This window comes from Pantoea sp. Lij88 (assembly GCF_030062155.1).
In the GTDB taxonomy this organism is placed as follows: domain Bacteria; phylum Pseudomonadota; class Gammaproteobacteria; order Enterobacterales; family Enterobacteriaceae; genus Pantoea.
Window position 1 is genome coordinate 3,444,443 of the sequence record NZ_CP118269.1, and the last position, 230,686, is coordinate 3,675,128.

The window sequence follows — 230,686 nt, forward strand, 5'->3', positions numbered from 1 at the left end:
CATCGCCACCGTGGGCACCAGAATAAAGTGCAGCCTGTGGCGAGGGTTCTGGATGATGCTGTAGCCCTGTGTTTTGTCCTGCGGCAGATAGATTTGCTGGCAGGGTGCCGGATCGCGACGATAGTGATAGTTATTCATGCAGAGGTCATGCGTGACCGTCCACAGCGCGTCAGAGCGAGCGCATCCTGTCAGTAGCAGCGCGATGACCAGCGACAGAGAACGGCATCGCCATAACAATGTCCCGTTTAGTGGATTGTATCCGGTCAGGCAACTCAATGCAGGTACAACCTCATCAGCAAGGGTTCATATTGGGGGAACGTTTATGCAGTTTAGCATGGAGCCGGTGGTGATCTGCTTCAACGGACGCAACTCACAGAATGTTCTCGTGAGCATGCATTGAATCTCATACTTTTTAAGAGCATGATCGCAATAATTATCCGTTGCTTAGCCCTGACTATGACTCCAGCCAAATCACTTCAGACTGCCATTTCCGATGTCGCGGTCTGGCGCAAAGGCGATCAATTCGCCCCTTATAAACCTCTATTGCTGCTCTATGTATTATCCCAGTACAGGAAAGGACATTCGCGACTATTTAACTATGGAAATGAGATTGACGAGCCGTTAACCAGGCTGCTGATTGAGTTTGGTCCGAAAAGGCGAGAGTACTATCCAAATATGCCTTTCTGGCGGTTAAGAACAGATGGATTCTGGACGCTCGAAAACTCAGAGAACTGCAGACCACGTAAAGGTAACATCCAGCCGACTAAGCGCGAGCTGATTGAAAATCAGGTTAGCGGCGGATTTGATGAGGAGAATTATCAAACGCTGCAAAAAAATCCAGCCCTGATCGACAAACTGGCGCAGCAGATTCTGACTGAGCGCTTTCCCGAGAGTCTCCAGATTAAACTGGCCGAACTGTTAGGTTTCGATTTAGTCACGCTGATGAGAACTCGCGACCCTCGCTTTCGCGACATGATTTTACGGGCTTATCACTCACAATGCGCCATTTGCGGGTATGACCTTCGACTGGATGGAGCGCTGGTCGGACTTGAGGCGTCGCACATACGCTGGAAGCAATATGGTGGCCCTTGTGAAGTCAATAACGGACTGGCCCTCTGCTCCGTACACCATTCTGCATTCGATAAAGGCGCTATCGGTATTGATGAAAACCTGAAGATTCAGATATCAGGTGGAGTCAATCGTAGCCCCATTGTGGATCAGCTTTTCTGGGCGCTTGAGGGGCAAAGGCTTCATCTGCCTAAAGATAAAATGCTGTGGCCTGCTGAGCGGTTTATTGAGTGGCATCAGACACAGGTGTTTAAAGCCTGAGGGGATAAAAGCCGCCTCAGCATCCCGTTAATTATGTAGATGGCAAATGTCGGCAAAGGCTGAATATTCGCTTTTGTTAATGAATAGTATGCTGACGCATTCACTTTGTATGAAGTCGATATAACGTTGACGTCGGGGATAGTATTTCTTTGCAGTCGGGCATTAAGGCGTCAGGCTGCAATACGGCGAACGTGGCCAACAGTGAAGAAGGTTTGGCAACGGATGTGCTGGTATAAGCGTTCTGTTCATGATAGTTAACCGCTCCCGATGCGATATCGGGAGCGGCTTCTCATTCAGACGATTTTCTTTTTACCTGATATAACCTGAATAAACTCCTGCACCTGCTTTTGCTTCCTCGCCGACAGCTTACATACCTGGCGCAGCGACTGCATTAGTTCGCTCTCCTGCCGGGCGGTTAGCACAATACAGCCTTCCATTACCTTTACATCTACTGCTGTACCCGTAGCAAAACCGGCTGCTTCCAGCCATTGCCCTTTCATGGTGATGGCGGGAATCCGGCTATAGTCCGGATAGCGACTCGCGTAGCCAACCGTTCATTGACGGTTATTTGCCGGGGTGACTTCTGATTCTGAGGGTTGTGCAATAGAATGGGCGTCAGTCATGATTACTATTCTCCGTAAATAGTAGTTGTGATTAGCGGCGCGGGTGTGTTGCAGCACATCCGCACCGCGCTAAATACCTGTATATATCATCAGGAATGAGAAGGAAAGTCCAGCTTAAAAAAGCCTTGAATAATCTATTTATAAAATAATTTTGATATAAAGCTTAAGGGCTTTTTAGCAGGAGATAATAAGAAGCGCACCAGAAAGAGGCGTAAGAAAATAAGAATCATGATTTTTACGTGAGGCTTTTTTACCTGCGCTGGCTGCACGTTCGGATTTTATTTTTTTCCAGTAATGCAGCAGCGCTTTTTTCACCGCTGATTAATTCCGGATTTTCTACACGCCACTGGGCGGTAAGTTGACCACGTAATGCTTTAGCCAGAATTGATTGCGTCAAAAGCGCATTGCTGGCCTGTTATAAGCTCGCTGTGTAGCTTCAATCGTTTGAATTTAATTCTTGCAATGACTTGTAACTTTGTAATTCTCTAGCCTAAAGACATAGCTTACAAATAATTGACATCACCATTGCTTGTTGCATCGTAAAGGAGTAAATGCTCTTTTAGTACAATGAGCAAACAAAGCTGCATAGCATCAATGATGTATATTATTTTTTAGTATAATTTGCCCTAAGGAAGTCCTCATACTTCTTAGGTAATAAGGCTATCTCACCCCACTTTTTATTAGGAGACCAATAACCGGCACCTACTTTTTCAACCTTGCCAAAGAATATAAGCATACGTCTTAAAGCATTATCCTCTTTGATTCCCCTTGCTTCTAAATCGCCTTTATCTGCAGAGATTATAAAATCAACGTTACCTTGTAGATATGGATGTCTCAAGAAGATATGCGAGGTTAAATCATAATGCCTAAAGCGAACTATTTCTCCAAAATAGAATTTAGGCTCTTCATCTACATCATTTATTTCCGCAGCATCTTTTAAATCGCTATCCAAAACATACCTATGCACACTTTCTTCAACAACTATATGGATTTCTCTGTGATAGTTGTGCCTGAAGTTTGTACAAAGAGATTGAACGCTCGTTATCTTGCTAGGAAGTCTGAAATTTTCGCCCCCATGCCTTGAGACGGGAACCGCAGCTTCAGGGCCATGTTCACTTTCAAATTCGGTTTGTAATGGCTCCTGTTCACCGTCGAAATCAACTCGCGGGTTATTTTTTGGCCTTTCTTGCATAAAGCCACTGATTATAACTAAGTCTTGGTCCTCGACCGCCTGTCGCGCCTCTTCTTCAGAACTATATTTTTTGCCAGCCAATTGACTGCTTCGCAAGCGGCAATAAGGAGCATCTTCATCAGGAAAATGCCTAAATAAAGCCTCTCTTCCATTTGCCATTACAGCTATTGCAGGATCATTTGGAACACGAATAAGAGGTTCGTAACATGAAGGACAGTGCAGGTGTCCTTTCATTTCAACAAGATAATCTAAAGGTTCAATTTCAGTACGGACTAAAACAGCTATGGGATGTCTTGTCCGATCCCATTTCGGGTCATAATAAGCGTAAGAAATTCTATTCAAAGCCATAGCCATAGCCATAGCCAACTCCATTGTTATCTTTTTTTAACATACTGTTTTTATAATAAAAAAACCATAACTCAAGTGCAGAAACAGGTAATAAAATGTTCGAATAACGCATTTCTCTAATTTATAAAATATCATCATTACATAAGTTAAATTGAACTTATTTTGGTAAAAAAAGCCATAAAACCCTTGCTGGTACTACTAACAAACAGAGCGTAGCACCTTCATCATTTGTCCAGAGTGAACACACTTAATCAGGATAACCGTGTACCCCTACGGGAGCATGGCTGAAGCGCTGGGGGAGCCTGCATATAGTGAGCAGGTACGTTACCACCATAGGACTGTTTGGCTGTTAAAGGCTGGACATCGGGCTTAAATGCTTGTGATGAAACTGTTTTGGGATGGTTTAGAGACGGTGGTAATATCATAGTGATTTAAGTTAAGAAACTGTACGTGTTTGAAGCCTGGAACTACACGCCGCTATGAGTTCACATCCCATTTACCACTATCCAACTACAGCGGCTTTTAAACGGGAAGATAGAGAATAAATCTGTAAATTTATAAAAGTCAGAAATAGTTAGCCATCTTATTGATATGAATATTTTAAGTAATTGGTGCGAAGGCCGGACTCGAATTTCACACCTAATATACTGATATCAACATTTTTTATAAACAGGAATTAATAGTTAACCCCGCATTTGTACCCACAAGTTAAAATCCGTACAAAAAATAGACATTGCAAGTGGGTATAAAGCCATACCAGTAGAACACCGATATGGCTATCAAAGCAAGATTCAGAAAGTCAGAGGCTTACCCTCGAAAATCACTAATACTTGCCCAAGTAAATGCACGACTAAAAGGTCCTCATCAAACAGGTAGTCTTTGAGCATCTGCTATAAGTTAATCGAGAACAAGTATGTAAATGTCTTTATTACACCATAGAGCCTTACCAACATTGTGATCATAACCTCATGTTTTCTTTGTCATATAAAGTTCATATTGAGACGTCAAAAGAGTTATAATGTCAATCGGTATACGTTCCGACAGAGAGGAAACATGCAACCCATACACCCCCTTATCAAAGCGGCAAGAGATAAAAAATTACCGCATCCAGCCCAGCTGAATAAATTCAATCAAGAATACTGGATTAAATTCATGGACCAAATAGGTCCGCTAACTGCAGAGGCTTCAGCATACATTTCAGGTGCAACGTGGCTCAATAATAATTTTCAAAGTGTGAATAATACTCGAAAGCAAATTTGTTTTTTAAAGGGCTGCAGACCTGAATATCATGAAATGATCAGGGCACATATCGCCAGCGCTAATTATGCATTTTGGCAGGTATGCGATGAACAAAAAGAGATTTTTGAAGATACAAGCAATACAGCTATAGAGCAATTTATTATCTCAAAAACTTCGAAGGTAGGAAAAAGCGACCCGGTAAGTGTAAACAGTGTAAATATGCATAGGCTTGACAGTCTAAGAGGTCCATTGTTCGAGCTATTTAAATATAAGGACCGTATGCATATACTCTTTCCTGATGATCGCCCGAACAAGTTATCAAAACTTGACTTTTATCTCGCAGAAATGAGGCTGTCTCAGCACTTCCATAGCTTTTCTTCGCTGTGGCAAGACTTACTCTATGGTCGTGCAGTATTCACTTTCCAGCAGAAGCGAGTCTTTTTCATGCAATGTCATTCTGACTATCACCGCATGAAAACAATTGCAGAATACCGTCGAGATCATTTTTTAGCCACTTCAATAACTGAAGCTCGTACCGTAATGGATAAATTTCAGAATATCAATCCTTGGTCAAATTATCTACATTATGAGCCAGGTAAAGCGTTGAGCCCAGCACCATGGCGAACACTATCTCAAAGCTCGCAAATGATTGCCAGATATCAGCCTTTATCGGCTTTAATTCAGCTTGACGACCACCTCAAATCACTATTAAAACGTAAATCCTCCCCTTGTATTGAACGTAAATTACAAAGTGTTTTAGATATATGGGTTCATCTATCTGTGCTGGCTGTTCAGATTGATGAACATCTGCATACAAACGAGGAAATCGTCGACTGGTCAAAACTAGTTCATCTTGCACCTCAATTTGAACATTCTAATCTTATTGCTGCACTAATACAGTGTTGTGAATATAGTGAAACTGAGATCATCGATGCCCTAGATTTATTGACCTGGAGAGGAAAGTCGCCGCAGGAGGATTTATGGGTGCAGCCTCTGGTGTCTGTAGAGGATAATTATATTTTCCCGATCAGTGCTTTTCTTACAGCTAGCCTAACCCGCAATATAGATTGTTGGATGACTAAAATAGATCCCAATGATACTCGCCGTGGAAAACTATTTGAGAAAGATTTGATTAGAGTATTGGAAGAGTGCCGCAATGGAAACTCGGTGATGAAGGAGCATTTGCGCTATACCTCTGCAATTGAACCAAACTATCATGGACATAAGGAAGAAATAGATCTGACCTTCTCTTTTGGAAACTTACTAATTGTTGTAGAAGCTCGTAGCCGTAAAACATCTATCACGCCACTCGATTATGACAATGAACTTTTCGATTCTAACGGGCTGGTGCATAAAACCAAGCAGGCCATTAGAAAAGCAGCATTTGTTAAAAATCATCTTGAGCATTTTTGTAAGGATTATTACCCCCACTTATCTGGTACAGAAGACGTTGAGGTTGTCCCACTAGTAATAATCAATGGTCAATTTCATGCGGGTTTTCCACTGAATGACGTACCTATTATCGATTCAGCGCTTCTGTTGCATTATCTTCGAGATCGTGAGGTGCGTTTTATGGCAGCAGCACCTTATGACAAACATCAGTATGGCATCCCACTTTGGCAAAGTCTCGAAGAGGCACAAAGTCGTTTCAGGGATTATCTTTCATGCCCTACCTTGATAAAGGTTTACAATTCAATGTGTAGAGAGTCAGTAAAACGCTCCAACAATCTCGGGGAGGATTTTGATGAGGTTGTTTCACTTACATTCGAAATTCATTTCATGGGATGGGAAGAGCAATTGGCTCATGTTAAACGAGCCTTTCAAAATCAATTTGTAAAATATTACTGACTTGAATCATTCCATAGCAGACCATTATTCGAAGGATATAGTCGGCATTGATAAAAAATATCCCATCACTACTGATAAAAACTTCAATCTCTTATTTTAGGACTTTTAAACGAGAAAATAAAATGCACCGGTCGTTATCGGCTGGTGCATTATGAAATCAACAATCAAGGAGGTAATAAAAAAGATGTTGTTTAACGTACAGCATTTTTACAGCTTCGGCGCAATAAACCAGTTGCCTGTCGCGCCCGCAGAATATCGACTGCCCGCAGATATGGGGACTGTTCTTGCCAGTTGAATCCCCTGCGATCAATACGAACCAGCTCGTACTTTTCCACCAGAAAATTAACTGCACCAGCTAGGTTGATACCAGCATTGATATGTTCCTGAATAACCGCCTCATTGCTGAAAGGTGTATCGTTTAGAATCAGGCCATAATGTTGTTCTAGCAGGCGTGCAAGCAGCATTTGCCAGACAGCCACGGACGACAGACAGAGCTTCGCAGCCCGCTGAGTTGTTGCAGGTAGAGTTTTCATATTTGCTCTTGTGAAAGTAGTTAACGTTGAGTGGGGTAAACGGAAATGTATAAATAGCCGCAACTGCCAAGTGTATCGGCTTCACAGGTGAAACCGTTGTGGTACAGGGTGACGCAGTGGGCATGGCGAGGATTCATTTCACCTGTGGTCAACATCGATTCCATCTGACTGATAAAACATGGTAATACTTCATCCAACTTCAAAGATTCTGCGTTACTGAATTCACCGGTAATGCTGGCACGGTCAGCCAGATAGTGAAGTCGGTTTCCCTCCTGTACCAAACGATCGCCAAAGCAAGGTGTCACATTACGATTCAGGCCCCACTTGAGAAATGAATTGTTCTCTGATTCAGTAGATTTCATTGAAGTACCCTCATATCCAGCCTCGCTCTGCAAACGACACAATGCCATCTGTGCCGACAACCAGATGATCGAGCGTATTCACATCAACCAGTGCCAGCGCTTCTTTAAGCCTACCGGTAATGTTGCAATCGCATTAGCTGGGCTCCGGATCACCGGATGGATGGTTATGCACCAGCACGACTGCTGCAGTATTGAAGCGAAGCGCTGACTTCACTACCTCACGAGGATGGACCTGGAAATGGTTAGATCTTTAATGGCTGGTACTCTGATGCAGACCACCATCGAAGAGCAGTCCACCGAACGCAGTCATATGGGGCGACTCTGTCAGGTCATGAGTGGATAAGGCACTGTGTAACACGCCGCGAATGGCCTATTATCTTTGGCTGCAGACGGTCAGGTCATCTTACATCAGACTATTCACTACACTTCCAGCCAGGCAGGCAGGAACCACAAAGACATTCTCTGGACAGTTCATCTTGTCGTGAAGAATGGTCGGTTCTGCATAATAGATGTTAAGGGTTATATCGATATCAGCAACTCCGCTTCTATTACGCACCGTTCAGACTACTACTATGTTCGGCGATAATCTATATCGATGTAATCGCAGAAATAATCCGTTTGGGGAAATATGAGCAAAAAAATAAAATAGAAGTCTTATTGTAAAGACATACGTTGGTGGAGGCCCGTCACTTTTTAGGACTCTACCGGAAGAAAGTACAGGACAAGATAAGTGTGAAAGCGCTTTTCCGCGCCAACATATCACTTGTAGATTTGTGCTAAGATATAAAAAACGGTAGTGATGTATTTTTCTTTATGACAGACAATACAATATATTTTAAAAATTTATCCATAGACTATTTCTTTTCCATTAAATATAATATAAGAAGTAGTGAACGATAGAAGATATTTCGTAGCTAACATTTAACAACTAATATTGGAACTTACTGATATGTCTACGAACGCAGTTCTAAGCTCGTTTTTCACCTCTTTAAATATTCAAGAAGATAAATTCACCCCTCTATTGAAAAATGACGGGTTGGGAATTATCTTACGTTCGGCAGTTAATGAACTTGACTGGATGCATCATAACCATACCAGTGAATACAATAAATCATTTAGTCACGATGAATACTTTTACGTATTTAAAATAGGTGTGACGCGACTCATAAAACTTGCCCTCGAATCACGAGAGTCATTTAAAATCCCTTCAGTAATGTTTCTTAGGAATAGTGAAACAAGCTCTTTGACGCATAATATAGTATTAGGGCTAGGTATGATTGAGCATGGCCGAAGAGTAGGGCAATCAGTTAATGCAGGTATAGCTAAAATAACACAATCTGGTTCAAACGATTTTACTATAACTCTCCCCTCAAATATCATTGATGAGGAGAGCTATGAAAACACGATAAACAACTACTACAAAGAAATATACAATAATAATTTATTGGAGATTTACAAAACATCTTTCATGCAAAAATTAAAGCTTGATGTAGATAAAGAATTATTTGATTCAGTTTATCCTTTTGCAAATCATTATATTGGTTATGAAACCTCTCCTTTACTAGATGAGTTTTTCTTTGCGCTATCCTATAACGAATTAGTCAATTATGATGGATATGATACCTTTCATTACCTGACTAAATTTGGTGGTATTGAATTTCAAAAATATAAACTTGCTTTAGCTTTTATAATGTCAACATTTTCCCGGCACGAAAAATCAGCCGAAATGCTTACAACAAAACATCCAGAAATCAAATTGGAAAATATTTTAACAATATCGTCATACACGTCTGAATATACAGAAAGCATGTGTGAAGCAATTAACCATTTTGGCTCCGCTCTAAAAGGATACACACACACGACCTTTGATGATGCAAAAAAAATATTTGAAGTTCTATCTTGCAGTCGAAAAAACACTGCTTTGTTAGATCGGCCCGGTGCGGAACTTCCACTATTAATACAGAGTTCAGAAGAAAGCTTTTTCAGATGCATTACGGCACGACACTCCTCACCATTCCAGTTTTTACTCGACTCACTAAGGTACCATTTTAGTAAAGATTATGACAGACACCAACAAACTCGAGAGAAAGTGCTGCAAAATGCTGTAAGGCGGCTATTAACTAAAAACTTTAACGGATTAGAATTCAAGCAGAACATAAAAATAAAAATCAATAATAGAACATTAACCGATATAGACTTAGTTATAATTGAAGAAAGCACTGGAGATACTTTCCTTTGTCAGTTGAAACATCAAGAATTATACGGTTCCGATCTGCATGCGAAATATACTAGGACTGCGAGGCTAAAAGAACAAGCAAAAAACTGGCTAAATTCAATTAATAAATGGTTAGCCGATACTACTCAGCCAGATGTCAGAGCGACATTACGTGTTTCTAAAAAAACCCCGGCTCTTACCATATATAAAGTATTTATAACAAAGCATTATGCTTATCCTGTTAAAAATCTATCATATAATAATGACACTATTTATTGCAATTGGGCTCAACTGAATTATGCTATTCATTCAATAAATAACGCCAAAGATGTTAAAGAAAACAAAATAAATAGCATTATAGAAAAAATAAAAGAACTTGAGGTAATATATAAAAACGAAGAACATCTCAAAGAACCGAACTCAACATGGGTTGTTGAGGATTTAAGTTTCACCATAAAGCATGAAACTTAGAGTCTAAGGTGTATTTTAAAATACATAAAAAACATACCCAACAAAGGTATATATTCACTAAAAGATATATACCTATATAGATTCTGAACAATATTCAGAAAAGGTCTTTTTAGAGTAAACATCATCCGTTTAAACATCGAATATATTTTTTTATTAAACTTTCGTCAAGCTCATAAAATCATTTTATAATAAAAATGTATTAACCGTGATAAATTCTTCTTTTACCGTACAATCACCTGCCACCCTGCCACTTCGTTGTAACCTAACACTCTGTACAATCTGTTTTATCGTGTTTTTAAACACATTAATTACACTCTTGCTTTCTAAGAATAGCAAGTATCGAATAGCTAGGTTTTATCCTCAGTTTATATAAAGACTATTGAACATTTAACTATGGTTTGCGTACTCATGAGGATCTAGCAAACGTGCTTATCCTCAAAACTATGCAATGCATCTTAGTGCTCAAACTTACAGGATGCAGCACCTCTAAAACCATACAATTTTCTACTTCCCAAAGGGTTACAATCAGACAGATACAACATATAATGTAATGTTAATAACCACTAAAAATATTAATGATTGAAAAATCAATGAGTTAAGAGGACGAGCTTTATCAATGAGGGTCATAGACTTTTTCTGCGGGTGCGGTGGAGCCAGTAAAGGTTTTGAACTGGCCGGGTTTGATATCGCCTTAGGTATCGACTTCGACGAAAGCGCTGAAGCCAGCTATAAAGCTAACTTTCCTCAAACAAATTTTATTCGTGATGATATCAGAAATATCAAGATACGGGATGTTGCCAAGTTAGTGCCAGAAAGAGATAGTGCACAACTGGTATTCTGTGCCTGTGCGCCTTGCCAACCATTCTCTTCACAGAACAAAACTCGAAATGTTGATGATAAACGCAGAACTCTTCTAGGAGAAACGAAGCGCTTCATAAGAGCATTCCGCCCCGCCTTCATTTTTATTGAAAATGTTCCAGGCATTCAAAGTGTCAAAATTGAAGAAAATGGTCCTTTTGCAGATTTTCTTCATTTCATTGGCCGATTTGGCTATCAATATGATTTTAAAGTAGTATCTAGTGAATTTTACGGTGTTCCTCAACAAAGGAAACGCTTGGTTGTTCTTGCTAAATTGGGTGGATATCCTGATTTCCCGGCACCAACACACGGCCACGAAGAAAATCCATTCGCAACAGTCAGAGACTATATTGGTGACCTACCCAGTTTACAAGCAGGTGAATGCAGCCCAGATGACCCACTGCATATTGCTGCTATCATTACTCCCATAAATATAGAGCGCCTTCAGCACACTCCTGAAGGCGGAGATCGAAGAAATTGGCCTGACCACTTGTGGCTAAATTGCCATCGAAACTATAACGGCCATACTGACGTTTATGGCAGAATGAGGTGGGATATGCCATGTAAAACTCTAACAACCAAGTGTACAAGCATTTCTAATGGCCGATTTGGACACCCTGATATCACTCAAAATCGTGCTATTACGTTTCGAGAGGCAGCCTGTTTACAGACTTTCCCCCCAAATTTTATTTTCGAGGGGAGCAATATTTCAAAGTCTAAACAAATAGGTAATGCCGTCCCAGTACTTTTGGCACAGTGTTTTGCAGAAGCAATTCTCAAACAGGCTAAATTTTACAAGGAGACCGGGTATAGTTGACCCGATTTTTATATGGCAAATATTAGAACTAAAGCTCGTGCTCTTGACATGCTTGGCAGACAACAGATCGCCGGTATTCCCACCGCATTAAGTGAACTGTTTAAAAATGCTCATGATGCCTATGCAGACAATGTTGAAGTAGACTATATACGGAAAAAAAACTTATTAATTTTACGCGATGATGGCCTTGGGATGACTAAGGAAGAGTTTGAGGAGCGCTGGCTCACTATCGGTACTGATAGTAAACTAATCGATGAAGATAGTATCGATATGCCAGAAGTTGATACATCTAAGCAGTCTCGGCCTATTATGGGAGAAAAAGGTATTGGCCGATTAGCTATCGCTTCAATTGGCCCCCAAGTAATGGTAATAACTCGTTCACGCAGGAATGGAGCCAGCGGTAAAATTGTCGCAGCCTTTGTCAATTGGACACTTTTTTCTTTACCAAAGTTAAATTTAGAAGATATTAACATTCCAATAATAGAAATTCCTCAAAATGAATTTCTTTATAAAGTACATGTCGAAAATCTCATACAAGAAGCAAAGGAAAATGTATTAAACTTAAACGGTAAAATTTCACAGAAAAAAATTGATTTAATTATATCGCAACTAGAACAGTTCAACTATGACCCAGAATTCTGGGATGCTAATTTAAATAGTCTCGATGATAACCTCAACCTAAAGCGTGATCATCTTTCTCTAAAAGGCAATCGAGGGGGAACCCATTTCATTATAACACCTGTAGATGAAATTTTAGCCGATGATATTGAGACGCTTAATACTACTAGACGCACAGATCAATCTTCAAGACTTGAGAAATCATTGCTAGGTTTCACGAATACGATGTACGAAAATTCGCATCCTCCGATTATGGCTCGTTTTCGAGATCATACTTTACATGGTGAGTGTATTGATAGAATCAGTGAATCTGTTTTTTTTACACCAGATGAGTTTGCTATTGCTGATCATCACTTTAATGGTTTATTCAACGAATTTGGACAGTTTTCAGGAACGATAAGAATCTATGGTGAAGAAAAAAATGTAATTATCCCATGGCCTGAAGGCAGTAACAAAGAAACATTATGTGGATCATTTCGACTTAACTTAGCTTATTTGCAAGGCCTCCAAAGAGATACAAAAATTCCTCCAGAAACATGGAGAGAACTGAGAGATAAAACTGACAGAATGGGAGGGTTGTATGTCTACAGAGATGGCATACGTATTTTACCATATGGTGATTCAGACGTTGATTTCCTTCGTATTGAGCAACGTCGTTCTAAAAGCATGTCTGAATATTTTTTCTCATACCGAAGGATGTTTGGAGCAATAGAATTAACTAAATCAAACAATGCTGAACTGAGAGAAAAGGCAGGGCGAGAAGGCTTCATCGAGAATAAAGCATATAAGCAATTCAAAGCCATTTTGGAGAATTTTTTTATTCAGGTCGCGGCGGATTACTTTAACGATAAAGGTGACCAGTCAGCAACATTTATAGAAACAAGAGCTCGCCAACAACGTGAAAATGAATTAATTAAAAAACGCGAAAGCTACAAGGCTTCTAAACGAAAACGTTTTTCAGCTTCTCTTGATAATTTCTTTAGGAAGCTTGACAATGGTATTTTCGAAAAAGCATTCCAAACTTTAAAAGAAAAATCACAATCAGTTTTCGACAATTTTGATCCTAAAAACTTATCAGTTGATGACCTTGTTTTCAATGTGGAGAAAATTAGACTTAACGAGTTCGGAAGATTACTAGAAAGTATCGAGATTACCAAACCATCTGGCGTTGGATTAAATAAAGAACTAGCTGATCGTTGGGATCTATACCAAGTTAAGAAAAATGAAATCATTATTAACATTGAAAAATGTAAGGCAGATATTGGTGCTAGATTAGTAGACTATGAAGATCGATTTGGTGACAGGACAGGTTTACGGCATCGTTTTAATGACTCTCTTTCTTTACTTGAAGAATCTCAAAGAAAACAACTTAATGACGCATATAATAAAGCTAATAAGGTGCTTGAGGAACTGCAACAACAAGCACGACAACTACTAAATCAAAGTAGGCAACAGTCTAAACAGAATACAGCTGAAGTTTTTAAAGATTTCAATTCAACCAGTTTTCAAGGCGTCACAACAGAACAACTCTATAAGTTGAAAACTGATTTAGAATCGAGAATAGATAATTCTTCAAAAGCAATATTAGATAATGTAAACCTCATAATCGATAGACTCGAAGCAGCAAAAGAAGGTACTGACCAAAATACTACTTCTTCTACCGAGTTAGTTTCTATTTTAGAAACTGAATACGAGCTTTTACTTGAACAGCATGACAAAAATTTACATCTTGCTCAATTAGGAATGGCTCTTGGTATTCTTGGACATGAATTTAATAGTAACATTTTATCACTTCGTCGGGCTTTAAATGAAATGCAGCCTTTTGCAGCTCGCAACGAAAGATTTAAAATAATTTATGATAGAGTTCGCATTGGATTTGATCATCTTGATGCATATATAAAAACCCTAATTCCATTAACAAGACAGACTGGGCGTAGGCGTACACTCATAACTGGCAAAGCTATTAGTGAATTTATTATTTCTGTCTTCGAAGAACGTTTAGAAAAAGAGCAAATTGTTATTAATTTTACTGAAGGTTTTTATAACCAAAGTGTAGTTACTTTTACTTCTACTATATACCCAGTATTTATCAACCTTATTGATAATGCCATCTATTGGGTAGCAAAAAGCTCAGGACAAAAAACGATTACTCTCGATTCGTGTGTTAATGGTTTTCTTATCAAAGACTCCGGCCCAGGTATTCCGACAATTGACCAACAAAATGTATTCGAATTTGGATTTAGCCGCCGGTTGGGTGGACAAGGTATGGGTCTTTATATCGCCCATCAAACCCTAACACGCGAAGATTTTGAACTCTCTCTTGACCCATATGATCCCAATACAGGTGCAGTTTTCCGGATTGTAAAAAACGAACATAACGACATTGATGTGGAGTGATATTGTGCGCACAGGATTATTTTTTGAAACCTCACAACGTATTGTTAAGAGCTTTTTGAGTAATGTAGTTGCAATTGACGATAAGTTATTTTTTGGTAATGCTATATCTAATCAGGAAGAGGCAGCCTCTGCTGGTAATAAAGACCCCTTTGCTTTTGGCGAAGAAGAAAGTGCTTCAAGTGAGGAGGATAGTGGTTTAGGTATAGCAAATATTAGCCTCGCTTCGTCTACAATTAGGGATAGATTAGAAAAAGAAGTTCATAATTTAGATTATCAAGACCTATCTTTAGCTTTCGCTGAATATGGAATAAATTGTAGTGGTTTTATTCCTGACGTCCATAGATTCAAGACAATTGAAGATGCAGCTGAGAATATCACACTGAGCGCAAAACGTGTAGATGCTACAATTCTTGATTGGCGCATGGATGAAAACTTTGGTGCTGAAATCGGAAGCTTAGCTAAGGCAAGTATTTTAAAAATATTACAGCATGATAAAAATCAGCATGGAAGATTAAGACTAATTGTGATCTACACCGCAGAACCGAATATCGCAGAAATTACTGGAAATATTGCAAAAACATTACAGAGTGTAGATTTTAGTGTTTTAACGAATGGAAATAACATTAATTTTGATAATGCAGATTTAGAATTCTGTCAAATTACTGTCATAGAAAAGAAAGCAACCGCAAAAGAGTTACGAGAAGAAGTTGTCTCATTATTTACCGAACTGACCATAGGACTTTTACCCAATGCAACCCTATCCACACTTAGCGAGTTGAGAGATAAAACTCATCATATTCTTCATACTTTTAGTAGAGATTTAGACCCTGCTTATTTGTCGCACGTAATTGGATTGCTATCGTCACCAAAAGTTAGAGAAAATGCTGAAGAAGTTGCTCTTGATTATGCAGCTGAATTAATAGCTGAAGAATTAAAATCCATGATTCAAATAAGCCACCCTTTAAAGTTAAGCTTAGAAAAAAATAGAATAATAGACTGGCTTAGTCATGTAAATATGGAAAATGACGATGATTTCTTTGAGATTGTAGTAGGAGATGAATCGGGAAAAGTTGGTTCATCTAGAATGAAAGAACTTATTGCAGCTACAGAAAATGAACAAATTGACACGATACTACAGTCAGAACCCAAAATAATTAGTAAAGGTCAAGATTCTCTCAGCTTTTTTGAAAGAAATAGAATTCAAGTAAATTTAAAAAATGGGACTACCGATAGCCATGAAAAGTTATCAATCATTGAGTGTAAGCGTCGTGACGGCCTCTCTCTTACGAATTTAGCATATGCTCCAAATATTAAACTCGGTTCGATAATAAAAGATAAAAAAGGTAAGTATTATATTTGTTTACAACCTTTGTGTGACAGCGTCCGTTTAAGTTCAGATGCGAGTTTTCTTTTCCTTGCAGTTAAAGAAGTTAAAGAGCCTACAGGGAAGTTCACCCATGTGATCCAATCAAAAACTGGTGAAAATATTCGTTTGATGGCTAGATGCTCAACTCAATGTATCCGTAAATTTGATCTTAAACGCAACAAAACCACCCGTACAGTAAAAGCTTCCAACCAAGCCGGTAGCAATGAATATATAATTCAGTGTAAAAAAGAAAGTGGAGGCATTGAGGAACTATTTTGGGTTGGTGAGCTTAAAAATAATGTTGCCCAAGCAATATCAAATCATGTGGCTGCAAGTATTTCTCGAATTGGTCTAGATACAAATGAATGGTTGCGTTTAAGCTCATCTATAAGCATTGCATAATCCTCAGCCCTCCAGACGTATTTATAGCTGGAGGGCCTTATTAAGGTAAGCAAGAGAATTTACTTTGTTTATACAGTCATAGCTTATTATGATAAATTTCAGTATCACTTAAAATATAATTATCACATAAAAAATATAGAATATGTAGCAGTCCCCTTCTCAATCAAAAAGGCTACATCTAATATTATAAATATTTCATATTGGGCTTAAATTTCACCATGCAAATACTGTACGGACATGTAAAAATTTATCCTTTAAAAAAAGAAGATTTAAATCAATAAACTATTCAAGCGTTAAATAATCTGCTGCGTTCTTTTAATGCCAATTGGCTTGGATGTTGATGCTTAATAGCAGGCAAATAAATTTTCTTACCATCATAAAAGTAGTACTCTGATTTATGTAATTTTGCCGAAACGCTTACTGTAAAATCATTATTCAGGCAAATAAGTCCCATGTCGAATAAAAGATGTAAATCTGCACGCAATAATAATCCATTACTTAACTCATTCGTTGCCTGCCCCATGTACGGGTAGATATGTGCAGCCTGAAGAGTTTCAACAACCATTGTGCCACTTATAGCGCATCGACCATCATAAGCCAAAAGCAAATTTTTTCTAAATGATGCTTGACCACGTCTAATTGAAACTAATCTATTAGCCACCTCTCTCTTAGCATCTATTTCATCAATATTGAATCCTATTTCAGAAAATTTTTTTCCATAGAACCCCCATGAATTATTGACAACCATCCACTACTATCTAAAGATGTATTGAACAGTATTCTTTTTGTCCCATTCCCGCCTTTAGCATTTATATTGGATTTAAAAGATTGCAGAGCGTGACTTATTTTTCTTCTTAAAGTGAGTATGTCATAGTTACGGATATCTATTTTAGTTTCACCATCAATTATCAAAACCCTTTCTCTTGCAGACCAAGTTTTAATTGATTTTGATGATACTAATGTCACTTCTATATATTCGACATTGCAAATCTGAAGTCTAGATAATATGGCATCTAAAGCAATTGTATAATCGGAATTCCTTTCATTACTTTTACCTTTTGCTCCTCCCCTAGATTCAAGTACTAATCCGAATACTCCATCTAAGGTTGTTATAGAAACTGAAGCATTAAGCTCTTTATTATCCTCAGAAATAACTTTCATTATAAAACCCTTAAAGAAAAAATCAAATAAATTATTAAATAACTAAGTGTAATGTTAATAACTGGCAATAAGACCAAAAACATTTTTCATAAAAACAAATTCTTATCTAGTGTTCTTTTTTGCATAGTCAAATGGACTTACCCCCCTCTCCCGATTCTCATCAAGATATTCCCCCCACCACTGCAGCATCAACCTACGCTCCCCCAGATGCTCCGCCTTATGGATGTAGGCTGCCCGAACAGAGCTACGCTCTTGATGGCTCATCTGCCTTTCCACCGCATATCTCGACCATAAACCCGATTCAATCAATGAGCTACAAGCCATCGTCCTGAATCCATGTCCACAGACTTCCGTTTTCGTGTCATAACCCATCACTCTCAGCGCCTTATTCACCGTATTCTCACTCATCGGCTTACGTGGATCGTGATCGCCCACGAAAATCAGCTCTCGGTTCCCATTCATGCTTTGATATTTTCCAAGATAGCGAGAGCTTGTCGCGACAAAGGAACAAGATGAGGACTCCTCATCTTCGAACCACGTTGAGAATGCTTAACACCTTCCAGCGGTTCACGCTCGCCGGAATCGTCCACATAGCCGTTTCAAAATCCACTTCTGACCAGCGGGCAAATCTCAGCTCGCTTGAACGGATAAAAACTAACAAGATAAGTTCGACAGCCAGTCGGGTTAACGGCCTGACAGAATAGCGATCGATGCGTTGAAGTAATTCAGGAATACGGTTAAGTTCCAGAGCAGCACGATGCTGTCTTTTCGCCGTAGCAACCGCACCGGTAATCTCTTGCGCGGGGTTATAGTCGATTAAGCCGCTCTGCACAGCAAAACACATAATCGCGGTAGTACGCTGCTGTAAACGGGCGGCAACTTCGAGCCGCCCGGATGACTCGACGGCTTTGATGGGTACAAGCAGATCCCGTGTCTTCAATTCAGCAATGTTCCGCTTACCGATAGCAGCAAAGAGATTATCTTCGAGGCTTTCAATACACGAACACTGTGCGATGCAGACCACTTCTGATTGCTGGCGTGCCACTCTCTGGCTACCACTTCAGACATTATCGCCTCTTGCTCCTGCTCTACCTTAACAGCTTTCTTGTTCTCACTGGGATCGACGCCATTAGCTAACAGCTTACGGGCTTCATCCCGGCGTGCCCGGGCATCCGCCAATGACACTTCAGGGTATTTCCCTAGCTCCAGCATCTTCTCTTTACCACCGAAGCGATAGCTTAGCCGCCAGTATTTTGAGCCGTTAAGGTGAACCAGCAACGCCGTCAGTCAGTTTATAGGATTTTGCTTCAGGCTTAGCCGAACGTACCTTCACATTTCTCAAAGCCATGATGGGTATTCTTTCAAGGCTTCTGTATGGGTACAAACATTATCGAACCAAGATGTAGCCACAGTTGTACTCGCATCTGTAACTTGCTGTAGTTTGAATAAGGTGGCTTCGGATGAATGAACGAGGATGAAAACATTGCGGATACCGAACTTGAGACACAAAAAAAGCCGCCCTTAAGCGACTTTAAATTGCATACATGGTGCCGAAGGCCGGAATCGAACCGGCACGCCTCGCGGCGGTTGATTTTGAATCAACTGCGTCTACCGATTTCGCCACTTCGGCACTGAAGGGTATGCGGAAAACGTTGAGGATTATACCGTTACCCCCTGTTTCCGCAACCCTTATCCGCAGGCGAATGTGCAACTGCTGAAAAAACCGTCTTTTGGGTTCTCAGGTTCACCTGCTTAACCCGAAACAGCCTTCACATCAGTCACCAGCGTCGGCAGATCCCAGGTGCCGCCCGCATGGATGTAACGACACATGCCGGTCCCACCGTCATAGCTTTTGCGGAAGGCCTTGCCATCCCATACCCAGCTTTCCTGGCTCATGCAGTCACCGATGCCCCGGCCTTTCTGCACACTGGTAATCTCGCCCTTGTCGTAATCCGACCCGGAAATGGTCACCAGCTCAGGCTTGCCTTTTAACTGGTTATCAATGACCCAGTAGCCATATCCTTCGTTATAAGCGGCACGCCAGCAGAGTGCTGAAAGCAAAGCGTGTGTGTCATCCAGTGGCGTAAGCGTGAGTCCGTCGGTTTCCGGATCGCTGTTTTCTGCAGGTGAATACAGGCTGTCGCACGTGTCATCATCATTATGATTGACCGTTGCAAGCAGTCGGGTTTTCAGCGCGTCGCTTTCCGCCGCGGTCAGCAAACGAGGTTCGCCGCCGAGGGTTTTAGCCGCCTGGATAACCGGTGCGGGCACAGCCTTAACTACGCTGCTTTCCGGCTTATTGCCTTTTTTGGTGAGCGCGCCTGGCGTACCGATACGGCCCTGTACGTCGTCCGCTTTCAGCAGCACGGCATACGCGCCCTCGCCAGAAAGCTGGAATGGCTTTGTGCCGCCTTTAAACTCGGCTTTACCGCTACCTTTGACGGCGCTGATTACCGCAGAGGTCTGACTGGCTGACATTCGCCAGTTGTCATCAGCCGCCACCAGATCGCCAGCTGATTTCCCGTTGATCCACAGCGTCAGCTTTTCCGCTGGCTCGCTGTCATCTTCGGTATCGCCCAGCGTCACTTCTCCCACTGTCTCCGTTCCAGGTCCAGCGGCACGGGTGAGCAGGATGGAGCCGGAGGGATCTTCCTCTTTGGCATAACCTGCAATGCGGCAGGTCAGAGTGTTATCACAGACAACTTCCCAGTCTTTGTGCTCAAGCGTTTTGCCGCTCTGGGCGGCCTGAGCCGACAGGGAGAACATCGCCAGCACGAAAAGCATCGGTTTACAGTTCACTTTAATCCCTCAAGTTTTAATTCTGATATCAGTGCTGATATCACTCTCACCTCGGGTCAAAACAGGCGCAGGAGTGCCATACCTCCCTGTCGTTTTACAGACGCCCCAGGGTCATTTCCTGCACCTCGGCCGCTGGATTGGCCTCTCTCACGGCGGCAAGAAAACCGGCAAAATCCCGATTAAAAAGGCTGTAGTTGTTCAGCACTCTGAACTCCCTTTCGGTGCGATAAGACCCGGTGACGTAACGCACCAGCCATACTCTACGATTACTGACTTTGGTTCCGGTGACTTTTATCCTGATAATATTTTCCAGCGGCACTTTGCAGAGAGTTTCGCCGTCACGCTGCTGATACAGGAAGTCGCTGTCATAGTAATAATCTTCCGTGTTCATACCCAATTTTTTTAATATCGGGGTGTTAGCCGATATCTTTTTCATCTCGCCTGGAGAAGGAGGTAACCCTTTTTTAAGGGGCAAAGGCCTGAAGCAATACCTGATAAATAAAATGATTAAAGCTAACGGCAATAGGGAAACAATAAACGAAAAAATCTGATGCATTTAACATCCCAGACTGCGCGGATAGTTCCTGATTATATCCAGGAAGATGTGACGCCGTTATCCGTTTTTACCGCCCTGCCCGATCATCTTTCAGTGCAGTACGATCTGTCTGACGAGTGCCAGTTCCAGACAGCGCTGAGCGCCTGCCTTACGACTAAGTTGCCTGAATAAAACCGGCAATGACCCAACGCTTTAGCCTGTGGATCCTCCCTCTACTTGCCTATCACGCCGATGTTGTCTCCATCGACTTACAACGCCTGTTCGCTCCTGGAAACGCCCAACCCCCTCCCGACCTTTACGGTTTACATTTATCGATATTTGTTATGTGATCCTGTTACGTGAATTCCTCGAGCCGTCTCGCAAAACAGGATCCTGCATGCGCTTTTACCAGGCCGATCCCCGCCTTGAAAACTACTGGCGAGGCGTTATTCTTTTTGGCAAAAACGTCGCGTCCTATAAATTTGCTCTTGCCCATGCGCTGTACGATCTGAAGCAGCCGGACAATGATTTGATTACGCTGGATGAGCTGGCCGTGCCCTTTGTGCGGCATTTATGCGCCCATCTGCGTTATGCGCCGAAGCAGATCACCAGCAAAAGCAGCGAGTTTCTGGAGGCATGCAGACAATTCAACGCAGGCGAAATCAACGAAGAACAGTTGATCACTATTACCGTTAAGCGCGGTTTTGCTAACGTCATCGATGCTTTTCATAATGTGAATCACGCTGAGATCGACAAACGCTTCTTCCTGGATGAACGGCGAAGCCATAAAGGCATCCGGCTTACGGACAACTTTTATCAGCTGACGGAAACCGAACACTTTGCCAGTCTGGAAGCTGAGACGAATGCCAGATGGCGGCTGGTTGAAGAAGCCTGGGCGATGAACGTTTCACGCAATCTGATTGCGGTTGATTATGACGATAATGACAAGATGCTTTTCAGCCGTCAGAGCGGTCGCCGCGTCGATATTACCAGCTGTCGCAGCAGCCTGAACGGCTACCAGAAAGGCCGGTGCTTTTATTGCTTCCGTACCATTGGCGTGACGGGCGGCGAGGAGAATCTGGCTGATGTCGATCACTTCCTGCCGCTGATGCTCAGCGAGCAGATCGGCAACCTTAACGGTGTCTGGAATCTGGTGCTGGCCTGCCAGACCTGTAATCGTGGCGCTCAGGGTAAGTTTGCGCGTATCCCGTCGATAACGCTGCTGCAGCGGCTGCATGATCGAAACGAGTACTTTATTAACAGCCATCTGCCATTGCGGGAGACGTTACTCCGCCAGACCGGCGCAACGCCGATGCTGCGGCACAGCTTCCTGCAAAACAGCTGGGATACGGCAAAATTTGCTCTGCTCCACGAGTGGCAGCCAGCGGCACAGGGAGACAGCCTGTTTTGAGCAACGAAGATTATTACCGACAGAACGCTCAACGGTTTTTTACCGATACGGCAAGCGTAGATATGTCTGCGCTTTACCCGCCTTTTGTTGACTGCCTGCCGCCGGGCGCACGCATTCTGGATGCGGGCTGTGGTTCAGGCCGTGACGTCAAAGCCTTTAGTGAAATGGGTTTTGACGTCGAAGCCTTTGATGCATCGGCGGAGCTGGTGGCGCTGGCTCGCCAGTTATCCGGAAAGCCTATAGCGCAGATGCGCTTTCAGGATGTGGATGCGGTTGAAAGATATGACGGTATCTGGTGCTGCGCCTCGCTGCTGCATGTTTCCGAAGCTGAACTACCCGGCGTCATGACCAAACTGGCAATGGCGCTGAAGCCTGGCGGCGTAGGGTATCTCTCTTTTAAACATGGCCGCGGCGAACGGGAAAAGGATGGGCGCAGATTTACGGATATGGATGCATCTGGGTTACAGAAACTGGTCGAGAGGATAAATACTCCCGGCGGTGGCCCCCTGACTAAAAATATGACGGAGATAAAAAGTGAGGCTGGCTCTGAGGACACAACGGTAAAGAGATTTGCTCTTGAAATAGATAAAATCTGGCAGACCGGCGATGTTCGTATCGGACGCGGCGACGAAGTGTGGCTGAATGCGATTATCAGGAAAAGTTTAATCTTCTAGCTGCCCTGTAAAAGGCCCTGGCTCTTTCTTGCATATCACATGTTCAGCATCAGACATTATCAGTGCCCATCAGCGCCTGTTGTTGTCAGGATGAGCGCCTCAATGCGTATGGTCATGATGCATCTTGTTTTCGACCTTATCTTTCACTTCGCCAGCTTTATCCTTCACTTTCTCAGTCAGCCTTTCTTTGTGGTCGAGGTTATACGCGCCGGGTACACGTTGAAACTTCAAGGAAAGTTTTTACATAAAATCTTAAACAGCTGTCATTTTGGCGCGGTCAGGCCCCTCAAAAGATTGCCATCACAGTTACAATATTTTAATGTTAATTCATCAATGGACACGGTTTCCGAGGAAAAGCAATGGACGCAACAATGCTCGCCAGTTCAGTCTTATCGGGCGTAGTTTCAGTACCGATGGATTTTTATCTGGGACTAGAGCGAACCTTTCAGGATTTAAACCTTTCTGATGGTGGCAGGCGCATCCAGTCACGCAATATGCATGACGACGTCCGCATTGGCCGGGCTGTCTATCAGGCCTTCCGGGACAGAAATAAGATAGCGAAAATCGTTAATATCATCATTGATGATTCGCTGCAGTACCTTCCCGAACCTGCACTGCGTAAGGTTTATGACAAGCTGACAGGCAACGCAACGTCAATGACCAGCCGGACGGCTACGCAACTTACATTGTCTTCTTACCTGGGATCAAAGGTCATCAGTGGTGTCATGCTGTCATTCATTTCCCGCGTGGCACTCCGTGGACTGACCGGTGGACTGACTGGCGGCGTCATTGCTCAGGGCGTAATTTCCCGCGCCTGTGAAGCTTCCAGACGACTTCAGATGCAAAACCCTGAACTGTGGCGAAAACTGCGGATTAACGACTACGACATGCTCTATTTCATGTTCGAAGAACCCCTGCAGAACTTCATCAAAATGGGTGAAATGTTACGTAAAAACCCCTCAGCCTCCAGAGAATTTATTAATGCTATCGAAACTTATTAGACTTCTTCGTAAGCTCATCGCCGAAGTGTCTGGCGGTCTGGTATTAATGGCTATGGTGGTGGGCATTTTTTTGGCAGCCACACTGAATGAGGGTGCCATGCGCATAATTGCTCCGCTACTCGTTCTTGTTGTGGGCCTGGTTGTTTACGGCCTGACCTGGCTGATAGCTGAAAAGCCAGACCGCCGTTAACCCTGTGCTGACTAAAGCCCGGACAACAAGCATAAGTCGTCATGAGTTCAGACCAGATATCTAACGAACACGCTGTCCTTGCCGCCTGCGGAATAGATCAGTCAGGAGGTGGATATGGCGATATTCGCAAAGCATGATAATAAAAAATCTTTCAGCCTTAATTCAATCACGGCATTAAATTCATCGGCACGCCTGTTATTCCATTAACAATAAAAGAAAAAAGCACGACTCGGCAAATATAACCTCCAAGATAAATACCACACAACCCGAGGAGGCCGCTTATAAAATTTGCCACAAGCAAATCGGAACTTGCTTATTACTGACTTAAAAAATCACTTCACAAAAAAATAATAACCACAAGCATCTGAATATTTCATCACTTTTTTTACAAAAGAGTTCCAGATCGCTATTTAATGAAGAAAGTCAGGAATGCTCTGCTCCTCAGCCTTTTTTAAGAACACTGAATAAGTACATACCGAGGTTGAGATGGAACAAGCACAATGCAGTGCGTAGGGATGGGGACTGGTTGCACGTCTGGTAGCAGGCAGTGCATCAGCGGTAAGCTGGCAGGATCAGCTGAGCAATGCAGCGTTACTGCTCAGCCAGTAAAATAACGGCAGCACCACCATAACAAGCCGCAACCTTAACCGCTCACTTGCCCCCCACACAACGCAAAAGAGCCAACCTCGCGGTTGGCTCTTCCTTGCATATTGCATGCTCAGCATCGGGCATTAAATCTGCCCATCAGCGCCTGTTGTTGTCAGGCCAGGCGCCTCAATGCGTATGGTCATGATGCAGTTTGTTTTCGACCTTATCCTTCACTTCGCTGGCTTTGTCCTTCACCTTCTCAGTCAGGCTCTCTTTGTGGTCGCGGTTGTGCGCGCCGGGTGACTGCGTCGCCGCGCCCGCTGCAGCAGGTTTTACCCCTGCTGTCGTACCCGGAAGCTCGCTCTCCAGACCACCTCGTGCATGGTCGATATCCACTTCCTGACGACGTACCGTGTCGTTAATGGTCTCGGTACGATCGCTGCCGTCGGTACGCACCACCACTTCTTCTTTCACGTGGGTCGTTTTGTTGATTACCGGCTGCTCATGGGTCTCAGCGACCTCGACGGTTTTCTCCGACCAGTCCACTTCTCCGGCCAGCGCGGGTTCATTCACCGAGCGGCGGAAGATGTCAGCGTGCTGCTCATGCAGCGAGATATCTTCAGAGACGGTATCGGTCACGGTATAGCGTCGTACGCGGGTGGAGCCTTCGCTGACCAGACGTTTACCCACTTCCACCTGCTCTTCGGCCAGACGCAGAATATCTGCTTCGCTCTCATCACCGGTCAGTGAGGTGCGTAGCGGTTCAGCCGGGCGGTCGTTGGTCTCACCGGCAAACTGCTTACCTGCCGTCGGGTTGATGCCCGGCGCGGCGGTGCCGTTCTCAACGGAACTTTGCATACGTGACGGCACATCTACCGAGTCATGAGAATGGAGAATCGTCATGGCGCGGGCCAGTTTCTCCTCCTCAGTACGGATGGTCAGCACTACACCGCCCTTGTCCATTGCTCGGGTGTAGACATCCGCCTCATCTTTATCGACGTCATGCCCAAACAGACGCTGCCACAGGCTCGGATGGCGGACAGACTGCCCTTCCTGCTGCAAACGTTCTCCACTGATAAGACTGATGTCCCGATCAGAAAAGCCTGCTTTCACGAGATTTCTTTTCGCGGCCTCTGCCTGAATTGCAGAATCGAACAGTGTTACGATTTTTTCCTGTGCCATGATAGGTTCCTCTCTGTTAGCTAATTTGATCGTCATCTCTCTCAACTTTTACCTGCTGCTCACGTCGGGTCACCACTTCCTGAAAAGGAACATTCTCCTGCACTTTTCGGATGTGGATCTCCTCTTTAAGCACCAGCTTTCTGACGATTTGGATTTCTTCCTCTACTACCGGGACAATCAGTACACCGTTCTCTTCCCTGATCTCAGGCATTGTTTCAACGGGCTGCGCTTTCGCTACATGCTCAACCTCAACCTTCTCCCGGTTAAGCAGTGTACTGATGACCTCGTCATGTTCAGTTGTGGAACGGGTAACACGGACATGTCCATCCACAATCTTTTGCTTCGTCAGGGCTATTTGCTCTTCAGCGATTTTAAGCGTGACCTCTGCATTATTATTGTGCTCTGGCTGTCCAGCCATAATATCGCTCCCGTTAAATTAAATATCTGCCACAACTGCCTGACACAGTGATTAAGCATGAACACTCTCGCGGATTCCGCAAGGCGGGATAATAAAAAATCCTGAACCTAAAATTAATTACGGTACAGAAATGAACATCAATAAACCAGCTAACCCGCTTATTTTACCGCTGCGCTAAAAATATAAAACAACTAAAATTCAACAAGTTATAAAAATATAGTTTCACAGGTAAATATTAACCACTTAGACGAAACCCCTTAAAAATTCATTTATAAGCAAAGCGGTAACGTTAATTTAAACCAGGACGATTCCTGATAAATCCACAGAGAATATTAAATAATGTTTCAGCAGCGCTCGCATATTATCCATCCAGAAAAATTGCATCAGGAAATAATAACAGTCTCACTCACCCGAAACGTTTATCACCCCTGTTACAGAAGATTCCCAAAGCGCTATTTATAAAAGAAAAGCAGGAACTTTCTGCTCGTCAGCCTTTCTTAGCAAAACAAATAAGCACATACAGAGGTTGAGATGAAACTAGCACAACGCAGTGCGTGGGGATGGGGACTGGCGGCACTTCTGGTCGCGGGCAGTGCATCAGCGGCAAGCTGGCAGGATCAGCTGAGCAGTGCAGCGTCGCAGCTCAGCCAGCAGAACAACGGCAGCACCACCGGCACGCAGCAGCAGAATGGCGGCCTGTCGCTCTCTTCTATTACCAGCATGCTGGGCGGCGGCGACAAAGCGGTCAGCGCCAACAGCATGACTAACGCCGCGGGTGTAATGCAGTACTGCGTCGAACACAATGTGGTGAAAAACAATGTGCAGTCGGTAAAAGATCAGGTGCTGAGCAAGCTCGGTCTGAATACGACGACTGCGCAGGAACAGAAAACCGATTACACCCAGGGTGTGGCAGGTCTGCTGAATACCGGTAACGGCCAGCAGCTTAATCTGCAAAGCCTGAGCAACTCGCCAATGGGTGAGAAGCTGAAAACCAAAGCCTGCGACGTGGTACTGAAGCAGGGCAAAAACTTTATCTCCTGATCCCTCTCCTCTTCTCTCCCCTCTCTTGCTGGAGGGGAGCGTTAAACGCCCCCTTGCTGTGATGCCTGACATTCCCTTAACCTGGGGTTGAGCGCTATAGTGTTGTTTTGATTTCTACAGGACAGCACGCATGAAAGGCATCAACATCGCACTTTACTTCGACCCCGATCAGATTCAGGCCTGCGTTCACGAACAGGACGACAGCTATCTCAGCAAAAAATTCGAGTATGACGATGGCGTGATTGAAGAGATCTATCAGTGGCTGGAGCAGTACGAACCTAAACGCACCCACATCTGCCTGATTGAAAACGAAACCGCCGAGCTGCTGGCCGATGAGCTGGTCGACAGCGGATTCCGCGTCCATCAGGTCACCATGCATCAGCTGCTGAGCTGGTTCGCAACCGAGCCGCCCTCCACGCCAGACGGCACACCGATGCGCGCGATGCTGCGCTTCCTGGAAGATGAACATCCGCGTGAATATGAGTCGCGCACGCCGCAGACCGAAGCGCTGATGGAGATGTTCGATGAGCTGGACGCGCTGGAGATGGTCGATGACGCCGACGACGAAGACTCGCTGCCCGGCGATCTGCTGCGTGCCATGAAGAAGCACAAAATCACCGCCAGTGCCGCGGCCCAGCGTCTGTTGCCGGACGTCAACGAACGTATCCGCGAACATCTGATGCAGTATCCCGAACTGATGACGCCCGAAATCCTGCAGGACTTCTTCCCCGAGCTGCTTGAGGCGCTGGAGCGCCCGAAACATTAATCAGGGAGATGGGACATGCTGGAGCTGATTAAAGCGGTCAGCCTGGGGCTGGTCGTCATCCTGCCGCTCGCCAATCCGCTCACCACCGTGGCGCTGTTTTTAGGGCTGGCGGGTGACATGAATTTCCAGGAGCGCAACCGTCAGGCGCGCCAGGCTTCCATCTACGTTTTCGCCATCATGGTGGTGGCGTGGTACGCGGGCAGCGCGGTGCTGAACACCTTCGGTATCTCCATACCGGGTCTGCGTATGGCGGGCGGCCTGATCGTCGCCTTTATAGGCTTCCGGATGCTGTTTCCGGCGAAGCCGGCGGGTCATTCGGTCGAAGCGAAGCACAAACTGGATGAGCAGGAGGCCACGAAAGAGCCGGTGAACATCGCCTTTGTGCCGCTGGCGATGCCGAGTACGGCGGGGCCGGGAACCATTGCGATGATCATCTCTTCCGCCTCGACGGTAAGAAGTGGCGTCGATTTTCCTGCCTGGGTCATCAGTGTCGCGCCGGTGCTGACCTTCCTGCTGGTGAGCCTGATTCTGTGGGTCTCGCTGCGCAGTTCGGGTGCCATCATGAAGCTGGTGGGGAAAAGCGGTATTGAGGCGATATCACGCCTGATGGGATTTTTACTGGTCTGTATGGGCGTGCAGTTCATCATTAACGGTGTGCTGGAAGTGGTGCGCACCTTTCACTAATCCGGGATTTCCCCTCTCCTGACAGGCAGAGGGGAAGCCTCGATTACTTCAGCGTTTTACGCACCTCAGCAACCTGATCTTTGCTCACCGCTGGCGCGGTGTTACTCCAGCCCTGGCGAATAAAGGTCGCCAGCTGCGCGACTTCATCATCATTCAGCCGCTGGGCAAAGCCCGGCATCGCCAGTTTAGATGGCGCTTTCGCAGTCGAAGGCTGCTGTGCGCCTGCCAGGATGGTGTGGATCAAGCCGGTGGGATCGTTAGCATTGACGATGGTTGCCCCATCCAGCTCCGGGAAGACCCCCGGTGCGCCTTTGCCGGTTACGAAGTGACAGGCACCGCAGTTATCCAGATAAAGACGCTCGCCTTCGCTGAGGTTCTTCGCGGCGGTGAGTTTCGCTTCCGTTGCCTGCTGCGCCTGCACGCTGAACGCCTGCAATGGCGGATTGCCGCCGAGGAACTTCAGGTAGGCCGCGATGGCTTTCAGATCTGCATCGGTCATGTATGAGGTGCTGTGCTCCACCACCGAAGTCATCTCACCACCGACTGCCGCCTTATCGTTTCGGCCGGTCTGCAGGTAATCCACCACTTCCTGCTCGCTCCAGTGCGGCACACCGCGCAGAGACGGCACATCCCAGTTGTTCAGGCTGCCGCCCGCCAGGAATTTATCGTCGCTGCTATCCAGCGCTTTCTCGTTCATGCCCAGACCGCGCGGCGTATGACAGCTGCCGCAGTGGCCCAGACTCTCCACGATATAGGCACCACGGTTAACCTCGGCTGACGCGCCACCAATCGGCTGGAAAGGCTTATCCGAAGTGAACGCCCAGTTCCAGAACCGCATGCCCCAGCGCTGGCTGAACGGGAAGCTCAGATCGGTCTCCGGCGGCTGTTCTGCGCTCGGCTGCACGCCTTTCATAAAGTAGACGTAGAGCGCGTGGATATCGGCATCGCTGATTTTTGCATAGTCAGGATAAGGCATGGCCGGATAGAGGTGCGATCCGTCCGGTAATACCCCTTTGCGCACGGCGTCAGAGAACTGCTGCTCGCTGTAGTTGCCGATGCCGTGCTGCTTATCCGGCGTAATGTTGGTGGAGAAAATGGTGCCGAGGTTCGACTCAATCGCCAGTCCACCTGAATAAGCCGGTTTGCCGGGCAGCGAGTGGCACGCCATACAGTCGCCCAGCCGGGAGAGATATTCACCCTGCTTAATCAGTTGCGCTTCATCTTCGGCGTGAACCGGCAGCGCAAATCCGCTGGCCAGCAGCACCGCGTTGGCAAAAATAAAAGACTTCAGTTTCAGCTTATTCATGCGCTTATGCCTGTACCAGTGGACCGGGATTTTTCAGGTAGTGATCTTTGATCGCCTGAGCCGCCATCAGGGTAATCGCACCGATGGTATCGGTCGGGTTCGCCTGGAAGTTCTGCGGGAAGGCGTTGCCGCCCGGCACAAAGACGTTATGCACATCCCAGCTCTGCAGATACTTGTTCAGCGCCGAGGTTTTCGGGTTATCGCCCATCACGGCACCGCCCACGTTGTGGGTAGAGACATATTTGGTGATATCGAAGTCCGCGCCCATCGGCAGGAAGCTCATGCTCATGCTGTCCGGGTTCAGCTCTTTAGCGATGTTGCCGACGATGCCTTTCAGATGCTGCTGCAGCTTCAGTTCGTTCTCTTTCCAGTTAAACGTCATGCGCAGCAAAGGCAGGCCACGGTGATCGTTGTAGTTTGGATCGAGATCCAGATAGATATCGCGGTAAGACTGGCAGGTGGTGGTGATGCTGATCTTCATCGAATGACCGTACCACTCCTCCAGGCCTTCCTTGTAGCCCATGCCCCACGATGGCGTGCCCTTGGGCAGCGAGGTACTGATTGGCGTACCGGTCGCCTGCGAGCTGTGGATCTTCGCGCCGCCCAGGAAGCCGAGCGCAGGACCGTCGAAGTTGCCTGGCGAGATATCGTTAAACATCTGGCCGGTCGCGCCTGCGGTGGCATACGGATTGAAGTTTTTATCTTTGAAGAACAGGGTCGCGCCGCCGTTCGACAGGAACGCGTAATTACGGCCTACCACACCCTCTTCGGTAATCGGGTTGTAAGGCTTACCGATGCCGGAGAGCAGCATCAGACGCACGTTGTAGAGCTGGAAGCTGCTCAGCACCACGATTTTGGCTGGCTGGAAGCACTCATTGCCCTGCGCATCGATATAGATCACGCCTTTGGCGGTTTTCTTATCGTCGTTCAGCACCACTTTGATCACTTCTGCGTGCACTTCATAAGAGAAGTTCGGCATGCGCTTCAGCGAATCCATCACCGCGGTCTGCGGCGACGCTTTGGAGTAGTTCAGGCAGGGATATTTGCTGCAGTAACCGCAGTAGTTGCACGGGGCGATCTGGTTGCCGTACGGGTTTTTCCACGCGCGTGACACACAGGCTGACGGGTTCGGGAACGGGTGGTACCCCAGTTTCGTGGCCGCCTCTTTGAACATCACGTTGTTCAGCGTGTCATCCAGCGCGGGCAGCGGATAAGGCTCAGAGCGCGGACCTTCAAACGGATCGCCGCCTTCCAGAATTTTGCCGCGCAGGTTGCCGGTGTTGCCCGACTGGCCGCAGATCAGTTCGAATTTGTAGTAATAGGGTTCGATCTCTTCCCAGCTGAACGGGAAGTCCATCACCCGCATATCTTCCTGCAGAATGCCGGGCTTGTAAGCTTCGTCAGCGTAGGTCTTGAGTTTGATATCGGTCGGGGTCGGACGGATCAGTACCGCCGTCCAGTGCATGCCCGCGCCGCCCACGCCAGTACCCGGTGCAAACGCACCCCATTTACGGGTGGGTAATGCCGTCTGGCTGCTGTTGTAGCGCACGGTGACCGCCACTTCGGCCGGTGTCGCAAACACTTTGTTGCGCACCGCATAGGCGTATTCATCTGCCGGTTTTGGATAGGCGAACTCGTCGTAATCACGATCGCCGCCGCGCTCCAGGGCGCGCACGTCCAGACCGGCCAGTGCCAGCTCGATGCTCATCAGCGAGCCTGCCCAGCCGAGGCCGCAGACCACGACGTCGACTTCTTTTTTAGTAACCTGTGCCATGATAATCCTGTTTCAAAAACCTGATGTGGAAGCGCTTTATGCGCGTTCACCTTTGATGCTGACCGGGCCGAGCGGATAAGGCACGTTGTGCTGTTTCACCCATTCGGTGAAGCTGGCACGCGCGCCCGGGAAGCCGATGGCGATCCAGGCTTTCATGCCTTTATTACCGCCGTACATCGGGTCGGCCAGGTAGCCATGCTTGGTATCTGAAAGCAGCTGGCTGAAGAAATGAGACGGTTTAAGATCGGCTTCGCCCAGTGCGGCAAAGTCGATCTCGTTTTTGTTCACCTGGGTCAGCACCGCATCTTTCTCTTCCAGCGTCAGCGCATGAAACGCTTTCTGATGCTGGTTCTGCGACCACTCATTGACCAGGCGGATGCCGCTCTTATAGATCTGCTGTGGGCGGAACGGGATCTGATACCCCAGGGTTGCGGGCGCCTGAGTGTTGAAAGGTCCCTGCATGTAGATTTCACTGCCAAACGCTTCGCTGTGCAGCTGCTGATCGATAAAGATCGGCACGTTGGTTTCCAGCGCGCCCGGCGCCTTACCTTTGCCGCCCGCCGGAATTAAACGGTCGGTGGCGGCCAGAATAAACTGCCACTCATCGGCACTAAAAAAGATCGGTTTGTAATCAGCTAACTCGGGGGCGGCCATTTCTGCAGCCTGTGCCGCCGTCATGCCTTTGAAGACCAGCTCACTTAATGGCAACGCCAGCAGTGAACCGAGCAAAAATTTACGCCTGGTGGTGGGTTTTTCTAAAATCATATCCGCACGACTCTCATCTGCTAAATACCCGTTTTATGTGTTATGACGCTGAAAGGCTGAGTACAGGCAGAAAACTCCCCGCAGAGATAAAGGCACACAGCACAGACGACAGCAGAACAGACAAGGGCGGGTAGAATTATGGTTCGGTGACTAACGGAACTTATCGGTTAATAACCTGGCAATCTTAGGGATATAACTATGTCAGGATGTAAAAATTGAATTTAAAATGTGTCGTGGTGAAAGTTTATCATGGTGTTGCGGAGGCGTTGCAGAGAGGTAAAAGAGTTACAGCGCAATTATCGGGACTAAAACCGCATAAACATCGGGTATTTAGCCATTCTGGCGCAGGATTGGGGGTAATTATTTTCGCTCTGGTATCATCACGCTGAATAACCGATAAAAAAATATCATACTTCCATACCAGAGAATCCTTCTCATCGCTCACACTATCGTGAGTTTATACGGCGAACAATAAGAGAGTGCTTAATCTGTGATCCCCGCGGCCAGTGACCTTATTTCCGCAGCGCCCGGAATATCATCAGAATAATTACTTTCCGTCACTATCTTATTTTGTTCTTTTGCCTGAAGAACAACGCGAATAATTGTGCAAAGCTCAGAACAAAGCCGCATTTGGCGTTTATCCCCCAGCAGATAGAGTAGTGGAATCAACCTTTCAGGATAACGTTCAATGTGCAAAACGCTGCTGTCACTCTCTTTATTCACTGCTCTGGCACTGGTTCATCCGGTACACGCTGCGACACCAGCCGACACCCTGGTGGTCGCCGTGCCACTCGATGGCATCATCAGTTTCGATCCGGCGGAAAGTTTTGAAACGGTCAGCAACAGCAGCCTGCGCAATATCTACCAGACGCTGCTGGAGCCGGATCATCAGAACCCGCAGAAGCTCTCGCCACTGGCCGCCACAGACTGGCAGGCCGGGAAAACGCCCCACAGCCTGGTGTTTGACCTCAACCCGCAGGCCCGTTTCGCCAGCGGTCATCCGCTGACCGCGCAGGATGTGGTCTTCTCATTAACCCGCGCGGTAAAACTCAACAAAGCGCCCTCTTTTATCCTGGGCGAGTTTGGCTGGAAGCCGGAAAATATCGATCAGCAGTTCACGGTGATCAACGACCACCAGCTTGAGCTGCGCTGGCCCGCTGAAATCGGCAGCGATCTGGCGCTGCGGCTGCTGACCGCGCCGGTCGCCTCCATCGTCGACAGCAAACTGGCGCAGGAACACGCCAGCAACAACGATTACGGCAATGCCTGGCTGAAGAACCACTCCGCCGGCAGTGCCGCCTATGCCATCAAACAGTTTGTGCCGCTGCAGGCGCTGGTGCTGGAAGCGAATCCCCACAGCAGCCAGAAGCCGCATCTGAAGCGCGTATTACTGAAAGGTGTGGCCGATCCCGGCAGCCGCCGTCTGCTGATCCAGCAGGGGGATGTGGATGTCGCTTATCAGCTCGGCCCGGACCAGATTGCCGCACTGAAAAATGTGGCGAATGTGCGTGTCGATGCCTTCCCGTCCAGCCTGATTTATTACATCGGTTTTAACACCCAAAGCCCGCAGCAACCGGCGCTGGGCAATCCGGCGTTGTGGCAGGCGGCTCGCTGGCTGGTCGACTATGACAGCCTGGCCAACCAGCTGCTGAAAGGTCAGTACCGTATTCACCAGAGCTTCCTGCCGGACGGCTTCGATGGCGCGCTGAACACCACGCCGTTCCATTACGATCTGAAAAAGGCACAGGAAATCCTGCAAAAAGGCGGCATCAAGCCAGGCACCCATATCGCGCTGACCGTGGTGAATCAGCCGCCGTATATCGACGTGGCGCAGGCGCTGCAGGCGAGTTTTGCCAAAGCGGACGTGCAGCTCGATATCCAGCCGGTCGCGGAATCGGAGTTGTGGAGCAAAATGCGCAGCCGTGACTTCCAGGCCATCTTCACTTACTGGGGCGCGGATTACATCGACCCTAACACCAACGCCAGTACCTTTGCCTCTAACGTGCCGGGTGGCGGCAAAACCCTGGCGTGGCGCGTCGGCTGGACCATTCCGGAGCTGAGTGCGCAAACCCGTGCTGCCGCCGGAGAGAGCGATGCGGTGAAACGCCGCAACCTCTACACCGGGCTGCAGACCCGCGTCCAGCAGGATTCGCCGTTTGTTGTGCTGTTACAGGGCGCGGTTCAGGTAGCGGTGCGCAGCAACCTCAGTCACCTGCAGCAGGGCATCGGTGTCACCCTGCTCAATTTTGAAGAGGTGCAGAAGTAAGTCCTGGTTTCAGGCCGTTGCTTCACGCAGCAACGGCCTTTTTTGGTGAATAGTTTTCCTCCTGTGCCGCTCCGGCTTGCTATCCTTCAGGCATAACCTTCAGCCTGAGAGTGGAAAATCATGACTTCCCCGCTACTGATTGCCCGGACGCCAGACGTCGAACTTCATCTGCTGCCGCAAATGGCCAACCGCCACGGCCTCATCACGGGTGCGACCGGCACCGGTAAAACCGTCACGCTGCAGAAGCTGGCAGAATCGTTCTCTGCAAGTGGCGTGCCGGTCTTTATGGCTGACGTCAAAGGCGACCTGACCGGTGTGGCAATGGCGGGCCAGTCCAGCGAAAAGCTGCAGGAGAGGCTGGCGAAAATCGGCGTCACCGACTGGCAGCCGCAGAGCAATCCGGTGGTGCTGTGGGATATCTTCGGCGAGAAAGGCCATCCGGTGCGTGCCACCGTCTCCGATCTCGGTCCCCTGCTGCTGGCGCGTCTGCTGAACCTGAATGAGGTGCAGAGCGGCGTCCTGCAGATTATCTTCCGCATCGCCGATGACCAGGGTTTGCTGCTGCTGGACTTCAAAGACCTGCGCGCCATGACCCAGTACATCGGTGACAACGCCAAAAGCTTCCAGACCCATTACGGCAACATCAACAGCGCCTCGGTCGGTGCGATCCAGCGCGGATTACTGACGCTGGAGCAACAGGGTGCGGAACACTTCTTTGGCGAACCGATGCTGGATATCGCCGACTGGATGCGCGTCGACAGCAACGGCAAAGGCGTCATCAACATCCTCTCCGCCGAAAAGCTCTACCAGATGCCGAAACTCTACGCCACCAGCCTGCTGTGGCTGCTGTCGGAGCTTTACGAGCATCTGCCGGAAGCGGGCGATCTCGATCAGCCAAAGCTGGTGTTCTTCTTTGATGAGGCGCACCTGCTGTTTACCGACGCGCCAGCGGTGCTGCTGGAGAAAATCGAACAGGTGATGCGGCTGATCCGCTCCAAAGGCGTCGGCGTCTGGTTCGTCACCCAGAACCCGGCGGATATTCCGGATCGGGTGCTGGGCCAGCTCGGCAACCGCGTCCAGCACGCCCTGCGTGCCTTCACGCCTAAAGATCAGAAAGCGGTAAAAACTGCTGCCGATACCCTGCGCGCCAACCCGGCGTTTGACAGCGTCGAGGCGATTCAGGCGCTGGGCACCGGCGAAGCGCTGATCTCTTTCCTGGATGCCAAAGGCAGCCCGTCGGTGGTGGAACGCGCCATGGTGATTGCGCCCGGATCGCGCATGGGTCCGGTCACCGGCGATGAACGCAACGGCCTGATCAACCATTCGCCGCTGTATGGCAAATATGACACCGAAGTCGATCGCGAATCAGCGTTTGAGAAGCTGCAAAAAGGCTTCCAGGCCGCCAGCGATGAGGCCAGCGCGCCACCGGCGAAAGGCAACGACGTTGCAGTCGATAATGGCATTCTCGGCGGTCTGAAAGAGATTTTGTTTGGCCGTACCGGCCCGCGCGGCGGTAAGCACGACGGCGTGGTGCAGACCATGGCGAAAAGCGCCACCCGTCAGATTACCAGTCAGATTATTCGTGGGGTCCTCGGCAGCCTGCTGGGTGGCCGTCGCCGATAAGCCCGGCTCTCTGCTAAGATCAGGTTATGGATAAACAATACGAACTCAAACGGACAAAACGTCTGGCGCTGCTGTTGCTTCTGCTCGCCGCCGTGACTTTCATCGTCACCCTTTTCCTGCCGCCCGGCTTCTGGGTCAGCGGCATAAAAGCCATTGCGGAGGCCGCGATGGTCGGCGCGCTGGCGGACTGGTTCGCGGTGGTGGCACTGTTCCGGCGCGTGCCGGTGCCCTTTATCTCGCGCCATACCGCCATCATTCCGCGCAATAAAGATCGCATCGGTGAAAACCTCGGTCGCTTTGTGCAGGAGAAGTTTCTTGATACCGACTCCCTGCTGAATCTGATTCGCCGTCACGATCCCTCGAACCTGCTGGCGCAATGGCTGAATGCGCCGGGTAACGCGGACCGCATCGGCCGCCATCTGCTACAGGTGATGCGCGGCTTCCTGGATCTGACCGATGACGCCCGGATCCAGACCTTTATGCGCCGCGCCGTGCATCGCGCCATCGATAAGGTCGATCTCAGTCAGACCAGCGCCCTGCTGCTGGAGAGCCTGACCAAAAACAACCGTCATCAGGCGTTGCTGGATGCAGCAATCGAACAGCTGCTGAAACTACTGCATAAGCCCGCGACCCGCGAGTTTATTGCCATGCAGCTGGTGCGCTGGCTGAAACGCGAGCATCCAATCAAAGCCAAAATGTTGCCGACCGAATGGCTGGGCGAACACAGTGCAGAGCTGGTATCGAACGCGGTCGATTCCCTGCTGGATGATGTGGCGCTGGATCAGGGCCATGAGCTGCGCCTCGGCTTCAACCGGGCGGTAGACAAATTGATCGTTAAGTTGCAGAACGACCCGGAAATGGCCGAGCGCGCCGAGGAGATCAAAGGCTGGCTGAAAGAGGATGCCTCGTTTAACCGCTACATCGGCGAGCTGTGGAACGATATGCGCAACTGGCTCAAGGCGGATCTGAGCAGTGATGATTCACGGGTGCAGGAGAAAGTGCGCGGCGCGGCGTTGTGGCTGGGCGAAACTCTGGCGGCCGACCCGGCGCTGCGTGACTCCATGAACCAGCATCTGGAACAGGCAGCGAGCAGCGTGGCGCCGGAGTTTGCCAGCTTCCTGACGCGTCACATCAGCGACACCGTGAAAAGCTGGGATGCGCGCGACATGTCGCAGCAGATCGAACTCAATATCGGCAAGGATCTGCAGTTTATCCGCATCAACGGTACGCTGGTGGGCGGCACCATCGGGTTGATCCTCTATCTGCTGTCGCAGCTGCCCGCCGTGCTGCCGGTGATGAAAGGCTGGCTGTTCTGAACCTGGTCCGGCACGGTGGCCGCCGTATTCCACCGTGCTGACCTGAACAAAAAACGTCGCTTCACCTGCAGGATTTTCTATTGCCTGCGTCAGGCGTTAAACGGCGGCTACGCCTGATCCAGCGCAGCCTGCGCCACCGCCATAAAATGTTTTACCCTGTCCCGATCCACATCGTTCCACCAGACGCCATCGACTTTGAGCGCGCTGGCCACAATGACGGCCTGGGTGCGCGCCAGAATCTGGCAGACGTTGGCGGGCGTCACGCCCGAGCCCACCAGCAGCGGCAGGGTGGTGGCGGCGCGGATCTCGTCGATTTCCTCCAGCGTGGCGCTGTCACCGGTACGTTGTCCGGTGGCGATGACCGCATCCGCTTCGAAGAAATCGACATCGCGGGTCAGTTCCTGAATTGAGCGATCGGCCACTATCGCATGGCTGCCGTGCTTAACGTGGCTGTCGGCGAACACCCGGATATGTTCGGCGCGCAGCTGGCTACGGTAGCGCAGCGCTTTCGCGGCAGCTCCTTCAATAAAGCCTTCGTTGGCGATATACGCATTGGCCCACTGATTGACGCGGATAAAATCCGCCCCGCCCGCCAGCGCGGTGGCAAAAGCAGGTAAGGCTGCATTTGCCAGCACGTTAATGCCCAGCGGCACGCCGAAACGTTCCCGCACTTTTTCCGTAATGACGGCCATCAGCGCCGGTGTTTCAGGGCCAATATCCTCGGGTTTTGAAAAAGGAATATCGCCATGGTTTTCTATAATCAGTCCGTGAACGCCGCCAAGAATATAGTTTTCCGCATCACGTAATGCACGATCAATTATCGCACTGACGGGTTTGCCGCGATATTTTGGCGAACCCGGAAAAGGGTCACAGTGAATAACGCCAATAACCGCTTTAGGGCGTGAAAATATCGCTTGTATTGCATCAATTTTTTCTGCTGATATAGCAACCATCGCTTCTTTATCCTGTTCAGGAAAACACTATGCGTGTTTATGTGGCTGGTAATATTACTGTCGATGAAACCTGGTCTGTTACAGATATTCCGGCTAAGGGCGCCTCTGTTCACGGTTATCAACGCTCGCGGGATATCGGCGGTAAAGGCGCGAATCAGGCGATACTTTTATCCCGTTGCGGCATTGAAACGTATTTAATTGCCGCGACCGGTAATGACAGCAATGGAAAATGGATCCGTCAGCAGCTCATGAACGAGCCCGTGACGTTATTGCCCACGCAGCCTATGACTGCGTTGAGCGATACCTCGCTTATTCTGCACAGTGCCGATGGCGATAACGCCATTATTACCAGTACAGCGGCGGCAGATGCGCTGGATATCAATACGCTTAAGCACCATCTTGCCCGCGCGCGTCCGGGCGATCTGCTGGTGCAGCAGGGCAATTTCTCGCCCGATAAAACCCATGCGCTGTTTAGCCTGGCCAAATCCCACGGCCTGATAAACGTCTTTAACCCCTCGCCCGTGCACGCCGGTTTTGCTTCCTGCTGGCCGCTGGTGGATATCGCCGTGGTCAATCAGCACGAAGCGCAACAGCTGCAGCCCCGCGCAGTGAAAACGTTAGTGACCACACTCGGCAGCGCGGGTGCCTGGCTGACTCAGGGCGAGCAGCGAACGTTTCACCCGGCGCAACCCGCCAATGCCACAGATACCACCGGCGCAGGCGATACCTTTCTTGCCGTGATGCTGGCGTCCGCGATCCTGCGTGGGGGTGAAATCGACATATTAGCACTGACTCATGCCAGTCAGGCGGCTGCGCTGACCGTCAGCCGTCATGGGACACTTCAGGCCTTCCCCACTACAGAAGAACTCGCCGCGCTGCTCCAGACAGGCGGCGAGTCAGCGATTACTTAAACATCGCCCGGTAGCTGTCCACGTTGGCTTTGGTGACCACCGTGGCCGGCACCAGAATGGTTTTTGACACGGTTTTGCCCGATGCCAGCGCGTTCAGGGCTTTTACCGCCTCTTCACCCATCTTTTTCGGATCCTGCTGCAGCACGGCCGTGACATAACCGCCATCAATGCCGCTAATGGCTTTTGACGTCAAATCCCAGCCAAAGACTTTGATGTCCTTCTGACGCCCCTGGTTTTCAACGGCAGCAATCGCCCCCAGCAGTGCCGGTTCACCGGTCGCATAGATAGCCGTTAAATCCGGGTTACCGGTAATCAGGTTTTCTGCTGCCGTCATCGCCGTGTCCTGCACGTTCTGGCCATCGACCACGTCCGCTACGGTGATGCCCGGATTGCTCTTAATGGTTTCTTCAAATCCTTTCTGACGCTGGTTCTGCACGGCCGAGTTCAGCGCGCCCACAATGCCCAGTCGCGCTTTGCCGCCCATACTTTTCGCCACGTAGTCGACAAAATATTTACCGATAATTTTGCCGCCTTCGAGATTATCCACGCCCACCTGCGCCGCCTGAGGGCCCGCCGGTAATACCGCATCAATCGCAATCACCGGTATTTTAGCGGCGGCCGCTTCTTTTATGGCTGGCATAATGCCGTTAACGTCAATCGCATCCACCATAATGCCCTTCACGCCCTGTTGAATATAATTTTCGATCGCATCGTTTTGCGACACAGGATTATCGTTGGCGTTAAAGATCACTAATTTTTTACCGCTGGCGTTCGCTGCGTCCTGCGCGCCCTTGTTCATCTGATTAAAAAACAGGGCCTGCTGATTAATCTGAACCAGCGCATAAGTGGGGGCCGCCTGCGCCAGTGAAAATAAAGAACCTGCAGACAGTAAGCCGGTTGCCAGCGCAACAGCACGCAGTTTTCTGGTGTTAAATGCCATCATCTTAAAATTCCTCGTCGGGAATGAGCGATAACCAGTTGATCTCCACATCGAAATGCAGAGGGAATTGTGTTGGCGGGCAAATATCGTCTGAATGGCTGCTTCAGCCAGGACCTGAATAATCGACTTTCTGCACACCGTCCATTATGGTGCACGTGTGAAAGGAATTAATCGGGTTTGGGAGTGACTCCCGGGTAATGCGGTAAACTGCCATTAACATTCGCTTCTGGCTAAATTTTGTCAAGCGATTATTTTATCGTCAGCGGTCAGGGAAAAAACTGGATTCGCTGCGCGCAACTGTGTAACTGATAGCCGATTCCGGGCAAGGTGGCTGGTGATATGAGTAAAAAACGGGTGCTGTTATCCGATGTCGCAGCGCTGGCCGGACTGTCAAAAGCGACCGTATCCCGCTATATGAATCAAAGCATTATGCTGCCGCAGGAGACGATTGACCGTATCGAAGCGGCGATTCGTCAGCTGGATTATCGCGGTAATAGCCTGGCACGTCGCCTGAGCAAGGGCGGTAGCGAAACCCTGGGGCTGGTGCTGCCCGATATTACCAATCCCTTCTTTGCCGAACTGGCAGATGCCGCCGAAGAAGCCGCCTCTGCCCATGGCTACAGCCTGGTGCTGTGTATTACCCGCAACCATCCCGACAAAGAGAGTCAGTTTATCCGCTGGCTGGATACCTGCCAGGTGGACGGCCTGCTGTTTACCACCAACCATCCTGATAACGGTCTGCTGCGCAAAGAAATTAACCGCCACCAGCGCATCGTGCTGCTGGATGAGGACATTCCTGGCAGCGAAGTGCCCAAGGTGTTTGCTGACAACGTTCAGGGTGGCCGGATTGCTACCGAGAACCTGATCGCTGCGGGTCACCGGCATATCGCCTTTGTCGGCGGCCCGGATGAACTGATGAGCGTGCGCGAACGCTACCAGGGGTTTTGCACCGCAATGGAGCAGGCTGGCCTGCATGTCCCGCCCGAATGGGTGATGTACGGCGAATACCAGCGTGAGTTCGGTAAACAGGCGCTGGAACGGCTGTTCAGCCGCGCGGAACGCCCTACCGCCGTCTTTGCCGCCAGTGATTTTCTGGTGCTGGGATTGATGGATGGCCTGCGCGCGCGCGGACTTAAAGCGCCCGAGGCGCTATCGCTGGTGGGCTTTGATGACGCGACCTATGCTGACTTTACCCAACCCCGTATTTCAACCATCCGCCAGCCCGCACGTGAACTGGGCCGCACGGCGGTGGAGATCATGTTGCGTATTCTGAATGATGACCTCCCCGTCCCCGCCGAAACCCGCCTGCCGGTAGAATGGGTGGCGCGCGATTCGATACGGATTTGTTAACAACGTCCCAGAATGGCGCAAAAGCGCACAGCTTTGGCGCAAAAAATGAGCTTTTTGATTTTGCAGGTTTATAGTAAGTAAACCGGTTTACCTGAAGTAAAACGTGAAATACTTTTTATTACAGTCAGTTAGACCGCGAGTGCAGCGCCTGATGACAGGCTGGCACGGAAGCTGCAATGTCTTACCCGGCAAACAAATATCGTTGTAGCGTGTTGTTCTGTGTGTGGTAACAAAGGTTTTATCCTGCAGGTAAACCGGTTTACAAGGGCGTAAACCGTGCCGGATAACCCTTTTTTTACATGCAGAGTAACGGTCCCGTTAATGGTGATGGGAGTAATCACATGCAGCAAGTACAAACTGCCCGGACCCGGGTAGAGATGGTGAATATTACCAAGACCTATGGCGCGATACGGTCTCTTCAGGGGGTTAATCTGCAACTGGCTCCGGGGGAAGTGCTGGGCCTGGTGGGCGACAACGGCGCGGGAAAATCTACGCTGACCAAGGTGCTGTCAGGCGCGGTGGTACCGACCAGCGGCACGATTCGTATTGATGGGGAAGAGCAGCATTTCACTAACCCGGCGGATTCACGCCGCTGCCATATCGAGATGGTTTATCAGGACCTGTCGCTGTGCGACACCGTCGATGTGGCAGGCAATCTGTTTATGGGACGTGAGCCGATGAAATCCATTCTCGGCATTCCGTTTCTGGATGAAGAGAAAATGCACGCTGATGCACGGGAGATGCTAAAGGGCCTGGGGATTTCTATTCCGGATACCCGGCTGCTGGTGCGCAATTTATCCGGCGGGCAGCGCCAGGCGATTGCCATTGCGCGCGCCGCCGCCTTCGATCCCAAAGTGCTGATCATGGATGAACCCACCGCCGCGCTGGCCGTCGCCGAAGTGGAAGCGGTGCTGGAGCTGATCCGGCGGGTGTCGGCGCGTGGCGTGAGTGTCATCCTGATCACGCATCGCCTGCAGGATCTGTTCCTGGTCTGCGATCGCATCATGGTGATGTACGAAGGCACCAACGTGGCGGAGCGCCGGGTGGCTGAAACGGATCTGACCGAGATCGTCAATTTGATCGTGGGTGAGAAATTTGTCGCCCGCTCGGCCGCAGCGCACTGAGCGAGGTAACAGGATGACTATTATGAATCTGAGCAGTTCCCGTATGGCACAGCACTCGCTGCCGCGTCGCCTTCTGCACAACCACTCTGGCGTCGTCAGCATCGCGCTGTTTTTCGTGTTCTGCTGCGTGGTGTTTTCCCTGATCACCGGCAACTTTCTCAGCAGCACGAACTGGCTGAATATCATTCGCCAGAGTGCGCCACTGCTGATCGTCGCCACGGCGATGACGCTGGTGATCACCACCGGTGGGATTGATCTTTCCGTGGGATCGACACTGGCGCTGGTCGGCGCCCTGTCCGCGATCGCCCTGAATAACTGGGGCCTGCCCTGGCCGGTGGTGTTGCTGGGCGGCCTGCTGCTGGGCGCGCTGGTCGGCGCCATCAATGGCTTCTTTATTGCTTACGAAGGCATCCCGGCCTTTATCGTCACGCTGGCGACGCTGGCGGTGGTACGCGGCGTGGCGCTGCTGATCACCCAGGGTTACTCCATTCCCATTCCTGCCGACAGCCTGTTCGCCCTGATGGGACGCGCCTGGGTGCTGGGCGTGCCGATGCCCGCGCTGATTGGCATCGTGGTGCTGGTAGTCGGCCATGTGGTGCTGAACCATATGCGTTTTGGTCGCTATGTCACGGCCATTGGCGCGAATGCGGAAGGCGCACGCCGTAGCGGGATTAACACCAAAGCCGTGACCATGAAGGTCTACATCCTCAGCGGCATGGCGGCAGCGCTGGCGGGCATGATCATCACCGCCCGTCTTGGCAGTGGCTCCTCTAATCAGGGCGAAGGCTTTGAGTTGCAGGTGATCGCTGCGGTGGTGCTGGGCAGTACCAGCCTGTTCGGCGGCTTCGGCACCGTTATTGGCACGCTGTTAGGCGCGCTGTCGATTGCCATCATCCAGAACGGCCTGATTTTGTCGCATATCTCCCCGTTTTACACGCAAATCGCCACCGGTACGATCATTCTGCTGGCGATCTGGCTGAACACCCGCATTCTCAACCCGACGCGATCGGCGGCGAAAGGATAGCGCATGAAACATTCCCTTTTTCGTCATCCTGAGCCCCTGCCGCTGGGCATCAACAGCGGCTATGTGATGACCGTACTCGGCCCGCTCCCTGTCAGTGAGATGGGGGTGACGCTGATGCACGAACATATTTTGCTGGATGCGTCCGGCAAATGGGTGCCGCCCTGCTGCTGTAGCGATCGTCATCTGGCGGAAATGCCGGTAAGCATCGAAAACCTGGGCGAGCTGTCGCTGAATCCGCTCATCAGCCGCGATAACTGTCAGCTGTTTGATGTGGATTTAGCGATTGAGGAGCTGATGAAGTTCCGGGCGCTGGGCGGCGATACCGTGGTGGACCCCACGAATATTGGCATTGGCCGCGATCCCAAAGCCCTGCAACGCATCGCGCGCCTGACCGGGCTGAATATCATTATGAGCACCGGGTTATATCTGGAACCCTCGCATCCGGATTGGGTGAAAACGATCAGCGTCGAAGCCCTGACTGACAAGCTGATTTACGACCTCGGCGGCAGGGAAGATAAACCTGAGGTGCTGGCGGGCCTGATCGGCGAGATCGGCGTCTCCAGCCGCTTTACGCCCGACGAGGAGAAATCCCTGCGGGCGGCGGGCCGTGCCAGTGCCGCGACACGCGTGCCGATTGAGGTGCATCTGCCCGGCTGGGCGCGACTAGGCCATCAGGTGCTGGATATCCTTGAGGATGAAGGGGCTGACCTGCGCCATGTGGTGCTGTGCCATATGAACCCCAGCTTTGCCGACAAACGTTACCAGCGCGAACTCGCGCAGCGCGGAGCTTTTCTGGAGTACGACATGATCGGCATGAGCTATTACTACGCCGATGAGTCCGCCCAGTCACCCTCCGATGAAGAGAATGCCCGGGCCATTCGCGAGCTGATCGATGACGGCTTTATTGAACAGATTCTATTGTCCCAGGACGTGTTCCTGAAAACCATGCTGACCCGCTACGGCGGTCACGGCTATGGCTACATCCTTAAACATTTTGTTCCGCGTCTGAAACGCCACGGCGTGAGCGGCGAACAACTTGAAACCTTACTGATTGCTAACCCACAGCGCGTTTTTGGTGGGTAAGGGAGAACCTTCATGCAGAAGAAAATTTTACTGGTCGGCGAGTCCTGGACCAGCACGTCCGTTCACGTCAAAGGCTTCGATCAGTTTGCCACCGCCACCTGGCATAATGGCGCAACCGACTTTATGGCGGCGCTGGCCGACAGTGATTATGCCATCACCTACATGCCCGCCCATGCTGCCGCCACCGAGTTTCCTTTAACACCGGACGGGCTTCAGCAGTGGGACGCGATCATTCTCTCCGACATCGGCGCCAATACGTTGCTGCTGCATCCTGATACCTGGCTGAAGAGCCAGCGCACGGCGAACCGCCTGACGCTGATTCACGACTATGTGGCCGCAGGCGGCGCGCTGATGATGGTGGGCGGCTACTTTAGTTTTCAGGGTATTAATGGCGGCGCGCGCTATCGCAATACGGCAGTTGAGAAAGTCCTGCCGGTGCGCTGCCTGGCCTGGGATGACCGTATCGAAACGCCCGAAGGCGCTTATCCCAGCGTGACGGAATCCCACGCGGTGTTCACCGATATGCCAGACGAATGGCCGTGGTTACTGGGTTATAACGAAGTTGAAATGCACCCTGAAGGCAAACTGCTGGCGACCATTGCCGGTACGTCACATCCGCTGCTGGCGGTGCGAGAATATCAGCAGGGCCGCTCACTGGTCTGGACCAGCGATATGTCTGCGCACTGGCTGCCGCAGGAATTTTCCCAATGGCAGGGTTACCGCCAACTGTGGATCAACTGTCTGGACTGGTTAACGGTGCGCGGATGATGAGCCAGAGCCAGACGCTGGCGCAGCAGCTGCTGCGCTTTGACACCATTAACCCACCAGGCAATGAAGCGGCCTGCATGCACTTTCTGGCGAACTGGCTGGTGGAGCAGGGCTTTGACGTCACCCTGTCCCCCTTCGGTGAAAATCGCCTGAACCTGATTGCCAGTCTGCCTGGCAGTCAGCCCGGACCGCAGCTGGCGTTCACCGGCCATCTGGATACCGTACCGCTCGGCAATGCTGACTGGCAGTACGATCCTTTTGGTGAAATCGTGGGTGACAGACTTTACGGGCGCGGGTCGAGTGACATGAAGGCCGCTGTCGCGGCGTTTGCTGTTGCCTGCGTGACGAATCAGCAGGCGATTCGGCAGGGTTCCGGCGTAGTGCTGTTGATCACCGGCGGGGAGGAAACGGGCTGTGACGGCGCGCGGGCGCTGATTGATTCCGCTGACCTGCCCAGCGTTGGCGCATTGATTGTCGGCGAGCCCACCGCCAACTATCCGGTTATCGGCCACAAAGGCGCGCTATGGCTACGCTGTGAAACCCGCGGGAAAACAGCCCATGGCGCAATGCCGGAACTGGGCATTAATGCCATTTATCTGGCGGTGGAGGCGCTGGGCAGGATTCAGCACTTCTCACCTGGCGCACCCCATCCGCTGATGAAGCAGCCGACCATTAACGTCGGACGCATTGCCGGCGGCCTGAACATTAACTCTGTGCCCGATTACACGCAGTTTGACGTGGATATCCGTAGCGCGCCTAATCTGCAGCACACCACCATTCGTCAGCAACTGACAACCTTACTGGGAGAGAGCGTAACGGTGACGACGCTGGTGGATCTGCCAGCCGTGCTGAGCGAAGAGAATCAGGCCTGGATTCATTCTGTTTATCAGCATTGTCAGGCGTCACATGTCGCCCCGCTGACACCGCGCATTGTGCCCTACTTTACGGATGCGTCACTGTTGTTGCCCGCACTGGGTACGCCGCCCTGCATCATCCTCGGCCCCGGCGAGCCATCAATGGCACATCAGACCGATGAATACTGCCTGCTGAGCCGGTTGGCGGAAGCAGAGGTGTTATATGGCGCGTTGATTAACGACTGGATGACGTAAAGGAGGGAGGCATCAGACTGCCGGACGAATAGACTGGCGGAGGGTGCCCGCCACGAAAAAGGCCGCCCTGAGAGGCGGCCATTTTTGTGGTGACTGTCAGCGCCGCTTAATCAGCATAAACATACTGATAGCGAAGAACGCAAAGCTCGGCAGAATCGCCCCCAGAATCGGCGGCAGACCGTAAACCAGACTCAGTGGACCGAAAATCTGGTCCAGCACGTAGAACAGGAAGCCAAAGCTGATACCGGTTACGACTCGCACACCCATCGACACGCTACGCAGCGGACCGAAGATAAACGACAGCGCCATCAGCATCATTACCGCGACGGACAGCGGCTGGAAAATCTTGCTCCACATATTCAGCTGATAACGTCCCGCTTCCTGACCACTCTGCTTCAGATATTTACTGTAGCTATGCAGACCACGAATCGATAACGCATCCGGATCCAGCGCCACCACACCCAGCTTGTCTGGCGTCAGATTGGTTTTCCATTCACCGCTCAGGCTCTGTGAACCGGTAATCTGCTTCGGATCGGTGAGGTTCGACTCATCGACCTGTGACAGTATCCAGCGCTTTTTATCCTTATCCCAGGTCGCCGTCGCCGCGTAACGCACGCTCTGCAGACGACGCTGATCGTTGAAGCTGTAGATGCTCACGCCATCAATTTCGTTGTCGCCTTTAATGCGCTCGATAAAGATAAAGCTGTTGCCATCTTTCGCCCACAGACCGTTCTGCGTCGAGACCAGTGCGCCGCCGTAAAGCTGCTGCGCCCGGTAATTACGCGCCATCTGCTCGCCCGATGGCGCCACAAACTCACCAATCGCCATGGTCAGCAGCACCAGCGGAATCGCCGTTTTCATTACCGACAGCGCAACCTGCATGCGGGTGAAGCCCGCCGCCTGCATCACGACCAGTTCACTGCGCTGCGCCAGCGCGCCCAGTCCCAGCAACGCACCCAGCAGGGCCGCCATCGGGAAGAAAATCTCAATATCTTTGGGCACGCTCAGCAGAGTGTAATAACCGGCGCTCAGGGCGCTGTAGCTGCCCTGGCCGGTTTTACGCAGCTGATCGACGAACTTGATGATGCCGGAAAGCGACACCAGCATGAACAGCGTCAGCATGATGGTATTGAAGATGGTTTTACCGATATAGCGGTCAAGTACGCGAAACATCAGACCGACCCTCCGCGGGTAAAGCGGGCGCGAATCCGACGCATCGGCACCGTATCCCACAGGTTAAGGAGCACCGCCAGCACCAGATAACTGATATTCACCACCCACATCCAGATAGCCGGATCGAGCCGCCCTTTCGCCCCGCTCGACTTCAGCGAGCTCTGCAACAGGAAGAAGATCAGATAGAGCAGCATGGCGGGCAGCATCGACAGCACGCGACCCTGACGTGGGTTCACCACGCTGAGCGGCACCACCATCAGCGCCATTACCAGCACCGCGAACACCAGCGTCAGACGCCAGTGCAGCTCGGCCTGGAAATCCGGTGTCTTATTCGCGAACAGATCGCTCATGCTCGCCTGTTCGGCATCGTTCGGATCGAGCGTTGCCGCTTTGTATCCCACGATGGCCTGATAGTTGGTGAAGTCGGTGATACGGAAATCACGCAGCAGCGCCGTGCCCTCAAAGCGGGTGCCTTTATCCAGCGTCACCACCTGCGAGCCATCTTTATGCTGCTCCATGTGACCGCTGTCAGCCAGCACCACCGAAGGACGCGCATTGCCTTTTGGCCGTAACTGCGCCAGGAAGACGTTACCAAAGTTGTTGCCCTTCACATCCTCGACAAACAGCACGGCGCTGCCGTCGCTGGAGGTCTGGAACTGTCCGGCGGCCATCGCTGCCGCACCCGGGTTCGCTTTGGCGTTCTGCGTCACTTCATCCTGATAACGGGATGACCACGGCCCCAGCCAGATGACGTTCACCGCCGCCACTATCGAGGTAAACAGCATCAGTACCATCGCCGCTTTAACCAGGACAGCCTTACTCAGGCCGCAGGCGTGCATCACGGTAATTTCACTTTCCGTGTAGAGACGCCCCAGCGTCATCAGGATCGCCAGAAACAGACTTAAGGGCAGTATAAGTTGTGCCATTTGAGGCACACCGAGTCCTAACAAGGTCAGAACGAGGTTTGTCGGCACTTCGCCATCCACCGCGGCACCCAGGATCCTGACTAACTTCTGACAAAAGAAGATGAGTAGCAGGATAAACAGGATAGCCAGCTGGCTTTTGAGCGTTTCCCGAACCAGATATCTAATGATGATCACGCTTAGTACGCCTGTGAAAACTTGTCTTTTTGCAGGAAAATCGCTAGTTTCAACGCTTATCAGCCATTTTTCTTCATCAATGGCCGTCGCCGTAGCTAAATTTGTATGAAAAACGCGTCCGGGTGGTGAAAAAACAACATCTTGTCACCCTGATTCATTATGACCTCCAGCGGCAGAATGTCATGCTGCGACGATGAATAAATGGGTCATGAGCGCGCTACATTCTAGCGGCAGCAGCGGCCGTTGTCTTTAAGATTCAGGAGAGTGCATGGAGTTCAGTGTAAAAAGCGGAAGCCCGGAAAAACAGCGCAGTGCCTGCATTGTCGTTGGCGTTTTCGAACCGCGTCGTCTGTCACCGATTGCCGAACAGCTGGATAAAATCAGCGACGGCTACATCAGCGCCCTGCTGCGCCGCGGCGAGCTGGAAGGAAAAGTGGGCCAGACACTGCTGCTGCATCATGTGCCAAATATCCTGTCTGAGCGTATTCTGCTGATTGGCTGCGGTAAAGAGCGTGAGCTGGATGAACGCCAGTACAAGCAGGTCATTCAGAAAACCATTAACACGCTGAACGACACCGGCTCCATGGAAGCCGTCTGCTTCCTGACCGAGCTGCATGTCAAAGGCCGCAATACCTACTGGAAAGTGCGTCAGGCCGTGGAGACTTCAAAAGAGGCACTCTATAACTTTGACCAGCTGAAAAGTAACAAAGCAGAGCCGCGTCGTCCGCTGCGCAAGCTGGTGTTTAACGTGCCGACCCGCCGTGAACTGACCAGCGGTGAACGGGCGATCCAGCATGGCTTAGCCGTCGCTGCCGGTATGAAAGCGGCTAAAGATCTCGGCAACATGCCGCCCAATATCTGTAACGCTGCTTATCTGGCGTCACAGGCGCGCCAGCTGGCCGATGCCTTCAGCAAAAATGTGACCACCCGCGTTATCGGCGAACAGCAGATGAAAGAGCTGGGCATGAACGCCTATCTCGCCGTCGGTGCCGGTTCGCAGAACGAATCGCTGATGTCGGTCATTGAGTACAAAGGCAATCCGGACGCTGAAGCGCGGCCGATTGTGCTGGTGGGTAAAGGGCTGACCTTTGACTCCGGCGGCATCTCCATCAAGCCTGCCGACAGCATGGACGAAATGAAGTATGACATGTGTGGTGCGGCCGCTGTCTATGGCGTGATGCGCATGGTGGCCGAGCTGAATCTGCCGCTGAATGTGGTGGGCGTGCTGGCGGGCTGTGAAAACATGCCGGATGGCCGCTCAATGCGTCCGGGCGATGTGCTGACCACCATGTCTGGCCAGACGGTTGAAGTCCTGAATACCGACGCCGAAGGCCGCCTGGTGCTGTGCGATGCGCTGACCTACGTTGAACGTTTTGATCCGGAAGTGGTGATTGACGTGGCAACGCTGACCGGGGCCTGCGTGATTGCGCTGGGTCATCACATCAGCGGTCTGCTGTCGAACCACAATCCGCTGGCGCATGAGCTGATCAGCGCCTCGGAGCAGTCAGGCGATCGCGCCTGGCGTCTGCCGATGGCGGATGAGTTCCAGGAGCAGCTGGAGTCCAACTTTGCCGATATGGCGAACATTGGTGGCCGTCCTGGCGGCGCGATTACCGCCGCCTGCTTCCTGGCACGCTTTGCCCGCAAATATAACTGGGCACACCTGGATATCGCCGGTACCGCCTGGCGTTCCGGCAAGGCCAAAGGCGCCACCGGACGTCCGGTGCCGATGCTGTCGCAGTTTCTGTTGAATCGGGCAGGATTGAACGGCGACGACTAAGCGCCCTCTTTTCTGACAGCAAGGGCGGATCTGAATCCGCCCTTGATCTTCTGATGAGCTAACCGATGAAAAACGCAACCTTCTACGTGCTGGAAACCGATGCCCCGAGCGATGGCCTTAGCGCCGTTGAAGCGCTGGTGTGCAATCTGGCGGAAACACGCTGGCGGGCCGGAAAGCGGGTGTTGATTGCCTGCGAAGATGAACAGCAAGCCATTCGTCTCGACGAAGCGCTGTGGCAACGACCGGCAAACGCCTTCGTGCCGCACAACCTGGCGGGCGAAGGCCCGCGCTACGGTGCGCCGGTCGAGCTGGCCTGGCCTCAGCGTCGCGGCAGTTCACAGCGCGACCTGCTGATTAGCCTGCTGCCCCACTTCGCAGATTTTGCTACTGCTTTCCATGAAGTGATAGACTTCGTTCCTTACGAAGACGCTCTCAAACAACTGGCGCGCGACCGCTACAAAGCGTATCGCAGCGTTGGATTCCAATTGAATACGGCAGCGCCACCACAGCCGGAAACGACATAGCAGAAATGGAAAAGACATATAACCCGCAAGATATCGAGCAGCCGCTTTACGAGCATTGGGAAAAGCAGGGCTACTTCAAACCGAATGGCGATACCAGCCAGGAAAGCTTTTGCATCATGATCCCGCCGCCGAACGTCACCGGTAGCTTGCACATGGGTCACGCCTTCCAGCAAACCATCATGGACACCATGATCCGCTACCAGCGCATGCAGGGGAAAAATACCCTGTGGCAGGCCGGTACTGACCACGCGGGCATCGCCACGCAGATGGTGGTTGAGCGCAAAATCGCGGCTGAAGAAGGCAAGACGCGCCAGGATTATGGCCGTGATGCGTTCATCGAAAAAATCTGGCAGTGGAAAGCAGAATCCGGCGGCACCATTACCCGCCAGATGCGCCGTCTGGGTAACTCCGTCGACTGGGAGCGCGAGCGCTTCACCATGGACGAGGGCCTTTCCAACGCCGTTAAAGAGGTGTTTGTTCGCCTCTACAAAGAGAACCTGATCTACCGTGGCAAGCGCCTGGTAAACTGGGATCCTAAGCTGCGCACGGCGATCTCCGATCTGGAAGTGGAAAACCGCGAGAGCAAAGGCTCAATGTGGCATATCCGCTATCCGCTGGCTGACGGCGCAAAGACGGCCGACGGTAAAGATTACCTGGTTGTTGCCACCACCCGTCCGGAAACCCTGCTGGGCGATACCGGTGTGGCCGTTAACCCGGAAGATCCGCGTTACAAAGATCTGATCGGCAAATTTGTGATGCTGCCGCTGGTTGGCCGTCTGATCCCTATCGTTGGTGATGAACACGCTGACATGGAAAAAGGCACCGGCTGCGTCAAGATCACCCCGGCACATGACTTCAACGACTACGAAGTCGGTCGTCGTCATAAGCTGCCGATGATCAACATCCTGACCTTCGACGGTGATATCCGTGAGCGCGCCCAGGTGTATGACACCAACGGCGAAGCCAGCGATGCCTGTTCCGATGAAATCCCGGCCGCTTTCCAGAACATGGAACGCTTTGCCGCGCGTAAAGCCATTGTTGCCGCTGTCGATGAGCTGGGCCTGCTTGAAGAGATCAAACCTCACGACCTGACCGTACCTTACGGCGACCGTGGTGGCGTGGTTATCGAGCCAATGCTGACCGACCAGTGGTATGTACGTACCGCGCCGCTGGCGAAAGTCGCGGTTGAAGCCGTTGAGAACGGCGACATCCAGTTCGTGCCGAAGCAGTATGAAAACATGTACTTCTCCTGGATGCGTGATATTCAGGACTGGTGTATTTCCCGTCAGCTCTGGTGGGGTCACCGCATCCCGGCATGGTATGACAACAACGGTAACGTCTACGTTGGCCGCACCGAAGATGAAGTTCGCGCCGAGAACAACCTGGCCGCCGATGTGGCGCTGCGTCAGGATGATGACGTGCTGGATACCTGGTTCTCCTCCGGTCTGTGGACCTTCTCCACCCTGGGCTGGCCGGAAAACACCGAAGCGCTGCGTACCTTCCATCCGACCAGCGTGCTGGTCAGCGGCTTCGACATCATCTTCTTCTGGATTGCCCGCATGATCATGCTGACCATGCACTTCATCAAAGATGAAAACGGTAAACCGCAGGTGCCGTTTAAAACCGTCTACATGACCGGTCTGATCCGTGATGAAGAAGGTCAGAAGATGTCGAAATCCAAAGGTAACGTGATTGACCCGCTGGATATGGTCGACGGCATCTCGCTGGAAGCGCTGCTGGAAAAACGCACCGGCAACATGATGCAGCCACAGCTGGCTGAGAAGATCCGCAAACGTACCGAGAAGCAGTTCCCGGACGGCATCGAGCCATCAGGCACCGATGCGCTGCGCTTCACCCTGGCGGCGCTGGCCTCAACCGGTCGTGACATCAACTGGGACATGAAGCGCCTGGAAGGGTATCGCAACTTCTGTAACAAGCTGTGGAACGCCAGCCGCTTTGTGCTGATGAACACCGAAGACCAGGATTGCGGACAGAATGGCGGCGAAATGACGCTGTCGCTGGCGGATCGCTGGATTCTGACCGAGTTCAACCACACGGTGAAAGCGTACCGTGAAGCGCTGGATAGCTATCGTTTCGATATCGCGGCTAACCTGCTGTATGACTTCACCTGGAACCAGTTCTGCGACTGGTATCTGGAGCTGACCAAGCCGGTTATGAACAGCGGCAGTGAATCTGAACTGCGTGGCACCCGCCATACGCTGGTTCACGTGCTGGAAGCGCTGCTGCGTCTGGCGCATCCGATCATTCCGTTTATCACTGAAACCATCTGGCAGCGCGTGAAGGGACTGAAAAATATCAGCGACGACACCATCATGCTGCAGCCTTTCCCGCAGTATGATGCGGCGAAAGAAGATGCCGAAGCGAAAGCGGATATTGAGTGGATGAAACAGGCGATCGTCGCGGTGCGTAATATTCGTGCCGAGATGAACATCGCGCTGAGCAAGCCACTGGATGTGCTGCTGCGTGACTGCTCGCCTGCGGCGCTGCGTCGCGTTGAAGCTAACCGCAACTTCCTGTCTCGCCTGGCGCGTCTGGAAAGCCTGACCATTCTGCCTGCGGGCGAGAAAGGCCCGGTGTCGGTGACCAAACTGGTTGAAGGCGCAGAGCTGCTGATCCCGATGGCGGATCTGGTGGATAAAACCGCCGAGCTGGAGCGTCTGGCGAAAGAGCTGGTTAAGCTGGATGTGGAAATCGAGAAGATCGAGACCAAACTGGCGAACGAAGGCTTTGTTTCGCGTGCGCCGGAAGCGGTCGTGGCGAAAGAGCGCGAACGCGTGGCAGACCTGCAACAGTCAAAAGCAAAACTGATTGAACAGCAGGCCGTCATTGCGGCGCTCTGATTAATTCGTCGCTCTGAAAAAACCCTGCGCTCTGGCGCGGGGTTTTTTATATCATTATTGCAATGCCCCTTTCCCCTGCCTTATTTCAACGGCAAGATGAGCATGACTCTTTTCTAATACAGTCAGACATCTTCTTTTCAACTCATTTTCTGAAGTTAACCTAGTAAGCGCCGCACGGGCTTTTAAAAAGTAGGCTTCTGTCTCATCCGGAGTGGGTTCAATAAATGGCATACCGCATAGCTTACTAACATTGCTTTGATTAACGTATTTCAATACCGCTTCAGGATTTTCAGATAAGGCAAGTGCCATAGCGATGTCTAAACCTTCCTGAAAAGAGGTTGCACCTGAGAACGGCGATCGATTAAGCATGGTGTAAAGTTCAATCCAGTGTGTTCGGCCCTGAGAGAGATATTCCGTTATTTTTTCGTAATCTGCTTCTGAGAATGAGCTGCTGTCGTTATTGCGGGATGCTGTAATCACTTTATCTGACAGGACGTGTTCTGCAGGATTAAACTCACCTGATGAATACGAGACAGCAAAAAAATTTAATAACAAGATAATGAGCCATTTCATTTCACAATTAACTCCCGGCCGCCGCTATCCGCAATACTCTTTCTCACATTGAAAGAAACGACAATACAACCGTTCGAAGCAGTACCAAAGCCATTAATCAACTGAACCTTTGATATGTGTGCCACCATCATCTTTTAGCCAGAGGTAAGCTGGAATTGCCATAAAATTAATCCTTTAATTAGTGTTAAAGGCATTAACTTACAGCAGTAACACTCAGGACTTTTGATTCACATCAAATAAGGTAAACACAATTAATCGAAAGGAGACCAGCCTTATTGAGGATAAGACAGGAAATCTCCTTATTATTACTAAAGAGAGTAATGCTAAAGGATAAAATAGTTTTTTATTCACTGTAAAAATGATTGCCTTGCGTTTAAAGCCGCCCTGCATTATCAGCAATATTGCTTTTACATGACGATAATGTTACTTCTGGTATATGTCTAACCGATTTGCATAATCCAATTCCAACATGATTTCTGACTCTCAGCACCTCCAGGTGCGGCCAATTACTGCCGCCGATAACCCGCATATTGCCCGGGTGATCCGTGACGTTTCCGCCGAGTTCGGCCTGACGGCTGACAAGGGCTATACCGTCTCCGATCCCCAGCTCGACCAGCTGTTTGAACTCTACAGTGCCGAACAGAGCGCCTACTGGATTGTTGAGTATCAGGGCAAGGTGGTGGGCGGCGGCGGTGTGGCACCGCTCGCCTGCAGCGCGCCCGATATCTGCGAACTGCAAAAGATGTACTTTCTGCCAGAAGTGCGCGGTCAGGGTCTGGCGCGCGAACTGGCGCTGCGGGCGATGGAGCATGCCCGCAGCCACGGCTTCCGTCGCTGCTATCTGGAAACCACCGCCAGCCTGACGCGAGCCGTTAAACTGTATGAGTCGCTGGGCTTTGAACATATCGACAGCGCGATGGGCTGCACCGGCCACGTCGACTGCGAAGTGCGGATGCTCAGAACGCTATAAGCCGCGCTCGACGTAGCGCATGTCATTGACGGCCTCGATCACAAACTCTCCGCTATCGGTGTAGCGCAGCAGTGTCACGCTGGCATTGCTGAGCGGCTGCGTTAACGACGTATCGCCAAGCGCCTGGAGCAGGGAGGCGATCGCCATGCCGTGGCTGACCACCAGAACATTGCCACCGCCCTGCTGCTGCGCCTGCTTAGCAATGTCTGTGATACTGTCGAGCATGCGGTTTGCGACCTGCTGATAGTTTTCGGCCTGCCCGGAAGATGTGATGCCCGCCAGCGAGGAGGTGCCGGACGCTTCGGCCCGGTGAATCGCATCAATAATGCCATCGACGTGAATTTTGCCCTCACCTAGCGCGTTAAGAAGTGCTTTATCCGAGGCATAGCCCGCTTCAGGCGCTGCGGCGCTAATCATATTTTTATCCAGGTCGCCTTCATACAGTCCAAAACAGACTTCCCGTAAACCTTTGTGCTCGTTGAGCACCGGTGCGTTGCTCCACGTCTTCATCGCCAGCTGTGCCGTCTCTCTTGCTCTGCCCGCATCGCTGGACCAGGCGGCGATGAACGTAAGCGGCTGCAGGCCTCGCCCCAGCTGCTCTGCGACCGCCGCGCCAGAGGCCGTCAGCGGCGTATCGGACCATCCCTGTGCGCGGTGCACCGTATTGAACATCGTTTTTCCATGCCGGGTGACATACAGATTAACGTCCGCTGCCCAGGCACCGTCCGAAAAAGTCCCGCTTATCGCGGCTGTCAAAAACAGAAATTTAATAAAGCTTCTCATTTTCTTCTCCTAATTAAACAGATCGAATTTATATTCGATCGAAACCTCAGCAGAGAGGCTATCCGAGCGCATGTATTTCCCACGGGCATTTAATTGTGGCGTCGACTTGCTGTTTTTATATGACCAGCCATAACCCAGCAGTGTTGAAACCGTCATGTTTTTAAAATCCGGATGCCAGTTACTGAACCGGTTAATTAAGGAAACTTCGCCGGTTCGCACCCGGTTGTTACGATAATGAAACTGACCATAATTGAACTGTATTCCGCTATTTATCCATGGTGAAATCTGATACTGACTTAATGAAACCAGAGCCAGCTCTTTATCACGGGTATAATCCTTTCCGACAGAAGTCAGAGAATTGAAACGCCCCCGGGTGTTTTTAGTTAACGGGCGGGCATAATATCCGACTACGTTTGTCTTAGGTGCCGATGTCCAGGCCGCAGCAAAAGTCTGCGCCCAGTCACCCTGCGTCCGCCGGACTTCACCCACGTAGTGCCAGGCCTGTGTATCAAAGGTTTTTTTGCTGGCAGGCATGCTCTTATAATTCTCCAGCCCCTGACTGCCATAAATCTGTGAGGCCAACCGCCAGCGCGGAGAGAGTGTATAAGCAGCCTCAATCAGATGGCGGCGCTGATAGTGTCTGGCTTCGCCGAATGCGTACGTGAACGCACTCTGTTGATCTTTATAATTCAGAGCCCCGGTATAAATGGCATCAACTTTCTGGCCTGACTGTGTTTGCAGGGAGAGGGTTTTGGCCGAATCGTGCCGGATAGTTTTGTTAAACACCCCCAGCGCCAGCTGCATATTTCCGCCGTTCAGTATCCCGCTGTAACCGGCATAGCTGTTGCGCGACAGACGGTGGGTCGAGGTCAGCACGCCAAAATTTTTTAACTCCTGCCATCCTGCCTTTGCGTTAAAGCCATAAGCGTCATTGCCCAGCTTCAGTTTGAGATAGCGCTGACCAAATTTACTGAAGCCATGAGCGTCCCGTTTTTCCATGTTGCCGCCGCTGTCATAAAGCAGCCCGCGCGTTGAAAAGTAGTCGCTGGCGCCCAGCTTAATGGCCCCGGTATAGGTGGCATCGAACCCTACGCGATCCCACAGATAACCTGACTGAAAATCCAGCGTAACCGCCTGTCCCCAGGCATTGTGAACCGTGACAGGCTGGGCTTCGTCTTCCTTAAGGTATTTCCAGTAGTTGCGCAGTTTTATATCGACCTGCGCATCCTGCCAGAACCTGTTTTTAGCCGGCGGAGCCTGGGCGTCAGAAATTGCGGCCTTTGAATGAAAAGCGTTTAAATAGAGCGAAGAAAATAGCAGAATAAAAAGAGCCTCTTTCATTGTCACATCCTCCCTGAGAGATTAAAAAGCACTACAAAAAGAGATCTGAAAATTAATGTTAAAATAAAAAACCCGACGCATAACCTCTTAATGAAAAAGGTCATGAGCCGGGTTTTGCTTGAAAATAACAATCCCATATCACTGCCGGGAATATATTTAATTACGGAGGGAAAGACAGCACGGAAAATAACTTATGTGATAGGCGGCACAAAAAAAGGGATATCAGCGATAATGGATTACAACACCCCGTTACACAGGCGTTTATTTAAATCAGAGAAGGCAAAACAGAAAGGGGAAAGGGAAACAGGGAGAAGACACCCTGAAAAGGGTGTCACCGATCAGACCCGCCACATCGGCACGCCGCTGTGAAAACGTAACTCACTGTCGGGTTCGCTGATTAAGCGCCCTTCTGTGACCCCAATCGCCTGCACCCTTGGCGCGATATCTTTGCCGGCGATCTGCGTCGCCAGGGTCAGATAGTCCTGATAATGCCGCGCCTCTGAGCGCAGCAGCGACAGATAGAACTTCGCCAGTTCATCATCAAGGAAGGGGGCCAGACTGGCGAAGCGCTCGCAGGAGCGCGCCTCGATATACGCGCCACAAATCAGCTTATCCACCAGCGTTTCCGGCTCATGCGTGGTGACTTCACGCAGCAGCGATTTGGCATAGCGGCTGGCGGTGATCTTCTGATAGACCAGCCCGCGCGACTGCATAATTTCCCATACCTGATAGAAGTGATGCAGCTCCTCTTTAATCAGCAGCACCATCTTCTCCACCAGCTCATCCGCCCAGGGCAGCGCATTACGCACGATGATGCGTTTCGTCAGGTTCTTATGGGCGTTGATAAAGTCGCTGTCGCCATCTTCGCGGAAGATAAAATCTTCATAGGGTTTCAGCCACGCCAGAATGGCATCGCCGCTGGGTTTGTCGGCCACATATTTGCGGATCAGCCACACCGCAGTCTGCGCGGCCTTAAGCTCGCACACCAGATGGTCGGTTAACAGCAGGGTCAGATTTTCCGGTTTGCGCGCCTCATCAATCCAGGCCTGTGGCGTACGACAGTGCAGAAACTGATAGATCGGTTCGAGTAAGGGTGCGTAGTTCATGATGTCAAAAGGTGTGGCAGAAGTGACAGGCGGAGAACTCTCCGCCCCGGCTACTTAGTGGCGAATACCATCATCGTCTTCATCTTCGATGGCGTCGTCACCTTCCTCTTCATCTTCGGCATCAGGATCTTCAAAATAGGTGCCCCAGCCGTCGTAATCGACGTTGTACTTACCAATCAGATTCACCAGTTGCTCAACCTGCACATCGATCAGTTCAGGCTTCAGCGCAGATTCGCTGATGATATCGACGCACATGACGGTGGTGCCATCTTCCAGCTCCAGCTCTTCCGGCTCGGTCACTTCGTAACCCAGCTTGAAGGCGTCAACGGCGGCTTTTTCCAGCGAATCAAAATTATTGCAGGAGAGATGGTGCTCGATGGTGTAGAGCGCATCAGGATCGCTGCCATCCTCCAGCAGCTCTTCGATAATCTGCCGCGTCTCTTCCTGCTGCTCTTCCAGTAATGCTTCATATGCCATGACGATGTCCTCTCTGAGTTCGGCAATAATCAATTATTTTCCCACACTGCCTGTCGCGCCACTACACAAAACGAAAAGTTTATTAGCCTTACACTTGAAAATGCATATTCATACGGTTAAATTGAATTTTAATTCATTTTGATGACTACCGGAGTGTTGTATGAGTCAGCTGTATCAGCGCCATTTCCTCAGGCTTCTGGATTTTACCCCCGCCGAAATTAATCACCTGCTCTCCCTTTCCGCTGAGTTAAAACAGGCTAAAAAAAGCGCCAGCGAAGTGCAGTATCTGAAAGGTAAAAACATCGCGCTCATCTTCGAAAAAGACTCGACCCGTACCCGATGCTCTTTCGAAGTTGCCGCTTACGATCAGGGTGCGAATGTCACCTATCTCGGCCCGAGTGGCAGTCAGATCGGCCATAAAGAGTCAATGCGCGACACCGCGCGGGTACTTGGCCGGATGTACGATGGCATTCAGTATCGCGGTTACGGTCAGGAACTGGTGGAGACGCTGGCGGAACATGCAGGGGTTCCTGTGTGGAACGGTCTGACCACCGAGTTTCACCCGACTCAGCTGCTGGCCGACCTGCTGACCATGCAGGAGCATCTGCCGGGCAAAAAGCTCAGCGAGATGACGCTGGTTTATGTTGGCGATGCGCGCAACAACATGGGTAACACCATGCTGGAAGCCGCCGCCCAGGTCGGTCTGGATCTGCGTCTGGTGGCACCGAAGAGCTGTTGGCCAGAGGACGAGCTGGTAGCGCAGTGCCGTGAAGCGGCACAGCAGACCGGCGGCAAAATCACCCTGACCGAAGATATTGCTGATGGCGTGAAAGGCGCTGACTTTATCTACACCGATGTCTGGGTGTCGATGGGCGAAGCTAAAGAAGTCTGGGCCGAACGTATCGCCCTGCTGCGTGACTATCAGGTCAACCGCGCGATGCTCGATCTGACCGGCAATCCGCAGGTTAAATTCCTGCACTGCCTGCCCGCTTTCCACGACGATCAGACCACGCTGGGGCAGCAGATGGCAGAGCAGTACGATCTGCCCAACGGCATGGAAGTCAGCAACGAGGTGTTTGAGTCACCCCACAGCATTGTGTTCGACCAGGCCGAGAACCGGATGCACACCATTAAAGCGGTAATGGTCGCCACGCTGGGCCAGCGCTGACCGATCCGCTACAGAGGCGCAAACGTTTTCCTCTTGCTGCTCCCCCGCGAACGGGTATAATGCGGCCCAATTTGCCGGAGGAAATATGCTAAAGCTCAGCGGACAATTTGACGCTCAATCACGCCTGACCGCAGGCGGTGCTGCTGTTTCTTTCGGTCATCGACCCGATCTTAAAAAAGCCCCTTAAGCAGGGGCTTTTTTTTGTCCGCAATCCGGCCGCGCAGAGGAGAGAGCTATGCCTAACCCGCTATATCGCAAGCACATTATTTCAATCAACGACCTCAGTCGTGAAGAGCTGGAACTGGCACTGGACACCGCCGCAAAGCTTAAAGCCCATCCGCAGCCGGAACTGCTGAAGCACAAGGTGATCGCCAGCTGCTTCTTTGAGGCCTCGACCCGTACCCGCCTGTCGTTTGAAACCGCGATTCATCGTCTTGGCGCGTCAGCGGTGGGCTTTGCCGACGGCAGTAATACCTCGCTGGGCAAGAAAGGCGAAACCCTGGCTGACACCATTTCAGTGATCAGTACCTACGTCGATGCAATCGTGATGCGTCATCCGCAGGAAGGCGCGGCGCGGCTGGCGACCGAGTTCTCCGGCGGAATCCCGATTCTCAACGCCGGTGACGGCGCGAACCAGCATCCGACGCAGACGCTGCTCGATCTCTTCACGATTCAGGAGACACAGGGCCGCCTTGGTCAGCTGAATGTGGCGATGGTCGGCGACCTGAAGTATGGCCGCACCGTGCACTCCCTGACGCAGGCGCTGGCGAAGTTTGATGGCAACCGCTTCTTCTTCATCGCACCCGATGCGCTGGCGATGCCGGCTTATATCACCGACATGCTGGATGAGAAGAACATCGCCTGGTCACGGCATGACAGCTTTGAAGAGGTGATGCCGCAGCTCGATATCCTCTACATGACACGGGTGCAGAAAGAGCGGCTCGATCCGTCCGAATATGCCAACGTCAAAGCGCAGTTCATTCTGCGCGCCGCCGATCTGAGTACAGCACGCGACAACATGAAGGTGCTGCACCCGCTGCCGCGCATCGACGAGATCACCACCGATGTCGATAAAACCCCTTACGCCTGGTATTTCCAGCAGGCGGGTAACGGCATCTATGCACGCCAGGCTCTGCTGGCACTGGTTTTAAACAGCGAACTCGCCCTGTAAGGAGAACCCCCATGACGCAGGACAACAAACTGCAGGTCGAAGCGATCAAGCGCGGCACGGTCATCGACCATATTCCGGCGCAGATCGGCTTTAAATTGCTCTCCCTGTTCCGGCTGACCGAAACCGATCAGCGCATCACCATCGGTCTGAATCTGCCCTCGGGCGAGATGGGCCGCAAAGATCTGATCAAGATTGAGAACACCTTTCTCACTGACGATCAGGTCAATCAGCTGGCGGTCTATGCGCCTCATGCCACGGTTAACCGTATCGACGACTATGAAGTGGTGGCGAAGATCGCCCCGACGCTGCCGGATCACGTTGAACGGGTGCTGACCTGCCCCAACAGCAACTGCATCAGCCGCAGCGAGCCGGTCTTCTCCAGCTTTGCCGTGAAGCAGCGCGCCGACGATGTGCATCTGAAGTGCAAATATTGCGAGAAAGAGTTCGCCCGGCATGTGGTGCTGGGTCACTGGTAATCGCCCTGCCCGACTCTATAATGGGCAGCACCGGCGGCATCGCCGCCTGACGACATAATCAAAGGAGCAATGATGTCTCGTGAAATCAGTACTGCAAAAGCCCCTGCCGCTATCGGCCCCTATGTTCAGGGCGTGGATCTGGGCAGCATGATCATCACCTCGGGTCAGATTCCTGTTGATCCGGCGACGGGCCAGGTGGCAGATGACGTTGCCGCACAGGCGCGTCAGTCACTGGAAAATGTGAAGGCGATTGTTGAAGCCGCGGGTCTGAAGGTTGGCGACATCGTGAAGACCACGGTGTTTGTGAAGGACTTAAATGATTTCGCCACGGTCAACGCGACGTATGAGGCGTTTTTCACCGAGCATGAGGCTAACTTCCCGGCGCGTTCGTGTGTCGAAGTAGCGCGTCTGCCAAAAGATGTGAAAATCGAAATCGAAGCGATTGCCATCCGCCGCTAACCGGCGCTAATCACGTCCGTTGTGAAAGGGTACGCCCGCCTCTCTCCACCGATGCCGGAGAGAGGCGGTGAATCACTTACCGCTTAGCCGGTCGCCACAGCCACAGCACCGTAATCGCCAGCGCAAACAGCACGCCAAAACCGACGCCCGTCGCCACCGCAGGTGCTCCCGCCTTAATCGCCAGCGTATAGAGTCCCAGCATGATCAGCATGGCGCTGTTCTCACCCAGATTCTGCACGGCAATCGCATTACCTGAACCGACGCTCTCTTTGCCCCGCGCCTGCAGCAGCGCATTCAGCGGCACCACAAAGAAACCGCCCAGCGCACCTATCAGCATCAGCACTAAATACGCATTCATCAGAGAGTGCTGCAGCGCGAAGACCACCACCATCACGCCAATCAGCACGCCAGCCGGCATACAGCGACGCACGGTCTCCAGCGTCACCAGCTTCGCCGCCGCGGCCGCGCCAATCACGATGCCGATCGCCACCATGGCATTCAGCGTGGTTGGCGTGGTGTTGTCATTGATGCCCAGCGCCACCGGCACCCAGAGCACCAGCAGGAAACGCAGCGTCACGCCTGCGCCCCAGAACAGACTGGTGCCGAGCAGCGAGAAGCGGGTTTCCGCATCACGCCACAGCAGCCTGGCGGCACTGAAAAAGCTGCGCGTCATCACGCCAAACTGCCAGCTCTGGCCTGGACGTGCGGCCTGAAGTTTCGGGATAAACAGGTTCGCCACCACCGCGATGCCATAGGTCAGCGCACAGATCCCCAGCGCCGCCAGAATATGCCAGTCGGCCAGCATCCCGCCCGCCACCGAACCCAGCAGAATCGCGGCAATGGTCGAAGCCTCCATCAGCCCGTTGGCTTTCACCAGCTTCTCGCCGTGGGTGATTTCACCGAGGATGCCATATTTGGCCGGAGAGTAGGCCGCTGCGCCCGCACCCACCAGGGTATAGCCGATGAAGGGATTGAAACCGAAGCAGATCACCAGCGCGCCCAGCAGCTTCAGGCTGTTGGCGAGCATCATCACCCGCCCTTTCGCCATGCTGTCCGCCACCTGACCGACAAACGGCGCCAGCAAAATGTAAGCCGCGACAAACAGCATCTGTAATACCGGCTGGCTCCACTCGGGATAGAACTGGCTTTTCAGCACCGCCAGCGTGGCAAACAGCAGCGCGTTATCGCCAAAGGCCGAAAAAAACTGGGCGATAATCACGGCAATCATGCCGCGCGACATCAGCGGCGCGTTACGATCAAGGCTCATGCCTGCTCCTCTTCCGCCATTTTTTTCAGCGTGACGTAATCAGGTTTACCGCTGCCCAGCTGCGGCAGCTGCTTCATGACACGGATGTCACGCGGCAGTGCCAGCTCTGGCGCACCCAGCTCACGGGCCGCTTTCTGCAGCCTGTCGCGCGCCAGCTCAGCATCGGTGGTGAACAGCACCAGTGCCTCACCGCGCTGACCATCCGGGCGCAGCGAAGCGGCGTGTTGTTTGTCCGGCGACGCCTTGAGGGCGATCTGCTCGACGATCTCCAGTGACACCATCTCACCCGCGATCTTCGCAAAGCGTTTCGCACGCCCCTGAATCTGGCAGAAACCGCCTTCATCAAAGCTGACGATATCACCGGTGTCATACCAGCCTGCTTCCAGATTGCCTTCGCCATCGTCGGCGGCCGGTGCTTCCAGCACGCCAGGATTTTCGACCCGCAGATAGCCCTTCATCACGTTTGGCCCGCGCAGTTGCAGACGTCCGCCGTGCTCAATGCCCGGCACCGACATCAGTCGTGAATCCATGCCCGGCAGAATGCGTCCCACGGTGTGCGTCTTCGCCGCCATCGGCACGTTAATCGCCACGACCGGCGCGCACTCGGTGACGCCATAGCCTTCGAGAATGCGAATGCCATACTTCTCGATGTAGAGCTGACGGGTGTTCTCCTGCAGCTTCTCCGCACCGGCAACCACATAGCGCAGGCGGGCAAAATCATACGGTGCGGCAAAGCGCGCGTAGTTACCCAGGAAGGTTGAGGTGCCAAACAGCACGGTGCAGTTACGGTCATACACCAGCTCCGGCACGATGCGATAGTGCAGCGGGCTGGGATAGAGGAAGACCTGTGCGCCGGTCATCAGCGGCGTAAACAGCCCGACGGTCAGACCGAACGCATGGAACAGCGGCAGCGCCGACATAAAGCGGTCGCGCGGGGTGAAGTCGGCGATAGTGCGGATCTGTTCGACGTTCGCCAGCAGGCTTTTGTGCGAATGCACCACGCCTTTGGGGTTGCCTTCAGAGCCGGAGGTAAACAGCACCATCGCGGCATCTTCCGGCTGCTGAGGCAGCTGGGCGCGATGTGGCATCAGCAGATGCGCGAGGATCCACAGCTTGTCCTTGCCCGTGACGGTATCTTTCAGATCTTCCAGATAGATCCACTGCACATCGTCCAGCCCCTGCGGCAGATGCCACAGATTGCCTTTGTCCAGGAACTGGCGCGACGTGAAGACGGTTTTAATCTGCGCGGCGGTCAGTGCTGCCCGCATGCCGTTAACGCCCGCACTGTAGTTAAGCATGGCCGGAACGCGCCCTCGCAGGGTGGCCCCGAAAATCGCCGCTGCCGTCACGGTGGCATTCGGCAGCAGCAGCCCCACCACTTCACGGGGCTGGCTGTAGCGCTCCAGAATACGGCCCACGCCGAGCGACTTCTTCAGCAGTCCGTTGTAGCTGTCGGGCTTAAAATTCACATCTTCAATGCAGCGCTTAAACGCGCCATAACGGGTGCGCGCCGCCAGAAACGCCTCAAACAGGGTTTCACGCGGACGTACCGCCATGCGCGCTTCCATCATCACATGGTGCAGATGCTCACCGGCCAGCACACGCCGATCGCGCGCCCGTTTCGCCTCTGGCATCGGAATGCGGGTAGCGGGCAGAACGGTCAGGGTAATGCGCGGGAACAGGCGACGTTTAAACACGCCCGCCAGACGACCAAACGGCGTGTATTCGGCGCCTTCGATGCGCATGGGCACGACGTTTGCGCCTGAACGCGCCGCGACAAAGCCCGCACCGCTGTAGATCTTCATCAGCGAGCCGGTGACGGTAATGCGTCCTTCCGGGAAGATCACCACCGGACGGCCGGTGTCGATCAGCCTGACCAGCTGTTTCAGCGCCATAGGCCGGGTCGGATCCAGCGGCACAAAGTCGATAAAGGGTTTCGCCAGACGCATAAACCAGCTTTCGCTGATGGTCGAGTAGACGGCAAACACCGGCCTGATGGGCAGAAACAGCGCCAGCAGCATGCCGTCGAGAAACGACATATGGTTCGGTGTAATCAATACCTTCTGCTTATGCAGTTCGGCGACGTCGCCCCGCAGTTCGACCCGCCATAACAGGCGAAATAACAGGCGTAAAAGTTTGAAAGCCATGCCAGCTCCTTAGCATCGTGAAAAATAGCCCTCACGATGCAGGATTTGACGCGGTTCGACAACCGAATTATCGGTAATCTGAGGCCGTTTCAGGGGGCCTGCCAGCCTCCGCCCAGCGCGGCAATCAGCGCCACGCTGCTGACCCACTGCGTGCTCTGCAGCGTCAGCAAACTCTGCTGCGCACTGAGGCTGCTGTTCTCTGTCGTCGCCACATCCAGGTAGGTAATCATGCCCGACTCATACTGCAGACGCGTCACCCGCGCCGAGGTCTGCGCCGCGTCGGTGGCGCGCTGCTGCGCGGCGATTTCGCCCTGCAGCGTGTTCAGCTCCACCAGCTTATCTTCCACCTCCTGCATCGCAGTCAGTACCGTCTGACGATAGGTGGCGACGCTGGCATCCCAGCTCGCCCGCGCCTGATCGACTTTCGCAGAGTTCGCACCCGCATCGAACAGCGTGCCGCTCAGCGCCGGCCCCAGCGACCAGACGCGGTTCGGCAGCGAGAACAGCGAATGCAGCACGGAAGCACTGACGCCCCCGCTGGCGCTGAGGGTCAGGTCAGGATAGTAACCGGCCACCGCCACACCCACTGCGGCATTGGCGGCGGCCATGTTACGTTCGGCGTAGGCGATGTCGGGACGGCGCTGCAACAGTCCGGCCGGCAGGCCCGCCGGAATCGCGGGCAGGGAGGCCGTCAGCGGCGCAGCGGTCAGGCTGAAGTCGGCGGGGGCTTTGCCGACCAGCAGCGCAATGGCGTGCTCCATCTGCGCGCGCTGCCACTGGTAATCCTGCGCCGACGCGCTGGCGCTCTCCAGCTGCAGCTGCGCCTGGGCCAGCGTGGCACGCGACGCGGTACCCGCCTGATACTGGCTGTTAATCACTTTCAGGTAGCGCTGATACGCGTCAACGCTCTCCTGATAGAGCGCGATTTTCTGATCCATGATGCGCAGCTGGAAATAGTCCTGCGCCAGCTCAGACTGGGCGCTCAGGGTGATATTGGCCAGTTCCGCCGCGCTGGCCGAGGCGCTGGCGCGGTTCTCCTCCAGCGTGCGCCGTAGTTTGCCCCACAGATCCAGCTCCCAGCTGGCACTCAGCTCCGCCTGATGGCTGCTGCTGGTGGTGCGGGCACTGCTGTTGGTGGCATGACTGCCGCTGCGCGTCACGCTGCCGTCATAATCCAGCGAGGGAAACAGCGCTGCGCGTGACTCTGCTGCCAGTGCCTGCGCCTGCCGGTACTGCGCGGCATAGGTTGCCACGTTCTGATTCGACACGCTGACCTGGCTCAGCAGCCCGCTCAGCGTGGCGTCATGATAGACCGCCCACCACTCGCCTTTGCTCTGCGCATCCAGCGGCGTCGCCTGCTGCCAGCCCCTTGCCTCTTTATAATGAACCGGCATTGCCACCGCCGGGCGCTGATAGTCGGGACCGACGCTACAGCCACCCAGCAGCAGCATCACAACAAACGGGATGAGAGGTTTCATGAATCAGGATTCCGCATGGCGCAGACGACGCCATTGACGTTGAGTAGTACGGCCCAGGCGATCGAGCCAAAGATAAACCACCGGCGTGGTAAACAGCGTCAGCAGCTGGCTCAGCGCCAGTCCGCCCGCGATAGCGATCCCCAGCGGACTGCGCAGGTCGGCATCACCGCCGCTGCCCAGTGCCAGCGGTAACGCGCCGAAGAAGGCCGCCAGCGTGGTCATCATGATCGGCCGGAAGCGCATCAGGCACGCCTGGGTGATCGCCTGCTGCGGCGACATACCCAGCCGCCGCTCCGCGTCGATGGCGAAATCGATCATCATGATGGCGTTCTTTTTCACAATGCCGATCAGCAGAATGATGCCAATCAGCGCGATCACCGTGAGCTGCGTGTTGGTGAGCAGCAGCAGTAGCATCGCCCCGACGCCCGCTGACGGCAGGGTCGAGAGAATGGTCAGCGGATGGATGTAGCTCTCATAGAGCACGCCGAGCACGATATAGACCGCCGCCAGCGCCGCCAGAATCAGCCACGGCATGGTGGCGGTCAGCTGTGAAAAGGCCGCTGCAGTTCCGGCAAAACCGGCATGAATAGTCGACGGCAGGCCCAGCTTCGCCATCGCCTGTTTAATCAGCAACTGCGCCTGCTCCAGCGAGACGCCATCATTGAGGTTAAACGCCACCGTGCTGGTGGCCGACTGGCCCTGATGCGCCACTGACAACGGCGCGTTGCCGCCGCTGAAGCGGACAAAGGCGGAGAGCGGCACGCGGTCACCGCTGTCGTTAATCACATAGAGCTGCTGCAGCGTCTCCGGATTGGCAGTGTCGCTATCCTGCAATGACATCACCACGTGATACTGATTCAGAGTGTGATAGAGCGTGGCGATCTGCCGCTGGCTGAAGGCATTGTTCAGCAGCGTATCCAGCATTTTCACGTTGACGCCCAGCCGCGTAGCGCGGTCACGGTCAATCGTCAGCGCCACCTCCTGACCGCCGGTCTGCGAGTCGGAATCCACGCTGTTAAGCTGGGGGATGGCCGCCAGCGCCGCCTGCACTTTCGGCGTCCAGACCCGCAGCAGATCAAGATCGTCCGCCTGCAGGCTGTACTGATACGTCGCGTTAGCGCTGCGTCCGCCAATGTGCAGATCCTGCGCCGCCATCAGAAACATCTGCGCTCCGGCGATGTGGCTGGTTTTGCGCGTCAGCCGGTTGGCCACTTCGGTAGCCGTAGCATCGCGCTGGTCAAAATCCTTCAGCCGCACAAAGAAGTTGGCGCTGTTGCGGGAGCCAAACATCCCGCTGCCCATCGATGACATCACGCTCTCAACCGCCGGATCTTGCTGAATGATCTTCGTAAACATCAGCATTTTGGGCTTCATCGCCTGGAATGAGATGTTCTGATCGGCGCGCAGCGCGCCCATCAGCAGCCCGGTGTCCTGATTAGGGAAGAAGCCCTTCTGCACCACGGTGAAGAGAAAAACATTCAGCAGCACGGTCAGCAGCAGACTGAGCAGCGTCAGTTTCTGATGGCGCATCACCCAGGCCAGTCCGCGTGCGTACGCGGCCAGCAGGCGGTTCAGCTGGTTTTCAATAAACTGATAAAGCGGATGCGGCCGCTGGCTGACGGGCGGCTTCGGTTTCAGCAGGCGCGCGCAGAGCATCGGCGTCAGGCTGAGTGAGACAAACAGCGAGATCAGCAGCGACACGGTGAGCGTCACGGCAAACTCGCGGAACAGCCGCCCGACAATGCTGCCCATCAGCAGAATCGGGATAAACACCGCGATCAGCGACACGGTCATCGACAGCACGGTGAAGCTCACCTCCTGCGCCCCGCGCAGCGCCGCCCGCAGCGGGCTGAGTCCGCGCTCAATGTGACGCGTGATGTTCTCCAGCACCACAATCGCATCATCAACTACAAAGCCGGTGGAGATAATCAGCGCCATCAGCGACAGGTTATCCAGGCTGTAACCCAGCAGGTACATCACTGCGCAGGTGCCGATCAGCGACACCGGCAGCGCCAGCGCCGGGATGATCACCGCCTGCAGATTGCGCAGGAAAATAAACACCACCGCAATCACCAGCAGCACCGCGATCAGCAGTGTCTCTTCGGTGTCATACAGCGACGCGCGCACGCCGGGCGAACGATCAACAATCACTTTAAGCTGGCTGTCCGCGGGTAGGCTCTTTTCCAGCAGCGGCAGCTGCGCTTTGATCGCGTCGATGGTTTCGAGCATGTTAGCGCCCGCCTGACGTTTAATGCCGATCATCACCGCAGGCGTGGCATTCAAAAATCCTGCCTGATAGCGATCCTCCACCGAGTCATAGACTGTGGCGACGTCGCTTAGCCGTACCGCCTTGCCCTGCTGATACGTGATGATCAGATCACGGTAGCTGGCGGCCTTTTCCAGCTGGCCGTTGCTGTCCACCAGCCACGACTGGTCACTGCTCTGCAAAATCCCCTTAGGCAGATTAGTGGTGCTGTTGGCGACGGCGGCGCGCACCGTCTCCAGCGAGATGCCGTAATGAGTCAGCTTCAGCGGCTGCAGATCGATGCGCACCGCCGGTAAGGCGCTGCCCATCAGCGACACTTCTCCCACGCCCTGCACCTGGCCCATCGCCTGTTCGATCTTGCTCTCTGCCAGATCGTAAAGCTCGCCGGGCGTACGGGTGGCGGAGGTCAGCGCCAGCATCACAATCGGCGCATCTGACGGGTTGGCTTTGCGATAAGTAGGCAGCGAGGCCATTGCGCTCGGCAGCAGGCTGCGCGACGCGTTGATCGCCGCCTGCACGTCGCGTGCCGCGCCGTTGATATCGCGGTCCAGCTCAAACTGCAGGATGACCGTGCTGGATCCCTGCGAACTGCTGGAAGTCATCTCACTAATACCGGCAATCTGCCCCAGCGAACGTTCCAGCGGCGTGGCGACGGTGGCGGCCATGGTTTCCGGGCTGGCTCCCGCCAGGCTGGCGCTGACCATGATAGTCGGGAAATCGACCTGCGGCAGCGGAGCCACCGGCAGCAGCCGGTAGCCCAGCGCGCCGAGCAGCAGGATCGCCAGCGTCAGCAGCAGCGTCGCTACCGGACGAAAGATAAACAGTCGGGTCAGATTCATTGCCCGCTCCGCGCCTGCTGCTGACGGCGTTTCACCCAGGCATTGCCGCGTTGTGCCAGCCCATCAAACAGCAGGTAGATCACCGGCGTGGAGAAGAGCGTCAGCACCTGACTGACAATCAGCCCGCCGACAATCACCAGCCCCAGCGGCTGTCGCAGCTCTGCGCCCGAGCCGGAGGCCAGCATCAGCGGCAGCGCGCCGAGTAGCGCCGCCATGGTCGTCATCAGGATCGGACGGAAGCGCAGCAGGCAGGCCTGATGAATTGCGTCACGCGGGCTGAGGTGCTGCTTATGTTCCGCCTCCAGCGCGAAGTCGATCATCATGATGGCGTTCTTTTTCACGATGCCGATCAGCAGGATGACGCCAATCAGCGCAATCAGGCTGAACTCCGTGCCTGCCAGCAACAGCGTCAGCAGCGCGCCCACCGCCGCCGACGGCAGCGTAGAGAGAATCGTCACCGGATGGATAAAGCTTTCGTAGAGGATGCCGAGCACCACATACATGGTGACCAGCGCCGCCAGAATCAGCCACAGCGTGTTGCCGGTGGCGCTCTGGAACGCCGAGGTTTCTCCCTGATAACGCAGTGTGGTGCTCTCCGGCAGGTGTAGCTGCTGCCGCACGTCGGCGATCGCCCGCTGTCCATCCTCCAGCGAGTAGCCCGGATTCAGGTTGAAGGAGATCATCACCGCCGGAAACTGGTTCAGCCGCATGTGCATCAGCGAGCCGGTGCGCTGATGAATAGTGGCGATAGCAGTGAGTTTCACCATCCCGCTGCGGGTGGACGTCGTGTCGGAAGCGGAGGTGGACGTCGATGTGGATGAAGACGTTGATGTTGATGACGAAGACGTGGATGACGTCGTGCTGGTGGATGACGACGTGCTGCTGCTGGAAGAGGGCTGCAGATAAATATCATCAAACGACGCCGGACCCTGCTGGTAAGCCGGAGCTACTTCCAGCACCACCCGATACTGATTCGACTGGGTAAAAATCGTCGAGACCAGCCGCTGACCAAAGGCGTTATAGAGCGCGGTGTCCACGTCCGACGCAGTAATGCCAAAGCGCGCCGCTTTGTCGCGGTTCAGCTCCACGTAAGAGACGCGCCCCTGATCCTGCAGATTACTCACCACGCCATTAAATTCGGGCCGCTGCTGCAACGCCGCCACCAGCTTCGGCGTCTCGCTGACCAGATTTTCACTGTCGGCGTCGTCCAGGGTGAACTGATATTGACTCGGCGAGACCTGATCGTTGACGGTGAGATCCTGCGCCGGTTGCAGATAGAGCTGAATGCCCGGCACCTCGTTGGTCGCCTGCTTCAGCTGGCTGATTACCTCGCTGGCGCTGAGATCGCGGGAACCAAACGGCTTGAGGTTGATCTGCAGTCGTCCGCTGTTGAGGCTGGTGTTGGTGCCGTCGATGCCGATTGTCGATGAGACGCTCTCCACCGCCGGGTTCTTCAGGATCAGCGCCGAGAGCGCCTGCTGCCGCGTCGCCATCGCTTTAAACGAGACATCCTGTGAGGCGACGGTAATGCCCTGAATCAGCCCGGTATCCTGGGTCGGGAAGAAGCCTTTCGGCACCATCATGTAGAGCAGTGCCGTCAGCCCGAAGGTCGCCAGCGCCACCAGCAGCGTTAGTTTCTGATGGTTCAGCACCACGGTCAGCAGCCGGTCATAGCCGCGCACCAGCGTATCGAACAGTTCGCCGCCCTTGCGGGAAAAGGTTGACTGCTGCTCGGGCGGAATATGGCGCAGCAGGTAAGCGCACAGCATCGGCGTCAGGGTCAGCGACACAAGCATCGACACCAGAATCGCCACCGCCAGGGTGATCGCGAACTCCCGGAACAGCCGCCCGACCACATCACCCATAAACAGCAGCGGGATCAGCACCGCAATCAGCGAGAAGGTCAGCGAGATAATGGTGAAGCCAATCTGCTGTGAGCCTTTCAGCGCGGCCTCCATGGGCGACTCGCCCTGCTCCAGCCGCCGCGAGATGTTCTCGACCACCACGATGGCGTCATCAATGACAAAACCGGTGGCGATGGTCAGCGCCATCAGCGACAGGTTATTCAGGCTGAAGCCCGCCAGATACATCACACCAAAGGTGCCGACCAGCGACAGCGGCACCGCCACGCTCGGGATCAGGGTGGCAGCCACGTTGCGCAGGAACAGGAAGGTCACCATCACCACCAGCGCAATCGACAGCATCAGCTCAAACTGCACGTCGCTGATCGAGGCGCGGATAGTCTGGGTGCGATCGGAGAGAATCGTCATCTTCACCCCGTCCGGCAGCGCGGCCTGCAGCGCGGGGAGCTGCGCCTTGATATTGTCCACCACCTGAATGACGTTCGCGCCCGGCTGACGCTGCACGCTGATGACAATGGCGGGCTGATTGTTGGCCCACGCCGACTGGAAGCTGTTCTCCGCGCCCTGTTCGATATGGGCGATATCTTTCAGGCGCAGCGCCGCGCCGTTCTCATAGGTGAGGATCAGGTTGCCGTACTCTTCAGCGGTGCGCAGCTGGTCGTTGGCGTCGATGGTGACCGAATGATATTTCCCGTCAAAACCGCCTTTGGAGCCATTGACGTTGCTGTTGCTAATCAGCGTATTCACCGCCTCCAGCGTCAGATGATGCGCCGCCAGCGCCTGCGGATTCATCTGCACCCGAATCGCGGGCTGATGTCCGCCCGCCAGCGTCACCATCCCGACGCCGGAAATCTGCGACAGCTTCAGCGCCACCCGGGTATTGACCAGATCCTGCACCTCTGTCAGCGGCAGCGTGCCGGAGCTGGCCGCCAGCGTCACCACCGCGCTGTCCGCCGGATTGACCTTTTTGTAGGTCGGCGGATTGGGCAGATCGTCGGGCAGCAGGTTATTCGCCGCGTTGATCGCCGCCTGCACCTCCTGCTCGGCGACATCCAGCGACAGATCGAGGCTGAACTTCAGGGTGATGATCGACGAGCCGCTGGCGCTGGTTGAACTCATCTGGCTCAGCCCGGCCATCTGCCCTAACTGGCGCTCCAGCGGCGACGTGACTGACGACGCCATCACATCCGGGCTGGCTCCCGGATAGAGCGTCGTGACCTGAATGGTCGGATAGTCCACCTGCGGCAGCGCCGAGGTGGACAGAAATTTATAGGCAAAAATACCGGAAATCAGCACGCCGACCATCAGCAGGATGGTGGCGACCGGACGCAGAATAAACAGGCGAGACGGGTTCATTTCGACACAGCACCGGCAGCAGGCGTCTCATCGGCCAGCGTGACTTTGCTGCCGCTGGTGAGGCGATCGATTCCTTCCGTGACCAGCCGATCGCCCGGTGCGACGCCGCTGAGGATCGCCTGCTGATCGTCGCCGAACGCGGGGCCGGGGGTGACTGCTTTGCGCGTGACGGTGTGATCCTGATTGATCACGAAGACAAAGCTGCCGTCGCTGCTGAGCTGCAGCGCCTGGGCCGGGATTACCGTCGCGCCTTTCAGCACGCGGGTCTGCAGCCGCAGATTGACAAACTGGTTAGCAAACAGCGACTCATCCTGGTTGGCAAACACCGCCTTTAGCGCCACGGTGCCGGTGGCGGTGTCGATCTGGTTGCTGATGAACTTCACTTCGCCGCTGGCGAGCTGATGCTGGTTGTCCTGATCGAACAGCGTGGCGGGCAGGCTCTGGCCCTGATGCAGCACGCTGACCAGCGCCGGGATGTTGCTCTGTGGCACGCTAAAGGTGACGGCGGCGGGCTGCATCTGGGTGATGGTCACCAGGCCGGTGCTGCTGGAGCTCTGGACCATGTTGCCGGGATCGACCTGACGCAGACCGACGCGCCCGCTGATCGGGGCGGTAATCCGGGCATACTCAATGCTCAGCTTCGCACTGGCGATCTGCGCCTGATCGGCGGCGACCGCACCGCGATACTGTCCGACGGTGGCAATCTGGGTGTCCAGATCCTGACGCGCCAGCGCGTCCTGCGCCGCCAGTTTGCGGTAGCGCGCCAGCGTCAGTTCGGCGCTGTTCAGCAGCGCCTGGTTTTCACTGAGTTCGCCCTGATACTGATTCAGCGTCGCCTGATAGCTGCGCGGATCGATCTGCGCCAGCAGCTGCCCGGCGCTGACCTTCTGCCCTTCGGTGAAGAAAACCTGCTCCAGCTGGCCGTCAACGCGGCTGGTCACCGTCACGCTGGCGTTGGGGATCACCGTGCCGAGCGCATTCAGCCACACCGGCACATCCGCCGTGCTGGCAACCCCGCTGTGAACCAGCGTCGCCCCGCCGCCCATCATGCCGTGCGCGCCATGCCTGCCCGGCGGCATCCCCTCGCCCGGTGCATGACCCGCCGTCAGCAGACGCCAGACAACGCCAGCGACAATCGCAACCACCAGCAACAGGAGCAGCCATTTAAGCCCAAAGGAACGCGCGGGGCGAGAAAGGTGGGTCATCGTCAAACTCTTCAGATAAGCAGAAAAGGAAATCCCGGAACGTGCGGAATGCGGCAGTGAGAACCTGCAGAGACGCGCAAAAAAACGCCAGGCTTCACGTCGGCCATTATCGGTCAAAGGCGACACGCCTTTCTATTGGCAAACTGTCAGGGTTTCGTTAAGAACGATGATGATTTAACGGCGGTTGATACAGCAGGAAGGGCGGGAGCTGGCGAGCAGGCAAAAAAAACCCACGCATCTGCGTGGGTTGGTGTAATAACAGGGATCTCACTGCCGAAGCGGTGTTGTTTTCACACCCATCAATACCTCTGGGACTGCTATCCTCGCACTGATTGACCGCGCGGAGACAGCGGGAAAACGCAACCGAATTCGGGGAAGTGCAACGAGGTGTGAATATCTTTCACGCCTCGCTTACACTCTGATTTATCTAAGATTTATCTGAAGGATTCGCCGGCGGTTTGGTGTAGATAGCGTCCGGCGCGATATTCATGTGTTTGAGAACCGGTCCCATAATATTACCGAACACCGGTGCGGCGACCGATCCACCGAAGTGATCGCCAGCCGTCGGATGGTTGATCATCACCACCAGCGCGACTTCAGGATGGCTGGCGGGCGCGAGTCCGGCGGTGTAGTTGACGTAGCCGCCATCATACTTGCCGCTGGTGCCCATTTTTTCCGCCGTACCGGTTTTGGTCGCCAGACGATAGCCCGGCACCGCGGCTTTCAGTCCGGTTCCGCCCGGCAGGACGTCACTCTCCAGCATATGCACCACCTCTTTCACCGTTTCCGGGTTGGCGACCTGCCGTCCCATAACCGGTGGCGTGACGCGGGTGATCGACAGCGGACGGTAAACACCATAAGAGCCGAGCGTCGCGTATTCACGGGCAATCTGCAGCGGCGTAACGCGCAGACCATAGCCAAAGGAGAACGTCGCCCGCTCGATATCGGCCCAGCGGGCGCGGTGCAGCGGGAAGTAGCCGACGCTTTCGCCGGTCAGCCCTAATCCGGTCGGTTTGCCCAGACCGAATGCCTGATAGGTGTTCACCAGCGCTTCGGCAGGCATCGCCAGCGCGAGGTGTGACACGCCGATGTCACTCGATTTTTGCAGAATGCCGGTCATGGTCAGGCGCGGCCAGTGGCCGACGTCGCGGATCAGGTGGCCGTTTACGCTGTAAGGCGTGGTGTCGATCACCGAGTCCGGACGCACCAGATGGCGCTCCAGCGCTTCCATCACCACTAACGGCTTAACGGTCGATCCCGGCTCATAGCTGTCGTTGATGGCCGAGTTACGCATCTGCGCCGGGGTAGCCCCTTCATAGTTGTTAGGGTTGAACGACGGATAGGAGGCCATCGCCAGAATTTCGCCGGTGTCGATTTTCACCAGCACGGCGGCACCCGAATCGGCCTTGTTGAGCAGCACGCCGTCGCGCAGTTTGCTGTAGAGCGTGTACTGATCATATTTGTCGATGCTGAGCTGCACCGTTGGCGGCTGAGTCGGCGGCTGATAGTTGATCATCGCGATGATATTGCCCGCCGCATCCTGACGATAAACTTCTTTGCCCGGCTCGCCCTGCAACACCTTATCAAAGCCTTTTTCCAGCCCGTTTAGCCCGACGTTATCCGCCCCGACGATGCCAATCAGCGGCGCAGAGGCTTCACTCATCGGATAGAAACGGCTGTCGTCATAGACTTCACTGATGCCCTTCAGCTTCAGCTCTTTTATATCTTTGGCGATGCCCAGTTCGACTTTGCGCCCCAGATAGAGGAAGCGACGTTTCGGGTTGGCCGTGATCTGCGCGGCCAGCTCTTCGGGGCGGGTGTTCAGCGCCGCCGCAAGATAGGCCCATTTGGCACTGGTAAAATCGGGGTTGCTCTCCAGCACGCGCTGCGGATCCGCAATCACGTCGCGCGATGGCACGCTGAGCGCCAGGGCTTCGCCGTTCCGATCCAGCAGGGTTCCGCGGCTGGTCGGCAGCGTGACGGTACGCAGCGAACGCTGATCCGCTTCGTGCTCCAGCATCGGCTGATTCAGGAACTGCAGGTCCGCTACGCGCGCCAGCAGCACCACCAGACAGGTCGTGACGCCCAGGCAGATCAGCCGAAAACGAAAAGGGTTAAATGGCGCTTTTATCTGGTCTTTTCCCAGTAGTTTTTTAATCCGGGGCATGGCATTCCGCTGCGCAAAATAAAGAGAAAGGGGCTGGTGCCAGCAGTTATAAAGAAAGCGCTGGCTGTATAACAGGAAAACTGTGTATCAGTTCGTTATCGGCAGCAAATTGCGGACAAAAAAAACCTGCGCATCTGCGCAGGTTGGTGTAATCAAGAAAATCTATTGATGTTCACCCATCAATACCTCTGGGACCCTGAATGTAGCAAAGGCGATTGATCGGCTGCTATCTCTCAAACGCAACAGTTACCCGCAAAATGTAACCAGCCATGAGATCTTTACGCTATTGTGCAATCCTGATGTTTTTTGATTTCCACCAGGCAACTCATGGCGTTTGGCCCCTGCGTCAGCGATGACGTGCCGATGTCGAGCGTCAGTACATTAGGGTTACCCGCGCGGTCGTGCGGCTGCCACGCCTTGCCGAAGCCGGGATCAAACCAGGCGCCGGTTGAGATAATCACCACGCCCTGCTTCACGCCCTCGGTGATGCGCACGCCCGCCAGCATCACGCCGCGTGCGTTGCTCACCTCAATCTCATCGCCCTCCACCAGCCCGCGCGTGGCCGCATCCTCTGGATGCATGTAGAGCGTTTCGTGTCCGGCGGTTTTATTGCCCTGCACCGTTTCAGTGGCATCCAGCTGGCTGTGTAACCGGTCGGAAGGCTGAATCGAGATCATGTGCAGCGGATAGTCGCGGCTGACCGGCGAACCGAGCCACTCCTGCGGTTCACGCCATTCCGGATGACCGGCAAAATCGTCCAGCTGGTAGTCCGCAATGGTCTGGCTGAAAAGCTCGATTTTGCCGCTGGCGGTTTTAATCGGATTGGCCTGCGGATCGGCGCGGAAATCCTCCATAAACTGATAGGGCTTGCCGCCTTCCGGGATTTCCACAAAGCCGCGCTGCCAGAATTCCTCAAACTCGGGGAAATCGATGCCTTTGCGCTGATGCGCGGTCGCACACTGCTGATAAAGATGGGCGATCCACTGCATCTCGTTGCGCCCTTCGGTGAAGGTGTCGCGATAGCCGAGGCGCTCTGCCAGGTCAGCAAAAATATCGAAGTCGTTGCGCGCCTGGTGCTGCGGCTTAATCGCCTGATGCATCGCCAGCACAAAGCGGTCACGTGAGGAGCCGCCGATGTCGTTGCGCTCCAGCGTGGTGGTCGCGGGCAGCACGATGTCGGCCATCTGCGCCGCGGGTGTCCAGACGATATCCTGCACCACTATCGTATCGGGCCGTTGCCAGCCCTCCACCAGCCGGTTCAGCTGCTGGTGATGATGGAAAGGATTGCCGCCCGCCCAGTGCACCATGTGAATGTCGGGATAGTGCAGCGTTTCGCCCTGGAAGCGATAGGGCTGGCCGGGATTGAGCAGCATATCGCTGATGCGCGCCACCGGAATCGACAGCCCGGATGGATTCGGGCCGGTGCTCATCATCGGGGCCGGACCTTCCTGACGCGGATTGCCGACGCTGTTCATCGAACCGTGACCAAAGGAGAATCCCGCGCCCGGCAGGCCAGGCTGGCCGAGCATCGACGACAGCGCAATCATCATCCAGTAAGGCTGTTCGCCGCGATGGGCGCGCTGCACGGAATAGGAGCAGGTGATAAAGCTGCGCTTGCCGGTCAGCTGCTGCGCCAGCTGCACAATACGGTCAGCCGGGATGCCGGTGATACGGCTGGCCCAGCCGGCGGTTTTCGCCACGCCGTCGGTTTCGCCCAGCAGATAGGCGCGCAGCTGCGGCCAGCCGGTGCAGTGGCTGGCGAGAAACGCGTCGTCAACCGCACCGCGCTGGGTGATCTCATGACCCAGCGCCAGCATCAGCGCCACGTCAGTATTGGGGCGAATCGGGATCCACTCGGCATTAACAAATTCCGGGCAGTCATCGCGCATCGGGCTGATGTTGATGACCGGCGTCCCTTTGGCCGCCAGCTGCAGCAGCGCCGGTTTCAGGCTGTGCTGCCCTGCGCCCCCGGAGGCAACCTGGGCGTTTTTCAGCGCCAGCCCGCCAAAGGCGACAAAAATTTCGGCATGCTCCACCACCTGCGGCCATTCGGTGACACGCCCGGTCAGCGGCATATAGGTGCCAATGACATAGGGCAGGAAGAACTGTGCCGCGCCCCAGCTGTAGTTGCCCTGCTGATCGACGCCGCCGCCGCCCTGAAAGTAAAAGCGACGCACCAGGGTGCGGGCGTGGTTGACGCGACCGGCCGATGACCAGCCGTAGGAGCCGTTGAAAATGCCCGACGCACCGTAGCGCTCGCGAACACGGCGATTCTCTTCCGCCACCAGGTCCAGCGCGGTTTCCCAGTCGACAGCGACAAAATCTTCGCGGCCACGCAGCGTGCGATCGCTCTTCTCGCGCGACTTCAGCCACGAGCGGCGCACCATCGGCTGGCGAATGCGCTTGTCGGAGTAGACCAGCTCGGGAATGGTGTGGATCATCGGGGACGGATCGGCATCGGCGAAGAAAGGTTCGCAGCCAATCAGGCGATCGTTTTCAGTGACGGCGGTAAAGGCGCCCCAGTGAGCCAGATGCGGCACTTTGGTTTTCATCGTTGTTTTTCACGGTAGCCAGGTGGGAGATTGAGCATAGCATGGGGCGACGGCTGAGCAGAAGATGTGCCTGCGGGTCCGATTTTGCCCCTTTTTGCGACGACGCTGGCATTCTGTCGGGTTGATGTGTCCGCCCTTTTCCGTAACACTGATGCGATGTGTAAACGTTTTCCCCAAAGCAGGTCAACGCATGGCTACCATAAAGGATGTTGCGCGACTGGCGGGCGTTTCTGTCGCCACAGTCTCACGTGTAATCAATAATTCTCCCAAAGCCAGCGACAGCTCCCGACAGGCCGTAGGCCAGGCGATGGAGCAGCTTCAGTATCACCCGAATGCCAACGCACGCGCGCTGGCGCAGCAATCGACCGAAACGCTCGGCCTGATTGTCGGTGACGTCTCCGATCCCTTTTTCGGCGCGATGGTGAAAGCCGTGGATGAAGTGGCCGGCGACACCGGTAACTTTTTGCTGATTGGTAACGGTTACCATAATGAGCAAAAAGAGCGGCAGGCGATTGAACAGCTGATGCGTCACCGCTGCGCGGCGCTGGTGGTTCACGCCAAGAAAATTCCCGATGCAGAGCTGGAAGTGCTGATGAAGCAGGTACCCGGAATGGTGCTGCTGAACCGGCTGATAAAAGGCTTTGAAAAGCGCTGTATTGCACTCGACGATCGCTACGGCGCCTGGCTGGCAACCCGTCACCTGATCCAGCTTGGCCACCAGAATATCGCCTTTATCTGCTCGACCCACACGATCTCCGATGCCGAAGATCGTCTGCAGGGTTACTACGATGCGCTGAAAGAGCACGGCCTGCCGTGCAGCGATCGGCTGGTCACCTGGGGCGAACCGGATGAAGTGGGTGGTGAGCAGGCGATGACCGAACTGCTGGGACGCGGCAAGAATTTCACCGCCGTTGCCTGCTACAACGACTCCATGGCGGCAGGCGCGCTGGCGGTGCTGAGCGATAACGGCGTCCGCGTGCCGGAAGAGATGTCGCTGATCGGCTTCGATGATGTGCTGGTGTCGCGCTATGTGCGACCGCGCCTCACCACCGTCCGCTATCCGATTGTCACCATGGCACAGCAGGCGGCCCAGCTGGCCCTGGCGCTGGCCAACGATCTGCCGCTGCCGGAAGTGACCCACATGTTCAGCCCGACGCTGGTGCGCCGCCATTCGGTCAGCGGCCCGGCCTGACGCGACGGTGGCCGGTTCAGCCGGCCACCGCACTTACTGAAAGGCGTGCAGCAGCGTCTCCAGCGGCCTGACCAGCGCGATCACCGTTTCATCCTGCACCTCTGCGGCGGCATCCAGTGTCGCATGCATCTCCGCCACTTCACTGGCACCAAACGCCTGATTACGGACGTAAGCATTCACCAGCGCGAGGCCCATGGTGCTCAGCACGTCGATCTGCTGCACGCTGTGTGCCAGCGGCTTCAGCGTCGCGCTGCCGTTGACGATCGGCATTACCGCCGTCGTGTTGGCCTGCCAGCGCTGCAGCGGCGCGCGAACCGCCGAGGCGGCAGCCGGATTATTACGGTTAGCGATTAATACCGCGACCTGCTGCTCCAGCTGACGTACCGCCTCACTCTCTGCGGGCAGCACATCGGCCAGCCGGTTTAACGGCTCCTGATAGTTGTAATGGCCCGCCTGAAACTTCAGATGCTGGCGCGTGTAGTACTGCGCCGGTTCCAGTACTTCGGCCAGCACCCGCAGCGGGGCAATATCGTGTCCGCCGGCCAGCCGTATCATCTGCTGCTCCATCTGGGCATGTTGCAGCGTTCCCACGGACACCGTGCTCCAGCGATCCATCGCCGCCAGCCGTGAATACATCGAATCCATGTTTGTGACGTTTTCTGCCGACCATAACCGCTCGGCCACCACAAAGGCGCGCGGCCACAATTTAGTATCAATAATCTGGCTATTGATGTTTTCCGCCCACAGCGCCGCCTCGCCACCCAGCAGATTTTCCCGCACCTGTTCTGGCGTGGGCAGCGCGGGTGCAATGCCCGCAGGCGGCTGCATCAGACGCTGACCGCTGGCGGGATAACGCACGTTGCCTACCCGCACATAGCCTTTGAGGGACTGCTGTTGCAGCGTGACCACCGGCTGGAACGGCCCCATCCAGCTGTCCACCGTGAACTGCACCTGCTGCGTCGAGAGCCAGTTGATGTCGCTGATCATCCGCCGGGCTTTGCCGTCGAAGTCGATAAAACCGCGCCAGTCCGGTTCGCCCTGAATCAGCGTAAAGCTGCCCTTCACCGGGCTGCCTTTCAGCCGTGGCATCGTGAATGACCAGCTCTGCGCCTGGTCGCCGGGCCGCAGACGGTCCTGACCGTTCAGCCCACGCGGCGTGACCTCGTTGCGATAGTGATAGCTGGCAGGCTGGGGCTGATCGAGGTAGAAACCGGTGGAGAGGATGCCGCGATAATTTTCTTTTGCCAGCGTACTCAGCGCATCCTGGCCCTGCCACGACTGGATCAGAATGCTGCGCGGCAGATCGGGATGAGCGATCTCATCCCAGCCCACCATCTGACGTTGATGAGCTTCGAGGATCTTCTCCACCCGCTGATTGAAATACGCCTGAAGTGCATGTGCGTCTTTCAGATCGTGCTCGCGCATAAACTGCTGAATCGCGGGTGAGTTGTTCCACTGTGTGGGATCGACCTCATCGCCGCCGATGTGCAGCCAGGGATCGGGGAAGATCGCCGCCATCTCTCCCACCAGCGTATCGATCACCTGATAAACCTGCTCGTTGCTGGGATCGAGCAGCGGTTTAAAGACGCCCCACCCGCGCTCCATCTGATAGGGGCCTGCTGCGCTAATCAGTTCCGGCATCGCCACCGCCAGGGCGGAAGCATGGCCCGGCATATCCAGCTCGGGCACCACCCGCACCCCGCGATCGGTGGCATATTTCACGATCTCCCGCATCTGCTGCTGGCTGTAGTAGTTACCATCGCTGGCTTTCTGCTGCAGCTGGGGATAGTGGCTGGAGGCGAAGCGCCAGCCCTGATCGTCGGTGAGATGCCAGTGAAAGACGTTCATTCGCGCGGCGGCGATGCCGTCGATCTGCCGTTTAAGCGTCTCCACCGGCATGAAGTGGCGCGCCGTGTCGATCAGCACGCCGCGCCACGGAAAGCGCGGATGATCGTGGATGGAGACGTAAGGGATCGTGGTGCCCTGGGCGCCGTTCTGGATCAGCTGCAGCAGCGTTTCCATACCGCGCATCGCGCCAAAACGGCTGGGTGCGGTTAACAGCACGCCATCGCCATTGACCTGCAACTGATAGCGCTCATCACTGTCGGGCAGCGGCAGCGGGTCCACCGCCTTCGCAATCACGATGCGGATAGTCGGTGCGGCCACCGGCTGGGGTGCAGGCAACAGCGGCCAGCCGGTCTGGTTGCTGATGCGCTCCAGCCAGCGTGCTTCGGCTCCCGCCAGATGATCGCCTGAGATTTGCAGCGTCAGCTGCGGTGTCAGGGTGAGCGCGCCGCCACTGACGGGCTGCTCCACCTGTTGCGGCCAGGGCATCAGCGGCAGCGGGCTGGCCTGGGCGAGCGGACAGAGGGCCGAAAGCAGGAGCAGAGAACGGGGTAACCACATTGGCGGGCATCCTTGTGACGTCAACGTTTAACAGGGCAGAACTTTGATTAAAGTTGCTGCACACCGATCCGCCAGTAAATCCCGCAGAAACCTGAACCCGAACCCGATTTTTTACATTCGCCTGTATTTTCTGCCGGGTTGAGGCTTCCTTGCTTCAGGTCAAATCAGCGCGTAATAATTCGCAGCAATCACTACATGTAGGGCATAGAATCCTTCCAACCCCTATATGTAGTCTATGGAGAGAGAAATGGCGACGGTGGTAATTAAGCGTGATGGATGCCGGACAGGCTTTGATGCGCAGCGTATCGGGCAGGCCGTAGCGGCGGCGGCCCAGGCAGCAGAGGTAGACGACGTGGCCTGGTGCACGCAGGTCGCTGAACGCGTGGCATTGCGGCTGGCCGATCGTCCGGAGGTGGATATTCGTGAGATTCAGTGTGCGGTAGAAGAGACGCTGATGACGGGTCCTTATCCACAGCTGGCCCGCGCCTACATTGAGTACCGCCACGATCGCGATGTCGCCCGGGATCGTCAGAGCCAGTTACATCACGCCATTCGCGGTCTGGTGGATCAGACCAACGCGGCGCTGCTGAATGAGAATGCCAACAAAGACAGCAAAGTGATCCCGACGCAGCGCGACCTGCTGGCCGGGATCGTGGCGAAGCACTACGCACAGCAGCAGATCCTGCCGCGCGATGTGGTGCTGGCGCACGAGCGCGGCGAGATCCACTATCACGATCTCGACTACTCGCCCTTCTTCCCGATGTTCAACTGCATGCTGATCGATCTGAAGGGCATGCTGACCAACGGCTTCAAAATGGGCAATGCTGAGATCGAACCGCCTAAATCGATCGCCACTGCCACCGCCGTCACGGCGCAGATCATCGCCCAGGTCGCCAGCCACATTTATGGCGGCACCACCATTAACCGCATTGATGAAGTGCTGGCCCCGTTTGTTGAGCAGAGCTATGCCCGGCACCTGGCGATCGCTGAGCAGTGGCAGATCCCGCAGTCAGAACAGTATGCGCGCCAGCGGACGGAGAAAGAGTGCTACGACGCGTTTCAGTCGCTGGAGTATGAGGTGAACACCCTGCACACCGCCAACGGCCAGACGCCGTTTGTCACCTTTGGTTTCGGACTGGGAACAGACTGGGCGGCGCGGCTGATTCAGCAGTCGATTCTGCGCAACCGGCTGGCCGGGCTGGGCAAAAATCGCAAAACAGCGGTGTTCCCTAAACTGGTGTTCAGCATTCGCGAGGGCGTTAACCGCCGGGCGGGCGACGTTAACTACGACATCAAGCAACTGGCGCTGGAGTGTGCCAGTAAGCGGATGTATCCCGACATCCTCAATTACGATCAGGTGGTGAAAGTCACCGGATCGTTTAAAACCCCGATGGGCTGCCGCAGCTTCCTGGGCGTTTATGAAGAGAACGGCGAGCAGATTCATGAGGGCCGCAACAATATCGGCGTGATCAGCCTGAATCTGCCGCGCATCGCGCTGGAAGCGGGTGGCGATGAGGCGCGTTTCTGGACGCTGCTCGATGCGCGCCTGCTGCTGGCTAAACGGGCGCTGATGACACGGGTGGCGCGGCTGGAGAAAACCAAAGCGCGCGTCGCGCCCATCCTCTACATGGAAGGCGCCTGCGGCGTCCGCCTGAATGCGGATGATGAGGTCGGTCCGATTTTCCGTAATGGCCGCGCATCGCTGTCGCTGGGTTATATCGGCCTGCACGAAACGCTGAATGCCCTCAGCGGCGGTCATCAGCACCCTTACGATGACGCGGCACTGCGCGCCAAAGGCGTGGAGATTATCGCTTACCTGCGTGATGCCACCGAGCGCTGGAAAGAGGAAACCCGCTACGGCTTCAGCCTTTACAGCACGCCAAGCGAGAATCTGTGCGACCGCTTCTGTCGTCTTGATGCGGCGCAGTTTGGCCTGGTGCCGGGCGTCACCGACAAGGGCTATTACACCAACAGCTTCCATCTCGACGTCGAGAAGAAGGTGAATCCCTACGACAAAATCGACTTTGAAGCGCCCTATCCGCCGCTGGCGAATGGTGGATTCATCTGTTACGGCGAATACCCGAATGTGCAGCACAATCTTAAAGCGCTGGAGGATGTCTGGGATTACAGCTACGACCGCGTGCCCTATTACGGCACCAACACGCCGATTGATGAGTGCTACGAGTGCGGCTTCAACGGTGAATTCACCTGTACCAGCCGGGGCTTCACCTGCCCGAACTGCGGCAATCACGATCCGGCGCGCGTCTCCGTCACCCGACGGGTCTGTGGCTATCTGGGCAGCCCGGATGCGCGACCATTTAACGCCGGCAAGCAACAGGAAGTGCAGCGTCGGGTGAAACATCTGGCAGAAGGACCGCTGGGATGATGCATATCCATCGCTACTATGATGTGGATATCGTTAATGGTCCCGGCACCCGCTGCACGCTGTTTGTTGCCGGTTGCGAACATCAGTGCCGCGGCTGCTACAACCAGAGCACCTGGCGGCTCGATTCCGGCGTGCCCTTTACGCTTGAGATGGAGGAGCAACTGCTGGCGGATTTGCAGGATACGCGTATTCCGCGCCAGGGATTGTCGCTGAGCGGCGGCGATCCGCTGCATCCGCATAACGTGCCGCACATCCGTCGTCTGGTGAAACGGGTGCGGCAGACGTGTCCCGATAAAGATATCTGGCTGTGGACCGGTTACCGGATGCAGGAGCTGAATGCGGCCCAGCGCACGGTGCTGATCTATCTCGACGTGCTGATCGATGGCCGTTTTGTTGAAGAGGAGAAGGATGCCACGCTGCAATGGCGCGGCAGCCGTAATCAGATTATCTGGCCGTTACGCTGAGTGACGCGGGATGTCGCCCGACTCAATGATATTGACGCTCTCACCTCCCTGCGTGAAAGCCTGCTCATGCAGGCAGCGTGCCACGTCGCGCGCCTGCACCGCACGCCAGTTGCCCGGCAGCAGCGAGAACAGCGGCCCCGCCAGGCTTTCACCGCTGCGCTTTTGCGCACGATCGCCTAATAGCAGTGAAGGCCGCACCAGCGTCAGGCGCGGCCAGCCCTGATGGCGCAGCGCATTCTCCATTTCGCCTTTAACGCGATTGTACAGAAACGGTGAGTGGCGATTCGCGCCGTGCGCGCTGACCACCAGCATCTGCTTCGCGCCCAGGCGTAATCCGCAGAGTCCGCTGTCCACCACCAGGGTGTAATCGACGTGGATGAAAGCCTGTTTGCTGCCCGCCTGCTTACGCGTGGTGCCCAGACAGCAGAACACCGTATCCAGCGAGCTTTCCAGCGGCCCCAGCACATCGGTGAGATCGGCTTCTACCGGATTCACCACTTTGCGCATCACAGGCAGGGGCCGCCGGGTGGGCGCGATAATCTCATCGACGCGCGGATCCTCAATCAGTAAGCGCAGCAGATGCGACCCGACTAAGCCGGTGGCGCCGGTCAGTAATACGCGATTCATCTCAGATTCGTCCTTATTTCACTGCTTATAGCTTAAAAGATAGCTGATCTTAGCGGGCTGGCTTGCGTTCTCACTCTCAGCGACCAGGCTTACAGCGTTATCCGGATAGCGCGTCTCGCGCTCCACTCGTTTTAAGGAGGAAAAAAAATGAGCAAGAAAGTTGCGGTTTTGATTACCGATGAATTTGAAGACTCAGAATTTACCTCACCTGCGGAAGTTTACAAACGCGCTGGTTTTGAGGTGGTTACCATCGAAAAACAGGCCGGTAATGTCGTAAAAGGCAAGAAAGGCGAAGCGGAAGTGACCATCGATCGCAGTATCGATGACGTCAGCCCGGCGGAATTTGACGCCCTGCTGCTGCCAGGCGGTCATTCACCTGACTCTCTGCGCGGCGACGATCGTTTCGTTGCCTTTACCAAAGAGTTTGTCGCCAGCGGCAAACCGATCTTTGCTATCTGCCACGGGCCACAGCTGCTGATTAGCGCTAACGGCGTGCGCGGTCGCAAGATGACCACCGTGAAGGCCGTTGCCATTGACCTGATCAATGCCGGTGCTGATTTCCATGATAAGGAAGTGGTGGTAGACGGCGATAAGCTGGTCACCAGCCGCACCCCGGCCGATTTACCGGCCTTTAATCGTGAATCCCTGCGGATCCTCGAAGCGCTGTAAACCCGCTACGCCCTTTTCAGCTGAAAGGGGCGTTTTTATTCCTCCCGCAGCCAGGCAATTTTCTTGCCAAACCCCAGCGCATTATCCGTCATCTTTACCTCATCCAGCACAATCTCCCACAGCGGTGCCGACACTTTGCGTGAGACCGGAAAACGTTTCTGGTAAGCGGCTCTGGCGATCTGCTCTGTTGCCTCTTCCAGCCTTTTAATCCGGCCACGATACTGCACGCCTTTAATCAGCAGCACGCTTCTGGGCTGGCCATTGACGGTGCCCGCAACCTGCGGATTCTTCATGATTAGCTCACCGTGGCGGGTCTCAGGTTCGGTCATAATCCAGAAGACCATGCGCGTCTCATCAAAGACGTAGTAGCAGTTCGCACACCACAGTTGATCGTCGGCGGAACAGCAGAGTGAAAGCACATGCTGCTTTCTGAGGTAGCGAACCAGATGGGCGTGATCGGACAAGATAAACTCCTGGCGGTGCACCGGAGCGTGAAGCGCGCTACACTGCCCGGCACCTTTTTTTGGGAAATGATTGCGATGAGTCAGCAGTGGCAACTCTACATCGTCCGGACGGCGAAAGGGAGCCTGTACACCGGCATCACCACCGATGTGGTGCGTCGGGTCGCTCAGCACCAGAGCGGACGCGGTGCCCGGTCGCTGCGCGGTAAAGGTCCGCTGGACCTGGTGTTTCACTGTGAAGCGGGCGATCGTGCCAGCGCCTCCAGACTGGAGTATCAGGTTAAACAACTGACCCGCCAGCAGAAATTACTGCTGGTTGCGGGTCAGCCGATCAGTCTGGAGAGCTGGCTGGGTATTACGACTGGCGATTAAAGGGTTCGGCGAAGTCGATCTGCCCTTCCGCGCCATCATAAGCATTATCCGCCAGACGATAGACCTGGAACGTTGCCTCTGTTCCCGGCCAGCGGCTGCGCAGGCCGTAGCGTGCCGCCGGTTCAAAACCAAAACGGTTGAACAGCGCCGGATCGCCCAGCACCACGACCGCGCTGTAGCCAAATTCATTCAGCGTATCCAGCCCCTCATAAATCAGCTTGCTGGCCAGACCCTGACCGCGCAGCGTCTCATCGACAGCCAGCGGTGCCAGAGCCACCCAGCCGCGATCTTCACCCTGAACGCTGACCGGACTGAATGCCGCATAACCCAGCACCTGTCCTTCCTCATCAGTGGCGACCACGCCTAGCGTCAGCAGGCCATCTTCACGCAGCGCCTGAGTCAGTTCCGCCTCGGCGGAAGTACTGAAGCAGCGTCTGAGCAGCGCGTCGATGCCCGCAGCATCAACACCAATTTCGCTACGGATCAACATGCGGCACCCGCGCGTGCCTGTGTGGCTTTCGCGTCCTGTTTCATGCCAGCGTCGACAAATGCCGCCATCTGTTCAATTGCCGTGCGTAACGCGGTGGGCATAGCCTCGGGTTCAATAGCATCCATTACGTTCTTCACCTCAAGTCCCAGTTCTGTGTCACCTTCAATCACCAGACGGCGTTGAAAGAACAGCATGTCGGGATCTGCTTTACGTGCTGCCACCAGCAACAGATCATTGGCATTGCCCCGAAACCAGACATCCGCTTCGGACTGTTGCAATACCGCCAGTCGGCCGTCCTGCAGCGTGGTGATCCATTGCAGATTGAGATCGGCAATCTCGATACCCAGCAGGCGACCGTCCAGAAAGTCTAACTCACCTTCAGCCAAAGCATGGCGAAATTGCCAGTTTAAGAGTTGTTGCAGAAGCAACTTTTTGACCGGGAATGGGGTAAGCGCTGCGGGTAACCCTAAGATTTTAGGACCGTTTTTCACACAATGGGCATGTATCCGCTCTAACACTTTCATCACTCCCTTCAGTAAATTTTACGTATATTGCCATATCCTTTTCGGCGCGCCTCCTCTGAGATCAATAAAAACCGCTGCCGTGAAAGGAAAAAAAGCGCCGCCAGGGCGGATGAACTGGAATTTCACTGCCCCAAATCAACATGCTCGCCGGACCAGATGCCTAGACTCGACGCCCATCGCATGTTGAGAGGAAGACCTATGGAACTGCTCTGCCCGGCAGGAAACTTACCCGCAGTGCGCACCGCCGTAGAGAATGGCGCGGATGCGGTCTATGTGGGGCTGAAAGATGACACCAATGCCCGGCACTTTGCCGGCCTGAACTTCACCGATAAAAAGCTGGCTGAAGCGGCGCGCTATCTGCATCAGCATCGCCGCAAACTGCATGTGGCGATCAACACGTTTGCCCATCCGGATGGCATGGGACGCTGGCAGCGGGCGATTGATGTGGCGGCGCAAAACGGGGCCGACGCGCTGATCCTGGCCGATATTGCCACCCTGGAGTATGCCGCGAAGCACTATCCCCAGGTTGAGCGTCATCTCTCCGTCCAGGCGTCGGCGACTAACCTGGAAGCGATTCGCTTTTACCATCGCCACTTCAATCTGCAGCGGGTCGTGCTGCCGCGCGTGCTGTCGATTCATCAGGTTAAACAGCTGGCGCGCAGCACGCCGGTGCCGCTGGAGGTGTTCGCCTTTGGCAGCCTGTGCATTATGGCGGAAGGCCGCTGCTATCTCTCTTCCTGGCTGACCGGCGACTCGCCTAACAGTGCAGGTGCCTGCTCGCCGGCGAAGTTTGTGCGCTGGCAGCAGACGCCGCAGGGCATGGAGTCACGTCTTAATGAAGTGCTGATTGATCGCTACGCGCCCGATGAAAGCGCGGGTTACCCGACACTCTGCAAAGGACGGTATGAAGTCAACAATCAGCGTTATCACGTGCTGGAAGAGCCCACCAGCCTGAACACGCTGGAACTGCTGCCGGAGTTGCTGCGGGCAGGCATCGCCTCGGTGAAAATCGAAGGCCGCCAGCGCAGCCCGGCCTATGTCGCTGATGTGGCGCGCGTCTGGCGTCAGGCCATCGATCGCTGCAAAGCGCAGCCGGAACAGTTTGACGTCGCGCCGCAGTGGATGCAGACGCTGGGCGATCTCTCCGAAGGCACGCAAACCACGCTGGGTGCTTATCACCGTGAATGGCAATAAGGAGTCATGATGCAATATGCCCTTGGGCCGGTGCTCTGGTACTGGCCAACCGAGACGCTGGAAGATTTCTATCAACAGGCCGCCCGCAGTAGCGCGGATATTATCTACCTCGGTGAAGCGGTGTGCAGTAAACGCCGCGCCACGCCCTATGCCCGCTGGATGGATCTGGCGCGTGACGTTGCGGCCAGCGGCAAACAGGTGGTGCTGAGTACTCTGGCGCTGCTGCAGTCACCCTCTGAGCTGAAAGAGCTGCAGCGTTACGTTGAGAACGGCGAGTTCCTGATTGAAGCCAATGATATTGGCACGGTCAACATGGCCGCTGAACGTCATTTGCCCTTTGTCGCCGGTCCAACGCTGAATGTTTATAACGCCGACACGCTGCAGCTGCTGGTCAGAGAGGGCATGACGCGCTGGTGTATGCCGGTGGAGATGTCGCGTGACTGGCTGCTACAGCTGCTGGCGCAGTGCGAAACGCGGGGTATCCGGCAGCAGTTTGAGGTGGAGGTGCTGGGCTACGGTCATCTGCCGCTGGCGCTCTCGGCGCGCTGTTTCACCGCCCGCTCGGAAAACCGCGCCAAAGATGACTGCGAAACCTGCTGCATCAGCTATCCGACAGGCCGTCGCGTCAACTCCCAGGAGGGGCAGCAGGTGTTCGTCCTGAATGGCATTCAGACCATGAGCGGCTACTGTTATAACCTGGGTAACGATCTGGCGGGCATGCACGATCAGGTCGATTGCGTCCGGCTCTCTCCGCAGAATGTGACAACGCTGGCAGAGATCGACCGGTTCCGGGCGAATGAAAACGGCCAGGCACCGTTAATGGTCGCGAAAGGCAGCGATTGTAACGGTTACTGGCGCAAACTGGCGGGTATGACGCTGACATCCTGAGTAAAAGCACATACCGGCTATATTCCGGCACAGGTTAGCAGTTTTAATATCAGGAATGATGCGTAATACTTAATGGCGCAGGCCTTCATTTAATGCCTGCGCCATACAACGGGAGTAGTCATGTCTGATAAAAAACCTCTTCGCCTGTCCGTACTGGATCTTGCGCCGATTCCACAGGGTGCGACCGCACGGGATGCGTTCCACAATTCACTGGCGCTGGCGCGTCAGGCTGAAAAACTGGGCTTCGAACGCTACTGGCTGGCTGAACATCACAACATGACAGGGATTGCCAGCGCCGCGACGTCGGTGCTGATTGGCTATCTGGCGGCAAATACTGAGACCCTGAAGCTGGGCTCCGGCGGCATTATGCTGCCTAACCATGCGCCGCTGGTGATCGGTGAACAGTTTGGCACGCTGGCCTCTCTCTATCCTGGCCGTATCGACCTGGGCTTAGGCCGCGCGCCAGGCTCTGACCAGCGCACCATGATGGCGCTGCGCCGTCATCAGGCCAACATGCACATCGACACGTTCCCGGAGGATGTGGCTGAACTGATTCACTGGTTCGATGCGGACCCGGATGCGCAGCTGCCCGTGCAGCCGGTGCCTGGTCTGGGCCTGAAAATCCCGGTCTGGCTACTCGGCTCCAGTCTTTACAGCGCACAGCTGTCAGCAAAACTGGGCCTGCCGTTTGCGTTTGCCTCCCATTTTGCGCCTGACCAGCTGTTCCAGGCCCTGCACGTTTACCGTGAGAACTTCCAGCCCTCGGCGCGTCTTGAGAAGCCTTATGCCATGGTCTGTATCAACGTGGTCGCCGCCGACAATGAGCGTGATGCGCGCTTCCTGTTTACCTCGCAGCAGCAGCAGTTTATTAACCTGCGCCGTGGCAAACCCGGTCCGTTACCGGCCCCGGTTGAAAATATGGATAACCTCTGGTCGCCGTCAGAGCAGTATGGCGTGCAGCAGGCACTCAGCATGTCGCTGGTCGGCGATACCGACAAGGTGCGTCATGGGCTGGCCTCACTGATGCGTGAAACCCAGGCGGATGAGATTATGGTCAATGGCCAGATTTTTGACCGCGATGCACGCCTGCACTCCTTTGCCATTGCGATGGAAGCGGCCAGTAGCCTGTAATCAGTTCTGCGGTGGGCGGATACTATCCGGGCTCACCGCCAGCTGACGGCTATCCCTGGCCGGAGATTGCCCATACAGGCGGCGATACTCCCGGCTGAACTGTGATGCGCTCTGATATCCCACCCGATAGCCTGCCGTTCCGGCATCCAGCTTTTCCACCATCATCAGACGTCGTGCCTCATTCAGCCGCAGTTGCTTCTGGTATTGCATCGGCGTCATGGCCGTGACGGCTTTGAAGTGGTGATGCAGTGAAGAGATGCTCATGCCGACACTGCTGGCGAGCTGATCGATCTTCAGCGGCTGATGAAAGTTTTCCCGCAGCCAGCGGGCAGCCTGCGCTACCCGGTTTCCCGGCCGCTCAGATAGCGCCATGTTCAGGATGCGCGAGCCTTCCGGCCCGGTCAGCAGCCGGTAGAAAATCTCCTGCTCGATGAGTGGAGCCAGAGCCTCGATATCTTCCGGGTGGTCAAGCAGCCGTACCAATCGAACGACCGCATCCATCAGCAACGATGAGACCTTGTGCACGGTGACGCCGCGTTCATTAGGGGCTATCGCCAGCGGCAGTGCCGGAGGAAACTGTTCCAGGTAGCGCCTCAGCCGCGATTCATTGATGGCAATGCCCACGCCCAGATTCGGCTTTTCCGGCGTGGCGGCGGTAACACAGGCGCGCACCGGCATATCCAGCGTTACCAGCAGCAGGTCACCCGGCCCATAGTGTAGCACCTCATCACCGATATGCAGTGCCTTACCACCCTGCGCCACCAGCGCAAAACTGGCCCATTGAGCAAAGTGCATCGGCTCAGTCGGGGCGGAAACCCGGCCAAAAAACAGGCAATCTATGGCACTGGCATGCCGGCCATCCTCCGGAGCATGACGGGCAATTAACTCTGCCAGCGCCTGCAGTTTGTCACTCTCTGTCACTCTGTTCTCCCCCTCCCGCTCTCTGTGCTGATATTACCTGACGCCAGACGGAATACCGGTGCCGTTACGGCACTTTTGCAGGATTGTGCAAAAAGCTTGCAGGATTGCGCTACCCGCTTTTCGGTGCCAGCGCGCATAGTCTTTCGACGCAATCATTACGGCGGAGAATGACATAATGAAAGCACTACAGAATAAAATCGCACTGGTGACCGGCGCGTCAAAAGGCATTGGCGCGGCGATTGCCATCGCGTTTGCCGCAGCTGGCGCGCGCGTTGTGGTCAATTATCGTCAGGATGAAGTCGGGGCGGCTGACGTGGTCAGCGATATTGTCACCCTGGGCAGTGAAGCCGTCGCAGTTCAGGCAGATATCTCTCGCCTGCGGGATGTGGAACGGCTCTTTGCCACCACCGCAGAGTGTTTCGGCGCACCGGACATTGTGGTGAACAATGCAGGCAGCTTTCATCACGGCGAGTTTGAGGCGCTGACGCAGGAGGAGATGCAGCAGCAGATTAACGTTAATCTGCTCGGCACGCTGATGGTCTGTCAGCAGGCGATTCGCCACTTTCCCGCGCATGGCGGCAGCATTATTAATCTCAGTGCCCTGAACAGTAAGAACAGCACGCCGGGTTCCGTACTCTGGGCGGCAACGAAAGGCGCGGTGGATACCCTGACTCAGGGACTGGCGCGCGAACTGGGCGCCAGGAATATCCGGGTTAACGCCCTGGCACCCGGAATGATCCTGACCGAGGGATTACTGGCTGCGAAAAAGATGAGCCCGCAGCTCAAAGCGCAACTGCTGGCGGCGACACCGCTCGGGCGTTTTGGTCTGCCGGAGGATGTGGCGCAGGTTGCGCTGTTTCTGGCCTCTGAGGAGTCCGCTTATGTCAGCGGCGAGCGCGTCATGATCAGCGGCGGTGCCTGACAGGCATAAAAAAAGGGAAGCCAGTGGCTTCCCTTTTTGTTACGACGTTAAGTCGTTATGCATCACGACGACGTGGAGAGGCGGTAGCGCCTTCTTCACGACGTGGACCACGGCTGCCTTCACGGTTGAAAGTACGTCCACCGCCTTCACGACCACCTTCACGGCGTTCAGAAGAGAAGCGACGACCACCTTCACGGTTGGCTGCACCTGGACCACCAGCACCTGGACCGCTGCGACGCTCACCGCCAGCACCGGCCGGACGACGATCACCACGGCCTTCGTTTGGCTGTGCATCACCCAGCAGCTGCATATTCATCGGTTTGTTCAGAATACGCGTACGGGTGAAGTGCTGCAGCACATCGCCTGGCATGCCTTTCGGCAGCTCGATGGTTGAATGCGTACCGAACAGCTTGATGTTACCGATGTAACGGCTGCTGATGTCGCCTTCGTTAGCGATAGCGCCAACGATGTGACGAACTTCAACACCATCATCGCGGCCTACTTCAATGCGGTACAGCTGCATTTCGCCAACGTCACGACGTTCGCGACGTGGACGATCGCCATCACGGCTTTCACGGTTTTCGCGCGGAGCACGAGAATCGCCACGCGCTTCACGGCTGTCACGACGGCCATCACGCTCGTCACGATCGCGGTATTCGCGGCGTGCAGGACGTGGTGCTTCTGGTGGCAGAATCAGAGGACGTTCGCCCTGTGCCATCTTCAGCAGTGCGGCTGCCAGTGTTTCCAGATCCATTTCGTCTTCTGGCTGCATTTTAGCCAGCAGAGCACGGTACTGATCCAGATCGCTGCTTTCCAGCTGCTGCTGAACTTTAGCAGCAAACTTCGCCAGACGACGCTCACCCAGCAGTTCTGCGTTAGGCAGTTCTACTTCAGGAATAGTCAGCTTCATTGTACGTTCGATATTGCGCAGCAGACGACGCTCGCGGTTCTCAACGAACAGCAGCGCGCGACCAGCACGACCAGCACGACCGGTACGGCCGATACGGTGAACGTAAGATTCAGCATCCATCGGGATGTCGTAGTTCACCACCAGGCTGATACGTTCAACGTCCAGGCCACGGGCCGCAACGTCGGTTGCAATCAGGATGTCGAGACGACCATCTTTCAGGCGCTCCAGCGTCTGCTCACGCAGTGCCTGGTTCATATCACCGTTCAGCGCGGCGCTGTTATAGCCACTACGCTCCAGCGCTTCAGCCACTTCCAGCGTTGCGTTTTTAGTACGCACGAAGATGATGGCAGCATCAAAGTCTTCAGATTCCAGGAAGCGAACCAGTGCGTCTGTTTTACGACCGTAAGCGGTCCAGTAGCTCTGGCTGATGTCAGGGCGCGTCGTCATGCTTGACTGGATACGCACTTCCTGTGGATCTTTCATGAAACGTTTGGTGATACGACGAATCGCTTCCGGCATGGTTGCAGAGAACAGCGCAGTCTGATGACCGGCTGGGATCTGAGCCATGATCGTTTCAACGTCTTCGATGAAGCCCATACGCAGCATTTCATCAGCTTCATCCAGCACCAGGCCGCGCAGGTTAGACAGTTCTAACGTGCCGCGTTTCAGGTGGTCAAGCAGACGACCAGGGGTACCCACAACAACCTGTGGTCCCTGACGCAGTGCACGCAGCTGCACGTCATAACGCTGGCCGCCGTAAAGGGCAACCACGTTCAGGCCGCGCATATGCTTAGCGAATTCAGTAATTGCTTCAGCAACCTGTACCGCCAGTTCGCGGGTTGGCGCCAGCACCAGGATCTGAGGTGCTTTAACAGTTGGGTCAATGTTGTTTAACAGCGGCAGAGAGAAAGCCGCAGTTTTACCACTCCCGGTCTGCGCCATGCCTAACACGTCACGGCCCGCCAGCAGGTGAGGAATACACTCAGCCTGGATTGGGGATGGCTTTACGTAGCCCATGCCATTCAGTGATTCAAGGATGTCGGCGTTCAGGCCAAGGTCAGCAAAAGTGGTTTGGATATCAGTCATGTAGTACACGTGCCTCTTAGATTGCGGCGGCCAGTCTACATAACTCGTCGTGAAAACTTTCAGTCATTTTCATCAAAAAGTGTGAACCGGCTCAAATTAGAAGTTTTGACGAACAGAAAAGCCTTCATCCTTTAAGATGATGACTTAACAGGTTTTACAGGCAAATTAAGTTCGTCAGCTATTGCTGGTCAGATTCTGATAAATCGTCTTGTGCCTGGCCGAGTTGCGCCAGTTCCAACAATGCGTATCGGTGTTCAACAAAGTTATTGACGTTGTTGGCCACCGCCAGTTTGAACAACGCTTTCGCGTCGTCCTTCTCCCCCAGACTTAGGTAGTACTTACCTAAATAGAAGTTGGTTTCACTGAGATGTTCAGCGAGCGAGGTGTTATCCGTTGCGTCCGCCTTGAGACTTTCCATCAACGTTTTCTCGTTGATATCTCCAAGGTAGAACTCGACAATATTCCATCCCCATTGGTCTCTGACCGCTTTGTCGTGACGCTGTTGAAGCGCGACTTTTGCCTTGTCGACATCCATCTCACGTTCAACGAGATAGAGCCACAGACTGCGGAAAGGATCGTTAGGATCGTCTTGATAAAACGCCAGCAGATCATCTTGCGCTAACTTGTATCGACCGCCGTAATAGAGGGCGATACCACGGTTTAAATGCGCATAGTTGTAAGTTGGATCAAGCTCAAGTACAGAATCAAACGCTTCATAGGCGGCATCAAAGTTGCCCGCCTGCGTTAAATATATGCCTAAGTAGTTAAACACTTCGGGCATATCTGGTCTTATAGACAGCGCTTGCGAAAAATCGTTCCGCGCTAATGCCCGCAGACCTAAACTATCATACAACACTCCGCGCTCATATAACAGCTGTGCGCGTTCATCATCGGTGAGAGCGCGACTGGCAAGAATTTGTTCCATGCGCGCCAGTATCACTTCCTGCTGCAGTGTGGGCTGTAAAGGCACTGCAAGAACTTCGTTCTTACGCCAATTGGAGTTGCTGCATCCTGCCAGCGTCAAAGCTGTCGCAACAAAACACCAGCGCAGAAAAGGCTTCATTTCCCACTCCCGAATACAAACATTGGGATAACCATCCTGTCATCCGCCTGCTGTGCACAAGGATTCCCGCCCTCGCGATGATACAAACGCCCCTCTCTGCCAGGCAAAGAGGGGCAAATCAGCAACGTCTTACTCAGCTTCAGGCGTAATCACCGCGGCAGCTTCTTCAGTCTGCGGCTTAGATTCTGTCGCTTCTTTGATGCTCAGACGTACGCGGCCCTGGCGATCAACTTCCATCACCTTAACCGGCACTTCCTGACCCATCTGCAGATAGTCAGTCACTTTCTCAACGCGCTTATCAGCGATTTGTGAAATGTGAACCAGACCTTCTTTACCACCGCCGATAGCGACGAAGGCGCCGAAGTCAACGATACGGGTCACTTTACCACTGTAAACGCGGCCCACTTCGATCTCTGCGGTAATCTCTTCGATACGACGAATCGCTTCTTTCGCTTTCAGACCATCGGTCGCGGCGATTTTCACGGTGCCATCATCTTCGATTTCAATCGTTGTGCCGGTCTCTTCGGTCAGTGCACGAATCACTGAGCCGCCTTTACCAATCACATCTTTGATCTTGTCAGAGCTGATTTTGATGGTGTAGATGCGTGGAGCGAATTCAGAAATCTCGGTACGCGGTGTGCTGATAGCCTGTTCCATGACGCCCAGAATGTGCAGACGCGCACCCTTGGCCTGGTTCAGTGCTTCCTGCATGATTTCACGCGTGATGCCTTCGATTTTGATGTCCATCTGCAGCGCGGTGATACCTTCACGGCTACCGGCTACTTTGAAGTCCATGTCGCCCAGGTGATCTTCATCGCCCAGGATGTCAGACAGAACAACAAACTTCTCATCTTCTTTGACCAGGCCCATCGCGATACCAGCAACGGCAGCTTTGATTGGCACACCCGCATCCATCAGCGCCAGTGAGGCACCACAGACAGAGGCCATTGAAGAAGAGCCGTTAGATTCGGTGATTTCAGAAACAACACGGATGGTGTAAGGGAAATCTTCCGCTTTTGGCATTACCGCTAACACACCGCGCTTCGCCAGACGACCGTGACCAATCTCACGACGCTTCGGCGAACCTACCATGCCGGTTTCGCCGACAGAGTATGGAGGGAAGTTGTAATGGAACAGGAAGCTGTCGGTACGTTCGCCCATCAGCTCATCCAGGTTCTGCGCATCGCGGGTAGTACCCAGCGTTGCCGTAACCAGTGCCTGCGTCTCACCACGGGTAAACAGTGATGAACCATGGGTACGTGGCAGTACGCCGGTACGCACGTCCAGACCGCGGATCATGTCTTTTTCACGGCCATCGATACGTGGCTCGCCATTCAGAATGCGGGTACGCACGACAGTCTTTTCAAGGCTGTGCACGATGTCGCCGATTTCTGAACCATCCAGCGTTTCATCTTCAGCCAGCAGCGCAGCAATGGTTTCGTCTTTGATGACGCCAACCTGCGTGTAACGCTCCTGCTTGTCAGTGATGCGGTACGCATCGCTGATGCGCGCTTCTGCCAGGGCAGCAACACGTGAAATCAGTGCGGTATTGGCGGCTTCTGGCTGCCAGTCCCAGCGTGGTTTGCCAGCTTCAGCAACCAGGGCATTGATGTTTTCGATAACAATCTGCTGCTGGTCATGACCGAAGACCACGGCGCCCAGCATCTGCTCTTCTGACAGGATCTCAGCTTCAGATTCAACCATCAGAACGGCATTCTGCGTACCGGCAACAACCAGATCCAGACGAGACTGTTTCAGCTCATCTGCGGTTGGGTTCAGAACGTATTGATCGTTGATGTAACCCACGCGTGCAGAGCCAATCGGGCCATTGAACGGCAGACCAGAAAGTGCCAGCGCAGCAGAGGCACCAATCATTGCAACGATGTCAGGGTGAACCTGTGGGTTTACAGACACCACGGTTGCAATAACCTGTACTTCGTTAACAAAACCTTCCGGGAACAGCGGACGAATCGGGCGGTCAATCAGACGCGAAATCAGGGTTTCGCCTTCGCTTGGACGGCCTTCACGACGGAAGAAGCTGCCTGGGATACGACCAGCAGCGTAAGTACGCTCCTGATAGTTCACGGTCAGTGGGAAGAAGTCCTGACCTGGTTTAGATTTTTTCTGACCTACAACAGTGACGAACACTGCAGTATCGTCCATGCTCACCATCACAGCGGCTGTCGCCTGGCGAGCCATCATGCCGGTTTCCAGCGTGACGGTATGTTGACCATATTGGAATTTGCGTACGATCGGATTCAGCAAAATCAAAGTCCTTAACTTCGGGGCATGGCTATCTGTAGCCCGCCATTGATTACCAATCTTCAGCTGCATCCTCGCGACTAATGACAACCCTCGACCGCCCCTGCGGTAAAGCCTCTCATTAGCCGCGCGAAATTCTGCAAACTAAAGATCACACTAAGCAACAATACATCAGTTTGGACCGGATTGCTGCCGATTGCTCGAAAAAAGGGGCCATAAAGGCCCCCTCTTCACGAAACTCGCACAAATCTGATCGTAAGCTGCACACAGTGCAAAAGCTCGCATAATGCCCCGACGATCAGATTCTTCAGACTTAGCGACGCAGACCGAGACTTTCGATCAGGCTGCTGTAGCGTGCAACGTCTTTACGCTTCAGGTAGTCCAGCAGCTTACGACGCTGAGATACCATGCGCAGCAGACCGCGGCGGCTGTGGTGGTCTTTTTTGTGCTCAGAGAAGTGACCCTGCAGATGGGTAATCTGCGCGGTCAACAGGGCAACCTGAACTTCAGTTGAACCGCTGTCGTTAGCACCACGGCCATATTTAGCAACGATCTCTGCTTTAGCTTCTACGCTTAGAGACATAATAAACTCCAGTAATAAATGAATGTATGGGTGCCGATCTCTAATTCAGCATCCCGCTTTAAAGCCGCGCTATTCTACTCTGCGCCCGATAGCAACGCAAATGCCCCATCAGCGAAAAGTGAATGCCCGGCTTAATCCTGATACTCAACCACTAAGCGACGTGGCGCAAGACGGCCATCATCAGCGATTTCTGCCATACCGATAAATTTACGCGCTTCGCCTTCCGATACCCTGACCAGTCCCTGCGCAGGCGCATTGCTGGCCTGTACTGGCTGTCCCTGACGGAAAAAATCTGCCATGACAGTCGGGATATTTACTTCAGGGAAATCTGAGGCGGGGCTGTCCATCGGCAACAACAGCGGATCGAGCTGTGTCTCCAGAGGAATACCGGCTTCTGTGGCTTCCGCTAGCAGGGTGTTGAGCTGTTCCAGCGTCACCATCCTTTCATACGGATAACGGGCAACCTGAACGCGACGCAGCATGATGACATGCGCTCCGCATCCCAGTTTTTCGCCCAGGTCATCGATGATGGTGCGGATATAGGTGCCTTTGGAGCAGTGAATTTCCAGCTCCAGCTCATCATCCTGCCAGCGAATAAACTGCAGCTCATAGACAGTGACAGGGCGTGGTTCACGCTCAATCACAATGCCCTGACGCGCATATTCATACAGCGGACGCCCCTGATGCTTCAGCGCCGAAAACATCGATGGCACCTGCAACGTTTCGCCGCGGAAGCTCTCCAGGGCGCTGTCCAGATCGGCCTGACTGAAGCTAACGGGACGCGTCTGCACGATGTTGCCATCGGCGTCTGACGTGTCCGTACGCTCACCCAGCCGGGCAATCACACGGTAGCGTTTGTCGGAATCCAGCAGATACTGCGAAAACTTGGTCGCTTCACCCAGGCAAATCGGCAGCATGCCGGTCGCCAGAGGATCAAGCGCGCCGGTGTGTCCTGCGCGATTGGCGTTAAAGATACGCTTCACTTTCTGCAGGACATCATTCGACGAGACGCCTTGTGGCTTATCCAGCAACAATACGCCATGGACGTCGCGACCGCGACGACGCGGACGACTCATTACGCCTCCTCGTCATCGCCAGTGGCATCCGGGCCACGGCGCTCAGCATCGTTCTTCACAACGCTGGTGACGAGATTGGACATGCGCATCCCTTCCACTAACGAGTTGTCGTAGAAGAAGGTCAGCTCAGGCACGATACGCAGACGCATCGCTTTGCCCAGCAGAATGCGGATATAACCTGACGCTTCTTTCAGCGCTTTCAGGCCATGTTTAATCGCTTCTTCATCTTTGTCGTTGAGGAAAGTGACGAACACTTTTGCATAGGCGAGATCGCGTGACACTTCAACGCCGGATACGGTGACCATCATGCCAAGACGTGGATCTTTGATCTCACGCTGCAGGATCATCGCAATCTCTTTTTGCAGCTCTTGTGAAACGCGCTGCGGGCGACCAAATTCTTTCGCCATCATTATTTCTCCCAAATAATTCGGGAGGCCAGAGGCCTCCCAAATTGCAACACATCAGCAGTCTATTACTCGATGGTGCGTTTAATTTCGATGATTTCAAACACTTCGATCATATCGCCAACGCGAACGTCGTTGTAGTTCTTCACGCCGATACCGCACTCCATGCCGTTACGCACTTCGTTGACGTCATCTTTAAAGCGACGCAGAGATTCCAGCTCGCCTTCGTAAATCACCACGTTGTCACGCAGGACACGGATTGGATTGTGACGTTTGATGTTACCTTCCGTCACCATACAACCGGCAATCGCGCCAAACTTCGGTGATTTGAACACGTCGCGCACTGCAGCCAGACCAATGATCTGCTGTTTGTACTCTGGTGCCAGCATGCCACTCATCGCTGCTTTAACTTCGTCAATCAGGTTATAGATGACGGAGTAGTAGCGCAGATCCAGGCTTTCTGAGTCAATGACGCGACGCGCAGAGGCATCGGCACGGACGTTAAAGCCAATCAGGATGGCGTTCGAAGCAGCGGCCAGCGTTGCGTCGGTTTCGGTAATCCCGCCCACACCTGAACCAACAATCTTCACCTTCACTTCGTCGGTGGAGAGTTTCAGCAGGGAGTCAGCAATGGCTTCCACAGAACCCTGAACGTCAGCTTTCATCACGATGTTCAGTTCAGACACTTCGCCTTCGGTCATGTTAGCAAACATGTTCTCGAGCTTAGATTTCTGCTGGCGAGCCAGTTTAACTTCGCGGAATTTGCCCTGACGATAGAGCGCAACTTCACGTGCTTTCTTCTCGTCACGTACCACGGTCGCTTCATCACCCGCAGCCGGCACGCCGGACAGGCCCAGAATCTCAACCGGGATAGACGGACCCGCTTCCATGACTTCGCGACCCAGTTCGTCACGCATTGCACGAACACGGCCATATTCGAAACCACAAAGAACGATGTCGCCTTTGTTCAGTGTACCTTCGCGTACCAGCACGGTGGCAACCGGACCACGACCTTTGTCGAGGAACGATTCGATGACCACACCACTCGCCATACCTTCACGGATAGCAGTCAGTTCCAGTACTTCCGCCTGCAGCAGGATAGCGTTTAACAGGTCATCAATGCCGGTACCCGCTTTCGCAGAGACATTAACGAACATGTTTTCGCCGCCCCACTCTTCCGGAATGATTCCGTACTGAGTCAGTTCGTTTTTAACACGATCCGGATCTGCTTCTGGCTTATCGCACTTGTTCACTGCAACCACAACCGGCACTTTAGCGGCTTTGGCGTGCTGAATAGCTTCGATAGTCTGTGGCATCACGCCATCGTCTGCTGCGACAACCAGGATAACGATATCGGTCGCCTGCGCACCACGTGCACGCATCGCGGTAAACGCGGCGTGGCCCGGGGTATCCAGGAAGGTGACCATACCGGTGTCGGTTTCGACGTGGTAAGCACCGATGTGCTGAGTAATGCCGCCCGCTTCGCCAGAGGCGATTTTGGTGGAGCGAATATAGTCCAGCAGGGACGTTTTACCGTGGTCGACGTGACCCATGATGGTGACAACCGGAGCACGAGACTCCTGCGCCGCATCGGTATCACGATCGTCCATTACCGCTTCTTCCAGCTCGTTCTCGCGACGCAGGGTCACTTTGTGGCCCATCTCTTCGGCAACAAGCTGTGCAGTTTCCTGATCGATAACCTGGTTGATAGTCGCCATAGCGCCCATCTTCATCATCGCTTTGATGACCAGAGAACCTTTCACCGCCATTTTGTTAGCCAGTTCGGCTACGGTGATGGTTTCGCCAATCACAACATCGCGGTTAACGGCCTGCGCTGGCTTGTTGAAGCCCTGCTGCAGTGCGCTCGGTTTGCGATGCTTACCGCCTTTACCGCCACGAACCTGCGCACGCGCTTCTTCACGGTCAGTTTTGGCTTCAGAATGTTTGTTGCCTTTTTTCGCCGGACGCGCAGCTTTAGCCGTCGTACGCGCACGCGCACGGCCAGCTTCAACCTGGCGGTCGTTTTCGTCTTCTGCCTGACGGGCATGGGTCGAAGTGGTGACGTGATAGTCGCCTTTATCCTCTTCTTCCGGTTTTTCCCATTCAGCTGATTTCTCTTCAGCCAGACGGCGGGCTTCTTCGGCTACGAGGCGGGCAGCCTCTTCCAGCTTACGGCGGGCTTCTTCTTCAGCTTTACGCTTCAGTTCGGCAGCTTCAGCTTCGCGACGGGCTTTGTCTGATTGCGCAGCCCTGGTCACTTCGTCGGTAGGTTGATTTGTCACTTTGTCATTTTCCGCTGCTGCACGTTTGGCCTTGTCAGCGGCTTCGCGCCTGGCTTTGTCTTCGGCTTCACGTTGCGCTTTCTGTTCAGCTTCGCGACGGGCTTTTTCTTCAGCCTCGCGTTGCGCCTGCTCTTCCGCTTCACGCTGCGCCTCGGCTTCTGCTTCGGCCTGAGCTTGCTCAGACTCTGCATCACCCTTCACATAGGTACGCTTTTTGCGGACTTCAATTTGCACCGACTTACTTTTACCCCCGGTGCCTGGAATATTCAAGGTGCTGCGCGTTTTACGCTGCAGCGTCAGCTTAGCTGAACCGACCTGACCGTGTTCACGGTTCAGATGAGATAGTAAGGTTTCTTTCTCTTGCTGGGTCACCGCGTCATTTTCAGACTTAGGGATCCCCGCATCAGCAAATTGCTGTACCAGGCGATCGACCGGAGTCTGAATTTCTGCGGCCAGCGATTTTACGGTTACATCTGTCATGCTGTTCCTTCCTGTTATTACGCGTCATCGCCGAACCAGCAGATATTACGTGCGGCCATAATCAGCGCGCCGGCCTGTTCATCAGACATGCCTTCAATATCCGTCAGATCGTCAACACCTTGCTCAGCGAGATCTTCCAGCGTGCAAACGCCTTTCGACGCCAGGCGGAACGCCAGCGCACGATCGAGGCCTTCAAGATTCAGAAGATCCTCAGCGGGCTCCTGATTTCCAAGACTCTCTTCTTTCGCCAGTGCCAGGGTGGTTAACGCATTTTTTGCTCGTTCACGCAGGGCTTCAATAGTCTCTTCGTCGAGACCGTCGACTTCCAGCAGCTCGTTGATTGGCACGTATGCCAGCTCTTCCAGCGAGGAGAAGCCCTCTTCCACCAGTACGGTGGCGAACTCTTCGTCGATGTCGAGATGTTTAGTGAACATATCGATCGCTGCATGGGCTTCAGCCTGATGCTTAGCCTGCAGATCATCGACGGTCATCACGTTCAGCTCCCAGCCACTCAGCTGCGAAGCGAGACGCACGTTTTGGCCGTTACGGCCGATCGCCTGAGCCAGATTGCCAGTTTCTACGGCGATATCCATGGTGTGATTATCTTCATCAACCACAATCGACGCCACATCGGCCGGAGCCATGGCGTTAATAACAAACTGTGCCGGGTTATCGTCCCACAGCACGATATCGATACGCTCGCCGCCCAGTTCACTGGAAACGGCCTGAACACGCGCGCCGCGCATGCCCACACAGGCACCGACGGGATCGATACGCTTGTCGTTGGTTTTGACTGCAATTTTAGCGCGCGAACCCGGATCACGGGCAGCGGCTTTAATTTCAATCAGCTCTTCGCCAATTTCTGGCACCTCAATGCGGAACAGTTCAATCAGCATTTCCGGTTTGGAACGCGTCACGAACAGCTGCGCGCCACGCGCTTCCGGACGTACAGAGTAGAGTACGCCACGAATACGGTCGCCTGGACGGAAGTTTTCACGCGGCAGCATATCTTCGCGCATGATAACCGCTTCGGCGTTGCTGCCTAAGTCGAGGGAAATATTGTCGCGGTTAACTTTCTTCACCACGCCAGTAATAATTTCGCCTTCATGCTGACGGAACTGATCAACCACCATTGCGCGCTCAGCTTCGCGCACTTTTTGCACGATAACCTGCTTAGCGGTCTGGGTGGTGATACGGTCAAAAGTGACCGATTCAATCTGATCTTCGACATATTCGCCCAGATTGAATGCTTCATCTTCGAAGCGGGCCGCATCCAGCGTGATCTCGCGCGTCGGCTGTGTAACCTCTTCTACGATTTCCCAGCGGCGGAAAGTATCGAAATCGCCACTGCGGCGATCAATGCTGACGCGTACCTCAATTTCCTGCTCGTACTTTTTCTTGGTCGCAGTCGCCAGCGCGCTCTCCAGCGCTTCGAAGATTTTCTCACGCGGCAGGGCTTTTTCGTTAGAAACGGCTTCTACAACAGCTAAGATCTCTTTGTTCATCCTGGTTAGCCTCAATCCGGACTTTTAAAAGTGGGGGACCAGGTTCGCTTTCTGAATATTACTCAGCGCGAACACTTCATCGCTACCCTCAACGTGCACCGTGATCATCTCGCCATCAACTGACTTGATGGTTCCCTGCCATTTACGGCGGTTCTGAACGGCCATACGCAACACCAGACTCACTTCTTCACCCATAAAGCGGGTGTAGTGTTCTGCGGTGAACAGAGGACGATCGAGTCCCGGTGAAGAGACTTCAAGGTTGTAAGGTACCGTAATCGGATCTTCTACATCCATTACCGCACTTACCTGGTGGCTGACATCGGCGCAATCATCGACATTGATGCCATCTTCACTATCAATATAGATGCGCAGGATAGATGTGCGACTACGAACGAATTCAATTCCAACCAGTTCGTAACCCAGCGCTTCTACGGGAGCCGATACCAACTCTGTCAATTTTTGCTCTAATGTGGACAAGCCCACCCCCAAGACATAAAAAAAGGGCCTATAGCCCAGTATTACGATTCGCTAATAACAAAAAACCCCGAATATTCGGGGCTTTTAGTCACTGGACCCTGTATGCCGCAATGCGGCCCGGACTCCATCCAAAGAATTTTCTTTCAAAAAATAGCCGTGAATGCGTCCGTCGATGCATACAGTATATTTGAAAAAGAACTCAAAGGGAAAATTGGTTGCGGGGGCCGGATTTGAACCGACGACCTTCGGGTTATGAGCCCGACGAGCTACCAGGCTGCTCCACCCCGCGTCCGAAAACGTGGCGAATAATACGCCAGACCTGCATAAAATGCAAGTGATACTGCTATTTGGTACCGAGGACGGGACTTGAACCCGTAAGCCCAATCGGGCACTACCACCTCAAGGTAGCGTGTCTACCAATTCCACCACCACGGCACTGCACTGACCACAACGATTCTTTGTGCTGACGACCTTACTTAGGAATATCGCTGCCCGGGGTTACCGGTTGAGCTGGCTTTTCAGTCTGTTGAGAAGACTGCGCCGGCGCAGAAAGATTTTCCCACTCGCTTCCTTTAGACGCTTTATTGCTGTTCAGATTACCGAGAACCAGGCTGATGATGAAGAACAATGCCGCTAAGATGCCAGTAGTACGCGTCAGGAAGTTACCTGAACCCGAAGAACCAAACACCGTACCGGATGCGCCTGCACCGAATGAGGCTCCCATATCAGCGCCTTTGCCTTGCTGCAGCATGATCAGACCCACGAGGGCGATAGCTACAATAAGGAAAACAACTAAAAGAGCTTCGTACATATTCAACCTGTTCCTTGCACGATAATCGTACAGTTAAAGCTTCAACCAGTATTGATGGGGAGTCTCGTCATCACCCATCAGAAGCGGGTGTGAATACTAACCAAAGGCGCATATCTCTGCAAGTGCAATTTTTACCAACCAGACTGATTGCAGAAAAAAGCGCCATCCCGGTGATTTTACAGGCAGTTCCGCATCCTGCGAACTGCCTGTTACGCGTTAAACGGCCTTGACCTGGTCAGCGATGCGATTCGCCAGTTCCGTTACCTGCGCCTCATTTTCGCCTTCGACCATCACGCGAATCAATGGCTCGGTGCCCGACTTACGCAGCAGAACGCGTCCGCGACCCGCCAGGGCTTTTTCCACGTCGGCGGTGACGGTTTTTACCGCGTCGCTTTGCAGGGGATCATGTTCACCCGCGAAGCGCACGTTGACCAGAACCTGCGGCAGCATTTTCATGCCGCTGCAAAGATCGTGCAGGCTCATGTGGTTGCGCACCATTGCAGTGAGTACTTGCAAACTTGCAACGATGCCGTCGCCAGTGGTGGTTTTATCGAGCAGGATCACATGGCCGGAGTTCTCTGCGCCGAGACGCCACCCCTTCTCCTGCATCTTCTCCAGCACATAGCGGTCACCCACTTTGGCACGGGTAAACGGAATGCCGAGCTGCTTAAGCGCTAACTCCAGACCCATGTTACTCATCAGCGTACCCACTACGCCGCCGCGTAACTGTCCCTGACGCAGGGCTTCACGCGCAATGATGTAGAGAATCTGGTCGCCATCAACTTTGTCGCCCAGATGGTCAATCATCATGATGCGGTCGCCGTCGCCATCGTAGGCCAGGCCGATATCCGCTTTCTCCGCCAGCACGCGCTGCTGCAGCAGTTTGAGATCGGTGGCACCGCACTCTTTGTTGATGTTCATGCCGTCGGGCTGAACACCGATAGCAATAACGGTCGCGCCCAGTTCACGCAGAACATTCGGCGCAATGTGGTAAGTCGCACCATTCGCGCAGTCGACCACAATTTTCAGGCCATTCAGATTCAGCTCGCTCGGGAAAGTCCCTTTGCAGAACTCGATGTAACGCCCTGCGGCATCGACGATGCGGCTCGCGCGACCCAACTGCGCGGACTCAACGCAGGTAATCGGCTTTTCCATCTCCAGCTCAATCGCTTCTTCAACATCATCCGGCAGTTTGGTGCCTTCGGAAGAGAAGAACTTGATCCCGTTGTCGTCGAACGGATTGTGCGACGCGGAAATCACGATGCCCGCCTCTGCGCGGAAGGTGCGGGTCAGATAGGCGATGGCAGGCGTTGGCATCGGGCCGGTAAACGCCGCTGTCAGGCCCGCTGCAGCGAGGCCCGCTTCCAGGGCGGACTCCAGCATATAGCCCGAGATACGCGTATCTTTACCGATAATGATCTTCTTTGAACCATGGCGCGCCAGCACTTTACCTGCGGCCCAGCCCAGCTTCAGGACGAAATCGGGCGTGATAGGTGTTTCACCGACTTTGCCGCGAATGCCGTCTGTACCGAAATATTTACGATTACTCATGATGCTCCTTTTGCTCTTCGGGTCGCTTCGACCACGCGCATCGCTTCGGCCGTCTCTTTAACGTCATGCGCGCGAATAATCTGCGCGCCCTGCATGGCCGCAATGACCGCGCAGCTCAGGCTGCCGGTTAAACGCTGTGACGGACCGACATTTAACAGCTGGCCAATCATCGATTTACGCGACATCCCTACCAGCAGCGGCAGACCGAAGTGGTGAAAATCGCCCAGATGAGCCAGCAGTTCATAATTGTGGCTGAGATTTTTACCGAAACCGAAGCCCGGGTCGAGTATCAGCCGCTCTTTTTTAATTCCCGCCGCTTCGCAACGCGCAATCTGCTGAGCGAAGTAAGTGTGCACTTCGCTTAAGATATTTTGGTAAACCGGTGCCTGCTGCATGGTGCGCGGTTCGCCCTGCATATGCATCAGGCAGACGGGAAGTCCGGTCGCGGCGGCAGCTTCAAGCGCGCCCGGTTCAGAGAGTGAGCGCACGTCGTTAATAATGTTAGCACCCACTCGCGCCGCTTCCCGGATCACTTCGGCTTTAGAGGTATCCACTGAAATCCAGACTTCGAAACGCTGGGCGATTGCATCGATTACCGGAATGACCCGCTCCAGCTCCTCCTCGACACTCACTTCATCCGCGCCAGGACGGGTTGATTCACCGCCCACATCGATAATGGTTGCGCCTGCATTGACCATCTCATTGGTATGCGTCAGCGCATCGACCAGCGCATTATGTTTACCACCATCTGAAAAAGAGTCCGGCGTGACATTCAGTATGCCCATCACATGGGGAAAAGATAAATCGAGATGGGAATCACGGGCGAACAACTTCATGGCGGAAACTCCTTACTGATCAATATCTGGATGTAAAAAACCCCGGACCAGCCGGGGTTTTGTCTGACGATGTTGCGTCTTATTTGTTGTACTGCTCTGACATGGTATTGCCTGGGTTCGGCGTACGCGGTTCATCAACCGGACGTGGCGCCTTTGGCGTACCGTTACTGTCTGAGTTGCTGCCTGGATCTTCCCAGCCGGCTGGCGGACGCACTTCGCGGCGTGCCATCAGGTCGTCGATCTGCGGTGCATCAATGGTTTCATACTTCATCAGCGCGTCTTTCATCGCGTGAAGGATGTCCATGTTCTCACCCAGAATGCGACGAGCACGCTGGTAGTTGCTGTCGATCAGGTGCTTAACTTCCTGGTCGATAATGCGGGCCGTTTCATCGGACATATGTTTCGCTTTCGCGACAGAACGTCCAAGGAACACTTCACCCTCTTCTTCTGCATACAGCAACGGACCCAGTTTTTCAGAGAAGCCCCACTGCGTCACCATGTTACGAGCCAGATTAGTCGCGACTTTAATGTCGTTAGACGCACCGGTAGAAACACGTTCCACACCGTAGATGATCTCTTCTGCCAGACGACCGCCGTAAAGCGTTGAGATCTGGCTTTCCAGTTTCTGACGGCTGGCGCTGATCGCGTCGCCTTCAGGCAGGAAGAAGGTCACACCCAGCGCACGGCCGCGCGGGATAATCGTCACTTTATGCACCGGATCATGCTCGGGCACCAGGCGGCCAATAATGGCGTGGCCCGCTTCGTGGTAGGCAGTAGACTCTTTCTGCGATTCCGTCATCACCATGGAGCGACGTTCCGCACCCATCATGATTTTGTCTTTCGCTTTCTCAAACTCAACCATCGACACCACACGCTTGTTTGAACGGGCGGCGAACAGCGCTGCTTCGTTCACCAGGTTAGCCAGATCGGCACCTGAGAAGCCTGGGGTACCACGTGCAATGATCGCTGCATCAATATCAGTAGCCAGTGGCACACGACGCATATGCACTTTCAGGATCTGCTCACGACCGCGTACATCTGGCAGACCCACCACAACCTGACGGTCAAAGCGGCCTGGACGCAGCAGCGCAGGGTCCAGTACGTCAGGACGGTTAGTTGCGGCAATAACGATAATACCTTCGTTACCTTCGAAACCATCCATCTCAACCAGCATCTGGTTCAGCGTCTGCTCACGTTCATCATGACCACCGCCTAAACCGGCGCCACGCTGACGACCGACGGCATCGATCTCATCGATGAAGATGATGCACGGTGCCGCTTTCTTGGCCTGTTCGAACATGTCACGTACACGGGATGCACCGACACCAACAAACATTTCCACAAAGTCAGAACCAGAGATGGTGAAGAATGGCACTTTGGCTTCACCGGCAATCGCTTTTGCCAGCAGGGTTTTACCGGTACCCGGCGGCCCCACCATCAGAACGCCTTTCGGAATTTTACCGCCCAGCTTCTGGAAACGGCTCGGCTCACGCAGATATTCCACCAGCTCAGCCACTTCATCTTTCGCTTCGTCACAACCGGCTACATCGGCGAAAGTGGTTTTAATCTGGTCTTCCGTCAACATGCGGGCTTTGCTTTTGCCGAAGGACATCGCGCCCTTGCCGCCGCCGCCCTGCATCTGACGCATAAAGAAGATCCACACACCGATCAGCAGCAGCATCGGGAACCACGAAATGAAGATTGAAGCCAGCAGGCTTGGTTCTTCCGGCGGTTCGCCAACCACTTTGACGTTTTTGGTCAAGAGGTTATCGAGCAACTTAGGATCATTGACAGGAATGTAGGTGGTATATTTATTGCTGTCTTTTTTGACAACGTTAATTTCACGCCCGTTAATACGTGCCTCGCGGACCTGATCCTGGTTCACTTCCGACAGGAAGGTTGAATAATCAACCCGACGGCCATTCGACTCGCTGGGCCCAAAGCTCTGGAATACTGACATCAGCACGACCGCGATGACTAACCAGAGAATCAGGTTTTTCGCCATGTCACTCAAGGGATTAACCTCATATTACATCGGTGTTAACAGATAGCGTAGGGTACTATAGTTCCTGCATACATGGAATCGCAGCAAAGCTGCGGACTTCTCCAGCAATTTGGTTATAGTTTGCGCCCAGTCGCCACAATGTACACTTCACGTGAACGTGAACGTGAAGCGTCCGGCTTACGAATTTTTACTTTCGTAAACAGGGAGCGAATTTCCCGCAGGTATTCATCGAAGCCATCTCCCTGAAACACTTTCACTACAAAACTGCCGCCGGGTGCCAGGATATCCCGACACATCTCCAGCGCCAGCTCCACTAAATACATCGACCGGGGAATATCTACGGCAGGTGTACCACTCATATTCGGTGCCATATCGGACATGACAACCTGAACTTTCTGATCGCCAACGCGCTCAAGCAGCGCATTGACTACCAATTCTTCACGAAAATCGCCCTGAAGGAAATCGACACCGACAATTGGATCCATTGGCAGGATATCACAGGCAATGACGCGCCCTTTGTTTCCGATTTGCTGTACCACATATTGCGACCAGCCACCGGGTGCAGCACCCAGATCTACCACGGTCATACCGGGTTTGAACAGCTTGTCACCCTGTTGTATTTCATCAAGTTTAAACCAGGCGCGCGAACGCAACCCTTTTTTATGCGCCTGGAGCACATATTTATCGCTAAAGTGTTCCTGAAGCCAGCGGCCGGAGCTGGCTGAACGCTTTTTACCCGTCATATTATTTCCAACTAAATCGTCATCGTAGCGATAAACCTGCACGCAATGGGTTGCGTCGATTTGGTGATATACCCGAGATGGCGGTAGAATGAACCGTTTTCAATCCCTGAGTAAGTAAAAAACTACGATGAATCTAAGTACCAAACAAAAACAGCACCTCAAGGGCCTCGCCCATCCACTCAAGCCAGTGGTTATGCTGGGTGGCAACGGCCTGACTGAAGGCGTGCTGGCCGAAATCGAGCAGGCTCTGGCGCATCACGAACTGATCAAGGTAAAAATCGCCTCGGAAGATCGTGAAACGAAACAGCTGATCGTTGAGGCTATCGTGCGTGAGACCGGTGCCAGCAACGTACAGGTGATCGGCAAAACGCTGGTGCTGTATCGCCCCTCTAAAGAGAGCAAAATTTCTCTGCCACGTTAAGTGGGCAAAGAAAGTGACACGCTCTTACCTCAGATAAAAGGCCGCGATGCGGCCTTTTTCTTTTCTTTACATTGTGCTTTAACGCCTTTTCAGGCGAAGCACTCTCTTAAAGGTACTCTACCTTTAAAATCTCATACTCAACGTCGCCGCCCGGGGTTTTCACGATAGCCACATCATCGGCTTCTTTACCCACCAGGCCACGCGCCATTGGCGAATTGACCGAAATCAGATTTTGCTTAAAGTCCGCTTCGTCATCGCCCACGATGCGATACGTCGACTCTTCGTCGGTCTCGACATTCAGCACAGTCACCGTTGCGCCGAAAATCACGCGGCCCGTTTTAGGCATCTGTGTGACGTCGATAACCTGCGCATTGGAGAGTTTGGCTTCAATCTCCTGAATACGGCCTTCACAAAAACCCTGCTCTTCACGCGCAGCGTGATATTCCGCGTTTTCTTTTAAATCGCCATGTTCGCGTGCGTCAGCGATAGAGGCGATAATGCGCGGGCGCTTCACGGTTTTCAGCTCGTTCAGCTCTTCGCGCAATCTTTCAGCGCCTCTTAACGTCATCGGAATCTGATTCATTTAAGCTCCTCGCCCTCTTTCCTGTTTAACGATGTCATCCTGACCGGTGACTGCATAAAAAAGCGTTCTGCAGCGCATTAGCCCCTTTTTGCAAATAAAAGAATCCTGACCCGGAAATGCTTCCAGGCCAGAAAAGAGTTTTGCAATTTGATACGTATTTTACCCCAGAGTTCACTGCGGGTCATCGTTTACTTTGCACCGTCCGGCAACGTAGTATTGACGCCCTCACCTGCCAGTTACCGCGAGATTATGCGATTTTCACGACTTGTTACCGGATTAAGCTGCGCATTTATGCTGCAGGCACACGCAGCGCCAGTTGATGAATACATGCAGTACCTGCCAGACGGCGCCAATCTGGCGCTGATGGTACAGAAAGTGGGTGCATCAACACCGATTATTGATTACCACGGAAAACAGATGGCCCTGCCCGCCAGTACCATGAAAGTGGTGACGGCGCTGGCGGCATTGCTGGAACTGGGTGGCGACTTCCGTTTTCAGACCACTTTTGAAACTCGCGGCGCCATTATAGATGGCACCCTGAACGGCGATTTAGTCGCCCGTTTCGGCGGTGATCCGACCTTAACCCGTCAGGATCTGCGCAACATGGTCGCGGCGATTAAGAAGCAGGGCATTAACCATATCAAAGGCAATCTGGTTATCGACACCTCCGTTTTTGCCAGTCACGACATGGCACCGGGCTGGCCGTGGAACGATATGACCCAGTGCTTCAGCGCCCCTCCGGGTGCGGCAATTGTTGATAAAAACTGCTTCTCGGTGTCGCTCTACAGCGCCAATACACCGGGTGAAAATGCCTTTGTGCGCATCGCCTCCTACTATCCGGCGCATATGTACAGCCAGGTCCGTACCATTGGCCGAAACAGCGGCGAAGGGCAATATTGCGAACTGGATGTGGTGCCGGGTGAGCTGAACCGCTACACGCTGACCGGCTGTATGCGCCAGCGTGCCGAACCGCTGCCGCTGGCCTTTGCGGTACAGGATGGCGCGGCCTGGGCAGGCGAAATTCTCAAGGCGGAACTGCGGTCATCAGACATTGATTACAGCGGGCATCTGGTGCGTCAGACGCAGGTCACGGAGCCAGGCACGGTACTGGCGTCGACACAGTCCGCGCCGCTGCATACGCTGTTGCATACCATGCTGAAGAAGTCAGACAACATGATTGCTGACACGGTATTCCGCACTATTGGTCATCACTACTTCAACGTGCCTGGGACCTTCCGTGCCGGACAGGATGCGGTTCGTCGTATCCTGAAAGCGAAAGCCAACGTCGATATGGGCAATAGCATTCAGGTCGATGGTTCCGGCCTTTCGCGCCACGATCTGATTTCGCCGCAGACCATGATGCAGGTGTTGCAGTTCATTGCGAAGAATGACAACACGCTGGATTATATTTCGATGCTGCCGCTGGCTGGCTATGATGGCACGCTGCAATATCGTGGCGGGCTGCATGAAGCGGGCCTCGATGGTAAAGTCTCGGCCAAAACCGGTTCGCTGCAGGGCGTCTATAATCTGGCGGGCTTTATTACCACCTCCAGTGGCGCGCGGGTGGCGTTCGTGCAGTTCCTTTCCGGTTATGCCGTGCCGCCGGAAGATCAACGTACACGACGTATTCCGCTGGTGCGATTCGAAAGCCGCCTCTACCGCGATATCAATCAGAACAACTGATTACGCAGTAATAAAAACGCAGCAGGCGATTAACCTGCTGCGTTTTTTTATGGCTGACGCCATCAGAAGCGGATATCAGTGTCGCGATGATGAGCAGGATCCAGAAAGAACAATGCCCCCTTTCATTCCTGAACGGGGGCATCGTATATCACGCTGCAGAAGGTGCGCGATTAACGCTGATAGATAATTTCAACGCCTTCGTCGTCTTCATCATCCCAGTCGTCATCCCACTCTTCATCTTCCACTTCAACCGTGTTTTCAATGGTTTCTTTGTGGTAATCGTCCCACATGAACTCCACTTTCTCCGGCTGTTTCTCTTCAAGCTCTGCTTCTTTCGGGTTGGCGTTGATGAAGCTCATCACGTCCCAGCAGAGTTCGTTGACACCGGTACGGCTTGCGGCAGAGATCAGGTAATACTTATCTTCCCAGCCCAGCGCTTCAGCAACCGCTTTCGCCCGTGACTGCGCTTCTTCTTCACTGATCAGATCAATTTTGTTGAAGACCAGCCAGCGTGGCTTGTTGAACAGCTTCTCGCTGTACTTTTCGAGTTCACCGAGAATGATCCGGGCATTTTCAACCGGATCGCTTTCATCGATTGGATCGATGTCGATCAGGTGCAGCAATACGCGGCAGCGCTCAAGGTGCTTCAGGAAGCGAATGCCGAGGCCTGCGCCATCTGCTGCGCCTTCAATCAGGCCTGGGATATCGGCCACGACGAAGCTCTGCTCGCTGTCCATACGGACCACGCCCAGGCTTGGCACCAGCGTGGTAAACGGATAGTCCGCCACTTTTGGTTTAGCGGCCGATACGGCACGGATAAAGGTCGATTTACCGGCATTCGGTAAGCCCAGCATCCCGACGTCCGCCAGCAGCATCAGCTCCAGCTGCAGATCGCGCTTTTCACCTGGGGTACCCATGGTTTTCTGGCGCGGACTGCGGTTCACTGACGATTTGAAACGGGTGTTACCCAGACCATGCCAGCCGCCTTTGCCGACCATCAGCTTCTGGCCGTGGCGCGTCATGTCGCCTAAGGTCTCGCCGGTACCCTGATCGATCACCCGGGTGCCGACCGGCACTTTAACTTCGATATCTTTACCGCGTTTGCCGGTACAGTCACGGCTCTGACCGTTCTGTCCACGCTCGGCGCGGAAAGATTTTTCGAAACGATAATCGATAAGGGTGTTGAGGTTTTCATCAGCGATCAGATAAACGTCACCGCCGTCACCGCCATCTCCCCCATCAGGGCCGCCTCTCGGGATATATTTTTCGCGGCGGAAGCTGACGCAACCATTACCGCCATCACCGGCGACGACCAAAATTGTCGCTTCATCTACAAACTTCATTTTCTATCTCCGTCACACAATCGCCTGCAGCATTCTGCAGACGGGTCCGCCAGGGTCTTCTGCGCTGACCAGCGGCGGATAAATCAGGATTGGCTTTCGCCAGTGCGTACATAAAGTGTACAGCAAACTTTTGTGATGCGTCGCTTTTACCGCAACAGACCGCAGAATGTAAAAAGCCCCGCAGGAGCTGCGGGGCCTTCAATTCGTGCGTTCAGACGTTAAACGTCTGCGTCACGACAACCTTACTCAGCAACGATGCTGATGTATTTACGGTTGTTCGGACCTTTAACTTCGAACTGTACTTTACCGTCTGCAGTAGCAAACAGGGTGTGGTCACGACCACAACCTACATTGGTACCGGCGTGGAATTTGGTGCCACGCTGACGAACGATGATGCTACCTGCCAGAACAGATTCGCCACCGAAACGTTTTACACCCAGACGTTTTGCATTGGAGTCACGACCATTTCGAGTCGAACCACCAGCCTTTTTATGTGCCATTTGTCAGATCTCCTCTTACGCCGTGATACCAGTGATTTTCACATCAGTGAACCACTGGCGATGGCCTGCTTGCTTACGGTAGTGCTTACGACGACGAAACTTAACAATCTTAATTTTCTCGCCACGACCGTGAGCAACAACTTCTGCCTTGATCATTCCGCCTGAAACCAGTGGCGCGCCGATTTTCACGTCTTCGCCATTAGCAATCATCAGAACCTGGTCAAACTCAATCGTTTCACCGGTTGCGATGTCCAGCTTTTCCAGGCGAACGGTCTGACCTTCGCTTACTCGGTGTTGTTTACCACCACTTTGGAAAACCGCGTACATATAAAACTCCGCTTCTGCGCTTGCCTTTTAGTTCATCAGGCGGCGCGCTAAATATTCACAATAGGGCGCGAATTCTACGCAAAACTCCAGAAGAAGACAAGAGCACTTTGCACACTCTTGCAGAAAAAAAACACAGGCTGAATGCAACCGTTTCTCAGGCACAAAATTCAAGTACAATCAGTAACAGATTACCTGAACGCTGGCTGGGTAAACCACTTACCATGGCAGAGATAACGAGTCATAGCTGAAAAGACGAATGAACTTAGAACAGATTAATGAATTAACCGCACAGGATATGGCTGCCGTTAACCAGACCATCCTCGACCAGCTGAATTCAGATGTCTCGCTCATCAACCAGTTGGGCTACTACATCATCAGTGGTGGGGGCAAGCGTATCCGTCCCATGATTGCCGTGCTATCTGCACGTGCCATGGGCTACAAGGGCGACCTGCACGTGACCAATGCGGCGCTGATCGAATTTATCCACACCGCCACGCTGCTGCATGACGATGTCGTGGATGAATCCGATATGCGTCGTGGCAAAGCGACCGCGAACGCGGCGTTTGGCAATGCGGCAAGCGTGCTCGTCGGTGATTTTATTTACACCCGCGCCTTCCAGATGATGACCAGCATGGGTTCGCTGCGTATCCTGGCGCTGATGTCAGAAGCGGTAAACGTGATTGCTGAGGGCGAAGTCCTGCAGCTGATGAACGTTAACGATCCCGACATCACCGAAGAGAGCTACATGCGCGTGATTTACAGCAAGACTGCGCGCCTGTTTGAAGCGGCCTCGCAGGCCTCTGCGATTCTGGCTGAAGCCACACCTGAAGAGGAAAAGGCGCTGCAGGATTATGGGCGCTATCTGGGTACAGCTTTCCAGTTAATTGACGATTTACTGGACTACAGTGCTGACGGCGAGACGCTGGGCAAAAATACCGGCGATGACCTGAGTGAAGGCAAACCGACGCTGCCACTGCTGCATGCGATGCAGCACGGCTCACCTGAACAGGCGAAGATGATTCGTGAAGCTATTGAGCAGGGAAATGGCCGCCATCTGCTGGAACCGGTGCTGGAAGCGATGAATCAGTGTGGTTCGCTGGAGTGGACCCGCAGCCGCGCCGAACAGGAAGCGGACAAAGCAATTGAAGCCTTGCGGATTCTGCCTGAATCACCGTGGCGCAGCGCCCTGGAGTCACTGGCGCACATGTCAGTCCAGCGCGATTTCTGATCCCACACGGAGCCTCCCGGGCTCCGTTTTTACGTCCCTGCTCTCACTTCTCTTTGTTCCCTCTTCGCTGTTGCACTTCTTTTGCGTGCTACCACACAGACCCGACGCTGGATCCAAATACAACTGGAAATTAATGGAATCTATTTGCTATAAATAACCTGTTCTTTCCAGATATCAGTAAAAAGGAAAGCCAACATCCGGCAGGACGACGTAATGACAAGGAAAAGGAGAACAGGTTATGGAAGAAAGGATGGAAGACTGGCATCCGGCTGACATTATCGCTGCGCTGCATAAGCGTGGTATGACTCTGGCAGGGCTGTCACGCGCAGCGGGTCTGAGTTCATCGACGCTGGCTAATGCGCTGACGCGTCCCTGGCCCAAAGGCGAATGGCTGATCGCCGACGCGATTAAGATTCACCCGAGTGAGATCTGGCCCAGCCGCTATTACGATCCCGATACCCGCTGTCTGCTGGATCGCAAAAAACGTATCCGGACGCCGGTAGATCATACTGACCGCGCCTGAGATCCCAGGCGAAAAAAAACCAGCCCCGAGCGGGGCTGGCTCTTTCAGAGCATCCGCGGGATTACTCTTCGCTGACACGCTCGATGTTCGCACCCATCGCTTTCAGTTTATCTTCGATGTGCTCATAGCCACGATCGATGTGATAAATGCGATCAACGAACGTCGTTCCTTCCGCAATACAACCCGCCAGAACCAGGCTTGCCGAAGCTCGCAGATCGGTCGCCATCACCTGCGCACCTGACAGGGTTTCAACCCCGTGACAGATCGCCGTGTTGCTCTCGATCTCAGCATGGCCGCCCATACGAATCAGTTCGGGGATATGCATGAAACGGTTTTCAAAGATGGTTTCGGTAATCAGGCCCGTGCCTTCCGCGACCATATTTAACAGGGTGAACTGCGCCTGCATATCGGTCGGGAAACCCGGATGCGGTGCGGTGCGCACGTTGACCGCTTTTGGTCGCTTGCCGTGCATATCCAGACTGATCCAGTCTTCACCGGTTTCGATGTCGGCACCCGCATCACGCAGCTTAGCCAGCACAGCATCCAGCGTATCTGGCTGGGTTTTGTGACACATCACTTTGCCGCCTGAAATGGCAGCCGCCACCAGGAAAGTACCGGTTTCGATGCGATCCGGCAGGACGCGGTAAACACCGCCACCCAGACGCTCAACGCCTTCGATGGTGATTTTATCGCTGCCTGCGCCACTGATTCTGGCACCCAGGGTGTTCAGGAAGTTGGCGGTATCGACAATTTCCGGCTCACGGGCCGCATTCTCAATGACAGTGGTACCGGTCGCCAGCGTCGCAGCACTCATGATGGTGACCGTTGCGCCGACGCTGATTTTATCCATGACAATCAGCGCGCCCTTCAGGCGGCCATTGACTGATGCTTTGACGTAGCCCTCTTCCAGCTTGATCTCGGCACCCAGCTGTTCCAGACCGGTGATGTGCAGGTCAACCGGACGGGCGCCGATAGCGCAGCCGCCCGGCAGTGAAACCTGACCCTGACCAAAACGCGCTACCAGCGGGCCCAGCGCCCAGATTGAGGCACGCATGGTTTTGACCAGATCGTAAGGCGCACAAAATACATCTACCGCGCTGGCATCGACATGCACAGAACCGTTGCGTTCCACCTTCGCACCCAGCTGCGTCAGCAGCTTCATGGTGGTATCAATGTCGCGCAGCTTTGGCACATTCTGGATCTCTACCGGCTCTTCAGCCAGCAGGGCAGCAAACAGAATAGGAAGTGCGGCGTTCTTCGCCCCGGAAATGGTTACTTCACCACTTAAGCGGGTGGGGCCTTGCACACGAAATTTTTCCATTAACACGGCTCTCAATTAACTAGCTAAAAATTGGACTCGCCCAGGGCGAGTTCACCACGATGAGGATCAGAAACCGTTGAGTTTACGGTCACGCGCCCATTCAGCGGGAGTGTAGGTTTTGATAGAGACAGCATGCATGCGGTTATCCGCGATGAATTCCATCAGCGGCGCGTAGACAGCCTGCTGCTTTTTCACGCGGCTCAGTTCGCCAAACAGTTCGCCTACGGCGATCACCTGAAAATGGCTGCCATCGTTGCTCATCACATGAACTTCGTCTAAAGGCAATGCGGCCATCAGCACGGCCTGAATTTCACTGTTTTCCATTGGGCTTAACTTCACTTAATAATAATAAGGCTGACATAGTAGAGGAAAGCGGCTGACTCTTAAATACGCAAAAGCCCCTGTCGAAAACAGGGGCTTAGCATAACAACCGGAAATCAGGCGCTTTTATCCGCAGAAACAATAATCTGTTGCAGATTGTAAAGCGTAATCAGCGAGTGCAGTTTGTCGCTGATGCCGGTAAAGCGTGGGGTAGTACCCTGTGCCCGTGCGATTTCCCGCAGGTGAACCAGCAGGGCGAGACCGGACGAGTCAACACGCTCCAGCGCCGCGACGTCGATGGTATCGACATCTTTAATCAGCGTCTCACGTTGCTGCCAGAGGCTCATCAGCGTGTCGCGATCCAGTTCGCCTTTCAGTAACAGCGTGCTGGCTTCCCGCTCCCAGCGTAACGATTCGTGCATTATTGTTGTTTATCCAGCGTGATCGGCTGTGCCGCAGAAGACTTCAGTTGTGCTGTCAGACCATCGATACCTTTGGTACGCAACAGATCGCTCCACTCATTTTGTTTGGTGGTGATCATGCTGACGCCTTCAGCGATCATGTCATAAGCCTGCCAGTTACCGGTCTGGCTGTTTTTACGCCACTGGAAGTCGAGACGAACCGGTGGGCGACCATTTGGGTCGATGATGGTGACACGAATGGCGACAATCTGGGCATCGCCCAACGGCTGCTCAGGCTGAATCTGGTAGCTCTGACCATTATAGAGTGCCAGTGCCTGACCATAAGCCTGCGCCAGATAGTCACCAAAGGCGCTGAAGTAGGCTTCACGCTGCGCGGGCGTTGAATCACGATAGTAGCGGCCCAGCACTAACGCGCCGGCATATTTGATCTGCACGTACGGCAGCAGCTCCTGACGGACGATTTCACGCAGGTAGTTTGGATCCTGCTTGATTTTCGGCTGCTCATTTTTAAGACGGGTGAACGTCTTTTGCGCCGCTTCGTTCATCAGTTTGTAGGGATTGCTCTGATCCGCTGCGGTCGCCGTCAGCGGTACTGCAACCACCAGCATGGCAATCATCAGTAAACGTTTAAACATGTTATACCCTCTTCTTTAAGGTTGAGCCGGTGCCGCAGGCGCAGCACTGTCGCCTTCCTGCGCATCCTTGTTGTCACTTTTTTGTTTGTTATCGCCGCTCTTATAAAGGAACTGGCCGATCAGATCTTCAAGCACCATGGCTGACTTGGTGTCGCGCAGCGTATCGCCATCTTTCAGCATCGCCGAACCGAGTTCAGGATCGTCAAAGCCTAAGTTCAGCGCCAGGAATTGCTCACCGAGCAGACCCTGAGTCCGGACCGCCAGCGAGCTGGTGTCAGAGATTTTATTCGCATACTGATCGCTGATCTCCATGGTGACACGCGGCAGCAGCGTTTTCGGCTCAAGCGCGATTTCTGTTACCCGGCCAATTACCACACCGCCAATTTTGACCGGCGAACTGGCTTTCAGGCCGCCGATATTGTCAAACGTGGCGTAGAGTTTCCACGTCGGCTCCGTGCCCATCGACTTTAGATCGGCGACGCGCAGACAGAGAAACAATGCGGCGATCAACGCCATAATCATAAAAATGCCAACCCAGATTTCGCTTTTTTTGCTTTGCATTGCATCAATTCCCAAACATCAGTGCTGTCAGCACAAAATCCAACCCGAGCACCGCCAGTGAAGCATGTACTACGGTACGCGTTGTCGCGCGACTGATCCCTTCAGAAGTGGGAATCGCGTCATAGCCATTAAAGAGGGCAATCCAGGTGACCGTCACGGCAAAGACGGCGCTTTTAATGATGCAGTTAACAACGTCGGTCCGGAAATCGACCGCGTTCTGCATAGCTGACCAGAAGAAGCCGGGATCGATCCCCTTCCAGCTCACGCCGACCAGTGCACCGCCAGCGATACCGACCGCAGTGAAGATCATTGTCAGCAGCGGCATGCTGATAAAACCGGCCCAGAAACGCGGCGAAACAACACGGCGCAACGGATCCACTGCCATCATCTCCATACTGGAGAGCTGTTCAGTGGCTTTCATCAGGCCGATTTCAGCCGTCAGTGCCGATCCGGCCCGTCCGGCAAACAACAGCGCGGTTACAACCGGCCCCAGTTCACGCAGCAGCGACAGCGCCACCAGCATTCCCAGACTGGTTTCGGCACCATAGGTGTTCAGCACCAGGTAGCCCTGCAGTCCGAGTACCATGCCGATAAACAGACCTGAAACCACAATGATCAGTAACGACAGTACGCCAACACTATAAAGCTGTTTGATCAGTAGCGGCGAGTGTCTGCGGAACGCGGGTTTTCCTACCAGCGCGTGAAACAGCATTAATCCTGCGCGTCCAAAACTGGCGCACGTTTCAATTCCCTGACGACCGAATGACGCCAGCGCCTTCAAGACCATCTGTTTAGTTACTCCCTGAGCCGGTTAAATCAGCGAGATAGTCGCCGGCAGGAAAACGGAATGGAACCGGACCATCCGCATGGCCATCAATAAACTGGCGCACGCGCGGGTCATTATTCTCTCGCAGTTCCGGCGTGGTGCCGTGTGCGATAATTTTTTGTCCGGCCACGATATAGGCATAGTCCGCAATACTCAGTACTTCCGGTACGTCGTGCGAGACCACAATACAGGTCAGGCCCAGAGCATGGTTAAGTTCATCGATCAATTTTACCAGCACGCCCATGGTAATGGGATCCTGTCCGACAAAGGGTTCGTCGAACATGATTAGCTCCGGCTCAAGCGCAATCGCGCGTGCCAGGGCCACACGACGTGCCATACCGCCCGACAGCTCAGCGGGTTTCAGCTGGGCTGCACCGCGCAGGCCTACCGCTTCCAGCTTCATTAATACGGTGCTGTGCAGAATCGGTGCAGGCAGACGGGTGTGTTCACGCAGCGGCCAGGCGACGTTTTCATAGACCGTTAAGTCAGTAAACAGGGCGCCAGACTGGAACAACATGCTCATTTTCTTACGCGCTTCGTACAATTTAGCGCGCGACAATGACGGTATGTTTTCGCCACGGAAAAAGATTTCACCGCTGGTTGGCTGAAGTTGTCCCCCAATCAAGCGTAGCAGAGTGGTTTTTCCTATCCCCGACGGCCCCATTATCGCCGTCACTTTGCCTTTCGGCACGGTCAGCGAAATGTCGTCGAAGATGGTGCGATCTCCGCGCGAAAAACTCACGCCACGAACCTCAACCAGATTCGTATGCTGCTGGATCATTATTACCTCTTGTAAGGATCGGGCGTAAACATGGGGTACGATGGTAGCCTGTTCGGTCCTGATTCACGATAGCTTTACAGAAACTTACCGCTAAGATTTGGCGAAAATGGTCATTAAATTTACTTTTGCCGTTCAGACGGTCAAAATCAGCGCCTGTCTCGCCAAACAGAACCTTAAACCGGTCGGGAAAGGCATTGCCGGCCTGGGTTTTTACGCAAGGATTTTTCATGTTCGTAGCTTCTGCACTGCTGATTATCGGTTTGCTTTTACTGGCATATGGTGCCGATCGTCTGGTGTTTAGCGCCTCTATATTGTGCCGATCATTTGGCATCCCGCCACTGATCATTGGCATGACCGTTGTCAGCATCGGCACCTCGCTGCCAGAGATGATTCTCTCCTTTTCTGCGGCACAGCATGGCCAGATGGATCTTGCTGTGGGCACCGCGCTCGGCTCGAATATAACCAACATTTTACTGATCCTGGGTGCCGCTGCGCTTATGCACCCACTCAGCGTCCATTCTAATCTGATACGCCGTGAACTGCCGTTGATGTTGCTGGTTACCCTGCTCAGCGGATTCATGCTGTTTGACAATCAGCTTAGTCGACTGGATGGAATTGGCCTGATCGCCATTGCTGCTATTTATCTGATGGTGGTGATTCGCATTGCGCGCAAAGCCGAACAGGACAATAACGACACCCTGACCCGCGAGCAGCTGGCCGAGCTGCCACGCGAAGAGAGCGGCAATACGGTGGCCTTTCTCTGGCTGGCCGTCGCGCTGATTATCCTGCCGATGTCGACACGAATGGTGATCGACAATGCCACCGCCTTTGCCGACTACTTTGGTGTCAGCGAACTGGTGATGGGTCTGACGCTGATCGCCGTGGGCACCAGCCTGCCCGAGCTGGCAACGGTCATTGCCGGCGCGCTGAAAGGTGAAGATGATATCGCGATCGGCAATCTGATCGGCGCCAACATTTATAATATTGCCATCGTGCTGGGCCTGCCGGCGCTGATTCATCCCGGCAGCGTCGACTATCACGCTTTCGCCCGCGATTACTGGGTGATGCTGGGTGTCAGCGTGCTGTTTGCCCTGCTCTGCCTGCTCCGTCGCCGACGTGTTGGCCGAACGGCAGGCTTATTTTTACTCTGTGGTTTCTTCGTCTGGGTGACGCTGCTGTGGATGCAGCCGGCATTCATGGACGGCTAACAAGGACAGACTCACTATGTCATATCAGCAACCAACAGCATTTGATTTTCAGCAGGCGGGAAAAACCGTTCTGCGCATCGAGCGTGAAGGACTTGAACAGCTCGATCAATATATCAACGACGATTTCGCCCGCGCCTGCGCCCTGATCTTTGCCTGCCAGGGGAAAGTGGTGGTGATGGGCATGGGCAAGTCAGGCCATATCGGCAAAAAAATGGCGGCGACCTTTGCCAGTACCGGCACGCCCGCCTTTTTTGTGCATCCGGCTGAAGCCAGCCACGGCGATCTGGGTATGGTGAGCAAAAATGATGTGGTCATCGCCATCTCCAACAGCGGCGAGTCGAACGAAATCCTCGCGCTGATTCCGGTATTGAAACGTCAGCATATTGCGCTGATCTGCATCACCGGGCGGCCTGACAGTGCGATGGGCCGGGTTGCCGATGTGCATCTGTGTGTCCATGTTCCGCAGGAAGCCTGCCCGCTGGGTCTGGCACCGACCACCAGCACCACGGCCACGCTGGTGATGGGCGACGCACTGGCGGTTTCGCTGCTGGAAGCGCGCGGATTTACGGCGGAAGATTTTGCCCTCTCCCACCCCGGCGGTGCGCTGGGCCGTAAACTGCTGCTGCATGTAGCTGATATCATGCACAGCGGCGATGAACTGCCGCACGTCACGCGTGACGCCTCACTGCGGGATGCGCTGCTGGAGATTACCCGCAAAAATCTGGGGCTGACGGTCATCGTCGACGGTCTGATGAAAATTGAAGGTATCTTTACGGATGGTGACCTGCGCCGCATCTTTGATATGGGCATCGATTTCCAGCGCGCCACCATCGGAGAAGTGATGACGCCAGGTGGCATCCGCGTCCGGCCAAACATGCTGGCGGTTGAAGCTCTTAACCTGATGCAGACTAAAAACATTACCTCGATTCTGGTGGCCGATGACGACCATCTGCTCGGTGTGGTACATATGCATGACATGCTGCGCGCTGGCGTAGTCTGAACAGGAAGAGAAAATGCAACAGGCAACTCCCCCGATTGATACCTGCTATGGCCCGGTCAATGCTGACGTTATGGCGCGCGCCAGCAGGATTCGTCTGCTGATCTGCGACGTTGATGGCGTGATGTCCGACGGCGTCATCTACATGGGGAATAATGGCGAAGAGCTTAAGGCATTCAACGTGCGGGACGGTTACGGTGTGCGCTGCCTGCTGACCTCCGATGTGGAAGTGGCTATTATTACCGGCCGCAATGCCCGTCTGATGGAAGATCGCTGCAAAACGCTCGGCATCCGTCATCTTTATCAGGGACAATCCGATAAGCTTTTGGCCTATCGTGAACTTCTGGATAAACTGTCTCTTTCCGACGACCAGGTGGCCTACATTGGTGACGACCTGATCGACTGGCCGGTTATGGCGAAAGTGGGATTAAGTGTGGCAGTGGCGGATGCACATCCTATCCTGCTGCCACGCGCGCATTATGTTACGCGGATCGCCGGTGGACGCGGCGCGGTTCGCGAAGTATGTGACCTGATCTTAATGGCGCAGAACAAATTTGAGGATGCCAAAGGGCAATCAGTATGAGTAAAAGCAGGCGTTGGATAACGCTGATTCTGACCTTGATTGCACTGGTTTTGATCGGCTGGAATCTTACTAATCAGGATGAGGATGGCACGCCAGTCGATACGGGCAGTCAGGCGCCGACCTATACCAGTGCGGATTCACACACTGTGGTTTATAACCCGCAGGGCGCGCTGTCCTATAAACTGGTCTCTGACAAAGTGACCTATTTCTCGGATGAGGAGCTGAGCTGGTTCGAAAATCCGGTGATGACGACTTATGATGAGAACAAAATCCCTACCTGGACGTTACGCGCAGATAAAGCAAAGCTCACCAAAGATCGTATGCTTTATCTGTATGGCCATGTTGAGCTGAATACGCTGACGCAGGATTCTCAGCTTGAGCGTATCAAAACGGATAACGCGCAGATCAATCTTGTCACTCAGGACGTTACCTCTGATGACCAGGTGACATTGTATGGCCGCAGTTTTAACTCCACCGGCATGAAAATGCGCGGCAATTTACGGACAAAAAACGCCGAGTTAATCGAGAAGGTCAAAACCTCATATGAAATTCAAAATGAACAAAAATAGCCTGAAGCTTTTACTGGCCAGCATGTTGCTGGCAACCAGCGTTCCGGCGCTTGCCCTGACCGGTGACTCGGATAAGCCCGTCAATATTGACTCGCAGAATCAGGCGCTGGATTTGCAGGGCAATGTCGCGACCTTTACCGGCAATGTCATCGTGACGCAGGGTTCAATCAAAATCACGGCGGATAAAGTCGTGGTGACCCGTCCGGGCGGCGACAGCAAGAAAACTATCGTTGATGCCTACGGTAATCCTGCCACCTTCTATCAGATGCAGGACAGCGGCAAGCCGGTTCAGGGCCACGCCTCAAAACTGCACTACGAACTGGCTAACGATTTCGTTGAACTGACCGGCAATGCTTTCATTGAGCAGCAGGACAGCAACATCAAAGGCGATCGTATTACCTACCTGGTAAAAGAGCAGAAAATGCAGGCTTACAGCCAGGGCCAGAACAAGCGCGTTACCACCGTACTGGTGCCGTCGCAACTTCAGGATAAAGGTTCGTCCAACAGCGGAAAGAAGAGTAACTGATAGCTATGGCCACATTAATCGCAGAAAACCTGGCGAAGGCATATAAAGGCCGTCGCGTGGTAGAAGATGTCAGTCTGCAGGTAAAGTCCGGCGAGATTGTCGGCCTGCTCGGCCCGAACGGTGCCGGTAAGACCACCACCTTTTATATGGTGGTGGGCATTGTCCCGCGTGACGCTGGCCGCATTATTATTGATGACGAAGATATCAGTATCCTGCCGCTGCATGCGCGTGCGCGTCGTGGCATTGGTTATCTTCCCCAGGAGGCGTCGATTTTCCGTCGCCTCAGCGTCTACGATAACCTGATGGCAGTACTGCAGATTCGTGATGATCTGACCGAAGAACAACGGCAGGATCGCGCCCGTGAACTGATGGAAGAGTTCCACATCGAACATCTGCGCGACAGCATGGGTCAGGCACTTTCCGGTGGTGAGCGACGTCGTGTTGAGATCGCACGCGCGCTGGCCGCTAACCCTAAGTTTATCCTGCTGGATGAGCCCTTCGCCGGTGTCGATCCGATTTCCGTTATCGACATCAAGAAAATCATTGAGCATCTGCGGGACAGCGGCCTCGGCGTGCTGATTACCGACCACAACGTGCGCGAAACGCTGGCGGTGTGTGAGCGGGCTTATATCGTCAGCCAGGGCCACCTGATTGCGCATGGCACACCCAATGAAATTCTTGCGGATGAGCAGGTTAAGCGGGTTTATTTGGGTGAAGAGTTCAGACTCTGATAAGGTGTCGTTAATACCGATGTTTACCTGGGAACTACCATCCTGTCTATGAAGCAAGGTTTACAACTCAGGTTCAGCCAACAGCTGGCAATGACTCCACAATTGCAGCAGGCGATTCGTCTGTTGCAACTTTCTACGCTTGAACTCCAGCAGGAGTTACAGCTTGCTCTCGAAAGCAACCCGCTGCTTGAGCAGACTGACCTGCATGAAGAGATCGACTCCCGGGAATCATCGGAGTCTGAGGCGCTGGATACACGCGAAGCGCTTGAGCAGAAAGAGATGCCCGATGAACTGCCGCTGGATGCCACCTGGGATGAGATCTACACAGCAGGCACGCCTTCCGGCACCGGCACCGATTATCAGGATGATGAGTTACCGGTTTATCAGGGCGAGACCACGCAGTCACTTCAGGACTATCTGATGTGGCAGGTCGGACTGACGCCTTTCAGTGACACCGACCGCGCCATTGCCACCTCTATCGTCGATGCTATTGATGACACCGGATATCTCACCGTTTCGCTAGAGGAGATCCTCGACAGTATCGGCAACGATGAGCTTGAAGCGGATGAAGTTGAAGCGGTACTGAAACGCATCCAGCGCTTTGATCCTATTGGTGTTGGTGCGCGCGATCTGCGTGACTGTCTGCTGGTTCAGCTGTCGCAATATGCCCCCGAAACGCCGATGCTGGCAGAAGCACGCCTGATCGTCAGCGAACATCTCGACCTGCTGGCGAATCACGATTTCCGCAGTCTGATGCGGGTGACGCGCCTCAAAGAAGAGGTGCTGAAAGAGGCGATGCTGCTGATTCAGTCGCTGGACCCGCGTCCGGGTCAGTCGATCAACACCAGCGAGCCGGAATATGTCATTCCCGATGTGCTGGTGCGTAAGGTCGGCACCCGCTGGACGGTGGAACTCAATGCCGACAGCGTTCCGCGTCTCAAAATCAATCAGCACTATGCGGCAATGGGTGGCGCCACGCGCAACGACAGCGACAGCCAGTTCATTCGCAGTAACCTGCAGGAAGCCCGCTGGCTGATTAAGAGTCTGGAAAGCCGCAATGATACGCTGCTGAAAGTGACGCGCTGCATTGTTGAACAGCAGCAGGCGTTTTTCGAGCAGGGTGAAGAATTTATGCGTCCGATGGTGCTGGCGGACATCGCCCAGGCCGTTGAGATGCACGAATCAACCATTTCCCGTGTAACCACGCAGAAGTATCTGCACAGCCCGCGTGGCATTTTTGAACTGAAGTACTTTTTCTCCAGTCACGTTAATACTGAAGGTGGCGGCGAAGCCTCCTCGACAGCGATTCGTGCCCTGGTGAAGAAATTAATTTCGGCGGAAAATCCAGCCAAACCCTTGAGCGACAGTAAACTGACCTCCATGTTATCTGATCAGGGGATTATGGTGGCACGGCGTACCGTCGCCAAATATCGTGAGTCTTTATCCATCCCGCCATCGAACCAGCGTAAACAACTGGTTTGAAAGAAATGAGAAGGAAGACCTATGCAGCTGAACCTGACCGGACAACACGTTGAAATCACTGCACCTCTGCGTGAATTCGTTAACGGTAAATTTGCCAAACTGGAACACTATTTTGAACATATCAATCAGGTCTATATTGTCCTGAAGGTTGAGAAAGTCACTCAGGTGGCGGACGCAACCCTACACGTGAATGGTGGCGAGCTGCACGCCACATCCGAAGCGGAAGATATGTATGCGGCAATTGATGGGCTGATCGACAAGCTCGCCCGTCAGCTGACCAAACACAAAGATAAACTGAAAAAACACTAACCTTCACGCTAGCGACGCGCGCCTGCCGCGCAGAGCCGACAGGATGGGGCGGATAATCCGCCCCGTTTTGTCATCTGAGTAAGCGCCGATTGTCTCAGGCGTTAAGACGCGCTGGCGGTGAATGGCCTGGTGAACACGCAAGTGAAACGATAATGAACAACGATCTCACACTGGAATTGAGCACAGTGCTTTCGCCAGACTGCACCCGCAGCGGCGTACACTGCCAGAGCAAAAAACGTGCGCTGGAAATTATCAGCGAACTGGCCGCTAAGCAGCTCAACCTGCCGCACCAGACGCTTTTCGAAGCGATCCTGACCCGCGAACGCATGGGCAGTACCGGTATCGGTAACGGGATAGCGATTCCTCACGGCAAGCTGGAAGAGGATACGCTGCGCGCGGTTGGGGTGTTTATCAGCCTCGAACAGCCGATTGCGTTTGATGCCGTCGACAACCAGCCGGTCGATCTGTTGTTTGCTTTACTGGTCCCGGCTGACCAGTGCAAAACACACCTGCATACCCTGTCTCTGGTGGCGAAGCGTCTGGCAGATAAAACGGTCTGCCGTCGTCTGCGTGCTGCGCAGAGTGATGAAGAGCTCTACGCCATTATTACGGAAGTCCAGACAGAGCAGTAACGCGTCTTTACCGGCCGGGTGCCGGTTTTAAAACGGGAGAGAAGGTCATGGTGCTGATGATCGTTAGCGGTCGTTCAGGCTCGGGGAAGTCAGTGGCGCTCCGCGCGCTGGAAGATATGGGGTTCTACTGCGTTGATAACCTGCCGGTCGTGCTGCTGCCTGAGTTAGCTAACTCACTGGCTGAGCGCAATATTTCGGCAGCGGTCAGTATCGACGTGCGTAACATGCCTGAATCCCCTGAAATTTTTGAAACCGCACTGAATAATCTGCCTGACACATTTTCACCTCAGTTGCTGTTCCTCGACGCCGATCGCAACACCCTGATTCGTCGTTACAGCGATACGCGCCGTCTGCATCCCCTCTCCAGCAAAAACCTGTCGCTGGAGAGCGCCATCGATGAAGAGAGCGATCTGCTGGAGCCGCTGCGTTCACGTGCCGATCTGATTATCGATACCTCAGAGATGTCGGTGCATGAGCTGGCAGAGATGCTGCGTACCCGTCTGCTCGGCAAGCGTGAACGCGAGCTGACCATGGTGTTTGAATCCTTTGGCTTCAAACATGGCATCCCGATTGACGCCGATTATGTGTTTGACGTGCGCTTTCTGCCCAACCCTCACTGGGATCCGAAACTACGCCCGATGACCGGCCTCGATCGTCCTGTGGCGGCCTTCCTTGATCGTCACACTGAAGTGCATAACTTTATCTACCAGACGCGCAGCTATCTTGAACTCTGGCTGCCAATGCTGGAAACCAATAACCGTAGCTATCTTACCGTGGCGATTGGCTGTACCGGCGGCAAACACCGCTCAGTTTATATCGCAGAACAGCTGGCGGATTACTTCCGTTCGCGCGGTAAGAATGTACAGTCACGCCATCGCACGCTGGAAAAGCGCAAATCATGACCGTCCGACAAACTGTAGAAATCAAAAATAAGCTGGGCATGCATGCCCGCCCGGCAATGAAGTTATTTGAGCTGGTACAGAGCTTTGATGCCGAAGTGTTGCTGCGCAATGAAGCGGGCACAGAAGCCGAAGCCAGCAGCGTGATTGCGCTGCTGATGCTCGACTCGGCCAAAGGCGGGCATATCGAGATTGAAGCCAGCGGCCCGGAGGAAGTTCCGGCGCTGGCTGCGGTCATTGAGCTATTTGAAGCGGGCTTCGATGAAGATTAAGGCTTAGTCGAGCTTATTACGCTGCAGGAAGCCCTCGCCGCCCAGCTGGCGCATCTGACGCAATATCCACTGCTGCCGCTCCCTGACATAGCCTGAGGGCGCAGCAGCACGATAACGAATCGGATTGGGCAGAACTGCCGCCAGCAAAGCGGCGTCTGCGGCGGTCAGCCGGCTGGCAGGCTTATGGAAGTAGCGCTGTGAAGCTGCCTCAACGCCAAAGATGCCGGGTCCGAACTCTGCAATGTTCAGATAAACGGTCAGAATGCGTCGCTTCGTCCACACCGTCTCAATCCCTACCGTCAGACCCGCCTCCAGACCTTTACGCACCCAGCTGCGACCATCCCATAGGAACAGATTCTTCGCAGTCTGCTGTGACAGCGTGGACGCCCCGCGCATCCGGTTGTCGCTTTTATCCAGTACGGACTCGATCGCCGCCACATCAAAGCCCCAGTGAGTGGGAAACTTTTGATCTTCTGAGGCGATAACGGCCAGTCCCATCCAGGGCGAAATCTCGTCATGGCCAACCCAGTCTGAATGAGCAACATAACTAAAATCACCGCGTAACCAGGCACCGATCTGTCGCTCAGTCATCACCGCTGAGAACGGCACCGGTAAGAATGAAAAGAGTAAAATTCCCGCCAGCCATACTCCCAGCCACACCAACAGGACGCGACCCGCAATCCGTCTGATACGCTGTCCGACGCTTCCTTTATGCTTGTTCATGCAATCTTCCCATACCTGTTGCAGATGTTAATCAATCACTCATGTAATCACTGCCATTAACGCAGTCTTTTTACGATTATCGCTGAAAACGAGACGGCCGTTTCCAGACTTTATTCAATCATTTTGCATCAAAATGCTGCAACAGTTCGAAATAGTTCAAGGACTTCCGAAAAAAAGGAATCGGTTCCATTGATCGGCCTTGCTTAGCATCTTTCCAGATAAACAGTTAATAATGAGTAATAAGCGCTTTAATAAATCATTCACCATTCTTAACTGTTATTTTTTTCTTAATCCTGCGCTGTCCAAAGCTTAATCAGAATTATCGTTATAACGTATAAATAAACAGCGCTTAACGGACAGACTTGCAGCTGATATGGCCCTGTTTCCTTCCAGCAGGAATCCTCATGTCCGGATGACAGAAGGACAAACTTTTAGATTCTTTTTAATCATTCCAAATCGTTTTGGATAATTCGTGTCATTTCAGGCCGCGCGCTTGCAATATCAGCGTTTTAGCCTCGCTGAGGAGGTAAATGTTAACGCCAGCTCACTTTACTGCTGCCGAGCCACCGCTTCGCTGCCTGGCAGCCTTAAAACTACACGAAAAAGTGCAAATCTGATTAAAATAACAGCAATACAGCACAGAAATTGATTCCTTACTTGACTGTGTTGCCAAATTAATGTTTTCTGTATTTAAACGCTGCTCAATATCACAAATTTTAATGAATCTTGTCGCATGAGAAGATGAATTTGCTAAGGTGATAACAGTGTTAACCAATACCCTGCGGCTGCATTAATTATTCATATCATAGCGGCCGTAATGATTTCCCTGGTGTTGGCGCAGTATTCGCGCACCCCGGCCTCGGCTGGGGTCATTTTTTTCCGGGGTATCACTTATCCTGCTCTGACACCCAGTCGCGTAATACCTGCACATCATGTCGCCACTCATGTTTCAGCTCATCAATCCATTCAACGACATTGTCCCACCATGCCGGTAACTCCGGACTCTGAATCTGTTTTGCCAGCATCTGCAAACGCTGCAGCCCGACCGAACCCGCCGCGCCTTTGATTTTGTGTCCCTCTTCAGCAATGCCTTTCTGATCGCGCGCCATCAGATTCGACTCCAGCACCGCAAGATAGTCCGGCATCATCTTTTCAAACATGGTCAGGCTCTGAGTAATCAGACCGGGACCCACCAGTTCGATATACTGTTCCAGCATGGCGACATCCAGCAGCATCCGGGTTTTGTCATCACTGACCTCAGCCGTCTCCTCTTCCGAATCTGCCTGATAATCCCAGTACTTTTTGATCATTGCGGTCAGTGCCGGCACCGCCAGCGGTTTGCTCAGAACATCATCCATGCCCGCGTCGAAGTACTCTTTTTTGTCTTTGAGCACATTCGCGGTGAGCGCCACCAGTGGGGGCAGATGCGTGCCCTGATACTGCTGGCGAATCGCCCGTGAGACATCCAGGCCGGTCATATCAGGCAGCTGGATATCCAGCAGCACCAGATCAAACTCCAGCGGATCGAACATCGCCAGCGCCTCACTGCCGGTCATGGCAACCTCGACGCTGCAGCCCAGCTTCTCCAGTACCGAGCGCGCCACAATCACGTTAAGCTCAATATCTTCCACCAGCAGCACGTGCAGCGCAGGCAGAGGCAGGCTATCGTCCACGCCTTCATCTTCCACCTCTTCAGCAATGCGCGGCGCTTTAATCTCTACGGTAAAGCATGAACCCTGTCCTGGTGCGCTGTGAACGCGGATATCACCGCCCATCGCCTGCGCCAGACGGCGTGATACCGCCAGCCCGATGCCGGTACCGGTCGCCGGTTTGCCGCCATGCTGGTCTTTGACCTGATAGTACATCGCAAAGATTTTGTCCTGCTCGTCCTGGCGGATACCCATACCGGAGTCCTGTACCTCAAAGCGCAGCGTCTCATCCTGCTCATACGTCACCCGCACCACGATTTCGCCCTGCTGGGTGAACTTCACGGCGTTACCAATCAGGTTCCACAGAATCTGACGCAGACGCGTCCCGTCAGTGAAAATCATATGCGGCAGCGGCAGTTGCGGTGCGAGCACAAACTTCAGCCCTTTTGGCTGAGCCAGCAGGCCGGAAAGATTTTCTAAATCGGCAAGGAAGCCGGTGAAGTCCAGCGGCTGATTATCCAGCTGCACTTTGCGACGCTCGATTTTGTCCACCTCAATCACATCATTGAAGATGTTGCCCAGCGTGATGGCGGAGACGTGGATAGTTTTCAGGTATTTCAGCTGTTCCTGATTGAGATCGGTATCCAGCAGAATACGGCTCAGGCCGACAATGCCATTAAGCGGCGTACGAAGCTCGTGGCTGATCGTAGAGATAAAAGTGGTCTTCTCCCGGCTGGCGTTCTCTAACGCGTCCTGATAGCGCTTACGCTCCGTTATATCGCGGCCAAAGCCCATCAGCCCGCTGCGCTTACCGACGCGGTCGTAATAAGGGACTTTACGAATCTCAAAACAGGCTTTGCGCCCATCGGGATATTGCAGCCACTGTTCATAGGTCAGGGAGACGTTATGGCGGAACACCTTCTCATCCGTTTCCAGCACCTTAGTCGCCGCTTCATCATCATAGATATCGCGCGGGGTCAGGCCAATCAGCTGCTTTTCGCTTTTGCCGGTCAGCAGTTCCATCGCGCGGTTGCAGCCGGAGAACTGCTTATCGATGTTGCGATAGAAAACCAGGTCAGGCGAAGCATCCAGGAATGAACGCAGAAAAGAGGATTGCTGCTCCAGCTCAATCTGAGCCTGCTCACGACGCGTTACCTCTTCACGCAGCTTATCCATCACCTGTTCGCGAGCCAGCTCCGCTTTTTTACGGTCGCTGATCTCATGGTTCAGTTGCGTAATGGTCTCTTTCATCTGCCGGTTGAGCTCCAGATCGCGGGTGCGCATCTCTTCCAGCTTATCCACCAGCCGTGCCAGCCGTTGGCGGGACTCCTCCAGCTGATCGACCACCACCGACAGAAAATAGACGGCCCAGGGCGTGATCAGCAGCCCAAAGAAGACCGAACGCACCACGTCAATGCTCTCGACATGGCCCCGCAGTACCATCGTGACCGCCATCTGGACAATCATCGCCAGCACGACCAGCGCAGACGCCAGCAGCAGCGAGAACCTCACCAGCCCAAGCTTGACCATTAAATCAACGTAGTACTGCGCCAACAGACGAATTTGTTTCATAACAACTCCCTGGAAGAGAAACAGCCTCATAATAGCGCAGTTACCCCGCTGACGTCGCAGCACGTCGCAGGGAGATGCGGGTTCAAACGCCCTTTTATGGTGCATCCGCAGAGCCGATCGGCGACGTTAAGGACAAAGCGGTTAAAACCCTTGACTGACTGTGCCAAATGAATAATCTGTAAGGCCGCCAGCGAATCACCGATTTCTCTGTACGGCCTTTTTTCAATATCCTGGCAACGTCCTGTTGCGCAGGCACACCCTTTTATATGCATACCCATTCATCTTTAGTGATGTTTTAAGCACGCGCATGCTGATTAATTTTTCTTATAACCAACCGCTGTTTCATTCAAATAGTCGGACATAAGAAAAACAGATACATGCTATGCATCAACGGTGCTGAACAGCATTTAATGCTGTGTAACACCCCGTCACCAGCATGGTGCAGAGATCTGACACCTGCACTACAGTGAGTCAGTTCACATTTATCGGCCGATCGCCAGGCACCAGAGTGATACATTTTAAACCTTAAAATCCATTAAATTCAGAATGTTAAGCAGATAAAACAGCTGATTACCCCGTCTGACCACCCTATTTGACCTGATTACGCTTTCCCGATAAGTTGGAAATCCGCTGAAAGCTTTCCAGACGGGCCATTGTCTCGGCATATCTATGCAACAAGAAGACTCCCGCGCGGTTTAAGTCATCTCCTTTAAGAGACCGGAAATCAGAGAGCAGCTCAATTAAGGACGTTTTACCGATGTCTGGAGAGAAATGCTCAGGGCTATGACGCGCGCTCGACAGAGCATGGCGATGAAAATGATAGCGCCCCAGTGCGCCCAGACCCTGAATCAGTGCAGGTAATGTCAAAGCAGTTTAAGGAGACCCTCAATGTCCACTAAAAAACCTCAATCCTATGGCTTGTATGATCCGACAGCAGGCAGTGACAGCTGTGGTGTAGGTTTCATTACGCGTAAGGACGGCGAGCAGACCCACGAGATTCTGCAGATGGCGCACAGCGCCCTGTGTACGGTGCCTCACCGCGGCGGTATGTCAGCGGAAGGCGTCGGCGATGGCGCGGGGGTCAACGTTGATCTTTCGCTGCACTTCTTCCGCAAAATTACCGGCCAGCCGCTGGAAGCGGGCCGCTTTGGCGTCGGCAACTTCTTTGTGCCGAAAGATGCCGGACTGCGCGCGAATGCCGAACGTCTGGTCGATGAGGCCCTCAGCAGCTTTGGCCTGCCGGTGATCATGAAACGTGATATGCCGCTCGACAGCAGCGTGACGCGCCCGGCGGCGATTCAGTTCCAGTTACCGATTCTGCAGTGGATTTTCACTGCGCCACAGGATGTGGTCGATCAGAACGACTTCGAACAGCGCATCTACCGCGCCCTGTTAACCATTGAAGCGCGCGCCTTCACCGAAAGTGAATTTGGCGGTCTCTATCCGCTGTCGCTGTCGTCGCGCACGCAGGTTTTTAAAGCCCGTCTGAACTCCAATGAAGTGATCCCTTACTTCAAAGATCTGACCGACCCCGATCATCAGGTGCGCGGGCTGTTCTTCCATACCCGCTTCTCCACCAACACCGATCCGCATACCACCATGGCGCAGCCGTTCCGCCTGATGGCGCATAACGGTGAGCTGAACACGGACCGTAAAAACCGCATCGCCGAGTCCGCGCTGGCGCTGGCCCGCGGCAAAAAAATCGTGCGGCCTAAAGGCCAGTCAGACAGCTCGCGTCTGGATCAGAGCATCCACAGCCGTCTGATGGAAGATAATCTCGACCTGATCACCGCCGTCGTCTCAATGATGCCGCCTGCCTGGGAAAACGACAGTTCGCTGCCGGCAGAAGTGCGTGACATGCTGGAATATTTCTCTCTGTATGAAGAGAAGAACGACGGCCCGGCGGCATTAATCTTCGGCAACGGTGAAGTGATTGGTGCCCGTCTTGATCGCCTTGGCCTGCGTCCACTGCGCTCAGTCGAAACGGCTGAATATATCGGTGCGATGTCAGAAGCCGGCCAGATTGCCTTCCCACCGGAAAGCGTATTACGTCGTGGCCGTATCGAAGCGGGCGGCATGCTCTATTTCGATCATCGTGAAAAACGCAGCTACACCACGTTACAGGCGCTGGAAAAACTGGCTGCAGAGAAAGATTATTCGGCGCTGCTGCGTGAAGCGCGTGTCGGTCTTGACGATCTGCCGGAGATCCCGGCAGAACAACAGGGTTCACCGCTGCGTTATCGCGGCGATCTGAAAACCTATCAGCGCTTTGTGGCCTACTACTACAACCAGGAAAGCTTCAAGTTCATGATGGACCCGATGCTGAACACCGGCGCAGAGAAGATCTCTGCGATGGGTTACGGCAACGCCATCAATGGCTTATCCGATCATGAAGGCGGCATGGCGCACTATTTCTCTCAGCGCTTTGCTCAGGTGACCAACCCGCCGCTGGACTCTATCCGTGAAGTGGATGGCATGACGCTGCGTGTCGCCCTGGGCGCAAAACCCCATCTGGGCCGCAGCAAAGGCCGTCAGATTGTGGTGCCAACACCGATCCTCAGCCACCTTGATATGCTGCGGTTACGCGAGCAGACCATCGCGCCTTATGCCCGCTTTGAGATGCTCTATGAGCCGGTGATCGGCAAAGATCTGCTGAGCACCACCGCGAACGCCAATGCGCTGGAAAAAGCGATTGATGACCTGGCGCAACAGGTCGTGGATTTTGCCCGTACTCAGGGCGGCATCGCTGTGCTTACCGATCGCCACATCTCTTCTAAGCACGCGGCGATCCCGATGCTGCTGGTGGTTTCCGCCATCAACCAGCGTCTGGTGCAGGAAGGCCTGCGTCTGGATGTGTCTCTGGTCGTAGAAAGCGGCCAGAGCATCTCCTCGCACCATATTGCCGCCACACTCGGCTTTGGGGCTTCCGCTATCTATCCACTGGGCGTACAGATGCGCGCAGAAGAGAAATTTGGCGAAGGTGAAGAAGGCAACAAAGCCTTTAAGCGTTATGCCAAAGCGGCTGAAAAAGCGCTGATGAAAACCATGGGCAAAGTGGGTCTCTGTACCGTTGAGAGCTACAGCAGCGGCGAATTCTTCGAGCCGAACTTCCTTAACACCGATGATCCGGTGCTGAAAAAGTATTTCCCGAATATCAGAACGCCGGTTGGCGGTGCAGGCTTCGCCGCTATCGCGCAGATGGCCGTTGACTGGCACCAGAGCGCACTGAAGATTCAGGGCGAGTCTGAAGTGCCACTGCTGGGCCTGTTCAAAGAGCGTGCAGAAGGCGCGGGTCACTCCTACGGCACCATCGCCGTGCGGACCTTCATCGACATGACCGAAGAGCCGATTCGCTTTGCTGACAAGGCACGCGAAGAGGACAACTTTATCCGCCTGATGACGCTGGCAAAACTGGACAACGCGTTTGGCATCAAGCCAGAGACGTTTAAAGACAGCAGCTTCGAGCGTATCCCGGATGATGTGATCAACAACTTTGCGATTACGGCCGACTACCGTCAGTTCTCCAGCCTGATGTATGAAGAGCGTAAACGTCGTCCGGCAGCCCTGCGCGACATTCTGACGTTCCCGGCTGACCTGACCCACATCGACAGCGAAGCGGAGTTCCGCCGTAAGCTGGGACGCTACTCACTGACCAACAACGGCTTTGCCATTCGTGGTATGGAGTGCGAAGCGGTGGATGGCAGCCTGAATCACTTTATGCTGCGTCTGACCGATGCGATTGAGGGGCTGAAGCCAGAGAGCGAGCGCCTGCAGAACCTGTCCCGCGCGCTGAAATTCCGCTTCGGTGACGATATCGAGAGCAGCGACGTGGTCGAAGGCGGCCTGAAAGTGACGGCTTACGGTAAAGCGGCAGATTATCTGTCACGTATCTTCACCACCCTGCCCTCACTGCCGCTGAGCGAAGTGCAGCCAGCCTGTGAAATTACCCGTACCTTCGCCTCCGGGGCGATGAGCCACGGCGCGCTGGTCGCGCCTGCGCATGAAGCGGTCGCACACGGCACCAATATGGTCGGCGGCATGAGTAACTGTGGTGAAGGCGGCGAGCATTACTCCCGTCACGGCACCATCCGTGCTTCCCGCATCAAACAGCTGGCTTCGGGTCGTTTCGGCGTCTGGGCTGCCTATCTGGCAGACCCGATGCTGGAAGAGCTGGAGATCAAAATTGGTCAGGGAGCGAAGCCTGGCGAGGGCGGCCAGTTACCGGCAGCCAAAGTTACCGTTGAGATTGCTGCGGCCCGTGGCGGTACGCCTGGCGTTGAACTGGTCTCTCCGCCACCGCATCACGACACCTATTCCATCGAGGATCTGGCACAGCTGATCCACGACTGTAAAGCCGCGCGGGTGCGCGTTATCGTCAAACTGGTCTCGTCTGAAGGGATCGGCACCATCGCAGTTGGCGTAGCTAAAGCTGGTGCAGACGTGATTAACGTGGCGGGTAACACCGGCGGGACAGGCGCTGCGTCTGTGACCAGCCTGAAATATACCGGACGCGTGGCCGAAATCGGTATCGCTGAAGTCCACCAGGCGCTGTGCGCCAACGGCCTGCGCGAGAAAGTGCTGCTGCGCTGCTCTGGCGCACAGCAGACCGGCAGCGACGTGGTGAAATCGGCCCTGCTGGGCGGTGACAGCTTCGAGTTCGGCACTACCGCACTGATGATGCTGAAATGCGTAATGGCGAAGAACTGCAACGTGAAGTGCCCGGCTGGCTTAACCACCAACGCCGAGGCCTTTGATGGCGATCCGCGTCAGCTGGCGCAGTATTTCCTCAACGTGGCGCATGAAGTGCGTGAGATTCTGGCACGTATGGGCCTGCGTTCCCTGCGTGAGGCGCGCGGTCGCTCCGACCTGCTGCACCTGATGGATCATCCGCTGGAAGTGGGCAAACTCGACTTACGCGCCATGCTCACCGTGGTGCCGGAACTGAAAATCGACAAGCCGGTGTATCTGGAAAAAGATTTTGAGCTGGATGATGGCTGGATTGAGCAGCTGAAGCTGTCGCTGGTGACACAGGGAAATCCTGACGTCGCCCTGGGCAACAGCATCGTCCTGAACAACCGCAACAAAAGCGTCGGTGGTCAGCTGGCTATCGATATTGAGCGCATGCTGAACCATCAGCTGAGCCCTGAGCAGTTGAAAGCGATGCCTGCCGTCATGACCGACGATCGCGGCCGCCGCTATCTGGCACCTGAGAGCGTAAAAATTTCCACTACCGGTTCTGCCGGTCAGTCATTTGGCGCATTCTGCAACGATGGCATGCAGCTGACCCATTACGGCACCTGTAACGACGGTGTCGGCAAAGGACAGTGTGGCGGCGAGCTGATTGTGATGTCGCCTGGCGGCGGCGCGCAGGATGCCGATGGCAACGTGCTGATTGGTAACTTTGCGCTGTTCGGCGCGACCGGCGGACGTCTGTTCGTGCAGGGCCAGGCCGGTGACCGCTTCGCGGTGCGTAACTCAGGCGCAACGGCCGTGGTCGAAGGCGTCGGTGATTTCTGCTGCGAATATATGACCAACGGCGCCATCCTTAACCTGGGCACCTTTGGTAAAGGATTTGGCAACGGCATGAGCGGCGGCTTTGCCTACCAGTACGACCCGTATGGATCGCTGGCCAGCCACGCTGCCGGTGATTCCGTGCGGTTCGGTTCAATTGCCGATCAGGATGAGATGGCGCAGGTGCACAAGCAGGCCGTGCTGACCATGCTGAACTGGCATCTCGAAGCGACCAAATCGCCACGTGCCGCCTGGCTGCTGGAGAACTGGGAAACGGAGTGTCACCACTTTGTTTACGTGATGCCGCGTTCGCTGCTGCTGTATCAGGATGGCGGCGAGATTCTGAAAGCCAAGAGCCGCAAAGATCTGCTCGAAGAGCTGTCAACGGCGCTGGCAGGCCATCAGGTTGCCAAGTTTAAAGCCGCGTGGCGTCAGGGTAAAACGATCGCCAACGGTGCCGTACCGGCCTATGGTGCGACCGATACGCAGGAGATGTTTGTCCTGCTGAACAACTACACCGTGCTGAGCTTCGCCCAGCAACTGGCACTGGCTAAATTGCCGAAAGGCACGCCAGTTGAAGATGCGGCGGTAGAAAAAGCGGTGCGTAATCTGCTGATGACAGAAGACTTTTCGCTGGTCAGCAAGCTGCAACGTCATGCCCGTTCCGCCATCGAGAGTTACAGCGATGATGAACTGGCGAGTCTGATTGGCACTAAACGCATGTCAGATTACAAAGCGGCGCTGACGCAGCGTAACATCCGCTCCATGGACAGCCTGGCAACCTACGGCTGGATCATGTATCAGGATGCCTGTAACCGGGAAGTGCTGGGCCACCTGCCTGACTTTGAAGAGCTGTTTGCACGTGCGGCATTGCCGGAAATCGCCGCTGCGGTGGGTAAACTCTCCTGACAGTGATACTGATCAGGCTGAACTGAATATTATTAATTGATCATTGCCCGGATTAATCGTTGTACCGGACAGATGCAGAACCGCTCTCCCCTGTTGCAGACACTGCGGCGCGGGAAAGCGGAACCGCTTTCAGACCGGACAACGCCACTGATATCGGGCGAGAACGGGATTGAGTAAAAGTACCCATGAAAATTCCTTATATTCCAGAAGATGCACCTTTTAATGGCGATCAGAAGTACTGGCTGGCTGGCTTCCTCGCGGGGCTACACTCCCGTCTGCTGGTATTAGAAGACAAACAGCAACCCGCCGCGGGTACAGGCGCAGCCGCGACCACGCAACTGCATATTCTTTACGGCTCACAGACCGGCAACGCCGAAGCACTGGCGCAGACCGCAGCGAAATCTGCCCGCGCCAAAGGGCTGGTGCCCGTGGTTCAGGCGCTGGGCGATGTCGATCTCGACGTGTTTGCCACCATGCGCCATGTGCTGATCGTCACCTCGACTTATGGCGAAGGTGAAATGCCGGACAACGCGCAGCTGTTCTGGGATGCGATCTCTGCCAGTACCGCACCGCGTCTGGAGCAGATGCATTTCGCCGTGCTGGCGATTGGCGATACCGGCTACGATGGCTTCTGCCAGGCGGGCAAGTTCATTGATATGCGCCTTGAGCAGCTGGGTGCCAAACGCGTGGTTGATCGTATCGATTGTGATATCGACTACGAAGAGCCTTCCAGCGAGTGGCTGAACAGCTCAATGCCACAGTTCGCGGCCAGCGCGGGCAGTAGCGGCACCGTGCTGGAAAGCGCGCCTGAAGCACCGGTCATTCCGGGCAGCAACAAATCGAATCCGTATGCCGCCGCGCTGATCACCAACAAGCGCCTGTCAGGCGAGCAGTCAGCCAAAGATATTCGTCATTTCGAATTCGACCTGTCAGACAGCGGCCTGAAGTATGAAGCCGGCGATGCGCTGGGTGTGATTCCGGTCAACGAGCCGTCACTGGTCAGCCTGCTGCTGACCCAGCTTAATGCTGACTACCAGACGCCGGTGCCTGGCTTTGACCGCAGCCTCGGCGACCTGCTGACCTATCAGTTTGAGATCTCAGAGCCGTCACGCAAGTTGATCGAGTGGGTCGGACAGAACACCACTAACCAGGAACTGCGTCATGTCTTACAGCATGATGATAAAGATGCGCTGGGCGTGTGGCTGTGGGGCAAAGATACCCTCGACCTGCTGCAGCTTGAGCTGACGCGCACGCTGGCGGTGCCTGAGTTTGTTGCCCTGCTGCGTCCGTTACAGCATCGTGCCTACTCTATTTCATCCAGTTCGAAAGCCCACCCTAACCAGGTGCATCTGACCGTTGCCTCGGTGCGTTATCACAGTGGTGGCCGTAATCGCGGTGGCGTCTGCTCAACCTATCTGGCCGAGCGTGTGCGTCGTGGCGAGAAGCCCGCCATCTTTATCTCACCGAATAAATCGTTCCGTGTGCCGGCTAACAACAGCGCACCGCTGATCATGGTGGGACCCGGTACCGGTATCGCCCCATTCCGTGCCTTCCTGCAGGAGCGCCAGGCAACCGGCGCGCAGGGCAAAAACTGGCTGTTCTTTGGCGATCAGCATCAGGAACATGACTTTATCTATCAGGATGAGTTACTTGCCTGGCGGGATAACGGCTTGCTGACACGTCTGGATCTGGCGTTCTCGCGCGATCAGGAGAAGAAGATCTACGTACAGAGCCGGATGCTGGAACAGGGCGCAGAGCTTTATGCGTGGCTGCAGGAAGGGGCGTACTTCTACGTCTGTGGCGATGCCTCACGCATGGCGAAGGATGTGGATAATGCGCTGTATGAAGTGGTTCGCCAGTTTGGTGGTCTCTCCACCGAGCGCGCGGCAGACTACGTCGATCAGCTGAAGAAAGAGAAACGCTACCTGCGCGACGTCTACTAAGCGCGAAGGTCTGCTGAGAAAATCCGGCTTGCACAGGCAGCCGGATTTTTTTATGGCTGACAGGCAAAAAAATACCCGTCACATGGACGGGTATTTACATTCACTGCTATTTCACTACGCGCAGTGAAGGTCGTCCACCCCGTGGCGGTGGATCGTCATCAGGCGGCGTCTCGTCATCGCTGGCATCGTCAGGACGATCACCATCAATCACGGACATCATGGTCTCTTCCTGACCCTCTGACGCTTCCTGCATACCCAGCTCGTAAGCCGGTTCCGGTTCAAACATCGTCCCGGCCCCGTTTTCACGCGCATAGATTGCCAGAATCGCCGCCATCGGCACGTTAACCTGGCGAGGAACGCCGCCAAAGCGAGCGTTGAACGATACCTGATCATTGGCCAGATCGAGGTTACCGACAGCGCGTGGCGCGATGTTCAGGACAATCTGACCATCACGCGCATACTCCAGCGGTACCTGCACACCTGGCAGATTGATATCGACCACCAGATGCGGCGTCAGCTGATTGTCGAGCAACCAGTCATAGAAGGCGCGCAGCAGATAGGGACGACGTGCAGTAAGTTGCGACATTTCCATACGTTAAGCCCGGGCTTGCAGGCGCATTTCACGTTCAGCTTCAGTTAATGAAGCGAGGAAAGAGTCACGCTCAAATACGCGGTTCATGTAGCCTTTCAGCTCTTTTGAACCTGAGCCGATCAAATCGATGCCCATTGACGGCAGACGCCATAACAGCGGCGCCAGGTAGCAATCGACCAGACTGAACTCTTCGCTCATGAAGTAAGGCGTACGACCGAACAGTGGGGCGATAGCCAGCAGCTCTTCACGCAGTTGCTTGCGTGCCGCTTCAGCTTCCTGACCCGTGCTGTTCTCGACTTTCCGCATCAGGCTATACCAGTCCTGCTCGATGCGATGCATCATCAGGCGGCTATCACCACGGGCAACCGGATAAACCGGCATCAGTGGCGGATGCGGGAAGCGCTCATCTAAATATTCCATGATGATGCGTGATTCATACAGCGTCAGCTCACGATCTACCAGCGTCGGTACCGTGCGATACGGATTGAGGTCAATCAGATCCTGCGGCAGGTTATCCATTTCGACCTGCTCGATCTCTACGCTGACACCCTTCTCCGCCAGGACAATACGTACCTGATGGCTGAAAATGTCAGTAGGACCAGAAAACAGCGTCATTACCGAACGTTTGTTGGCAGCGACAGCCATGAAAACCTCCAAGTTTGTTCACAAAAAGATACTGCGAATAGCCAACCACACGGCTATTCACCAGCTAATCGAACTCGCACGCAACCTGGTTAGCCGCGTCACAGATACTGACACCCCGACAGTGAGGAGGCGCATAACGCACCGGCCTGCGGGCGCAAAGTGACACAGAGTTTACCAGATTTTAGGCTGCTTGTGGGCGTGGAATGAATCTTTGCAGGTAAATTGAGCGCGACGTTACGGTTTTTGCGGGGAGTTTTGGCTGGGCAGAAAATAAAAAACCCGCCGAAGCGGGTTTTTTGAGCCAATTGTCGCAGCCGGAGCTGCAAACAATTAACGCTTGGAGAACTGAGGACGACGACGTGCTTTACGCAGGCCGACTTTCTTACGTTCAACCTGACGAGCATCACGAGTAACGAAGCCAGCTTTACGCAGTTCGCCACGCAGTGATTCGTCGTATTCCATCAGAGCGCGGGTGATACCGTGACGGATCGCACCAGCCTGACCAGAAATACCGCCACCTTTAACAGTGACATACAGATCGAATTTACCAACCAGGTCCAGCAGCTCAAGCGGCTGACGAACTACCATGCGGGCAGTTTCGCGACCGAAGTACTGTTCCAGAGAACGTTGGTTAATTACGATGTTACCGCTACCCGGCTTAATGAATACGCGAGCGGTAGAGCTTTTGCGGCGACCAGTGCCGTAGTTTTGAGTTTCAGCCATTGCCTTTAATCCCGATTAAATGTCAAGAACTTGCGGTTGCTGTGCCGCATGGGTGTGCTCGTTGCCTGCGTAAACTTTCAGTTTACGGTACATAGCACGACCCAGCGGGCCCTTCGGCAGCATGCCTTTAACCGCGATCTCAATCACACGCTCAGGACGGCGAGCAATCATCTCTTCAAAGGTCGCCTGTTTGATACCACCGATGTGGCCGGTGTGGTGATAGTAGATCTTGTCAGTACGCTTGTTGCCGGTTACAGCAACTTTTTCTGCGTTCAGAACGATGATGTAATCACCCGTATCAACGTGCGGAGTGTATTCCGCTTTATGCTTACCACGCAGACGGCGCGCCAGTTCAGTCGCCAGGCGACCCAAAGTTTTGCCCGTTGCGTCAACTACAAACCAGTCACGTTGGACGGTTTCTGGTTTAGCTGTAAAAGTTTTCATCGAAAAGCTTACCCAAATTAAGTTACACGTTGGTGAAATCCCAAACGCTTAAGTAAACGAATGAGGCTCACACGACCATTTTGACCAGCAAGCCACCCCTTCGGATAGAGTTACTGGAACACAGAGGATTTGGGAAAAAAATCCTTTGCTGTAACGTGGGGTCGCAAGATTATAGAGAAGTCGGTTACAAAAATCGAACCCTATTTCGGTATTTATCCTGATTATTCTCACGGCAGGTGCGGTAAGCGCAGATACTCTTCGCTCTGCATCTCCTGAAGTCGGGATAAACAGCGCTGGTATTCGAACTTCAGCCGCGTGCCCTGATAAATCTCGGTCAGTGAGGTCTCCGCCGCGACCACCAGCTTCACATGACGTTCATAGAACTCATCCACCAGTGCCAGGAAACGGCGCGCCTGATCTTCGGTTTTGTAGATCATCACCGGCACGTCATACAGCAGCACGCTGTGAAAACGGCGCGACAGCGCAATGTAGTCATGCTGGCTACGTCCTTCACCGCACAGCGTCTTAAAATTAATCGCCAATACGCCTTCGCTGACGCCCAGCGTCGGCATCTGGCGGTGATTGATTTCCAGAACCGGCGCCTCTTCCGGCTGGCTGCCCGACAGCGCTTTAAACATCCGCGTCATTTCCGCGTGCGTTTCCGGGTTCAGCGGATAGTTCCACAGATGTGCAGATGTCAGGGTGCGTAACCGGTAGTCAATACCGGCATCCACGTTCATCACATCACAGTGGCGCTTTATCTGCTCAATGGCAGGCAGGAAGCGCGCACGCTGCAGACCGTTACGATAGAGGTCATCAGGTGGGATGTTCGAGGTAGCCACCAGCGCGATGCCGCGTTCAAACAGCGCTTCCATCAGCGTGCCCAGCAGCATCGCATCGGTAATATCGGAGACAAAAAACTCATCAAAACAGAGGATGTCGGTTTCGGCTTTGAATTTGTCCGCGATAATCAGTAATGGATCGCTCTGGCCCTGAAGCTGCGTCAGTTCTTCATGCACCCGCAGCATGAAGCGGTGGAAATGCAGACGCAGTTTGCGATCGCCAGGAATAGACTGAAAAAAGAGATCCATGACCCAGGTCTTACCGCGCCCGACGCCGCCCCACATGTAGAGTCCACGTACCGGTTGTGGCGTCTCATTTTTCTCTTTGCCAATCAATTTTGACAGACGACCCAGCAGGCCGGATGTGGCAGGCGCGGCGGATTGTTGCCGGGCAACCAGCGCCTGCTGCAGCGCGTCTAAACGGGTAATCGCTTCACGTTGTACGTCATCGGGCCTGAATTCGCCCTGCGACAGCGCCTGCTCATAGCGTGCAAGCGGAGTTGAGGTTTGCATTGTTATTTCAAAGTCCCTGAATGGTGTCTGATTCATACCACGGTTGCTGAAAAAAAGGCCGTTCTACACTAAGCCATGCTGCTCCGGAGTTCCACATCCATTAGATTAACGGGTATAGTGACTATTATTGAAATGGTGCAACGCCCTACGGAACAATGGAAATAACACGGGAGTCATTATGACCTGGGAATACGGGCTAATTGGTTTAGTGGTAGGTATTATTGTCGGCGCAGTCGCCATGCGTTTTGGCAACAAAAAGCTGCGTGAGCAGCGCAGCATGCAGTATGAGCTGGAAAAATCGAAAGCGGAGCTGGCTGATTATCGCGAAGAGCTGACCAACCACTTCGCGCAAAGCGCGGAGCTGCTGGACAACATGGCGCGTGATTATCGTCAGCTTTATCAGCACATGGCAAAAGGCTCCAATGACCTGCTGCCAAATCTGCCTGGACAGAAAAATCCGTTTGCCTATCAGCTGACTGAAGCGGAAGCGGATAACGATCAGGCGCCAGTGCAGATGCCGCGCGACTACTCTGAAGGCGCATCCGGTTTACTGCGTGGCGAGCGCCCTGCCCGCGACTAATCTTTTTGGGGCGCAGCCTGTCTGCGCCCACTGAATTTGCGAACCCTGACCGCAAACGACTGTCACACTGAGTAATTCCTCCCACCTTTTGCAGCGAGAGCGTTGTAGCAATGAAAAAACAAGCACGCCTGTTTAGCGCATTAGCCCTGAGTATTGGGATGAGTCTTGCCGCCGCGCCAGACGCGATGGCAACGCTGCCAGCACAAATTGCAGGCCAGCCGCTGCCAAGTCTGGCACCGATGCTGGAGAAAGTGTTACCCGCCGTGGTCAGTGTTCACGTTGAAGGCACCGATTCCGGTGCGCAGGCTCAGGATATTCCTGAACCGCTGAAACGCTTTTTCGGCCAGATGCCTGGCGGAAACACGCAGCCTCAGCCGTTTGAAGGCTTAGGTTCTGGCGTCATTATCGATGCCGCCAAAGGCTACGTTCTGACCAACAATCACGTGGTTAACGGTGCGGATAAGATCAACGTACAGCTTGGCGACGGCAGCGAATATGAAGCCAAACTGATCGGCCATGATGAGCAGACCGATATCGCGCTGATTCAGATTCAGGGCGCAAAAAACCTCACGCAGGTGAAAGTCGCGGATTCTGATCAGCTGAAAGTGGGTGATTTCGCGGTGGCGATCGGTAACCCGTTTGGTCTGGGACAGACGGCCACCTCCGGGATTATCTCTGCGCTGGGTCGCAGCGGCCTGAATCTGGAAGGGCTGGAAAACTTTATTCAGACCGATGCGGCGATTAACCGTGGCAACTCAGGCGGTGCGCTGGTCAACCTGAATGGCGAGCTGATTGGTATCAACACCGCTATTCTCGCCTCCAGCGGCGGTAACATCGGCATCGGCTTTGCTATCCCAAGTGATATGGCGATGAACCTCGCGCAGCAGCTGATCAAATATGGTGAAGTGAAGCGCGGTCAGCTGGGCATCAAGGGCACTGAAATGACGGCCGATATGGCTAAAGCGTTCAATGTCGATGCGCAACGTGGTGCCTTTGTTTCTGAAGTTTTACCGCAGTCTGCCGCACAGAAAGCGGGCGTGAAGTCAGGCGATATCATTACATCGATCAACGATAAGCCGATTACCAGCTTCGCTGAGCTGCGCGTAAAAGTGGGCACTACACCGCCAGGCGAACAGGTTAAGCTTGGCCTGCTCCGCGAAGGTAAGCCATTGACGGTTACCGTTACGCTGGAGCAGAGCTCGCAGACCACCGCCAGCGCACAGCTGATGTCACCCGCACTTCAGGGCGCAACGCTGAGTGATGGACAGACGAAGACCGGTGATAAAGGCGTGAAGGTCGATACCGTCGAAAAAGGCACACCGGCTGAACAGGTTGGCCTGCAGAAAGATGATGTGATTATCGGCGTTAACCGCAGCCGGGTTCAGAACATTGCTGAACTGCGTAAAATTCTGGAAGGGAAACCGCCGGTACTGGCACTGAATGTGGTGCGCGGCGATGAAACTATCTATCTGTTGTTGAGATAAACCTCGCATTACGGCGGACACAAGCACGTGTGTGTCCGCCGCTCTCATGCTATTCTCCCCTGCGATCTCCCCTGGCGTGATTTAACACCATGTTTCTTAAACTTTTGCGTGCCGTGGTGCTGGGCCTGATTGTGGCGGGTATTTTGCTCGCAGCACTGCCTGCACTGCGTATGGGCAGCGACGCCCTCTATAACCACGAAAGTATTACCGACGAAACGCCCTTTAGCTTCAATCAAGGGGTGCGACGCGCCGTGCCTGCCGTGGTGAATGTTTACAATCGCAGCGCCCACGGCAACAACAATCGTGGCATCACCACCCTGGGTTCAGGGGTGATCATGAATGTGAAAGGCTACATCCTTACCAACAAGCATGTGATCAACAATGCCGACCAGATTATCGTAGCGCTGCAGGATGGCCGCTTCTTTGAAGCGACGCTGGTAGGTTCTGATGGCATGACCGATCTGGCAGTTCTCAAGATTACGGCCTCCGGCCTGCCCGTTATCCCGATTAATCCAAACCGTCAGCCGCATATCGGTGATGTGGTGATGGCGATCGGCAACCCCTACAACCTCGGTCAGACGGTGACGCAGGGCATTATCAGCGCCACGGGCCGCGTAGGTCTGAGTTCGTCAGGCCGACAGAACTTCCTGCAGACCGATGCCTCAATCAACCAGGGTAACTCCGGCGGTGCGCTGATTAACTCGCTCGGCGAGCTGATGGGCATTAACACCCTGACGTTTGATAAGAGCAATGATGGTGAAACGCCGGAAGGCATTGGTTTCGCCATTCCAACCGTCTTAGCCTCGAAAATCATGGATAAGCTGATTCGTGATGGTCGGGTGATCCGTGGCTATATCGGCATTACCGGGCGTGAGTTGCCGCCGCTGCACGGACAGGGCAGCAGTCTGGATCGGGTTCAGGGCATTATTGTCAGCGTGGTCACGCCAGACGGGCCAGCGGATAAAGCCGGGATTCAGGCCAACGATGTGCTGCTCAGCGTTAACGGCAAGCCAGCCATCTCTGCGCAGGAGACGATGGATCAGGTGGCAGAAATTCGCCCGGGTTCAGTGATTGATGTGCAGGTGCTGCGAAACGACCAGAAGCTGACGTTGCCGGTGACCATTCAGGAGTTTCCGGATAACAGTAACTAGCTAAAACCGGAGCCAGGTCAGGGATGGCACGGCTGATCGCAAAGAAGGCCGCCATCCATGGCAGTCGGCCTCGCCATCCTGGCTCGGACGCTTTGCTCTTCATCCGGGCCAACCCTTCCCCACTATTCCGTCATCGTTTGTGAATAACGGATTAGCAACGATCCACCGGAAACGCGATCACTTCACTCAATGACTCCGCTTTCAACGCCAGCATGATCAGGCGATCAATACCCAACGCGACGCCAGAACAGGCTGGCATGCCATGCGCCAGCGCATCCAGCAGATAAGTATCAATCGGATGCACAGGCAGGCCGCGCGCCGCACGGCGACGGTTATCCTGCTCAAAGCGCTGACGCTGTTCACGGCTGTCAGTCAGTTCACGGAAACCGTTCGCCAGCTCAATGCCCTTGTAATAGACCTCGAAGCGTTCAGCCACACGGTGATCTTCCGTACTGATCTCCGCCAGGGCCGCCTGGCTGGCCGGGAAATGATAAACGAAGCAGGGCTTATCCTGACCAATCTTCGGTTCCACGCCCAGCATAAACAGCAGCATCAGCAGGGTATCGCGATCCTCTTCTGCACGCGCCAGCTCGCCTTCACCCAGCTTCTCAGCCGCTTCACGCAACTGCGCTTTATCCGCTGACAGCGGATCCAGCTCCAGATGGCGGATAAATGCCTGCTGATAGGAGAGCGATTCTGCGCTGTCACACTCCAGCACCTGCTGCATCAGATCGTCGACTTCGTTCATCAGACGGTACATGTCGTAATGCGGCCGGTACCACTCCAGCATGGTGAATTCCGGATTGTGGTGACGCCCCGCCTCTTCATTGCGGAAGCTGCGCGCCATCTGATAGATCGGGCCACTGCCCGCCGCCAGCAGGCGTTTCATATGATATTCCGGGCTGGTCATCAGCCAGAGATCGCGCCCCTGCGCAGCGCCAGGCCCGACAAAACGCGTCTGGAATGGCACCAGATGGATATCGGTAATCGTGGCCTGGCTCATCGCCGGCGTATCTACTTCCAGCACGCCGCGATCGGCAAAGAAACGACGCACTTCTGCTAAAATAGCGGCGCGTTTTAACAAATTGGCGATGGATGCGCTTGGTTGCCAGCTTGCCGTTTCGCTCATGGTGATGACTCCTGATACAAATTAGGGGGGGAAGTCTACCTGCAATGCCTGCAGCAAACAATCTCGTGCCCGTGCTGCCAAAAACAGCGTTTCGGCTTCTATACTTAAGCGGTTAAATCACAAAGGAATCCCGCTATGTCTCCATGGAAAACCGTTGTTGCCAGCCTCAGTGCTTTTCTCTCTGTTGCCTGTAGCACCACGCCGCCAAAGAACGTCACGGTCATTGATAACTTTGACAGCCAGCGCTACCTCGGTCAGTGGTATGAGATTGCCCGCCTTAATCACCCTTTTGAGCGTGGCCTTGAACAGGTGACGGCAAACTACAGCCCGCGTGAAGATGGTGGTCTGAAAGTGATCAATCGTGGCTTTAACGTCAAAAAGCAGCGCTGGCAGGAGAGCGTCGGTAAAGCCTACTTCACGGGTGAACCACAGCGAGCGTCTCTGAAAGTCTCATTCTTTGGCCCCTTCTACGGCGGCTATAACGTTATCGCACTGGATCCCGACTATCGCTATGCGATGGTGTGCGGCCCGAATCGCCACTATCTCTGGATACTGTCACGCACACCACAGCTGGAGCCGGGCGTAAAAGAGAAACTGGTTGAGCAGGCGCGTCGGGAAGGTTTCCCGGTTGAAGAGTTAATCTGGGTAAAACAGAAATAGTGCAGAATCTGGCAAGCCGGTACGAAAAGCATTTCGTACCGGTTGGAATAACAGGTTACTTCGTGCTGTTCTGAATCGCCTGGCCACCCGCTTCGACATCTTCACCCACGCCACGCGTTGTATTACACGCCGTCAGCAGAGAAGAGAGCACCAGTACAGAGAAGATTGCGGCAATACTTTTCTTTAACATAACAATGTCCTTTTTGATGGATGTAAAGTACAGCGCTTTAAGCATAGCCGGATTTCAGGCAGTTGCTGCTGGCGGGACTTTAAAAAGAACAATCCGTTAAGGTCATTTTGCCGCGCGCGAAATAGCACCACCTAAGTGAGAGACATCTTCGCCAAAACCGTGGAATGTGTTGCAGGCGCTTAGCGCAGAAGAGACCAGCAACGCGAACGCGATTAATTTTGCCAGTTTGATCATTTTTTTCTCTCAGACAAGAAAAAGGCGCACCAGAAGATGCGCCTGCGAATCTTATTTCACGCGTGACACGTATTCGCCAGAGCGGGTGTCAACTTTGACCACTTCGCCCTCTTGCACGAACAATGGCACTTTCACCACGGCACCGGTAGACAGCTTGGCTGGCTTGCCGCCAGTCCCCGCTGTATCACCTTTCAGGCCTGGATCGGTTTCGATAACTTCAGCTTCGATAAAGTTCGGCGGCTGAACGGCAATTGGACGACCGTTCCACAGCGTAACGATACATTCAGCGTTATCCTGCAGCCATTTCGCCGCATCGTTTACCGTCTTCTCTTCAACCTGGAACTGCTCAAAGCTTTCCGGGTGCATGAAGTGGTAGAACTCGCCGTCGTTGTACAGGTAGTTCAGGTTGGTATCGACTACGTCTGCGCCTTCGGCGGAGTCAGTAGATTTAAAAGTTTTCTCAACGCGAGAACCCGTCAGCAGGCGACGCATTTTAACGCGTGCGAATGCCTGACCTTTACCCGGTTTAACGAACTCACTGGATTCGATGGCATATGGCTCGCCTTCGAACATGATTTTAAGACCGGGACGGAAATCGTTGCTAGAATAAGTCGCCATGAAGGCCCTCTACGAAAATTGACACTGGTACTAAGCCAAAAAAATGGCACACATTGTAACCCTAAAAACACCTTCCAGAGAAGATTGGTTGCAGCAACTTGCGGATGTTGTCACTGAACCTGATGAATTACTGCGGATTTTAGCCCTTGATCAGCACACAGAGCTGGCTGAAGGTGCGGATGCGCGGCGTCTTTTCGCCCTGCGTGTCCCGCATGCGTTCATTCGCCGGATGAAAAAAGGCGATGCGCACGACCCGCTGCTGCTTCAGGTACTGACCCGCCGCCAGGAATTCATCGATGCGCCAGGTTATAGCACCGATCCGCTCGATGAACAAAGCAACGTTGTACCTGGATTGCTGCATAAATACCGAAACCGGGCTTTATTGCTGGTAAAAGGCGGCTGCGCCGTCAACTGTCGCTACTGCTTCCGTCGTCATTTCCCCTATCAGGATAATCCCGGCAACAAGCGGAGCTGGCAGGCTGCACTGGACTATATCGCCGATCATCCCGAGCTGGATGAGATCATTTTCTCCGGCGGCGATCCTCTGATGGCAAAAGATCATGAGCTCGCCTGGCTGATCGCCGCGCTGGAACAGATCCCGCACCTGAAACGCCTGCGCATCCACAGTCGCTTACCGGTAGTGATTCCGGCGCGCATCACTGACCACCTCTGTCAGATGCTCAGCGAGACGCGTCTGCAGGTGCTGATGGTGACGCACATCAACCATGCGCAGGAGATTGATGATGAGCTGCGCGAGGCGATGACCAGCCTGAAGCGTGCCGGTGTGACCCTGCTGAATCAGAGCGTTTTATTGCGCGGCATTAACGATGATGCGCAGACGCTGGCGACACTGAGCAACGCTCTGTTTGATGCCGGTATTCTGCCCTATTATCTGCACGTGCTGGATAAGGTTCAGGGCGCAGCGCATTTCTTTGTCTCAGATGACGAAGCCCGTCAGCTGGTACGCGCATTACTGTCACAGGTCTCCGGCTATCTGGTGCCGAAGCTGGCGCGGGAAATTGGCGGTGAGCCGAGTAAAACGCCGTTAGATTTGCAGCTACGTCAGGAATAAAAACGGCCAGCAAAAGGCTGGCCGGTTGAATACGGTAGGGTGCCCTATTCAGATTATGGGCACTTATAGACCTGGCCGGTCATTTTGCTGTCGAGTGGCGCGAACGCGGACAGCAGATTCTGCGCCGGGCTGGTAGCGCCATAAATCACATTGCCGCCCATCTCCGCTGCGCGATTGCGCAGGTCGTTCGCTGCACCGCGCAGTGCGCTGGTTTCGCCGCCTGCACCGCTCAGCCAGTTGCTCTGTGAGCCGGTGATATTGCCCAGAAGCTGACAGTTATTGCCAGGCTGCTGATCGGTAAACGTCACGCGCTGTCCTGCTGAAGAGAGTTGCGTAGAGCTGCTGCAGCCCGCCAGCAATAACGCGCCAGCCGTCAGTCCGAGCAAGAGGTTAATCCGCATTGTAATCCCCATTTATTATCATCAGAGTCGGGTGGCAGCGTAGCAGAAAAAGATCTCTTTTTTCTGAACATTCATTGCCTTAATCCCGTTATATCACCTCAATATTTCATACTGTATTCAGGCTGGCAGATTGGCGCGTCCCGATAAACTTACAGCAGCAAGTCAATCCGGCAGGGCGGCAACAGTCAGCGAGCAGACAGCGGGAGATATCAAGAGGAAAGACGAACGATTGCGCCACTACTTATACTATTTTCCTGCCCAAAAGAAAAACCCCCGACCGTTTCCGATCGGGGGTTCTGTGATGACTTAAGCAGTCAACGGCAATTACATCATGCCGCCCATACCGCCCATGCCACCCATACCGCCAGCGCCGCCGCCTAAATCAGGTGCGTCGCCTTTAGGCATGTCAGTGACCATACATTCGGTGGTGATCATCAGACCAGCAACAGAGGCCGCGTACTGCAGAGCAGAACGGGTCACTTTGGTTGGGTCCAGGATACCGAAGTCGATCATGTTGCCGTATTCTTCAGTCTGCGCGTTGTAACCATAGTTACCGTCGCCCGCTTTCACGTTGTTAGCAACAACAGATGGCTCTTCACCGGCGTTAGACACGATCTGACGCAGTGGAGATTCCATGGCGCGCAGCGCAACTTTGATACCGACGTTCTGATCTTCATTCTGACCACGCAGATCGGCCAGCTGTGCTGCAACGCGAACCAGCGCCACACCACCACCAGCAACCACGCCTTCTTCGACAGCAGCACGGGTTGCGTGCAGCGCATCTTCAACGCGGGCTTTCTTCTCTTTCATTTCAACTTCAGTTGCTGCGCCCACTTTCAGAACGGCTACGCCGCCTGCCAGTTTCGCTACGCGCTCCTGCAGTTTTTCTTTGTCGTAGTCAGATGTTGCTTCTTCGATCTGCTGACGAATCTGGGTGACACGGCCCTGGATTGTCGCTTCTTCACCCACACCGTCGATGATGGTGGTGGTGTCTTTGTTGATCACAACGCGTTTAGCCTGGCCCAGATCTTCCAGAGCTGCTTTTTCCAGCTCCATACCGATCTCTTCAGAGATCACGGTACCACCGGTCAGGATAGCGATATCCTGCAGCATAGCTTTACGACGGTCGCCGAAGCCTGGTGCTTTAACCGCAGCCACTTTCACGATGCCGCGCATGGTGTTAACCACCAGCGTTGCCAGCGCTTCGCCTTCAACATCTTCCGCGATGATCAGCAGTGGTTTGCCGGCTTTCGCAACGGCTTCCAGCACTGGCAGCATTTCACGGATGTTAGAAATTTTCTTGTCAGCCAGCAGGATGAACGGAGATTCCAGTTCAATCGCGCCTGTTTCTGGCTTGTTGATGAAGTACGGAGACAGGTAGCCGCGATCAAACTGCATACCTTCAACCACATCCAGCTCGTCCTGCAGGCCGGTGCCTTCTTCAACGGTGATCACGCCTTCTTTACCCACTTTCTCCATCGCCTGAGCAATCAGCTGGCCCACGGTTTCATCGGAGTTAGCAGAGATAGTACCAACCTGTGCAATCGCTTTAGAGTCTGAGCAAGGCACTGACAGCGTTTTCAGTTTCTCAACCGCAGCGATCACTGCCTGGTCGATACCGCGCTTCAGGTCCATCGGGTTCATACCCGCTGCGACCGCTTTCAGGCCTTCGGTGATGATAGACTGTGCCAGTACGGTTGCAGTGGTGGTACCGTCGCCCGCAGCGTCATTCGCTTTAGAGGCCACTTCTTTCACCATCTGCGCGCCCATGTTCTCGAACTTATCTTCCAGCTCGATTTCACGTGCCACAGAAACACCATCTTTAGTGATGGTCGGTGCACCAAAAGATTTATCCAGAACCACGTTACGGCCTTTCGGGCCCAGGGTAACTTTTACTGCATCTGCCAGTACGTTCACGCCACGCAGCATTTTTACGCGTGCGTCATTACCGAATTTTACGTCTTTAGCTGCCATCTTTAAATATCCCTTAAATTCGTTTCGTTCAGTGAATTACGCGTAAAAATTACGCTTCAACAACGGCCAGAATGTCGCTCTCAGAGATGATAAGCACCTCTTCGTTGTCGATTTTCTCGGTTTTAGCGCCGTAACCTTCGTTGAAGATCACAACGTCACCCACCTTCACGTCCAGCGGCTTAACGTCGCCACTCTCAAGGATGCGACCATTGCCGACAGCCAGAACTTCACCACGGGTGGATTTACCGGCTGCAGAACCGGTCAGCACGATGCCGCCAGCTGATTTAGCTTCAACTTCTTTACGCTTGACGATGACGCGATCGTGCAATGGACGAATTTTCATTTGATAGCTCTCCTTTGAGAAGTCCAATCATTCAGTTTTGGGGTTGATCACCGGTCTGCATGGCTTCCGGCCTCGTGACCAGAGAGATAGGGCCGCTGACACCCGCTTTCAAGGGGGCGGACAACAAATTTTTTACCCTGATGTGATAACTGGTGGCTTTTTAAACAGATGACGGGGCAAATAAAAAACGCAACCCGGAGGTTGCGCTTTCAGCGGCGATAACTGCGGTTAACGATCCTTGTGATCGTCATGGTTCTCAAGGCGATCTGTGTTTTTGCGCTCGAACTCGCCATCCATGGTGTAGCCGCTGTCCGGACCCGCTCCCGGTCCGCGCCAGACGCGCAGATGGGGCATCAGCTTCAGCGTCAGATGCTTCTGCACCGGCGGCAGCAACAGCAACAGGCCCAGCAGATCCGTAAAGAAGCCCGGCAGCAGCAGCAGGAAGCCCGCGATGATCAGCGATACGCTTTTGATCATCTCATTGGCCGGGCTTTCGTTACGCGCCAGCTTCTCCTGCATCAGCATAAAATTCTTCATGCCCTGATTTTTGACCAGCGACACCCCGATGCACGAGGTGAAGACCACCAGCAGCATGGTAAGCAGCACGCCCATGACGTGTGCCACCTGAATGAAGAGTGAAATCTCGATCCAGGCCAGAACAAAAAAGACTAATAACGGTATCCAGCGCACCGTACTCTCCTGTAAGTAGGGGCTGAACGGCAGCGTGCCGGTCAGCAGAAAGCGTTCATCCTGAGGATGATAAGAAAAGAGATGGGCACCCGCGCCGCCATTTTCAACCGATCGTGTCAAATTTATCCTGCGGGGTTAAATTTGTAACCAACTTCACATATCGTTAACCAGACTGCAGCATTAAGTGATCTGCATGCGTGCTTTTCTTATGCATCAGAATATGATCGCACACGCCCCTTTGAAGACGGATAATATGTCGGCACGGGTACACCACGACAAAATAAACACATCCTTTGTGATGGTTAGCGGCAACAACAAGAAGGTTATCATGGCGAACAACATTCGTATCGAAGAAGACCTGTTAGGTATGCGCGAAGTTCCGGCGGATGCCTATTATGGCGTTCATACTCTGCGTGCGATTGAGAATTTTTATATCAGCAACAGCAAAATCAGCGACATACCTGAATTTGTCCGCGGTATGGTGATGGTAAAAAAAGCGGCGGCGATGGCCAACAAAGAGCTGCAGACCATTCCGCGTAACATTGCCGATACCATCATTAAGGCCTGCGACGAAGTACTGAACAACGGTCGCTGTATGGACCAGTTCCCTGTAGATGTCTATCAGGGCGGTGCCGGAACCTCGGTTAACATGAACACCAATGAGGTGCTGGCGAACATCGGCCTGGAGCTGATGGGCCACCAGAAAGGGGAATATCAGTATCTCAACCCCAACGATCATGTAAACAAATGCCAGTCCACCAACGACGCCTACCCGACCGGCTTCCGCATCGCCGTCTACAGCTCGCTGCTGAAACTGCTTGATGGCATCAGCCAGCTGGCTGAGGGCTTCCAGCACAAGGCCGATGAATTCCAGACCGTCCTGAAAATGGGCCGTACCCAGCTGCAGGATGCGGTGCCGATGACCCTCGGCCAGGAATTTCATGCGTTCAGCGTGCTGCTGAATGAAGAGACCAAAAGCATTCTGCGCACCGCCGAACTGCTGCTGGAAGTAAACCTGGGCGCGACCGCCATCGGTACCCGCCTCAATACCCCGGACGGTTATCAGCACCTGGCGGTGCAGCGTCTGGCGGAAGTCAGCAACCTGCCGGTGGTACCGGCGGAAGACCTGATTGAAGCGACCTCTGACTGCGGCGCCTATGTGATGGTCCATTCATCGCTGAAACGTCTGGCGGTGAAGCTCTCTAAAATCTGTAACGACCTGCGCCTGCTCTCCTCCGGTCCGCGTGCTGGCCTGAATGAAATCAACCTGCCAGAACTGCAGGCGGGTTCCTCTATCATGCCGGCCAAGGTCAACCCGGTGGTGCCGGAAGTGGTCAACCAGGTCTGCTTCAAAGTCATCGGCAATGACATCACCGTCACCATGGCCTCTGAAGCGGGTCAGTTACAGCTCAACGTGATGGAGCCGGTGATTGGCCAGGCGCTGTTTGAATCAATCAGCATCCTGACGAATGCCTGCTACAACCTGCTGGAGAAATGCGTCAACGGCATTACCGCCAACCGCGCGGTGTGTGAAGCCTACGTCTTCAACTCCATTGGTATCGTGACGTACCTCAACCCGTACATCGGCCACCACAACGGCGACATTGTCGGCAAAATCTGTGCGGAAACCGGTAAAAGCGTGCGTGAGGTGGTGCTGGAGCGCGGCCTGCTGACCGAAAGTGAGCTGGACGATATCTTCTCGGTCCAGAACCTGATGTACCCGGTTTACAAAGCTAAACGTTATACCGATGAAAATGAACAGTAAGGGCTGACCCACGCTGGTTCATCAAAGGCACACCGCGATCAACACGGTGTGCCTTTTTTTTTGATAAACAGCACCCCCCTCAGGTATTACCGATTTTATTTACAGGAGTAATTCATGTTTGTGGTTGAGCTGCTTATCGTCCTGATGGCGATCTGGTTGGGCGCACGTCTTGGCGGTATTGGTATCGGGTTCGCAGGCGGACTGGGCGTGCTGATCCTGACGCTGGGATTTGGCATGGCGCCCGGTGCGATCCCGTTCGATGTGATTGAAATCATCATGGCGGTTATCGCCGCGATAGCCGCCATGCAGGTGGCGGGCGGGATGGATTATCTGGTGAGCCTGGCGGAGCGCCTGCTGCGCCGTCATCCGCGGCATGTCACGCTGCTGGCTCCGCTGGTCACCTACCTGATGACGCTGCTGGCCGGTACCGGTCACACCGCCTTCTCGACTCTGCCGGTGATTGCGGAGGTGGCGAAGGAGCAAGGCGTTCGCCCTTCCCGGCCGCTGTCGATTGCGGTGGTGGCTTCTCAGATCGCGATTACCGCTTCACCCATTTCAGCCGCGGTAGTCTTCTTCGCGACCCTGCTTGAACCGCGCGGCGTCAGCTATATCACGCTGCTGGCGATTGCCATCCCCTCAACCATGGTCGGTCTCTTCCTCGCCGCACTGGTGACGAACTTCCTGGGCAAAGAGCTGAAGGATGATGAGGTCTATCAGGCGCGCCTCGCGAAAGGCGAAGTCACGCTGCGCGGCGCCAGCCTCTACCAGGCAAAACCGGGCGCGAAAAAATCGGTGCTGCTGTTTCTGGCAGGTATTGTGGCCGTGGTGCTTTATGCCACCGCGACCAGCGCCAGCGTCGGGCTGATCGCCAATCCGCCGCTGCCCCGTAACGAAGCGATTGTGGTCTTTATGCTGACCATCGCCACGCTGATCAGCCTGACCTGCAGACTCGACACCAGTGAGATCCTCAGTGCCAGCACCTTCAAATCCGGCATGAGCGCCTGTATCTGCGTGATGGGCGTCGCCTGGCTGGGCGATACCTTTGTGAAGTCGCATCTGGCGGAGATCCAGATGCTGGCGGGGGACGCGCTGAAAACCTATCCCTGGATGCTGGCGCTGGTGCTGTTCTTCGCCTCCATGCTGCTCTACTCGCAGGCCGCGACCACCAAAGCGCTGATGCCCGCCGCACTGCTGCTGGGCGTGACGCCGCTGACGGCCATCGCTTCCTTCGCGGCGGTGTCGGCGCTATTTGTGCTGCCGACCTACCCGACCCTGCTGGCCGCTGTTGAGATGGATGACACCGGCTCAACCCGGATTGGCAAGTTTGTCTTTAACCACGCCTTTATTATTCCCGGCGTGATCGCCATTACGTTGTCGGTGCTCTCTGGTTTCGTGTTTGGCGGCTTGCTGTTGTAGCCCTGTCATCGTGTTACTGAGGGAGCGTGCTATCATCGGCGCTCTTCAAAACAGGAGTCACAGGATGAATGCTGTCGTTATCCTCTGCACCGCGCCCGATCAGGCCACGGCAGAGCACCTTGCTGGCTTAGCGCTGGAAGCCCGACTGGCGGCCTGCGTGACAATGCTGCCGGGCGCCACCTCCTGGTATCTCTGGCAGGGCAAACTGGAGCAGAGCCGTGAAGTGCAGTTGCTGCTGAAATGCGACAGCGATCATCAGCAGGCGCTGTGCGATCTGCTCAAACAGGCTCACCCTTACGACGTGCCCGAACTTCTGGCGCTGCCGGTTCAATATGGAGACAGTGAATACTTGTCATGGCTGCACGCATCTCTCGCTTAATTACGCTTCTGCTGACGCTGTTTGTCTGCCTGCAGGCGCACGCATCACTCTTTTCAAACCCGGCGACCAGCCGCTTTGTGCCGGTCGATCAGGCGTTTACGTTTGATTTCGACCAGCAGGGCGCACAGCTCAACCTGCACTGGAAAGTGAAATCGGGTTACTACCTCTATCGCCAGCAGATCCACATCACACCGCAGAACGCGACCATCGCGCCACTGACGCTGCCCGCCGGTCAGGCGCATGAGGATGAATTCTTTGGCAAAAGTGAGATCTATCCGCAGGACCTGACGCTGCCGGTGACGCTGAAACAGGCAGGCCCCGGTGCCACACTCAGCGTCACGTATCAGGGCTGTGCCGCCGCCGGATTCTGTTATCCGCCGGAGACGCGCAGCGTGCCGGTGAGTGCGGTGGCAGCCAGCAGCGCGCCAGCGCCAGTCAGTGCTCAGCCCGCACCCGCCAGCCCGCTGCCCTTCTCCCCACTCTGGGCACTGCTGATCGGTATCGGCGTGGCGTTTACGCCCTGCGTGCTGCCGATGTATCCGCTGATCTCCGGGATTATCCTGGGCGGACAGCGCCACTATTCCCTCGGACGACTGTTTGCGCTGGCGATGGTCTATGTCCAGGGGATGGCGCTGACCTACACGCTGCTGGGAGTGGTGGTCGCGGCAGCGGGACTGCGTTTTCAGGCCGCGTTGCAGCACCCCTACGTGCTTTTCACGCTCTCCCTGCTGTTTATCGTGCTGGCCCTGTCAATGTTTGGCCTGTTCACGCTGCAACTGCCCGCCAGCCTGCAAACCCGCCTCACCCTGTGGAGCAATCGCCAGCAGGGAGGATCGCTGCCCGGCGTTTTCCTGATGGGCGCACTGGCGGGTTTGATCTGCTCGCCCTGCACCACAGCGCCGCTCAGCGCCATTCTGCTTTACATCGCGCAGAGCGGAAATCTGTGGGCCGGTGCCGGGACGCTGTGGCTGTATGCGGTCGGCATGGGCTTACCGCTGATCGCCGTGACCCTGTCTGGTAACCGGCTGCTGCCGAAAAGCGGCCCGTGGATGCAAACCGTTAAAGAGGGCTTTGGATTTGTCATCCTGGCGCTGCCGGTCTTCCTGCTGGAGCGGGTACTGGGCGATGCGTGGGGATCACGGCTCTGGAGCCTGCTCGGCGTGGCGTTCTTTGGCTGGGCGTTCAGCGTGAGCCTGCGCGCCAGCAGCGGTAAGTGGCGCGTGGTACAGATTATCATGCTGGCCGCTGCGCTCATCAGCGCGCGTCCGTTGCAGGACTGGGCCTTTGGCGGCCCGGCCGGACAGCATGCTGTGGCCCCGCTGCCGTTCCGGAGTCTCCAGACATCACAGCAGCTCGACAGCGCTTTGCAGCAGGCTGGCGGCCGCATCACGATGGTCGATCTCTACGCTGACTGGTGCGTCGCCTGCAAAGAGTTTGAAAAATATACCTTTAGCGATAGCGCCGTGCGCGATAGCCTGAGCAGGGTACAGCTGCTCCAGGCCAACGTCACCGCTAACAGCGCCCGCGACAACGCGCTGTTGCAGCATCTTCAGGTGCTGGGCTTACCGACGATTTTGTTCTTCGATGCGCAGGGCCGTGAAATCCCCGGTTCGCGCATCACCGGGTTTCTCAATGCCGCCGACTTCCGGGCGCATTTGCAGAAACTTACCCCGTAACCAACACTGGAGTCAGGTCATTGCCCGGTGAATGACCGGGCCTGCATACCAGAGGAGAGTCACTTGCAGCGTGAACAGATACTCGAGCATGCATTGAATGTGCTTGAACAGAACGGCCTCGCCGCCACCCTCTCATTGGAAACCCTGGCGGGTTCCGACTTAACTCAGGAGCAGCTTCAGCTGTTCTGGCCCGACCGTGACGCCCTGCTCTACGATGCGCTGCGCTATCACGGGCAGCAGATTGAAACCTGGCGACGCCAGATCCTGCTGGATGCGTCGCTGTCGCCGGATCAGAAACTGATGGCACGTTACGACGTCCTGAGTGAGCAGGTCAGCAAGGGACGCTTCCCTGGCTGCCTGTTTATCGCCGCCTGCAGCTTCTACCCGCAGCCCGATCAGCCCATCCATCAACTGGCCGAGCAGCAGAAACGCGGCTCCTGGCAATTCACCCATGACATTCTGGTTGAGCAGGGGCTGGATAACCCCAGCATGGTGGCCGATCAGATGGAGCTGATCCTTGAAGGCTGCCTGAGCAGGCTGCTGGTGAAGCGCAATGTGCACGATGTCGCCACCGCCCAGCGGCTGGCGGAGGATGTCTACAGCATCGCGCTGTGCCGCAAAAATGGCGCGCTGGCCTGAGGTTTTGCCCCCTTTGACTGAAATTCAGGCAATCAGTCACGTTTCCGGGGGTTTTTTAGTGAAAGCCGTTGACGACCCGCGGCCTTTACGGTTTAATGCGCCCCGTTGCCCGAATAGCTCAGTCGGTAGAGCAGGGGATTGAAAATCCCCGTGTCCCTGGTTCGATTCCGGGTTCGGGCACCAAAATTCAGAAAGAACGGACCTCCACGGAGGTCCGTTTTTTTTTGCATTAAAATTACGCCCCTCCCCTCAGCGCGCTCTGCGCACCCTGATACGTTCATTTCCCTGTCCGGCAGAAGCGCTGTCTCGGGCAGAGTCAGTCCGTAATGACGATTAACTTATCATCAGCCGTAAGAAATAATATTTTATTTAATAAAAATCCTAAGGTTTATTAATAAACAGATAATTAATTAACATGCCTGCCAGATAGAGAATAAATACTTACCCCCACTCCGGATGGATATTAAAAAATAACAAGTGATCTTTAATTAAATAAATTACAATGACTCCTCATTATTAGCAGGAGGAAATAAAAGCGATCGCCGCGCATCACAACAGCACCGGGAAATAATAAAAAAACACCCTTTAAATAATCAACAGGCCATATTTTCATAGATTTACATTTAAATAATTTTAATATTTATTGTCAGCCTTTATTTACAAAACACAACAAAGCAAACTCAATATAAAAGGTGATTAAATGAAATCAAAATTTAATAAAACCGCTATTCTGGCTTCAGGTATTTCGGCTCTGCTTCCAATGGGAACGGCGCTGGCCGCAACCACCAGCGGTGGCTCCGTCAACTTTAACGGCAGTGTCGTCACATCCGCCTGCGCCATCAGTGCCAACAGCGCAAGCATTGATGTTGATATGGGTGAAGTACGCACTGCCACGCTGGCCTCGGCAGGCAGTGAAGCAGGCGTAGCCAAAACGTTTTCCATCGCACTTGAGGATTGCGCCATTGCGGATACCTCAGCGTCTACCGATGAGAATCCGATTGCGGCCACGACGGCAGCCGTGACTTTCTCAGGTACGCCAGACAGCAATGATGCCAACAGCCTGGCTGCGGGTGTAAACGGCGGCTCAGCATCCGCGCAGAATGTTGCCATTCGTATTTATGACGAACAGGGCAACGTCGTGAAGCTGGGCGAAGCCGCGACGGCCATCCCACTGCGTAAAGGCGCGAATACGCTGAATTTCAGCGCAAAATATTACTCACCAACCGGTGGTGCAACGGCGGGCGATGCCAGTGCCGTGGCCACCTACACCGTCACCTATTCGTAATGACCCTGCCCGGTTTAACAACCGGGCAGGCTTATCCGTACGGGAGAAAATAATGCGTTCTTTATCCTGGGTCTGTCTGGCTGCCACATTATGCTCGTCAGCGGTATATGCGGGTGGCGTGGGATTAGGTGCGACCCGTATGGTCTACGCCGCGAATTCAAAACAGTCCACCCTTCAGGTCAGAAATACCCATACCTCGGCCTCATTTTTAATTCAGTCGTGGATGGAAAATGCACGTGGCGAGCGATCGCAGGATTTCGTTATTACCCCACCGCTTTATGTTTTGAAACCGGCAACCGAAAGCGTAGTGAAAATCATTTTTAATGGGAAATCCCTGCCGCAGGATCGGGAAACACTCTACTGGATGACGGTAAAGGCGATTCCACAACAGACAAATAATACGGGTAACTCTCTGCAATTCGCCTCTGCTAATCGCATTAAAGTCTTTTACCGCCCCACGTCACTGCCGGATAACGCGAATGACGCGTTTAAAAAAATCAGCGGTGAATACACATCAGGTCAGGTTGTGCTGCGTAACCCTACGCCTTATTTCATTACCACGCTCAATATGCACATTGACGGTAAAGCCGTGAAGCCGGTGATGCTACCGCCAAAATCAACCACTACGCTGGCCGAAAAATTCAGCCACGCCACCTCGGTGACCTTCCAGACCATCAATGATTACGGTGCATGGACCCCCGTAATGCGTACCCCGCTGACCCGTAAATAGATTCGTTGAGGAATGATCGCGTGAAAATAACACTCGTTTATGCGGTGGTGGCTTTCTATGCCATCGGGTATGCCGCAGCCGCGGAGCGCGATTTGCAATTTAACCCCGCGTTTCTCAATGGCGAGAGCGCCTCGGTGGCTGACCTATCCTGGGTCAATGCAGGCAGCGATTTACCGCCTGGCGAATACAATATTAATGTCTACATCAACAGGCATTATGCCTTCACCGGTAACGTTGTCTTTGCTGTAGATAAATCCAGCGGCCAGGACGTCACGGCCGCCTGTCTCACGGCCGCTCAGCTTGATGCTCTGGGCGTTGATATGGCCCAGGCAAAGGGTGTCAGCCTGTCGCTGGCAAAGCAGTGTTATTTTCTCAACACGCTCTTTCCTGGCAGCAGCACACAACACTATGAGCTGCAAACCCTCACGCTCAGCATCACGCTACCGCAGAGCATGATGCGCACGCTGCCACGCGGCTACGTCAGTCCCGAAAGCTGGGAGCATGGCATTCACGCCGGGTGGCTGAACTATGTCATCAACGGCTCAAATAATACCTATCGCGGGGCGACCCAAACCCAGGAACAGCAGCTGTTTGCCAGCCTGAACAGTGGCATCAATATGGGGGCCTGGCGCCTGCGAGACTATACCACCTGGACCAAAGACACGAATAAGCTGAACCATGTGCAGACCTGGCTGCAGCGCGATGTTTCGGCGCTGGGCGCACAGTTTTATGCTGGCGAAACCTACACCTCCTCGCAGGTGTTTGACGCCGTCGGTGTCCGGGGGCTCGCGCTGAAAACTGACGACAACATGCTGCCTGCAAGCCTGAATGGCTACGCACCCGACGTTCGGGGGATTGCGCGCAGTAATGCTGTCGTCACCGTTCGACAAAATGGCAATGTCATTTATCAGACCAGTGTGCCGCCGGGGCCCTTTGTGCTCAGCGATCTCTACCCGACCTCTTCAGGTGGCGATCTCTCGGTCACCCTGAAGGAGAACGACGGCGAGGAAACGCAATTCACCGTGCCTTTTGCCAGCGTGCCTAATCTGGTTCGCCGTGGCCAGGCTAAATATGCCCTGAGCGCAGGGAAATTCCAGCTGGTTAATCATCAGGATGCGCCCGCCTTTGCCCAGGGTGAACTCTTTTATGGCTGGCGATATGGATTGACCTTTTATGGCGGCGCCCAGCTTTCCGGGCACTATCGCGGGCTTGCGGCAGGCCTGGGTCAGAATCTGGGCAGCCTGGGAGCCTATTCGCTGGATGTTACCCATGCGCAGAGCCAGCTCGCCGATGATAAGCGCTACACGGGTGACGCCCTGCGCCTGCGCTACAGCAAACGGATAAACACCTCCGGCACGCGCGTGAACGTCTATTCGCAGCGTTACATCACTCACGGCTTCTATACCCTCAGCGATACTGCCTATAAAAGAATGAGCGGCGGTACGCCGGAACAGATCACGGAAGCCGATGGCACCGTTACCACCCGCTATGAAAATATCTACAACCTCCGTCTGTCGCGCAAGTCCAGAAACCAGCTGCAGCTCTCGCAGCCGATGGATCAGTATGGCTCACTGTCGCTGTCATGGGATCAGCAAACCTACTGGCATACCCGGAAAACCACACAGGGGATCCAGTTTGCCTGGAATACGACGTTCCGCTCTGCCTCACTGGGCGTGAGCTTTCAGCGCAGCACCAGTCTGTACGACAACAGCAAAGATAACATTCTGGCTTTATCGCTCTCGATACCGATTGGCGCGTCTGAAAATGCCACCCGCGCGCGCTTTTCCACGACGCAGGGGAAATCGGCAGGCGCAACCTGGAACGGTGGCGTCAGCGGCTATGTCCCCGGAACAGAAGAGCTTTATTACAGCGTGAATCAGCGTTACAGCGCGCAGCAGCAGTATGGCGGGGATACGGCACTGCAATACAAAGACCAGCGCGGCAAGTACAACCTGGGATACAGCTATGGGCATGATGCCCGCAATCTCAGCTACGGCATCAGCGGAGGGGTGGTATTACATGAAGATGGCGTGACGCTAAGCCAGCCGCTGGGTAACACCAATATTCTGGTTAAAGCACCGGGCGCCAGCGACGTTGCCGTGCTTAACCATAAAAGTATTAAAACCGACAGCCGCGGTTATGCCGTCGTCCCCTACGCCACCCCCTATCGCGTGAATCGCGTCGGTCTCGACGCCACCACGGCAGGCAGCCACGTTGAGACCGATAACGCCCTCATCAGTAAAACCCCCACCGAGGGTGCGCTGGTGCGCGCCACTATCGCCACGCAGCAGGGGGCAAAAGCGATGTTTATCCTGCGGCAGAACGGCAAAGCGCTGCCATTTGGCACCATCGTGACATTAGCAGCGAACGAAAGCAGCAGCATCGTCGGTGATGGTGGCAGCGTCTATATCTCCGGGCTGCCGGTAAAAGGCACGCTGAACGCGGTCTGGGGCAAAGAGAACAGTGCACGTTGTTCTGTTCGCTACCGGCTTAACAGTCAGGATTTCAACGCCCGCACGGGCCTCTATACCCTGGAGGGAGTATGTCAGTAACTGTCCGCCTGGCAGGCCTGGTCCTGCTGTTGGTCTGCACCTTGCCGGTCCGTGGCTACGATGTGCTGGTTTCGGTAACGGGTAATCTGATCGCCAATACGTGCGTCGTCGCCGCTGACTCACTGGAAAAAAATGTCCCGCTTGGGGATATCGGCACCCGACAGCTCAGTAAAGCGGGCGCGGTAAGCCATATCAAAACTCCGTTCACGCTCACGCTGGAAGAGTGCGGCCCCACCTTTTCAGGCGTGAAGATCCGCTTCAGCGGCACGCCGGATGAGGTGGATCCACGGCTGATTAAAGTGGCAGAGGGTGGCGCAACCGGTGTGGCGGTGCAAATCCTCGACAGGGAGGGAGCCCTGGTTCCGCTTGATACCCCGACACCCGCTTTTGGCGAAACGGGTAACCACAGCGTGAAGATGCATTTTTATGCCCGCTTAGCCGCGACCGGGCATGACGTTAACGCTGGCAATGTTTCAGCGACGGCCACCTGGACTACGGAGTACCTATGATGCGTATTTTTCTGTTGCTTGCCTGCTTCCTCACCTCAGCCAGCGCGCTGGCGCTGGAGCGCATGTCCGACATCACGCTCTCTCCCCTGCCCATGCAATATAGCGGGCCGGCCGACTCCGTCACGCCAGGAGAGATCATTGGTTCAGCCTGGAGTGCAACGGCCGACGTGGAAGAGGTGTTCTGGTGCGGAAATATATTTACCTGCTCCAGAGGTACGCTGGAACCCTCTCCCTCGGCCCTATCCAGTGGCATGACCGTTACCGTTGACGGTGCAAACTACACGATTTTCGAAACCGGCATCCCCGGAGTGGGCTACATTATTGGCCTCAAAGACTTTAAAGGGTCGGAATACATTCCGCTGCAAACGGGTATCTCACAGAGCTATCCGGCCACCGGAACCGGTTATGCCGACAGGCTGGGCTGGTCAGCAAAAGTGACCTTTATTAAGACGCGGGCGGCGCTGAAATCGGGCGTGTACACCACACCGACTATTCATGCGGCGATCCTGACGGCCTACAACAATGAAGTCAAAACGGCGGAGGTCATTATTAATCCCACCACCATTAACGTTATTGCCAGCGGCTGTTCGGTCGACACCAAAAGTGCCAGCGTTAATCTGGGCACCGTGGATATTCGCACGCTTCCCGTCGTTGGCAGCACCTCGCCTTCAGAGATGTTCAACGTCACGCTGACGTGCGATCAGAACATCGCGGTGAATGCCGTCATGACCGACCAGACCACCCCGGCGAATCAGTCCTCGGTGGTGACACTGACCGGCGACTCAACCGCCTCTGGCGTGGGGGTACAGTTTTTCTACAACGGTACCGGCCCGCTCAGCATGGGCCCGGACAGCACGAATGATGGCACGCTCAACCAGTTCTTTATCCAGAAAACCGCATCGGCAGGTCAGATTCTCTCTCTGCCCTTCCAGGTGCACTATATCCGCACTGGGGAGCTGATCCCCGGCACGGCGAATGCCCTGGCGAGTATGACCTTTTCCTATCAGTGATCGCGATGCCTTACGGGCCAGGACCGGGCTGGCGCCCTTCATCCGCGCCAGACGGTCTTGCGCATTAATCCGCGTCAGCACGCCACCCACACCGCCCCGGCATCCGCCGATTTCACGCACTGCGCCACCCAGCGCACCCCCATTAATCCGGCATGCACATCGGGATACCAGAAGTCCTGCAGGAAGGCGCTATCCCGGCGATCGGTAGCATCCATCGCCAGCGCGAACCGGCGATAGAGATTCGACCAGGCTTCAAACAGACCTTCAGTATGGCCTCCGCCGATACGGTCCTCTTCCAGCGCGCGCGGGCTGAGATAGCCCATGCCGCGCTCCAGAATCCGCACCGGCTCGCCCTGCACTTCGTAACGCAGCTGGTTAGGCTGCTCATCCCACCACTCCAGGCTGGCTTTCGATCCCACCACCCGAATCTTCTGCCCGTGCATCGATCCGGCATTTACCGCCGATGCCCAGAGCGTACCGACCGCGCCGTTGTCGTACTCCATCATCACGAAGGCGTTATCTTCCAGTGGCGCACGCGAGGCGACAAAGCTCTGGCGCGAACAGAGCAGACGCGTCACCTTCAGCTGCGGCAGCATCGTTTCGGCGATAAACAGCGGATGCGTCGCCAGATCGCCTAACACGTAGCTTGGGCCGACAAAGCGCGGATCCACCCGCCAGCGGGTACTTTCACTCTGCAGCTCCACCGCCTCGTTATGGAAGCCGTGGGCAAACTGCATGTTCACGATGCGGATCTCACCCAGCGCTCCTTCGGCAATCATCTCTCTGGCCTGATGAACCAGCTGATGTCCGGCGTAGCCGTAGGTGACGCCGACAATCTTCTGCTTCTCCCGGCTCAATTGCTCCAGCTCATCCGCCTCTTCAACGGTGAAACAGAGCGGCTTCTCACACACCACATGCAGCCCGGCATTCAGCGCCGCGCGGCAAATCGCAAAATGGGTATTGTTAGGTGTGGCGATCGACACCGCCTCAATGCCATCTTCACGCGCGGCTTCTCCGGCAAACAGGCTGGCGTAATCGGAATAACAGCGTTCAGGTGCCACACCCAGCGCCTGACCAAACTCACGCCCGCGCGCCGCATCAATATCAAACGCGCCTGCCAGCAGCGTAAAGTTACCGTCACGCTGTGCCGCCGAGCGATGGATATACCCAATCTGGCTGGTGCCGCCGCCGCCGATCATGCCCCAGCGCAGTGAGCGGTTAGCCGCTTTTTTACCGTTGATCATATTGTTGTCCTCAGAATCCTGTTGATCGGAGATAGTCCAGGCTGGCTTTTACATCCCGCAGACTGGTGTCGGCATGGCGCGGATCACGCTCCTGTTCGATGGTGATCCAGCCCTGATAATGACGCTCAGTCAGCAGCGTGCGCACCGCCGGATAGTCGATTGCGCCCTGCCCGAGCGGACACATCACGCCCTGCGCGCAGGCGGTGAAAAAGTCGAGCCCGCGAGAGAGTGCGTCACGCCAGACCGGCTGGTTGACGTCTTTAAAGTGGAGGTAATCGATGCGCGACCAGTACTGCTCCAGCGAAGCCACCGGATCCATACCGGCGTAATAGAGATGGCCGGTATCCAGGCATAAACCGGCGACCTCATGCGGAATGTCAGAGACCAGCTGCGCCAGCTCATCGGCGAACTCAATGCAGCCGCCCGCATGCGGATGGATCACCGGCCGCACGCCATACTCCTGCCAGGCGATCTCACTCAGAAGGGTGATGTGCTGCATCATGCGCTGCCAGTCGTCGGCGGAAAGCCGTGGCGCTTTTTCTGACTGCCCGGCATATTTCGCCCGCTCAGGATTGCCGAAATCGATGATCACCAGATAAGGCGCACTGGCTCCGGGCGTCCTGGCAGCGGCGGGCACGCTGGCCAGGGTGCGACACAGGTTGTGCGTCAGCGTCACCAGCGCAGGGAAATGCGCCTCACTGACTAAATCATCAAAAATTGTCCCTGCCACCAGCGAAAGCTGATGGGTATTAAGCTGCTGTGTCAGTTCGGCGGCATCCACAGGCAGATAGCCCCAGGGGCCGAGCTCGATGCTGGGATAGCCAGCCTGGGCGGCCTCGGTCAGGACTTTCTGAAACGGCGGCAGCCAGAAATTCGCGGGATCATCCACGCCCCAGCTACAGGGCGCATTAGCAATATGAAAGGTCATGATATCTGCCTGTGCAGTGAGAACTGCTGGCAGTATCAAATAAAAATTTCATCTCAGACAACAATGAAAGTTTCATTTTTTGATAGAGATCGCGTTTAAAAACGGCGATAAATGATAGATTTTTATCAAATTAGCACTAACCTGCTCTTTTTACAGGTTTTCACGCGTCACGATTTCAAACGACACAGTCACCTGCGCAAAATGGTCGCGCTGCTCTGTTCGGCTGTTGAGACAGGCAGTGATGACCGCCTCAGCCATAGCATCAAGTCGATGGCGCAGCATCAGCGTGATGGTGCCGTCAATCAGCGCCAGATCATCACCCGGCAGCGGACCGTGGCACAACAAATCGATCTGCCTGCGTCCGCTCTCACGCAGCGCCTTTATGACGCCTTCTATGCCGCCGCAGGGCGCATAAATCATCACCAGATCATCATGCGCTTCCAGAAGCTGCCGGGTCGCCTGATACCCCCCTTCGCCCGACTCATAAGTCTTTAACGGTTCCAGTACCCGCTGACTGATACCCGACTCGCGCAGATAGGAGCGGAAGCTGATCTCGCTACTCTCCTGGCAGGTAAAACGGTGGTCGCCCAGCAGTACCCCGACGCATCCCGGCTCACGTAGCAGATGCTGTGCCATCCAGGCCGCAGTGCGCCCCGCTTTCTGATTATCAATGCCGATAAACCCGGCATGCTCGCAGGGCGAGAAATCGGAGAACAGCGCGTAGACCCGCACGCCCAGTCGTGACACATCCTGAATGGCATGACGGATCAGCGGGTGATCCAGCGCCACCAGCGCAATCACATCGCTGCGCTGAGCCAGCTGACGCAGCGAGTGCGCCACTGCCTCAACTTCATGAATGTCATGCCAGCAGAATTCCGGTTCGCGGCCCTCTGGTTGATGCGCTTTAAGCTGCTGTTTCAGCGCCTCGCCCAGCTGCTGATAAAACGAATAGCGGGCAGGCAGCAGGATAAAGCTCACGCGAAGCGCTGCCGCTGCCAGGGTCGGGATGGCCTGGCTGTGTGCCTGCGTCAGGCGATAACCCAGCTCGCGCGCCGCCGCCAGCACCTTCTGCTCGGTCACACTGCGCACCGGCGCACGGCGGTTCAGTACCCGGTCCACCGTCGCCACACCCACGCCCGCCGCCTGCGCGATCGCGGTCATCGTCACTTTTGACATCATCTTTCTCCCTGCTTCTGTGGCGTCAGCCGCTGGCTACACCTTTATGTTCTGTTGACTTTGATATCAGCACTCTATCGCCGCAGGACCCTTTCCTCTCATTTATTTGATAGAAAATGAGCGTTAATTTTGATCGCCCTCGCAAAATGAAACATTCATTTCTTTCTGCATTCTCTTTAAAACGTCCATTTGCTAAAACGGGTAAAAATCCCGCGCCGGACCGGTTGATGGGATCACATCATTAAAAGGTTAGAGCGGCGACGGCGGGCTTTCTATAGTGGAGTCCTGAGCAGCACCTGCCTGCACGTACAACACGTACAAAAGGAAAAGATATGTTCCCTTCAACGCTTCCGGCTCCCCGCCTGACCGATGCCAGCCAGGTTCCGCGACTGCGCTGGGGCATTATCGGGCCGGGCTGGATCGCCGACCATTTTGCCCATGCGCTGCGCCAGCACACCCGGCAGCAGATCACCGCGGTTGCCGCCCGTGACCCGGCAAAAGCGCAGGCCTTTGCTGACAAATGGTCAATCGGCTATGCCACAGACAGTCTTGATGCGCTGCTGGCGCGGGATGACGTTGATGCGGTCTATATCGCAACGCCTCACAACCACCATTTTCCCGATGGTCTGCGCGCGATTGCCGCCGGAAAGTCTCTGCTGATTGAAAAGCCGCTGGCGCTGAATGCGCAGCAGGCAGTTCAGCTTAAACAGGCCGCTGCTGCCGCAAACCTGCTCTGTATGGAGGCGATGTGGTGCAACTTTGCACCGAAGTATGACGTCATCCGTCAGCTGCTGGCGGATGGCGTACTCGGTAACGTCCATACCCTGATTGCCGATCACGGTGAGTTCTTCACCCCGGATCATCGCATCTTCAATGCCGATCTGGCGGGCGGTCCGATGCTGGACCTCGGCAGTTATCTGGTGGCGCTGAGTGTGTTGGTTGGCGGCGGTGCGCCTGACACGATCGTCGCCCGTGGCCAGCCCGTCCCGGATGGCCGCGTTAACGGTCAGACGTCGATGCTGTTTACTCATCAGCACGGCATGCAGTCGGTACTGAATACCACCCTGTTCAGCAACACACCCGGCTGCGCAGTGATCGCCGGGCGCGACGCCACGCTGGAGCTGGCGGGCCAGTTCTATGCGCCGGGTAACTTCACCCTGACCTCCAGCGACCGGCGTCATCGCCTGCAATGGCAGGAGCCCACTAACCGCTATGAACAGCTCTGTCATGAAATTAACCACTTCGCCTGGTGTGTCGGCCAGAACCTGATCGATTCACCCGTCCACTCGCTTGACCAGGCGATTATCACCCTGGCCGCGATGGACACCGTCAGGCAGCAGACTGGCGTGACCTTCAATGAAGAACAGCAACCTTAATGTGCCCGGAGCAGAAAGATGAAAATCGCTTTTGATGTGGATGTGATTAAAGATTTAGGCATCACCCGAATGGTTCATCAGGTGGCCGACTGGGGCTACAAATATATCGAACAGTCGCCGCATCCGCAGATCAACCCGTTTTATAAACATCCTAAAGCCAGCCGTGAAATCATTAACGAGTATAAGAATGCGTTAAGCGCTACCGGGCTGGAGATCTCCTCATTTATCGTGGTCTATCGCTGGTCCGGCCCGGATGAGCTGCGTCGTCAGGCGGCGGTGAAGAAGTGGAAGCGGATGATTGAGATTGCGGTTGAGATGGGTGTGCAGGTCATTAACACCGAGCTCTCCGGCACGCCTAACGAACCGGAAATCTGTGAAGAGATGTTCTATCGCTCGATGGAAGAGCTACTGCCGATCATCGAACGTGAAGGTATCCGCGTCGAAATCCAGGCGCATCCGTGGGATTTCTGCGAAGAGAACAACGAAACCGTGGATATCGTGAAGTCGTTCCGCAGCGATAACGTAAAGTATATCTACAGCGCCCCACACACCTTCTTCTATGACAAAGGCAAAGGCGATGTGAAGCCGATGCTGGAATATGCCGGTGACGATCTGTCGCACATGCTGATCGCCGATACCATGAACCATACAAAGCACTGCCGCTATATCGTTAACCCGCCAGGCGTCGATGCCACCATTCACCAGCATGTCGGCGTGGGCGAAGGCGAAGTAGACTTCGACACCCTGTTCAAAACGCTGCGCGACACCGGTTTTGCTACCCGTACCCATAAAGTCGGTGGTGATCCGATTATTGCGGCGTCCCTGTTTGGCTATCCGGAAAAAATGAAGGTACAGGCGATTGAAACCCGCGAGCTGATTGAGCGCGAACTGCTGTAACCCTGCCTGCCGTGCAGTCGTTGCTGACTGCACGGTCATGTCTGCTCCGGACAACGAACACCCTGCCTGACACACTTTTATTCACTTTTCTCCGACACCGCAGCCCGCCTGACATCAGCGCATTGCAGCATGCCTTCGCGCAGCCAGCAGAGTTAAACCGCCTTCGCAGCACCTGCTACACTCCAGACCAATACCACACCATAAGGCGAACTTTCATTATGTCGGAAAATGCATATCAGCCCGCAAAAGTCTGGACCTGGGACCCTGAAGCCAAAGGTAACGGCGCTAAAACTAATCGTCCGTTCGCTGGTCCCACCCACGAAAAAGCGTTGCCGGTTGGCAAACACCCTTTACAGCTCTATTCGCTCGGCACGCCTAACGGCCAGAAAGTCACTATCCTGCTGGAAGAGCTGCTGGCGCTTAACGTCAACGATGCCGAATATGATGCCTGGCTGATCCGTATCGGCGAAGGCGATCAGTTCTCCAGCGGGTTTGTCGATGTGAACCCGAACTCAAAAATACCGGCGCTGAGTGACCACTCTGCAACACCGCCGATTCGGGTCTTTGAATCGGGCAATATCCTGCTCTATCTGGCGGAAAAATATGGCTACTTCCTGCCGAAAGATATCGCTGGCCGCACTGAAACCCTGAACTGGCTGTTCTGGCTGCAGGGCTCTGCGCCTTACCTCGGCGGCGGTTTCGGTCATTTCTATCACTATGCGCCAGAGAAAATTGAGTACGCCATTAACCGCTTTACGCTGGAAGCGAAGCGTCAGCTCGACGTGCTGGATCGCCGGCTGGCCGACAACCGTTATCTGGCCGGTGATGACTACACCATCGCTGACATCGCCACCTGGCCGTGGTACGGCAACATGGTGCTGAATGACCAGTATGGCGGTGCCGAATTCCTTGATGTGCAGTCCTATAAAAATGTGGTGCGCTGGGCGAAAGAGATTGCACAGCGTCCTGCCGTTATTCGTGGCCGCAAGGTCAACCGTGTCATGGGCGACCCGGCCGATCAGCTGCATGAGCGTCATGATGCTGCTGACTTCGATACCGAAACCCAGGATAAAAAAGCGTAAGGAGAGACCTGTGAGTGCATACGTTGTATTTATTCGTGATAACACCCTGAACCAGGACGAAATGGCGATCTACTCTGAGAAAGCGGGCCAGGCGCGCGGCGATCATCAGATCAATCCTCTCGCCTTTTATGGCGAACTGGAAACGCTGGAAGGTCAGGAAGCGGAAGGTGTGGTGATTCTGGAGTTCGCGAGCCGCGAAGCCGCACACGCCTGGTATGACAGCCCGGAATATCAGGCAGCCAAAGCGCACCGTCTGAAAGGCGCGAACTATCGCGTGGTGCTGGTAGAAGGCGTGGCGAAGTAAGCATTGAGGCGGCAGCGATGCCGCCTCAATGCTGAGCAACCCGCATCAGAGTCAAACTGGCAGCAATAGATAAACTCAACGCGCAGGGAACAGGGTCAGAGGAGGAAAGCGTCCCGCGCCATGGACAAAAACGCCGGGAGCGTTTTTGAACAACGCAACGCGTTGGCCCGGCAACGGGCGCACCTCAGGGATGAGGTGCGTAATTACGCGGTCCGGGCAGTCATGGATGACAGCTTTTGCGTCTTTCCGATCGGACCCTGCTCCCTGTGCCGGCTCAGTCTCACCGCTACACGATTCAGACTTTGCCTGTAAGTTCAAAGGCGGCAGCGATGCCGCCTTTTTTTATTGCAGCGTGATACGCGCCACGCCATCCGGCATCTGACTTTTGTGGTCGCCACTGAAGCCCTGCTTCAGGGTAACGTACAGTGTCTGCCCGTCCGGTGAGACCAGCAGGCTCTCTGGATGCCCCTCAAACGACCAGCTGTTTTTCACTTCATACGTGGTGCCATCCAGCTGCAGTACCTTCTTCGACTCGCGCTGGCTGATATAAATCTCATTACGCTTGCCGTTAAATTTAATCCCCGTCGAATCAGCCGGATCCAGACGCTGAATCAGCTTGCCGCTGCGCTCATCAAACACCAGGGTATTTTTCGTGCTGGCGTTATCCGTGACAAACAGGCGACCCGTCGCCGGATCTTCCGCCATGTTCAGGAACTGAGCGTCCTGCCCGTCACCTGCCGTCAGGCGCTGCTCGATTTTGTGATTGCGCGGATTAATCACCAGGATTTCACCACTGCCGTTCGCCGCATAAATCCGGTCACTGACCGGCGAGAAGATGATGCCTGTAACCCCCTTCCCGGCATTTTTAATCCGGGCTTTCAGCGTCAGGGTTTTCGCATCAACCACCCAGATCACACCCGGATCGCCCGCGCCGCCGACATAGAGCAGCCCGTCATGCAGAAAGATCTCACGCGTGCCCACCGGCAAACCTGTCTCGTTTTTATCGTCGAACATCAGGCGCTTCAGCACCCTGCCGTTCTCCGGATCGATCTTAGAGATGCCGCCATCCTGCGCATTGGTAGTGTAAAGCGCGCTGCCGTCCGGGTCGCTAATCAGACCGACGTTTTTCAGGTCGAAATGCCCCGTCCCGGTGCTCTGCAGCGTGGTGCCATCAAGACGGTAGATCATGCCGCCACTGATATCCTTACCCTCCGGCGCACTGGCAACATAGAGCGCATTTCTGGCGGGCAGGTAGGCCATCTCATACAACCCGTCACCCAGCTCGCGCTGAATCAGGTTATCGGGGCTGGAGGGCTGCATCACCATCGGCGCATTGCCCTCCACTTTTGTGGCAGGTGTCTGGCACGCCGTCAGGCTGAAGGTGGTGACCATCGCCAGTGCGAGTGCCGCTTTACGCGGGCTTAACAACGCTTTCATACTTAACTCCCCTATCGACCTGATCTCCCGGCTGGCCGCAACGCAGAGGGCAGGCAGGGGAGAAAATGAATGAGAATCATACGCATCAGAAAAAAAGCTGTAAACGCAGCGGCAGCCCGAAGCGACCGAATCAGCTTAATGCGGTATGTTAATTGTCCGCAGACGCTTTTTCACGCCCGCCCATCAAGATAAAATAACTATTTTTCAACCGATTGCAGATTATTCTGCAGAAACGCCACAAACGCGGTGATGCGCGCCGGAAGCTGGCGCTGCGCCTGCCAGACCGCAAAAATATCTCCATCGGGTGCCTGCCAGTCGGGTAGCACCTGCAGCAGTTCGCCTGTCGCCAGGCTGTGCTGCGCGTCCCACCAGGAGCGCAACAGAATGCCATGCCCATCCATTGCCAGCCGCATCGCCACTTCACCATCGTTGGTGATCAGGCTGCCGCGCACTTTCTGGCTGATGCTCTGTTCGCCGCTGGTCAGCCGCCACAGCGTAAAATCGCTGTCGTGCTGACGCAGCAAAATGCAGTTGTGCTGCGCCAGATCGCGCACCGTAGCGGGCAGGCCGTGACGGGCAGCATAGGCGGGTGAACAGCAGAGGATGCGCGGATTGGTGCGCAGTTTACGCGCCACCAGCCGCGAGTCAGGCGGTTCGCCGACGCGGATATCAATATCCATGTGCGCATCAAGAAAGTTAAGCGGCTGGCTGCTGAGCTGCAGCGAGAGTGAGAGCTGCGGATGCAGCGCGGCAAAGGCCGAGACGCAGGGCGCGATATGGCGACGGCCAAAGCCAAATGAGGCGTTGATGTTCAGCGTGCCGCGCAACTGAGCCGTTTCACCGCTGACCGCCTCTTCCAGCGCCTCCAGCTGATCCAGCAACGGACGCGCGCCCGCCAGATAACGGCGGCCTTCCGGCGTCAGTTCCAGCCGTCGCGTGGTGCGACGCAGCAGTTGCACACCAAGGCGCTGCTCCAGCAGGCTCAGACGTTTGCTTACCGCCGCCAGCGACAGGCCCAGTTCGCGTGCGGCTGCGGTCAGACTGTCCAGCGCAGCCAGGCGAACAAAGAAGGCTAAGTCATCGGTGGAGGTGCGGGATTCTCTACTTTGATTCAACAATGGATTGCCTTTCAGGCTCATTATTTCCCCGGAATCGACAGTTATACTGCGTACACAATTCGAACATCAACCGGAAAGGTGCCCTGTGACTGACAAAATCCATCGTATTGCCGTGATCCCTGGCGACGGCATCGGCAAAGAAGTGATGCCGGAAGGCGTCCGCGTGATGAATGCGGCGGCAGAGAAATTTAACATTCCGCTGCGCTGGGAGTGGTTCGATTACGCCAGCGCCGACTACTGGCAGCAGCATGGTCAGATGCTGCCTGACGACTGGTTCCCGCAGCTGAAAGCCTTTGATGCGATCTACTTTGGTGCGGTCGGCTGGCCCGATGTGGTGCCCGACCACGTTTCGCTGTGGGGCTCGCTGCTGCAGTTCCGGCGGGAATTCGACCAGTACGTCAATCTGCGTCCGGTGCGACTGATGCCAGGCGTCAAAGCGCCGCTGGCGAATCGTCAGCCTGGCGATATCGACTTCTATGTGGTGCGCGAAAACACCGAGGGTGAATACTCCAGCGTCGGCGGCACCATGTTCCCCGGCACCGAGCGTGAAGTGGTGATTCAGGAGACGGTGATGACGCGTACCGGCGTTGATCGCATCCTGAAGTTTGCTTATCAGCTGGCGCAGAGCCGGCCGAAGAAACACCTGACCTCTGCCACCAAATCCAACGGCATCGCTATCACCATGCCTTACTGGGACAGCCGCGTCGAAGCAATGTCCGGCCAGTTCCCCGACGTTCGCGTCGATAAGTATCATATCGATATTCTCACCGCCAACTTCGTGCTGCACCCGGACTGGTTTGATGTAGTGGTCGCCAGCAACCTGTTTGGCGATATCCTCTCCGATCTCGGCCCGGCCTGTACCGGCACCATCGGCATTGCGCCTTCCGCCAATATCAATCCGGAAGGTCTGTTCCCCAGCCTGTTCGAGCCGGTTCACGGTTCTGCGCCGGATATCGCTGGCAAAGGCGTCGCCAACCCGATCGGGCAGATCTGGTGCGGCGCGATGATGCTGGAGCACCTCGGATACAAAGCGGCGGGTGATGCGGTGTTAGAGGCGATTGAACGCACGCTGGCGGCGGGACAGCATCTGACGCGCGATCTTGGCGGCAGCGCCAGCACCGAACAGCTCGGTGCGGCCATCGCCGCCGCGCTGTAAATCAATCCGGCAACTGCACAACGCACTCCGGGTGCCAGCCTGGCGGTAATGGCTCAGGCCTGGTGATCACCAGATTGTGCAGTTGCAGGTTCTCTACCCCACGTGCAAACAGGCCCGGCAGCCCGCCGGGATAGCGCTCTACGCCAAAGGCTTCGCCGGTTTTCGGGTCAAGTTTGTAGGCGTTATCCAGCCCCATGCCGGTCGGGGAGGCCGGGTTACAGGGCGGCCGCACGTCGTAGTGTCCCTGTGTCATTTGCGAAACGGTCTGCCGCATCTGAAGCTGGCTGATCACCACATCGCGTATCCAGCCCGGCTCTGCCGCATGCAGGTTAATCGCCCCTTCCGCCACGCCCGTCAGATTACTGAACTGCACCTGCTCCACGATGCCAGGTGTAATGGCGGGATCGCGTCGGCGCACCGAAATATGCAGCGGATCGGCTTTGCCCCAGTGACAGGGCGGCGCGTGGTGACAGGCAAAGGTCAGGTTACTGAACAGCAGACGCCGCATCGCACCGCCGTCACGCGACAGAATGCCAATGCCCCGGTTGGAATCAAAAATGGTGCAGCCGGTCACCGTGACATCTTCCACATCATCCCAGGTTTCGGTGCCGATTTTAAAGGCGCAGCTGTAGCTGCGCAGCAGGCAGTTAGTGATCATAATCTGCCGCGCCGGACGCCGCAGCGCGGCCGGTTTGTGGGTGGTTTTAATGCAGATAGCATCATCAGCAGCGCTGAGGTAGCTGTTGCTGACAAACACCGCTTCGCAGCCGTCGATATCCAGCGCATCGGTATTCGGCATAGTCATAGCGTTGTCGATGGCGAGATGGTCGATATGCACATGGCGACAGCTCACCAGGTGCACCGTCCACATCGGCGCCTGCACGATGGTAAAGGCGGTCAGCGTCACCTGCTCGCAATCTTCAAATACAATAATGCGCGGCCGGTCAGGGCGCGGCAGGCGATAACCCTGCTCATCGCGCTCTGCGGCAAACCAGGCTTCCCCCTCGCCATCGATCCGGCCAGTGCCGCTGATGGTGATATTGCGCTGGCCCAGCGCATAGAGCAGCACATTGTGGGATTTCTCTGCACAGCTGAGTGCCTGTACCGCCTGGTAGTCCGCCAGCCGCGGACTGGCGATCAGCACCGCTCCCGCTTCAAGGTGGAGTTCAAAATCAGAGGGCAGATTCAGGCAGCCGCTGCGATAACGCCCGGCAGGCAGAGTCAGACGCCCCCCACCCGCCGCCGCAATCTGATCCATGGCGCGTTGCAGTACGGCCGTGTCCGGGGTTTCGCCATCGGCGACAGGGTGAAAATCAGCAAGGGAAAGGTGCATCATGCGTCTCCCGCAGGATTGAGGAGGAGGAATTGCAGCACGACACGGCGCGGCAAACCTTTGTCTGGCCGCCAGTGCGCCGTTTCGTGCGGGATATCACAAATTACTTCACGGCCCCTTCGGTGACGCCGCTGATAAACTTGCGCTGGAAAATCAGGAACACCACGATCAGCGGCATAATCACAATCATCGCGCCCGCCATCAGTACCGGAATGTCGATGGTGTTTTTATTCTGGAAAAACATCATGCCAATCGGCAGCGTGCGCAGCTCATCCTTGTTGACCAGAATCAGCGGGATCAGGAACTCGTTCCAGGTCCAGATAAACAGCAGCAGCCCCAGCGTCGACAGGGTCGGCCAGATAGCGGGCACCAGAATGCCCCACAGAATTTTGACCCGCGACGCCCCATCCATCACCGCCGCTTCTACCAGCTCTTTCGGCACCTGCTGAAACGCGCTGGCGATCATCAGTGTGGTAAAGGGCAGCGACAGGGCGATTTGCGGCAGGATCAGCGCCAGGTAGGTGTTGGTCAGCCCCATCCAGCGCAGCTCGTGATAGAGCGGAATGATAAAAGCTTCACTCGGCAGCACCATTCCCAGCGCCAGCATCGCCCCGATCACTTTCTTTCCGGGGATCTTCAGCCAGGCGAAACCAAATCCGGCCAGAATGCCGAGCAGCACGCTGAACAGCACCACCGGAATCACCACCAGCACCGAGTTGAGGAAGTAGACGTTGAAGTGTCCCTGCTGCCAGGCGGTCACGTAGTTTTTAAAATTCAGCGAGGCGGGCAGCGTGAAAATGCCCTGAAACAGCTCCATCTGGGTCTTAAACGAGGTCATCAGCGCCATCAGAAACGGCAGAATCGTCATCAGCGCCACGATCCAGATCAGCGCGCGTGAAATCACCGGCGTGCTTCGCATCAGTAACGCTCCTTTAAGGCCAGATGGATCAGGTAGTTAATCCCTAAAACAATGATCATGCTGAACACCGCGACTGACGAGGCATAGCCAAAGTAGTGCAGGTCAAAGCCCTGCTTATACATAAAGATATTGGTGACCATGGTAGAGGTGCCCGGCCCGCCCTGCGTCATCACATAGACCAGGTCAAAGGCTTTCAGGCTGGCGATCACCGTCAGCAGCAGAGCAATCCGCAGCTCGGGCCGCAGGCCGGGCAGCGTGATGCGCATAAACTTCTGGCGACGCGATGAGCCATCCAGATCGGCGGCTTCCAGCAGTGAGGGATCCATGCGCTGCAGGCCCGCCATAAACAGCACCAGACAGAAGCCGAAGAAGTACCAGGTGGCGACCAGACCAACCGCGGGCAGCGCCCAGGTGAAATCACCCAGCCAGGAGAGCGCCAGCTGAGGTAAGCCGATCGCGCGTAATATCTGGTCGATGGGGCCAAACGCCGGGTTATAGAGCCAGCGCCACACCACGCCCAGCACCGCCATTGGCATGATGTAGGGCAGGAAGAAGAGAATGCGCAGCACGCTGCGTTCGTTGTTGTTGCGCGTGTCATACAGAAAACTGCAGAGCAGCAGGCCGACGCCAATCGGCAACAGGGTATAGAACAGCATCAGGATGGCGTTATTGCCCAGCGCAATCCAGAACACCGGATCGCTGAACATCCGCATGTAGTTGCTGATGCCACTAAACACCGGCAGCGAGGTGCCGTCCCATTCGGTAAAACTGATGCCCAGCGAGGCCAGCAGCGGGAACAGCAGAAACACTGCATAGACCAGCACCGCAGGCAGAACATAGAGAAAATTACGCCAGCTGCTTAAATTCAACATAACCCTACTCGTGGTTCAGAACGATGCTCAGGCCCGGCTGTTCGCCGGGCCTCCGGCTTAATGCTTCAGGGTTTTCAGGTAACGCTGATAGTTGTTATCAAAATTCACCACCATCTGATCGGGGGTCTGACGGCCCGCCAGCAGCAGCTGGACGTTCTGATTCAGCTCGGCATTCATGGTCGGTGTCGCCCAGTCCACGTAGTGGCCTAAACCGTCATAGTCGTTCAGCGCTAACCAGACCTGATACGCTTCCGCCAGCAGTGGATTGTCCGCTGGCATTTTGGCCGCCTTGTTGGTGCTGGCAGGCAGGAAGCCTACCTTCAGCCAGCGGTTCGCCATGGCATCAGAGACCATATAGTTGATGAACTTCGCCGCGCCCTCCTGCTGATCTTTGCCTTTCGCGGTACTGGTAACCGAGAACGCCAGATCGGTCCCGCCCACCATCAGCGGCTGCTTCACGCCATCTCCGGCTGGCATTGCAGCGAAGTGAATATCTTTGTTGTCTTTAAACTGGCCAAGATACCAGGTGCCGCTGACGAGGAACGCGGCCTGGCCATTCTGGAACAGCGTCGCCGCATCGTCGTGACCAATGCCCTGGAAGCCAGGGAAGAAGTACCCTTTGTCGGTCCAGCTCTTCATCATGGTGGCGGCATTGACCAGCTTGCTGTCTTTGAAGGTGCCGCCCACATCGTAAATCAGATTATCCAGCGTCTTGCGGTCGTGGCTCTCAATCTGCGCCTCCCACAGGGTGCTGAGCAGCTGCTGGCCCATGTTGCCATCCAGCAGGCCGAGCATCATCGGCGCGGTGCCCTGCTGTTTCAGCTTCGCCATGGCGCTCTCCAGCTCAGCCAGGGTTTTGGGCACGGCGATGCCCGCTTTATCCAGCAGCGCTTTGTTGTAATAGAGCCCGACCATTTCACCCAGGCTGGCGACGCCGTAAAGCTTGCCGCTGCCGAACTCGCCGCTGTCTGACCAGCGGTTACGTTTCAGAATCGAGTCCGGGAAGCGCGTGGTCCAGCCGTAGCTGGCGGCGTAACTGTCGAGCGGCAGCAGCAGCTTATCTTTGACCAGCGATCCCATATCGCCGCCGCCCTGGTTGACCTGCGCGATCTGCGGGCCATCACCGGCGGTCAGCGCCAGCTTCAACGGAATACGGGTATCTTCAAAGGAGTGAACGGAACGGTTAATCACGATGCCGGGATTCTGCTGTGAGAACTCTTTAATCCCTTCATCCACCGCAGCAGTCTGCTCCGGGTAGTTGTAGATATCCCACTCATTCAGAGTGACGGCGGCGTGGACGGCATGGGAGACGCTGCCCGCCAGCAGGCCCGCAGCCAGCAGCCGACCCACATTGCGAATTCGGAACGAACGAACGGAGGAAACAGACATTATGCTCACCTTCTTCAGACCAGGATCGGCATCCTTTCATCTCACCGCCTGACATCCTTCAGGCTGCAGCCGCACACAAACGCACTCACTCATACTTACTTTAATAGAAAAATAAAGTCAAACAGCCTGCAGTGGGAATTGCAACGCTGTGAGCACGCGCAAATAAACAGCGATGTGACGCGAAATTCAGCACGCCACGCTGGCTTTTACGCCATTAACCGTGGCGGCGCGTCGCCAGCCGCTTTTTCTGCAGCAGGAGATGCCACTCTGATAATCGCAAAATAACGTCCTGATAAAACATATGAAAATCCTATCACGCTCACACTTTTCTCTTTTGATCGGCCGTGAATCTGCCGCCAGCCGCCCTGTTCCGGGCGTGTTGGGGATCACAGTTGTGCATCCCGATGCCGGTAAACGTTGCCGAACGGCCTGCGTTAGTGCGATAAGGTAATTATTCTATCTTGAAAACTAAGTCCACTTTCATTAACGTAACTTTCATCTGCGGATCTGTTCAATCCCTGACCGGATCCCTCACTCACGAGAACTCACCATGGCGAATCAAGGTGTCATTCGTCCGGCCACGCCGGCGGACTACCCGGCGCTCTACCGCATCTGCCTGGAAACAGCCGATGCGGGCGGCGATGCCCGCGCGCTCTACTCCGATCCTGACTATCCCGGCCAGCGTTTTGCCGTGCCCTATGCGCGTTTCGCGCCTGACTTTGCTTTTGTGCTGGAGCGGGACGGAGAGGTACAGGGTTATGTCGTTGCGGCGCCCGATACCCGCGCGTTTGAAGCCCAGCTTCAGGCCGAATGGTGGCCGCAGCTGCAGGAGAAGTATCGCGATCGCCGCGCCAGCGCCCCGCTCGACAGCAAAGTGCTGGACTCAATACGGCATCCTGACCAGGCGGCTGAGACGCTGGTGACCCAGTGGCCCGCTCACCTGCATATCAACCTGCTGCCGGCGGCACAGAAAGGCGGCTGGGGTCGCCGGATGATTGAGCATGAACTGGCGGCGCTGCGGGCGGCGGGTGTCAGCGGTGTCCATCTTGGCGTCAGCCTGCAGAACGAGCAGGTCTGTGCCTTCTATGCGCGCATGGGGTTTACCCCAATCGTGCGCAGCAATGCCATCTACATGGGCCAGTTACTCTGAGTGAGGTAGCCGATGACCAGCCTGCGCTTGCAGAATGTGAAGAAGTCGTATGAACACGTTAATGTCATTCATGGCATCGATCTGACCATCAACAGCGGCGAGTTTGTGGTGTTTGTCGGGCCATCCGGCTGCGGCAAATCGACGCTGCTGCGGATGATTGCCGGGCTGGAGGAGATCAGCAGCGGGCAGTTGCTGATTGAGGAGCAGGACATGACGCAGCAGCCCGCCACCGAGCGCGGCATTGCCATGGTGTTTCAGTCCTATGCGCTCTACCCCAACATGACGGTGCGCGGTAACCTGGCCTATCCGCTGGAGGTGATGAAAAAGTCCAAAGCGGAGATCAACGAGGCGATTGCCCAAACGGCCGCCCGCCTGCATCTGACCGAACTGCTCGATCGCCTGCCGCGCGCACTTTCTGGCGGACAACGGCAGCGCGTGGCAATTGGCCGGGCGATTATCCGTCATCCGCGTATTTTCCTGTTCGATGAGCCGCTCTCTAACCTTGATGCCGAACTGCGTCTGCAGATGCGGATTGAGATTGCCCGGCTGCACGCCTCGCTCGGCAACACCATGATCTATGTCACCCACGATCAGCTGGAGGCGATGACGCTGGCTGACCGCATTGTGGTGCTGCGTCAGGGCCGCATTGAGCAGGTCGGCGCGCCGCTGACGCTCTATCACGACCCGGATAACCTGTTTGTCGCCGGTTTTATCGGCTCGCCAAAAATGAACTTCCTGCGGGCGGAAATCAGCGCCACGGGCGAGGGTGAAGTGCAATTGCGGGTGCCGGAACTGAAGATTGAGGGGCTGGTGCTGAAAATCGCCGCCAACTGCCGCGAGGGGCAAACCGTGACGCTGGGCATTCGTCCTGAGCATTTCCAGCCCGCCGCGCAGACACCGGACGCACTGCGCTTTCACGGCGAGCTGGCCTACGGCGAGATGCTGGGCCACACCAACTATCTCTACCTGGATATCGGACGTGAACAGATGCTGGTCGTGGAAGAGCGCGAGGCGACTACGCGCGATCTGGGCACGCAGGTTGAACTGGGCTTTTCTGCCGCGCACTGCCTGCTGTTTGATGAGCAGGGAATGCGCCTGCGCTAAGGGAAGCGCAGAAACAAAAACGGGCGCCGCGGCGCCCGTTTTTATTCGAGGGTTAACTCAGGTGACCGGCTCTTCATCGGCCTGGGCCGCCAGCAGATCAAGCAGCCGGTTGACGGCAAAGCCCGCCGCGCCCAGCGCCCACATGCGATTCGACTCCGTCAGGAACTGCAACGGTGTCATGTGTGGCGTCAGTTTCAGCCGGTAGGCCTGGAAGCTCTGGGTGATGTTATCGAGCAGAATGCGTGACGCCATGTGCGGCTCCATCGCCAGATAAACCACATCCGGATCGTAGGCCACGGACAGGTTTGCCAGCGAAATCCCCAGCTCGCGCCCGGCTTCCTGCAGTACTGCCAGCACCTCGGGCGTGGGTCGCTGATCCAGCGCCTGCAACGTGAGGCTATCCACCGGTTCCTGCTCAGCCAGCTGCTGCAGAATGGCGCGCGATGAGGCGACATCCTCCAGCAGACGCAGCGAGCCATCGCCCACCAGCCCGTTGCCGATCTCGCCTGCCTTGCCGTGACGCCCCCGGTAGAGCTGACGATTCAGGATGATGCCCGCGCCGATCCCTTTACCGTAGGTGGCGATCACCGCCGACTGAGCGTTGCCGAGCTGACCAAACACCAGCGCCGCCATCGCCATCGCGTTGGCGTCGTTCTCGATAAACACCGGCAGCGAGAAGCGCTCTTCCAGCAGACGCGCAATCGGGACGTTATCCCAGTCGAGTACTTTGGAGCGGATGCAGTAGCCGTTTTCGGCATCGACCAGCCCTGACAGCGCCAGGCCAATCGCCCCGACCCGCTTCTCCTCTACGCCGCGCAGGAACTTCGCCAGCGCATCGCCCAGCTGGCGCGGTGTCAGCGTGCCTTTTGGCATCTGCTGTTCGCCCAGCAGGTTGCCGCTGAGATCGGTCATGACGATCAGGTTACGTTCCGCATTGAGCTGAATGCCAATCACGCTGGCGCGATCGGGATTGAGGCCCAGCAGGGTTTTCGGCCGCCCCATCGACACGCGACGCAGCCCCAGCTCCTGCACAATCTCCTGCGCCAGCAGGCGATTAGTGGCCTGCGACACGGTCGACATGCTCAGTCCGCTGCGGACTTTCAGGTCTGACTGGCTGATCGGCGCATTTTCAACAATCAACCGCAGAATGCGCGCGGTTACGTTGGGAGCGGTCATAAATTCCTCGGGTTAGCGGGCTGAGGAGGCTCAGCCCGCATCAGATCGGGTATCGGTCAGGCGTCAGCTGCTGCGCCAGTGTCAGCGCCCCGCTCAGGGCATCGCCCTGCGGCGTCACCAGCCGGGCCTGAATATCGTCGTCCAGCCAGCCCTGAATCGGTGTGGCCAGGCCACCCATCAGCGCTACCCGTCCGCTGCTCAGCGCAATCAGACGGCGCACCATCAGGCCGATATCGGCGGCGGTCTGATGCAGCAGATCCTGTGCGTGGCGATCGCCCGCGTCGGCGGCCGCAAAAATCTGTGGCACCACGCGCGCCCAGTCGGCAGGCGTCGCGGAGCGCGTCCAGAGCAGCATGGTTTCCGGGCTGTCACCGAACTGCGCCATCAGCTGTTGAGTGAAGAGTGTCGGCACAATAATCGCCTCATGGGCCAGCAGCGCCAGACGCAGCGCACGACGGCCCAGCTCCGCGCCCGATCCCTGGTCAGACAGGGCAAAGCCCCAGCCGCCCAGCAGCGTAAAGCGTTCGCCATCCCAGGCCGCGCCCTGACTGCCGGTGCCGATGATAAAGACGGCGCCATGCGCGCCGCCATGCGCGCCCGCGCAGGCGATCTCTACATCGCTGACCACCTGTAACGCCGCGCAGGCGGGCTGCCAGCTGGCGAGCCGCGCCTGCACCGAGGCGACATTGGCACCCGCTAATCCGGCCACCAGCGCGGTCTGCGCCAGCGCCTCCGGCGCTAATCCCGCCTGTGACAATACCCGGTCAATCAGCTGGCCGACACAGGTCAGCGCCGCGTCGTAATCTGACCAGACGTTGGCAGGCCCGCCAGTGGCTTCCGCCAGCACGCGGCCCTGCAGATCGGTTAACCGCGCGCGACACTGTGTACCGCCGCCATCAATGCCAAGGAGATAGTGTGGTTGCACGCGCTTCCTTCCCGATTTTGGGTTATAGCCATAATGAGCGAACGATAGGATAAAAAAACTTAAATCGCAATAACAAATAAATATGGCAAAAACATATCGACACTTTTTGTTTAATTTACAATGATATAACAAAAACCGCCCCGCAAAACACGCAGTGCGTTATTGACATTAGTTTTTCCGCCGTAATAAGTTGGTGGTCAGATTATCAACAGGCGCGCCCGATCACAGGCGAGCTATGCATCATCCGATTTCAGGAGCAGGGGTTTAACATGAAAGTAGGCATTATCGGTCTCGGCTTTCGTCTGTCCCACGTGATCAAAGAGTTCAGCAAAGCCGACGACGCCTTCTCAGTAGTGGGTTATTACGATCCGGCCCCCGCCGGACTGCCTAATCTGCACAGCTTTGGTATCGCGCCCGGTCAGGCCTTTGCATCCATCGACGCGCTGCTGGAGCACGGCGGAATGGATGTGGTGCTGGTGGGCTCACCCAACTTCCTGCATCTGGAGCATGTCGGTCAGGCGCTGGCGGCGGGCTACACGGTCTTTACCGAAAAGCCGGTGGTGATCAATGAAGAGCAGACCATGGAGATGGCGAAGCTGGTGCGTCAGTATGGCGAAGCACGCATTCTGGTCGGCCTGGTGCTGCGCTATTCGCCGCTCTATCACGATCTGCTGGCGGCACGCGATGCCGGTCAATTAGGTGAAATCACCTCGATTGAGGCGACAGAGCATATCAAGCCTTATCACGGCGCCTTCTTCCAGCGCGACTGGCGCCGTCTGGAGAAGTATGCCGGTCCTTACATTCTGGAAAAGTGCTGCCACGACATCGATCTCTATCAGGGCCTGTTACAGGAGCGCCCGATCCGCGTCGCCAGCTTTGGTGGCCGAAAATCCTTTACCCCCGCGCATGCCCCTCAGGGTGCGATCACCGCTGAGTCCGAGCTCTATCACGTAAAACCCAGCGGCTGGTCGAGCACCGATGCCGTCTTCGACAGCGACGCCGATATTGTCGACTACCAGACAGCCCTGATTGAGTATGAAGGCGGCGCGACGCTTGCCTTCCACGCCAACCTGAACGTGCCGGATGAGTTCCGCCGCTTCTGCGTCATGGGCACCGACGGCATGGCCGAAGGCGACTTCGTCCGAAACTACTTCCGCGTACACAACGCGCGCAGCGGTGAAAAAGAGGTCGATACCGCCTACAGCGGCAATGCGTATGATGGCCACTACGGCGCGGATGCGCTGATGGCAGAAGAGATCGTTAAACATATTAAACAGGGAACACCGCTGAAAGTATCAGTGGTGGACGCGCTGGAAGCAGGCCTCACCGCCATTAAAATCGATGAGGCGCGCAAAACCCGCAGCGTAGTGGACATGCGTGAAAGCTGGCTAACATTTGACGCCAACCTGGGAAAGACCGGGGCCTGATGGTCCCATCCTGTGGGTCAGCCTCCCCCTCTGACCCCAGGATTTGAATGGCAGTATGACTGGTAACTTCCTGTACTGGCCTTCGGGCCAGTTACAACTCAGGTACGGTACTGGCTAATAAAATCTGCGTCAGCGACCACCCACTCACCGCACTAATCTCCACAACCAGCCAAACAAACCACTCCTCAGCCCAGGGCAACTTACGCACTTAAAGCGATGGGAGCATACGCCTGTAGCAAAGCATAGCGGGCCAGAGATGGCGTTTTTTGTGTCTTTGCGAAAGGCGTATGTTCCCTGAGCCTGCACCGGGTGACCTTGTGCTGATCCGCGCTAGACTTTCATCCCTGATGGCAATGCGTTTTTTTGTGACCTATTTTCGATCGTCTTTGGATGAAATCATCCAGGCTAACCAGTAAAGAACCAGGCCAGCGATAAAGACCAGTAAGGGGGCGATAATGCGCATAATTCCTTCATTCGCAAATATTGCGATAAAAACGCCTATCACTACGGCGCTGATAATAACCGCCCCTGATAGCTCAGAAATGACTTTTCTGATTAGTCTAAAGATTTTCGATTGCACCCAGAAATTGCTCCGTTTTCGAAGGGTTTTTACGAAGAGTCTCACCAAGCTCGATGTAATTAGCTAAAGGTTCTTCAAAGAGGAAGTAAAGCATTTCGAAATCAAGTATATAAAGCTTTGACCATAATTCAGGATTTTTAAGTCTCAAACGTCGGGAAGCTGCAGAAGCACGCGAAAGCACCCCCTGCAGGACTATGCCGCCCGAAAGGGTGCCTGTCCATAATCGCAGTGATAACTTCATTATTACGCTGGCCATCATTCCTCCAACGACTTTTGAACCAAGATAACCTGTGATAGCCAGCTGCATGGACTGTCTTGAACCCAGTGAAGCCGCTTCTCCGATGAGTTTATCTGTGATTTTTTTGATGGCTGGGTCTGGGAGATAAGCCAGAGAGTCTTTGATTATCATCTCCGCGATCTGCCCCAGAATAGCTCTGTTACGGAAGAGCTTGTTTAAAGCCCTATACATCCTCTCATCCTCACCAAAGTTACGGCGCTGAATGTTTCTGCCGCCATCTGAAAGGTTGAGATCCTGAAAGGTTCTTTCAATACCCAGATAAAAATCCATTGGAAGTGAAGCAATGCCATGAGCAACCGATACGGCGAGCATTTTTGCGTCCATTCATTCTTCTACCGTTTGTGACACCATCCTGGAAAATATCAGCCCAAACAGCTATCCGCAAATAAAAATTCATCATTTAACCGCCATAATTATCGATTTAACCGGACCTGATTATTCATTCATTCCTCTGTCATTTTAAAGAACAAGCGTTTGAAAATAGCAGCGTTTTATCGCCGCTGCTGCGCGGCATGTCTAAAGGCGGGACAGATAAAATTGCCAGAGACGAGCCATTCACATCCGCAAAACATTCAGGAACTCTAAATGGTGTAGATAGGTTCAGGTCGCAAACGAATTCAAAGCCATGGGAGCATACGCCTGTAGCAAAGCATAGCGCCGCCCGAATAAAAACGCCGGGAGCGTTTTTGAACAACGCAACGCGTTGGCCCGTTTACGGGCGCACCTCAGGGATGAGGTGCGTAATCGCCCGCGCTGAGCCTTGCCTTAGATGGCGTTTTTTGCGTCATTGCGAAAGGCGTATGTTCCCTGAGCGTGCACCGTAGTCCATAACCACACAAATCCCCTCAGCCAATCCAGCCAGCCCCAACGCCAGTCCTAAACCGGATCCACCTCATTCTCCAGCTTCTGACGCCGCCGCAGATGCGGAAACAACTTCATCCACAACGCGACCACCACCAGCGTACCAATCCCGCCAATCGCCGCCGCCGGTGCGGCACCGACCCAGGCCGCCAGTAACCCCGATTCAAACTCGCCCAGCTGATTCGACGTATTTATAAAAATCGCGTTAACCGCATTCACGCGCCCGCGCATGGTATCCGGCGTATCCAGCTGCACCAGCGCCCCCCGGATCACCATACTCACCATATCAAAACCCCCCAGAGCACAGAGAGCTATCAGCGACAGCCAGAGCTGCGTGGAAAGCGCAAACACCAGCGTGGCAACGCCAAATCCGGCGACTGAGCCAAACATTATCATCCCGACATGCTTTTCAAGCTTATGCCGGCTCAGCCAGATGCCCACCAGCAACGCGCCCACCGACGGCGCCCCGCGCAACATCCCCAACCCCCACGGCCCGGTATGCAGAATATCTTTGGCGAAAATCGGCAGCAGCGCCGTCGCGCCGCCCAGCAACACCGCAAACAGATCGAGCGAAATCACCCCAAGCACATCTTTGCGCTCACGGATAAAGTGAATCCCGGCAAACAGATTCTTCATATTCATCGGCAGACGGCTCTGCACCGGACGCTCATAACGCAGCAGACTCACCAGCGTCAGCGAAATCAGATAAAACAGTCCGGAAACGCCATACACAACATGCGGTCCGGCAACGTAAAGCAAACCGCCGATGGTCGGCCCGACAATGACCGCGGCCTGCCCGCCCACGGAGTTCATTGCCATGGCGCGCGCCAGGATGGAAGGGGGAACCAGCGACGGCAGCATCGAGGACATCGCAGGCCACTCCAGCGCCTTCGCCACCGCAATCATAAACACCAGCCCCCATAACGCCGTCTTATCGGCGGTCTGGAATAAGGTAAGCACCACTAATGCCACCAGTGCGGCAAATTCCACCAGCTGACCCAACAGCACGATGCGCCGCCGGTCATATTGATCCGCCAGATGACCGGCCGGTAATGCCAGCAACACCGACGGCAGAAACTGCATCAGGCCAATCATCCCTAACGCCATGGCGCTGTTGGTCAGCGCATAGATCTGCCAGCTGATCGCCACCGAGAACATCTGAAAACCAAACGATGAACAGGTACGCGCCAGCCAGAAGGCGACAAAAGTCCGATGTCGCCACAGCGACTCTTCAGCCGCGGATGCCATAAATCCCATGTCTTATCCCAAATCAGGTGAAGAAGCCCGCGTCGTTGCGCGGTGTTATTGGTGTGTTTTTTGACGACTGAAGCTTAACAGACCAGATGAGATCGGGAAGCCTGCGGTGCCAGCCCTGCCTCCCTGCGCGATACACTGCGGCCCTCTCCGGAAAAGGGGGGCAGACCCCTCCTGACTATTACCAGCCTATTTGTCCCCACCAATGAATATATTCCAGCACATCATCAGACGCCAAAGGAATTATCCTCTCTTTGCTACCAGGTTTATTTACTTTCTAAGGAAACAAAAGGATGATTTGGATTAAGCATGTGATCTATATTTATTCACGCGATTAAAAAAACGCGACTTTTTATATGCTTAATTATCAACGAATCCTTTTTATTGCATTTCATAGAGATAATGAAAAACAGTTTATATAACCCCTATGTTACTGAACCTATCCATCACGTTGAGCGTAATGTCACTGGCATTTGCTATAGCGTGCCTTATCTTCAGCAAAACCAGGACAGCGGAAATATACTTAATACAAACAACATTATTTCATTACACAATCAAATTGCTACTGAAGCAGCATTAATGATTGTTCCGGTTGAAGATATTCGATTACGGGGAATGATCGCGATTCCTGATGCCTATACGCATTTACAGAATGAACGAATCCGTATTGGCATTAATTATTCAAGTTTAGCCGCACATAGTGCGTCACTGCTTGAATTAACAAAGAAATTTGATTTCTGGCTTTATGATTTTGCGCCACCGGGTGCGGACTGGCGACTGCTGGAATCCTTTCCTTTTTCAGGGATAGTTTTAACCGAATCGTTCTTCAATGATAATTATGAAAAATTTACCTTTCCCTTTTTTATGGCGACATTCCGTGAAAAAGGTGCAGAGGTCATCGTGCGAAGTCATACGCCGCCTTTAACCGCTGAGCAGTTTGCTGAGATAAATATCAGCGGCTGGCAACAGCAACGCTCGGACGGCGATCTTATTAGCTGCTGATTCACAAATCCTGCCTTCCGGCGTTAAGGGCACATGGCGGTGCGCTTAACGTCCTTTAATCCCCCATAAAATGTCGTATTACTACAGTTGTTAAGCGATTTAAGCCAAAAAAATCAAATCTCGATCTGATTTTGCTATAACATTTAACACAAAGGGATCGTCTGTCTTAACGGAAGAGATATTGAAGAACACCCTAATCATTTGTACTTGATAACTGGAAACAGCCTATCTGGTTGTTTTCGTGTGTTTTATGGCAACGAAACGAGGTCGATATTATGGGGAAAAACTCCTCATCTTTTGGCGTAATTCGTTTCCTGACAGTGCTGTTCGCAGTGCTGACGGGCGCGTTTATGCTCATTGGCGGTGGCTGGTTAGCCGCCATCGGTGGTTCCTGGTATTACGTTTTCGGCGGTGTGGTTATGCTTATCACCGCTTATCTGCTTTCCCGTCGTAAAAGCACCGCGCTGGTTCTCTATGCGCTGCTGCTGATCGGCACCCTGATCTGGGGTGTGTGGGAAGTGGGTACAGACTTCTGGGCCCTGGCACCGCGCACCGATGTGCTGGTGATCTTTGGTGTCTGGCTGATCCTGCCGTTTGTTTATCGCAGCTTCAACGCGGGCAGCAAAGCCGCGCTGGGTACGATGGCCGTGGCGCTGATTGCCAGTGCCCTCGTGCTGGCCTATGCGGTATTCAACGACCCGCAGGTCATCAACGGCTCTGTACCAGAAACCGCTGACAACGCCCCGCAGGCTGCACCGCTGAGTAACATCCCGGATGCTGACTGGCCCGCTTATGCGCGCGATCAGCAGGGAACCCGTTTCTCGCCGCTGAAGCAGATTAACCATCAGAACGTGAAAGAGTTGCAGGTTGCCTGGCAGTTCCAGACTGGCGACATGAAAACCCCTAACGATCCGGGCGAAATCACTGACGAAGTCACTCCGATTAAAATCCGCGACACGCTTTACCTCTGTTCGCCACACCAGATTCTGTTTGCTCTGGATGCGGCCACCGGTAAGCAGAAGTGGAAATTTGATCCGGGTATGAAGGTTAATCCAACCTTCCAGCACGTGACCTGTCGCGGTGTTTCTTACCACGAAGTGCCGGCAGCAGCCGATGCAGCGAACACTCAGCCTGCTCTCTGCTCACGTCGTATCTATCTGCCTGTCAACGATGGTCGTCTGTTTGCGCTGGACGCAGAGACCGGTGAACGCTGCCCGACGTTTGGCGTCAACGGTGAGCTGGATCTGCAACACAAACAGCCTGTCACGACCGCAGGTATGTATGAGCCGACCTCTCCGCCGATCATTACCAACACCACCATCGTGATGGCGGGTGCGGTAACCGATAACTTCTCAACCCGCGAGCCGTCAGGCGTTATTCGTGGCTTTGATGTGAATACCGGCAAACTGCTGTGGGTGTTTGATCCAGGCGCGAAAGACCCGAATGCCATTCCGGCTGATGAACACACCTTCACCATGAACTCACCGAATTCATGGGCACCGGCAGTTTACGATCCGAAACTGGATACCGTTTACCTGCCAATGGGCGTGACCACACCGGATATCTGGGGCGGTAACCGCACACCAGAGCAGGAGCGTTATGCGAGCAGCGTGCTGGCTCTGAACGCCACCACCGGTAAGCTGGTCTGGTCTTATCAGACTGTGCATCACGACCTGTGGGATATGGATCTGCCGTCGCAGCCGACGCTGGCTGACATCACCGATAAAGATGGCAACACCGTCCCGGTGGTTTACGCGCCAGCGAAAACCGGCAACATCTTTGTCCTGGATCGCCGTACCGGCAAGCCAGTGGTCCCTGCGCCAGAAACGCCAGTGCCACAGGGTGCCGCTAAAGGCGACCACGTTGCCGCCACTCAGCCCTACTCTGAGCTGACCTTCCGTCCGAAACAGAACCTGACGGACAAGGACATGTGGGGCGCGACGATGTTCGACCAGCTGGTGTGCCGCGTGATCTTCAAGCGCCTGCGCTATGAAGGTCCGTTCACCCCGCCATCTGAGCAGGGTACGCTGGTGTTCCCGGGTAACCTCGGTATGTTCGAATGGGGCGGCATCGCCGTCGATCCACATCGTCAGATCGCGATTGCTAACCCGATGGCGCTGCCGTTTGTCTCTAAGCTGGTTCCGCGTGGCCCAGGCAACCCGATTGAGCCGCCGAAAGGCGCTGAGGGTGGCTCAGGTACGGAAACCGGTATTCAGCCACAGTATGGCGTGCCGTATGGCGTCGAGCTGAATCCGTTCCTGTCACCGTTTGGTCTGCCATGTAAACAGCCTGCCTGGGGTTATATCTCCGCGGTGGATCTGAAGACCAACGACGTGGTGTGGAAACAGCGTATCGGTACCGTTCGCGATAGCGCACCGGTTCCGCTGCCGTTCAAAATGGGTATGCCGATGCTGGGTGGTCCTATCACCACCGCTGGTAAGGTGTTCTTCATTGGTGCGACCGCAGATAACTACCTGCGTGCTTTCAGCACCGATACCGGCGAGCTGTTGTGGCAGGCCCGTCTGCCAGCAGGCGGCCAGGCGACGCCGATGACCTATGAAGTAGATGGCAAGCAGTACGTTGTCATCGCGGCAGGCGGTCACGGCTCGTTTGGTACCAAGCTGGGCGATTATGTGATTGCCTACGCGCTGCCAGACCAGAAGTAATTCACGCAGCGGTGAATAAACTAAGGCGGACTCCGGTCCGCCTTTTTTGATCGCGCTATTTACGCATCCCGCGCCAGTTGAGCCAGGCGCAAAACAGCATTACCGCGCAGGTTGCCAGAAAGACCGGTCGCATTCCAAACGCCCCGCCCACCAGCCCACCGAACAGCGGGCCGCTGACCTGACCGATATATTGCGCCGACGTCGAATAGCCCAGCATCCGCCCGACCTGTGAACCCGGCACGTTATGACGAATAATCGCCGTAATGCACGGCATCAATCCGCCCAGCGCCATCCCCATCAGAAAACGCAGCAGCACCAGTTGCCAGGCCGCCGTGATAAACGCCTGCGGAATCAGCAGCAGTCCGCTAACCACTAATCCGCCCGTCAGCACCCGCCAGTGCCCTACCCGATCGGCCAGACGACCCAGCCGGGGTGCCGCCAGTACGGTCCCCAGCGCCGCAGCGGACATCACCAGTCCGGATATCATGGTGATCTGATGGTTGCCCTGCACAAACTCGCCCACGTAAAGCGTGATAATCGGCTCAATCGACATGCTGGCGAAGATCAGCAACATGCCGGAGAGCCACATCAGCCGCACCAGGTTGTGATTAACCGGCTCGTCTGCGGACTGCGCTGGCTGGCTGGCGCGCGACGTCGCGGCGGCACGTGGCTGCTCTTTGAGTAAGAAGGTGGTGGCGAGGAAGGCGAGAAATATCACCGCGCCGGTCAGCCAGAAAGTCTGACGGATGCCAATCAGCGGCGGTAACACTCCCCCCAACAGCGGCCCGACCACGTTGCCCGCCATAATGCCGGATGACAATACGCCCAGCGCCCAGCCGGTCTGCGCTTTTGGCGTTTGTGCCGCCACCAGAATGGTCGACCCCGACGCGTAACCCCCCAGCAGCCCCGCCAGCAGGCGCAGCGCGACCAGTTGCCACGGCGCGGTCGCCATGCCGATCAGCGACATCGCAATCGCCATCCCAAGGCTGGCGCGGATCAGCATCAGCTTACGGCCATAGCGATCGGCCAGCCTGCCCCACAGCGGCGCAGTCAGCGCGGCGCTGAAAAAGGTCGCGCCGTAGGCCAGACCAGACCAGCGGGCGATGGCGGCGGGCTGCTCAACGCCGAGTTGCTGAACATAGAGCGGCAGAAACGGCAGCAGCAGCGTCATCGCCACGATAGTGGTAAAAGAGCCGACGACGCAGACCGCTAAGTTACGTCTCCAGTGCTGAAACTCTGCCGTTTCGGTTGACTGTTGCATGGTGGTATCCATTGAATGATCAGGGATACAGGCTAACCGGAGTCGCAGAGTAACAACAGTCGTGGCGGAATAGTTACTCAGTGGCGCTGGTTGTTGCCAGTTGACAACAATCAGCCCGGATTCAATGCCGCCACCAGGGCATCGCACAGCAGCGTCACCGGCGAGGCCGGTTCAGGTGTGTCGTGCAGCAGCAGATAGCTCTGCAGACGATCCATCTGCCACTCCGGCAGCAATTGCTGAATATCGCCGCGCGCCATCGCCTCCTGCGCCATGTACGAGGGCAGATAAGCGATGCCACTACCCGCCAGTGCCGCATTGAGCAGCGCCATGCTGTTATTGGCGCGGAAACGGCTGCGCACGTCCAGTGCCAGCCGCTGTTTATCACGGCGGAACGGCAGCGCGGCGGTGTGCGCCGGACCGTGAAACATCAGCAGGTCATGGCGCGGCAGCATCTCAGGATGCGTGATGGCGGGTCGCTGCGCCAGGTAAGCGGGCGCGGCATAGAGTCCCCACTCGATATCGCTCAGCACCCGGAAATTACCCTGCTGCGGCGAGCGAGATCGGATCACAATCGCCAGATCCACCTGATCGTCCAGCCGATCGTGATTACGATCGGTCAGATCGAGATCGACGTTGATATGCAGATGGCGATGAAGAAAGCGATTCAGAACGGGCACCACGCACTGGCAGCCGAAGGTAACGGGCGCCTGCAGCCTGATCTGGCCGGTGGGCTGCTGATGCAGTTGCTGCACGAACGCTTCTGCGCGCTGGACTTCAGCCAGCATCCTTACGCAGTAGGGATAGTACGCCTGGCCCTGCTCGGTCAGCGCCAGCCGCCGGGTGGTGCGCTGCAGCAGCCGGATGCCGAGACGCAACTCCAGACGGGCAATCTCCCGGCTGACATGGGATTTAGACCAGCCCAGTGCACGCGCCGCCTCACTGAAACTCTGTAATTCCACAACCCGAGCAAATACCAACATGGCGGTTAAATTCGCGCCGTTTTCCATGTTTCCCGACTCCGACAGTAAAGGGATGCTGGCAACAAACTAACACGTTCGGGCAAGGCGATTATGGCTGGCGGGTAAAAAAAACAGGGCGGGATGCAGGATGAGAGTGCGGGCCGACCTTCCCGTCTTTATGCAGTGACGGGAAGGTCTTATCAGGCATCAGCTGGCCATCGCCAGTGGAAACAGCAGCCGATCCGGCTCGACGCGACGCTGACGGCGCAGCTGGCCTGGCGTCACCATAAAGTAGTTTTTAAAGGTGCGGGTATAGGCCTGCTGAGTGTCGAAGCCGTAGTTCATCGCCACCTGCAGTATCGCTTCGTTGCTGCTCAGCAACGTGAGCGCAGACTCGGTTAAGCGCCGCTGCCGGATATATTCAGCCAGTGAAAAGCCGGTGTGCTGGCGGAACAGGCGTTGCAGATGCCAGCGCGAATAGCCCGAGCGGCGCGCCACCTCATCCAGATGCAGATCGTGTCCTAAGTTGTTCTCAATCCAGTCCAGCAAACTCCGAATAAACTCGCGCTGATTCATGGTTCCTCCTGTTCATGCTGATGTGCAGTGGAGCCACTCTACCCGCTAAAATTTATCCCTTAATTAGCAGAAAATTAGCGCAGAATTAGCAACGGCGGAAACGGGAGCGGAAAGGCGCGGCCAGCGGGACTTTGGGGGGAATCACGGTCATAGAAAATGACCATTACCTACCTGAATGAGTCATTCTGTGGCAAGGCGGCGAATGCGCGAATCCCCGGGAGCTGACATCAGTCAGTGACTGGGGTGAGCAAAAGCAGCCAACGCCGCCACAGTGCGAAGTATGAAGGCGGAAGGATAATTCTGGGCTAACAATTGGTAAGTAAACTCTCTCTTATCTTTATGAAGGAGATCAGCCATGCGCGTGTTACTGGTTGAAGATGATGAAATGATCGGCGCGAACCTCCAGCAGGCACTGGAGGGCGCGGGCTGGTCGGTCGACTGGGTGCGCGATGGCGTCTATGCCCAGAATGCCTGGAGTGAAGGCGGCTACAGCTGCGTGCTGCTCGATCTCGGCTTACCGCGCGATGATGGCCTGCAGGTGCTGCGCCGGGCACGCGGGCGCGGCGATGCCACGCCGGTACTGATTCTGACCGCGCGCGACACGGTGGCGCAGCGCATCCAGGGCCTCGACAGCGGTGCGGACGACTACCTGCTTAAACCATTCGATTTACAGGAAGTCATGGCCCGAATGCGCGCCATCACCCGACGCAGCCACGGCGCAGCAGACTCGGTGCTGGGTAGCGGCGATGTCCAGCTGGATATGATGACCCGTGAAGTACTCTACAAAGGCCAGCGCGAGCAGCTTACGGCGCGTGAATATGCCCTGCTCTACGCCCTGCTGGAGCGGCCAGGTGCCATTCTGTCGCGCGAGCAGCTGGAAAACCGTATCTATGGCTGGGGCGATGAAGTCAGCAGCAATGCGGTGGATGTGCTGATCCACGGGATGCGTCGCAAGCTGGACAACGATGTCATCCGCAACGTGCGCGGGCTGGGCTGGCGGGTACCGGCGATATGAAACCGTTCCGCTTTATGCGCTCACTGCGCAACAAACTTCTCTCTACGCTGCTGATCATTCACCTGCTGATGATCGGCGGCGTCACCTGGTATTTCTTCAGCTGCTACGGCGATATGGTCGGCACCATGAAGGACGATCAGCTGGCAAAAATCGCTGATGCCTGGTCCACCAATAAACAGATGCCCGCCCTGATGCCGATGCTTATTGCGCCGGACAAGGCGAAGAGCGCTTTTGTGGTTCAGCTATGGGACGATCAGGGCCAGTTGCGGGCCAGCTCATGGCCGGAGTTACAGGCGCCGCTGCAAAACCAGCGCGGCTATCATGATGTGCATATCGGTCAGTGCGACGACTGTGAGTGGCGCATCTACACCCGGCCCGGCATGCCTGGCAGCGAGATCAAAACCATCCAGGTCATGCACAACCTCAGCTACATGAAGGCCTCGATGGTCAAGCGGGCGCTGTCGGCGATCATTCCGATGATCCTGATGATGCCGCTGTCACTGCTGGTGATCTGGCTGGTGGTGCGCAAGATCACCCGGGATCTGCAGGTCGCTTCGCGTCAGATTGCGGCGCAGGAGACGCATCATCCGCACAATGTCTCACCGGAAGGTTTACCGGATGAGATCCTGCCGCTGGTAGCCGCCTACAACTCGCTGCTGAATAAGCTGCGGGAAGCCTGGTCGTCGCAGCGTCAGTTCCTGGAAGATGCCGCGCATGAGCTGCGCACGCCGGTAACGGCGGTGACGTTGCAGCTGGAAAACCTGCGTCAGCACATCCAGCCGGGCGAAGCGAGCCGGCAGTTCAGCCAGCTGGAGGCGGGCGTCACCCGCACCCGTCATCTGGTGACGCAGCTACTCAATGTCTCGCGTCAGGATGACCAGAGCGTGGTGGCCAGCGTTGAGCATATTGACCTGGAAGATCTGCTGAAAGAGAGCATTGAGCAGCTGATGGTGGTGGCGGATAAACGCGGCATCGATATCGGCTTTAACGGCTCCACGCAGTACCGTCTGCAGGCCAGCCGCTCCGAGCTGCGCAGCCTGTTCGATAACCTGATTGGGAACGCCATGTTACACACGCCGGAAGGCAGCCTGGTCGATGTGCTGCTGCATCGGGTTGCGGGCAGGACCGTAGTCGATATTGTCGATAACGGTCCGGGCATGCCGGAATCCTTTATCGAGCGCGCGTTTGATCGCTTTACCCGTTCCCCGGACGTTAAAGCCCAGGGCAGCGGGCTGGGATTATCGATTGTGCGAAACGTCGCACAGAAACATCAGATTCACGTCGCCCTTTCCAATTGCCTGACGCCACAGGGTGCTATTTGTGGTTTGCAGGTCCGCGTCACCCTTCCCTGATCCCGGCCGTTTGATCACGAACCAGACAACGTAAACGGTTGCCTGGTTCCGTTCGATCCACGTCGTTATTGTGAAGTACGTCACATTTTAGCTGAATTGTAATGCAACACTTTTTGACAAACGTGAGCAAAATCTATTTTCTATCGATCTGTTACAGGCACGCTACGCGGGCTGAAGAACTGGCTGTTATTTGCTGTGAAACCCTCATTCCCATCTAGGGACCGATTTCTCTCTGACTGCGTCTGCTGTGCGGCGGTCAAAAGCATGTGGCTGATAATAATGAAATATAAAACGTTGATAGCAGGTGCCGTGCTGGCATGTTCATTGAGTGGTGCTGCGCAGGCCGCTGAAAGCGACCCGCAGTATGTCTCCGACTGGTGGCATCAGAGCGTGAACGTGGTAGGCAGCTACCATACGCGTTTCGGACCGCAGTTTAACAACGACGTTTATCTGGAATATGAGGCGTTTGCGAAGAAAGACTGGTTCGATTTCTACGGCTATCTCGACGTGCCTAACTTCTTCGGCGTGGGCAACAGCAATGCCAACGGCGTGTTCGACCACGGTTCACCGATGTTTATGGAGATTGAGCCGCGCTTCTCTATCGACAAACTGACCGGCACCAGCCTGGCCTTTGGTCCGTTCAAGGAGTGGTATTTCGCTAACAACTACATCTACGATATGGGCCGCAACAGCGATAACCGCCAGAACACCTGGTACATGGGTCTGGGCACCGATATCGATACGCACAGCGATGTCGGCCTGTCGCTGAACGTCTACGCCAAATACCAGTGGGAAAACTATGGCGCAGCGAACGAAAACAGCTGGGATGGCTATCGCTTCAAGGTGAAATACTTCGTGCCAATCACCACGCTGTGGGGCGGTAATCTGGGCTATGTGGGCTTCACCAACTTCGACTGGGGTTCTGACCTCAACGAAAAAGGCGGTTCATCACGCACCAGCAACTCCATCGCTTCCAGCCACATTCTGTCACTGGGTTACGATCACTGGCACTTCTCTGCGGTGGCGCGTTATTTCCACAACGGCGGACAGTGGGCGGATGGTCAGGAACTGAACTTCGGTAAAGGTCCATTTGAAGTGAAATCGACTGGCTGGGGTTACTACCTGGTGGCGGGTTATAACTTCTGATGGTTGCGGGCGGTTGCAACAACCGCCCGTTTAGCAGGAACGCTGGCTCAGGACATCACGCATCAGGGCCAGCTTTTCAGCTGCAGGCTTATCAGATAAGCGCTGCATCTGCCCCGCTTTTAGTTCTGCGGCTTCTCAACGTTGATGCGCCACGGAATGCCGAACTTATCAATGAACATCGCGAATCCGTTCGACCAGAACGTCTCCTGCCACTCCGTTGTCACCTTGCCGCCTGCCGACAATTTCTCAAACCACGCTTTGCCCTTTTCGACATCATTGGTGGACAGGCTGACCGCATAACCGGCATGTTCAGACGCTGGCGGCTTCTCAGTATTGCCGTCGCTCAGCATCAGCTCACCGTCACCGATACGCAGTTGCGCATGCATAATCTTTTCTGGCGGCTGCGGCGCGGCAGACTGATCGCCAACCTGCTCACCCTGATCCGGCATATCACCGAATTTCATTTTAGAGAGCAGCTCTCCCCCGGTCGCCTGCAGGTAAAAGTCGATAGCCTCTTCGCAACGGCCATAGAGAAACAGATAAGGACTGACTTGCATCGTAACCTCTATTTGTCGGGTGGATTTATTACAGTACCTTAAGAGTGTAGACGATCGAGTTTACTCCCTGATTTCACTGACAATAACGGCGGAAAAGTTGTGCCATATAACTGCTCATCGGGGTCAGCGTGGTGTCTTTGCGCTGAATCAGATAGAAGATGGCTTTCGGCAGAGGGTCATCGAGCGCCAGCGCCACCAGCGATCGGCCCAGAATCGGATCATCAATCACGTCGACCGACAGAATGCTGATGAAATCGCTTTGCGCCACCAGGCTGGTGCAGGCCATAAAGGTTTCACAGGTCACCACGATTTTGGGTGCCATGCCGCGCTCGCCAAACAGATCGTGCAGCAGACGGTAATAGCTGCCTTTCGGGGTTGGCATCGTCCAGTCCGCCTGCTGTAACTCCGCCAGAGAACGGGCCTTTTCCAGCGGGTGGCCTTTGCGCACCACCACTTTGTACTCGCGCTCCATTACCCTTTCATACATCAGCTCCTGATCGAGATGGCTCTGATCGTAGGTATTGATGGTGAAATCGAGCGCGCCCTGACGCAGTTCATGCACCATCGACACCAGCTGACCTTCGACGATGCGCACCTTCACCAGCGGGTATTCGCGATGAAACTGGTTTATCACCTGCGGCATGATAGTGCGCGCCACGCTGCCACCCACTCCGATGTTCACCTGACCGCCGCCCAGCCCCAGACGCTGCTGGATATCCTCTTCAGCGACCCGCAGCTCCGCCAGCACCAGGCTGGCATGACGAAAAAAGTTATCACCGATATCGGTCAGCACGACGCCCTGCTGACGGCGGATAAACAGCTTTGCGCCCAGCTCGCGCTCCAGCTCCTGAATCGCTTTGGTTAACGCCGGTTGCGACAGCCCGGAAAGACGGCTTGCCGCCCGGATACTGCCCTGGCGCGCCACGTCAGTGAAGGCGCGCAGCTGATGAAGCTTAAGATTGGCAGACATAATTTTGCGATAACCGTTGTTTATCAGTCACAAGATATTCGCATCTTATGCCGCCCAGTACCATTGTGTAGATTCGAAGCAGTGCATAAAAAATCAACAATGAGGAGAGAGCCGATGAACCCCCTTTCAGACCACGTCAGCGCCCTGCTGCCACAGCTGCAGCAGTGGCGTCGCGACTTCCATCACTTCGCCGAATCGGGCTGGCTGGAGTTCCGCACCGCAACGATAGTCGCTGAAGAACTGCATAAGCTCGGTTATCAACTGAAGCTGGGCCGTGAGGTGATCGATGCCGATGCGCGGATGGGCCTGCCTGACGAAGCCGTGCTGAAGCAGCAGGAAGCGCGCGCGCTGCAACAGGGCGCGCTGCCGCAGTGGATCAGCCACTTCTCCGGCGGATTCTGCGGCATTGTGGCGACGCTTGAGACCGGCCGTCCTGGCCCGGTGATGGGCTTCCGCGTCGATATGGATGCACTGGATCTCAATGAAAGCCAGGCCGCCGATCATCTGCCACAGCGCGAAGGGTTTGCCTCCTGTAATGCTGGCATGATGCACGCCTGCGGTCACGATGGTCACACCACCATTGGGCTGGGTCTCGCCTCGGTGCTGATGGCGATGAAAGATCAGCTCAGCGGCACGATTAAACTGATCTTCCAGCCCGCCGAAGAGGGCGTGCGCGGGGCCAAAGCGATGGTCGCGGCGGGCGTGGTCGATGACGTTGAGCGCTTCACTGCGATTCATATCGGCACCGGCGTGCCAGCAGGCCAGGTGGTGTGCGGCAGCGACAGCTTCCTCGCCACGACCAAGCTGGATGTTCACTTCACCGGCGTCGGTGCCCATGCGGGCGGTCGCCCTGAAGAGGGTCGCAATGCCCTGCTGGCCGCCGCACAGGCGACGCTGGCGCTGCATGGTCTGACCCAGCACAGCGGCGGCGTGGCGCGGGTCAACGTTGGCGTGCTGCAGGCGGGAACCGGCCGCAACGTGGTGGCCGACTGCGCCCTGCTGAAGGTCGAAACCCGCGGCGTCACTAATCAGGTTAACGACGATATTTATCAGCAGGCGCTGCGGGTGATTGCCGGTGCGGCGGCGATGTATGGCGTTGAGCAGCAGGTTTCGCTGATGGGCGCTGCGCGCAGCTGTACCCCGACGCAGCCGTGGGTCGATTTCATCCACCAGCAGGCAGATGCACTCGGCATGTTCGACTCGGTGGTCGATCGTAAAGCGCAGGCAGCAGGTTCGGAAGATGCGACCTGCATGATGGAGCGCGTAAAACAGCGGGGCGGTGAAGCCTCTTACGTTATTTTCGGCTGTGAACTGGCGGCGGGTCACCACAATGCGAAATTCGACTTTGACGAGCGGATCATGCCGGACGCCATCACGCTGCTGGCCACCCTGGCGCTGAACCAGGCGCAGTTCGGGGGATCACGATGATGGAAGCGTTTATCGCCGATTATATCGATCGTCATCAGCTCCGCTTCAGCACGCTCAGCGACGCCATCTGGGATACGCCGGAAACCCGCTTCGCCGAAACCCGCTCGTCGGCGCTGCTGGCCGATGCCCTCGACAGAGAGGGATTCGCAGTGGAACGTGGTGTGGGGGGCATCGATACGGCCTTTATCGCCAGCGCGGGCAGCGGCAGGCCGGTGATTGCCATTCTGGGTGAGTTTGATGCGCTGGCCGGTCTGAGCCAGCAGTCGGGTTGCGCCCGGCCACAACCGCTGGAAGCCAACGGCAATGGACATGGCTGCGGCCACAACCTGCTCGGCACGGCGGGTGTGGCCGCAGCCTGCGCCGTGAAAGCCTGGATGGAACAACATCATACGGGCGGTACGGTTCGCTTTTACGGCTGCCCCGGCGAAGAGGGCGGATCGGGCAAAACCTTTATGGTGCGCGAGGGGCTGTTTGACGACGTTGACGCCGCCGTCACCTGGCATCCGGAAGGTTTCAGCGGCATGTTTAATCTGCGCACCCTCGCCAACATCCAGGCGGCGTTCAGCTTCAAAGGCGTTGCCGCCCACGCTGCCAATTCCCCCCATCTGGGCCGCAGCGCGCTGGATGCCGTCACGCTGATGAATACCGGCGCCAACTTCCTGCGCGAGCATATCGTGCAGGAGGCGCGTCTGCATTACGCCATCACTAACAGCGGCGGCGTCTCACCGAATGTGGTGCAGGCCGATGCGGAGGTGCTCTACCTGATCCGCGCCCCGGAGCTGCCGCAGGCGCAGGCAATTTACGAACGGGTGATTAATATCGCCAGAGGCGCGGCGCTGATGACGGACACCACGCTGACCGTGCGTTTTGACAAAGCCTGCTCGGACTACGTACCGAATCGCGCGCTGGAAGCCGTCATGGAGCGTTATTTGCATCAGTTTGGTTTGCCCGACTACAGCGACGAAGAGCGCGCGTTTGCGGCTGAACTGCGTGCCACCCTGACCGATGACGATCTGCGCAATGCCCGGCTCAATGCCGCCCGAACCGGTGGTGAAGCCGGGTATGCCTGGGCTGAACAGCTGGGCGATAAGCTGTTTATGGATGAGGTCGCGCCCTATGCGGTGACGCGTGAGCTGCTCTACGGCTCCACCGATGTCGGCGATGTCAGCTGGGTAACGCCGACCGCACAGTGCTTTGCGCCCTGCTTTACCTTCGGCACGCCGCTGCACACCTGGCAACTGGTGGCGCAGGGCCGCACCAGTATCGGGCATAAGGGGATGTTTCTGGCGGGCAAAGTGATGGCCGCCACCGTGTTAACGCTGTTAACGGATTCGCAGGCGCTGGCTGGCTGCCGGGAAGAGTTTGAACGGGTACGCGCCGCGCAGCCTTATATCTGTCCGATCCCGGCGGGGATCACACCCACAAAACTGGCCGAATGAGCCAACGGACGTGTCTCTGACGCGGACCACTATAAAAAATATTGCAAACACTTCCCTGAATCAGCGGAGCCGGCTCTGAACTCACCGCCTGTCGTACATCACGACCGGCGTCAGACCGGGCCTCCGCCGATAAGGGGAACACAAGATGAGAATCAATACCATGGAAGCAACATCCGAGAACCGCAGCCCTGGCCGGCTCTTCAGCTGGATCGAGCGCGTAGGCAATAAAGTGCCCAACCCGTTTTTACTGTTTGTTTATCTGATCGTGGTACTGATGGTGGCGACCGCCATAATCAGCGCGCTGGACCTGGCAGTGAAGAACCCCAGCAACGGTGAAATCGTGCGGGTGAACAACCTGCTGAGCGTCGCAGGTATTCAGTGGATCCTGCCCAATATCATTAAGAACTTCAGCAGCTTTACCCCGCTGGGATCGATTCTGGCGCTGGTGATTGGTGCCGGACTGGCGGAAAAGGTCGGGCTGTTACAGTCGCTGATGGTGAAGATGGCGTCGCGCGTCAGCCGTCGTTACGCCAGCTATATGGTGCTGTTTATCGCCTTCTTCAGCCATATCTCCTCGGATGCCGCGCTGGTGGTGATGCCGCCGCTGGGCGCGCTGATCTTCCTGGCGGTGGGTCGTCATCCGGTCGCGGGTCTGCTGGCCGCGATTGCCGGTGTGGCCTCAGGTTTTACCGCCAACCTGCTGATTGTCACCACCGATGTGCTGCTCTCCGGCATCAGCACCGAAGCGGCGAAAGCGGTCAGCGATACGGTGCACGTTAGCGTCATCGATAACTGGTTCTTTATGGCTACCTCGGTGATTGTGCTGACGATAGTGGGCGCGCTGCTGACCGATAAGTTTGTCGAGCCGCGCCTGCCGCAGTGGCAGGGCAATGGAGAAAAGCTGGCGGCACTGACGCCGCTGGAGAACCGCGGCCTGCGCGCTGCCGGGATCGCCGCGCTGCTGTTTATCGCCGTGATGGCGCTGCTGGTGGTGCCGGAACATGCGCCACTGCGCAATCCCGCCACCGGTGCCATTATTCCCTCGCCTTTTATTCAGGGCATCGTGCCGATCATTATTCTGTTCTTCTTTGTGGTCGCCATTGCCTATGGCGTGGTCACCCGGCAGATCCGCCGTCCGGATGATATCCCGCAGCTGCTGGTCGATCCGATGAAGGGCATGGCGGGCTTTATCGTGATGGTGTTTCCGCTGTCGCAGTTCGTGGCGTTCTTTAACTGGAGCAACATGGGCAAATTCATGGCAATCGGGCTGACCGACATGCTGGAGAGTGCAGGCATCAGCGGCGCGCCCGCGTTTCTGGGATTGATGTTCCTGTCGGCGTTTCTCTGCATGTTTATCGCCAGCGGCTCAGCAATCTGGTCGATTCTGGCCCCGGTCTTCGTGCCAATGTTTATGCTGCTCGGCTTCCATCCCGCCTTTGCCCAGATGATTTTCCGCATCGCCGACTCTGCCGTACTGCCGCTGGCTCCGATGTCGCCGTTTCTGCCGCTGTTCCTGGCCTTTTTGCAGCGCTATCAGAAGGATGCGCAGCTCGGCACCTATTACGTGCTGATCTTCCCCTATCCGCTGGTGTTCTTTATCAGCTGGATAGCGCTGCTGATGGTGTGGTATCTGCTGGGTCTGCCGATTGGGCCAGGCGTCTGGCCGAAGCTGCCTTAAGTCTCAGTCCCACCGATGCGGGCATTATCGGTGGCGCTCTCTCTCTTTTCCGGCTGGGGGATATCGGGGCGTGAGTTGAGTGCCCCGATAGTCTTCACATCAGCCACCGCATAGCGGGTAACACGACCAGGCACCCGGACGCCGCTTTTGATCTCAACAGCTTCTTCCAGCGATGCTTTCAGCTCGTTAAAAAACTCACGTTAACCTCATCTTTCCGTAATTGGGTCTGCTTCTTCAGCTCAGCTTTTTCCGCGTCCGTGAAGAAGGTGTCACAAAGCGGGCCTATGCTAGCGCAGGAACGCCATTTGCCTCCATGCGGGCCTGCAATCGCGTGACCGGAATGAGAGGCAGCGCTGAGTTTGCAGGCAAATCCTGGTCTGGTCGCCGCTGTCGGGGTGCCCGCCACGAATGGCAAAACCTGCAACGTACATTGCTAAATAGTCAGCAACGCCCCTCTCGGCAACGGCGGATGAATTGACTATTCTGCTATTTCTTCGCTTGCTAACGGTTACCTATTTTAATAAGCCTCTGACCGGCTGCGAGTCGTATCCACACTGCCTGAGGTTCACGCTGATATGACCACCACCTCCACCAGCCTGCCGCCGATGCCCGCTTCATCGGCGGCCCGTAACAGCTTAGCCGCACGCGTTGATGCGCTGCCCTCTTCCGCCGGTTTATGGCGTTTTATCACGCTACTGGCGCTGGGCGGATTTTTTGAGCTTTATGACCTGTTTGAAACCGGTTATATCAGCACCGGCCTGCTGTCGGCGGGCGTGTTTCACACCGACACGGCAGGCGTGCTGGGTTTCTCCGATCAGGCGGCCTTCGCGTCGGCCACCTTCCTCGGCCTGTTTTTCGGTGCCGGCCTGCTGGCACCCTACGCTGATCGCTTTGGCCGCCGTCTGACCTTTATGTGCGCGCTGCTATGGTATGGGCTGTTTTCGCTGCTGATGGCGTTCCAGCAGAGCGCTGAGATGATCATTCTGTTCCGCTTTCTGGTGGGAATCGGGCTGGGCGTCGAACTGGTGACCATTGATACTTACCTGTCTGAATGGGTGCCGAGCCATCTGCGCAGCCGTGCTTTTGCCTTCTCCTTTTTCGTGCAGTTTTTGTCGGTGCCTGCCGTGGCGCTGATGTCCTGGTGGCTGATCCCGCAAACGCTGCTCAGCCTTGAAGGCTGGCGCTGGGTGGTGATCGCAGGCGCAGCCTGTTCGCTGGTGATCTGGCTGGTACGCCGAAACCTGCCGGAGTCGGCGCGCTGGCTGGCACAGCAGGGTCGTCATCAGGAGGCACATCAGGTGTTGTCCGCGATGGAGCAGCGCTGTGGCATCTCGCCCGGGCCGGCTGTCCAGGCTGATGACGCCGCCGCGCAGCTGCCAAAGCAGGGGCGTTTCAGTGAGATCTGGTCGCCCGCTTATCGCAAGCGCACCCTGATGCTGGTGGTGATGAACTTTTTCCAGGCGATTGGCTTTTTCGGCTTTGGTAACTGGCTGCCTGCACTGCTGTCAGGCCGCGGTGCCACGGTAACTCACAGTCTGCTCTATGCTTTCTTCATTACGCTGGCCTATCCGCTGGGATCGCTGATTTGCAGCCGCTACGCTGACAAAATGGAGAATAAGTGGCAGATCGTTCTGTCGTCGCTGATGACAGTGGTGTTCGGCACGCTGTTCGCCTTCCAGACGCAGCCAGTGCTGCTGATTCTCTGCGGCTTCCTGATCACCTGGTCCAACGCCTGGCTGACCTTCAGCTTCCACGCCTATCAGACCGAGATCTTCCCGACCCATATCCGGGCGCGGGCGGTCGGCTTCTGCTACTCCTTCAGCCGCCTGTCAACGGTCTTCAGCAGTATTCTGATCGGGGTGATATTGCAGTATGCCGGGACGCCAGGCGTGATTACCTTTATCGTGCTGAGCATGGTGATGGTGATGCTGTCGGTGGGGATTTACGGGCCAAAAACGCGCGGAATCGATCTGGAGAATATTTAAAAAGAAAAGGCCGCCATCCTGATGATGACGGCCTCATTTACTGCCGATTATTTGCCTTCAAGTACTTTGATATCCGCACTGCCCAGCCGATCTTTCTCATCTTTACGCAATTCAGCGACCTGTTTCGCGCTGACCTGCTCCGACGCCTTGTTGCCCCAGCTGTTCCGCACGAAGTTCACCACGTCCGCTACCTGCTGGTCGTTCAGACGCCAGCCGAATGCCGGCATGGTAATGGTCGATGGCGCGCCGTTCACGCCAGGCAACTGCCCGCCCACCAGCACGATATGGATCAGTGAAGTGGGATCGTCCGCCAGCACCACCGGATTACCGCGCAGCGCGGGATAGAAACGTTTGTAGCCGCTGCCATCGGTTTTATGGCACGCCGCACAGCTGTCGACGTAGGTTGCAGCACCGGTCTGGCTGTCATCGCCACGCCACAGCGCTTTTGCCGTGGCATCATCCACGCTGAACGCCGCCTGATGCGGATCCTTCGCGCCCAGCGACTTCAGATAGCGCGCAATGGCGGTGATATCGGACTCGCTCAGGTGCTGCAGACTGTGCTCCACCACGTCGGTCATGCCACCGAAAGCGGCGGTCTGATCGTTGCGGCCATAACGCAGGAACTGACGCAGGTCCTCTTCACTCCAGCGACCCAATCCATCGCGGTTATCGCCACGCAGGTTGCTGGCGGTCCAGCCATCAATCGGCGCGCTGCTGCCCGCCAGATAGTCACTGCCTTCCTCGTTGGTCAGCGCCTTCTCCTGCATGGTGATGCTGCGCGGTGTGTGACAGGCTCCGCAGTGGCCCAGTCCTTCGACCAGATAGCGACCCCGCGCCAGCACCGGATCTTCCTGGGCAGCAGACTGAAACGCTTTTACATCGGGCGCAAAAATGCCGCGCCAGATCGCCAGCGGCCAGCGCATCGACAGCGGCCAGGGAATATCACTCTCCCGGTTTGGCTGCCCGACCGGCGCAACGCCATGCATGAAGTAGGCGTAAAGCGCCTTCATGTCCTCATCGCTGACCACCGCGTAGGAGGGAAAGGGCATCGCCGGATAGAGCGTATCGCCATTTTTCGCGACGCCGTGACGCACCGCCTTCTGGAAATCGTCGTAGCTGTATTCGCCAATGCCGGTGTCGCGATCGGGCGTGATGTTGGTGGAGTAGATGGTGCCAATCGGTGTCGCCATCGGCAGACCCCCGGCAAACGCCGCGCCGCCTTTGCTGGTGTGGCAGGCCACACAGTCACCGGCGCGCGCCAGATACTCACCCCGTTTAACCAGATCGTCCTGGCTGCTATCCGCCAGTGCGGCGAACGACAGAGAGCCAAGAATCAGAGCCAGAATGCCATTTTTCATCGCCATCTCCTTATGCCTGCACCAGTGGACCGGGGTTTTTCAGATAGTGTTCGCGAATCGCTTTGGCTGACCAGTAGGTCAGCGCCGCCACCATGCCGGTCGGGTTGTAGCCCAGTCCCTGCGGGAAGGCTGACGCGCCCGGAACGAACACATTTGGCACGTCCCAGCTTTGCAGATAACGGTTAACCGCACTGGTTTTGGGATCGTCGCCCATGATCGCGCCGCCACTGATGTGGGTGGTCTGATAGACCGTGGAGTCAAAATGGGTGCCCGGCTTTTTCGCGCCGCCGATGATCATCTTTGGATTCATCGCTTCGGCGATATTGCGCATCTTACCGACCATAAACTGCGCCATTTTGATGTCGTTCTCCTGCCAGTCAAAGGTCATGCGCAGCAGCGGCTGTCCATAGGCATCTTTGTAGTTAGGATCGAGATCGAGGTAGTTGGCGCGGTAGGACTGGTGCGCGCCGTGCGCATCCATCGACAGGTGATGGGTGTAGGTATCCGCCACCGCCGCTTTCCATTTGCTGCCCCAGTTGGGCGTTCCCGCTGGCACCGGCAGGCCGGAGATCGGTTTGGTCCCCGCCTGGTTGACCCAGAAGGGGGAACCGCCGACAAAGCCCAGCGGCCCGTGGTCAAAATTGTCCGCGTTGAAATCATCAATGCCGACGCCCGCGCCACCCGCACCGATAAACGGATTGGTGGTGGTGTTTTTATCAAACAGCGCCTTGAGCGTGGAGAGGTTCTGATAGGCGAAGTTGCGGCCTACGGTGCCTTCATTGGTGATCGGGTTGTAAGGTTTGCCGATGCCCGACAGCAGCATCAGATGCACATTGTGGAACTGGAAGGCGGAGAGGATCACCAGGTCGGCAGGCTGAACCTGCTCGCGTCCCTGACCATCCACATAGGTCACGCCGGTTGCACGCGTTTTGTCATCGCTGAGATTGACCCGCAGTACATACGCGTTGTTGCGCAGCTCAAACTTCGGCTCCTGGCGCAGCGCAGGCAGGATGTTGACGTTCGGCGAGGCTTTGGAATACATGTAGCAGGCGTAGCCGCTGCAGTAACCGCAGAAGTTGCACGGCCCCATCTGCGCGCCATAGGTGTTTGTGTAAGGGCCAGAAGTATTGGCGGACGGCAGATCGTAAGGATGATAGCCGACAGATTCTGCCGCCTGCGCAAACAGCTGCGCCGAATAAGTGCGCTTCTGCGCGGGCAGCGGGAAGTTATCGGAGCGATCGGGCGCAAACGGGTTGCCGCCTTTATCTTTGCCGACCACTTTGCCCCTGATGCTCCAGGCGCTGCCTGAAGTGCCAAAGACTTTTTCCGCCTTATCGAAGAACGGCTCCAGCTCATCGTAGCTGACGCCAAAATCCTGAATCGTCATGCCTTCCGGAATGAAGTTCTTACCGTAACGCTCTTCGTAATGGCTGCGCATCCGCAGCTCAATCGGGTCAACGCGGAAATGGACGCCAGACCAGTGCAGGCCTGCGCCGCCGGTGCCGGTGCCGGGTAAAAATGCAGCCAGCTGGCGATAAGGCACCGCCGTCTGAGAAGCGTCATGACGAATCGTCACGGTGCTTTTAGAGAGATCCTGGAACAGCTTTTTGCGGACGTTATAGGTCAGCTCATCAATGGACTGCGGATAAGATCCATCGGGATAGGTATCGCGATGCGGTCCGCGCTCCAGCGCCAGCACGTTCAGGCCCGCCTCTGTCAGCTCTTTCGCCATAATCGCGCCTGCCCAGCCGAAGCCGACAATCACCGCATCCACTTTTTTCATTTCGTTTGCCATGCTTAGCTTCTCTCCCCGCGAATCGACACTGACGGGAACGGATACCGTTCGCCGCGCTCTACCCAGTCCATAAAGTCGGCGCGTGCGCCAGGGAAGTTGATCAGCTTCCAGCCGACCATGCCCTGATTCCCGCCGTGGATGGGATCGCTGAAGAAGCCTTCACGGGTGTTCTGCAACAGGAAGCTGAAGAAGACTTTTGCCGGTAGCTGGCTGAATTCGGCGCTGCCACTCTCCATCGCCTGCAGTATGGCATCCTGCTGCTCGCCGCTGAGTTGGGCGAACACCTTGCCGTGCTGTTTTTTGCTGTAGGTGTCGGCATCGGCCAGACCGAGACGGTAGATCTGTTGTGGCACCAGCGGCAGCTGATAGCCCAGCTCTTTCGGCAGATCGGGATTAAACGGCCCCTGCATATACCAGTTCGAACCCGTGGCATACGGCGTGTTCATCTGACGATCGATAAACTCCGGCACGCCTGCTTCCAGCGCACCCGGCCCGCGTTCATCGCTGGGGATCAGACGCGCTACGGCGGCGGTGATAAAGGCGAACTCTTCGGCGGTGAACCAGTTCGGCTGGTAATCACGCGCCTTCTGTGGCGCGGCCGGGGTGTCTGCCGCCTGAGCGGCCAGCGGCAGGGAGAGCGCGCCCATCGCGGTGGAGCCTACCGCCATTGCAGGCGCCAGGGTAATTGTCTTCAGCAAAAAATCTCTGCGTGAATGACCCTTTTTTTGTTCTGACATGACATTGCCTCATTCCCGCGCTGACTGGCGGTATGAAAAAAGTAGTGATTGCGTTGTAATGGTTTTTATCAGCAGATACAGGCGCAGCGCCTGGTTGTTACCGGTAACAAACCGCCATATTGTATCACTGCCCTTCACAAAGATTTAGTTCCATGAAACAAAACCGCACAATTTCATTAACATCTATCACCTTCCTGTCATGAGCAGAAACAACAGACTACAGACAGCGCCCCGCCAAAAACGTTATAACAGGCAACACACAACAGCGGAGTCCCTATGTTTAAGTCTTTTTTTCCGCGGCCAGCGCTGTTTTTCAGCTCTGCGGCTGTATGGAGTTTATTAGCGATTTTTGCCTGGTTCGGCTTTGCCGCGCATCTGCCCGGCATCTGGCCCATATTTGAAACAGCAATGAAGCAGCCCCTGCCGACCACGGCGGCACGTTTTATCGCCGTGAGTCAGCTCTGGTTCTATCTCTATTACTGGATAATGGTAGCCATTTTTGCCGTGGCCTGGCGGCTTATCGATCCGCATCCGTGGCGACGCTGGTCTGTGTGGGGTTCCGCGCTGATTATCTTTGTTACCTGGTTTGGCGTGCAGGTCGGTGTGGCCATCAACGCCTGGTATGGTCCGTTCTACGATCTGATTCAGAAAGCGCTGACCAAAGCGGGATCGGTGCAGATTGCGGCGTTTTACCATGAGGTCATCTCTTTCCTCGGCATCGCCTTAATCGCGGTGGTGATTGGCGTCCTCAACTCCTTCTTTATCAGCCACTGGGTTTTCCGCTGGCGTACTGCCATGAATAACTATTACATGCACAACTGGCAGCGTCTGCGTCATGTCGAAGGTGCCGCACAGCGTGTGCAGGAAGACACCATGCGGTTTGCGACCACGCTGGAAAACTGGGGTGTGAGTTTTATTCAGGCGATTATGACGCTGGTGGCGTTTTTACCGGTGCTGGTCGCGCTCTCCCACCACGTGAAAGACATTCCGATCCTCGGCAATATTCCTTACGCGCTGGTGATTGCAGCTGTGCTCTGGTCGGTGTTCGGCACCGGATTGCTGGCGCTGGTCGGGATTAAGCTGCCGGGGCTGGAGTTCCGTAATCAGCGGGTTGAAGCCGCCTACCGTAAAGAGCTGGTTTACGGCGAAGATAATGCCGATCGCGCCGGGCCACAGACGGTGCAGGAGCTGTTCAGTCGGGTACGGGTTAACTACTTCCGTCTCTACTTCCACTATCTCTATTTCAACATCACCCGCATTCTCTATCTGCAGGTCGATAACGTCTTTGGTCTGTTCCTGCTGTTCCCGTCCATTGTCGCGGGCACCATTACGCTGGGCTTACTCAACCAGATCACCAACGTGTTTGATCAGGTTCGCGGCTCGTTCCAGTATCTGATCGCCTCCTGGTCAACGCTGATCGAACTGATGTCGATCTACAAGCGTCTGCGCAGTTTTGAGCAGATTCTGGATGATGTGCCGCATGATGAGATGAAGCGCGAGGCATCGGAAGAAGTGTAACGGGTGAGGATTGCGGGTCAGGCCGATTACCGCCCTGTTATCTTCAGCAATCGGACATCCCGCAGAGAGCCTGCAGGACTCCCATAACAGCAGGAAGCTGATAGTCTGGCCCGCGCAAGCGGGCTTTTTTATTGCTTAGATTTGCCATCATGCATGTTATCCGGCTTGAATTTATAAGCTGCAGCTTATAATCTGTAAACTATATGACGGAATATATACAAGGAAGTATGTCATGTGGACCGTGCTATTGAGCCCGCGTTTTGAAAGCTGGCTAAGTGAGCAGGAAGAAGCCCTGCAGGAAAAAATGTTAGCGGATCTGGGAAAGTTAAAAGTATACGGCCCTGATTTGCCACGCCCTTATGCGGATACCCTTAAGGGCTCACAGTACAAGAATATGAAAGAACTCCGCGTACAGTTTGCAGGAAAGCCAATTCGGGCATTTTATGCTTTTGATCCTGTACGCCAGGCTATCGTGTTATGTGCAGGCGATAAGAGTCATGACAAACGTTTTTATATCCGAATGATACGCATTGCTGACGAAGAATTTTCAGCATGGCTGGCTGAACAGGAAAGGAAAAATAATTCATGAGAACCCTGGATGATGTTATCGCTGGCTTCTCCCCTGAGAGTCAGGCGCGAATCAAAGAAATGTCTGATGAAATGGTTCTGGAGGTCGGGCTTCAGATGATTCGTGAAGAGCTTCAGTTATCGCAGAAGACGCTTGCCGAGGCCATGGGGGTGCGACAGCCTGCTATTGCTCAGATTGAGCAACGCGGGAATGAGATTAAAGTTGCCACACTCAAACGCTATATCGAAGCAATGGGCGGAAAACTCAGTCTTGATGTGGAGCTTCCAACCGGAAAAAGAGTGGCCTTTCACATCTAAACCTTCTGGTCTGCGAAAATCGATTTAAAAATAAAAAAGCCACTCGTCAGAGTGGCTTTTTCGTATACGAAATCTGGGAGTAAAAACCTTATACCTCACTGAAACGCCGCCAGGACGCCCGGAGGCGTCCTGTCAGCACTGGAGGGTACAACTTAGCTTATTTCAGCAGCTCAGCGGTCATGTGAACGCCGTTGTTGGTGTAGGCTTCAGTAATTTTATATGAAGTACCAGCTTCCTGAGCCTGCGCAGCGATTTTCGCTTCAGCACCATCCAGCGTAGAGTCGACAGCGGTCACGGATTGGGCGAAGCTGGCGAATGGCAGAACTGAAAGCGCGATAACTGCTGCAAAAGTTTTGATGGATTTCATGGTCACTTCCTCGGTTAATTTTTATCAGGTAAGGCGTGCTGCCTTGTTGATAGATATATTAGTCCGGAAGTTGATCAGTAAAAAGCGGAGGGTTTTGCTTAACTCATTCAGAAAAACTGATGGTAAAAAGCACATTTCGCACAGTTATCGCTCAAAAGGTTAATAATCCACTCTTATTAAAAAAGGCAGCATAATTCGCTGCCTTCAGAAGATTACCCGTGATGCCTGACCCGGCTGAAGATGGTCAGCGCAGCCAGCAGCATCAGCACTCCGCTCGCCATGAACACGCCGCCTGCGCCGCGCAGATCAAACATCCAGCCGCCTGCCGCTGCGCCAACGGTGATCGCCAGCTGGATGGTGGCGACCAGCAGACCGCCGCCCGATTCCGCATCATCCGGCACCGCGCGCGAAATCCAGGTAGACCAGCCGGTTGGCATCGAACCAAACGCCATCCCCCAGATCGCGACGCCCGCGCCGACCATCCAGCTGACATCACCAAAGCTCACCAGCATCAATGCGGTGACACTCATTAACAGCGCCATGCCACTCAGCGTCAGCGACACGCTGCGGGTAACCAGAAAACCGGCCAGCGAGGTGCCGAAGAAGTTCGCCACGCCAAATGCCAGCAACGCCAGCGACAGTTGATTGAGGTTGAGCTGTGCGACACTCTCCAGGAAAGGACGCAGATAGGTAAAGAAGGCGAAGTGGCCGGTAAACATCATGATCACGGCCAGCATTCCCCAGCGCATCACACCGATACGCAGCAGTGCCAGCACTCCACCGTTGCGGGCTTTGTTCTCTGCTGGCATCGCGGGCAGCGTAAAGAACTGCCACACCAGCGCGACCATGCCCAGTCCGGCGGTCAGCATAAAGATGTTACGCCAGCCGATCAGTCCGCCGAGATAGCTGCCGAGCGGTGTGGCGATAATCGTCGCCAGCGAGATACCGCTGAAGACAATGGAGAGCGCACGTGGCACCTGATCGCCGGGCACCAGCCGCATGGTAATGGCGGTTGAGAGCGTCCAGAAGCCGCCAATCGCCATGCCCAGCAATACCCGCGCCAGCAGGATGATCGTCAGGTCAGCCGCAAATGCCACCATCAGCGCTGACGCGATCAGCAACAGTGAAAACACCAGCATGACGATGCGGCGGTCAATGCGCCGCGTGACGCTGCCGGTGACCAGACTGGTAAACAGCGCCACCAGCGCGGTGATGGTGACGGTCTGGCCCGCCTGCCCTTCTGATACGCCGAGGCTGTGCGCCATCGGCGTCAGCAGACTCACGGGTAAAAATTCGGCGGTGATGAGGCTGAACACCCCAAACGCCATTGCAAATACCGCGCCCCAGGCGGGACGGGTCGGCGAGGAAACCTCATCAGCCACTTCGGTTGTCAGACTCATGCTGCTTCTCCGGAAGATAAAAAAAGTGAGTGTGAGCATAGAGCGCCGCGTCAGGACGATCTATGATGCTTACACCTTCATTTTTGATAATTCGTCTGGAATCGTATGAGCCACTATGGAGATCTGACCAGTGAGCTGCTGATGGGGATGCGCCTGTATGGCGTGAACTATCAGCGCATCGCGGTAAGCGCGCCGTTCGGACTGCACTATGAGCACGCGCCGGGACGGGCGCAGTTTCATTTTGTCGGGCGCGGCTCGCTGCTGGTGCGCAGCGCCTCCGGTGAGGTGTTTCAGCTCAACAGCGGCGATGCGCTGCTGGTGCCGCACGGTAAACCGCACAGCCTGCTCTCCAGTGAGGAGGCGGATTGCCAGTGTATTAAAAACATGGCGAGCAAGCCGCTCTGCGACAGCGTCTGTACCATCGCCGCCCCGGAAGACGCCTGTGAGGACGAGCACAGCGTGCTGCTGTTCAGCGCCTGCATGGCGTTTGAGCTTGGCGGCATGCAGCCACTGATCAACACCATGCCGGATGTGATGCTGGTGAGTACCCTGCTGTCGCAGTACCCGGAGATTCAGCCGATTCTGGCGGCGATGGAGCGGGAGTCACGGACCCGTCAGGCGGGATTTGCCGGGATTCTGTCACGGCTGGCGGATGTGGTTGCTGCGCTGATAGTGCGCGGCTGGGTAGAGAACGGTTGTGGCCAGAGTAGCGGGCTGGTTCAGGCGATGCGCGATCCCCGCCTGAGTCAGGCGATTGCTGCAATGCATCGCGAGCCGGGCGAAAACTGGACGGTGGCACGACTGGCCAGCGTGGCGGGCTGTTCACGCTCGGTGTTTGCCGGACGTTTTCTTACTGCCACGGGAATGACGCCGCTGCGTTATCTGACGGAGTTGCGGATGCGGCTGGCGGTGCAGCGGATTGTGAATAATGGCGAAGCGGTGGAAGCCGTGGCCTATCATCTCGGCTACGGCTCGATTGCGGCGTTCAGCCGCGCCTTCAAGCGGATTGTCGGTCAGTCACCTGGGGCGCTGCGTGCCGGACGCGAAGGCACGCAGGCGCTGGCCTCTTAACGAAAGACGCTGATCGCTTCTACCAGACGGTTAGCCTGATGGGTCATGCGACCAGAAGCCTCGGCGCTTTCTGTTACGCGGGCGGCGTTCTGATGGGTGATGTCATCAAGATCTTCCACTGCTGAACTGACTTCGCTGAGCGCGGTCGCCTGTTCGGCTGTGGCAGCGCTGATCTGAGCAATCAGCGAGGTGACATTCTGCACCTGCGACACGATATCCTGCATCGTCCGGCCTGCTGCGCTGGCGTGCTCATTGCCCGATTTAACCCGGCTGCCGCTGGTTTCGACCAGCATTTTGATTTCACTGGCGGCTTTGGCGCTGCGCTGCGCCAGACTGCGGACTTCACCCGCCACCACCGCAAACCCTTTGCCCTGCTCACCGGCCCGTGCTGCTTCTACTGCGGCGTTCAGCGCCAGGATATTGGTCTGGAAGGCAATGCCGTCGATGACGCTGGTAATATTGGCGATACGCTTCGAACTGTCGGCAATTTCGCCCATCATCCCCATCATCTCGGTCATCACCTCACCGCCTTTGCTGGCCGCGCTGCTGGTGCTGGCTGAGAGGGTATTCGCCTCGTGCGCAGTTTCAGTGTTGCTCTTCACCGTCGCGGTCATTTCGTTCATGGTGGCCGCGGTCTGCTGCACGTTGGCCGCTGCCTGCTCGGTACGGCGACTCAGTTCGTTGTTGCTGCGGGCGATGGCGTCGCTGGCGCTCAGCACGTTGATCGCCTGACCGCTGACATCATCCACCAGCCAGCGGAACATCAATCCGAGCTGACCGATAGCACGCAGCGTGACGCCGACCTCATCAACGCGATCCATCTGTTCGACCTTGTGACTCGCACCCGTCGCCACGCTCAGCGCCTGTTTGCACATCCGCTCAATAGGTCGTGAAATCTGCTGCTCCAGCCACAGACTGCAGAGCAGAAGCAGCCCGGCCATGCCTGCGGTAAAGCCGGCCAGTGCAGCATGGGTCATGCCCAGCGCCCAGACGCCCGCCACCGAGAGCGGCAGTAATGCCAGCAGCGTAGAACGGATGCGCCAGCGCAGGGGCAGGGTTTTCAGGATTGAGGCGGGACGACGCCAGCCACTGCGTACCAGCAGGCCTTTGTGAAAACGTCGCCCTCTGGCACGGCCTTCACGAAAATCCTGATAGAGCGCTTCAGTCTGACGCACTTCCTCTGCCGTGGGTTTGGTGCGTACCGACATGTAGCCCTGCACTTTACCGTCACGTACGACCGGAATCGCGTTGGCCCGCACCCAGTAGTGATCGCCATTTTTACGGCGGTTCTTAACCAGCGCGGTCCAGGGTTCACCCTGTTTCAGCGTCGCCCACATATCGGCAAACGCTTCTGGCGGCATATCGGGGTGACGCACCATGTTATGCGGCTGGCCGTTGATCTCGTCGGCGGTGAATCCGCTCGCTTCGATAAACGCGTCGTTGGCGTAGGTGATGTGGCTGTTGAGATCGGTGGTCGACATCAGTGTCGCATGATCGTCGAACAGATATTCACGCTGAGAGACGGGCTGGTTGTTACGCATCAAAAGTCCTTGAAGACCCGACGTCCTGCACGCGACAGTCTGAGTGGCGGCGTGAGAACTGTGGGCTGAGAGATAACGATTACCTTTTTTTATGTTTTCGGCATGCGTCCGCCTACTCTTTAGCGATTAAGTTAAATTAGTGGCAATAAAAAAAGCCGCTTTGCGGCGGCTTTCACATTTTTGGTTAGGTATCCATCCGTTAGCCGGACTGGAGAATTCCGGCAGTGGGTCAGCTGAGATCGACATTACGCGTGCCAAACCACCAGGTGAGCAGGAATCCGCCGGTCCAGGCCACCATCAACCCGGCCAGGTAAACCGCCATACCGGCGAAGATCCCCTGGCTGGAGGTCATCAGTGGCAACGTGACCAGACCGGAGGGTCCGAATACCGTGTTCATCCCCACCGGCAACCCCAGCCACGCCACCAGCCCGATAAAGAAACCGCCCAGCGCCCCGCCACCACAGGCGGTGATAAATGGCTTGAGGCGCGGCAGCGTGACGCCGTAGATCAGCGGTTCACCGACGCCCAGCAGGCCGGGCACAATGGCGCCTTTAATCTGTGCCCGCAGCAGCGCCCCTTTTTCCGCTTTGCACCACAGCGCCAGGGCTGCACCGACCTGCCCGGCACCCGCCATCGCCAGAATCGGGAACAGCGAGTTAAAACCCTGGGTTTCCATCAGCGCAAAGTAGACCGGAATAAAGCCCTGATGGATGCCGAACATTACTGCGATCAGGAACAGCCCGGCCAGCAGCGCACAGCCAAAGGGATTGTTGTTGAGGTGGATAAAGAGCCACGACATCCCCTTAAACAGTTCACCGCCCAGCGGCATGATTAGCAGATAGGTGATGGCCCCGGTGATCACCAGCGTGAACAGCGAGGTGAGGATCATGTCGAGGTTGTCAGGAATGATTTTGCGCAGCTGTTTTTCGATCCACGCCCCGCTCATCGCCGCCATCAGCACGCCGATAATGTTGCCACGCGGGTCGATCGTCAGGCCAAAGAAGCTCTCCATGCCGCTGTAGTAGCCGGTGGTGGCCGTGGGCACATAGCCGAGCACAAACAGCGAGGCGATGATGGCGCCATTGACGCCGCTGCCGCCAAAGGCTTTCTGCGCGTTGTAGCCGATCAGGATGCTGAGAAAGGTGAACAGCCCTTTGCCAAATACCTTCATGTACGCCACGGTGTGCAGCAGCCAGGGTGCGTGGTCGCCGGGAACATTCAGGTGGAGGCTCTGCTCAATCAGGGTGGCGAATCCCAGCAGCAGTCCCGCGCCGATAAAGCCAGGGATCAGCGGGGTGAAGATAGTGGCGAAGCGCGACAGGAACTGATGCACGCCGCTGGTCTGTTTCGCCTTTAGCTGTTGCTTCTGCTGCGCCGCCAGCTGGCTGAGTTCGGGTGTTTCGTTCTGCGGAGCCAGCGCGGTATTACCCTGGGCCAGCAGGCTTTGCATCCCCTCGGCGGCGGTTTGCGCTTTGCCAGGCCCCAGGACAATCTGCAGCTGTGCCTCACTGTCGATCACGCCTAAAACGCCCGGCAGGCTCTTTAACCTGGCCAGATCAACCTGTTCCGGCTGATTGAGCGTCAGACGGAGCCGGGTCATGCAGTGACCGCAGGCCGCGATATTTTGCGCGCCACCGACTGCCTGCAGGATGTCACGCAACAGTGCTTCGGTGATTTTCGCCATTAGCGTGCTCCCGCTGCCTGTAGCGCCTGACGGATGAAGCCCTGATGCTGACTGAGCAGTGCTTTGGCTTCATCGGCGGCCAGGTCAGCCAGCACCATCAGGATGGCCGTTTTGCAGTGTCCGCCGCAGGCGGTGAGCGCCGCGCTGGCGGTGGCGTCATCACAGTCCGTGGCCTGCATGACGATGTTGACCTGGCGCTGTACCAGTTTCTGGTTGGTGGCTTCCACATCGACCATCAGGTTGCCGTACACTTTTCCGCTGCGGATCATCGAACCCGTTGTGAGCATGTTGAGCACCAGTTTTTGCGCCGTGCCCGCTTTCATGCGAGACGAGCCGGTGACCACTTCCGGGCCAACCACCGGCGTAAGAGCAATCGCGGCGACCTGCGACATCGCACTGCCAGGATTACAGGTGAGCGCCACGGTGGTCGCGCCCAGTTCGTTCGCGTAAGCCAGCGCACCCAGCACGTAAGGTGTGCGGCCACTGGCGGCGATACCGACCAGCACGTCGTGGCGGCTGAAGTGGATATCTTTCAGATCCTGCGCGCCCTGCTCCCGGTTATCTTCGGCGTTTTCAACCGCCTGTAAAATAGCGGTATGGCCACCGGCAATGAGGCCGATGACCTGTTCGCGTGGCGTACCAAAGGTGGGCGGGCATTCGCTGGCATCCAGGATGCCCAGCCGCCCGGAGGTGCCCGCGCCGCAATAGATCAGTCGTCCGCCCGCCCGGAACGCGGCGCAGATAGCATCAACGGCGGCGGCGATCTGCGGCACGATAGCCTCTACCGCCAGCGCCACTTTTTTATCTTCATCATTAATGACGCGCAGCATCGCTTCGGTGGAGAGTTCATCAATGTTCTGGCTGGCCGGATTGCGGCCTTCGGTGATCATCTGGCTGAGGTCGAGTTTCATGGCGGGCTCCGCTAAGGAATAAATTATTCAAATTACCAGATATCATAACGAATGATTAATTCATGGGGTGAGATCTTTTTTTAATTATAAAAGCCACACAAACAAAAAGGGCCCAACTTTCGTTGAGCCCTTCTGTACGTTAACGCTGTTCTCAGCTTGCGGTCTGCGTCCGCAACTGCAGCTCATACTCTTTTGCCTGTTCGGCGTCGAACTGGTTTTCCCAGCGGGCAATCACCAGCACCGCCAGCGCGTTACCGACCACGTTCAGCGCGGTTCGCGCCATATCCATGATGCGGTCAACACCGGCGATAAACGCCAGACCTTCCAGCGGAATGCCGACGCTGCCCAGTGTGGCCAGCAGCACCACAAACGAAACGCCCGGCACGCCAGCGATCCCTTTCGAGGTCACCATCAGCGTCAGAACCAGCACAATCTCATCGGTCAGCGACAGGTCAATGCCGTACAGCTGCGCAATGAAGATCGCCGCGATACTCTGATAAAGCGTTGAACCATCCAGATTAAACGAATAGCCGGTTGGTACCACGAAGCTGGTGATCGCTTTCGGCGCGCCGTAGGCTTCCATCTTCTCCATAATGCGCGGCAGCACGGTTTCCGAGCTGGACGTGGAGTAAGAGAGAATCAGCTCATCCTTCAGAATACGCATCAGCGTGGTAATCCGCAGTTTACAGAAGCGAGCCACCCCGCCCAGCACCACAAAGGCGAAGAACAGAATCGCCGCGTAAACCAGCAGCACCAGCTTAGCCAGCGGCCACAGCGAGGCAAAGCCAAAGTTAGCAATCGTCACCGCGATCAGCGCGAACACCCCGACCGGCGCATAGCGCATGATCATGTGCGTCACTTTAAACATCGCTTCAGAAATGCCACGGAACAGGTTCACCAGCGGATCGCGCTGTTCTGACGGCAGTGACGACAGGCCTAAGCCAAACAGCACCGAGAAAAAGATAATCGGCAGCATGTCGCCCTTCGCCATCGAGGCGAAAATATTCTGCGGGATCAGCGACAGAATGGTGGTCACCAGGCTGTGCGGACCGCCCTGTACCTCTGCCGTTGTCGCTTCATATTTAGAGATGTCCACCGTTGCCAGCGTTGACATATCAATGCCGGAGCCGGGTTGAAATACGTTGGCCAGCGTAATACCGACCACAATGGCAATGGTGGTGATCACTTCAAAGTAGAGAATCGTTTTGACGCCGATGCGTCCCAGCTTCTTTGCATCACCCACGCCAGCGATGCCGACAATCAGGGATGAAATTACAATCGGTACCACAATCATCTTGATGAGATGAATAAAGATATCGCCTGCCGGGCTGAGAATGTTGGCGACTAACCATTCACGATTGTCTGGCTGATTATGCAACACAGCACCCACAATGATGCCAAGCACCAGGGCTGTCAGAATCTGCCAGGCAAGGCTGATTTTAAAACCTTTCATAACGCGTAATTTCCTCAGTCAAAACCCGTTTCTCTCTACTGCGAAGGTGCAGAAGACAATACACACAGGGAGTGAGCAAAAAGCCCGGTAAATTAGAGGGTGTTTAGAAACAGCGCCTCGTATGAAAATCTGATGATTCCCATACCCATTTTCAGACGCGGTCTGAGTTGATACCTGCAGAACAGGGGCGAGATAAGTACCATTTTCACTGTGGTAAATGCAACCCCTGGAAGATCCGATTAAAAGTTAGCCACCTGAGTAGCATAAAGTGCTGCCGGATGTAAAAATCCCTAACCTGCTGTTATGAAAAGTAATACTTAGATGAATTTACGCATAGCTATTCAGGGTTGGTTGAAAACGCTGCCAGCGCGTTTGCTTGCTTTTTATCCACCCTTTTACCGGATGACACCCCTTCTTAATTCCCCATCGTCGCCAGAGAGTTAAACGGAAATAGCATTTTCGCTTCATGCTTCGCGGCGGGACGTTTATCACGTGATCTGTGGCGCAAAAAAGAAACAAAGACTCAGGGCAGGCTTTAATTAACCATTGATTGACATATCATTAACATCTTCAAGGAGATCCGCCATGAGCCAAATACACAAACATCCCGTTCCAGAGAATATTGCAGCAAACACCCTGATTACAGCTGAACAGTATCAGGCGATGTATCAGCAATCTGTCGACGATCCAGACAGCTTCTGGGGCGAACAGGGCAAAATCCTTGACTGGATCAAGCCTTACAGCAAAGTGAAAAACTGCTCGTTTGCGCCAGGTAACATTAACATTCGCTGGTACGAAGATGGCACGCTCAACCTGGCGGCAAACTGCCTTGACCGTCATCTCGCCACGCGCGGCGATCACCCGGCAATTATCTGGGAAGGCGACGACGCCAGCGAAAGTAAAACCCTGACCTTCCGCCAGCTGCACGCCGAAGTCTGTCGCTTCGCCAACGTGCTGGAGCTGCTGGAAGTGAAAAAAGGCGACGTGGTGGCGATCTATATGCCGATGGTGCCGGAAGCCGCTGTAGCGATGCTGGCCTGTGCGCGCATCGGTGCCGTTCACTCAGTGATCTTTGGCGGCTTCTCACCGGAAGCGGTTGCTGGCCGCATCGTCGATTCCAGCGCCTCGCTGGTCATTACAGCCGATGAAGGGATCCGCGCCGGTCGCAGCATTCCGCTGAAGAAAAATGTCGATGACGCGTTAAAAAATCCCAACGTCACCAGCGTGAAAAATGTGGTGGTGTTCCAGCGCACCGGTAAAGATGTGGGCTGGGTTGAAGGCCGCGATCAGTGGTGGCATGACCTGATGCTCAACGCGAGCACCAACCACTCTGCCGCCGAAGTCGGTGCGGAAGATCCGCTGTTTATCCTTTATACGTCGGGTTCCACCGGCAAGCCGAAGGGCGTACTGCATACCACCGGCGGTTATCTGGTTTATGCCGCCACCACCTTTAAGTTCGTCTTTGATTACCATCAGGATGATATCTACTGGTGCACCGCCGATGTCGGCTGGGTAACCGGTCACAGCTATCTGGTTTATGGCCCGCTGGCCTGTGGCGCGACCACGCTGATGTTTGAAGGGGTGCCGAACTGGCCAACGCCGAGCCGCATGGCGGAAGTGGTCGATAAACATAAAGTCACCCTGCTCTACACCGCGCCAACCGCAATCCGTGCGCTGATGGCGGAAGGTGACAAGGCGATTACCGGCACCGACCGCAGCAGCCTGCGCATTATGGGCTCGGTCGGCGAGCCGATTAACCCGGAAGCCTGGGAGTGGTACTACAAAAAAATCGGCAACAGCCGCTGCCCGATTGTGGATACCTGGTGGCAGACCGAAACCGGCGGCTTCATGATCACGCCGCTGCCGGGTGCGACCGAGCTGAAAGCCGGTTCCGCTACCCGACCGTTCTTTGGGGTGCAACCGGCGCTGGTCGATAACGAAGGTCAGCCGCAGGAAGGGGCCTGTGAAGGCAATCTGGTGATCACCGAGTCGTGGCCGGGACAGGCGCGTACCCTCTTTGGCGACCACGACCGTTTCGAGCAGACCTACTTCTCTACCTTTAAGAATGTCTACTTCAGTGGTGACGGCGCCCGTCGCGATGAAGATGGCTACTACTGGATCACCGGACGCGTCGATGATGTGCTCAACGTCTCCGGTCACCGTCTTGGCACCGCCGAAATTGAATCGGCGCTGGTGTCGCACCCTAAAATTGCCGAAGCGGCTGTGGTCGGGATTCCGCACAGTATCAAAGGCCAGGCGATTTATGCCTATATCACGCTGAATCACGGCGAAGAGCCGTCGCCGGAGCTGTACACCGAAGTGCGCCAGTGGGTCCGCAAAGAAATAGGCCCGATCGCCACGCCTGATGTGCTGCACTGGACCGACTCCCTGCCAAAAACCCGCTCCGGCAAAATCATGCGTCGAATTCTGCGTAAAATTGCCACCGGCGATACCGGCAACCTTGGTGATACCTCTACCCTCGCCGATC

201 protein-coding genes, 4 tRNA genes and 6 pseudogenes (2 of these 211 cut by a window edge) are annotated in these 230,686 nt (G+C 54.9%); 96 read left to right on the top strand and 115 right to left on the bottom strand.

Annotation, left to right across the window (positions count from 1 at the left end; genetic code table 11):
- Window positions 1-276: the beginning of a CDP-diacylglycerol pyrophosphatase gene (locus PU624_RS20005; protein WP_283546359.1), read on the bottom strand. 543 nt of this gene lie to the left of the window's left edge; only the first 276 of its 819 coding nucleotides appear in the window; the start codon lies at window positions 274-276; its stop codon lies off the left edge, out of view.
- 180 nt (window positions 277-456) lie between these two features.
- Between PU624_RS20005 and PU624_RS20010 the strand changes: the two genes are divergently transcribed.
- Window positions 457-1,329, top strand: a complete 873-nt coding sequence (locus PU624_RS20010; protein ID WP_283548039.1) for a phosphorothioated DNA-binding restriction endonuclease — start codon at window positions 457-459, stop codon at window positions 1,327-1,329.
- A 293-nt stretch (window positions 1,330-1,622) separates the two neighbouring features.
- Here PU624_RS20010 and symE read toward each other — a convergent pair.
- The 3 genes and pseudogenes from symE to PU624_RS20025 form a co-directional block, all read right to left on the bottom strand.
- Window positions 1,623-1,952, bottom strand: a pseudogene (gene symE, locus PU624_RS20015) (endoribonuclease SymE).
- A gap of 174 nt (window positions 1,953-2,126) precedes the next feature.
- Window positions 2,127-2,367, bottom strand: a pseudogene (locus PU624_RS20020) (hypothetical protein); the annotation flags it as partial.
- A 189-nt stretch (window positions 2,368-2,556) separates the two neighbouring features.
- Window positions 2,557-3,504, bottom strand: a complete 948-nt coding sequence (locus PU624_RS20025) for a hypothetical protein (protein WP_283546360.1) — start codon at window positions 3,502-3,504, stop codon at window positions 2,557-2,559.
- A 1,041-nt stretch (window positions 3,505-4,545) separates the two neighbouring features.
- Between PU624_RS20025 and PU624_RS20030 the strand changes: the two genes are divergently transcribed.
- A complete protein-coding gene (locus PU624_RS20030; protein WP_283546361.1) occupies window positions 4,546-6,579 on the top strand; it encodes a hypothetical protein in 2,034 nt (677 codons plus the stop codon).
- A 191-nt stretch (window positions 6,580-6,770) separates the two neighbouring features.
- Here PU624_RS20030 and PU624_RS20035 read toward each other — a convergent pair whose 3' ends face one another.
- The 3 genes and pseudogenes from PU624_RS20035 to PU624_RS20045 all read right to left on the bottom strand — a co-directional run.
- Window positions 6,771-7,112 (bottom strand): TA system toxin CbtA family protein, encoded by a 342-nt coding sequence (locus PU624_RS20035; RefSeq protein WP_283546362.1) that lies wholly within the window; start codon window positions 7,110-7,112, stop codon window positions 6,771-6,773.
- Between the two features lie 20 nt (window positions 7,113-7,132).
- On the bottom strand, window positions 7,133-7,474 hold the full coding sequence (locus PU624_RS20040; protein WP_283546363.1) for a type IV toxin-antitoxin system YeeU family antitoxin: 342 nt from the start codon (window positions 7,472-7,474) through the stop codon (window positions 7,133-7,135).
- A gap of 10 nt (window positions 7,475-7,484) precedes the next feature.
- Window positions 7,485-7,718: pseudogene (locus PU624_RS20045) on the bottom strand (JAB domain-containing protein); the annotation flags it as partial.
- Window positions 7,719-8,423: 705 nt separating this feature from the next.
- Here PU624_RS20045 and PU624_RS20050 point away from each other — a divergent pair.
- The 4 genes from PU624_RS20050 (at window position 8,424) to PU624_RS20065 (ending at window position 16,618) form a co-directional block, all read left to right on the top strand.
- Entirely contained in the window at window positions 8,424-10,160 is a 1,737-nt protein-coding gene (locus PU624_RS20050) for a hypothetical protein (protein ID WP_283546364.1), read from the top strand.
- A 616-nt stretch (window positions 10,161-10,776) separates the two neighbouring features.
- On the top strand, window positions 10,777-11,835 hold the full coding sequence (locus tag PU624_RS20055; RefSeq protein WP_283546365.1) for a DNA cytosine methyltransferase: 1,059 nt from the start codon (window positions 10,777-10,779) through the stop codon (window positions 11,833-11,835).
- Between the two features lie 12 nt (window positions 11,836-11,847).
- Complete coding sequence (locus PU624_RS20060; protein ID WP_283546366.1) at window positions 11,848-14,850, top strand: ATP-binding protein; 3,003 nt, start codon at window positions 11,848-11,850, stop codon at window positions 14,848-14,850.
- Between the two features lie 4 nt (window positions 14,851-14,854).
- Complete coding sequence (locus PU624_RS20065; protein ID WP_283546367.1) at window positions 14,855-16,618, top strand: response regulator receiver domain; 1,764 nt, start codon at window positions 14,855-14,857, stop codon at window positions 16,616-16,618.
- A gap of 286 nt (window positions 16,619-16,904) precedes the next feature.
- Here the strand turns inward: PU624_RS20065 and PU624_RS20070 are convergent, their stop codons facing one another.
- The 6 genes and pseudogenes from PU624_RS20070 to PU624_RS20095 all read right to left on the bottom strand — a co-directional run bounded on the left by PU624_RS20070 (window position 16,905) and on the right by PU624_RS20095 (window position 21,134).
- Window positions 16,905-17,366 carry an HNH endonuclease gene (locus PU624_RS20070; protein ID WP_283546368.1) on the bottom strand — a complete coding sequence of 154 codons (462 nt, stop codon included), beginning with the start codon at window positions 17,364-17,366 and terminating at the stop codon, window positions 16,905-16,907.
- Window positions 17,315-17,779: a hypothetical protein gene (locus PU624_RS20075; protein ID WP_283546369.1), complete on the bottom strand. Its 465-nt coding sequence runs from the start codon at window positions 17,777-17,779 to the stop codon at window positions 17,315-17,317. The genes PU624_RS20070 and PU624_RS20075 overlap by 52 nt, the downstream gene beginning before the upstream one ends.
- A 102-nt stretch (window positions 17,780-17,881) precedes the next feature.
- Window positions 17,882-19,127: pseudogene (locus tag PU624_RS20080) on the bottom strand (tyrosine-type recombinase/integrase).
- 197 nt (window positions 19,128-19,324) lie between these two features.
- Window positions 19,325-19,409: transfer RNA gene (locus PU624_RS20085), tRNA-Leu, on the bottom strand.
- Window positions 19,410-19,531: 122 nt separating this feature from the next.
- A complete protein-coding gene (locus PU624_RS20090) occupies window positions 19,532-20,563 on the bottom strand; it encodes a DUF1176 domain-containing protein (protein ID WP_283548040.1) in 1,032 nt (343 codons plus the stop codon).
- Between the two features lie 109 nt (window positions 20,564-20,672).
- A complete protein-coding gene (locus tag PU624_RS20095; protein WP_283546370.1) occupies window positions 20,673-21,134 on the bottom strand; it encodes a hypothetical protein in 462 nt (153 codons plus the stop codon).
- Window positions 21,135-21,510: 376 nt separating this feature from the next.
- Between PU624_RS20095 and PU624_RS20100 the strand changes: the two genes are divergently transcribed.
- From PU624_RS20100 to PU624_RS20115, 4 genes are all read left to right on the top strand, one after another.
- Window positions 21,511-22,524, top strand: coding sequence for an HNH endonuclease family protein (locus PU624_RS20100; RefSeq protein ID WP_283546371.1), 1,014 nt, complete (start codon window positions 21,511-21,513; stop codon window positions 22,522-22,524).
- Complete coding sequence (locus tag PU624_RS20105; protein ID WP_283546372.1) at window positions 22,521-23,198, top strand: class I SAM-dependent methyltransferase; 678 nt, start codon at window positions 22,521-22,523, stop codon at window positions 23,196-23,198. The genes PU624_RS20100 and PU624_RS20105 overlap by 4 nt, the downstream gene beginning before the upstream one ends.
- Before the next feature lie 359 nt (window positions 23,199-23,557).
- Window positions 23,558-24,199 carry an Ssp6 family T6SS pore-forming effector gene (locus PU624_RS20110; protein ID WP_283546373.1) on the top strand — a complete coding sequence of 214 codons (642 nt, stop codon included), beginning with the start codon at window positions 23,558-23,560 and terminating at the stop codon, window positions 24,197-24,199.
- Entirely contained in the window at window positions 24,180-24,389 is a 210-nt protein-coding gene (locus PU624_RS20115) for a hypothetical protein (RefSeq protein WP_029519648.1), read from the top strand. The genes PU624_RS20110 and PU624_RS20115 overlap by 20 nt, the downstream gene beginning before the upstream one ends.
- Window positions 24,390-25,163: 774 nt before the next feature.
- Here PU624_RS20115 and PU624_RS20120 read toward each other — a convergent pair.
- On the bottom strand, window positions 25,164-26,159 hold the full coding sequence (locus tag PU624_RS20120; protein WP_283546374.1) for a YsnF/AvaK domain-containing protein: 996 nt from the start codon (window positions 26,157-26,159) through the stop codon (window positions 25,164-25,166).
- Window positions 26,160-26,175: 16 nt separating this feature from the next.
- Window positions 26,176-26,577 (bottom strand): DUF2382 domain-containing protein, encoded by a 402-nt coding sequence (locus tag PU624_RS20125; protein WP_283546375.1) that lies wholly within the window; start codon window positions 26,575-26,577, stop codon window positions 26,176-26,178.
- A 531-nt stretch (window positions 26,578-27,108) separates the two neighbouring features.
- On the opposite strand from PU624_RS20125, the gene PU624_RS20130 reads away from it, so the two are divergent.
- From PU624_RS20130 to PU624_RS20140, 3 genes are all read left to right on the top strand, one after another.
- On the top strand, window positions 27,109-27,618 hold the full coding sequence (locus tag PU624_RS20130; RefSeq protein WP_283546376.1) for a YjjA family protein: 510 nt from the start codon (window positions 27,109-27,111) through the stop codon (window positions 27,616-27,618).
- Window positions 27,619-27,748: 130 nt separating this feature from the next.
- A complete protein-coding gene (locus tag PU624_RS20135) occupies window positions 27,749-28,384 on the top strand; it encodes a hypothetical protein (RefSeq protein WP_283546377.1) in 636 nt (211 codons plus the stop codon).
- Window positions 28,385-28,399: 15 nt separating this feature from the next.
- A complete protein-coding gene (locus PU624_RS20140) occupies window positions 28,400-29,068 on the top strand; it encodes a MarC family NAAT transporter (protein WP_283546378.1) in 669 nt (222 codons plus the stop codon).
- 43 nt (window positions 29,069-29,111) lie between these two features.
- Here PU624_RS20140 and PU624_RS20145 read toward each other — a convergent pair whose 3' ends face one another.
- The 4 genes from PU624_RS20145 to PU624_RS20160 form a co-directional block, all read right to left on the bottom strand.
- On the bottom strand, window positions 29,112-30,374 hold the full coding sequence (locus PU624_RS20145; protein WP_283546379.1) for a c-type cytochrome: 1,263 nt from the start codon (window positions 30,372-30,374) through the stop codon (window positions 29,112-29,114).
- Between the two features lie 4 nt (window positions 30,375-30,378).
- The gene (locus PU624_RS20150; RefSeq protein ID WP_283546380.1) at window positions 30,379-32,148 is read right to left on the bottom strand and encodes a GMC family oxidoreductase; all 1,770 of its coding nucleotides are present in this window, start codon (window positions 32,146-32,148) and stop codon (window positions 30,379-30,381) included.
- A 36-nt stretch (window positions 32,149-32,184) separates the two neighbouring features.
- On the bottom strand, window positions 32,185-32,913 hold the full coding sequence (locus tag PU624_RS20155) for a gluconate 2-dehydrogenase subunit 3 family protein (RefSeq protein WP_283546381.1): 729 nt from the start codon (window positions 32,911-32,913) through the stop codon (window positions 32,185-32,187).
- A 483-nt stretch (window positions 32,914-33,396) separates the two neighbouring features.
- On the bottom strand, window positions 33,397-33,609 hold the full coding sequence (locus PU624_RS20160; protein WP_283546382.1) for a hypothetical protein: 213 nt from the start codon (window positions 33,607-33,609) through the stop codon (window positions 33,397-33,399).
- Here PU624_RS20160 and PU624_RS20165 point away from each other — a divergent pair.
- The 3 genes from PU624_RS20165 to PU624_RS20175 all read left to right on the top strand — a co-directional run bounded on the left by PU624_RS20165 (window position 33,602) and on the right by PU624_RS20175 (window position 38,118).
- Complete coding sequence (locus PU624_RS20165) at window positions 33,602-35,179, top strand: ABC transporter substrate-binding protein (protein WP_283546383.1); 1,578 nt, start codon at window positions 33,602-33,604, stop codon at window positions 35,177-35,179. The genes PU624_RS20160 and PU624_RS20165 overlap by 8 nt on opposite strands.
- 120 nt (window positions 35,180-35,299) lie before the next feature.
- Window positions 35,300-36,802 carry a helicase HerA-like C-terminal domain-containing protein gene (locus PU624_RS20170; protein ID WP_283546384.1) on the top strand — a complete coding sequence of 501 codons (1,503 nt, stop codon included), beginning with the start codon at window positions 35,300-35,302 and terminating at the stop codon, window positions 36,800-36,802.
- Between the two features lie 26 nt (window positions 36,803-36,828).
- Entirely contained in the window at window positions 36,829-38,118 is a 1,290-nt protein-coding gene (locus PU624_RS20175) for a DUF445 domain-containing protein (protein ID WP_283546385.1), read from the top strand.
- A gap of 107 nt (window positions 38,119-38,225) precedes the next feature.
- On the opposite strand, the gene PU624_RS20180 is transcribed toward PU624_RS20175, so the two are convergent.
- Window positions 38,226-39,071, bottom strand: coding sequence for a BtpA/SgcQ family protein (locus PU624_RS20180; protein WP_283546386.1), 846 nt, complete (start codon window positions 39,069-39,071; stop codon window positions 38,226-38,228).
- A gap of 29 nt (window positions 39,072-39,100) precedes the next feature.
- Between PU624_RS20180 and PU624_RS20185 the strand changes: the two genes are divergently transcribed.
- On the top strand, window positions 39,101-39,982 hold the full coding sequence (locus tag PU624_RS20185; protein ID WP_283546387.1) for a PfkB family carbohydrate kinase: 882 nt from the start codon (window positions 39,101-39,103) through the stop codon (window positions 39,980-39,982).
- On the opposite strand, the gene PU624_RS20190 is transcribed toward PU624_RS20185, so the two are convergent.
- Window positions 39,975-40,925 (bottom strand): ABC transporter substrate-binding protein, encoded by a 951-nt coding sequence (locus tag PU624_RS20190; RefSeq protein WP_283546388.1) that lies wholly within the window; start codon window positions 40,923-40,925, stop codon window positions 39,975-39,977. The genes PU624_RS20185 and PU624_RS20190 overlap by 8 nt on opposite strands.
- Window positions 40,926-41,249: 324 nt before the next feature.
- Here PU624_RS20190 and PU624_RS20195 point away from each other — a divergent pair, with 324 nt between their 5' ends.
- The 6 genes from PU624_RS20195 (at window position 41,250) to PU624_RS20220 (ending at window position 47,380) form a co-directional block, all read left to right on the top strand.
- Window positions 41,250-42,272, top strand: coding sequence for a LacI family DNA-binding transcriptional regulator (locus tag PU624_RS20195; RefSeq protein ID WP_283546389.1), 1,023 nt, complete (start codon window positions 41,250-41,252; stop codon window positions 42,270-42,272).
- 377 nt (window positions 42,273-42,649) lie between these two features.
- Window positions 42,650-43,396 carry an ATP-binding cassette domain-containing protein gene (locus tag PU624_RS20200; protein WP_283548041.1) on the top strand — a complete coding sequence of 249 codons (747 nt, stop codon included), beginning with the start codon at window positions 42,650-42,652 and terminating at the stop codon, window positions 43,394-43,396.
- Between the two features lie 22 nt (window positions 43,397-43,418).
- Window positions 43,419-44,420, top strand: coding sequence for an ABC transporter permease (locus tag PU624_RS20205; RefSeq protein ID WP_283546390.1), 1,002 nt, complete (start codon window positions 43,419-43,421; stop codon window positions 44,418-44,420).
- 3 nt (window positions 44,421-44,423) lie between these two features.
- A complete protein-coding gene (locus PU624_RS20210) occupies window positions 44,424-45,503 on the top strand; it encodes a phosphotriesterase family protein (RefSeq protein WP_283546391.1) in 1,080 nt (359 codons plus the stop codon).
- 12 nt (window positions 45,504-45,515) lie between these two features.
- The gene (locus PU624_RS20215; RefSeq protein ID WP_283546392.1) at window positions 45,516-46,271 is read left to right on the top strand and encodes a glutamine amidotransferase; all 756 of its coding nucleotides are present in this window, start codon (window positions 45,516-45,518) and stop codon (window positions 46,269-46,271) included.
- Window positions 46,271-47,380: a M20 family metallopeptidase gene (locus tag PU624_RS20220; RefSeq protein WP_283548042.1), complete on the top strand. Its 1,110-nt coding sequence runs from the start codon at window positions 46,271-46,273 to the stop codon at window positions 47,378-47,380. Before PU624_RS20215 ends, PU624_RS20220 begins: the two co-directional genes overlap by 1 nt.
- Window positions 47,381-47,476: 96 nt before the next feature.
- Here the strand turns inward: PU624_RS20220 and lptG are convergent, their stop codons facing one another.
- Window positions 47,477-48,553 carry an LPS export ABC transporter permease LptG gene (lptG, locus tag PU624_RS20225; RefSeq protein ID WP_283546393.1) on the bottom strand — a complete coding sequence of 359 codons (1,077 nt, stop codon included), beginning with the start codon at window positions 48,551-48,553 and terminating at the stop codon, window positions 47,477-47,479.
- Window positions 48,553-49,653 (bottom strand): LPS export ABC transporter permease LptF, encoded by a 1,101-nt coding sequence (gene lptF / locus PU624_RS20230; protein ID WP_283546394.1) that lies wholly within the window; start codon window positions 49,651-49,653, stop codon window positions 48,553-48,555. Before lptF ends, lptG begins: the two co-directional genes overlap by 1 nt.
- Before the next feature lie 268 nt (window positions 49,654-49,921).
- Here lptF and pepA point away from each other — a divergent pair, with 268 nt between their 5' ends.
- The 3 genes from pepA (at window position 49,922) to PU624_RS20245 (ending at window position 54,818) form a co-directional block, all read left to right on the top strand.
- Window positions 49,922-51,433, top strand: coding sequence for a leucyl aminopeptidase (gene pepA, locus PU624_RS20235; RefSeq protein ID WP_010251654.1), 1,512 nt, complete (start codon window positions 49,922-49,924; stop codon window positions 51,431-51,433).
- A 65-nt stretch (window positions 51,434-51,498) separates the two neighbouring features.
- A complete protein-coding gene (locus tag PU624_RS20240) occupies window positions 51,499-51,957 on the top strand; it encodes a DNA polymerase III subunit chi (RefSeq protein ID WP_283546395.1) in 459 nt (152 codons plus the stop codon).
- A gap of 5 nt (window positions 51,958-51,962) precedes the next feature.
- Window positions 51,963-54,818: a valine--tRNA ligase gene (locus PU624_RS20245; protein WP_283546396.1), complete on the top strand. Its 2,856-nt coding sequence runs from the start codon at window positions 51,963-51,965 to the stop codon at window positions 54,816-54,818.
- Window positions 54,819-54,872: 54 nt separating this feature from the next.
- Here PU624_RS20245 and PU624_RS20250 read toward each other — a convergent pair whose 3' ends face one another.
- Complete coding sequence (locus PU624_RS20250) at window positions 54,873-55,391, bottom strand: hypothetical protein (RefSeq protein ID WP_283546397.1); 519 nt, start codon at window positions 55,389-55,391, stop codon at window positions 54,873-54,875.
- 96 nt (window positions 55,392-55,487) lie between these two features.
- A pseudogene (locus tag PU624_RS20255) lies at window positions 55,488-55,553 on the bottom strand (type VI secretion system tube protein Hcp); the annotation flags it as partial.
- Between the two features lie 307 nt (window positions 55,554-55,860).
- On the opposite strand from PU624_RS20255, the gene PU624_RS20260 reads away from it, so the two are divergent.
- Complete coding sequence (locus PU624_RS20260) at window positions 55,861-56,361, top strand: GNAT family N-acetyltransferase (protein WP_283546398.1); 501 nt, start codon at window positions 55,861-55,863, stop codon at window positions 56,359-56,361.
- On the opposite strand, the gene PU624_RS20265 is transcribed toward PU624_RS20260, so the two are convergent.
- Together PU624_RS20265 and PU624_RS20270 are read right to left on the bottom strand one after the other, a co-directional pair.
- Window positions 56,356-57,033 carry a histidine phosphatase family protein gene (locus PU624_RS20265; protein ID WP_283546399.1) on the bottom strand — a complete coding sequence of 226 codons (678 nt, stop codon included), beginning with the start codon at window positions 57,031-57,033 and terminating at the stop codon, window positions 56,356-56,358. The genes PU624_RS20260 and PU624_RS20265 overlap by 6 nt on opposite strands.
- A gap of 120 nt (window positions 57,034-57,153) precedes the next feature.
- Window positions 57,154-58,485 carry an OprD family outer membrane porin gene (locus tag PU624_RS20270; RefSeq protein ID WP_283546400.1) on the bottom strand — a complete coding sequence of 444 codons (1,332 nt, stop codon included), beginning with the start codon at window positions 58,483-58,485 and terminating at the stop codon, window positions 57,154-57,156.
- A gap of 90 nt (window positions 58,486-58,575) precedes the next feature.
- On the opposite strand from PU624_RS20270, the gene PU624_RS20275 reads away from it, so the two are divergent.
- The gene (locus PU624_RS20275) at window positions 58,576-58,854 is read left to right on the top strand and encodes a hypothetical protein (protein ID WP_283546401.1); all 279 of its coding nucleotides are present in this window, start codon (window positions 58,576-58,578) and stop codon (window positions 58,852-58,854) included.
- On the opposite strand, the gene miaE is transcribed toward PU624_RS20275, so the two are convergent.
- Together miaE and rraB are read right to left on the bottom strand one after the other, a co-directional pair.
- Window positions 58,824-59,591 carry a tRNA isopentenyl-2-thiomethyl-A-37 hydroxylase MiaE gene (miaE, locus tag PU624_RS20280; RefSeq protein ID WP_283546402.1) on the bottom strand — a complete coding sequence of 256 codons (768 nt, stop codon included), beginning with the start codon at window positions 59,589-59,591 and terminating at the stop codon, window positions 58,824-58,826. The genes PU624_RS20275 and miaE overlap by 31 nt on opposite strands.
- A 54-nt stretch (window positions 59,592-59,645) precedes the next feature.
- Complete coding sequence (rraB, locus tag PU624_RS20285) at window positions 59,646-60,068, bottom strand: ribonuclease E inhibitor RraB (RefSeq protein WP_283546403.1); 423 nt, start codon at window positions 60,066-60,068, stop codon at window positions 59,646-59,648.
- 160 nt (window positions 60,069-60,228) lie between these two features.
- On the opposite strand from rraB, the gene argF reads away from it, so the two are divergent.
- From argF to ridA, 4 genes are all read left to right on the top strand, one after another.
- Window positions 60,229-61,236 carry an ornithine carbamoyltransferase gene (argF, locus tag PU624_RS20290; protein WP_283546404.1) on the top strand — a complete coding sequence of 336 codons (1,008 nt, stop codon included), beginning with the start codon at window positions 60,229-60,231 and terminating at the stop codon, window positions 61,234-61,236.
- A gap of 235 nt (window positions 61,237-61,471) precedes the next feature.
- Window positions 61,472-62,407, top strand: a complete 936-nt coding sequence (gene pyrB / locus PU624_RS20295; protein WP_283546405.1) for an aspartate carbamoyltransferase — start codon at window positions 61,472-61,474, stop codon at window positions 62,405-62,407.
- 11 nt (window positions 62,408-62,418) lie between these two features.
- Window positions 62,419-62,883 carry an aspartate carbamoyltransferase regulatory subunit gene (gene pyrI, locus PU624_RS20300; RefSeq protein WP_010251684.1) on the top strand — a complete coding sequence of 155 codons (465 nt, stop codon included), beginning with the start codon at window positions 62,419-62,421 and terminating at the stop codon, window positions 62,881-62,883.
- Between the two features lie 72 nt (window positions 62,884-62,955).
- Window positions 62,956-63,342: a 2-iminobutanoate/2-iminopropanoate deaminase gene (gene ridA, locus PU624_RS20305; RefSeq protein ID WP_283548043.1), complete on the top strand. Its 387-nt coding sequence runs from the start codon at window positions 62,956-62,958 to the stop codon at window positions 63,340-63,342.
- Window positions 63,343-63,418: 76 nt separating this feature from the next.
- On the opposite strand, the gene lplT is transcribed toward ridA, so the two are convergent.
- The 8 genes from lplT to PU624_RS20345 form a co-directional block, all read right to left on the bottom strand.
- Entirely contained in the window at window positions 63,419-64,609 is a 1,191-nt protein-coding gene (gene lplT, locus PU624_RS20310; RefSeq protein WP_283546406.1) for a lysophospholipid transporter LplT, read from the bottom strand.
- A complete protein-coding gene (gene aas, locus PU624_RS20315) occupies window positions 64,606-66,756 on the bottom strand; it encodes a bifunctional acyl-ACP--phospholipid O-acyltransferase/long-chain-fatty-acid--ACP ligase (RefSeq protein WP_283546407.1) in 2,151 nt (716 codons plus the stop codon). Before aas ends, lplT begins: the two co-directional genes overlap by 4 nt.
- 89 nt (window positions 66,757-66,845) lie before the next feature.
- Entirely contained in the window at window positions 66,846-68,234 is a 1,389-nt protein-coding gene (locus PU624_RS20320; protein ID WP_283546408.1) for an efflux transporter outer membrane subunit, read from the bottom strand.
- Between the two features lie 3 nt (window positions 68,235-68,237).
- On the bottom strand, window positions 68,238-71,339 hold the full coding sequence (locus PU624_RS20325) for an efflux RND transporter permease subunit (RefSeq protein WP_283546409.1): 3,102 nt from the start codon (window positions 71,337-71,339) through the stop codon (window positions 68,238-68,240).
- Window positions 71,336-74,557: an efflux RND transporter permease subunit gene (locus PU624_RS20330; protein WP_283546410.1), complete on the bottom strand. Its 3,222-nt coding sequence runs from the start codon at window positions 74,555-74,557 to the stop codon at window positions 71,336-71,338. Before PU624_RS20330 ends, PU624_RS20325 begins: the two co-directional genes overlap by 4 nt.
- Window positions 74,554-75,762, bottom strand: coding sequence for an efflux RND transporter periplasmic adaptor subunit (locus tag PU624_RS20335; RefSeq protein ID WP_283546411.1), 1,209 nt, complete (start codon window positions 75,760-75,762; stop codon window positions 74,554-74,556). The genes PU624_RS20330 and PU624_RS20335 overlap by 4 nt, the downstream gene beginning before the upstream one ends.
- Before the next feature lie 427 nt (window positions 75,763-76,189).
- A complete protein-coding gene (locus PU624_RS20340; RefSeq protein ID WP_283546412.1) occupies window positions 76,190-77,929 on the bottom strand; it encodes a penicillin-binding transpeptidase domain-containing protein in 1,740 nt (579 codons plus the stop codon).
- A gap of 278 nt (window positions 77,930-78,207) precedes the next feature.
- On the bottom strand, window positions 78,208-80,481 hold the full coding sequence (locus PU624_RS20345; RefSeq protein WP_283546413.1) for a molybdopterin guanine dinucleotide-containing S/N-oxide reductase: 2,274 nt from the start codon (window positions 80,479-80,481) through the stop codon (window positions 78,208-78,210).
- A gap of 190 nt (window positions 80,482-80,671) precedes the next feature.
- On the opposite strand from PU624_RS20345, the gene galR reads away from it, so the two are divergent.
- On the top strand, window positions 80,672-81,673 hold the full coding sequence (gene galR, locus PU624_RS20350) for an HTH-type transcriptional regulator GalR (RefSeq protein WP_179897412.1): 1,002 nt from the start codon (window positions 80,672-80,674) through the stop codon (window positions 81,671-81,673).
- Window positions 81,674-81,706: 33 nt separating this feature from the next.
- Here the strand turns inward: galR and PU624_RS20355 are convergent, their stop codons facing one another.
- Window positions 81,707-84,079, bottom strand: coding sequence for a beta-N-acetylhexosaminidase (locus tag PU624_RS20355; RefSeq protein WP_283546414.1), 2,373 nt, complete (start codon window positions 84,077-84,079; stop codon window positions 81,707-81,709).
- Window positions 84,080-84,326: 247 nt separating this feature from the next.
- On the opposite strand from PU624_RS20355, the gene nrdD reads away from it, so the two are divergent.
- Complete coding sequence (gene nrdD / locus PU624_RS20360) at window positions 84,327-86,465, top strand: anaerobic ribonucleoside-triphosphate reductase (protein WP_283546415.1); 2,139 nt, start codon at window positions 84,327-84,329, stop codon at window positions 86,463-86,465.
- Entirely contained in the window at window positions 86,462-86,929 is a 468-nt protein-coding gene (gene nrdG, locus PU624_RS20365) for an anaerobic ribonucleoside-triphosphate reductase-activating protein (protein WP_283546416.1), read from the top strand. The genes nrdD and nrdG overlap by 4 nt, the downstream gene beginning before the upstream one ends.
- On the opposite strand, the gene PU624_RS20370 is transcribed toward nrdG, so the two are convergent.
- Window positions 86,921-87,556, bottom strand: a complete 636-nt coding sequence (locus PU624_RS20370) for an NAD-dependent epimerase/dehydratase family protein (RefSeq protein ID WP_283546417.1) — start codon at window positions 87,554-87,556, stop codon at window positions 86,921-86,923. The genes nrdG and PU624_RS20370 overlap by 9 nt on opposite strands.
- A gap of 147 nt (window positions 87,557-87,703) precedes the next feature.
- On the opposite strand from PU624_RS20370, the gene PU624_RS20375 reads away from it, so the two are divergent.
- The gene (locus PU624_RS20375) at window positions 87,704-88,225 is read left to right on the top strand and encodes a type 1 glutamine amidotransferase domain-containing protein (RefSeq protein WP_136196842.1); all 522 of its coding nucleotides are present in this window, start codon (window positions 87,704-87,706) and stop codon (window positions 88,223-88,225) included.
- Between the two features lie 35 nt (window positions 88,226-88,260).
- Here PU624_RS20375 and PU624_RS20380 read toward each other — a convergent pair whose 3' ends face one another.
- Entirely contained in the window at window positions 88,261-88,689 is a 429-nt protein-coding gene (locus PU624_RS20380; RefSeq protein ID WP_283546418.1) for a YhbP family protein, read from the bottom strand.
- A 75-nt stretch (window positions 88,690-88,764) separates the two neighbouring features.
- Between PU624_RS20380 and PU624_RS20385 the strand changes: the two genes are divergently transcribed.
- Window positions 88,765-89,058 (top strand): GIY-YIG nuclease family protein, encoded by a 294-nt coding sequence (locus PU624_RS20385; RefSeq protein WP_283548044.1) that lies wholly within the window; start codon window positions 88,765-88,767, stop codon window positions 89,056-89,058.
- Here PU624_RS20385 and PU624_RS20390 read toward each other — a convergent pair.
- Window positions 89,042-89,548, bottom strand: coding sequence for a GNAT family N-acetyltransferase (locus PU624_RS20390; RefSeq protein ID WP_283546419.1), 507 nt, complete (start codon window positions 89,546-89,548; stop codon window positions 89,042-89,044). The genes PU624_RS20385 and PU624_RS20390 overlap by 17 nt on opposite strands.
- Complete coding sequence (gene ubiT / locus PU624_RS20395; protein ID WP_090964466.1) at window positions 89,542-90,066, bottom strand: ubiquinone anaerobic biosynthesis accessory factor UbiT; 525 nt, start codon at window positions 90,064-90,066, stop codon at window positions 89,542-89,544. Before ubiT ends, PU624_RS20390 begins: the two co-directional genes overlap by 7 nt.
- A 204-nt stretch (window positions 90,067-90,270) precedes the next feature.
- On the opposite strand from ubiT, the gene ubiU reads away from it, so the two are divergent.
- From ubiU to PU624_RS20410, 3 genes are all read left to right on the top strand, one after another.
- Entirely contained in the window at window positions 90,271-91,266 is a 996-nt protein-coding gene (ubiU, locus tag PU624_RS20400; protein ID WP_283546420.1) for a ubiquinone anaerobic biosynthesis protein UbiU, read from the top strand.
- Window positions 91,267-91,275: 9 nt separating this feature from the next.
- Entirely contained in the window at window positions 91,276-92,154 is an 879-nt protein-coding gene (locus tag PU624_RS20405; RefSeq protein WP_283548045.1) for a U32 family peptidase, read from the top strand.
- Between the two features lie 120 nt (window positions 92,155-92,274).
- A complete protein-coding gene (locus PU624_RS20410) occupies window positions 92,275-93,285 on the top strand; it encodes a luciferase-like monooxygenase (RefSeq protein WP_283546421.1) in 1,011 nt (336 codons plus the stop codon).
- Here PU624_RS20410 and PU624_RS20415 read toward each other — a convergent pair whose 3' ends face one another.
- A complete protein-coding gene (locus PU624_RS20415) occupies window positions 93,286-94,206 on the bottom strand; it encodes an AraC family transcriptional regulator (protein ID WP_283546422.1) in 921 nt (306 codons plus the stop codon).
- 175 nt (window positions 94,207-94,381) lie between these two features.
- On the opposite strand from PU624_RS20415, the gene PU624_RS20420 reads away from it, so the two are divergent.
- The gene (locus tag PU624_RS20420) at window positions 94,382-95,128 is read left to right on the top strand and encodes an SDR family NAD(P)-dependent oxidoreductase (RefSeq protein WP_283546423.1); all 747 of its coding nucleotides are present in this window, start codon (window positions 94,382-94,384) and stop codon (window positions 95,126-95,128) included.
- A gap of 55 nt (window positions 95,129-95,183) precedes the next feature.
- On the opposite strand, the gene PU624_RS20425 is transcribed toward PU624_RS20420, so the two are convergent.
- The 17 genes from PU624_RS20425 to rlmE all read right to left on the bottom strand — a co-directional run bounded on the left by PU624_RS20425 (window position 95,184) and on the right by rlmE (window position 113,202).
- A complete protein-coding gene (locus PU624_RS20425) occupies window positions 95,184-97,124 on the bottom strand; it encodes a DEAD/DEAH family ATP-dependent RNA helicase (RefSeq protein WP_283546424.1) in 1,941 nt (646 codons plus the stop codon).
- Between the two features lie 16 nt (window positions 97,125-97,140).
- On the bottom strand, window positions 97,141-97,197 hold the full coding sequence (gene yrbN, locus PU624_RS22335) for a protein YrbN (protein ID WP_098053093.1): 57 nt from the start codon (window positions 97,195-97,197) through the stop codon (window positions 97,141-97,143).
- Window positions 97,198-97,302: 105 nt separating this feature from the next.
- Complete coding sequence (nlpI, locus tag PU624_RS20430; RefSeq protein ID WP_010251765.1) at window positions 97,303-98,187, bottom strand: lipoprotein NlpI; 885 nt, start codon at window positions 98,185-98,187, stop codon at window positions 97,303-97,305.
- Window positions 98,188-98,316: 129 nt separating this feature from the next.
- Entirely contained in the window at window positions 98,317-100,452 is a 2,136-nt protein-coding gene (pnp, locus tag PU624_RS20435) for a polyribonucleotide nucleotidyltransferase (RefSeq protein WP_179897382.1), read from the bottom strand.
- A 310-nt stretch (window positions 100,453-100,762) separates the two neighbouring features.
- Window positions 100,763-101,032: a 30S ribosomal protein S15 gene (gene rpsO, locus PU624_RS20440; RefSeq protein WP_003851063.1), complete on the bottom strand. Its 270-nt coding sequence runs from the start codon at window positions 101,030-101,032 to the stop codon at window positions 100,763-100,765.
- Between the two features lie 131 nt (window positions 101,033-101,163).
- The gene (truB, locus tag PU624_RS20445; RefSeq protein WP_283546425.1) at window positions 101,164-102,108 is read right to left on the bottom strand and encodes a tRNA pseudouridine(55) synthase TruB; all 945 of its coding nucleotides are present in this window, start codon (window positions 102,106-102,108) and stop codon (window positions 101,164-101,166) included.
- Window positions 102,108-102,515, bottom strand: coding sequence for a 30S ribosome-binding factor RbfA (gene rbfA / locus PU624_RS20450; protein WP_090963920.1), 408 nt, complete (start codon window positions 102,513-102,515; stop codon window positions 102,108-102,110). The genes truB and rbfA overlap by 1 nt, the downstream gene beginning before the upstream one ends.
- 65 nt (window positions 102,516-102,580) lie before the next feature.
- Window positions 102,581-105,274 (bottom strand): translation initiation factor IF-2, encoded by a 2,694-nt coding sequence (gene infB / locus PU624_RS20455; RefSeq protein ID WP_283546426.1) that lies wholly within the window; start codon window positions 105,272-105,274, stop codon window positions 102,581-102,583.
- A 17-nt stretch (window positions 105,275-105,291) separates the two neighbouring features.
- Window positions 105,292-106,779: a transcription termination factor NusA gene (gene nusA / locus PU624_RS20460; RefSeq protein ID WP_283546427.1), complete on the bottom strand. Its 1,488-nt coding sequence runs from the start codon at window positions 106,777-106,779 to the stop codon at window positions 105,292-105,294.
- A 24-nt stretch (window positions 106,780-106,803) separates the two neighbouring features.
- Window positions 106,804-107,256 (bottom strand): ribosome maturation factor RimP, encoded by a 453-nt coding sequence (gene rimP, locus PU624_RS20465; RefSeq protein WP_010251795.1) that lies wholly within the window; start codon window positions 107,254-107,256, stop codon window positions 106,804-106,806.
- 212 nt (window positions 107,257-107,468) lie between these two features.
- Window positions 107,469-107,545 (bottom strand) — tRNA-Met (locus tag PU624_RS20470).
- A 59-nt stretch (window positions 107,546-107,604) separates the two neighbouring features.
- A tRNA-Leu gene (locus PU624_RS20475) sits at window positions 107,605-107,691 on the bottom strand.
- Between the two features lie 37 nt (window positions 107,692-107,728).
- Window positions 107,729-108,067: a preprotein translocase subunit SecG gene (secG, locus tag PU624_RS20480; protein ID WP_283546428.1), complete on the bottom strand. Its 339-nt coding sequence runs from the start codon at window positions 108,065-108,067 to the stop codon at window positions 107,729-107,731.
- Between the two features lie 216 nt (window positions 108,068-108,283).
- Entirely contained in the window at window positions 108,284-109,618 is a 1,335-nt protein-coding gene (gene glmM, locus PU624_RS20485) for a phosphoglucosamine mutase (RefSeq protein WP_013359908.1), read from the bottom strand.
- Window positions 109,615-110,454 (bottom strand): dihydropteroate synthase, encoded by an 840-nt coding sequence (gene folP, locus PU624_RS20490; RefSeq protein WP_283546429.1) that lies wholly within the window; start codon window positions 110,452-110,454, stop codon window positions 109,615-109,617. Before folP ends, glmM begins: the two co-directional genes overlap by 4 nt.
- A 79-nt stretch (window positions 110,455-110,533) precedes the next feature.
- Window positions 110,534-112,459 (bottom strand): ATP-dependent zinc metalloprotease FtsH, encoded by a 1,926-nt coding sequence (gene ftsH, locus PU624_RS20495; RefSeq protein WP_033781657.1) that lies wholly within the window; start codon window positions 112,457-112,459, stop codon window positions 110,534-110,536.
- A 113-nt stretch (window positions 112,460-112,572) separates the two neighbouring features.
- Window positions 112,573-113,202, bottom strand: coding sequence for a 23S rRNA (uridine(2552)-2'-O)-methyltransferase RlmE (gene rlmE / locus PU624_RS20500; protein WP_086905091.1), 630 nt, complete (start codon window positions 113,200-113,202; stop codon window positions 112,573-112,575).
- A gap of 127 nt (window positions 113,203-113,329) precedes the next feature.
- Between rlmE and yhbY the strand changes: the two genes are divergently transcribed.
- Complete coding sequence (yhbY, locus tag PU624_RS20505) at window positions 113,330-113,623, top strand: ribosome assembly RNA-binding protein YhbY (protein ID WP_008925418.1); 294 nt, start codon at window positions 113,330-113,332, stop codon at window positions 113,621-113,623.
- A 106-nt stretch (window positions 113,624-113,729) separates the two neighbouring features.
- On the opposite strand, the gene greA is transcribed toward yhbY, so the two are convergent.
- Window positions 113,730-114,206, bottom strand: coding sequence for a transcription elongation factor GreA (gene greA, locus PU624_RS20510; RefSeq protein WP_003851087.1), 477 nt, complete (start codon window positions 114,204-114,206; stop codon window positions 113,730-113,732).
- A 249-nt stretch (window positions 114,207-114,455) separates the two neighbouring features.
- On the opposite strand from greA, the gene dacB reads away from it, so the two are divergent.
- Window positions 114,456-115,889: a serine-type D-Ala-D-Ala carboxypeptidase gene (gene dacB, locus PU624_RS20515; protein WP_283548046.1), complete on the top strand. Its 1,434-nt coding sequence runs from the start codon at window positions 114,456-114,458 to the stop codon at window positions 115,887-115,889.
- 170 nt (window positions 115,890-116,059) lie between these two features.
- On the opposite strand, the gene cgtA is transcribed toward dacB, so the two are convergent.
- From cgtA to rplU, 3 genes are all read right to left on the bottom strand, one after another.
- On the bottom strand, window positions 116,060-117,232 hold the full coding sequence (gene cgtA, locus PU624_RS20520; RefSeq protein WP_003851092.1) for an Obg family GTPase CgtA: 1,173 nt from the start codon (window positions 117,230-117,232) through the stop codon (window positions 116,060-116,062).
- Between the two features lie 242 nt (window positions 117,233-117,474).
- Window positions 117,475-117,732: a 50S ribosomal protein L27 gene (gene rpmA / locus PU624_RS20525; protein WP_003851093.1), complete on the bottom strand. Its 258-nt coding sequence runs from the start codon at window positions 117,730-117,732 to the stop codon at window positions 117,475-117,477.
- A 15-nt stretch (window positions 117,733-117,747) separates the two neighbouring features.
- Window positions 117,748-118,059 carry a 50S ribosomal protein L21 gene (gene rplU / locus PU624_RS20530; RefSeq protein ID WP_008925416.1) on the bottom strand — a complete coding sequence of 104 codons (312 nt, stop codon included), beginning with the start codon at window positions 118,057-118,059 and terminating at the stop codon, window positions 117,748-117,750.
- Between the two features lie 256 nt (window positions 118,060-118,315).
- On the opposite strand from rplU, the gene ispB reads away from it, so the two are divergent.
- The gene (ispB, locus tag PU624_RS20535; protein WP_008925415.1) at window positions 118,316-119,287 is read left to right on the top strand and encodes an octaprenyl diphosphate synthase; all 972 of its coding nucleotides are present in this window, start codon (window positions 118,316-118,318) and stop codon (window positions 119,285-119,287) included.
- Between the two features lie 238 nt (window positions 119,288-119,525).
- Window positions 119,526-119,810: a helix-turn-helix domain-containing protein gene (locus PU624_RS20540; protein ID WP_283546430.1), complete on the top strand. Its 285-nt coding sequence runs from the start codon at window positions 119,526-119,528 to the stop codon at window positions 119,808-119,810.
- Between the two features lie 61 nt (window positions 119,811-119,871).
- Here PU624_RS20540 and murA read toward each other — a convergent pair whose 3' ends face one another.
- The 8 genes from murA to PU624_RS20580 form a co-directional block, all read right to left on the bottom strand.
- Window positions 119,872-121,131, bottom strand: a complete 1,260-nt coding sequence (murA, locus tag PU624_RS20545) for a UDP-N-acetylglucosamine 1-carboxyvinyltransferase (protein WP_283546431.1) — start codon at window positions 121,129-121,131, stop codon at window positions 119,872-119,874.
- Between the two features lie 66 nt (window positions 121,132-121,197).
- On the bottom strand, window positions 121,198-121,455 hold the full coding sequence (ibaG, locus tag PU624_RS20550; protein WP_003851098.1) for a BolA family iron metabolism protein IbaG: 258 nt from the start codon (window positions 121,453-121,455) through the stop codon (window positions 121,198-121,200).
- 113 nt (window positions 121,456-121,568) lie between these two features.
- On the bottom strand, window positions 121,569-121,874 hold the full coding sequence (mlaB, locus tag PU624_RS20555) for a lipid asymmetry maintenance protein MlaB (protein WP_283546432.1): 306 nt from the start codon (window positions 121,872-121,874) through the stop codon (window positions 121,569-121,571).
- On the bottom strand, window positions 121,874-122,509 hold the full coding sequence (gene mlaC / locus PU624_RS20560; RefSeq protein WP_283546433.1) for a phospholipid-binding protein MlaC: 636 nt from the start codon (window positions 122,507-122,509) through the stop codon (window positions 121,874-121,876). The genes mlaB and mlaC overlap by 1 nt, the downstream gene beginning before the upstream one ends.
- A 15-nt stretch (window positions 122,510-122,524) precedes the next feature.
- Window positions 122,525-123,070, bottom strand: a complete 546-nt coding sequence (gene mlaD, locus PU624_RS20565) for an outer membrane lipid asymmetry maintenance protein MlaD (protein ID WP_283546434.1) — start codon at window positions 123,068-123,070, stop codon at window positions 122,525-122,527.
- A gap of 4 nt (window positions 123,071-123,074) precedes the next feature.
- On the bottom strand, window positions 123,075-123,857 hold the full coding sequence (gene mlaE / locus PU624_RS20570) for a lipid asymmetry maintenance ABC transporter permease subunit MlaE (protein ID WP_090963895.1): 783 nt from the start codon (window positions 123,855-123,857) through the stop codon (window positions 123,075-123,077).
- 4 nt (window positions 123,858-123,861) lie between these two features.
- Window positions 123,862-124,677: a phospholipid ABC transporter ATP-binding protein MlaF gene (gene mlaF / locus PU624_RS20575; protein ID WP_090963892.1), complete on the bottom strand. Its 816-nt coding sequence runs from the start codon at window positions 124,675-124,677 to the stop codon at window positions 123,862-123,864.
- Window positions 124,649-124,906, bottom strand: coding sequence for a hypothetical protein (locus tag PU624_RS20580; protein ID WP_283546435.1), 258 nt, complete (start codon window positions 124,904-124,906; stop codon window positions 124,649-124,651). The genes mlaF and PU624_RS20580 overlap by 29 nt, the downstream gene beginning before the upstream one ends.
- Between PU624_RS20580 and PU624_RS20585 the strand changes: the two genes are divergently transcribed.
- The 11 genes from PU624_RS20585 to npr all read left to right on the top strand — a co-directional run bounded on the left by PU624_RS20585 (window position 124,905) and on the right by npr (window position 132,885).
- Window positions 124,905-125,885, top strand: coding sequence for a calcium/sodium antiporter (locus PU624_RS20585; RefSeq protein ID WP_090963890.1), 981 nt, complete (start codon window positions 124,905-124,907; stop codon window positions 125,883-125,885). The two genes, PU624_RS20580 and PU624_RS20585, sit on opposite strands and share 2 nt — an antisense overlap.
- Window positions 125,886-125,901: 16 nt before the next feature.
- On the top strand, window positions 125,902-126,885 hold the full coding sequence (kdsD, locus tag PU624_RS20590; RefSeq protein WP_283546436.1) for an arabinose-5-phosphate isomerase KdsD: 984 nt from the start codon (window positions 125,902-125,904) through the stop codon (window positions 126,883-126,885).
- A 13-nt stretch (window positions 126,886-126,898) separates the two neighbouring features.
- A complete protein-coding gene (kdsC, locus tag PU624_RS20595; RefSeq protein WP_283546437.1) occupies window positions 126,899-127,465 on the top strand; it encodes a 3-deoxy-manno-octulosonate-8-phosphatase KdsC in 567 nt (188 codons plus the stop codon).
- Window positions 127,462-128,034 carry an LPS export ABC transporter periplasmic protein LptC gene (lptC, locus tag PU624_RS20600; protein ID WP_283546438.1) on the top strand — a complete coding sequence of 191 codons (573 nt, stop codon included), beginning with the start codon at window positions 127,462-127,464 and terminating at the stop codon, window positions 128,032-128,034. The genes kdsC and lptC overlap by 4 nt, the downstream gene beginning before the upstream one ends.
- Window positions 128,009-128,560, top strand: a complete 552-nt coding sequence (gene lptA, locus PU624_RS20605) for a lipopolysaccharide ABC transporter substrate-binding protein LptA (protein ID WP_033762313.1) — start codon at window positions 128,009-128,011, stop codon at window positions 128,558-128,560. Before lptC ends, lptA begins: the two co-directional genes overlap by 26 nt.
- Before the next feature lie 5 nt (window positions 128,561-128,565).
- Window positions 128,566-129,291 carry an LPS export ABC transporter ATP-binding protein gene (gene lptB / locus PU624_RS20610; RefSeq protein ID WP_003851107.1) on the top strand — a complete coding sequence of 242 codons (726 nt, stop codon included), beginning with the start codon at window positions 128,566-128,568 and terminating at the stop codon, window positions 129,289-129,291.
- A gap of 48 nt (window positions 129,292-129,339) precedes the next feature.
- The gene (rpoN, locus tag PU624_RS20615; RefSeq protein ID WP_283546439.1) at window positions 129,340-130,773 is read left to right on the top strand and encodes an RNA polymerase factor sigma-54; all 1,434 of its coding nucleotides are present in this window, start codon (window positions 129,340-129,342) and stop codon (window positions 130,771-130,773) included.
- 21 nt (window positions 130,774-130,794) lie between these two features.
- Window positions 130,795-131,082 (top strand): ribosome hibernation promoting factor, encoded by a 288-nt coding sequence (gene hpf, locus PU624_RS20620; protein WP_090963879.1) that lies wholly within the window; start codon window positions 130,795-130,797, stop codon window positions 131,080-131,082.
- Between the two features lie 152 nt (window positions 131,083-131,234).
- Window positions 131,235-131,714, top strand: coding sequence for a PTS IIA-like nitrogen regulatory protein PtsN (gene ptsN / locus PU624_RS20625; RefSeq protein ID WP_013359876.1), 480 nt, complete (start codon window positions 131,235-131,237; stop codon window positions 131,712-131,714).
- A 47-nt stretch (window positions 131,715-131,761) separates the two neighbouring features.
- Window positions 131,762-132,616 carry an RNase adapter RapZ gene (gene rapZ, locus PU624_RS20630; RefSeq protein WP_010251920.1) on the top strand — a complete coding sequence of 285 codons (855 nt, stop codon included), beginning with the start codon at window positions 131,762-131,764 and terminating at the stop codon, window positions 132,614-132,616.
- Window positions 132,613-132,885, top strand: coding sequence for a PTS phosphocarrier protein NPr (gene npr, locus PU624_RS20635; protein ID WP_003851116.1), 273 nt, complete (start codon window positions 132,613-132,615; stop codon window positions 132,883-132,885). The genes rapZ and npr overlap by 4 nt, the downstream gene beginning before the upstream one ends.
- A gap of 3 nt (window positions 132,886-132,888) precedes the next feature.
- Here npr and mtgA read toward each other — a convergent pair whose 3' ends face one another.
- A complete protein-coding gene (gene mtgA, locus PU624_RS20640) occupies window positions 132,889-133,608 on the bottom strand; it encodes a monofunctional biosynthetic peptidoglycan transglycosylase (RefSeq protein WP_283546440.1) in 720 nt (239 codons plus the stop codon).
- Window positions 133,609-134,495: 887 nt separating this feature from the next.
- The gene (arcB, locus tag PU624_RS20645) at window positions 134,496-136,829 is read right to left on the bottom strand and encodes an aerobic respiration two-component sensor histidine kinase ArcB (RefSeq protein WP_283546441.1); all 2,334 of its coding nucleotides are present in this window, start codon (window positions 136,827-136,829) and stop codon (window positions 134,496-134,498) included.
- 888 nt (window positions 136,830-137,717) lie between these two features.
- Between arcB and PU624_RS20650 the strand changes: the two genes are divergently transcribed.
- Together PU624_RS20650 and PU624_RS20655 are read left to right on the top strand one after the other, a co-directional pair.
- Window positions 137,718-143,249, top strand: a complete 5,532-nt coding sequence (locus PU624_RS20650) for a glutamate synthase-related protein (protein WP_283546442.1) — start codon at window positions 137,718-137,720, stop codon at window positions 143,247-143,249.
- A gap of 185 nt (window positions 143,250-143,434) precedes the next feature.
- Complete coding sequence (locus tag PU624_RS20655) at window positions 143,435-145,192, top strand: sulfite reductase subunit alpha (RefSeq protein ID WP_150037900.1); 1,758 nt, start codon at window positions 143,435-143,437, stop codon at window positions 145,190-145,192.
- 106 nt (window positions 145,193-145,298) lie between these two features.
- Here the strand turns inward: PU624_RS20655 and sspB are convergent, their stop codons facing one another.
- From sspB to zapE, 5 genes are all read right to left on the bottom strand, one after another.
- The gene (sspB, locus tag PU624_RS20660; RefSeq protein ID WP_013359871.1) at window positions 145,299-145,784 is read right to left on the bottom strand and encodes a ClpXP protease specificity-enhancing factor; all 486 of its coding nucleotides are present in this window, start codon (window positions 145,782-145,784) and stop codon (window positions 145,299-145,301) included.
- A 3-nt stretch (window positions 145,785-145,787) separates the two neighbouring features.
- Complete coding sequence (gene sspA / locus PU624_RS20665; RefSeq protein WP_003851135.1) at window positions 145,788-146,429, bottom strand: stringent starvation protein SspA; 642 nt, start codon at window positions 146,427-146,429, stop codon at window positions 145,788-145,790.
- 330 nt (window positions 146,430-146,759) lie between these two features.
- Window positions 146,760-147,152, bottom strand: a complete 393-nt coding sequence (gene rpsI, locus PU624_RS20670) for a 30S ribosomal protein S9 (RefSeq protein WP_008925401.1) — start codon at window positions 147,150-147,152, stop codon at window positions 146,760-146,762.
- 15 nt (window positions 147,153-147,167) lie between these two features.
- Complete coding sequence (rplM, locus tag PU624_RS20675; protein ID WP_008925400.1) at window positions 147,168-147,596, bottom strand: 50S ribosomal protein L13; 429 nt, start codon at window positions 147,594-147,596, stop codon at window positions 147,168-147,170.
- Between the two features lie 227 nt (window positions 147,597-147,823).
- Complete coding sequence (gene zapE, locus PU624_RS20680) at window positions 147,824-148,951, bottom strand: cell division protein ZapE (protein WP_283546443.1); 1,128 nt, start codon at window positions 148,949-148,951, stop codon at window positions 147,824-147,826.
- Window positions 148,952-149,129: 178 nt separating this feature from the next.
- Here zapE and zapG point away from each other — a divergent pair, with 178 nt between their 5' ends.
- The 3 genes from zapG to degS all read left to right on the top strand — a co-directional run bounded on the left by zapG (window position 149,130) and on the right by degS (window position 152,166).
- Entirely contained in the window at window positions 149,130-149,531 is a 402-nt protein-coding gene (zapG, locus tag PU624_RS20685) for a Z-ring associated protein ZapG (protein ID WP_283546444.1), read from the top strand.
- A 110-nt stretch (window positions 149,532-149,641) separates the two neighbouring features.
- Window positions 149,642-151,015 carry a serine endoprotease DegQ gene (gene degQ / locus PU624_RS20690; RefSeq protein ID WP_283546445.1) on the top strand — a complete coding sequence of 458 codons (1,374 nt, stop codon included), beginning with the start codon at window positions 149,642-149,644 and terminating at the stop codon, window positions 151,013-151,015.
- Window positions 151,016-151,104: 89 nt separating this feature from the next.
- Entirely contained in the window at window positions 151,105-152,166 is a 1,062-nt protein-coding gene (gene degS / locus PU624_RS20695; RefSeq protein WP_283546446.1) for an outer membrane-stress sensor serine endopeptidase DegS, read from the top strand.
- Between the two features lie 151 nt (window positions 152,167-152,317).
- On the opposite strand, the gene epmA is transcribed toward degS, so the two are convergent.
- Window positions 152,318-153,295, bottom strand: a complete 978-nt coding sequence (epmA, locus tag PU624_RS20700) for an elongation factor P--(R)-beta-lysine ligase (RefSeq protein ID WP_090963854.1) — start codon at window positions 153,293-153,295, stop codon at window positions 152,318-152,320.
- A 135-nt stretch (window positions 153,296-153,430) separates the two neighbouring features.
- Between epmA and PU624_RS20705 the strand changes: the two genes are divergently transcribed.
- Window positions 153,431-153,955 carry a lipocalin family protein gene (locus PU624_RS20705; RefSeq protein ID WP_283546447.1) on the top strand — a complete coding sequence of 175 codons (525 nt, stop codon included), beginning with the start codon at window positions 153,431-153,433 and terminating at the stop codon, window positions 153,953-153,955.
- Between the two features lie 55 nt (window positions 153,956-154,010).
- Here PU624_RS20705 and PU624_RS20710 read toward each other — a convergent pair whose 3' ends face one another.
- The 3 genes from PU624_RS20710 to efp form a co-directional block, all read right to left on the bottom strand.
- Window positions 154,011-154,145: an entericidin A/B family lipoprotein gene (locus PU624_RS20710; RefSeq protein ID WP_003848302.1), complete on the bottom strand. Its 135-nt coding sequence runs from the start codon at window positions 154,143-154,145 to the stop codon at window positions 154,011-154,013.
- A gap of 102 nt (window positions 154,146-154,247) precedes the next feature.
- Window positions 154,248-154,379, bottom strand: coding sequence for an entericidin A/B family lipoprotein (locus PU624_RS20715; protein WP_003848306.1), 132 nt, complete (start codon window positions 154,377-154,379; stop codon window positions 154,248-154,250).
- 51 nt (window positions 154,380-154,430) lie between these two features.
- On the bottom strand, window positions 154,431-154,997 hold the full coding sequence (gene efp / locus PU624_RS20720; protein ID WP_008925396.1) for an elongation factor P: 567 nt from the start codon (window positions 154,995-154,997) through the stop codon (window positions 154,431-154,433).
- Window positions 154,998-155,040: 43 nt separating this feature from the next.
- On the opposite strand from efp, the gene epmB reads away from it, so the two are divergent.
- Entirely contained in the window at window positions 155,041-156,069 is a 1,029-nt protein-coding gene (gene epmB, locus PU624_RS20725; protein ID WP_283546448.1) for an EF-P beta-lysylation protein EpmB, read from the top strand.
- A gap of 53 nt (window positions 156,070-156,122) precedes the next feature.
- Here the strand turns inward: epmB and PU624_RS20730 are convergent, their stop codons facing one another.
- The 4 genes from PU624_RS20730 to PU624_RS20745 form a co-directional block, all read right to left on the bottom strand.
- Complete coding sequence (locus PU624_RS20730; RefSeq protein WP_283546449.1) at window positions 156,123-156,470, bottom strand: DUF4156 domain-containing protein; 348 nt, start codon at window positions 156,468-156,470, stop codon at window positions 156,123-156,125.
- 324 nt (window positions 156,471-156,794) lie between these two features.
- The gene (gene groL, locus PU624_RS20735) at window positions 156,795-158,444 is read right to left on the bottom strand and encodes a chaperonin GroEL (protein ID WP_283546450.1); all 1,650 of its coding nucleotides are present in this window, start codon (window positions 158,442-158,444) and stop codon (window positions 156,795-156,797) included.
- A gap of 49 nt (window positions 158,445-158,493) precedes the next feature.
- A complete protein-coding gene (locus PU624_RS20740) occupies window positions 158,494-158,787 on the bottom strand; it encodes a co-chaperone GroES (protein WP_003848316.1) in 294 nt (97 codons plus the stop codon).
- Between the two features lie 228 nt (window positions 158,788-159,015).
- The gene (locus tag PU624_RS20745) at window positions 159,016-159,477 is read right to left on the bottom strand and encodes an FxsA family protein (RefSeq protein ID WP_175501487.1); all 462 of its coding nucleotides are present in this window, start codon (window positions 159,475-159,477) and stop codon (window positions 159,016-159,018) included.
- Between the two features lie 328 nt (window positions 159,478-159,805).
- Here PU624_RS20745 and aspA point away from each other — a divergent pair, with 328 nt between their 5' ends.
- The 11 genes from aspA to PU624_RS20800 all read left to right on the top strand — a co-directional run bounded on the left by aspA (window position 159,806) and on the right by PU624_RS20800 (window position 171,438).
- Entirely contained in the window at window positions 159,806-161,242 is a 1,437-nt protein-coding gene (gene aspA / locus PU624_RS20750; protein ID WP_283546451.1) for an aspartate ammonia-lyase, read from the top strand.
- A gap of 114 nt (window positions 161,243-161,356) precedes the next feature.
- Window positions 161,357-162,658, top strand: coding sequence for an anaerobic C4-dicarboxylate transporter (locus PU624_RS20755; protein ID WP_283546452.1), 1,302 nt, complete (start codon window positions 161,357-161,359; stop codon window positions 162,656-162,658).
- A 64-nt stretch (window positions 162,659-162,722) separates the two neighbouring features.
- A complete protein-coding gene (gene cutA / locus PU624_RS20760; protein WP_283546453.1) occupies window positions 162,723-163,037 on the top strand; it encodes a divalent cation tolerance protein CutA in 315 nt (104 codons plus the stop codon).
- A complete protein-coding gene (locus tag PU624_RS20765; RefSeq protein WP_283546454.1) occupies window positions 163,013-164,713 on the top strand; it encodes a protein-disulfide reductase DsbD in 1,701 nt (566 codons plus the stop codon). The genes cutA and PU624_RS20765 overlap by 25 nt, the downstream gene beginning before the upstream one ends.
- A gap of 63 nt (window positions 164,714-164,776) precedes the next feature.
- Window positions 164,777-165,352 carry a division control transcriptional repressor DicD gene (dicD, locus tag PU624_RS20770; RefSeq protein ID WP_283546455.1) on the top strand — a complete coding sequence of 192 codons (576 nt, stop codon included), beginning with the start codon at window positions 164,777-164,779 and terminating at the stop codon, window positions 165,350-165,352.
- Window positions 165,353-165,459: 107 nt separating this feature from the next.
- Window positions 165,460-165,535 (top strand) — tRNA-Phe (locus tag PU624_RS20775).
- A gap of 517 nt (window positions 165,536-166,052) precedes the next feature.
- Window positions 166,053-166,637 carry a fimbrial protein gene (locus PU624_RS20780; RefSeq protein WP_283546456.1) on the top strand — a complete coding sequence of 195 codons (585 nt, stop codon included), beginning with the start codon at window positions 166,053-166,055 and terminating at the stop codon, window positions 166,635-166,637.
- Between the two features lie 52 nt (window positions 166,638-166,689).
- Window positions 166,690-167,367, top strand: a complete 678-nt coding sequence (locus tag PU624_RS20785; protein WP_283546457.1) for a fimbrial biogenesis chaperone — start codon at window positions 166,690-166,692, stop codon at window positions 167,365-167,367.
- A gap of 20 nt (window positions 167,368-167,387) precedes the next feature.
- A complete protein-coding gene (locus tag PU624_RS20790) occupies window positions 167,388-169,919 on the top strand; it encodes a fimbria/pilus outer membrane usher protein (RefSeq protein WP_283546458.1) in 2,532 nt (843 codons plus the stop codon).
- Entirely contained in the window at window positions 169,910-170,428 is a 519-nt protein-coding gene (locus PU624_RS20795) for a fimbrial protein (protein WP_283546459.1), read from the top strand. Before PU624_RS20790 ends, PU624_RS20795 begins: the two co-directional genes overlap by 10 nt.
- Window positions 170,425-171,438 carry a fimbrial protein gene (locus PU624_RS20800; RefSeq protein WP_502921576.1) on the top strand — a complete coding sequence of 338 codons (1,014 nt, stop codon included), beginning with the start codon at window positions 170,425-170,427 and terminating at the stop codon, window positions 171,436-171,438. The genes PU624_RS20795 and PU624_RS20800 overlap by 4 nt, the downstream gene beginning before the upstream one ends.
- A gap of 74 nt (window positions 171,439-171,512) precedes the next feature.
- On the opposite strand, the gene PU624_RS20805 is transcribed toward PU624_RS20800, so the two are convergent.
- The 3 genes from PU624_RS20805 to PU624_RS20815 all read right to left on the bottom strand — a co-directional run bounded on the left by PU624_RS20805 (window position 171,513) and on the right by PU624_RS20815 (window position 174,786).
- A complete protein-coding gene (locus PU624_RS20805; protein ID WP_283546460.1) occupies window positions 171,513-172,682 on the bottom strand; it encodes a Gfo/Idh/MocA family protein in 1,170 nt (389 codons plus the stop codon).
- Window positions 172,683-172,692: 10 nt separating this feature from the next.
- On the bottom strand, window positions 172,693-173,610 hold the full coding sequence (locus PU624_RS20810; protein ID WP_283546461.1) for a TIM barrel protein: 918 nt from the start codon (window positions 173,608-173,610) through the stop codon (window positions 172,693-172,695).
- 150 nt (window positions 173,611-173,760) lie between these two features.
- Window positions 173,761-174,786, bottom strand: a complete 1,026-nt coding sequence (locus tag PU624_RS20815) for a LacI family DNA-binding transcriptional regulator (protein WP_283548048.1) — start codon at window positions 174,784-174,786, stop codon at window positions 173,761-173,763.
- A 332-nt stretch (window positions 174,787-175,118) separates the two neighbouring features.
- Here PU624_RS20815 and PU624_RS20820 point away from each other — a divergent pair, with 332 nt between their 5' ends.
- The 4 genes from PU624_RS20820 to PU624_RS20835 all read left to right on the top strand — a co-directional run bounded on the left by PU624_RS20820 (window position 175,119) and on the right by PU624_RS20835 (window position 178,445).
- Window positions 175,119-176,162 carry a Gfo/Idh/MocA family protein gene (locus tag PU624_RS20820; protein ID WP_283546462.1) on the top strand — a complete coding sequence of 348 codons (1,044 nt, stop codon included), beginning with the start codon at window positions 175,119-175,121 and terminating at the stop codon, window positions 176,160-176,162.
- Between the two features lie 18 nt (window positions 176,163-176,180).
- Window positions 176,181-177,059, top strand: coding sequence for a sugar phosphate isomerase/epimerase family protein (locus tag PU624_RS20825; protein ID WP_283546463.1), 879 nt, complete (start codon window positions 176,181-176,183; stop codon window positions 177,057-177,059).
- 218 nt (window positions 177,060-177,277) lie between these two features.
- Window positions 177,278-178,141, top strand: coding sequence for a glutathione-dependent disulfide-bond oxidoreductase (yghU, locus tag PU624_RS20830; RefSeq protein ID WP_283546464.1), 864 nt, complete (start codon window positions 177,278-177,280; stop codon window positions 178,139-178,141).
- 10 nt (window positions 178,142-178,151) lie between these two features.
- Entirely contained in the window at window positions 178,152-178,445 is a 294-nt protein-coding gene (locus PU624_RS20835) for a DUF1330 domain-containing protein (RefSeq protein WP_283546465.1), read from the top strand.
- Between the two features lie 342 nt (window positions 178,446-178,787).
- Here PU624_RS20835 and PU624_RS20840 read toward each other — a convergent pair whose 3' ends face one another.
- Both PU624_RS20840 and PU624_RS20845 read right to left on the bottom strand, forming a co-directional pair.
- The gene (locus PU624_RS20840; protein ID WP_283546466.1) at window positions 178,788-179,882 is read right to left on the bottom strand and encodes a YncE family protein; all 1,095 of its coding nucleotides are present in this window, start codon (window positions 179,880-179,882) and stop codon (window positions 178,788-178,790) included.
- A gap of 197 nt (window positions 179,883-180,079) precedes the next feature.
- Window positions 180,080-181,021 carry a LysR family transcriptional regulator gene (locus tag PU624_RS20845; protein ID WP_283546467.1) on the bottom strand — a complete coding sequence of 314 codons (942 nt, stop codon included), beginning with the start codon at window positions 181,019-181,021 and terminating at the stop codon, window positions 180,080-180,082.
- A gap of 64 nt (window positions 181,022-181,085) precedes the next feature.
- On the opposite strand from PU624_RS20845, the gene PU624_RS20850 reads away from it, so the two are divergent.
- Window positions 181,086-182,156 (top strand): tartrate dehydrogenase, encoded by a 1,071-nt coding sequence (locus tag PU624_RS20850; protein ID WP_283546468.1) that lies wholly within the window; start codon window positions 181,086-181,088, stop codon window positions 182,154-182,156.
- Window position 182,157: 1 nt separating this feature from the next.
- Here the strand turns inward: PU624_RS20850 and PU624_RS20855 are convergent, their stop codons facing one another.
- The 4 genes from PU624_RS20855 to PU624_RS20870 all read right to left on the bottom strand — a co-directional run bounded on the left by PU624_RS20855 (window position 182,158) and on the right by PU624_RS20870 (window position 186,669).
- Window positions 182,158-183,489 (bottom strand): glycoside hydrolase family 28 protein, encoded by a 1,332-nt coding sequence (locus tag PU624_RS20855; protein WP_283548049.1) that lies wholly within the window; start codon window positions 183,487-183,489, stop codon window positions 182,158-182,160.
- A gap of 103 nt (window positions 183,490-183,592) precedes the next feature.
- Window positions 183,593-184,408 (bottom strand): carbohydrate ABC transporter permease, encoded by an 816-nt coding sequence (locus tag PU624_RS20860; protein WP_003855657.1) that lies wholly within the window; start codon window positions 184,406-184,408, stop codon window positions 183,593-183,595.
- Window positions 184,408-185,280 (bottom strand): carbohydrate ABC transporter permease, encoded by an 873-nt coding sequence (locus PU624_RS20865; protein ID WP_003855659.1) that lies wholly within the window; start codon window positions 185,278-185,280, stop codon window positions 184,408-184,410. Before PU624_RS20865 ends, PU624_RS20860 begins: the two co-directional genes overlap by 1 nt.
- 57 nt (window positions 185,281-185,337) lie before the next feature.
- Complete coding sequence (locus PU624_RS20870) at window positions 185,338-186,669, bottom strand: extracellular solute-binding protein (RefSeq protein WP_283546469.1); 1,332 nt, start codon at window positions 186,667-186,669, stop codon at window positions 185,338-185,340.
- 550 nt (window positions 186,670-187,219) lie between these two features.
- Between PU624_RS20870 and PU624_RS20875 the strand changes: the two genes are divergently transcribed.
- Complete coding sequence (locus PU624_RS20875) at window positions 187,220-187,819, top strand: GNAT family N-acetyltransferase (RefSeq protein ID WP_283546470.1); 600 nt, start codon at window positions 187,220-187,222, stop codon at window positions 187,817-187,819.
- Window positions 187,820-187,831: 12 nt separating this feature from the next.
- A complete protein-coding gene (locus PU624_RS20880; RefSeq protein ID WP_283546471.1) occupies window positions 187,832-188,923 on the top strand; it encodes an ABC transporter ATP-binding protein in 1,092 nt (363 codons plus the stop codon).
- A 57-nt stretch (window positions 188,924-188,980) separates the two neighbouring features.
- Here PU624_RS20880 and PU624_RS20885 read toward each other — a convergent pair whose 3' ends face one another.
- Both PU624_RS20885 and PU624_RS20890 read right to left on the bottom strand, forming a co-directional pair.
- Window positions 188,981-190,099: an ROK family transcriptional regulator gene (locus PU624_RS20885; RefSeq protein ID WP_283546472.1), complete on the bottom strand. Its 1,119-nt coding sequence runs from the start codon at window positions 190,097-190,099 to the stop codon at window positions 188,981-188,983.
- A gap of 40 nt (window positions 190,100-190,139) precedes the next feature.
- A complete protein-coding gene (locus PU624_RS20890) occupies window positions 190,140-191,024 on the bottom strand; it encodes a glucosamine kinase nucleotide-binding domain-containing protein (protein ID WP_283546473.1) in 885 nt (294 codons plus the stop codon).
- 269 nt (window positions 191,025-191,293) lie between these two features.
- On the opposite strand from PU624_RS20890, the gene PU624_RS20895 reads away from it, so the two are divergent.
- On the top strand, window positions 191,294-192,451 hold the full coding sequence (locus tag PU624_RS20895; RefSeq protein WP_283546474.1) for a Gfo/Idh/MocA family protein: 1,158 nt from the start codon (window positions 191,294-191,296) through the stop codon (window positions 192,449-192,451).
- Window positions 192,452-193,011: 560 nt separating this feature from the next.
- Here the strand turns inward: PU624_RS20895 and PU624_RS20900 are convergent.
- Both PU624_RS20900 and PU624_RS20905 read right to left on the bottom strand, forming a co-directional pair.
- On the bottom strand, window positions 193,012-193,653 hold the full coding sequence (locus PU624_RS20900; protein ID WP_283546475.1) for an Ssp6 family T6SS pore-forming effector: 642 nt from the start codon (window positions 193,651-193,653) through the stop codon (window positions 193,012-193,014).
- Window positions 193,654-194,205: 552 nt separating this feature from the next.
- A complete protein-coding gene (locus tag PU624_RS20905) occupies window positions 194,206-195,447 on the bottom strand; it encodes an MFS transporter (RefSeq protein ID WP_283546476.1) in 1,242 nt (413 codons plus the stop codon).
- A 399-nt stretch (window positions 195,448-195,846) separates the two neighbouring features.
- On the opposite strand from PU624_RS20905, the gene PU624_RS20910 reads away from it, so the two are divergent.
- Together PU624_RS20910 and PU624_RS20915 are read left to right on the top strand one after the other, a co-directional pair.
- Window positions 195,847-196,446 (top strand): hypothetical protein, encoded by a 600-nt coding sequence (locus tag PU624_RS20910; protein WP_283546477.1) that lies wholly within the window; start codon window positions 195,847-195,849, stop codon window positions 196,444-196,446.
- A 275-nt stretch (window positions 196,447-196,721) separates the two neighbouring features.
- Entirely contained in the window at window positions 196,722-199,112 is a 2,391-nt protein-coding gene (locus PU624_RS20915; protein ID WP_283546478.1) for a glucose/quinate/shikimate family membrane-bound PQQ-dependent dehydrogenase, read from the top strand.
- 55 nt (window positions 199,113-199,167) lie between these two features.
- Here PU624_RS20915 and PU624_RS20920 read toward each other — a convergent pair whose 3' ends face one another.
- From PU624_RS20920 to PU624_RS20930, 3 genes are all read right to left on the bottom strand, one after another.
- Complete coding sequence (locus PU624_RS20920) at window positions 199,168-200,373, bottom strand: MFS transporter (RefSeq protein WP_283546479.1); 1,206 nt, start codon at window positions 200,371-200,373, stop codon at window positions 199,168-199,170.
- A gap of 110 nt (window positions 200,374-200,483) precedes the next feature.
- Window positions 200,484-201,380, bottom strand: a complete 897-nt coding sequence (locus PU624_RS20925) for a LysR family transcriptional regulator (RefSeq protein WP_283546480.1) — start codon at window positions 201,378-201,380, stop codon at window positions 200,484-200,486.
- Between the two features lie 159 nt (window positions 201,381-201,539).
- Window positions 201,540-201,908, bottom strand: coding sequence for a helix-turn-helix domain-containing protein (locus tag PU624_RS20930; protein WP_009092546.1), 369 nt, complete (start codon window positions 201,906-201,908; stop codon window positions 201,540-201,542).
- A gap of 355 nt (window positions 201,909-202,263) precedes the next feature.
- Between PU624_RS20930 and PU624_RS20935 the strand changes: the two genes are divergently transcribed.
- The 3 genes from PU624_RS20935 to PU624_RS20945 all read left to right on the top strand — a co-directional run bounded on the left by PU624_RS20935 (window position 202,264) and on the right by PU624_RS20945 (window position 205,421).
- A complete protein-coding gene (locus tag PU624_RS20935; RefSeq protein WP_111141873.1) occupies window positions 202,264-202,923 on the top strand; it encodes a response regulator in 660 nt (219 codons plus the stop codon).
- Window positions 202,920-204,275, top strand: a complete 1,356-nt coding sequence (locus tag PU624_RS20940) for a sensor histidine kinase (protein WP_283546481.1) — start codon at window positions 202,920-202,922, stop codon at window positions 204,273-204,275. Before PU624_RS20935 ends, PU624_RS20940 begins: the two co-directional genes overlap by 4 nt.
- 279 nt (window positions 204,276-204,554) lie before the next feature.
- Window positions 204,555-205,421: a nucleoside-specific channel-forming protein Tsx gene (locus PU624_RS20945; RefSeq protein WP_061061391.1), complete on the top strand. Its 867-nt coding sequence runs from the start codon at window positions 204,555-204,557 to the stop codon at window positions 205,419-205,421.
- A 119-nt stretch (window positions 205,422-205,540) separates the two neighbouring features.
- Here the strand turns inward: PU624_RS20945 and yjdN are convergent, their stop codons facing one another.
- Window positions 205,541-205,978: a VOC family metalloprotein YjdN gene (gene yjdN / locus PU624_RS20950; RefSeq protein WP_283546482.1), complete on the bottom strand. Its 438-nt coding sequence runs from the start codon at window positions 205,976-205,978 to the stop codon at window positions 205,541-205,543.
- 73 nt (window positions 205,979-206,051) lie between these two features.
- Window positions 206,052-206,948, bottom strand: a complete 897-nt coding sequence (locus tag PU624_RS20955) for a LysR family transcriptional regulator (RefSeq protein ID WP_283546483.1) — start codon at window positions 206,946-206,948, stop codon at window positions 206,052-206,054.
- A 114-nt stretch (window positions 206,949-207,062) separates the two neighbouring features.
- Between PU624_RS20955 and PU624_RS20960 the strand changes: the two genes are divergently transcribed.
- From PU624_RS20960 to abgT, 3 genes are all read left to right on the top strand, one after another.
- Window positions 207,063-208,376 (top strand): amidohydrolase, encoded by a 1,314-nt coding sequence (locus PU624_RS20960; RefSeq protein WP_283546484.1) that lies wholly within the window; start codon window positions 207,063-207,065, stop codon window positions 208,374-208,376.
- Window positions 208,373-209,815, top strand: coding sequence for a M20 family metallopeptidase (locus PU624_RS20965; RefSeq protein WP_283546485.1), 1,443 nt, complete (start codon window positions 208,373-208,375; stop codon window positions 209,813-209,815). The genes PU624_RS20960 and PU624_RS20965 overlap by 4 nt, the downstream gene beginning before the upstream one ends.
- 160 nt (window positions 209,816-209,975) lie before the next feature.
- Window positions 209,976-211,493: a p-aminobenzoyl-glutamate transporter gene (gene abgT, locus PU624_RS20970; protein WP_283548050.1), complete on the top strand. Its 1,518-nt coding sequence runs from the start codon at window positions 209,976-209,978 to the stop codon at window positions 211,491-211,493.
- Window positions 211,494-211,573: 80 nt separating this feature from the next.
- Here the strand turns inward: abgT and PU624_RS22340 are convergent.
- A pseudogene (locus PU624_RS22340) lies at window positions 211,574-211,675 on the bottom strand (NadS family protein); the annotation flags it as partial.
- 393 nt (window positions 211,676-212,068) lie between these two features.
- Here PU624_RS22340 and PU624_RS20975 point away from each other — a divergent pair.
- Window positions 212,069-213,478, top strand: a complete 1,410-nt coding sequence (locus PU624_RS20975) for an MFS transporter (protein WP_283546486.1) — start codon at window positions 212,069-212,071, stop codon at window positions 213,476-213,478.
- A 47-nt stretch (window positions 213,479-213,525) separates the two neighbouring features.
- Here the strand turns inward: PU624_RS20975 and PU624_RS20980 are convergent, their stop codons facing one another.
- Genes PU624_RS20980 through PU624_RS20990 form a run of 3 tightly spaced genes read right to left on the bottom strand, consistent with a single transcriptional unit; the run spans window position 213,526 to window position 217,368 of the window.
- Window positions 213,526-214,836 (bottom strand): c-type cytochrome, encoded by a 1,311-nt coding sequence (locus PU624_RS20980; protein ID WP_283546487.1) that lies wholly within the window; start codon window positions 214,834-214,836, stop codon window positions 213,526-213,528.
- A gap of 10 nt (window positions 214,837-214,846) precedes the next feature.
- Window positions 214,847-216,631 carry a GMC family oxidoreductase gene (locus PU624_RS20985; RefSeq protein ID WP_283546488.1) on the bottom strand — a complete coding sequence of 595 codons (1,785 nt, stop codon included), beginning with the start codon at window positions 216,629-216,631 and terminating at the stop codon, window positions 214,847-214,849.
- Window positions 216,632-216,633: 2 nt separating this feature from the next.
- Window positions 216,634-217,368, bottom strand: a complete 735-nt coding sequence (locus tag PU624_RS20990) for a gluconate 2-dehydrogenase subunit 3 family protein (protein WP_283546489.1) — start codon at window positions 217,366-217,368, stop codon at window positions 216,634-216,636.
- 276 nt (window positions 217,369-217,644) lie between these two features.
- Between PU624_RS20990 and sbmA the strand changes: the two genes are divergently transcribed.
- From sbmA to PU624_RS21005, 3 genes are all read left to right on the top strand, one after another.
- A complete protein-coding gene (gene sbmA / locus PU624_RS20995) occupies window positions 217,645-218,886 on the top strand; it encodes a peptide antibiotic transporter SbmA (RefSeq protein WP_283546490.1) in 1,242 nt (413 codons plus the stop codon).
- Between the two features lie 232 nt (window positions 218,887-219,118).
- On the top strand, window positions 219,119-219,475 hold the full coding sequence (locus PU624_RS21000) for a type II toxin-antitoxin system RelE/ParE family toxin (protein ID WP_283546491.1): 357 nt from the start codon (window positions 219,119-219,121) through the stop codon (window positions 219,473-219,475).
- Window positions 219,472-219,771: a helix-turn-helix domain-containing protein gene (locus tag PU624_RS21005; protein WP_283546492.1), complete on the top strand. Its 300-nt coding sequence runs from the start codon at window positions 219,472-219,474 to the stop codon at window positions 219,769-219,771. Before PU624_RS21000 ends, PU624_RS21005 begins: the two co-directional genes overlap by 4 nt.
- A gap of 157 nt (window positions 219,772-219,928) precedes the next feature.
- Here the strand turns inward: PU624_RS21005 and PU624_RS21010 are convergent, their stop codons facing one another.
- On the bottom strand, window positions 219,929-220,138 hold the full coding sequence (locus PU624_RS21010; RefSeq protein WP_283546493.1) for a YdgH/BhsA/McbA family protein: 210 nt from the start codon (window positions 220,136-220,138) through the stop codon (window positions 219,929-219,931).
- A gap of 212 nt (window positions 220,139-220,350) precedes the next feature.
- The gene (locus PU624_RS21015) at window positions 220,351-221,538 is read right to left on the bottom strand and encodes an MFS transporter (RefSeq protein ID WP_283546494.1); all 1,188 of its coding nucleotides are present in this window, start codon (window positions 221,536-221,538) and stop codon (window positions 220,351-220,353) included.
- Window positions 221,539-221,643: 105 nt separating this feature from the next.
- Here PU624_RS21015 and PU624_RS21020 point away from each other — a divergent pair, with 105 nt between their 5' ends.
- The gene (locus tag PU624_RS21020; RefSeq protein WP_283546495.1) at window positions 221,644-222,609 is read left to right on the top strand and encodes an AraC family transcriptional regulator; all 966 of its coding nucleotides are present in this window, start codon (window positions 221,644-221,646) and stop codon (window positions 222,607-222,609) included.
- Here the strand turns inward: PU624_RS21020 and PU624_RS21025 are convergent.
- From PU624_RS21025 to gltP, 4 genes are all read right to left on the bottom strand, one after another.
- Complete coding sequence (locus tag PU624_RS21025) at window positions 222,606-224,150, bottom strand: methyl-accepting chemotaxis protein (RefSeq protein WP_283546496.1); 1,545 nt, start codon at window positions 224,148-224,150, stop codon at window positions 222,606-222,608. The two genes, PU624_RS21020 and PU624_RS21025, sit on opposite strands and share 4 nt — an antisense overlap.
- A 229-nt stretch (window positions 224,151-224,379) precedes the next feature.
- The gene (gene murP / locus PU624_RS21030) at window positions 224,380-225,834 is read right to left on the bottom strand and encodes a PTS N-acetylmuramic acid transporter subunit IIBC (protein WP_283546497.1); all 1,455 of its coding nucleotides are present in this window, start codon (window positions 225,832-225,834) and stop codon (window positions 224,380-224,382) included.
- Window positions 225,834-226,745 (bottom strand): N-acetylmuramic acid 6-phosphate etherase, encoded by a 912-nt coding sequence (murQ, locus tag PU624_RS21035; RefSeq protein WP_283546498.1) that lies wholly within the window; start codon window positions 226,743-226,745, stop codon window positions 225,834-225,836. Before murQ ends, murP begins: the two co-directional genes overlap by 1 nt.
- 151 nt (window positions 226,746-226,896) lie before the next feature.
- Window positions 226,897-228,198 (bottom strand): glutamate/aspartate:proton symporter GltP, encoded by a 1,302-nt coding sequence (gene gltP, locus PU624_RS21040; protein ID WP_283546499.1) that lies wholly within the window; start codon window positions 228,196-228,198, stop codon window positions 226,897-226,899.
- Window positions 228,199-228,783: 585 nt separating this feature from the next.
- Here gltP and acs point away from each other — a divergent pair.
- Window positions 228,784-230,686, top strand: the 5' portion of a protein-coding gene (gene acs, locus PU624_RS21045; RefSeq protein WP_283546500.1) for an acetate--CoA ligase. The gene runs 53 nt beyond the window's last position; the window shows 1,903 of its 1,956 coding nt (coding positions 1-1,903); it begins with the start codon at window positions 228,784-228,786; its stop codon lies off the right edge, out of view.

What these genes read in the sequence shown, in the direction of transcription:
- PU624_RS20825 (WP_283546463.1), top strand. Translation starts at nt 176,181, where the DNA reads ATGAAAATCGCTTTTGATGTGGATGTGATTAAAGATTTAGGCATCACC.
- efp (WP_008925396.1), bottom strand. Translation starts at nt 154,997, where the DNA reads ATGGCGACTTATTCTAGCAACGATTTCCGTCCCGGTCTTAAAATCATG.
- hpf (WP_090963879.1), top strand. Translation starts at nt 130,795, where the DNA reads ATGCAGCTGAACCTGACCGGACAACACGTTGAAATCACTGCACCTCTG.
- PU624_RS20155 (WP_283546381.1), bottom strand. Translation starts at nt 32,913, where the DNA reads ATGATTTTAGAAAAACCCACCACCAGGCGTAAATTTTTGCTCGGTTCA.
- PU624_RS21005 (WP_283546492.1), top strand. Translation starts at nt 219,472, where the DNA reads ATGAGAACCCTGGATGATGTTATCGCTGGCTTCTCCCCTGAGAGTCAG.
- rplU (WP_008925416.1), bottom strand. Translation starts at nt 118,059, where the DNA reads ATGTACGCGGTTTTCCAAAGTGGTGGTAAACAACACCGAGTAAGCGAA.
- PU624_RS21020 (WP_283546495.1), top strand. Translation starts at nt 221,644, where the DNA reads ATGAGCCACTATGGAGATCTGACCAGTGAGCTGCTGATGGGGATGCGC.
- PU624_RS20705 (WP_283546447.1), top strand. Translation starts at nt 153,431, where the DNA reads ATGTCTCCATGGAAAACCGTTGTTGCCAGCCTCAGTGCTTTTCTCTCT.
- PU624_RS20175 (WP_283546385.1), top strand. Translation starts at nt 36,829, where the DNA reads ATGGATAAACAATACGAACTCAAACGGACAAAACGTCTGGCGCTGCTG.
- aas (WP_283546407.1), bottom strand. Translation starts at nt 66,756, where the DNA reads ATGGCTTTCAAACTTTTACGCCTGTTATTTCGCCTGTTATGGCGGGTC.
- rapZ (WP_010251920.1), top strand. Translation starts at nt 131,762, where the DNA reads ATGGTGCTGATGATCGTTAGCGGTCGTTCAGGCTCGGGGAAGTCAGTG.
- PU624_RS20320 (WP_283546408.1), bottom strand. Translation starts at nt 68,234, where the DNA reads ATGAAACCTCTCATCCCGTTTGTTGTGATGCTGCTGCTGGGTGGCTGT.
- zapG (WP_283546444.1), top strand. Translation starts at nt 149,130, where the DNA reads ATGACCTGGGAATACGGGCTAATTGGTTTAGTGGTAGGTATTATTGTC.
- cutA (WP_283546453.1), top strand. Translation starts at nt 162,723, where the DNA reads ATGAATGCTGTCGTTATCCTCTGCACCGCGCCCGATCAGGCCACGGCA.
- rpmA (WP_003851093.1), bottom strand. Translation starts at nt 117,732, where the DNA reads ATGGCACATAAAAAGGCTGGTGGTTCGACTCGAAATGGTCGTGACTCC.
- PU624_RS20170 (WP_283546384.1), top strand. Translation starts at nt 35,300, where the DNA reads ATGACTTCCCCGCTACTGATTGCCCGGACGCCAGACGTCGAACTTCAT.
- abgT (WP_283548050.1), top strand. Translation starts at nt 209,976, where the DNA reads ATGGAAGCAACATCCGAGAACCGCAGCCCTGGCCGGCTCTTCAGCTGG.
- PU624_RS21000 (WP_283546491.1), top strand. Translation starts at nt 219,119, where the DNA reads ATGTGGACCGTGCTATTGAGCCCGCGTTTTGAAAGCTGGCTAAGTGAG.
- lptC (WP_283546438.1), top strand. Translation starts at nt 127,462, where the DNA reads ATGAGTAAAAGCAGGCGTTGGATAACGCTGATTCTGACCTTGATTGCA.
- ptsN (WP_013359876.1), top strand. Translation starts at nt 131,235, where the DNA reads ATGAACAACGATCTCACACTGGAATTGAGCACAGTGCTTTCGCCAGAC.
- PU624_RS20940 (WP_283546481.1), top strand. Translation starts at nt 202,920, where the DNA reads ATGAAACCGTTCCGCTTTATGCGCTCACTGCGCAACAAACTTCTCTCT.
- mtgA (WP_283546440.1), bottom strand. Translation starts at nt 133,608, where the DNA reads ATGAACAAGCATAAAGGAAGCGTCGGACAGCGTATCAGACGGATTGCG.
- PU624_RS20875 (WP_283546470.1), top strand. Translation starts at nt 187,220, where the DNA reads ATGGCGAATCAAGGTGTCATTCGTCCGGCCACGCCGGCGGACTACCCG.
- PU624_RS20985 (WP_283546488.1), bottom strand. Translation starts at nt 216,631, where the DNA reads ATGGCAAACGAAATGAAAAAAGTGGATGCGGTGATTGTCGGCTTCGGC.
- PU624_RS20240 (WP_283546395.1), top strand. Translation starts at nt 51,499, where the DNA reads ATGAAAAACGCAACCTTCTACGTGCTGGAAACCGATGCCCCGAGCGAT.
- PU624_RS20185 (WP_283546387.1), top strand. Translation starts at nt 39,101, where the DNA reads ATGCGTGTTTATGTGGCTGGTAATATTACTGTCGATGAAACCTGGTCT.
- murQ (WP_283546498.1), bottom strand. Translation starts at nt 226,745, where the DNA reads ATGAAACTCGACCTCAGCCAGATGATCACCGAAGGCCGCAATCCGGCC.
- PU624_RS20130 (WP_283546376.1), top strand. Translation starts at nt 27,109, where the DNA reads ATGAAACTAGCACAACGCAGTGCGTGGGGATGGGGACTGGCGGCACTT.
- mlaC (WP_283546433.1), bottom strand. Translation starts at nt 122,509, where the DNA reads ATGTTTAAACGTTTACTGATGATTGCCATGCTGGTGGTTGCAGTACCG.
- PU624_RS20805 (WP_283546460.1), bottom strand. Translation starts at nt 172,682, where the DNA reads ATGATCAACGGTAAAAAAGCGGCTAACCGCTCACTGCGCTGGGGCATG.
- PU624_RS20345 (WP_283546413.1), bottom strand. Translation starts at nt 80,481, where the DNA reads ATGAAAACCAAAGTGCCGCATCTGGCTCACTGGGGCGCCTTTACCGCC.
- degQ (WP_283546445.1), top strand. Translation starts at nt 149,642, where the DNA reads ATGAAAAAACAAGCACGCCTGTTTAGCGCATTAGCCCTGAGTATTGGG.
- PU624_RS20990 (WP_283546489.1), bottom strand. Translation starts at nt 217,368, where the DNA reads ATGTCAGAACAAAAAAAGGGTCATTCACGCAGAGATTTTTTGCTGAAG.
- groL (WP_283546450.1), bottom strand. Translation starts at nt 158,444, where the DNA reads ATGGCAGCTAAAGACGTAAAATTCGGTAATGACGCACGCGTAAAAATG.
- PU624_RS20765 (WP_283546454.1), top strand. Translation starts at nt 163,013, where the DNA reads ATGGCTGCACGCATCTCTCGCTTAATTACGCTTCTGCTGACGCTGTTT.
- PU624_RS20355 (WP_283546414.1), bottom strand. Translation starts at nt 84,079, where the DNA reads ATGTGGTTACCCCGTTCTCTGCTCCTGCTTTCGGCCCTCTGTCCGCTC.
- mlaD (WP_283546434.1), bottom strand. Translation starts at nt 123,070, where the DNA reads ATGCAAAGCAAAAAAAGCGAAATCTGGGTTGGCATTTTTATGATTATG.
- rlmE (WP_086905091.1), bottom strand. Translation starts at nt 113,202, where the DNA reads ATGACGGGTAAAAAGCGTTCAGCCAGCTCCGGCCGCTGGCTTCAGGAA.
- secG (WP_283546428.1), bottom strand. Translation starts at nt 108,067, where the DNA reads ATGTACGAAGCTCTTTTAGTTGTTTTCCTTATTGTAGCTATCGCCCTC.
- PU624_RS20100 (WP_283546371.1), top strand. Translation starts at nt 21,511, where the DNA reads ATGCGCTTTTACCAGGCCGATCCCCGCCTTGAAAACTACTGGCGAGGC.
- PU624_RS20070 (WP_283546368.1), bottom strand. Translation starts at nt 17,366, where the DNA reads ATGGTTGTCAATAATTCATGGGGGTTCTATGGAAAAAAATTTTCTGAA.
- lplT (WP_283546406.1), bottom strand. Translation starts at nt 64,609, where the DNA reads ATGAGCCTTGATCGTAACGCGCCGCTGATGTCGCGCGGCATGATTGCC.
- PU624_RS20275 (WP_283546401.1), top strand. Translation starts at nt 58,576, where the DNA reads ATGAAAAAGGTCATGAGCCGGGTTTTGCTTGAAAATAACAATCCCATA.
- PU624_RS20390 (WP_283546419.1), bottom strand. Translation starts at nt 89,548, where the DNA reads ATGTTGATCCGTAGCGAAATTGGTGTTGATGCTGCGGGCATCGACGCG.
- ubiU (WP_283546420.1), top strand. Translation starts at nt 90,271, where the DNA reads ATGGAACTGCTCTGCCCGGCAGGAAACTTACCCGCAGTGCGCACCGCC.
- PU624_RS20885 (WP_283546472.1), bottom strand. Translation starts at nt 190,099, where the DNA reads ATGACCGCTCCCAACGTAACCGCGCGCATTCTGCGGTTGATTGTTGAA.
- PU624_RS20965 (WP_283546485.1), top strand. Translation starts at nt 208,373, where the DNA reads ATGATGGAAGCGTTTATCGCCGATTATATCGATCGTCATCAGCTCCGC.
- epmA (WP_090963854.1), bottom strand. Translation starts at nt 153,295, where the DNA reads ATGAGCGAAACGGCAAGCTGGCAACCAAGCGCATCCATCGCCAATTTG.
- PU624_RS20200 (WP_283548041.1), top strand. Translation starts at nt 42,650, where the DNA reads ATGGTGAATATTACCAAGACCTATGGCGCGATACGGTCTCTTCAGGGG.
- PU624_RS20205 (WP_283546390.1), top strand. Translation starts at nt 43,419, where the DNA reads ATGAATCTGAGCAGTTCCCGTATGGCACAGCACTCGCTGCCGCGTCGC.
- PU624_RS20095 (WP_283546370.1), bottom strand. Translation starts at nt 21,134, where the DNA reads ATGCATCAGATTTTTTCGTTTATTGTTTCCCTATTGCCGTTAGCTTTA.
- PU624_RS21015 (WP_283546494.1), bottom strand. Translation starts at nt 221,538, where the DNA reads ATGAGTCTGACAACCGAAGTGGCTGATGAGGTTTCCTCGCCGACCCGT.
- PU624_RS20905 (WP_283546476.1), bottom strand. Translation starts at nt 195,447, where the DNA reads ATGGGATTTATGGCATCCGCGGCTGAAGAGTCGCTGTGGCGACATCGG.
- PU624_RS20075 (WP_283546369.1), bottom strand. Translation starts at nt 17,779, where the DNA reads ATGAAAGTTATTTCTGAGGATAATAAAGAGCTTAATGCTTCAGTTTCT.
- epmB (WP_283546448.1), top strand. Translation starts at nt 155,041, where the DNA reads ATGGCACACATTGTAACCCTAAAAACACCTTCCAGAGAAGATTGGTTG.
- PU624_RS20335 (WP_283546411.1), bottom strand. Translation starts at nt 75,762, where the DNA reads ATGACCCACCTTTCTCGCCCCGCGCGTTCCTTTGGGCTTAAATGGCTG.
- PU624_RS20820 (WP_283546462.1), top strand. Translation starts at nt 175,119, where the DNA reads ATGTTCCCTTCAACGCTTCCGGCTCCCCGCCTGACCGATGCCAGCCAG.
- npr (WP_003851116.1), top strand. Translation starts at nt 132,613, where the DNA reads ATGACCGTCCGACAAACTGTAGAAATCAAAAATAAGCTGGGCATGCAT.
- greA (WP_003851087.1), bottom strand. Translation starts at nt 114,206, where the DNA reads ATGAATCAGATTCCGATGACGTTAAGAGGCGCTGAAAGATTGCGCGAA.
- PU624_RS20330 (WP_283546410.1), bottom strand. Translation starts at nt 74,557, where the DNA reads ATGAACCCGTCTCGCCTGTTTATTCTGCGTCCGGTCGCCACCATCCTG.
- PU624_RS20785 (WP_283546457.1), top strand. Translation starts at nt 166,690, where the DNA reads ATGCGTTCTTTATCCTGGGTCTGTCTGGCTGCCACATTATGCTCGTCA.
- PU624_RS20730 (WP_283546449.1), bottom strand. Translation starts at nt 156,470, where the DNA reads ATGCGGATTAACCTCTTGCTCGGACTGACGGCTGGCGCGTTATTGCTG.
- PU624_RS20090 (WP_283548040.1), bottom strand. Translation starts at nt 20,563, where the DNA reads ATGCTTTTCGTGCTGGCGATGTTCTCCCTGTCGGCTCAGGCCGCCCAG.
- PU624_RS20210 (WP_283546391.1), top strand. Translation starts at nt 44,424, where the DNA reads ATGAAACATTCCCTTTTTCGTCATCCTGAGCCCCTGCCGCTGGGCATC.
- PU624_RS20975 (WP_283546486.1), top strand. Translation starts at nt 212,069, where the DNA reads ATGACCACCACCTCCACCAGCCTGCCGCCGATGCCCGCTTCATCGGCG.
- glmM (WP_013359908.1), bottom strand. Translation starts at nt 109,618, where the DNA reads ATGAGTAATCGTAAATATTTCGGTACAGACGGCATTCGCGGCAAAGTC.
- PU624_RS20115 (WP_029519648.1), top strand. Translation starts at nt 24,180, where the DNA reads ATGCTATCGAAACTTATTAGACTTCTTCGTAAGCTCATCGCCGAAGTG.
- PU624_RS20030 (WP_283546361.1), top strand. Translation starts at nt 4,546, where the DNA reads ATGCAACCCATACACCCCCTTATCAAAGCGGCAAGAGATAAAAAATTA.
- PU624_RS20945 (WP_061061391.1), top strand. Translation starts at nt 204,555, where the DNA reads ATGAAATATAAAACGTTGATAGCAGGTGCCGTGCTGGCATGTTCATTG.
- PU624_RS20920 (WP_283546479.1), bottom strand. Translation starts at nt 200,373, where the DNA reads ATGCAACAGTCAACCGAAACGGCAGAGTTTCAGCACTGGAGACGTAAC.
- sspA (WP_003851135.1), bottom strand. Translation starts at nt 146,429, where the DNA reads ATGGCTGTCGCTGCCAACAAACGTTCGGTAATGACGCTGTTTTCTGGT.
- PU624_RS20325 (WP_283546409.1), bottom strand. Translation starts at nt 71,339, where the DNA reads ATGAATCTGACCCGACTGTTTATCTTTCGTCCGGTAGCGACGCTGCTG.
- mlaB (WP_283546432.1), bottom strand. Translation starts at nt 121,874, where the DNA reads ATGCACGAATCGTTACGCTGGGAGCGGGAAGCCAGCACGCTGTTACTG.
- yjdN (WP_283546482.1), bottom strand. Translation starts at nt 205,978, where the DNA reads ATGCAAGTCAGTCCTTATCTGTTTCTCTATGGCCGTTGCGAAGAGGCT.
- PU624_RS20220 (WP_283548042.1), top strand. Translation starts at nt 46,271, where the DNA reads ATGAGCCAGAGCCAGACGCTGGCGCAGCAGCTGCTGCGCTTTGACACC.
- galR (WP_179897412.1), top strand. Translation starts at nt 80,672, where the DNA reads ATGGCTACCATAAAGGATGTTGCGCGACTGGCGGGCGTTTCTGTCGCC.
- murP (WP_283546497.1), bottom strand. Translation starts at nt 225,834, where the DNA reads ATGGCGAAAATCACCGAAGCACTGTTGCGTGACATCCTGCAGGCAGTC.
- ispB (WP_008925415.1), top strand. Translation starts at nt 118,316, where the DNA reads ATGAACTTAGAACAGATTAATGAATTAACCGCACAGGATATGGCTGCC.
- PU624_RS20035 (WP_283546362.1), bottom strand. Translation starts at nt 7,112, where the DNA reads ATGAAAACTCTACCTGCAACAACTCAGCGGGCTGCGAAGCTCTGTCTG.
- sbmA (WP_283546490.1), top strand. Translation starts at nt 217,645, where the DNA reads ATGTTTAAGTCTTTTTTTCCGCGGCCAGCGCTGTTTTTCAGCTCTGCG.
- rpsO (WP_003851063.1), bottom strand. Translation starts at nt 101,032, where the DNA reads ATGTCTCTAAGCGTAGAAGCTAAAGCAGAGATCGTTGCTAAATATGGC.
- PU624_RS20385 (WP_283548044.1), top strand. Translation starts at nt 88,765, where the DNA reads ATGAGTCAGCAGTGGCAACTCTACATCGTCCGGACGGCGAAAGGGAGC.
- PU624_RS20145 (WP_283546379.1), bottom strand. Translation starts at nt 30,374, where the DNA reads ATGAATAAGCTGAAACTGAAGTCTTTTATTTTTGCCAACGCGGTGCTG.
- nrdD (WP_283546415.1), top strand. Translation starts at nt 84,327, where the DNA reads ATGGCGACGGTGGTAATTAAGCGTGATGGATGCCGGACAGGCTTTGAT.
- PU624_RS20980 (WP_283546487.1), bottom strand. Translation starts at nt 214,836, where the DNA reads ATGAAAAATGGCATTCTGGCTCTGATTCTTGGCTCTCTGTCGTTCGCC.
- PU624_RS20215 (WP_283546392.1), top strand. Translation starts at nt 45,516, where the DNA reads ATGCAGAAGAAAATTTTACTGGTCGGCGAGTCCTGGACCAGCACGTCC.
- ibaG (WP_003851098.1), bottom strand. Translation starts at nt 121,455, where the DNA reads ATGGAAAACAGTGAAATTCAGGCCGTGCTGATGGCCGCATTGCCTTTA.
- PU624_RS20880 (WP_283546471.1), top strand. Translation starts at nt 187,832, where the DNA reads ATGACCAGCCTGCGCTTGCAGAATGTGAAGAAGTCGTATGAACACGTT.
- PU624_RS20010 (WP_283548039.1), top strand. Translation starts at nt 457, where the DNA reads ATGACTCCAGCCAAATCACTTCAGACTGCCATTTCCGATGTCGCGGTC.
- cgtA (WP_003851092.1), bottom strand. Translation starts at nt 117,232, where the DNA reads ATGAAGTTTGTAGATGAAGCGACAATTTTGGTCGTCGCCGGTGATGGC.
- PU624_RS20120 (WP_283546374.1), bottom strand. Translation starts at nt 26,159, where the DNA reads ATGGCACAGGAAAAAATCGTAACACTGTTCGATTCTGCAATTCAGGCA.
- PU624_RS20580 (WP_283546435.1), bottom strand. Translation starts at nt 124,906, where the DNA reads ATGAAAAATCCTTGCGTAAAAACCCAGGCCGGCAATGCCTTTCCCGAC.
- PU624_RS20780 (WP_283546456.1), top strand. Translation starts at nt 166,053, where the DNA reads ATGAAATCAAAATTTAATAAAACCGCTATTCTGGCTTCAGGTATTTCG.
- PU624_RS20585 (WP_090963890.1), top strand. Translation starts at nt 124,905, where the DNA reads ATGTTCGTAGCTTCTGCACTGCTGATTATCGGTTTGCTTTTACTGGCA.
- PU624_RS20870 (WP_283546469.1), bottom strand. Translation starts at nt 186,669, where the DNA reads ATGTCTGTTTCCTCCGTTCGTTCGTTCCGAATTCGCAATGTGGGTCGG.
- PU624_RS20865 (WP_003855659.1), bottom strand. Translation starts at nt 185,280, where the DNA reads ATGTTGAATTTAAGCAGCTGGCGTAATTTTCTCTATGTTCTGCCTGCG.
- PU624_RS20050 (WP_283546364.1), top strand. Translation starts at nt 8,424, where the DNA reads ATGTCTACGAACGCAGTTCTAAGCTCGTTTTTCACCTCTTTAAATATT.
- PU624_RS20140 (WP_283546378.1), top strand. Translation starts at nt 28,400, where the DNA reads ATGCTGGAGCTGATTAAAGCGGTCAGCCTGGGGCTGGTCGTCATCCTG.
- PU624_RS20955 (WP_283546483.1), bottom strand. Translation starts at nt 206,948, where the DNA reads ATGTCTGCCAATCTTAAGCTTCATCAGCTGCGCGCCTTCACTGACGTG.
- nusA (WP_283546427.1), bottom strand. Translation starts at nt 106,779, where the DNA reads ATGAACAAAGAGATCTTAGCTGTTGTAGAAGCCGTTTCTAACGAAAAA.
- PU624_RS20915 (WP_283546478.1), top strand. Translation starts at nt 196,722, where the DNA reads ATGGGGAAAAACTCCTCATCTTTTGGCGTAATTCGTTTCCTGACAGTG.
- miaE (WP_283546402.1), bottom strand. Translation starts at nt 59,591, where the DNA reads ATGAACTACGCACCCTTACTCGAACCGATCTATCAGTTTCTGCACTGT.
- PU624_RS20740 (WP_003848316.1), bottom strand. Translation starts at nt 158,787, where the DNA reads ATGAAAATTCGTCCATTGCACGATCGCGTCATCGTCAAGCGTAAAGAA.
- PU624_RS20810 (WP_283546461.1), bottom strand. Translation starts at nt 173,610, where the DNA reads ATGACCTTTCATATTGCTAATGCGCCCTGTAGCTGGGGCGTGGATGAT.
- PU624_RS20930 (WP_009092546.1), bottom strand. Translation starts at nt 201,908, where the DNA reads ATGAATCAGCGCGAGTTTATTCGGAGTTTGCTGGACTGGATTGAGAAC.
- gltP (WP_283546499.1), bottom strand. Translation starts at nt 228,198, where the DNA reads ATGAAAGGTTTTAAAATCAGCCTTGCCTGGCAGATTCTGACAGCCCTG.
- PU624_RS20340 (WP_283546412.1), bottom strand. Translation starts at nt 77,929, where the DNA reads ATGCCCCGGATTAAAAAACTACTGGGAAAAGACCAGATAAAAGCGCCA.
- PU624_RS20245 (WP_283546396.1), top strand. Translation starts at nt 51,963, where the DNA reads ATGGAAAAGACATATAACCCGCAAGATATCGAGCAGCCGCTTTACGAG.
- kdsC (WP_283546437.1), top strand. Translation starts at nt 126,899, where the DNA reads ATGCAACAGGCAACTCCCCCGATTGATACCTGCTATGGCCCGGTCAAT.
- PU624_RS20425 (WP_283546424.1), bottom strand. Translation starts at nt 97,124, where the DNA reads ATGACTGATATCCAAACCACTTTTGCTGACCTTGGCCTGAACGCCGAC.
- kdsD (WP_283546436.1), top strand. Translation starts at nt 125,902, where the DNA reads ATGTCATATCAGCAACCAACAGCATTTGATTTTCAGCAGGCGGGAAAA.
- PU624_RS20420 (WP_283546423.1), top strand. Translation starts at nt 94,382, where the DNA reads ATGAAAGCACTACAGAATAAAATCGCACTGGTGACCGGCGCGTCAAAA.
- rpsI (WP_008925401.1), bottom strand. Translation starts at nt 147,152, where the DNA reads ATGGCTGAAACTCAAAACTACGGCACTGGTCGCCGCAAAAGCTCTACC.
- PU624_RS20960 (WP_283546484.1), top strand. Translation starts at nt 207,063, where the DNA reads ATGAACCCCCTTTCAGACCACGTCAGCGCCCTGCTGCCACAGCTGCAG.
- PU624_RS20925 (WP_283546480.1), bottom strand. Translation starts at nt 201,380, where the DNA reads ATGGAAAACGGCGCGAATTTAACCGCCATGTTGGTATTTGCTCGGGTT.
- PU624_RS20375 (WP_136196842.1), top strand. Translation starts at nt 87,704, where the DNA reads ATGAGCAAGAAAGTTGCGGTTTTGATTACCGATGAATTTGAAGACTCA.
- PU624_RS20800 (WP_502921576.1), top strand. Translation starts at nt 170,425, where the DNA reads ATGATGCGTATTTTTCTGTTGCTTGCCTGCTTCCTCACCTCAGCCAGC.
- arcB (WP_283546441.1), bottom strand. Translation starts at nt 136,829, where the DNA reads ATGAAACAAATTCGTCTGTTGGCGCAGTACTACGTTGATTTAATGGTC.
- PU624_RS20190 (WP_283546388.1), bottom strand. Translation starts at nt 40,925, where the DNA reads ATGATGGCATTTAACACCAGAAAACTGCGTGCTGTTGCGCTGGCAACC.
- PU624_RS20125 (WP_283546375.1), bottom strand. Translation starts at nt 26,577, where the DNA reads ATGGCTGGACAGCCAGAGCACAATAATAATGCAGAGGTCACGCTTAAA.
- pyrI (WP_010251684.1), top strand. Translation starts at nt 62,419, where the DNA reads ATGACGCAGGACAACAAACTGCAGGTCGAAGCGATCAAGCGCGGCACG.
- PU624_RS20935 (WP_111141873.1), top strand. Translation starts at nt 202,264, where the DNA reads ATGCGCGTGTTACTGGTTGAAGATGATGAAATGATCGGCGCGAACCTC.
- infB (WP_283546426.1), bottom strand. Translation starts at nt 105,274, where the DNA reads ATGACAGATGTAACCGTAAAATCGCTGGCCGCAGAAATTCAGACTCCG.
- PU624_RS20655 (WP_150037900.1), top strand. Translation starts at nt 143,435, where the DNA reads ATGAAAATTCCTTATATTCCAGAAGATGCACCTTTTAATGGCGATCAG.
- PU624_RS20135 (WP_283546377.1), top strand. Translation starts at nt 27,749, where the DNA reads ATGAAAGGCATCAACATCGCACTTTACTTCGACCCCGATCAGATTCAG.
- folP (WP_283546429.1), bottom strand. Translation starts at nt 110,454, where the DNA reads ATGAAGTTGTTCGCCCGTGATTCCCATCTCGATTTATCTTTTCCCCAT.
- argF (WP_283546404.1), top strand. Translation starts at nt 60,229, where the DNA reads ATGAGTCAGCTGTATCAGCGCCATTTCCTCAGGCTTCTGGATTTTACC.
- PU624_RS21025 (WP_283546496.1), bottom strand. Translation starts at nt 224,150, where the DNA reads ATGCGTAACAACCAGCCCGTCTCTCAGCGTGAATATCTGTTCGACGAT.
- PU624_RS20715 (WP_003848306.1), bottom strand. Translation starts at nt 154,379, where the DNA reads ATGATCAAACTGGCAAAATTAATCGCGTTCGCGTTGCTGGTCTCTTCT.
- PU624_RS20855 (WP_283548049.1), bottom strand. Translation starts at nt 183,489, where the DNA reads ATGCACCTTTCCCTTGCTGATTTTCACCCTGTCGCCGATGGCGAAACC.
- pepA (WP_010251654.1), top strand. Translation starts at nt 49,922, where the DNA reads ATGGAGTTCAGTGTAAAAAGCGGAAGCCCGGAAAAACAGCGCAGTGCC.
- PU624_RS20265 (WP_283546399.1), bottom strand. Translation starts at nt 57,033, where the DNA reads ATGTTCAATACGGTGCACCGCGCACAGGGATGGTCCGATACGCCGCTG.
- PU624_RS20060 (WP_283546366.1), top strand. Translation starts at nt 11,848, where the DNA reads ATGGCAAATATTAGAACTAAAGCTCGTGCTCTTGACATGCTTGGCAGA.
- PU624_RS20815 (WP_283548048.1), bottom strand. Translation starts at nt 174,786, where the DNA reads ATGTCAAAAGTGACGATGACCGCGATCGCGCAGGCGGCGGGCGTGGGT.
- PU624_RS20650 (WP_283546442.1), top strand. Translation starts at nt 137,718, where the DNA reads ATGTCCACTAAAAAACCTCAATCCTATGGCTTGTATGATCCGACAGCA.
- PU624_RS20040 (WP_283546363.1), bottom strand. Translation starts at nt 7,474, where the DNA reads ATGAAATCTACTGAATCAGAGAACAATTCATTTCTCAAGTGGGGCCTG.
- murA (WP_283546431.1), bottom strand. Translation starts at nt 121,131, where the DNA reads ATGGAAAAATTTCGTGTGCAAGGCCCCACCCGCTTAAGTGGTGAAGTA.
- mlaF (WP_090963892.1), bottom strand. Translation starts at nt 124,677, where the DNA reads ATGATCCAGCAGCATACGAATCTGGTTGAGGTTCGTGGCGTGAGTTTT.
- PU624_RS20710 (WP_003848302.1), bottom strand. Translation starts at nt 154,145, where the DNA reads ATGTTAAAGAAAAGTATTGCCGCAATCTTCTCTGTACTGGTGCTCTCT.
- lptG (WP_283546393.1), bottom strand. Translation starts at nt 48,553, where the DNA reads ATGTTTCGCGTACTTGACCGCTATATCGGTAAAACCATCTTCAATACC.
- PU624_RS20540 (WP_283546430.1), top strand. Translation starts at nt 119,526, where the DNA reads ATGGAAGAAAGGATGGAAGACTGGCATCCGGCTGACATTATCGCTGCG.
- PU624_RS20250 (WP_283546397.1), bottom strand. Translation starts at nt 55,391, where the DNA reads ATGAAATGGCTCATTATCTTGTTATTAAATTTTTTTGCTGTCTCGTAT.
- PU624_RS21010 (WP_283546493.1), bottom strand. Translation starts at nt 220,138, where the DNA reads ATGAAATCCATCAAAACTTTTGCAGCAGTTATCGCGCTTTCAGTTCTG.
- degS (WP_283546446.1), top strand. Translation starts at nt 151,105, where the DNA reads ATGTTTCTTAAACTTTTGCGTGCCGTGGTGCTGGGCCTGATTGTGGCG.
- PU624_RS20895 (WP_283546474.1), top strand. Translation starts at nt 191,294, where the DNA reads ATGAAAGTAGGCATTATCGGTCTCGGCTTTCGTCTGTCCCACGTGATC.
- lptA (WP_033762313.1), top strand. Translation starts at nt 128,009, where the DNA reads ATGAAATTCAAAATGAACAAAAATAGCCTGAAGCTTTTACTGGCCAGC.
- PU624_RS20795 (WP_283546459.1), top strand. Translation starts at nt 169,910, where the DNA reads ATGTCAGTAACTGTCCGCCTGGCAGGCCTGGTCCTGCTGTTGGTCTGC.
- PU624_RS20180 (WP_283546386.1), bottom strand. Translation starts at nt 39,071, where the DNA reads ATGGTTGCTATATCAGCAGAAAAAATTGATGCAATACAAGCGATATTT.
- PU624_RS20845 (WP_283546467.1), bottom strand. Translation starts at nt 181,021, where the DNA reads ATGAGCCTGAAAGGCAATCCATTGTTGAATCAAAGTAGAGAATCCCGC.
- rraB (WP_283546403.1), bottom strand. Translation starts at nt 60,068, where the DNA reads ATGGCATATGAAGCATTACTGGAAGAGCAGCAGGAAGAGACGCGGCAG.
- PU624_RS20055 (WP_283546365.1), top strand. Translation starts at nt 10,777, where the DNA reads ATGAGGGTCATAGACTTTTTCTGCGGGTGCGGTGGAGCCAGTAAAGGT.
- nlpI (WP_010251765.1), bottom strand. Translation starts at nt 98,187, where the DNA reads ATGAAGCCTTTTCTGCGCTGGTGTTTTGTTGCGACAGCTTTGACGCTG.
- ridA (WP_283548043.1), top strand. Translation starts at nt 62,956, where the DNA reads ATGTCTCGTGAAATCAGTACTGCAAAAGCCCCTGCCGCTATCGGCCCC.
- rbfA (WP_090963920.1), bottom strand. Translation starts at nt 102,515, where the DNA reads ATGGCGAAAGAATTTGGTCGCCCGCAGCGCGTTTCACAAGAGCTGCAA.
- ftsH (WP_033781657.1), bottom strand. Translation starts at nt 112,459, where the DNA reads ATGGCGAAAAACCTGATTCTCTGGTTAGTCATCGCGGTCGTGCTGATG.
- nrdG (WP_283546416.1), top strand. Translation starts at nt 86,462, where the DNA reads ATGATGCATATCCATCGCTACTATGATGTGGATATCGTTAATGGTCCC.
- PU624_RS20405 (WP_283548045.1), top strand. Translation starts at nt 91,276, where the DNA reads ATGCAATATGCCCTTGGGCCGGTGCTCTGGTACTGGCCAACCGAGACG.
- PU624_RS20165 (WP_283546383.1), top strand. Translation starts at nt 33,602, where the DNA reads ATGTGCAAAACGCTGCTGTCACTCTCTTTATTCACTGCTCTGGCACTG.
- pyrB (WP_283546405.1), top strand. Translation starts at nt 61,472, where the DNA reads ATGCCTAACCCGCTATATCGCAAGCACATTATTTCAATCAACGACCTC.
- PU624_RS20270 (WP_283546400.1), bottom strand. Translation starts at nt 58,485, where the DNA reads ATGAAAGAGGCTCTTTTTATTCTGCTATTTTCTTCGCTCTATTTAAAC.
- PU624_RS20025 (WP_283546360.1), bottom strand. Translation starts at nt 3,504, where the DNA reads ATGGCTATGGCTATGGCTTTGAATAGAATTTCTTACGCTTATTATGAC.
- PU624_RS20410 (WP_283546421.1), top strand. Translation starts at nt 92,275, where the DNA reads ATGTCTGATAAAAAACCTCTTCGCCTGTCCGTACTGGATCTTGCGCCG.
- PU624_RS20755 (WP_283546452.1), top strand. Translation starts at nt 161,357, where the DNA reads ATGTTTGTGGTTGAGCTGCTTATCGTCCTGATGGCGATCTGGTTGGGC.
- PU624_RS20370 (WP_283546417.1), bottom strand. Translation starts at nt 87,556, where the DNA reads ATGAATCGCGTATTACTGACCGGCGCCACCGGCTTAGTCGGGTCGCAT.
- PU624_RS20910 (WP_283546477.1), top strand. Translation starts at nt 195,847, where the DNA reads ATGAAAAACAGTTTATATAACCCCTATGTTACTGAACCTATCCATCAC.
- PU624_RS20860 (WP_003855657.1), bottom strand. Translation starts at nt 184,408, where the DNA reads ATGCGAAGCACGCCGGTGATTTCACGCGCGCTGATCTGGATCGTGGCG.
- rpoN (WP_283546439.1), top strand. Translation starts at nt 129,340, where the DNA reads ATGAAGCAAGGTTTACAACTCAGGTTCAGCCAACAGCTGGCAATGACT.
- truB (WP_283546425.1), bottom strand. Translation starts at nt 102,108, where the DNA reads ATGAGTCGTCCGCGTCGTCGCGGTCGCGACGTCCATGGCGTATTGTTG.
- rplM (WP_008925400.1), bottom strand. Translation starts at nt 147,596, where the DNA reads ATGAAAACTTTTACAGCTAAACCAGAAACCGTCCAACGTGACTGGTTT.
- PU624_RS20840 (WP_283546466.1), bottom strand. Translation starts at nt 179,882, where the DNA reads ATGAAAGCGTTGTTAAGCCCGCGTAAAGCGGCACTCGCACTGGCGATG.
- aspA (WP_283546451.1), top strand. Translation starts at nt 159,806, where the DNA reads ATGGCGAACAACATTCGTATCGAAGAAGACCTGTTAGGTATGCGCGAA.
- zapE (WP_283546443.1), bottom strand. Translation starts at nt 148,951, where the DNA reads ATGCAAACCTCAACTCCGCTTGCACGCTATGAGCAGGCGCTGTCGCAG.
- sspB (WP_013359871.1), bottom strand. Translation starts at nt 145,784, where the DNA reads ATGGAAATGTCGCAACTTACTGCACGTCGTCCCTATCTGCTGCGCGCC.
- dacB (WP_283548046.1), top strand. Translation starts at nt 114,456, where the DNA reads ATGCGATTTTCACGACTTGTTACCGGATTAAGCTGCGCATTTATGCTG.
- mlaE (WP_090963895.1), bottom strand. Translation starts at nt 123,857, where the DNA reads ATGGTCTTGAAGGCGCTGGCGTCATTCGGTCGTCAGGGAATTGAAACG.
- yhbY (WP_008925418.1), top strand. Translation starts at nt 113,330, where the DNA reads ATGAATCTAAGTACCAAACAAAAACAGCACCTCAAGGGCCTCGCCCAT.
- yghU (WP_283546464.1), top strand. Translation starts at nt 177,278, where the DNA reads ATGTCGGAAAATGCATATCAGCCCGCAAAAGTCTGGACCTGGGACCCT.
- lptB (WP_003851107.1), top strand. Translation starts at nt 128,566, where the DNA reads ATGGCCACATTAATCGCAGAAAACCTGGCGAAGGCATATAAAGGCCGT.
- PU624_RS20150 (WP_283546380.1), bottom strand. Translation starts at nt 32,148, where the DNA reads ATGGCACAGGTTACTAAAAAAGAAGTCGACGTCGTGGTCTGCGGCCTC.
- PU624_RS20900 (WP_283546475.1), bottom strand. Translation starts at nt 193,653, where the DNA reads ATGGACGCAAAAATGCTCGCCGTATCGGTTGCTCATGGCATTGCTTCA.
- PU624_RS20110 (WP_283546373.1), top strand. Translation starts at nt 23,558, where the DNA reads ATGGACGCAACAATGCTCGCCAGTTCAGTCTTATCGGGCGTAGTTTCA.
- PU624_RS20260 (WP_283546398.1), top strand. Translation starts at nt 55,861, where the DNA reads ATGATTTCTGACTCTCAGCACCTCCAGGTGCGGCCAATTACTGCCGCC.